A 223,872-nucleotide genomic window follows, 5' to 3' on the forward strand; every position below is an offset into this window, starting at 1 on the left:
GCTGGAGATCGCCGTCGGGGGTCCGGGTGAAGTGGACGCCTTCCACGCCGTAGTTGGTCAGCTCGAACTCCTTGGTGCCGAAGGGGGCGGCCAGGAAGTTCATGATGCGCAGGATGAGGCGGATGCGGTCCGGGGACGCCTTCTTGAGGATCGTGTAGCCGTAGGTGCCCGGGTGGAAGTGGGCCACGGGACCGCTGCCCAGGCCCGTGGGGGCGCGGAGCAGGTCCACGGTGAACTTCTTCACGTCCGTGACGCGCTTCGGGTAGGCGTTGTACGTGTCCTCGTAACTGCGGATGGACTGGTTCTGGAACAACGCCTCGATCTGCGGGTTCATGACCGTGGTGCCGCCCGGGTACGCCGATCCGCTCCGGTACACCTTCCGGCAGAATTCGACGGCCTCGCGGAACTCCGGGGCGGCCTCCGCCTTCACGAAGGTGCCGTTCGCCGTGCGCCGCCACTGGTTGGGGGCGCCGTGCCAGGCGGAGAAGGAGCGGAGCCCGAAGAGGAAGGTGCCGATGTTGCCGAGGCCCCACACGCGATGGCCCGAGGCGCGTCCCAGGGTTTCCAGGTACTGGTCGGCGGTCCAGTGCTCGTACGGGCCGCCCGCCGCCTTGGTGAACTGCTCACGGTTGGCCATCATCACCGTGTAGGTGCGGGGGCGGATGATGGGGACGCCCCGGATGCGGCCCGCCATCAGCCCGACGTTCCGCCAGGCGTAGCCGGGGAGGTTGGCGAGATTGGGGTAGTCCCGCACCGCGCTGCCCGAGAGGTGCTCGGACAGGTCCTGGGCGACGGCTGTGGCGTAGTCGGCGATCCTGGGGATGGTGTCGCGGCACATGACGGCGTCCGGCATGTCCCCGCTGGCCATGAGGGTGGCGAGCTTCGCCTGGAGGTTGGCGGTGGGGACGACGTGGAGCTTGAGGTCGACGCCGAGGGCCTTGTTGACCGCCTGCCAGAACTTGTTCTCGCCGACCGGGGCCGGCGGCTGTTCGTACGTCTCGACCAGGACGGTGACCGTCTCGCCGTTGCCGGGCCGCTCGGGAACCGAGGTGACCAGGCGGGAGGGGTAGCCGAAGTAGGCCGGGTCGACGCCCTTGGGGTCGGCGGGCAGGTCCGGTTCGGGCACCTCCGCCGGGACGTGGTCGGGCCATGGCACCCGGTCCACGCCGACGTTGCTCGCGCTCACCGCCTCCTTGGTGGCGCAGCCCACCAGGGCCGGGGCGCCGAGCGCGGCACCGGCCGCCGCGCCCAGGCCGGTGGTCAGGACACGGCGGCGCGAGGGCTGGGGGTCCGGGGGTGTCATGGCAGCCTCCTCAGCTCTTGATGGCACCGGTCAGCACGCCCTTGGTGAAGTAGCGCTGCACGAACGGGTAGACGACCAGGATCGGGACGGTGGCTATCACGACGGTCGCCATCTGGAGGGTCTGCGGGGAGGTCGTGGACACGTCGCCGATGGACCCCGCATTGCCGCCCAGCGCCTGGCCCTTGGTGATGACGGTCTGTAGCACGGCCTGGAGGGGCCACTTCGAGGAGTCGTTGAGGTAGAGGATCGCGTGGAAGAAGTTGTTCCAGTAGCCGACGGCGTAGAAGAGGCCGACGACCGCGATCACCGCCTTGGACAGCGGCAGGACGATCCGGACCAGAGTCCGCAGCTCGCCCGCGCCGTCCATCCGCGCCGCGTCGTACAGCTCCTCCGGCAGGCCCTGGAAGAAGCCGCGCATGACGACGAGGTTGAAGACGTTGACGGCGACCGGGAGGGCGAGCGCCCAGTAGCTGTCCAGCAGCCCGAGGTTCTTGACGATCAGGTAGCTGGGCAGCATGGCGGGCGGGAAGAGGAAGGTGAACAGCACCATCAGCAGCAGCGGCCTGCGCAGGGCGAAGTGCGGGCGGCTGAGGGCGTAGGCCAGTGCGACGGTGGTCACCAGGCTGATGAGGGTGCCGCCGACCGTGACCCCGACGCTGACCAGCAGGGCGCGGGTGACCGTACCGCCGGAGAGGACCTCCTGGTACGCCCTGAGGGTGGGCTCGGTCGGGAAGAGGACCCAGCCGCCGCTCTCCGTGACCTCCTCCGGGGAGGCGAGGCTGGTGGAGAGCACCACCAGGAACGGAACGGTGACCAGCAGGCAGATCACCACCAGGGCGACGGCCTTGCCGATACGGGTCGGCAGTTTCGGCCGCTCCATCCAGGCCGGACGGGTGCCGTCGCCCTTCCCGCCCCTGGTCGCGGCCGGGCCCGTCGGCAGGGCGGTGGTGGCCGCACGCGGTTCCGCGCTGGTGCTCACTTGTAGACCCCCTGCTCGCCCATGCTGTGCGCGATCTTGTTGGCGGCGTAGACCAGCAGTGCGCCGATGACGCCCTTGAAGAGGCCGGCCGCCGCCGCGTAGCCCCAGTCGGCGCCCATCACGCCCTGCCAGTAGACGAAGGTGTCGAGCACCTCGCCCGCCTCCGGTCCGACCGCGTCCCGCTGGAGCAGGATCTGTTCGAAGCCGACGGTGAGGATGTCGCCCAGCCGCATGATCAGCAGCAGGATGATGATGGGGCGCAGAGCGGGCAGGGTGACGTGCCAGAAGCGGCGCCAGGGGCCCGCGCCGTCGATGGCGGACGCCTCGTACAGCTGCTCGTTCACCTGGCTGAGGGCGGCGAGGAAGATGATGGTGCCCCAGCCGCAGTCCTTCCAGATGATCTCGGCGACCATGAGCGGCTTGAAGGCGCCGGGGTCGGCCATGACGTCGACGGTGTGCATCCCCGCGTCGCCGAGCAGCCCGTTGAGCATGCCGGTGGAGCCCAGGACCTGCTGGAAGAGCGCGACCACGATCACCCAGGAGATGAAGTGCGGCAGGTAGACGACGCTCTGGACGACCTTGCGGACCGCGCCGTGAGCGAGGCTGTGCAACAGCATCGCCAACGCGATCGGCAGCGGGAAGAAGAACACGATCTGGAGTCCGGCGATGGCCACCGTGTTCCAGGCCGCCTGCCAGAAGGACTCGTCGGAGAACATCGCGCTGAAATGGTCGAAGCCGATCCAGGGGCTCTCCCAGACGCCCTGGTACGGCACGTAGTCCTTGAAGGCGATGACGTTGCCGACCAGAGCGGCGTAGTGAAACACCAGGAAGTAGACGACGGCGGGCGCGGAGAGCAGCAGCAGGGTGCGCTGGCTGCGGAGCCGCGCCCGCCATCGGGCTCTCGGCGCGGTGTCGTCCATGCGGCGGACCCCCTCGATGTCTCGGACACAGTCGAGGCGCAGCTAAACCGCTTTCTCCGAGGGCGGTCAAGGGGGCGGGTTGAATCGATTTAAATTTCTGGACGCCCGCTTGAAACATGGAAGTTGATGAGAGACAGTGTGTAGAAAGCGCTTGCCGAGCGCGGGACGTACCGCTCGGCTCGCGCTTTACCAATGGCGTTCCTGATGCCGTTTCCGGGTGCTACCGGCCCGCTGCCACGGACAGCGGTCACCGGCGTGCGCGCCGCCCTGCCCTGGGGTGTGATGAGGGCCTAAGGCGGATCTTGGACCGGGTCCTCGGGAGGCGCCATGCGCGGAGCCCAGCGCGTCATGCGGATGCGGTGCGTGCGGGTGCGGTGCGTGCTGTGCGCCCTCTGCGTGGCCGCCGTTCCGGCCGTCGCGGGCTGCGGAAGCGACTCCGGCTCGGCCGACGGCATCGTCCGCTCCTCCTGGGGCGACCCGCCGAACCCGCTGGAGCCCGCCAACACCAACGACGTCCAGGGCGGCAAGGTCCTCGACATGATCTTCCGGGGGCTCAAGCGGTACGACCCGGCCACCGGTGAGGCCAAGAACGCGCTCGCGGACCGGATCACCACCGACGACCAGCGCACGTACACCGTCACCATCAAGAAGGGACGGCGGTTCGGCAACGGCGAGAAGGTCACCGCGAAGTCCTTCACGGACGCCTGGAATTACGGCGCCCTGCTCGACAACAAGCAGCGCAACGCCTACTTCTTCGAGTACATCGAGGGGTACGCCAAGGTCCACCCCGCCACCGGCCGCCCCACCGCCCGTACCCTCTCCGGGCTGCGGGTGACGGGGGAGCGGACCTTCACCGTCCGGCTCACCCAGAAGTTCTCCTCCTGGCCCAAGACGCTCGGCTACAACGCCTATGCGCCGCTGCCCCGGGCCTTCTTCGAGGACCACGCGGCATGGCTGAAGAAGCCCGTCGGCAACGGCCCGTACCAGGTGCGGTCGTACGACAAGGGCTCGGTCATGAAGCTGCGCGCCTGGGACGGTTACCAGGGCCCCGACAAGGCCCGTAACAAAGGCGTCGACCTCCGCGTCTACACCGACAGCAACACCGCCTACACCGATCTCCAGGCGGGCAATCTCGATCTGGTGGACGATGTCCCGGCCCAGCAGCTGAAATTCGTCCGCTCCGATCTCGGCAACCGCTACATCAACCAGCCCGCCGGGATCATCCAGACGCTCACCTTCCCCATGTACGACCGGGCGTGGAGCGGGCCCGCCCGGGCGAAGCTGCGCCGCGGCATCTCCATGGCGATCAACCGCGCGCAGATCACCGACCGGATCTTCCGCGGCACCCGCACCCCCGCCACCGACTGGACCTCCCCGGTGCTGCGCCGCCAGGGCGGCTACCGGCCGGGGCTGTGCGGGGACGCCTGCTCGTACGACCCGGCCCGGGCGCGGAAGCTGATCGCGGCGGGCGGCGGGCTGCCCGGCGGCCGGATGACGATCACGTACAACGCCGACACCGGCTCCCACAAGGACTGGGTCGACGCCGTCTGCAACAGCGTCAACACCGTGCTGCGCAGCGACCGGGCGTGCGTCGGCAAACCGGTCGGCACCTTCGCCGACTACCGCAACAAGATGGCCGGGAAGCGGATGACCGGCCCCTTCCGGGCGGGCTGGCAGATGGACTACCCGCTGATCCAGAACTTCCTCCAGCCGCTGTACTACACCGACGCCTCCTCCAACGACGGCCACTGGAGCGACACCGGCTTCGACCGGCTGGTGAACCAGGCCAACGCGGCGTCCGCCGACGGGGCTTCCATCACCGCCTTCCAGGACGCCGAGAAGATCCTCGCCCGGCAGATGCCCGCCATCCCGCTGTGGTACCAGAACGGCAGCGCGGGCTATGCGTCCCGGCTCCGCGACGTGACGCTGAACCAGTTCAGCGTCCCCGTCTACCACCAGATCAGGGTCGGCTGACCATGGGCCGCTATGTGCTGCGGCGGCTGGCGCAGATGATCCCGGTCTTCCTCGGCGCCACCTTCCTGATCTTCTTCATGGTCTACGCGCTCGGCGACCCGGTCGCCGCCCTGTTCGGCGACAAGGCCCCCGACCCCGCCACCGCGGCCCGCATCCGCAAGGACCTCTACCTCGACGAACCGCTGTGGAGCCAGTACGTCCACTACATGGGGCAGGTCTTCGGCGGCCAGTTCGGCACCGCGTTCAACGGACAGCCCGTCACCGAGCTGATGGCCGAGGCGTTCCCCGTCACCCTGCGGCTCACCATCGTCGCCGTCGTCTTCGAGATGGCGCTCGGCATCACCCTCGGCGTGCTCAGCGGACTGCGCCGCGGCCGGGGCCTGGACACCTCGGTGCTGCTGCTCACCCTGGTCGTGGTGTCCATCCCGACGTTCGTCAGCGGCACCGTGCTCCAGTACGTGTTCGGCGTGCAGTGGGGGTGGGCCCGGCCGTCCGTCGCCCCCGAGGCTCCGTTCACCGAACTGCTGCTGCCCGGGGTGGTGCTGGGTCTTGTGTCCCTCGCGTACACCACCCGCCTCACCCGCACCTCGCTCGTCGAGAACGCCCGCGCCGACTACGTCCGCACCGCCGTCGCCAAGGGGCTGCCGCGCCGCCGGATCGTCGTCCGGCATCTGCTGCGCACCTCGCTGATCCCGGTGGTGACCTTCATCGGCACCGACATCGGCGCGCTCATGGGCGGAGCCATCGTCACCGAGCGGATCTTCAACATCCATGGCGTGGGCTACCAGCTCTACCAGGGCATCCTGCGCCAGAACTCGCCGACCGTGGTCGGCTTCGTCACCATCCTGGTGATCGTCTTCCTGCTCGCCAATCTGCTCGTCGACCTCCTCTACGCCGTGCTCGACCCGAGGATCCGGTATGCCTGAGCCCTTTGAGCCCTTTGAGCCCCTTGAGGCGCGACCTGACACGCCCTCCGACAGGCCGGTGGACCTCGCCGCCACCGGCACCGCGACCCTGGAGCGCGGGCCACGGGGCCGACCGTGGCACCGGCTCACCCTCCCGCGCCTGCGCCTGAGCCGCGCCGCGCACCGCCCGGCCGTCGCGGGCGGTGGCCCGGCGCCCGGGTCGCGCGGGCTGTGGTCCGACGCCTGGCACGATCTGCGCCGCAACCCCGTCTTCGTCGTCTCCGCGCTGGTCATCCTCTTCCTCGTCACCATCGCGGTCTGGCCGCAGCTGATCGCGGACGGCAATCCGTACCAGGGCAACCTGGCCAAGGCGCAGGACGGACCGGCCCCCGGCCACCCCTTCGGCTTCGACCTCCAGGGCCGGGACGTCTACACCCGCACCGTCTACGGCGCCCGCGCCTCCATCACCGTCGGCATCTGCGCCACCGCGGGCGCGGCCCTGCTCGGCAGCGTGCTGGGCGGCCTCGCCGGATTCTTCGGCGGCTGGTGGGATTCCCTGCTCTCGCGGATCGCCGACGTCTTCTTCGGCATCCCGATCCTGCTCGGCGGGCTGGTCTTCCTGTCGGTGGTCACCAGCGGTTCGGTGTGGCCGGTGGTCGGCTTCATCGTGCTGCTGGGCTGGCCGCAGATCTCCCGTATCGCCCGCGGCTCGGTCGTCACCGTCAAACAGCAGGACTACGTGCTCGCGGCGCGCACCCTCGGGGCGGGCAACGGCCGGATGCTGCTGCGGCACATCGCGCCCAACGCCGTCGCCCCCGTCATCGTCGTCGCGACCATCGCGCTCGGCACGTACATCGCGCTGGAGGCGACCCTGTCGTTCCTCGGCGTGGGGCTGAAACCGCCCACCGTCTCCTGGGGCATCGACATCTCGTCCGCGTCCACCCAGATCCGCAACGCCCCGCACATGCTGCTGTGGCCCGCGGCGGCGCTCAGCATCACCGTGCTCGCGTTCATCATGCTCGGCGACGCGGTGCGCGACGCCATCGACCCGAAGCTGCGCTAGCCGTGGCCCGCCTGCTGGACGTACGGGACCTGCGCGTCGCCTTCCGCACCCGGGACGGCGTCGCCGAGGCCGTCGGCGGGGTGAGCTACGCCGTCGACGCGGGGCGGACGCTGGCCGTGCTGGGCGAGTCGGGGTCGGGGAAGTCCGTGACCGCCCAGGCGATCATGGGCATCCTCGACTCCCCGCCCGCCTTCGTCACCGGCGGCAAGGTCTTCTTCCAGGGGCGCGACCTGCTGACCCTGAGCGGCGAGGAGCGCCGCCGGATCCGCGGCGCCAAGATGTCGATGATCTTCCAGGACGCGCTGTCCGCCCTCAACCCGGTGATCCCGGTGGGCGCCCAGCTCGCCGAGATGTACCAGGTGCACCGCGGCATGTCGCGCAAGGCCGCCCGGGCGCGGGCCGTCGAGCTGATGGACCGGGTCCGCATCCCGGCCGCGGCGGCGCGGGCCGGCGACTATCCGCACCAGTTCTCGGGCGGCATGCGCCAGCGCATCATGATCGCCATGGCGATCGCGCTGGAGCCGGAGCTGATCATCGCCGACGAGCCGACCACCGCGCTCGACGTGACCGTCCAGGCCCAGGTCATGGATCTGCTGGCGGAGCTGCGCCGCGAGTACGCCATGGGGCTCATCCTCATCACCCACGACCTGGGCGTGGTCGCCGACGTCGCCGACACCATCGCCGTGATGTACGCGGGCCGGATCGTGGAGACCGCGCCGGTGCGCGAGCTGTACCGGCGCCCCGCCCACCCGTACACCCGCGGACTGCTCGACTCCATCCCGCGCGTGGACCAGCGCGGCGGCGAGCTGTACGCGATCAAGGGGCTGCCGCCCAGCCCGCTCGCCCTCCCCACGGGCTGCCCCTTCAACCCCCGCTGCCCGCGCGCCCGCGACGTCTGCCGCACCGACCGGCCGCCGCTGTACGAGGTGACCGACGCCGGGGTGACTGCCGGGGCTCAAGGGCGGGCCAGCGCCTGCCACTTCTGGAAGGAGGAGCTGCATGGCCTCGACCCCCTCGACCCCCTCGGCACCGCCGGAACCGTCGGCCCCCTCGGCGGCTGACCCCGCCCCGCCCGTCCTCGAAGTACGCGACCTCGCCAAGCTCTACCCGCTGACCCGGGGCGCCCTGGTCAAGCGGCGGACCGGCGCCGTCCGGGCGGTCGACACGGTCTCCTTCGACCTGCGGCGCGGCGAGACGCTCGGCGTCGTCGGCGAGTCCGGCTGCGGCAAGTCCACCCTCGCCCGGCTGCTGGTCGGCCTGGAGCGGCCGACCGCCGGAACGATCCGCTACCGGGGCGAGGACATCGCGCGGCTGTCCGGGCGCGCCCTGCGGGCCGTCCACCGCAACATCCAGATGGTCTTCCAGGACCCGTACACCTCGCTCAACCCCCGGATGACCGTCGGGGACATCATCGGCGAGCCGTACGAGATCCACCCCGAGGCCGCCCCCAAGGGCGACCGCCACCGCGCGGTGCAGGAGCTGCTGGACGTCGTCGGCCTCAACCCCGAGCACATCAACCGCTATCCGCACCAGTTCTCCGGCGGCCAGCGCCAGCGCATCGGCATCGCCCGCGGGCTGGCCCTGCGCCCCGAGGTCATCGTCGCGGACGAGCCGGTGTCGGCGCTCGATGTCTCGGTGCAGGCCCAGGTGGTCAACCTGCTCGAACGCCTCCAGGACGAATTCGGCCTCGCCTACGTCTTCATCGCCCACGACCTGTCGGTGGTCCGGCACATCAGCGACCGGGTCGCCGTGATGTACCTGGGCCGCTTCGCGGAGACCGGCACCGGCACCGAGATCTACGACCACCCGACCCACCCGTACACCCAGGCCCTGCTGTCCGCCGTCCCGGTCCCCGACCCCGAGGCCCGCGCCCGCCGCACCCGCATCCTCCTCCCCGGCGACGTCCCCTCCCCGGCCGCCCCGCCCACCGGCTGCCGCTTCCGCACCCGCTGCTGGCGGGCCGAGGCCCGCTGCGCGACGGAGACACCGGCCCTGGCGGTGCCCCCGGGCCTGACGGGCGGGGCCGCGCACCCGTCGGCGTGCCACTTCGCGGAGGAGCGTGCTCCGGTTGGCTAGCGCGAGGCCGCCCGCCTACGATCCGCACCATGCCGACTGATCTTCAGCGCGCCATCGACTTCCGGGCCCTCTTTGCCCGGCGCCAGTCCGCCGAGGTCAGGCCGGTGCCGGGCGGGTTCATGGTGCTGGACGAGCGGTACGCGCACTCGCACGAGCACAACCAGATCCACATCGATGGGCCCCTCGACCCCGCCGCGCTCCCCGAGGCCGCCGACGCGGCCATGGCGGGGCTGGCGCACCGGCGGGTCACCGTCTACGACGACCGGCTCGGGCTCGCGTGCGCGCCCTCGATGACGCTGGCGGGGTACGAGCACGACGTCGAGCTGGTGATGACCCACACCGGATCGGTGCCGGAACCGGTGACCGGGCGCGGGAAGGTCGAGGAGCTGGACCTCGGGCCCGATCCGTACGGGCCGCTGTGGCGGGCGCTGGCGAACCAGCAGCGGCTGTGGATGCCCGATGCCGACGAGGAGACGGTGCGTCAGATGGTGGGGCGGCGGGCGGCCCGGCGGAACGGGGCCGAGGACGTGCGGTTCGTGGCCGTGCACGACGAGGGCGGCGAGGTCGCCTCCTGGGCGGACCTCTACATGGAGCCCGCCGACGGCATCGCCCAGATCGAGGAGGTGGCCACCGCCGAGCACGCACGCCGCCACGGATACGCCGACGCCGTGCTGTCCGGCGCCCTCCAGCGCGCGTCGGACGCGGGGTGCGCGCTGCGGTTCCTGGTGGCCGACGCCGAGGACTGGCCGCGCCACTGGTACGCCCGCCGCGGCTTCACCACCGTGGGCCGCACCCACGTCTTCTCGCGCTTCAGCTGACGGCCGGCGCCGCCGGTCAGCGGGCGGCGAGGAGTTCGAGCGTGTCGATCACTCGGTTCGAGAAGCCCCACTCGTTGTCGTACCAGGCGACGACCTTGATGTGGCGGCCGTCGACGCGGGTGAGGGCCGAGTCGAAGATCGCCGAGGCCGGATTGCCCGTGATGTCGGACGACACGAGCGGGTCGTCCGAGTACTCCAGGACCCCGGCGAGAGGCCCCTCCGCCGCGGCGCGGTACGCCGCCAGCACGTCGTCGCGCGTCACGTCGCGGGCGACGGCCGTGTTGAGTTCGACGATCGAGCCCACCGGAACCGGTACCCGGATCGAGTCGCCCGACAGCTTGCCGTCGAGGTTCGGCAGCACCAGGCCGATCGCCCTGGCGGCGCCCGTCGTGGTCGGCACGATGTTGACCCCGGCGGCGCGGGCCCGGCGGGCGTCGCGGTGCGGACCATCCTGGAGGTTCTGCTCCTGGGTGTAGGCGTGCACCGTCGTCATGAAGCCGTGCTCGATGCCCGCCAGCTCGTCCAGCACCGCGGCCAGCGGCGCGAGCGCGTTGGTCGTGCACGAGGCGTTGGAGACGATCGTGTGCGCGGCCGGGTCGTACGCCTCGGTGTTGACCCCGAACGCGAGCGTGACGTCGGCGCCGTCCGACGGCGCGCTGACGAGCACCTTCTTCGCCCCCGCGTCGAGGTGGGCGCGGGCGGCCTTGGCCGAGGTGAAGCGGCCGGTGGACTCCAGCGCGACATCCACGCCGAGTTCGGCCCACGGCAGCCGCGCCGGGTCGCGCTCGGCCAGCACCTTGATGCGCCGGCCGTCGACGACGAGGGTGTCGCCGTCGACGGTCACCGGGCGGCCGAGCCGGCCGGCCGTGGAGTCGTAGGCGAGGAGCCGGGCGAGGGTGGCGGGCTCGGTGAGGTCATTGACGGCGACGATCTCGAAGTCGGTGTCGCGTTCGAGAAGAGCGCGCAGCACGTTGCGTCCGATGCGGCCGAATCCGTTGATGGCGATGCGAGTCATGGATGGTCTCCCTTCGGTTCGCCACCAGGATTCGTGTACGGCAGTCGCCGGGGCAGTGGCGTGAGCGCCACACTCCACAAGGATCGTGCCACGGGGCTATTCGCCCAGCGTGAAGGTGCGGCGGTACTCGCGCGGCGTGGTGCCGAGGATGCGCTGGAAGTGGAGCCGCAGATTGGCACCGGTGCCGAGGCCGACGTCGGCGGCGATCTGCTCGACGCTGCGCTCCGAACGCTCCAGCAACTCACGGGCCACATCGATGCGGGCGCGCATGACCCATTGCATCGGCGTGTACCCGGTGTCTTCGGCGAAGCGCCGCGAGAACGTGCGCGGCGACACCGCCGCATGCCGGGCGAGCACGTCGAGCGTGAGGGGCTCACCGAGCCGGTGCAGCGCCCACTCACGGGTCGCGGCGAACCGCTCACCAAGCGGCTCGGGCACGCTGCGCGGCACGTACTGCGCCTGACCGCCGCTGCGGTAGGGGGCCGCGACCAGGCGCCGGGCCGCGTGATTCGAGGCGGCCACCCCGAGGTCGCCGCGCAGAATGTGCAGACACAGGTCGATGCCCGAGGCGGCGCCGGCCGACGTCAGCACGCTGCCCTCGTCGACGAACAGAACGTTCTCGTCCACCTGGACGAGCGGGTGCTTCGCCGCGAGCGCCCGCGTGTAATGCCAGTGCGTCGTGGCACGCTTGCCGTCGAGCAGGCCCGTGGCGGCGAGCGCGAAGGCCCCCGTCGAGATCGCGGCGAGCCGTGCGCCCCGATCGTGTGCGGCGATCAGCGCGTCGACGACGGCCTGAGGCGGGTCGTCGCGGTCCGGGAACCGGTAGCCGGGGATGAAGACGATGTCGGCCCACGCGAGAGCGTCGAGACCTTGGGCGACGTGGTACGACAGGCCGTCGCCGCCGGTCACCAGACCGGGCGCCGGGCCGCACACCCGCACCTCGTACGGCATGCTCGCGCGGGTCGTGAACACCTGAGCGGGAATGCCGACGTCGAGCGGCTTCGCGCCGTCGAGCACGAGGACGGCGACGCGACGCAGGCGGGAGGCTGACACGGGAAAAGATTAAGGCGTGAGGTGGTCGAACTCCCCGGCCTTGGCGGCGCGTATGAAGGCGCCCAGTGGGCCGGGAGTGGTGGTGAGGAGTTCGCCGGGGTCGTCGCTCTCGCGGAGGTGTACCCCGGCCGGGGACGTCGCGAGTTCGACGCAGGCGTTCCCGTCGTCCGGACCGGAGAAGGTGGACTTCTGCCACCTGAGCACTGTGGACACTGCGCTGCCTTTCAGACGTCGCGCGCGAGGCGGCGGATGAAGATTCTCGTCTCGTCCTCGGGCAGAGAGACGGCCCGCATGCGGTCGAGGATGAAGCGATATCTCTCAAGCTGTTCCTGTGCGTCCAGGAAGACACTGCCGTGGACCGAGTCGAACTGGACCGTATCAAGCTGCGGAACGCCGCCTCCCGCGTACATCATCGCGTTGCCGGAGCCCGCGAACCCGTCGGCCTCGAAGGTGATCGGCGAGCGCGACGGGGAGATCGCGTCGTGGGGGCTGGCCCATCCCGACGGGCAGACGGACGTGACCAGCGTCGAGGGAACACGCCGCCTCAGCCTCAACTCGCCCGAGCGGGCGGCCTGGTGGTTCAGCCGGGAGAAAGACGTCTCGGCCTGGCTGATCTGGTTCGACTCGGTCGTGGGCGAGCGCTAGAAATCACCGGAAGGAATCGGCGTTCTCCAGGGCCCATTGCCTGAACGTCCTGGCCGGGGCGCCGGTGACCTGGGAGACGGTGTCGCGCACGGTGAGCAGTTCCTCGTTGACGTCGCCGCCCGTGATGTCGAGAACGGCCTCTGCCGCCTCATCGCCCAAGAACGCGGCCATGTCGCGAAGGGCTTCCGCCCGGTTGATCTCGGTGAACGGCACTTCCCGTCCCACCTCTTGCCCAATGGCTTCGAGCTGCTGACGGGGAGTGATCCGTTCCGGGCCGGTCAGCGCGTAGGTCAGTCCCCGGTGGCCGGTCTCCGTCAGCGCGGCGCCCGCCACCGACGCGATGTCCGCCGGGTGGATGGTGGGCAGGCCGACGTCCGCGTACGGCACGCGGACCGGTTGACGCTTGCGTATGACGTCCGCCCACCACAGGGCATTGGAGGCGAACTGCGTCGGCCGCAGAATCGTCCACGTCATGCCGCTGTCCTTGAGCAGGCGCTCCACGGCCAGGTTTTCACCGGCGGGTCCCAGGTGCGGGTGGCTCTGGACGGTGATGGACGACACCAGCACCACGTGCTCGACACCGGCCCGCCGGGCGGCCTCCAGGATCTCCGCGTCCGTGCCCATGCGCGATATCAGGAAGAGCGAACGCACTCCTTCGAGCGCGGGCTTGAGTGAGGCCGGCTGCGCCAGGTCACCCTCAACGGCTTCGACGCCCGATGGAAACGCGGCCCCGGCCGGGTCACGGGTGAGGCCCCTGACGGGTTCGTCGTCACGCGCCCGGAGCTCCTGCACCAGTGCGCTTCCTATGTTTCCGGTGGCGCCGGTCACGAGGATCATGAGGTGTTCTCCTGTCGTCAGTCGCTGATCAACGTGATAGGACGCTAAAACCTCAACGGGACTTGAAGTCAACGAGACGGCTGCTACCGCCGCGCGGCAGCCGGGATCGGTTCGAATCCCCCCGAGGAGCCGACCACCAGCCCATGGTCAAACGCCTGTCCGGCGGGCAACTCCGCCGCGTCGGCCTGGCCACTGCGGACGTCCGCGTCCTCACCGACGGCCGCATCAGTTTCACCGGCACCACCGGCGACTTCCTCGCCCACGCCCCGGCCGGAACCCCGGACGCACGGAGAGCGGAAGCCGCCTACACCGCAGTCGGCGCCCGTTCCGCCGCGTCGTCCCACGCTTCGTAGGGCCCGGTGGACGTTTCAGGTCGAGAGTCAGACTCATGGCGGGTCTTGGCTGCAAAGAGGGGATTCCGCACATGAGCGGGTTAGTGACGGCGGTCAGCAGCAACAGCGAGTACTCGTTCACGAAGCCGAACCGGGAGAGCATCACCTTGCTCGCCGGCCTGGGGGTCGAAGGCGACGTTCACGCTGGTGTGACGGTCAAGCACCGCTCGCGTGTCGCGCAGGACCCCACCCAGCCGAACCTGCGCCAGGTCCACCTCATCCACGAAGAGCTTTTCAATGAGCTTGGTGAGGCAGGTTTCAGAGTGGCCCCCGGCGAGCTCGGAGAGAACATCACCACCCGTGGCATCGAACTGCTCCGTCTGCCGGTGGGCACACTGCTGCGCATCGGAGCCGAGGCCGTGGTCGAGGTGACCGGTCTGCGGAATCCCTGTCTGCAGATCGATAACTTCCAGGACGGATTGCTGAAGCAGGTCGTCGGTCGCGACAACCTCGGCAACATCGTGCGCAAGGCCGGAATCATGAGCATCGTGCAGGAGGGCGGCGTGGTGCGCCCCGGCGACATGATCAAGGTGGAGCTGCCGGTGGGGCCGCACCGGCAGCTGGACCGGGTCTGAGTAACCGCGACCATTCCGGGCCCTGCGCACCCGCCTCACTCGCGATGTTTCTACTGCCGCGCGGCGGTCAGGGCCCGCTCGATCCCGCCGAGGACGCCGGGCCAGCCGTTGCCCATGCCGTCGAGCGCGGTCCTGCCGAGCGGGGAGTCGAGGTCGAAGCCGGAGTGTTCGAGGAAGAGCCGGGTGCCGGTGCCCTCGGGCCGCAGCCGCCAGGTGATCGTGGTATCGAGCGTGCCCGTGGCGAAGCTGTAGCGCAGCAGGCGCTCGGGCTCGACCTCCAGCACCTCGCACGGTTGCTGCCCCCACGTCCCCATGTCCAGGGTGAAGCGATGGCCCACGACCGGCCGGACATCCCCGGCGGCCCACCACCGCGCGTGCAGCTCGGGGTCGGTGAGGGCCTTCCAGACCGTCGCGGGCGGATGGGCGAGGAACTGGTCGCAGTGAATGACGCCCGGGTCGTCGGTGGTCATGGGTTCTCCTCGTCGATCAGGTCACGCAGCGCCCCCATGCGGGCGCGCCAGTAGTGCTCGAAGGGATGGAGCCATTCGCCCACTTCGGCGAGCGGGGCCGCTTCGAGGTGGTAGTAGCGATGCCGGCCCCGGGGCTCCTCCCGTACCAGTCGGGCGTTCTTGAGCACCGCGAGGTGTTCGGAGACCGCGGGTCTGCTGAGCTCGAACTCGCCCGCCAGGTCGCCCGCCGAGCGCGGCCCGGCCTCGAGGACCTCCAGCAGCTTGCGCCGTACGGGATTGGCCAGAGCGCTGAACACATCGACTGCCGCCATGGCCACACTATGCGTCGGGGATTTCCGACGTGTCAAGGTTTTCCGACACGCCAGGCCGCGCCGTCCCACCGGTAGACGGGCAGCCCGTCGGCCGGGGTGGTGCGGAAGGGCCGTCCCCCGGCCGTGATCGTCGTGGTGCCGGAGACGGCGCCGTCCGACCAGTCGAGCCGACCGGTCCAGGTGCACTCGCAGTGCCGTGTCGATACATCGATTTCGAGGTCGACGGAAGAGTCGGGCGTCACCTTGCGCGGGAAGGTCAGGGGGCTCGTCCTGGCGCCGTCGCCGCGCTCGGCGCCGGGGATCCAGCGCGGCGGGGAGGGGGCGAGGTCCATCTTCCCGTACCAGCGGGGGGTGGGGGATTCGTCGCCTCCGCCGCAGCTTTGGCTGACCAGCCCGGGGTCGAGCACCGTACCCGTCAAGGGCTTGGCGCGCCCGACGACGTGCACGGTGAAGTCCTTGAGGACGATGGTGCGGTCGCCCCGCGCCCGCACCCTGAGGCCGAGCCTGAGGGTGTTCGGCGCCGCGCCCCCGAAGGCGTACGGGTCCCGGTCCCAGGTCGTCCCGTACAGGCTGGGCCGGTCCCCGGGTACGTAATCGGTCAGCCGGGCCGCCGGTACGAGGAAGACCCACCCGCCGTCGGTGCCGCAGCCGTCGTCGGGGTGGGGCGTGACATCCACCATCGGCGGCTCGCCGCTCGGGCTCGTGCCGGCCGTGGGGTGCGCGTCCGGCTCCGTGCGGTCCGGTAGGAACTTGCGGATCACGGGGCCCGCCGCGTACCGCAACGTGGTCCCGATCAGCTCCTCACTCCATGCGCCATGCCGACGACCAGCCCCAGGGGGCAGCACCCACGCCAGCCACCCGGCGCAGTGCCGCCACCCTCTGCCAGGCGTCATGGTGTCCCACGCTCGTGTGTGACCGACAGCGCCGGGTCGAGGACGATGTCCTCGGTGCGGGCCTCCGTGGTCGGGGCCTCGGGGAAGTGGCAGGCGGACAGGTGGCCCTCGCGGTTGCCCTCGATGCGCAGCAGCGGCGGGTCCTGCTGGGCACAGAGGTCCTGGGCCTTCCAGCAGCGGGTGCGGAAGCGGCAGCCGGAGGGCGGGGCGATGGGGGAGGGGACGTCCCCGGCGAGGCGGATGCGTTCGCGGTGGGTCGCCGGAGCGTCGTCGTCGGCCATCACCACGGCCGCGTCCGGGACGGCGGACAGCAGGGCGTGGGTGTACGGGTGGCGGGGGCGGCGGTAGATGGAGTCGCGGTCGCCGACCTCGACGATCTTCCCGAGGTACATGACCGCGACGCGCTGCGAGAAGTGCCGTACGACGGCGAGGTCATGGGCGATGAAGAGGAAGGCGATGCCCAGCTCGCGCTGGAGTTGCTGGAGCAGGTTGACGACCTGGGCCTGGATCGAGACGTCGAGCGCCGAGACCGGTTCGTCGGCGACGATCAGCCGGGGTTCGAGGGCGAGGGCGCGGGCGATCCCGATGCGCTGGCGCTGGCCGCCGGAGAACTCGTGCGGGAAGCGGTTGTAGTGCTCGGGGTTGAGGCCGACGGTCTCCAGCAGTTCGCGCACCCGGGCCTCGCGGCCGCCGGGCGGGCGGATGTCGTTGATCTCCATGGGCCCGGAGATGATGGTGCCGACGGTCTGCCGGGGGTTCAGCGAGGAGTATGGATCCTGGAAGATCATCTGGATCTCGGAGCGGACCGGCGCGAGCTGTTTGCGGTCCGCGTGGGTGATGTCCCGGCCCCGGTAGGTGATCCGCCCGGCGGTGGGCTCCAGCAGCCGGGTCAGCAGCCGCCCGGTGGTGGACTTGCCGCAGCCGGACTCGCCGACCAGCCCGAAGCTCGTCCCCGCGTGCACGGTCAGGTCGATGCCGTCGACGGCCTGGACGGCGCCCACCTTCCGCCGGAAGGGGAAGCCGCCCATGATCGGGAAATGCTTGGTCAGCTTCTCGGCGACCAGGAGGGGTTCGGGGGTGCCCGAGTCGATGCTCATCTGACGGCGCTCCTTAGCCCAGCCGGGGCTTGATCTGCTCGGTGAAGAGGGTCTGCGTCCGCTCGGCGCCCAGGTGGCAGGCGGCGCCCCGGCCGTCCGGGAGTGCGGGCCGGTCGCCCCGGCAGCGCTCGCCGTCGACCTCCGCCGTGTAGCCGCACCGGGGGTGGAAGGGGCAGCCAGGTGGCGGGGCGAGGAGGCTCGGCGGGGTGCCGGGGATGGGGCTGAGCGGTTCGTCGACGGCGGAGGACAGCCGGGGCATGGAGCCCAGCAGCCCCCAGGTGTACGGATGCCGGGGCGCCCGCAGCACCTCGCGGACCGTGCCGCGCTCGACGGCCCGGCCCGCGTACATCACCAGCAGGTCGTCGGCGGTGTTGGCGACCACGCCCAGATCGTGGGTGATCAGGATGATCGCGGAGCCGAACTCCTGCTGGAGCTCCTTGAGGAGGTCCAGGATCTGCGCCTGGACGGTGACGTCGAGGGCGGTGGTCGGCTCGTCGGCGATCAGCAGATCGGGGTCGCAGACCAGCGCCATGGCGATCATGGCGCGCTGCCGCATTCCGCCGGAGAACTGGTGCGGATAGTCGTCCACCCGCAGCCGCGGGTTGGGGATGCCGACTTTTTCCAGCATTTCGATGGCGCGCAGCCGGGCGTCCCGTTTGGAGGCGCCGGTGTGCTTGCGGTACGGCTCGGCGATCTGGCGGCCGACGGTGTAGTACGGCGAGAGGGCGGTCAGCGGATCCTGGAAGATCATCGCCATGGTGTTGCCGCGCAGCCGCTCCAGGGTGCGTTCGGGCGCGCCGGTCAGCTCCTGCCCGTCGAGGCGGATCTCGCCGGTGACCGTGGTGGTGCGCGGGTCGTGGAGGCCGAGCACGGTGAGGTTGGTGACGGACTTGCCGGAGCCGGACTCGCCGACGATGCCGAGCGTCCGGCCGCGTTCGAGGTCGAAGGAGAGGCCGTCCACGGCCTTGACGGTGCCGTCCTCGGTGGCGAAGCGGACGTGCAGGTCGCGTACGGACAGGAAGGGTGTGGTCGCGTCGGTGGTCACTGCGGCGTCCTTCTAGGCGAGGCGTACGCGCGGGTCGATGACGGCGTAGGCGGCGTCGACCAGGATGGTGAACGCCACGATGGCCGCGGCGCTGACCAGCATCACGCCCATCAGCATCGGCAGATCGGTCAGCTGGACGGACTCCACGGCGAGCCGTCCGATGCCGTGCAGGGTGAAGGTGTACTCGGTGACCATCGCCCCGCCGAAGAGCGAGCCGAGGTCGATGCCGAAGATGGTGACGATGGGGGCGATGGCGCCGCGCCAGGCGTAACGGAAGAAGACCGTCCGGCTGGACAGTCCCTTGGCCCTGGCCGTGCGGACGTGGTCCTCCTGGAGCTGTTCGACCATCTGGGAGCGGGTCATGCGGCTGTAGTTGGCCATGAAGATCAGCGAAAGCACCAGCCAGGGCAGCAGCATGCCGCTGAACCACTTCGCCGGGTTGTCGGTGAAGGGGTGGTAGGCGGGCTGTTCCATGATTCCCAGTCCGCTGACGAACCAGGCCAGGCACAGCACGCCGACGAAGTAGATCTGGAGGGACGCGCCCAGCAGCGACAGCGAGCTGAAGAACTTGTCGATCCAGGTGCCGCGCCGCCAGGCCGCGACCATCCCGATGCCGATCCCGCAGACCAGGAACACCGCGGCGCCGCCCAGGGCGAGCGAGAGGGTGGTCGGGAAGCGGTCGACGATGGTGCCCCACACCGGCTCCTGGCTGACGAAGGAGTAGCCGAAGCAGGGGGCGTCGCAGTGCCCGACCGCGAAGTCGCGCCCGGCGACGATCCCGGCCATGAACTTCACGTACTGCACCGGCACCGGCTCGTCCAGGCCGAGGTTCTTGTTGATGATCGCGAGCGAGGTGGGGTCGCAGCTCTTGCCGCAGGCGAGCCGGGCGGGCTCGGCGGGCAGGGCGAAGAAGAGGAAGAAGGTGATCGCGCTGATCAGCAGGAGGATCACGATCGCGCCGAGGGAGCGGCGGGCGAGGAATCTCAACATGGCGTCATGGATCTTCCGGTCGGGGCGGGTACCGGCCGCGCCGCGGGCGCCGGATCGAACGGGCGCGGGCGGCGCGGCCGGGCTCCTGATCGAGCTGGGACCAGCGGCTACTTGATGAAGACGGCCGTCGGGTCCACGGCCCCGTAGACCGGGTTCCACTTCGTCCCGTCGATGCCGGAGCCCCAGAGGGTGAACAGCCGGTTGTAGAAGGTCGGGACCGCCGGTATCTGGTCGGTGAGGACCTTCTCGCCGAGCTTCATCCACTCCGTGGTGGCCCGGTCGAGGTCGCCGACCTTGGCGACCCGGTCGATCTCCTTGTTGACCGCCGGGACGTTCAGATGGCTGTAGTTCGCCGAGTCGTCGTAGACGTTCTTTCCGCCGTACACCGGAGGAACGACGGTCGAGGCGGAGGGCCAGTCGGCGGACCAGGAGGACCGGTAGAGGTCGTACTTGTTGTCCACCTTCCCGATCTGGGTGTAGTAGGTGGTCTGGTCGATCTCCTTCTTCTGGACCGTGAACCCGGCCCGCTCCAGGGCCTGCTGGACGACGACCGAGGCGTCCTGGTGGGTGTCGCCGTTGCCGTACGCATAGACCAGCTCGTAGCCCTCCTCACCCGCCTCCTTCAGCAGCTCCTTGGCCTTCTTGGCGTTGCCGCCGGGGTACTTCTTCTTCTGGAACGGGTCGAAGTCGGGGTTGTAGCCCTTGAGCGTCGGGCCCACCAGACCGCCCGCGACCTCACCGCCCTTGGGGCCGCCGAACTGCTGGAGGTACTGCCCGCTGGGGAAGGCCCAGGCGATCGCCTCGCGCACCTTCTTGTTCTTGACCCGGTCCGTATTGATCGAGACGACGTCCACATAGGGCTGGGTCTCGGTCATCGACCGGGCCATCGCGTCCTTGTTCTTGAGGACCGCCGAGATCTGCGAGGGATCGACGGCGTTGGTCCAGGTCATGCCGTTCTTGTCGGCGCCCTTGTCGGCCACCAGACGGCGGGTGGAGTCCACCCACTGATGGCCGAAGGAGACATCGAAGGCGTTCACGTACTGATGGCGTATCGGATCGGTCTTGGGGTCCCACTGATCGTTCTTGACGAACTGGATGCCCTTGCCCGGCTTAAAGTTCTTGATCTTGTACGGCCCGCTGGCCACCGGCGCCTTGTCGTACTTCTCCTTGGTGTCCTTGCCCGGCGGCACCGCGCCGATGTTGGGCATGGCCACGGCGAACGGCACCTCGGCCCGCGGCTGGTCGAAGTGGAAGACGACCGTCTTCTCGTCCGGCGTGTCCAGCACCGTCTTCGGCAGGTGCTTGCCCTTGTACGGGCCGTCCGGCAGCGCCTTGCGGTACTTCTGGCCCTCGCCCGAGAGCCACTGCTGAAGGTACGTCGGGCCGTTGGTCTCGAACGGTGCGTAGAGCCGCTCCACGGCGTGCCGGACGTCCTTGGAGGTGATCGGCGTGCCGTCCTCGAACTTCAGCCCGTCCTTGAGCGTGTACGTCCACGTCCGGCCGCCGTCGGAGGACTTCCCGGTGTCGGTCGCCAGATCGCCGACCAGCTTGACCTTCCCGGTCTTGTCGTCGATCCGGTAGTTCGTCAGCGTCCGGTTGTAGAGGGTCTGCATGATCAGCTCATCGCTGACGTAGATCTGGCCAGGATCCAGGTGCTCGAACGCGTCGCGCTGGAGCACCGACACCGTCCCGCCCTTCTTCGCGCCCGGCAGCTCCTTAGCGGGCCCGGTGGAGTCGGCGGCGCTGCCCAGGGTGATCCCCTGCGCCGTCATCTTCGGTTCGCCGGCCTGCTTCGGGGCCGAGCCGCCCCCGCTGCTGCACGCCGAGAGCGCCAGCGCCCCCGCGGCCAGGGCGACGGCGTAGCTGCGTGCTCTGCGCCTGCTGTTCAACGTCATGGTGGTCGATGCACCTGCCTCGCTGGAACTCGTCGGACGGAACACTTGCCGTTGTCTGCGTCTGCCGTGTGGTGCCGGTCAACGCGTGGTCTTCGGGTCCATGGCGTCCCGGACCGAGTCCCCGAGCAGGTTGAAGGCGACGACGAAGATCACCATGGCGATGCCGGGGAAGAACATGTAGGTGATGTCGCCCTCGTAGAAGTTGGCGCCCTTGGCGAACATCCGGCCCCAGTCGGGGGTCGGCTCGACCACCCCGACACCGAGGAACGACAGGGCTGCCTCCGTCGTCACGAAGTTGGGCAGCATCAGGGTCGACTGCACCAGGATCGGCGTGCCCAGATTGGGCAGCAGCTCCTTGCGGACGATCCGCCACGGCGAGGCCCCCGTCACCTTCGCGGCCTCGACGAACTCGCGCTCCCGCAGCGACAGCACCTGACCGCGCAGCAACCGGGCCAGCTGCATCCAGCCCAGCAGCCACAACACCGTGACCAGGGCCGTCACCCGGAAATAGGTGGGGGTCTCCTTCTGCGGGCTGACGAACAGCGCGGTGACCACCGGCATGAAGGCGACGAAGAACAGCTGCTGCGGGAAGGACAGCAGCAGATCGATCAGCCGCCCCAGGAAGTAGTCCGTGCGCCCGCCCAGATAGCCCGCGACGACGCCGATGACGATGCCGGTGAGCGTGGACAGCAGCGTCGCGGCCAGCCCGATCAGCAGCGAGGTGCGGATGCCGTACACCAGCTGCGTCAGCACGTCCCGGCCGAGCTTGGGCTCGATGCCGAACCAGAACTCGCCGTCGATGCCGCCGTTGGGCTTCATCGGATAGCCGGTGAGCGGATCCAGCAGCTCGGGCCGGTCGAGGCCGTACGTCGTGTACGGGTCCTTGCCGTACAGCGAGGAGATCACCGGGGCCAGCACGGCGACGGCGAAGAAGAACAGCACGACACAGGCCGAGATCACGCCCGTGCGGTCGCGCTTGAAGCGCCGCCACATCAGCTGGCGCGGCGCTAAGCCCTCGGGCTGCCCGCCCGGTCCGCCCTCCCCGGCCGGTGCGGTCTTCCCGGCCACGGTGAGCTGGGATGGAGTCGTCATCGCGTAGCGCCCCCCATGGTGATCCGCCCCGTCGCACAAACCGTCAACTCGGTTTATCTACCCGTGTTGTGGCGGGTTGAGCGGACTGTCGCAACGTATTCACAGCCGGGTCAAGGGGCGGGCAAGAGCGGATGTGCCCGGCTTCGGAGTCTTGAGCGAACATTTTGCAGATCGAGGTCAGGACGTGCTTGACAGTGATCGTCGCCGCCCGGTCGCCACCCGGTTGGTCACGATCCGCGCACTTCTTCGGCTTTCTTTGTGCTTCTTCGCCTCGCGACGGTTGCCCGGGGTGCGCAGTGGGGGAAACCTACGGCTATGGGGCAGGGACGGATACTCACACGCGGAGCGCGTGTTTTCGGCGCACTCGTCTGCGCGGTGCTCGGAATGATCTCACTGGCGTGGATCGTCCGGGACCTGGACAAGGCGGACGAGGCAAGCCACCTGTGGTGGACATGGTCCGGAATGCCGTTCCGGGCCTCGGGGAGTCTCTTCGGCTCCTCCCTCTTCGATCTGATCCTGCTCGCGCTCTGCGTCGTCGCCGGGATCGCCGCGCTGCGCTCACCGGCCGCCGCGGGGGCGCTCGGTGCCGTCGCGGCCGTCACCGTCGTGCTGCGGCTGCCGAGCCTGTGGAACCTGAACGCGGACTGGATGCAGGGCATCCCCGACGACCTCAAGACGCGGGCCAATCTGACCGCCTGGGCCGGGGTGGTGCTCGGGGCGCTGCTGCTCGCCACCGTCGCCGCGGCCCGCCGCCCCGCCGACGGGTACGCCGCCGCGCCCGCCGACCAGCCGCCCGCGCGGCCGGCGCCGGGGGCCGCGATGCTCGGGGCGCTGCTGCTGGGGGCGTCGGGGGCCGTCCTCGGCGCCTGGCAGATCTACTGGGCGCAGAAGGCCGAGTGGGACATGTACAAGTACCAGCTGACCGGCAAGCACAGCCTGATCACGCTGCTCTCGCCGCCCTCCGCGTGGCAGGCCTGGGCCCTCGTCGCGCTCTGCCTGGTGGCGGCCGCGGCCGCGCTGGGCCGCGCCCCGCTGTCCCGGCCGCTGGGGATGGTGGCCGCGGCGCTGGTGCTGGCGACCGGGGTGAGCGCGGTCTCGCTCTACATCAAGCTGGAGTACGTCGAGCACTTCGACGATCTGCCGACCGTCGGGGTGCTGACGGTGCTGACCGCGTTCTTCGAACTGCTCGTGGGGCTGGTGGCCCTGCTCGTGCTGGCGCGGCGGGGCGAGGCGGACACCCCGGCCCCGGCGTACGGGGCGGGGAGTTACGGCGGCTACGGCGGCGGATACGCCCCGCCGCCCGCCGCTCCGCCGGGCTACGCCCCGCCGCCTCCGTCCGCCCCGCCCACGGCCCCGCCGCCTCCGCCGTCCCCGCCGCCGGGCTGGTGAACTGGGGCCCCTAGAGCCCCAGCGACCGCTTCAGGAAGTCGACCTGGAGCAGGAGCAGGTTCTCGGCGACCTGCTCCTGCGGGGTCATGTGCGTCACCCCGGACAGCGGCAGCACCTCATGGGGGTGCCCGGCGGCCAGCAGCGCCGAGGAGAGGCGCAGCGAGTGGGCGACGACCACGTTGTCGTCCGCCAGCCCGTGGATGATCATCATTGGGCGGGCCGGACCCTCCGCCGCGCCGGACAGCCCCTCGTCCGTCACCAGCGAGTTCGCCGCGTACACCGCGGGCTGCTCATCGGGGTGGCCCAGGTAGCGCTCGGTGTAGTGGGTGTCGTACAGCCGCCAGTCGGTGACCGGCGCGCCCACCACCGCCGCGTGGAAGACGTCGGGGCGGCGCAGCGCGGCGAGCCCGGCGAGGTAGCCGCCGTAGGACCAGCCGCGGATGGCGACCCGGCCGAGGTCCAGCGGGTAGCGCCCGGCGAGTGCGGTGAGGGCCTCGACCTGGTCCTCCAGGGTGACGGCGGCGAGGTCGTCGCGGACGGCCTTCTCCCAGGCGGGGGAGCGCCCGGGGCTGCCGCGCCCGTCGGCGACGATCACGGCGAAGCCCTGGTCGGCGAACCACTGCGAGGTGACGTACGCGTTGTGGGCGGCGACCACGCGCTGGCCGTGCGGTCCGCCGTACGGGTCCATCAGGACCGGCAGCGGCCCGTCGCCCTCGCTGTACCCGGTCGGCAGGAGCACCGCGCAGGGGATGTCGTCCTTGCCCGCGAAGGTGAGCTGCGGGCGTGCGGTGATGACGGGGGTCTCGGCGTACGAGGCGATCTCGGCGACCGGCTCCGCCGCCCCGTGGTCCGCGGCCCGCAGCAGCTCCACGCGGGCACCGGGCCGCTCCGTCCCGGCGTGGCTGAGCACGATGAGCCGGTCGCCGCGCACGGCGGAGTGCACGGCGGGGTAGGGCCGCTTGCCGACCGGCTCCCAGCCGCCCTGGTCGCCGCTGCCGCGGAACCAGGCGCGGTGGACGTCGATCCCGCCGGGCCGGTCGGGCAGCGCGGCCTCGGCGCCGGGGGCGGCGGAGAACAGCACGTCGTCCTCACCGACGGAGAGCACGGCGCGCACCTGGAGGGCGCCGGAGGTGAGCTTGCGGTCGCCGACCATCAGGGCACGGGCGCCGCCCTCGTCCGCGATCCGGACGAGCCGCCCGTCGGGGGTCCAGGCGGGCACGCCGGGGAAGAGATCCAGCCATACCGCGTCCTCGTCGGCGTGCACGGTGCTGGTCCGCCCGCTCTCGGTGTCCACGGCCAGGTAGAGCTGACTGCGCTGGTCCCGGGCCTGGACGAGGAGCAGCGGCGGACCGTAGGCCGACCAGTGCACCCGGGCGAGGTAGGGGTAGCGCTGCCGGTCCCACTCGATCTCCGTACGGGAGCCGTCCAGGCCCAGCAGGACGAGCCGCACCTCGGCGTCGGCGGTGCCGGCGGCCGGGTAGGCGACCTCGGTGGGTGCCTGGCCGGGGTGGGCGGGGTCGGCGATCCACCAGCGGCGTACGGGGGCGTCGTCGGCGCGGGCGACCAGCAGGGCGTCGCTGTCCGGGGACCACCAGAAGCCGCGCGTGCGGTCCATCTCCTCGGCCGCGATGAACTCCGCGAGACCGTAGGTGACGGTGTCGGCCTCCGGTTCGGCGAGCGCCCGGTCGCCGTCGCCGTGCGCGCCCGTGACGCGCAGCGCGCCGCCCGCCACATAGGCGACGTGGCGGCCGTCGGGGGAGGGGCGCGGGTCCACGACGGGACCCGGCGCGGGCAGTTCCCGGGACTCGCCGCCGGTCAGATCGGCGACGAACAGCCGCCCGGAGAGGGCGAAGGCCGCCGTTTCGACGGCCTGGTCCACCGCGTAGCCGACCACCCCGGCCGACCCCTCGCGGCTGCGCTCGCGGCGCGCCCGCTCCTCGGCGGACAGTTCCTCGTCCGCGCCGCCGAGCAGGGCCACCGGATCGGCGGCCGGGTACTCCCGCCGCCCGGCGACGTCGTACACCCACAGCAGGCCCGCCCGGTCGGTGCCGCCGCGGGACCGCAGGAAGACCACGCGGGAGTCGTCGGGGGCCACGCTGAAGGCCCGGGGCGCTCCGAGGGTGAAGCGCTGGGTGCGCGCGTGCTGCCGAGGGAAGGAGAGCTGTCCGGTCATAGGGCGAGCGTACGGGTCATGAAGATCGCGAGGGGCGTACTGACCGGTACACGCGTCGGGGCCTCGGGGGTGTCGTATCGGTCAGGCCGGACCGGCCCGCGCGGTCGCGTGCCGGGGCTCTTGCCGTCTCTTGCCAGGGGCACGGTCCAGCCGTCTTGGGGGTGAGAACAAGCCAGCTTCGGCGGCGGCGAGATGGCGGATAAGCAGCGAGAAGTCTCTCTGGCCAGGCGCCAGTTCGTGCGATCAGGCATGCGCCCCTGTCATGCTCCCGTGCACCGACTCGTGCGCACGCGCCGATAGTTATGATCGATTGCGCATAGTGGGTAGGCCCCGTGTGGCATCAATATGTTGTCTGTCCGAGCGCGTGTTCCTGGAGGTGAGTCGCTGTGGCGCTCTCGATCTCGTTGTCTGTGCTGCTGCTGATCATCGTAGTCATGCTCGTCAACAAGGCCGGGCTGAAAACCGCGCACGCGCTCATCTGTGTGCTGCTCGGCTTCTACCTGGCCAGCTCGTCGGTCGCACCGACCATCGACGACCTCACCACCAACGTGGCGAACATGATCGGTGACGTGAAGCTCTGAGCCACCGGGAACCACCGGCGACGCACGAGCGGTGATCTACGAGGGCCCGTGCCCGCGGTCCGCGGGCACCGGTGGGCGAATCGTAGGCTGTGGTCATGACCGTTCTTCCCGCCCGTCGTCTGCTCCTGGTGCACGCGCATCCGGATGACGAGTCGATCAACAACGGCGCGACCATGGCCAAGTACGCGGCCGAGGGTGCCCACGTCACCCTGGTGACCTGCACCCTCGGTGAGGAAGGCGAGGTCATTCCGGCGGATCTGGCCCACCTCGCCGCCGACCGCGACGACACCCTCGGCGCCCATCGGATGGGTGAACTCGCCGCGGCCATGAAGGCGTTGGGCGTCCGGGACCACCGCTTCCTGGGCGGTCCGGGCAGATATCGCGATTCGGGCATGATGGGCGCCCGGCAGAACGGCCGGCCCGACTGTTTCTGGCAGGCCGACCTCGACGAGGCCGCCTCCCACCTGGTGGCCGTGATCCGCGAGATCCGGCCGCAGGTCCTGGTGGCGTACGACGCCGACGGGGGGTACGGACACCCCGACCACATCCAGGCGCACCGCGTCGCCATGCGCGCGGTGGAGCTGGCCGCGGAGCCGGTCTACCGCCGTGACCTGGGCGATCCGCACGAGGTTCGCAAGGTCTACTGGAACTGTGTGCCGCGCTCGGCCCTCGAGGAGGGCTTCGCGCGGCTGCGGGCGGCGGGCGAGGAGGCACCCTTCCCCGGCGTTGCCACCGCCGACGACGTACCGGGCGTGGTGGAGGACGCGGAGGTCTCGGCGGTGATCGACGGCACCGCGTACGCCGACGCCAAGACCGCCGCGATGCGCGCCCACGCCACCCAGATCGCGGTGGACGCGCCCTTCTTCGCGCTCTCCAACGACCTGGGCCAGCCGCTGTTCGTCCACGAGCACTACCGGCTCGTCAGGGGCGAGCCGGGAGCGGAGCGCGAGGACGACCTGTTCGCGGGGGTGACGGCATGACGGTCGCCCGTCTCGCGGGATACGCGCTGCTCGCCGCCCTCGGGGCCCTGGTCGCCGTCGCGGGCGCGGTGGTCCAAGGGCTCTGGTTCCCCGGCGGGTTGCTGCTCGCGCTGCTCGGCGTCGCGGCCGTGTGCTACGGCGGCGTGAAGGCGACCGACCGGCGGATGGGCGGCGGCCTGCCCGCCGGGGCGTGGACGCTGGTGGTCCTGCTGCTGACCAGCGCCCGCCCGGAAGGGGACTTCCTCTTCGGCGCGGGCCTGGGGTCGTACGTCTTCCTGCTGGGCGGCATGTTCATCGGTGTGATGTGTGCCACCCTGCCGGTGGTCTCGCAACCGGGCGCGCTGGCCGCCCGACTTGGTAAGTGACGTGACGTTTACGGCGTGACGTCCCCGGGACCCGGCGCGATGTTCCCGGGGCCCCGGACGGTCCTCCGCCGACGCACGAGGTCCACAAGGTGCGGCCATAGGGCGGCCGTCAAGTACGCGACCGCGGCGCCCAGTATGGTGGTGCGCGCCGCCGAGCCGCCCGCGCGAGGTCTGACGGGCGGCGGAGCTAACTGGGAGAACCTGCTTTGAGCCGTGAATCTGACAGTTCGTCCTCCGGGGCCCGGGGGGGTAGCGGCGGTGCCGCCTATCCGTCGGGCACCCCGCCGTACGGATCCCGCCTGTCCCCGTCGCCGGAGGCCCTCCAGGGCGGCGTCGGTGACGGTGAGGCGGATGCCGCGGCCAAGCCGGAGGATCCGAAGACCGAAACCACTCTGACGACCCGCATCCGGATCAACATCCCGGGTTCGCGGCCCATTCCGCCGGTCGTCATGCGCAAGACCGTCGACGGGGAGGGCGTGCCCGCACCCCGCTCCGGTGAGGACGACGGGGACGCCGAGCGCACCGGAGCCACGCCCCGGCCCGATGCCGTCCGCAGCCCGGAGCTGGGCGCGGCGGCCGCGGAGGGGCGCGCGGACGCCAAGGACCGCGAGAGCCGCGAGAAGAGCGGCAAGGGCGGCAAGGGCGACGGCGACAAGACCAGCGACTGGTTCGCGCCGCCCCGCCGCCCCAAGGGCTCCTCGACCACCCAGAGCACCCCGCTGCCTCCGGCGCCGGAGACCACCCAGCAGTTCCCCGCCCCGACCCTGGGCGGCGGAACGCAGGCCGACCTGCCGTACTTCACGGACGCCGGCGGCCACCCCGGAGCGCCGGAGCCCAGTGGCCCGACGACCGGCCCGGTCACTGGCGAGATGCGGATGCCCGGTGCTCCGGCGCGGGACGAGGACCTGCTGGCGCCGCCCGGTCCGGGCGCGCCGACCGGCCCGGGCCTGCCCGACAGCTCGGGCGTGGGTCCGCTGAACGGCGCGGCCGGGCAGCCCCCGACCCCGCCCGGCGGTTCGCCGCTCGGCAGCCTCGGAGCCACCACGGGCGCGACCCCGATGGTGCAGCCCGGTCCGGCCGGTCCGCTGGGCGGTCCCGGCGCGGACGCCGACCCGTCGCCGTCGCTCTTCCGCGACCCCGAGTTCACCTCCCCCAGCGGGGCGGACCAGGCATCCAGCGACACCCTGGTCAGCGGGGTGCCCGTGGTGCCTCCGGCCGACGCCGCCTCCGGTCCGCCCGCCGGGCCGGGCCGGGCCGGGCCGCCCACCGGGGACAGCGCCCCGCCGAGCAGCCCGGCGCCCAAGCCGCCCGCGGCGGGCAAGGCGGGTAAGGCGGGTAAGCCCAAGAAGAAGGGCCGCTCCAAGCTCGTCATGCTGGGTGCCCTGCTGGTGGCCGCGGCCGGTGTCGCGTACACCGCGGGCCTGGTGATGAACCACGCGGACGTGCCCAACGGCACCACCGTCCTCGGCGTCGACATCGGCGGCTCCTCCAAGCAGGTGGCCATCGACAAGCTGGACACCGCGCTCGGCGGCCGCACCGGTGCCCCGCTGAAGGTGACCGTCGACGGCGATCAGAAGGAGATCAAGCCGTCCGTCGCGGGCCTGACCCTGGACACCGAGGCCACCGTGCGGAACGTCGCGGGCCGCGACTACAACCCGATGACGGTCATCGGCTCGCTCTTCGGCGGCACCCACGAGGCCGAGCCCACCGTGACGGTCGACGAGGAGAAGCTCCGGGACGCCCTCGGTCGGCTCGCGGGCAACTCGGGCACGGCGCGCGAGGGCACGATCACGTTCAAGCCGGGCAAGGCCGTCCCCGTCTACGGCCGGGAGGGCCGGGGCCTGGACATCGACAAGGCGGTCACGGCGGTCTCCGACGCGTACCGCGAGCGGGCGGAGACCGGCAAGGACAAGCCGGTCGACCTGCCGGTCGTCGCCAAGCGGCCGACGATCAGCAAGTCCGAGGTGAACGCGAAGATGAAGTCCTTCGCGCAGCCCGCGATGTCCGGTCTGGTCACGATCAAAACCGATGACGCGCACTTCATCCAGTTCGGCCCGGACCGCTCGCTGCCGCAGATCCTCTCCATGCGGCCGATCAACGGCAAGCTCCAGCCGCACTTCGACCTCGACGCGATCAAGAGGCTCTACGGCCAGACCTTCGACGGGGTGCTGATCGAGCGCGCCGACGGCGCCAAGAAGCCGGTCACCCCGCAGGAAGTGGCCATCGCCATGCGGACCGCGCTGCTGGGCAAGTCGACCGCGGACCGGACCGCGGTCATCGATACCTCGCCCAACTAGGCTTCATTCGCCAGGTCCTGACGGCCCCCGCCCGGCATCGCCGGGCGGGGGCCGTGACCTTTACCCATGACATCTGTCATCCCCAGGTCACGACCACTGACACTGCCGCCGGACGCCCCCGCTCGGCGAAGCTGGGGACCATGACAGCGACCACCGCACCCTCCGCCACCGGCGACCGGGCCCGCACCGAGGCAGCCCCGCCGGTGGTCAGCTTCACCGGCGTCAGCAAGAGCTACGGCACCGTGCGTGCCGTGGCCGATCTCGACCTCCACCTCCACCCCGGCGAGACGATCGCCCTGCTGGGACCGAACGGCGCGGGCAAGTCCTCCACCCTCGATCTGCTGCTCGGGCTGCGCACCCCCGACAGCGGCCGCATCGAGGTCTTCGGCACCACCCCGCAGCAGGCCATCGCCCGCGGCCACATCGGCGCGATGCTCCAGAGCGGCTGTCTCATGGAGGAGGTCACGGTCCGCGAGCTGGTGCGGCTCGCCTGCGATCTGCACCCCCACGGCTACCCGGTCGACGAGGTCCTGGAGCGGGCGGACATCACCGGGATCGCCGACCGCAAGGTGAACAAGCTCTCCGGCGGCCAGGAGCAGCGGGTGCGCTTCGCGTTCGCCACCGCGGGCGCCTCCGACCTGATCGTGCTGGACGAGCCGACGACCGGGATGGACGTCTCGGCCCGGCAGACGTTCTGGGGCACGATGCGCGACCAGGCCCGGCAGGGCCGCACCATCCTGTTCGCCACCCACTACCTCGAAGAGGCCGACGCGATCGCCGACCGGGTGATCGTGCTGCACCGCGGCCGGGTGCTGGCGGACGGCTCGTCCGCCGAGATCAAGGCGATGGCCGGGGCCCGGCGGATCTCCTTCACCCTGGACGGCCCGCCCGACGAGGCGGCGCTGCGCGCCCTGCCCGCCCTGACCGGCCTCGACGTAGCGGGGCGTACGGTACGGATGCGGTCCACCGACGCGGACGCGACCGTGCACGCGGTCTACGGACTCGGCCTCTACCCGCGCGGCCTGGAGGTCGCCGGACTCGGCCTGGAGCAGGCGTTCCTCGCCATCACCGACGCCGCCACGACGCCCGAGGAGGCGTGACCATGACGACCCTGGTCAAGCTGGAGATCGTCCGCGCGCTGCGCAACCGGAAGTTCATGTTCTTCACGGTCATCTACCCGTCGGCGCTCTTCCTGATGATCGCGGGCAGCGCGGACGAGACCGACCTCGTGCCCGGCACCCATCTGTCGATGCCGCTCTACTACATGGTCGCGATGGCCTCCTTCGGCGCGCTGACCGCCGTCCTCATGGGCAACAGCGAGCGGATCGCCAAGGAACGCGAGGGCGGCTGGGTGCGTCAGCTGCGCCTCACCTCGCTGCCCGGACACGGCTATGTGATGGCCAAGATCGCCGCGGCGGCGGTCGCCACCCTGCCCTCCATCGTGATCGTCTTCATCGTGGCCGCCACCGCCAAGGGCGTGCGGCTGGGTGCCGCATGGGAGTGGCTCGCGCTCACCGGCGCGATCTGGGCGGGCTCGCTCGTCTTCGCCGCCCTGGGCGTGGCCATCGGCTATCTGGCCACCGGCGACGCCGTCCGCCCCCTGACGATGATCATCTACTTCGGGCTGTCGATCCTCGGCGGCCTGTGGATGCCGACCGCCTCCTACCCGCGGTGGCTCCAGAACATCGGCGACTGGCTGCCCACCCACGCCTACGCCGCCCTCGGCCAGGCCATCGAGCTGGGCAACGCCCCGCACGCCAAGGACGTGGTCCTGCTCGCCGCCTACCTGGTCCTCTTCTCGGGCGCGGCGGCCTGGCTCTACCGCAAGGACACCCGCACGGCATGAACCGGCCGACCTGGTGGCGCGACGCGTCGGCGGCCTACGACGCCTCCCGCGCCGCCGACGACGCGACGGACGCCCCGGCCATCGGCCAGAGCCCCGACAACCGCCGTCAGGCCCTGATCAAGCTGCTGTGGATCGGGATCTGGATGGCCTACATGGGCGCGCCGGTGAGCGACCTCGCGGACGGCCACCACACCGTTCCCGCCACCGTGTCCGGCGCGCTCGGCCTGCTGGTCTTCGTCAGCATCTACCTGCTGCTGGTCTTCCGGCACACCGGCCGGGACATGGCCAGGGCCACCGTCCACCGGGGACTGGGCACGATCTGCGCGCTCGCCGTCATCCTCACGATCACCCTGGGCGACGCGTGGCTGGTGCTCGCCGTCTACGTCTCCGTCGCCTTCGGCGCGGTCCTGCCGACGCGGCTCGCCCGGTGGGCGATCCCGCTGAACACCGCCGCCATGGTGGGCGCCGGGCTGCTGGTCCGCGGCTCGGACGACCTGATGTCCGCCCTGGTCGTCCCCTCCCTGCTCGGCGGCTTCGCGATGAGCGCGGTGCGGCAGATGGTGCGTACGACCCGGGCACTGCGCGAGGCCCGCGCCACCGTCGCCCAGCTCGCCGCCAACGAGGAGCGGCTGCGGCTCGCCCGCGACCTGCACGACCTGCTGGGCCACTCGCTCTCGCTGATCACGCTCAAGAGCGAGCTGGCCGGGCGGATGCTGCCCGGCAGGCCCGAACAGGCGGCCCAGCAGGTCGCCGACATCGAACGGGTCAGCCGACAGGCCCTGGTCGACGTGCGGGAGGCGGTGAGCGGCTTCCGCCGCCCCACCCTGGAAGCCGAGCTGGCCGGTGCCCGCACCGCGCTCGCCGCCGCGGGCATCACCGCCGACCTGCACCGGGCGGGCGTCCACCACCCGGACCTCCCGCCCGACCAGGAGGGCGCGCTGGCCTGGGCGCTGCGCGAGGCGGTCACCAACGTGGTCCGGCACAGCGGGGCGCGCCGCTGCGCCGTGACCCTCACCGAGGTGGGCGACGACCTGTGCCTGACCGTCACCGACGACGGCCGCGGCGCGACCGGCCCGCACGGCAACGGGCTGACCGGCCTGGCCGAGCGGCTCCAGCTGGCCGACGGCCGCCTGGAGACCGGCCCGGGCGACCACGGCGGCTTCACCCTCCGCGCCCTGGCCCCGCTCTCCCGGAGCGCGCACCTGCCCGTCGAGTCCGCCCCCGAGCCCTGACCGGCCGCCGCCGGTTACGCTGCCCGGGTGATCCGGGTACTGCTGGCCGAGGACCAGTCGATGGTGCGGGAGGCGCTGGCCGCGCTGCTCGGGCTGGAGGACGAGATCGAGGTCGTCGCCCAGGTGGCCCGCGGCGACGAGGTCGTCGACGCGACCCGGGCCCATCGGCCCGACGTCGCGCTGCTGGACATCGAGATGCCGGGCCTGAGCGGGATCGACGCCGCAGCCGCGCTGCACGCGGCGGCGCCCGGGGTGCGGATCGTGATCCTCACCACCTTCGGCCGCCCCGGCTATCTGCGCCGGGCCATGGAGTCCGGCGCGGACGCCTTCCTGGTCAAGGACGCCCCCGCCGCCCAGCTCGCCGACGCGATACGGCGGGTGCTGCGCGGCGAGCGGGTCATCGACCCGACCCTGGCCGCGGCCGCCCTGGTGGACGGGGCCAGCCCGCTGACCGCGCGGGAGCGCGAGGTGCTGGGCGCCTCCGCGGACGGCTCGACCAACGCCGAGCTGGCCCGGGCGCTGGGCCTGTCACAGGGCACGGTCCGCAACTACCTCTCCACGGCCATCCAGAAGACGGCCGCCCGCAACCGGGCCGAGGCGGTCCGCATCGCCCGCGACAAGGGCTGGCTGTAACGGGCGGTAAGGGGCTTCAGTTGAGCCGGGCCCGGGCCGCGTGCGCCTGGCGCCGTACCGCCTCAGCCGCCTCCGGCTCCATCACGGCCACCACCTCCGCGTACTCCTCCAGCTCCCGCGCCCCGGTGAGGAAGTCGCCGCGCTCGACCAGCAGCTGCGCGCGCTCGTAGCGCAGCCGCGCGGGATGGCTGGGCAGCAGCAGCGCCAGCTCGACCGCCCACAGCTGGACATCGGTGCGCTCGGGTCGGGCGGTGGCCCAGGCGCGGACGTTGTTGAGGATCCGCAGCATCATGTCCAGCGGATCGGCCGGGCCCAGCACCGACGGCTCCGGCGGTGCGCCGGTGACCCCCGACACCAGCAGCGCCGCGTCCTGACCGGACAGCCTCCGGCCGCCGTCGAACGGGTCGGCCAGCACATGGTCCCCGTACGGATCGCCGAAGCCGACCACGAAGTGGCCCGGCAGCGCGACCCCGTACACCGGCGCGCCCGCCCGCCGCGCGACCTCCATCCACACCAGCGACAGCAGGATCGGCAGCCCGCGGCGGCGCCGCAGCACCTGGTGCAGCAGCGAGGAGTCCAGCCGCCGGTAGTCGGCCGCGGAGCCCCGGAAGCCGTACCGCTCGCCGAGCACCCGGGCGAGGGCGTCGGCCCAGGCGGCGGGCCCGCCGGGAGCGAACGGGACCTCACCGGCCAGCCGGTCGAGTTCGATCTGTGCCTCGTCGATCCCGGCCTCGTCCAGCCCGTCGTCGGCCACCATGCCCATCAGCAGGCACAGCAGGGCCAGGTCGGGGCGCTCCTCGCGGGCGGCATCGGCGAATCTGCGGCGTGGTGACGTCTCGTTCATGAGTGATCGGTGCTGGGTGCGCGCCAGTGGTGGTAGCTGTGGTGGAGGGTGAACCCCATGTCGTCGTAGAGGGCGTGGGCACCGCTGTTGTCCGTCTCGACCTGGAGGTACGCGGCCGAGGCGCCCTCCTCCAGCGCCCGGCGGGCCAGCGCGGTCATCACGGCCCGGGCCAGCCCCTGCCGCCGTTGCTCCGGCGCGGTCTCCACCGCCGCGAACCCGGCCCAGCGGCCGTCCACCACACAGCGCCCGATCGCGGCCGGGGCACCCTCCTCGGCCTCGCCCGGCTCTCCGCGTATCGTCGCGAACCACACCGACGGGCCGCCGGAGAGCACCGACAGCGCCTCGGGGGTGGGCCGGGAGGAGCGCTGGTAGCGGGCCAGCCAGTCGTCGTCGATCTGCCGGGAGAGCGTCACCGCCGAGGTGTCGGCGTCCTGGTCGGCGATCGGGGCCAGGGCCGCGATGCGCACCTGCGCGGAGACCTCCCGGGTCCAGCCGCGCGTCTCCAGCTCCGCGGCCAGCGACTCCTGGGTGCCCTCGGCGCCCGTGCTGACCTGGACGTACGCGGGCAGCCCGCGCTCGGCGTACCAGCCGGTCACCCGGCGCAGCGCCTCGTCGAGGCCGCAGCCGGGGTCGCCGAGCGGCAGGACGGAGTTGGCGCGCCGGGTGAACCCGCCGGATGCGCGCAGCTCCCACTCGCCCAGCGGCTCGCGCTCGGTCGGCGGCCAGCCGCGGGCGGCGACCCGGTCCAGCTCGCGCGCGTTCGCCGCCGGGCCCCGTCGGCGGGCCGGTGCGGCGGGCACCACCTTGCCCGCGACCAGCGACGACTCCTCGATCCGGACGGACTCGCCGGTGCGGCGGGTGATGTGCAGCACACCCCCGGTCCACGATGTGAGAACCCCGACCACGTCCGTGAACTTATCGGGGCCGCTCAGGTCGCCCGTAAGTAGCCTCACCGATACTCGTTTGTGCACGTCATCGGGGGTGATTCGGACCTCGAGTCGTCCGCCGGTGGTGAAATCCACTGCTCTGCCAACCCCTCATGTGCGTCTGGTGCCCAGGAACGGAGATACTAGGTGCGGGCATCGACGACGCCGCGCTCCCGCGCGATACAGCCCTAAGAGGAGGAACGACAGCGTGACCTACGTCATCGCGCAGCCTTGTGTCGACCTGAAGGACAAGGCGTGCATCGAGGAGTGCCCCGTCGACTGTATCTACGAGGGCCAGCGGTCCTTGTACATCCACCCGGACGAATGCGTCGACTGCGGGGCCTGTGAGCCGGTCTGCCCGGTCGAGGCGATCTTCTACGAGGACGACACTCCGGAAGAGTGGAAGGACTACTACAAGGCGAACGTCGAGTTCTTCGACGAGCTCGGTTCGCCCGGCGGTGCGAGCAAGCTCGGCCTGATCGAGCGCGACCACCCGTTCATCGCCGCGCTTCCGCCGCAGGAGCACGACGAGTGACCCTGCCCGGGAAGTAGACCCGGCGCGGCCTTCGGTCCCGTATGGCATGTGGCCTGCGGGACCGGGCTGTTTCCCGGGGCCCCGGCCCCGGGCTGTTCAAAAGAGAAAGAAAGCGAGCCCCCGTGCCACCCGTCTCCGCCCGCCTCCCGGTCTTCCCCTGGGACCGGCTCGAACCGTACAAGGCGACCGCCGCCGCCCATCCGGACGGCATCGTCGACCTCTCGGTGGGCACCCCCGTCGACCCGGTCCCCGAGCTGATCCGCACCGCGCTGGCCGGCGCCGCGGACAGCCCCGGCTATCCGACCGTCTGGGGCACCCCCGCGCTGCGGGACGCGCTGACCGGCTGGGTCGAGCGGCGGCTGGGCGCGGAGGGGGTCACCCACACGCAGGTGCTGCCGGTGGTCGGCTCGAAGGAGCTGGTGGCCTCGCTGCCCACGCAGCTCGGCCTCGGCCCCGGCGACAAGGTCGCCTTCCCGCGGCTCGCCTACCCGACGTACGAGGTGGGCGCGCGGCTCGCGGGCGCCGAGCCGGTGCCGTACGACGAACCTACGGACCTGGACCCGGCGGGGCTGAAGCTGCTGTGGCTGAACTCGCCGTCCAACCCCACCGGCCGGGTGCTGTCCGAGGACGAGCTGCGGGCCGCGGTCGCGTGGGCGCGGACGCACGGGGTGCTGCTGGTCAGCGACGAGTGCTACCTGGAGCTGGGCTGGGAGGCGGACCCGATGTCCGTCCTGCACCCGGAGATCTCCGGCGGGAGCTTCGACGGGCTGGTCGCGGTCCACTCGCTGTCCAAGCGGTCCAACCTGGCGGGCTACCGCGCGGCGTTCCTCGCCGGTGACGAGAGCGTGCTCGGCGAGCTGCTGAAGATCCGCAAGCACGGCGGGATGATCGTGCCCGCGCCGGTGCAGGCCGCGACGGTCGCCGCGCTCGGCGACGACAAACACGTCGCGGAGCAGCGCGAGCGCTACGAGGCGCGGCGGGCGGCGCTGCGCGGCGCGCTGGAGGGGTACGGCTTCCGCGTCGAGCACAGCGAGGCGTCGCTGTACCTGTGGGCGACCCGCGACGAGCCGTGCTGGGACACCGTGGGCGCGCTGGCCGAGCTGGGCATCCTGGTGGCGCCCGGCGAGTTCTACGGCGCGGCGGGCGGGGCACACGTCCGCGTCGCGTTCACCGCGACGGACGAGCGCGTGGCGGCGGCGGTCCGCCGCCTGACCGCCTGACCGCCAGACCGCCTGACGAGACGAACGCAGGGGCGCCCCCTGCCCCCAGCCGCCGCAGCGGCCGGGGGCAGGGGGCGCCTGGTCTTTCAGCCCAGCAGCGGCAGCCCCTTCATCGAGGGCAGGCCCTTGACCGGGAGTTCGTCGGCCTGCTGCGGGGCGCTCGGCGCGGCCTGCTGCGGTGCCGGGGCGGGCGCCGGAGCGGGCGCCGGGGCAGCGGCGGGGGCGGGGAGCGGAGCCGGTGCGGGGCGGACCGGGGCGCCCTTGGCGTGGGCGCCCTTGCCCTTGGCCAGGCCCTTGCTCATGCCCGCCGCCTTGCCCTTGCCCTTGGCGTGCAGGGCGCCCTTGCCCTTGGCGTGGGCGCCGCCCTTGCCCTTCCCCTTGCTCAGGCCCTCCTTGGCGGCGTGGGCCGCGCCCTTGCTCTTGGTCTGGGTGTCCTTGGCCGGGGCCGCCTTCTCCGCCGGGGCGGACTTGGCCGGAGCGGTCTGCGCCGGGGCGGCCTTGGACGGGAGAATCTCCTTGACGGTCCGCCCGGCCTGCTGCGAGGCGGTGTCGGCCAGCTCACCGACGGAGGAGGGGTCCAGCGCGCTCAGCCCGCCCAGCTTGGGGGTGTGCGGCAGGGCCGGATCCGCCGCACTCGCGGCGTCGGCGGCACCGACCACGGGGGTCGCGCTCGCTGCGACCAGCAGGGCGGCCCGAGCGATCCGACGCGTGAGAGGGAGGGACATGATTCTCCTTTGACGGGGGGACATTTGGCGTGAAGTGTCCAGCGATCGGACGCAGTGAATATCGCGTGAGCCGCGCGAAGGTTGCGGTAGGTCAAGGTAAAGAATTGATAATGCATCGCATTATCCGTTTACGCGCAAAACATGCGTCCACAACGACAGTCCAACGCCCCGTCAACGGCGCTGAGCTGCGGTGATCTCTCCCGTTATCGGGTGAGGCCGAGGCGTATATCCGACCCGGAACTCTTGTCGGACGTGCGCCAGCCGTCCCCTGAATTCCGCGCGCTCCATACGTGCTTGCCGTAAGAGACCCGTTCGATGCGCAACTCGTCCGAGTGAGCCACCGCCCAATAGGCAAGCTCCCAGCCGCGCTCCGTCCGGCCGCCGCGCGCCGAGGCGTCCGCCACCGGGACCAGCACCTCCCGGGAGGACCCGGCGTGCTTGCCGCCGCCCTGCCCCGTCACGTTCAGCCGCGACCGGGCCTCCGCCCCGAACTCCCGCTCCAGCGCCGCCTGGACGCGCCCCGGATCGCCCGCCTTCCCGTCGTCCGGCGGCCCCGGGCAGCTGAAGGCCGCCGCCGAACGCCCGGTGAGGGTGGCGGTCAGCACCACGGCCTCCGTCTCGTGCTTGGCGTACGCCTGCGGGAACCCGCTGTACTGCACCCGCTGCGCCGCCACCGTGAGCGGCAGCCGCGAGTAGCCGGGCACCTTGACCAGGTGGTCGTAGAACTTCCCGGCCGCGTACACCGGATCCTGGATCTGCCGTGCCGTACCCCAGCCCTGCGACGGGCGCTGCTGGAACAGGCCGAGCGAATCCCGGTCGCCGTGGGTGATGTTGCGCAGCCCCGACTCCTGGAGCGCGGTCGCGAGCGCGATGGTGACGGCCCGTTCGGGCAGCCCGCGGGCGGCGGCCACGGCCTCGATCGTCGCGGCGTTCACGGCCTGTTCGGGGTCGAGCAGCACATCGCCGCCCTCCGCCCGCGCGACACAGCGCGGCGGCCCGCCGCCACCGGTCAGCAGGTGCGCCGCTACGTACGCGGCGAGCCCCAGCAATACGGCACACGCGACCGCGGCTCGGAGCAGGCGGGGACGGCTGGAGAACACGGACCGGGGCACACCGACCACGTTACTGGGTGGCTCCGACACCGGTGCCGCCAAGGGGCCGCGGGTGGGGAAGGCCACGCCCTCCTGCGGCCGGGCCGCCGGGCCGGACGGGCTAGGGTCGCGGGTATGGCACACCCAGCACTCGACCTGTCCCTGGACGCGGCCCGGCTCACCGCCCGGCTCGTCGACTTCCCCTCGGTCAGCGGCGACGAGAAGGCGCTCGCCGACGCCGTCGAGCAGGCCCTGCGCGCCCTGCCGCACCTGACCGTCGACCGGGACGGGGACGCCGTCGTCGCCCGCACCGACCTGGGGCGTGCCGAACGGGTCGTGCTGGCCGGACACCTCGACACCGTGCCCATCGCCGACAACGTGCCCTCCCGGCTGGACGAGGACGGCACGCTGTGGGGCTGCGGCACCTCCGACATGAAGTCCGGCGTCGCCGTGCAGCTGCGCATCGCCGCGACCGTGCCCGAGCCCAACCGCGACCTCACCTTCGTCTTCTACGACCACGAGGAGGTCGCCGCCGAGCTGAACGGCCTGAAGCGGCTGTCCGAGCACCACCCCGAGTGGCTGGCCGCCGACTTCGCCGTGCTGCTGGAGGGCACCGAGGGCAAGGTCGAGGGCGGCTGCCAGGGCACGCTCCGGGTGCGGGTGACCACGAGCGGGCACCGCTCCCACTCCGCGCGCAGCTGGCTCGGCGAGAACGCCATCCACAAGGCCGCCCCGATCCTCGACCGGCTGGCCGCGTACGAGCCGCGGCACGTGGACATCGACGGGCTCACCTACCGCGAGGGGCTGAACGCGGTGGGGATCGAGGGCGGGATCGCGGGCAACGTCATCCCCGACGCCTGCGCCGTGACCGTGAACTACCGCTTCGCGCCTGACCGTTCGGAGGCCGAGGCGCTGGCCCACGTCCGCGAGGTCTTCGACGGCTTCGAGGTGACCGCCACCGACTCCGCGCCCGGCGCCCTGCCCGGGCTGTCCCACCCGTCGGCCGCCGCCTTCGTGGCGGCGATCGGTGAGGAAGCGGCCCCCAAGTTCGGCTGGACCGATGTCGCCCGCTTCTCGGCCCTCGGCGTGCCCGCCGTCAATTACGGACCCGGCGACCCCAAGCTGGCCCACACCCGCGAGGAGCACGTGGACACCGCCCTGATCCTGGAGGCCGAGGAGCGGCTGCGGGTCTGGCTGACCAGCTGAGCCGAACCCCGGCGTCCGCTTCTTCGCAGATCAGAGAACAGATGAGCGTGGCGCGGATTTCGGCCTTTCGCCGCCCGGTGGGCCTACGCTGAACCACAGATCTTTGGCAGATCTTGGCGAAGGGAGCACACACATGGGCAACGCCGAGGAAGAGCGAGCGCTGCACGAGCAGCGTCTGGGCCCGGTCGTGCGCCGTCGCCACCAGATGCGGCCCGGCACGACCGACCAGCGGCTGCTGGACACGCAGGGGGCCACCCACTGGGTGCACGAGGACCCGTTCCGGGTGATGCGCATCCAGTCGGAGTTCGTGGAGGGCTTCGGCACCCTGGCCGAACTCGGACGGGCGGTGAGCGTGTTCGGCTCCGCCCGTACGCCCGAGGGATCACCGGAGTACGAGGCCGGGGTGAAGATCGGGCGGGCCCTGGCCGAGGCCGGGTTCGGGGTGATCACCGGGGGCGGCCCCGGTGCGATGGAGGCGGCCAACCGAGGCGCCACCGAGGCGGGCGGGGTCTCCGTCGGCCTCGGCATCGAGCTGCCGTACGAGCAGGGGCTGAACCCGTACGTCGACATCGGCGTGAACTTCCGCTACTTCTTCGTGCGGAAGACGATGTTCGTGAAGTACGCGCAGGGGTTCGTGGTGCTGCCCGGCGGTCTTGGCACCCTCGACGAGTGCTTCGAGGCGCTGACCCTGGTGCAGACGAAGAAGGTGACCCGGTTCCCGATCGTTCTCTTCGGCAGCTCCTACTGGGGCGGTCTGGTCGACTGGCTGGAGAACACGCTGATCGCCCAGGGAAAGGCGTCCCAGCAGGACCTGGAGCTGTTCCACCTCACCGACGACATCGACGAGGTGGTCGACCTGGTGACCAAGGAATCCGGCTGACCGCCCCCGGGGCGTGAGCGGACCGGTGTCTCAGGCCAGTCCCCGGCGGGCGACCGCCGGGGGCCGGTGGCCCGCGATGGACGACACCATGTCCAGCACCTGACGGGTCTCGGCCACCTCGTGCACCCGGTAGACCTGGGCGCCCAGCCAGGCGGAGACCGCGGTCGTGGCGAGCGTGCCGATCACCCGCTCCTTGACCGGGCGGTCCAGCGTCTCGCCCACGAAGTCCTTGTTGGACAGCGAGACCAGGACCGGCCAGCCGGTCTCCCTCAGCTCCCCGAGCCGACGGGTGGCCTCCAGCGAGTGGCGGGTGTTCTTCCCGAAGTCATGGCCCGGGTCGATCATGATCCCGTCGCGCCGGACGCCCAGCGCGGCCGCGCGCTCCGCGAGCCCCACGGTGACCCGCAGGATGTCGGCCACCACGTCGTCGTAGCCGATCCGGTGCGGCCGGGTGCGCGGTTCGGCCCCGCCCGCGTGCGTACAGACCAGCCCGGCGCCGTACCGGGCGGCGACCTCGGCCAGCTTGGGGTCGACCCCGCCCCAGGCGTCGTTGAGCACGTCCGCCCCCGCCGCGCAGACCGCCTCGCCGACCTCGTGCCGCCAGGTGTCCACGCTGATCACCACGTCCGGATGGCGCCGCCGCACCTCGGCCACGAAGCCGACCGTGCGCCGCGCCTCCTCGGCGGCGTTCACCTCGTCCCCGGGGCCGGCCTTCACCCCGCCGATGTCGATGATCGCCGCGCCGTCCGCGACGGCCTGCTCGACGCGGGTGAGCGCGGGCTCGTCGCGGAAGGTCGCACCCTGGTCGTAGAACGAGTCCGGCGTCCGGTTGACGATCGCCATGATCACTCGCTCGTTCTCGTCGAACTCGCGTCGGCCAAGCCGCAGCATGCGTACTTCCTCTCAGGTGTCCGGCAGCGACGATAACTGTCAGTGGGGCATGGCACGATCGGGTCAGACAGTTGACGGGGCCGACGCCCCCCGCGGGCGTCATGGCCGGGCCGTCCTAACCGAGGAGAACGATCACCGTGTTCCTGTTCTTGCTGATCACGCTGGTCGTCGTGGTCGGCGCAGTCACCCTCGCCGTCGTCGGCGGCGGCGACGGGGGCCAGTTGTCCGAGGCGCCGCCCGACCGGCTGGACGACCCGCTGCCCGCCGACCGGCCGCTGGACCGGGAGGACGTGGAGGCGCTGCGGCTGCCGATGACGCTGCGCGGCTACCGGATGGCGGACGTGGACGATGTGCTGGGGCGGCTCGGCGCCGAGCTGGCCGAGCGGGACGCCCGGATCGCCGAGCTGGAGGAGGCCCTGGCGGGCGCGCGGGCCCCGGGCTTCGGGGACGGCGAGCCGGCCGAGGGCCCGGGGGACTACCCGCCGGAGTATCCGGCGGACTTCGAGGGGAGCGGATCGTGAGCGGTCAGGGGACGGTCGTCGGAGCGGACGGCCTGGCGCGCTGCCCGTGGGGGCTGGAGACCGAGTCCATGGCGGACTACCGGGTGTACCACGACACGGAGTGGGCCCGTCCGGTCCGCGGCGATGACGCGCTGTACGAGCGGATCTGTCTGGAGGCGTTCCAGTCCGGGCTGTCCTGGATCACGATCCTGCGCCGCCGGGAGGGGTTCCGGGCCGCCTTCGCCGACTTCCGGATCAAGGCGGTCGCGGAGTTCACCGAGGCCGACGAGCAGCGGCTGCTCGCCGACCCCGGCATCATCCGCAACCGGGCCAAGATCGCTGCCACGATCGGGAACGCCCGGGCGGCGGCGGACATGGCTGAGGGCGAGCTGGACGAGCTGATCTGGTCCCATGCCCCCGACCCCGCCACCCGCGCGGTCCCGCACACCGCGGCCGACGTCCCGGCGATCACCCCGGAGTCCACGGCGCTCAGCCGAGCGCTGAAGAAGCGCGGCTTCCGCTTCGTCGGCCCCACCACGGCCTACGCGCTGATGCAGGCCTGCGGCCTGGTCAACGACCACTTGGCCGACTGCCACGTCCGCGATCGCGTCTGACCGCCGGGACCCGGTGCGTCGCCGCGGGTCAGCGGCCCGTGAACCGCGGCTGCTGCTTCTGGACGAAGGCGTCCACCGCGGTGCGGTGGTCCTCCGAGGCGCCCGCCCGGCGCTGTAGCTCGTCCTCCTTGGTCAGGGAGTCGGTGAGGCTGTGGCAGGACGCGTAGCCGAGCGATTCCTTGATCGCCGCATAGGCCGCGGTCGGGCCCTCGGCCAGCCGCCGGGCGACCGCCGCGGCCTCGGCGGGCAGCTCCGCGGCGGGCACGACCCGGTTGACCATGCCCAGCTCCAGCGCCTCCGCCGAACTGACGTTGCGGGGGAAGAGCAGCAGGTCGGCGGCGCGGCCGTGGCCGATCAGGCGCTGGAGGGTCCAGGAGACGCCGGAGTCGGCGGTGAGCGCGACGCCCGCGAACGAGGTGTTGAACGAGGCGGTGTCGGCCACGATCCGGTAGTCGGCGGCGAACGCGAAGCCCGCCCCGGCCCCGGCCGCGACCCCGTTCACCGCGGCGACCACCGGCTTCGGCATCCCCGCGATCGCGGTCACGATCGGGTTGTAGTGCAGCGAGACGGTGCTCATCGTCGAGCCCTCGCCCTGGTCCCCGTGGGCGTGCGCCTCGCGGTCGGCGGCCAGCAGCCCGATGTGCTCCTTGAGGTCCTGCCCGACGCAGAACGCGCGCCCGGTGCCGATGAGCAGGACGGCCCGGACCGCCGGATCCTCCGCGGCCTGGAGCAGCGCGTCGCGCAGCGCCACCTTGGTGTCGATGTTGAGCGCGTTCATGGCGTCGGGACGATTCAGGGTGATCGTCGCGAGGCCGTCGGCCAGGTCGTAGAGCACGGTGTCGGTCATAAGCGGCCCTCCGGTGGGCAGGTGTTCGGACGCGGCGGGCGTACGTTATCGCGATCGCCTCCCCGAATTGAGTGGTTTTGGGGGAGCGCCGTGCACGGGGGTTGCCGACCGATGTTGGTCATCGGGTCATGGCATGCGGGATAATGAATGAGAAGCAACGTGTTCGATGCCGGTGACGCCTGGGTTGTCGGCTGCGATGAGCTGGTTTCAGGAAGGGGAACGAGCATGGCGGCCATGAAGCCGCGGACGGGCGACGGCCCGCTCGAGGTGACCAAGGAGGGGCGGGGCATCGTCATGCGCGTTCCGCTCGAAGGCGGCGGTCGGCTCGTCGTCGAGCTGACACCCGACGAGGCCGACGCGCTCGGCGATGCACTGAAGAAGGTTGTCGGCTGAGCCACCGGCCCCACCATCACCCGAGCCCCGCCCCGGCGTCCGGTACGAGGTAACCGGACGCCGGGGCGGCGCTGTGTGCGGGGCATGTGCGGGGTCTCGGGCCGCCGCCGTGACGTTCCGGTCCCAGCTTGGTCTCAGCTGCCGCGGTTGACCGCGCACAGCAGGCCGTCCCCGACCGGGAGCAGCGAGGACTGGAGCACGGTGGACTCGCGTACGGTGCGCAGCAGCTCGCGCAGCCGCAGCACCTCGGCGGGCTGGGCGGCGGAGTCCACGGTCCGCCCGTTGGCGAAGACCCCCTCGAAGCAGACCAGGCCGCCCGGCCGCAGCAGCCGCAGGGCTTCCTCCAGGTAGTCCAGGCACTCCAGTCGGTCACCGTCGCAGAACACCAGGTCGTAACCGCCGTCGGCGAGCCGGGGGAGGACGTCCAGGGCGCGGCCGGGGATGAAGCGCGCCCGGTTGCCGGCGAACCCGGCGGCCCGGAACGCCTGCTTGGCGAACTGCTGCATCTCGGGTTCGGTGTCGACGGTGGTCAGCACGCCGTCGGGGCGCATGCCGTGCAGCAGATGGATGCCGGAGACGCCGGTCCCGGTGCCGATCTCGGCGACGGCCTTGGCGTCCGCGGCGGCGGCGAGCAGGCGCAGCGCCGCGCCGGTGCCCGCGGACACCGAGCGCAGCCCTGCCTCCCGGGCCCGGTCACGGGCCCAGTGAAGGGCTTCGTCCTCGGCGACGAACGCGTCGGCGAACGCCCAGCTCGTCTGCCGGTTGCCGGTAATGACCCTCTCCTGTCCCCGTAGTTGGCGCAACGGTGACTGTATCCGCTGCGCACGGGAACCCGCAGATGGGACCAGGCGTTGAGGAGAGAAGGGGGGACCGTATGGATCACGGCCAAATGCAGGTCAAAAATACTTATCCGGAGCTAACGGGCGAGGTGGATATGGTAGGGGCTCTACTGGACACCACCAGAGCCGACAGGGGAGGTGCGGCTACGGCCGGTGACCGGAGAGTGCTGAGGCGCTTTCGCAGGTCAGCGGGCGAGCCGAAATCCGTGACCGACACCGCTGACCGTTCCCGTTCCGCCGACTCCACCACCGCGACCTTTGCCACTACCGCGTCGTTCGGTGCGGAGGGGGATTCCCCGGCGTGGACGCCTCCCACCTGGGAGGAGATCGTCAGCACGCACAGCGCACGGGTCTATCGCCTCGCCTACCGGCTCACCGGTAACCAGCACGACGCCGAGGACCTCACCCAGGAGGTGTTCGTCCGCGTCTTCCGCTCGCTGTCGACGTACACCCCGGGCACCTTCGAGGGCTGGCTGCACCGCATCACCACCAATCTCTTCCTCGACATGGTCCGCCGTCGCCAGCGCATCCGCTTCGACGCACTCGCCGAGGACGCGGCCGAGCGGCTCCCCAGCCGCGAGCCCTCCCCCCAGCAGCACTTCAACGACACCCACTTCGACGCCGATGTGCAGCAGGCGCTCGACACCCTCGCGCCGGAGTTCCGCGCGGCCGTCGTGCTCTGTGACATCGAGGGGCTGTCGTACGAGGAGATCGCCGCGACGCTCGGTGTCAAGCTGGGCACCGTGCGCAGCCGGATCCACCGTGGCCGCTCCCATCTGCGCAAGGCGCTCCAGCACCGTGCTCCGGCGGGCGCGCGTGCCGAGCAGCAGCGCGAGGTCGCCGCGGTGGCGCCGCGGGTCTCCGGACCGCGGCTGAGTGGGGAGGTCGGGATCGCGTGACCCGATCAGGCGGTCCGTCCCCCGCCGAGCAGCATCTCGGCGACCGCCTTGCGGCTCTGGTCGACGGTGAACTCGGGCATGACGCGCGTGAGCGCGTCCTCGCGCACCTGGCGACGTGCTGTAAGTGCAAGGCGGAGGCCGACGCGCAGCGGCGGCTGAAGAGCGTGTTCGCCGAGACGGCGCCCCCGGCGCCGTCCGAGGGCTTCCTGGCCCGTCTCCAGGGCCTCCCGGCCATCGGCGGCGACGACGGCCCGGACGGCCCGGGTGGCGGTTCCCCCTTCGCGGACCCGGGCGTCCTGGGCCTGCGTGGCGGCGCGCGGGACGTACGGAGCGACGCACCGGACGTGCGGGCGTCGGAGCGCAGACGGGAGCAGGCGTTCGCCTATCTGCCCGCGGTGGCACCGGTGGACCCGGTCGCCGCGGTCTCGGCACACCGGCAGCGCGGCTTCCGGATCCATGAGGTCGAGCGCCCCGCGCCGCGCCGCCGCTTCGCCTTCGCGGCCGCGGGTGCGGTGTCCCTGGCCGCCTTCGCGCTCGGCGCCGCCCTGCCGCTGGAGGCGGCGGTCGACCCCGGCCCCCGGACGGACGGCTCGGACACCGCGGTCACCCCGGTCGACGCCGACGCCGTCGGCACGGGCACCCGCGAGCGGACCGGCGGCGACGTGGGCCTGCTGGCCACCACCGAGACGCGCCCGGCCGGGCTCCCGTCCCCGAGCGCGACCCCGAGCCACCCGGTGCTGAGCCCCTCCGGTGCCGCGGTGAACCCGCTGATACAGCCGGTCCTGTCGGTCACGGACCTGCTGCGGGCCCCGACCTCCACCCCGGCGGCGCCCGCGCCGACCCAGCTGGAGGGCCCGACCCAGCCCGCGTCGAGCACCCCCTACCTGGGCTTCAGCACGCCCCCGCCCTAGGGGATGCCTTGCCGATCATGCCGGGCTCCCGACGCCTGGCACGGCACCTCGCGGCGCCGCGCTCGTCGCACGCAGCGCCGCTCGCTGATCCGGCCTGATCGACAAGACACCCCCTGGGGATCCCGGGGATCCCCGGAGATCGTGGGATTCTGCGCAATATCGCTCACACGTCCGGTCGTTCCCCTCGTTCCGCGCACGCGGGCCCGGGTGGACTGATTGAATCGCTTTCGGGCAGCCCTGCCCTGTCGGGGGCACCCCCGACGGTGGCCGCGGGCGAGCCGAAGAGTCGCGGTGACGTATGACCCGGGCGGCGCGATGGGCGCCCGCTTGCGGGAACTTGGGGAGATCATGGACGAGCGGAAGGCCCCCGGGCCCAAGCCGAAGTGGTGGAGCCGTCCGGTCGCAGGACCCGGCGACCGGCAGTCGGACGACGCGGCGGAGAGCGGCGCGGAGCCGTCGGCGGAGGCGGCAGCGGAGACGGCGGCCGAGCGGGCGGTGCCGTCCGGGCCGGAGCCCGAGCGGCCGGCCGGTGCCGGAGACGGCCGCGAGGCGGCGGACGGGGCCCGTGCGGGCGCCGCGCGGCCGCTCCACGAGCCCGATCCGTACAGCACCCCGCCCTACGGCGGCCCCGGGCCCTGGGCCCCGGCCCCGCCCGTACAGCACCCGGGCACGACCCCGGCGCACGGCACCCACCTGCCGCCCGGCGCCGTCCCGCAGCCCGGGAACGCGCAGCCCGGGACTCCACAGCCCGGAATGCCGCAGCCCGGGACGATGACCCCGGCGCACGGCACCCAGCTGCCGCCCGGCGGTCATGGCGCGCCGCCGCCGCCCGCTGCGCACTCCGAGATGCTGCCCCCCGCCGAGGGCACCCCCGTCCCGGCCCAGTGGCAGACCTACGACCCCTGGACCGTGGCCCCGCCTCCCGCCGAGCGCAAGGTGGTCTCCCGCCGCGGCGCGTTCGTCGCCGTCCTGCTGATCGCGCTGATCGCGGGGTGCCTGGGCGGCGGCATCGGCGCGTACGTCGAGCGCGACCGGGCCTCGGGGGGCGTCGACGTGAAGCTTCCGCAGGCGCCCCTGGAGAAGGGCACCCGCGCTCCGGGCAGCGTCGCGGGCATCGCCTCCAGCGCGCTGCCGGGCGTGGTGACCATCCATGTCAGCGGCAGTTCCGAGGAGGGCACCGGCACCGGGTTCGTCCTCGACAAGCAGGGCCACATCCTCACCAACAACCATGTCGTGGCGCCCGCCGGTTCCGAGGGCGACATATCGGTGACCTTCAACGGCGGTCAGACCGCCCGCGCCGAGCTGGTCGGCCGGGACGCCGGGTACGACCTGGCGGTCATCCGGGTCGAGGGCGTCTCCGGGCTGAGCCCGCTGCCGCTGGGCAACTCCGACTCTGTCCGGGTCGGCGATCCGGTGGTGGCGATCGGCGCCCCGTTCGACCTGGCGGGCACGGTCACCTCCGGGATCATCAGCGCCAAGGAGCGCCCGATCACCGCGGGCGGCGAGAAGGAGGACGGCAGCGACATCTCGTATGTCGACGCGCTCCAGACCGACGCCCCGATCAACCCGGGCAACTCCGGCGGCCCGCTGGTCGACGGCAAGGCGCGGGTCATCGGGATCAACAGCGCCATCCGGGCCGCCGACGACGGCGCCGAGCTGGGCGGTCAGGGCGGCTCCATCGGTCTGGGCTTCGCGATCCCGATCAACCAGGGCAAGCGGGTCGCCGAGGAGCTGATCAACACCGGCAAGGCCACCCACCCCGTGATCGGCGTCACGCTCAACATGGAGTACACGGGCGACGGTGCCCGGGTGAACAGCAAGGGCGCCGCCGGGTCGCCGGTCACCCCGGGCGGGCCGGGCGACAAGGCGGGGATCGAGGCCGGTGACGTGATCACCGAGGTGGACGGCGTCCGGGTGCACAGCGGCCAGGAGCTGATCGTCAAGATCCGCAGTCACCGCCCCGGCGACCGGCTCCGGCTGACCCTCAAGCGGGACGGCGACGAGCGCACCGTGGAGCTGACGCTGGGCTCGGCGAGCAGCGACGGCTAGACGGCCAGAGCGCCCGCCACGGCGGCCGGAGGGCGGCCCCCTGGCGCCCGATGTTGGCCCGGGCGTCTCCCGCGGCGCCCCCGCCGACAGGTACGGTGTTGAGTGGCCCACTCAGGGTTTCGGACGTCTTCTAGGAGCTGCAAGGTGTTGGACATAGGACCTCTCGAGCTCATCGCGCTCGTTGTCCTTGCGGTGCTCATCTTCGGCCCGGACAAGCTTCCGAAGGTCATCCGGGACGTGTCGCAGTTCATCCGCAAGATCCGGGAGTTCTCCGACAGCGCCAAGGAGGACATCCGCTCCGAGCTGGGGCCCGAGTTCAAGGACTTCGAGTTCGAGGACCTGAACCCCAAGACCTTCGTGCGCAAGCATGTGCTCGACTCCGATGAGCTGGGCCTGAAGGAGATCCAGAACGGGTTCGACCTCCGCAAGGAGATGGCCGAGGTCGCCGACTCCGTGAACGGCCGGGAGAGTGACGTCGCACACGGCTCTTCAGGGGGCTCCGGTGCCACTCCGCCGTCCCTGTCCAAGGGCGATTCCGGCACCCCTGACCTGCTGCGCAAGCGTGATGACCAGCCTCGCGAGGACCGTCCGCCTTTCGACTCCGACGCCACTTGATCCCCCCGTATGCCCGGGCTGGTTGACCCGTATGGCTATCCTCCCTTTGTCCGGGGTGAGGTCGCCCGATGGGGGGCGGGCCGCCCACGACGAAGGGCAACGAGGAGGCTCCGCGCACATGGGCACGACGAGTCGGCTAGGGGTGCATGGGGTGGACGGTACGGCGCAGGGGATGCCCGCCGGGGCTCGGCGGAGCGTCGACGGCTATCTGATGGCCGCCTTCCCCTGGTACGGCCTTGACGAGGCGTTCACCGGGCCGCGCTGGCTCATGCAGGTGGGTACGGCCGCCGATGGCCGGGTGGAGTACGGCTCGACCGGGCATGGCGAGGAGCCGTCGCTGCGCGTCGAGACCGATATGGACCAGCAGCGCTTCACGGTGGTGGTGACCGTCGGTGGCCGCCCCGTGCGGGACAGCGCGGACGGCACCGGCAAGCTGGAGGCCACCTCGGTCTCCTCGGCCGCCTGGCTGGCCGGCTCGGGCCTGCTGTCATGCACCTGGCCGACCCGCATGGAGCGGGGACTGCGCCAGGACTGGCTGGACCAGCAGACCGCGATCGCCTGGGAGCTGGCGGACGCCCTGGACGGCGAGGAGTGGTCGCCGCTGTCGCTGCCGGTGGACGGCGTGCCGACCGACTTCCACTACCGCGAGTCGGAGTACGGCTGGGTGCTGGCCGGGTCGGCGGGCGAGAGCGTGCACATCGGGGCGTACGGGCGCGGGATGAGCGCCTACGGCCTGGGCTTCTCGGTGATCAAGGACATCACCGGCTACGACGCATAGGAGTACGGCTGCGCGGGGGCGGCCTCATGGGTGAGTCCATGAGGCCGCCCCGCGCCCGTACGACCGCTCAGAACTTGTTGCGCGGCGTGACGCCCAGCGACATGCCCGCCAGACCCCGCTGCCGTCCGCCGATCTTGCCCGCGATCGCCCGCAGCGCGCTGCCCGCGGGGGAGTCGGGGTCGGACAGCACGACCGGCTTGCCGTCGTCGCCGCCCTCGCGCAGCCGGACGTCGATCGGGATGGCGCCCAGCACCGGCACCGTCGTCCCGGTGGTCCGGGACAGCCCCTCGGCGACGGTCTGCCCGCCGCCGGTGCCGAAGACGTCGACCATCTCGTCGCAGTGCGGGCAGGGCAGCCCGGACATGTTCTCCACCACACCGACGATCTTCTGATGGGTCTGGACGGCGATCGAGCCCGCCCGCTCGGCCACCTCGGCGGCGGCCTGCTGCGGCGTCGTCACCACCAGGATCTCGGCGCCCGGCACCAGCTGGGCGACGGAGATCGCGATGTCGCCGGTGCCCGGCGGCAGGTCCAGCAGCAGGACGTCGAGGTCGCCCCAGTAGACGTCGGCCAGGAACTGCTGGAGGGCGCGGTGCAGCATCGGTCCGCGCCACACCACCGGGGCGTTGCCCGGGGTGAACATCCCGATCGAGATCACCTTCACGCCGTTCGCCGACGGCGGCATGATCATGTCCTCGACCTGGGTCGGCCGCCCGTCGGCGCCCAGCATGCGCGGCACCGAGTGGCCGTAGATGTCGGCGTCCACGACACCGACCTTGAGCCCGTCGTCGGCCATCGCGGCGGCCAGGTTGACCGTCACCGACGACTTGCCGACGCCGCCCTTGCCGGACGCGACCGCGTACACCCGGGTCAGCGAGCCGGGCTTGGCGAACGGCACCTCGCGCTCGGCCTGGCCGCCGCGCAGCGAGGTCGCCAGCTCGCGCCGCTGCTCGTCGCTCATCACGTCCAGCTCGACGGTGACGCCCGTCACCCCGCCGACCTGGCCGACCGCGTCCCGCACCCGGCTGGTGATCGTCTCCCGCATCGGACAGCCGGCGACCGTGAGGTAGACCTCCACCGCGACCGTGCCGTCCGACGCGATCTCGACGGATTTGACCATGCCGAGGTCGGTGATCGGCTTGTGGATCTCCGGGTCGTTGACCGTGGCGAGCGCGGCGCGCACCGCGTCTTCGCTCGGTGCCGGGACAGTGTCGGTAGCCATAAAGAGATGGTACGGCGCCGGGGGTACGCGTCGGTAAGCCCGTCAGCGGTCGCGTTCCTCACGCGAGGGAGCGCGCGACGGCGCGGGCCGCCCCTCGTCCAGCTCCCGGACCAGTCCCTCGAACTCGGAGCGGATCCAGTCCCGCGTCGCGACCTCGCCGAGCCCGGCGCGCAGCGACGCGATCTCCCGGGTCAGGAACTCGGTGTCGGCGATGGACCGCTCGTCCCGCGCCCGGTCCTGTTCGAGGTTGACGCGGTCGCGGTCGGCCTGCCGGTACTGGGAGAGCAGGATCAGCGGTGCCGAGTACGACGCCTGGAGCGACAGCATCAGCGTCAGGAAGATGAACGGGAACGGGTCGAACCGCAGCGGGCGCGGGGCCAGGGTGTTCCAGGCCAGCCAGGCGACGACGAAGACCGTCATCCAGGCGATGAAGCGGCCGGTGCCCAGGAAGCGGGCGATCAGCTCCGACGCCCTGCCGAACGCCTCCGGGTCCCAGCGCGGCAGCGGACTGCGGCGGGGCTCCTTGGGCCGGTCGAGACGGCCTCCGTCACCGTCCACCGCCCACCTCCGGGATGTTCACGCCGCCGTACAGCTCGCGCTCCCGCCAGTCGGGCGGCAGCAGATGGTCCAGGACGTCGTCCACGGTCACCGCGCCCAGCAGCGCCCCGCCCTCGTCCACGACCGGCGCCGCCAGCAGGTTGTACGTCGCCAGGTGCCCGGCGACCACGGGCAGCGGGGTGTCCGGGCGCAGCGGCCGCAGATCGGTGTCCACGGCCGCGCCGACGAGGGTGAACGGCGGGTCGCGCAGCAGCCGTTGGAAGTGGATGGTGCCCAGATAGCGCCCGGTGGGCGTCTCGTCGGGCGGGCGGCACACATACACCTGGGCGGCGAGCGCCGGGGTGAGATCCTGGTTGCGCACCCGCGCGAGGGCGTCCGCGACCGTGGCGTCCGGCCGCAGCACGATCGGCTCGGTCGTCATCAGCCCGCCCGCCGAGCCCTCCTCGTACGACATCAGCCGCCGCATGTCGGCCGCGTCCCGGGGCCGCATCAGGGTCAGCAGCCGCTCCTTGTCCCGTTCGGGCAGCTCCGACAGCAGGTCGGCCGCGTCGTCCGGGTCCATGGCCTCCAGGACGTCGGCCGCGCGCTCCTCCTTGAGCTTGCCGAGGATCTCCACCTGGTCGTCGTCGGGCAGCTCCTCCAGGACGTCCGCGAGCCGTTCGTCGTCCAGTGCCGCCGCGACCTCGCCGCGCCGCTTGGCGGAGAGGTGGTGCAGGACGTTGGCGAGGTCGGCGGGGCGCAGCTGCTCGAAGGTGGCCAGCAGGTTCTCCGCGCCCTGCCCGTGCTCCTCCAGCGAGAATCCGGTGACGGCCGACCAGTCCACCGTCAGCGTCTCGCCGCGGCGGCGCAGCGCACCGCTCTTGCCGCGGCGTACGAAGACCTTGTCGATCTCCCACTCGCGGCGCGCGGGCAGCTGGGCCATTCCCACGTCCAGGACCGTGACCTGCTCGCCGGTCTCCACGACCCGCACCGTGCGGTCCAGCAGTTCGCCGAGGACCAGCGTCTCGGTGGGGCGCTGCTCGAAGCGCCGCATGTTGACCACGCCGGTGGTGATGACCTGGCCCGACTCCACGCCGGTCACCCGCGTCATGGGCAGGAAGATGCGGCGGCGGGTGACCACTTCGACGACCAGCCCGAGCACCCGCGGCGGTCGCCCGGCCAGCCGCAGCATCGCCACCAGGTCGCGGACCCGCCCGACCTGGTCGCCGTTCGGGTCGAAGACGGCGACACCGGCCAGATGCGAGACATAGATCCGTGAGGCGCCTGCCGGCATGTCATGCGCCTCCTTCCCGCTACGCATTCGCGCGTATTCGCCGGGTTCAGGCTAGCCTGCCCCGTTCTGCCCCGCCGCCGGACGAGCGGCCCCCGGGACCCTGCGCACACTTCCGTACGGCACCGGTACGCTGCCGTACTGCACCGGACCGGCATCAGGAGGCAGAGCGGACGTGCGCATCCGGAACACGGCTCTCGTCGCGGTGATGTGCGCGGGACTGGCCGCGCTCACCGCGTGCGGCGGCGAAGGGGAGAAGGCGGACCCCGACGCGGGAACGAACGGCGTGGGCAAGCTCCCCGCCAAGAAGATCGAGAGCAAGGCCCGGACGGTGGCGGGGAGCGCGGACGCGGTCCATCTGTCCGGCAGCCTCGTCTCCAAGGGCCGCACCTACAAGGTCGACATGAAGCTGAAGGGCGACGGCGGCACCGGCGTCGTCTCCACCAAGGGCTCCCGCTACGAACTCCTGCGGGTGGGCGAGGAGCTGTACCTCAAGGCGGACGCGGGCTTCTGGGCGCACCAGGGCGCGAGCGGCGGCCACAGCGGCGACGCGGCCGCCGCGGACAAGCTCGACGACAAGTACGTGAAGGTGCCGTCCGGGGACCCCTCCTACAAGCGGCTCAGCGGCTTCACGGACAAGAGCGTCATGCTGGACGGGCTGCTCGGCCTGCACGGCACCATCACCGCGGGCGACCGGGGTGAGGTCGACGGCGTCCGTACGATCCGCATCCTCGGCGGCCAGGGCGGCGGCGGCACCCTCGACGTCTCCCTGGAGGGCCGCCCGTACCCGCTGCGGCTCCAGCGCGCGGGGGGCGCGGGGGTGATCCGGCTGGAGGACTGGAACAAGGACTTCAAGCTGTCCGCGCCGGAGGACGACCACGTCGTCGACTACGGCCAGCAGATCCCCACGGGGACGTAAGCCCCCCAGGGCTCCCAGCGGCAGCTTGAGGAGCGGGGCTCGGGCGGTGATGCCCACCCCAAGCCCCTCTGGGCAACCCCAGCCCCTCTGGGCAACCCCAGCCCCTCCGGCGTTTGAGGAGCGGGGTCCAGGGGCGGTGATGCCCCACACCCCAGCCCCTCCGGCGCTTGAGGAGCGGGGTCCGGGGCGGAGCCCCGGTTTCGGGAAGGGGCGGGGTGGGGAAATCACCCCGCCTTGCGGGCCCGCTTGCCGCGCGCCAGCAGCTTCGGCAGTCCCGCCGGGATCGGCCGCCGCGTCACGGCGGGAGTCGGCAGGGGCGCCGCGGCCAGCGACCCCGTCTCCGCCTCCACGAGCGCCGCGTCGGTCACCGGCTCCAGCCGCAGCACCCGGCACTCCCGGGCCCACCGGTCCGCGATCGCGTCCGCGTCCACCGCGTTCAGCCGCTTGCCCTTCAGCTCGCCGACGGCCGCGGTCCACGCCTCGCCGCCCGGGGTGAGTTCGACCACCCGCGCGGGCCAGCCGACCAGCCGCCCGCCCTTGTCCTTGCTGCGCACGGTCACCGTCGCGGTGCCGCCGTCCACGAGCCCGAGCCCCTTCAGCGGCTGCTCGTCGGGGCCGTCGCCGACGAGGCAGACGGCGCCCTCGTGCCAGATGTGCCACAGGGCACGGGCGGCGCCCTCGGAGCCCTGAACCCAGACCAGGGCGGACTTCTTGGCCGCCTCCTCGACCAGGGCGCGGTCGATCGGGTCCATGGCGTCCAGCGGCGTCGGCGTCTGCGTCATGCGAACAGCCTAGGGGGTGCGTGGCCAGCGCCCTTCGCGCATCCCACCCAGCGAAATGACAGTTCCATGCGCGGCACACGCACCTTACGCTGAGCCCGTGCCCACGACGCGCTCCACCCGCACCGCCCGCACACCCACCGCCGCCACCACCGCACCCCGCCCGGCCCTGGACGCCGCCCTGCTCGCCGTCGCCGTCGCCGGGGTGTCGCTCTCCGCGCCGCTGGCCGCCGCGACCGCGGCCCCCGCCCTCGCCATCGCGTTCTGGCGCAACGCCATGGCGGTCGGCGCGCTCACGCCGCTCGCGCTGTGGCGCCACCGGGGCGAGCTGCGCCGGATGGGGCGCCGGGCGGTGGCGCTCTCGGCCGCCTCGGGGGCGCTGCTCGCCGTGCACTTCGGGGCCTGGCTGCCCAGCCTGCACATGACCTCCGTGGCCTCCTCGACCGCGCTGGTGACCACGACCCCGATCTGGACCGCGCTGCTGCTGCGGCTGCGCGGCCACCGCCCGCCCCCGGCGGCGACCCTCGGCACGGTGCTCGCGTTCCTCGGTGTGGTGATCCTCACCGGGGTCGACCTGTCCGCCTCCCCGCAGGCCCTCGCGGGGGACGCGCTCGCCCTGGTGGGCGGTGTGGCCGCGGCCGGGTACGTGCTGCTGGGGGCGGAGGTGCGCCGGGTGGCGAGCACGACGGCGTACACCTACGTCTGCTACTCCACGACCAGCGTGTGCCTGCTGCTGACCTGCCTGGTCGCGGGGGCGCGGCTGCACGGCTACGGCGGGGACACCTGGCTGAAGCTGGTGCTGCTGATGGTCACCGCGCAGCTGCTCGGGCACACGCTGATCAACCGGGTGGTCAAGGGCCTGGGCCCGTCCGTGACGTCGACCGCGATCCTGCTGGAGACGCCGGGCGCGGCCCTGATCGCGGCGGTGTGGCTGGGCCAGCAGCCGCCGGTCGCCGCCTACCCGGCGCTCGTGGTGATCCTCGGCGGCCTCGCGCTGGTCGTCCTGGCGGACCGCAAGCAGCCCCAGGACGCCCCGCGCACAGCCGGCTAGAGCCAGCCGTTCCGCTTGAACCCGCGGTGGATCGTGACACAGATCCCCACCGTGACGGCCAGCACCATCGGGTAGCCGAACCTCCAGTGCAGCTCCGGCATGTAGTCGAAGTTCATGCCGTAGATCCCGGCGATCATCGTCGGGACGGCGCAGATCGCCGCCCAGGAGGTGATCTTGCGCATGTCCTCGTTCTGGGCGACCGTCGCCTGCGCGAGGTTCGCCTGGAGGATCGAGTTCAGCAGGTCGTCGAAGCCCAGCACCTGCTCGTTGACCCGGGCCAGATGGTCCGCGACGTCCCGGAAGTACTTCTGGATGTCCGGGTCCACCAGCCGCATCGGACGCTCGCTCAGCAGCTGCATCGGCCGCAGCAGCGGCGAAACGGCCCGCTTGAACTCCAGCACCTCCCGCTTGAGCTGGTAGATCCGGCCCGCGTCGCCGCCGCGCCGGGAGGTGGCCTGCGAGAAGACCTCGATCTCGACCTCGTCGATGTCGTCCTGGACGGCGTCGGCGACCGCCAGATACCCGTCCACGACCTGGTCGGCGATGGCGTGCAGCACCGCCGAGGGGCCCTTGGCCAGCAGCTCCGGGTCCTCCTGGAGCCGGTGGCGCAGGGCGCGCAGCGAGCCCTGGCCGCCGTGCCGCACGGTCACGATGAAGTTGTGGCCGGTGAAGCACATCACCTCGCCGGTCTCCACGACCTCGCTGGTCGCGGTGAGTTCGGCGTGCTCCACGTAGTGGATGGTCTTGAAGACGGTGAAGAGGCTGTCGTCGTACCGCTCCAGCTTCGGCCGCTGGTGCGCCTGCACCGCGTCCTCGACGGCCAGTGGGTGTAGCCCGAACTCCTGTGCGATGCCCGCGAACTCGCGCTCGTTCGGCTCGTGCAGACCGATCCAGGCGAAGCCGCCCTCGGCGCGCACCCGCTCCATCGCCTGCGCCGGGCTGACGTGGTCGCTGACCCGCTTCCCGTCGCGGTAGACGGCGCAGTCGACGATCGCGCTGGTGACGGACGGGTCGCGGGTGGTGTCGTAGTTGCTGGCCTTGTGGGTCAGGCGCAGGGCGGGGCGGACGGCTGCACGCAGGTCACGGATCATCGACATGACGGGCTCCTTCACGGGCCGGCCGTCAGCGGCGGGCGCGCGGCGCAGCGCTGCGCCCGGAAGGTGGACGTACGGCACTCCCCAGAGGCGTACGTACGTCCGCAAAGCGGGCGGCGCTCCGTGCGATGACGCTGACGGAAGTTCGCGGAGAACAGAACAGATGCGATACGAAGGCGCTCTGCCGTCACATGCCCTTGATGCGAGAAGACTTCACGTGTTTCACCGCGAGGCGGTGGGGTACGGAAGGTTTCAGATCATGAAGTCGCATACCAAGGGGAAACGACGGGAGAACTGTCGGTACTGCACGGTCGACTCGGATCCACCGCAGCCCCACCTCCTCCGGCCGGTCCCCCTTGGGGGACGACGTATTTCCCTGGGCAGGCTGCAAGGCTATCAGTCGGCAGAACCGTTAAGCCGCCGCTTTGCCCGTTCGATACGCGATCTATGCTCACCGCATGTCAGACGTTACGCAGCTGGTCGAGGCCCGGTTGATCACCGCGCTGGGCAAGCCGGACGCCCGCGCCGCCGTCACGTTCGTCGGTACGGACCGCATCGAGGTGCTGCGTTTCCGCGCGGACGGGAACATCGTCCGGTACGCCACCCTCGGCATGTCGGACCATCCGATGACCGACCCCACCGCCGCCATCGCCGACCACCTCCGCGGCCCGCGCGCCGAGCTGGTCCTCACCATGCGCAGCGGCGCCCCCGGCCCCGCCTCCGACGTCCTGGACGAGGTGCTGCGCCCGCTCGCCGTGCTGGCCGCCTCGCCGCAGGTCGAGGGCGTGGTGGTGACCCCGGGCGCGTCCCTGGAGCTGGGCGGCCCGCTGTGGCCCGGGGCGCCCTTCACCTCCGTACTCGTCGGCGAACCGGGCGGCCTGGTCCAGGACTTGGAGCTGATCGAGCCGATGGAGCCGGTGCGCTTCCTGCCGCTGCTGCCGATGACCGGGAACGAGGCGGCGTGGAAGCGGGTCCACGGCGCCGGCGCCCTCCAGGACCGCTGGCTGCGGCACGGCACGGACCTGCGCGATCCGGCCCGGTCCGGAGTGCCGCTCGGGTGACGCCCGTCGGAAGCCGTTGTGAGCCCATCGCGTGCCCGTCGGAGCCCGTTCCCTCCACACGGGTGATCGTCCTTGACGTGGGGACGGGCGGGGAGGACCGTGGGGCCCTATGAGGGGCGAACCCAGTTGCCCGAAGTGCGGTGGCCGGGTGCGTGCGCCCGGTCTCTTCGCCGACTCCTGGCAGTGCGGTGTGCACGGCACGGTGCATCCCGTTCAGCCGGTCGTCCCGCCGAGCGTCGAAGCACTCGTGGTGGTCACCAACCGCGCCCGGGTGCCCGTATGGATGCCGTGGCCGCTGCCCGTCGGCTGGCTGTTCACCGGGGTCGCGTGCGCCGGTGACGACCGCAACGGCGGCCGCGCGACCGTCGTCGCCTGCTCGGGCCCCGGCCCGCTGGGCGGCCCGGGGGAGCTGCTGCTGATCGCGGAGGAGCTGGGCGTGGGGCTCGGCGCGCGGTACGCGGGCATCCCGGGCCCCGACCCCGGACCCGGGATGCGGGTGGACAAGCCGCCGCACGTCAAGGTGCTGGCCGCCGGGCGGCCCACCCCGCTGTGGCACGTCGAGGGCACCCCGGACGACCGCGCGGTGTTCGCGGGCGAGGCGTGCGGGCTGTGGCTGTGGGCGGTGGTCTGGCCCGAGCAGACCGGGCTGCTGATGTACGACGAGATGGTGCTCACCGATCTGCGGGACGCGGGCGCCGAAGTGGACCTGGTGCCGTGCGGCGCGCTGTCGCCGCGGCTGCTGTCCTGACGTACGGACCGTAACGCGCGCACCGCAGCGACCACCCCTGACCCGGGGCCGCGGTACGGACCGCAATGATCACCCCCTGACGCGGGCATGCCCTGGACTGCGGCTACCCTGAAGCAGGCTGCTTGTTCACCTTGTAACCGCTGGGAGCCCGCGTTCGTGCGCATCGACCTGCACACCCACTCCACCGCGTCGGACGGTACGGACACCCCCGCCGAGCTGGTGCGCAATGCCGCCGCGGCCGGTCTGGACGTCGTCGCGCTCACCGATCACGACACGGTCGGCGGCTACGAGGAGGCGGCCGGGGCGCTGCCGGAGGGGCTGACGCTGGTCACCGGCGCCGAGCTGTCCTGCCGCCTGGGCGGGGTGAGCCTGCACATGCTGGCGTACCTCTTCGATCCGGCCGAACCCGAGCTGGCGCGCGAGCGCGAGCTGGTGCGCGACGACCGGGTGCCCCGGGCCAAGGGGATGGTCGCGAAGCTGCGCGAGCTGGGCGTGCCCGTCACCTGGGAGCGGGTGGCGGAGATCGCCGGGGACGGGGCCGTCGGACGGCCGCACATCGCGACCGCGATGGTCGAGGCGGGCGTCGTGGAGAGCGTCTCGGACGCGTTCTCCTCGGAGTGGCTGGCGAACGGCGGCCGGGCGTACGTGGAGAAGCACGAGCTGGACCCCTTCGAGGCGGTCCGGCTGGTCAAGGGCGCGGGCGGGGTCGCCGTCTTCGCGCATCCGCTGGCCGTCAAGCGCGGCGAGTGCGTACCGGAGAGCGCGATCGGGGAGCTGGCCGCGGCCGGTCTCGACGGCATCGAGGTCGACCACATGGACCACGACGAGCCCACGAGGGCCCGGCTGCGCGCGATCGCCGCCGAGCACGGGCTGCTCACCACGGGCTCCAGCGACTACCACGGCAGCCGTAAGACCTGTCGGCTCGGCGAGTACACCACCCACCCCGAGGTCTACGCCGAGATCGTGCGCCGGGCGGCGCTGGCCCCACGCGAAGCGCCCCCGCACGACGTCGTACGGGGGCGGCTGCGGTAACGCGTTCAGGTGTGGTCACCCTCGTCTCGTCGGTGACCCGTCTGCGTCTGTGTCTGCTGCTTCTGCGTCGGTGCTACTACCGGGCTGCGGTTTCGGCTGGACGGATGTAGATGCGCTGGCCGATCGCGGCGGCCTGCTGCACGATCCGGTTGACGGAGGCGGCGTCCACGACGGTGCTGTCCACGGCGTTGCCGTCGACATCGTCAAGACGCATGATCTCGAAGCGCTGCAAGGCTTCTCCCTTCGTCTGATCCTCCTGCTGGAGAACTGGTGTGTACGGGAGACGCGCGGCGTCGCTGCCGCGCGTTCCACAACCTGTTCAACGAAGCATGCCGTGAAAAGATTCCCTACGCTAATGAAATTTTTCGCCAGACTAAGTATTCCCTGGTCGGGCGCCGATCAGACGGAGTCCGGTTGTGCCCCTCCGGAAGGGGCCCGGAGAATGAACCGCGTATGAGTGACGTGATGCCCCCGGGCCAACCAGACCTCGCCTCGATCGTCGACGGCATCGAGCGCACCAATGAGCTGCTACAGCGTGTGCTGGCCGAGGTCGCGACCACGCCCTCCACTCACGCGATCTTCGTGGACGCCGGATATGTCTACGCGGCCGCGGGGCGGCTCGTCGCCGGAACGGAGGACCGCCGGGCCTTCGAGCTGGACGCGGAGGGGATCATCGAGGCGTTCATCGACAAGGCCCGGATGATCTTCCCGGACAGCCGGCTGCTGCGGGTCTACTGGTTCGACGGGGCCCGGCGCCGCATCCACACCCCGGAGCAGCAGAGCATCGCCGAGCTGCCCGACGTCAAGGTCCGCCTGGGCAACCTCAACGCCAACAACCAGCAGAAGGGCGTCGACTCACTCATCCGCTCCGACCTCGAATCCCTCGCCCGGCACCGGGCCATCGGCGACGCCGTGCTGATCGGCGGCGACGAGGACCTCGTCTCCGCCGTCGAAGCCGCGCAGGGCTACGGAGCGCGCGTCCACCTGTGGGGCATCGAGGCCCTCGACGGGCGCAACCAGGCCGAGCCGCTGCTGTGGGAGGTCGACAGCCAGCGCACCTTCGACCTCGACTTCTGCAAGCCGTACGTCACCCGGCGGGCCACCGGCTACGAGCCGAACGGCGACACGCCGCTGTGCGGGCCCGCGCCCTCCCGCGACGAGGTGCGCTTCATCGGCGCGCAGATCGCCGCCCAGTGGCTCTCCGCACGCGGCCGCGAAAGCCTCGCCGACCTGCTGCCCGGCCACCCCTACCTGCCCGGCTCGGTCGACCAGGAGCTGCTGATCGACGCGGAGGGGATGCTGCGGCTGTCCCTGCGCGCCCACGCCGACCTGCGGCGCGCGCTGCGGGACGGCTTCTGGGAGCACCTCCAGGCGCAGTACTAGGAACTTTTACGGGGCGATGCTCTCCCAGAACCTGACCAGCGCGTCCGCCGTGGGATGCGGCCGCTCCGCGTTGGGGGAGTGCTCCGCGCCCTCGATCACGGTCCGGTGGGCGGACAGCCGCTCCGCCATCGCGTCCATCAGCGGCACCGGCCAGGCGTAGTCCACCTCGCCCGACAGCACATGCTTGGGGAGCGCCGTCGCGGCCAGCTCCCCGACCCGGTCCGGCTCGCCGTTCAGCTGCCGCCCGGTGGCCATCAGCTGCTCCGGAACGGTGCCCATCCAGCGCGTGTGCAGGAAGTCCCGTACGCCGGGCGGGGTCACCTCATCGGCCGCCTCCGGCGGATCGAGTTCCCGCATCGCCTGCCACACGGACTCCATGTCCATCGTGCTCAGCGCGTCGATCAGCAGCTTGGTGCGGGTCTGCTGCGGGGGTGCGATGGCGGCGGGCCCGGAACTCATGATCGTGAGCGAGGCGAAGGCGGCGGGGGAGCGGAGCACGGCGGCCCGTGCGATCAGCCCGCCCAGCGAGTGCCCCAGCACATGCACCGGCCCCGCGCCGTCCGCCAGCGCCGTGGCCTGGGCCAGCAGATCCCGCGCCAGCTCGTCCTGCGCGTACGCGGCCTCGTCGCGCGGCCCGCGGCTCTCGTGCTGCCCCCGCCCGTCGACCGCGACCGCCCGGAACCCGGCGGCGGCCAGCGGCTCCAGGAGCGCGATGAAGTCCTCCTTGCTCCCGGTGAACCCCGGCACCAGCAACACGGTCCCCCGCGACGAGCGCGCGGGCCGCGCGTCATGCACGGCGAACTCGCCACGCGCGGTCGACAGCCGGAGGGCGCGGGCGCCCGAGGGAAGGGTGAGAAACGGCGGCCTGCTCATGAGGACGAGGCTATACAGGACGCGGAGAACGGGGCGTGAACGCTGCGTTGTGCCTCCCGCAGGGGTTGGGGGGCGGAGCCCTGGCGTCCCCGCCGCGCCCGCCCCCCGCGGTGGGCGTACGCACGCCCGGGGCCTGCCGCGGGCGCGGGCGGGCGCGCGATGCACCCGGGGCGGGCGTGCCCGATGGGCTGGCTGGTGCGCCGGGGGACGGTGCTTCGGGGTCTGGCGGCTTCGGGGGCGCGGGCGCCCTGGGTTGGCGCGCAACGGTCGCTGCCCGGTGGGCCTGGCGCGCCGGTGGTCTGGTGCACCAGGAGCTGACGCACTCCGAAGTTCCGACGCACCGGGGTTCGGCCCGTCCGGCGGCTGACGTACTCCGCGATTTGGCGCGCTCGGGCGGCCTCCCCGGGGGTCTGGCGCAACGGGGCTGAGCTGGTGCGCCGGGGGATTGGGCGCCCGGGTCTGGCGGGCTGGAGTATCCGGTGGGCTGCCCGGGGCTGGCGCGGCCGGGCCTGGCGTGCTGGGCGCTGTCGAGCGCCTGGGTTTGGCCCCCGGGCCCTGACGCGCCCGGGGCCTGATCCGCGGTGCGGATCAGGCCCCGTCGGGTGCTGGGTGCCGTCAGGCCTCGGGAGTGGTGTCCGCCGCGGTGCGGGTGCGGGTGCGGCGGCGTGCGGGCTTCGCCTCGGCCTCGTCGGGCTGCGCGGTTGCCTCCGCGGCCTTGGCCGTCGTACGGGTGCGACGGCGCGGCTTGGCGGGGGCCTCGGCCTCCGCGACCGCCGTCTCCGCGGTGGCGGCCTTGGCCCGGGTACGGCGCCGCGGCGTGGTCGTGGCGGCTTCGGCCGCCTCGGTCCCGGCGGTCTCGGCCTCGGCCGTCTCCGCCTTGGCGCGGGTGCGGCGGCGGGGCTTGGCGGGGGCTTCCTCGGCTGCCTCGGTCGTGCCTTCGGCGGTGGCGACGGCCGTTTCGGCGGTGGTCGCCTTCGCGCGGGTGCGGCGGCGGGGCTTGGCCGGGGCTTCCTCGGCTGCCTCGGTCGTGCCTTCGGCGGTGGCGACGGCCGTTTCGGCGGCGGCTGCCTTGGTGCGGGTGCGGCGGCGGGGCTTGGCGGGGGTCTCCTCCGCCGGGGCATCCGCTGCCGGGGCCTCCGCCGTGTCGACGGCGGTGACGGCCGCGGCGTCCGCCTCGACCGGCGCGCCGGACCGGGTGCGGCGACGGCGGCGCGGGCGGCGCGCTTCGGTCGCGGACTCGGTGCCCTCCGTCTCCGTGGGGGCCGAGGCGTCCACCGTCTGGCCACCGCGGGTGCGGCGGCGGACCCGCGGGGTGCGGGTGCGGCGCGCGGGGCGCTCCTCCGTGACGGAGGACCGGCGGCCGCGGCCGCCGGTCTCGCCGAGGTCCTCGATCTCCTCGGCGGCCAGCCCGGCCCGGGTGCGCTCGGCGCGCGGCAGGACACCGGTGGTGCCCTTCGGGATGCTCAGCAGCTCGAACAGGTGGGCGGAGGTCGAGTACGTCTCCTCCGGGTCGTTGAACGGCAGGTCCAGCGCCTTGTTGATCAGCTGCCAGCGCGGGATGTCGTCCCAGTCGACGAGCGTGATGGCCGTACCCGAGGCGCCCGCGCGGCCGGTGCGGCCGATGCGGTGCAGGTAGGTCTTCTCGTCCTCGGGGGACTGGTAGTTGATCACATGGGTGACGCCCTCGACGTCGATGCCGCGCGCGGCGACGTCGGTGCAGACCAGGACGTCGACCTTGCCGTTGCGGAAGGCGCGCAGCGCCTGCTCGCGGGCGCCCTGGCCGAGGTCGCCGTGGACCGCGCCGGAGGCGAACCCGCGGCGGGAGAGCTGGTCGGCGATGTCGGCGGCGGTGCGCTTCGTACGGCAGAAGATCATCGCGAGCCCGCGGCCGTCGGCCTGAAGGATGCGCGAGACCAGCTCGGGCTTGTCCATCGAGTGGGCCCGGAAGACGTGCTGGGTGGTGTTGGCGACGGTCTGGCCCTCGTCGTCCGGCGCGGTGGCGCGGATGTGCGTGGGCTGCGACATGTAGCGGCGGGCGAGACCGATGACGGCGCCCGGCATGGTCGCCGAGAACAGCATGGTCTGGCGCTTGGCGGGCAACAGCTGGATGATCTTCTCGACGTCGGGGAGGAAGCCCAGGTCGAGCATCTCGTCGGCCTCGTCGAGGACGAGCGCCTTGACGGACGAGAGCCGCAGCTTCTTCTGGCCCGCGAGGTCGAGCAGTCGGCCGGGGGTGCCGACGACCACGTCGACGCCCTTCTTCAGGGCCTCGACCTGCGGTTCGTACGCGCGGCCGCCGTAGATCGACAGGACGCGGACGGCGCGGACCTTGCCTGCGGTGAGCAGGTCGTTGGTGACCTGCTGGCACAGCTCGCGGGTGGGGACGACCACGAGCGCCTGCGGGGCGTCGGTGAGCTGGTCGGGCTTGGCCCGGCCCGCCTCGATGTCCGCGGGGACGACGACGCGCTCCAGCAGCGGGAGGCCGAAGCCCAGCGTCTTGCCGGTGCCGGTCTTGGCCTGGCCGATGACGTCGGAGCCGGAGAGGGCCACCGGAAGCGTCATCTCTTGGATGGGGAACGGGGACGTGATGCCGACGGCCTCGAGGGCCTCGGCTGTCTCGGGGAGGATCCCGAGTTCTCGGAACGTGGTCAGGATGCTTGCCTCTTCTGTGAGACGCGGCGAGAGGCGGCGAAGGGGGTCGCACGGCGCCCGGGGTACACCGGCTTTGGCTGGCCGGTTCGGCGCGGGACCACTGCCCTCGCTCGAGCGCTCACGCCGCGAGCGGGTCCCTCCTGCCGTGCACATGAAGATGCGCGCCGCGCGGAGGGCGGTCGGGTGTTAGGAGCCGATCGGGCCACCGACCGGGCATCCGCATTCGTGGAACGACCCGCCGATACTCGACGGGTGCAAATACCACTGTACCCCGGAAGTGCGCATCTGTGACCGGCCAACCCGAACCGGGGCGTGGGGGGACTTGGCTGACCAGCCCCTTCCTCGGCCGGTCGGGCGGACTATTGTGCGCTCCATGGAGACGTCTGACACGCCTGAGACCGAGAAGACCCCGACCGGGATCGCCGCCCAGGACTGGGACACGGCCGCGGCCGACCCGCAGTACCGGGCCGCGGTGGTGGACCTGCTCGGGGCGCTCGCCTATGGCGAGCTGGCCGCCTTCGAGCGGCTCGCGGAGGACGCCAAGCTGGCGCCCACGCTGGAGGACAAGGCGGAGCTGGCGAAGATGGCGTCGGCCGAGTTCCACCACTTCGAGCGGCTGCGGGACCGGCTGGCGGCGGTCGGCGAGGAGCCGACCGCGGCGATGGAGCCTTTCGCGGCGGCGCTGGACGGGTTCCACCGCCAGACCGCGCCGTCGGACTGGCTGGAGGGCCTGGTCAAGGCGTACGTGGGCGACTCGATCGCCAGTGACTTCTACCGCGAGGTGGCGGCCCGGCTCGACTCGGACACCCGCGACCTGGTGCTCCAGGTGCTGGACGACACCGGGCACGCGTCCTTCGCGGTGGAGAAGGTGCGCGCCGCGATCGAGGCCGACCCGAGGGTCGGCGGACGGCTGGCGCTGTGGGCCCGGCGGCTGATGGGCGAGGCGCTGTCGCAGGCGCAGCGGGTGGTCGCGGACCGCGACGCGCTGTCCACGATGCTGGTGGGCGGGCTGGCCGACGGCTTCGACCTGGCCGAGGTCGGCAAGATGTTCTCGCGGATCACCGAGGCGCACACCAAGCGGATGTCGGCGCTGGGCCTGGCGGCGTAGGGCTCCACGGGCACGGGCCGCGGGCGTGGACAAGGGCTCCGGGGGTTCCGGAGCCCTCGCGCACCGCGCCCCGGCGAGCCCGGAACGGAGCCCGGAACGGCTCGGAGCCGGGGACGGCTCAGGCCGGGACCGAGCGGCGGCGGCCGGCCCGGGGCCGGATGAGCAGCGACAGCAGGGCCGCGGCGAAGCCGAGCGCGACCATGAGGACGACCGCCGAGTGGCCCGAGCCCAGCACGGTGTGGGCGATCATCGCGCCGAAGAACGCCGCGCCGGGGCCGGTGGACAGGACGAGGGGCGTGGCGGGCAGCCGTCGGGGCAGCCGTCGGCTCGCCCCGTACGCGATGGCGAGACCGATCAGTACCGAGCCGAGCGCTTCCCAGAAGATCATGGCGCGTCCTTCCCGTGAGCGGATCGGGACCGAAGCGTGATCACGCGTCGGTCCTGCCGGTCCTACCCGGGCCCAGGCGGGGGCAACCCTGATCGAGGGGGCGGGCTGCGGCGTACCGGCGCACTAGGGGGTGTCTTGCCGATCAGGCCGGATCAGCGAGCGGCGTCTGGTGCGGTAGCTCGCAAGCCGCGTGAGGAGAGCGCAGCGGCGCTGCGTGCGACGAGCGCGGCGCCGCGAGATGCCGTGCCAGGCGTCGGGAGCCCGGCATGATCGGCACGACACCCCCTACAGAGGCGGGGCCCGGTGGGACATTCCCCACCGGGCCCCGCCGCCGTCGCGTCAACGGCTCAGAGCGCGCTGAATCCGACCTTGCGGGCGCTCGGCTCGCCGATCTCGACGTAGGCGAGCCGGTCGGCCGGAACCAGGACCTTGCGGCCGTGTTCGTCCACCAGGCTCAGCACCGGCGCCTTGCCGGCGAGCGCGTCGGACACCGCGCGCTCGACGTCCTCGACGGACTGCCCGCTCTCCAAGGTGATCTCGCGGGGCGCGTGCTGCACGCCGATCTTGACCTCCACGGCCTTGTCCCTCCGACGGTCATGTGGTGCGCGGCCGTCCGCGCTGTACGCAGCACACATTAGCCCGGGAACCGGGCCCGCTGGGCGGTGCGGGACAAGCCCGCAGCGAACACGGTCAGTGTCCGCTCTCCGCTCCGTGCAGCGGGAAGCCCGCGATACCGCGCCAGGCGAGCGAGGTGAGCAACTGCACAGCGGTGTCCCGGGGGACGGCGCTGCCGCTGGAGAGCCAGTAGCGCGCGACGACCTGTGAGACGCCGCCGAGGCCGACGGCCAGCAGCATGGACTCGTCCTTGGAGAGCCCGGTGTCCTCGGCGATCACCTCGCTGATCGCCTCGGCGCACTGGAGCGAGACCCGGTCCACGCGCTCGCGCACGGCGGGCTCGTTGGTGAGGTCGGACTCGAAGACGAGCCGGAAGGCGCCGCCCTCCTCCTCGACGTACGCGAAGTACGCGTCCATCGTGGCGGCGACCCGCTGCTTGTTCTCGGTCGTCGAGGCGAGCGCGGTGCGCACCGCCTGGAGCAGGGCCTCGCAGTGCTGGTCGAGCAGGGCGAGATACAGCTCCAGCTTGCCCGGGAAGTGCTGGTAGAGCACGGGCTTGCTGACCCCGGCGCGCTCGGCGATGTCGTCCATCGCAGCCGCGTGATAGCCCTGTGCGACGAAGACCTCCTGGGCTGCCCCCAGGAGCTGGTTGCGTCGGGCTCGGCGCGGCAGGCGCGTACCCCGCGGGCGCGCCTCGGTCTGCTCGATGGCTGTCACGCCGCCTCCCATTGAATGTTCCGAGCACGGTGTCCACCGCGCCCGCCATCGTACTTTTGGGTAACAGGGCCGCGCGCGGTCCGTGCGGAGATTTTCACGGACTGGACTCTACGAAGGCCCACCCAGGCTGCTGGTCATCGGTAGTCCTCCTCGTTCTCCTCGACGACCCTGGCCTGCTCCGCGCGGTCGGCCTCGTCGGCCTCCAGCGGTTCGTCGGCGGTCCGGCGGTCGTCGCGGTGGGGTACGAGGTCGTGGTGCTGTTCGGCGGCGTCCGCCTCGGGGGCCTCTACGCCGTAGGGGGCGGAGCTGTCGTTGTTCTCGATGGCGTTCGCGAAGGTCTCGGGGTCGCTCGGATCGACGGTCATGTACTCCCCTTCCCAGAGGCAGATGATCGCCCCTGTGTATAACGAGCCTAGGAGAGGTCACTTTCGGACGCTACGTGGCCTGTGAGGGTGAACACACGGTCAGCCATGTGATCGTCTCGTAACATTGCGGCATGTCTTCGACCGAGCCGCCGGAAGCCCGCATCGTTGCCGCGGTGCCCCCCGCGCGGCCCGTGCGGGTCGGAGCGGGTGAAAAGCTGCGTACCACCAGCCTGCCCGGTCTCACGCTGAACGTGCGTACCCGCCCGCCGTCGGTTTCCGGGTTGCCGCCCGCGGTGTTCCTCCACGGGCTGGGCGGCTGTTCGCAGAACTGGTCGGCGCTGATGGAACAGCTCGCCGACCGGCTCGATATCGAGGCCCCTGACCTGCCCGGATTCGGCGACTCCCCGCCTCCCGACGACGGCGACTACTCCATAACCGGCCACGCCCGGGCCGTCATCCGCCACCTCGACGCGAGCGGCCGCGCCCCCGTGCATCTGGCCGGAAATTCCATGGGCGGCACGATCGCCATCCGCGTTGCGGCCGTGCGGCCGGACCTTGTGCGCAGTCTCACCCTCGTCTCGCCCGCGCTGCCCGAGCGGCGCCCGCAGCGCACCGCGGTGCCCACCGGGCTGCTCGCGATCCCCGGGGCGATCCGGATCTTCAGCCGCGCGACCCGCGACTGGGACGCGGAGCGGCGGACCCGGGAGCTGCTGATGCTCACCTACGGCGACCCCGGGCAGGTCAGCCAGGAGGATTTCGCGCTGGCGGTCGAGGAGTACGAGCGGCGGCTCGCGCTCCCGTACTTCTGGGACGCGCTCGGCCGCTCGGCGCGCGGCCTCATCGAGTCGTACGCCCTCGGCGGCCAGCACGCGCTGTGGCGGCAGGCCGAGCGGGTCCTCGCGCCCACGCTGCTCGTCTACGGGATGCGCGACCAGCTGGTGTCCTTCCGGATGGCCCGGCGGGCGAGCGCAACCTTCCGCGACTCGCGTCTGTTGACGCTGTTGGACGCCGGACATGTGGCGATGATGGAGTACCCCGGAGCGGTGGCGCGGAGCATGCGCGAACTGCTCGACGACGTCGACGGACGACCCGTCGGCGTACGAGACGGCCGAGAAGCACAAGAAGCACGAGATGGACGGGACAGCCGGAAGACACGGGGCGTACCGGTGCCCGGAGCAGACGGGAGCGGTGCGGCGCGTGGGTAAACACAGCGCACGGGGCAGCCAGGAGGACCGGGACCCCGGGTCCGCCGAGGCGGATTCCGGCCCCGGTGCGGGACGTCGGCGGCGTTCCGCCGCGTCCGGCGCCCAGGACCCGGGCGTGACGTCGCCGCAGGGCATCCCGCGGACGGCCCACGGACCGGCCACGCCCCCGGCGCGCTCCAGGGGCGGACACCCAGGACATCCGGGCCACCCCGGGCCGCCCGGACACCCCGGCCACGCCGGGCACCCCGGGCGCCGTGAACAGGGCGGCGGCTGGAGCGCCTTCGGCACCGCCACCATGAACGCGCCGCAGCGCCCCGGCGGGCCCGCCGCCGGTGGCGGCGCGGCGAGTGGTGGTGCGGGCGGGCTGATGCCCGGGCCGCGCAGGGAGTACCTGGAGGCGTTCGAAACCCCTGACGCCCCCGATGCCGTGGACGCCGACGGCGAGGACGTCTTCGCCGCCGGTGCGCCCGGAGCGGTGCCGCCGCCGCGCCGTACCCGCCCCGGAGCGGGTGCCGATGACGACCGTAAGAACGCTGCGGATGGCCTTGATGACGCCACGGCGGCCGACGGGGTCGACGGGACCGAGCCGCCGGGGAAGAGCGTGCGCGGGGTCGCCAAGGGCGGCAAGGGGCGCACGTTCACCGGTGTCGCCGCGGCGGCCGTGACCACCGTGCTGGCCGTCGTGGTGGCCGGACAGGTGGCGAACGGCCCGCAGAGCGACGACAAGGCGCAGTCCAAGGGCGGCCCGGAGCGCGGCGACGGGGGCGCGGTGTCGTCCCGTACGGACGGCGGGGCCACCCCGTCCGCCTCCGCGTCCCCCGAACTCGCCACGTACGGCCAGAAGATGGCCGCCCCGTATCCGCTCGACCCGAAGCTCAAGGGCTCGGGCGCCTTCACGGCCGTCCCCGGACAGGACAAGGCGCCCGGCAAGGGCCAGGTCCTGCGCTACCGGGTGGACGTCGAGAAGGGGCTGCCGCTCGACGGCGCGCTGTTCGCCGAGGCGGTGCACAAGACGCTCAACGACGACCGCAGTTGGGGCCACGGCGGCACCCGCACCTTCGAGCGGGTCTCGTCCGGACGCCCCGACTTCGTCATCACCCTGGCGAGCCCCGGCACCACCGCGGTGTGGTGCGGCAAGTCCGGTCTCGACACGACCGAGGACAACGTCTCGTGCGACTCGGCGTCCACCGAGCGCGTCATGATCAACGCCTATCGGTGGGCGCAGGGCGCCCGTACGTTCGGCGACGACAGGATGCACGAGTACCGCCAGATGCTCATCAACCACGAGGTCGGGCACCGGCTCGGCCACAACCACGAGACGTGCACCGAGCAGGGCGCGCTCGCCCCGGTGATGATGCAGCAGACCAAGTTCCTGGCGACGGACGGCGTCACGTGCCGCCCCAACGCCTGGCCGTTCCCCAAGGGCTGACGGCCTCCATAGCGCCCGACAACGCCTGAAGACCAGGAAGGTCACGGGCGTTCACCCCTTCCGGTGGCGCGACGGACAACCGTCCGTCGCGCCATGGCCGTGCGCGCATAACGTGCTCCCGCTGCCCGACGTGCCGAACCGCGGCATGACGGCTTGCCCACATGGGAGATCGGGGGTGCGCTCATGCGCGTGGGACTGCTTACGGAGGGTGGGTACCCGTATGCGACCGGTGAGGCGCGGGTGTGGTGCGACCGGCTGGTGCGCGGGCTGGACCAGCACGACTTCGAGGTCTACGCGCTGAGCCGGGACGCCCGCCAGGAGGCCGCGGGCCGGGCGGAGCTGCCCGCGCAGGTGCGCCGGGTGCGCACCGCGCCGCTGTGGGGCGAGCCGACCGGGCGGCGGCGGTCGTACGGGCGGCGGCAGCGGCGGCGGTTCGCCGAGCACTTCGGGGATCTGGCGGTGGCGATCAGCGTCCCGGGCGGCCCCGACAGCGCCCAGGCGGACCGTTTCGCCAGCGGTCTCCACGGCCTCGCCGACCTCGCCCGCGACACCGGCGGACTCGCCGCCGCGCTCCGCTCCGAGGACGCCGTCCGCACCCTGGAGCGCGCCTGTCACACCCCCGGCGCGCCGCGCGCCGCCCACCGGGCGCGGGTCACCGATCTGCTGGCCGTGACCGAGGCGCTGGAGCGGGCGCTGCGCCCGCTGTCGCTCGACTGGTACGGCGGCGGTGGCCGCGACCCGGGGCTGTCCGGCGTGGACCTGTGCCACGCCACCTCCGGCGGCGCGGCCGCGCTTCCCGGGCTGCTGGCCAAGCGCCGGTTCGGTACGCCGCTGCTGGTCACCGAGTACGGCGTACGGCTGCGCGAGCACTATCTGCGGAGCACCGCCGGGCGCGACGACCGCTCGGGTCCGGTCCGCGCCCTGCTGGCCGCCTTCCAGGGGAGGCTGGCCGCCGAGGCGTACGCGCAGGCCGCGCTGATCACCCCCGGCAATACGCACGCCCGCCGCTGGCAGGAGCGGTGCGGTGCCTCCCCGGAGCGGCTGCGCACCGTCTACCCCGGCATGGACGCCGCCCGCTTCGCCGAGGTCGGCGAGGGCGGCGCGGCGGCCGGCGGCGGTCACGACCGGACGCTGGTGTGGGTGGGGCGGCTCGAACCCGCCAAGGACGTCGTCGCGCTGCTGCACGCCTTCGCCGAGGTGCGCCGCTGGCAGCCGGACGCGCGGCTGCGCGTCATCGAGACCCGGCCCGGCGACGACCCGTCCGGCCATGGCCCGTCCGGGCATGGCTCGTCCGGGCATGGCTCGTCCGGCCACGACATGTCCGGCGACGGCTACCCCGCCCACTGCCGCGCCCTGGCCGACCACCTCTTCCCCGACGAGGCCGCGAACGCCCATACGCCCGGGGACAATCCGGTCTCCTTCGAGCACGTCGGCGACCCCGAGGTGCCCACCCTGGCGGACGCGTACGCGGCGGGCGCCGTCGTGGTGCTGTCCAGCGTGGTCGAGGGCTTTCCGGTGGGGCTGGTCGAGGCCATGTTCTGCGGCCGGGCCACGGTCTCGACGGACGCGGGCGCCGTCTGCGAGGCCATCGGCGGCACCGGCCTGGTCGTGCCGCCGCGCAACCCCAGGGCGCTCGCCGACGCGTGCCTCGCGCTGTTGCGCGACCCCGAGCGCCGCGCCCGTCTCGGCGCCGCCGCGCGCGCCCGGGCGCTGGAACTCTTCACCGCCGAGCAGAACGTGGTCGCCTTCCGGGGCATCTACCTGGAGCTGATGTCGCACTGCCCGGTGCGCCGCGAGGAGGTCGGCGCGGGCGGTGCGCCGCTGCCGTTCGCCCGCCCGGCGGAAGCCCACATCCCGGGCCGCTGGACCGCGGGCCAGCGGCTCGCGCACACCCCCCGCTGGGCGGAGGACGGACCGCCGCCGCGGCAGCCCCTGGCCGCCCTGTCCGAGGAGGGCGCATGACCGGGCCCGCCCCGGGCGCGTCCGGGGCGCGCCGCGAACAGCCCAGCGCCCCGGCGTCGGCCCATGAGCGGGGCGCCAAAGCGCGGCGCGGCTCGGTGGATCCGGTGCGGGCGCTGATGCACCGCCACCGCGAGCTGTGCGCCCGGGCCGTCGATCCGCTGGAGATCGCCGCCGGTCTGGAGGCCCACGGGGTGACCGACCGCACCGCCGCCCGCTTCCGGCACCGCGATGTCTTCTCGCTCGCCGAGGAGCTGTACGCCCGGGTCCCGCGCGACGGCGACGGCGGGGACGACGCGCCCCGTCAGGAGAGCGCCCCGGCCCGGCCCCGGATCGTGCGGGCGGCACTCGGGCTGCTCCGGCTGCTGCCCGGCGCGCTGGCCGCGGCGACCGTGATCGGCGCGCACCGGACCGGTGCCGTCGCCGTGGGCGCGGCCGGTGCCGTGCTGACGGCGGGCGCGCTGTGGCCGTGCCTGCGCCGTGGCCCGCTCGGCACGGGCGGACGGCGCGGCCGGACGAGTCGGCGCGCGGGCCGATCCGCGGACCGATCCGCGAACCGGTTCGCGGGCCTGCTCGCGGCCCTTTTCGCGGCCCTGCCGGGAGCGTTGTGCACCGGCTGGCTGCTCGCCTACGCCGCCTGCGGCGACTGGCTGCTGGCCGGGCTCACCGGCCGTACCGACGGCGCCCCCGGGCCGTACGACCCCGGACCGTTCGACCCCGGGCCGTACGACCCGGCGGCGGCGTGCGAGGCCGCCGTCGTCCTCGGCCTCGCCGTCGCCCCCGCCGCGTGGTGCGCCCGCTGGTTCGCCGTACGGGCGCGCCGCAGGCTGGCCGCCAGCAGCGGGCTGGAGGAGTTCGCGGCGGGCGTCCGTCCGCTGTGCGCGGCCGCCGCCCTGGCCTTCCTGCTCGCCCTGCCGCCGCTGGTGCTCACGGCCCGGCTCACGGTGCCCGGCGCCGCCGCGGACCCCACCGCCGAGGCGGGCGTCGCCGCGCTGGCCGGGCTGCTGTTCCTCGCCCGGCTGCTCGCCGTCCACGGCTTCCGCGCCGCCGCGGCCACCGGCACCGCCGTGGCCTGCGCCGCCGAAGCGGCCGTGCTGGGCGCCGCCGGGGCCGCCCGGCTGCCGGGCTGCGCGGCGCTCGGCGAGCCGGTGCGGCGGCTGGCCGCCGCCCACGGCACGGCCGCCGTGCCCGCCGTGGCCTGCGGGGCCGCCGCGCTCGCGCTGCTGGTGTACGCGTGCGCCGCCCTGTCCCGCGCCTCGGCCCACACCGCCCCACCACGCCCCCCACACCGTCACCCCCTCCCATCCCTACGAGGAGCACCTCCATGAGCGACGAGACGACCGCCCCACACGCCACCCCCGGGGAGGCACGACGATGAGAGTCCTGCTGCTCGGCTCCGGCGGCTACCTGGGCCGCTACGTCGCCGAACACCTGCTGGCCGACCCCGCCGTCCAGCTCACCGCGCTCGGCCGCGGCGACGACGCCGACGTGCGGTTCGACCTGTCCAGCGGCAGCCCCGGCGCGCTCACCCGCTTCCTGAACGCGGTCCACCCCGGTGTGGTGATCAACTGTGCGGGCGCGACCCGCGGCGGGGCCCGCGAGCTGACCCGGCACAACACCGTGGCCGTCGCGACCGTCTGCGAGTCGCTGCGCCGCAGCGGCTGCGGCGCCCGGCTCGTCCAGATCGGCTGCTCCTCCGAGTACGGGCCCTCGCAGCCCGGTTCGTCCACCGCCGAGGACGCCGTGCCGCGCCCCGGCGGCCCGTACGGCGTGAGCAAGCTGGCCGCGACCGAGCTGGTGCTCGGCTCCGGTCTGGACGCGGTGGTGCTGCGGGTCTTCTCGCCGGTCGGGCCCGGCACCCCGGCCGGTTCCCCGCTCGGCCGGCTCGCCGAGGCGATGCGGCGCGCGATGCAGTCCGGGGACAGCGAGCTGAAGCTGAGCGGCCTCGGGGTGCAGCGGGACTTCGTGGACGTACGGGACGTGGCGCGGGCGGTGCACGCGGCGTCGCTGTCGGCAGCGCAGGGCGTCGTCAACATCGGCACCGGGCGCGCCGTCCGGCTGCGCGAGGCGGCCTCCGTGCTGGCCCGGGTGGCGGGCTTCGGCGGCACCCTGCACGAGGTCGACGCCCCGCCCGGGCGGAATCCGCTGCACCCGGCCGCCCACATCCCGGCCCCGGCGCACGCCCCCGGTCACGCTCCGGCCCCCGTCCCGCACGCCCCCGGTCACGCCCCCGGGCCGGGGGAGCACGGCGGTGCCACCGCGTACCCGTACCCGGACGGCTGCGGCAGCTGGCAGCAGGCCGATGTGCGCACCGCGCGCGACCGGCTCGGCTGGCGCTCCCGGATTCCGCTGGAGGAGTCGCTGGCCGACATCTGGATGGAGGCGGCGTGTCGCATCTGATCTCCCCGGGGCCCCGGCCCGGCCCGGCGCCGCCGCCCGCCGCGGGTCTTGGCCTGGGGGTGCCGGGCTGGGCGCACCCGCTGGTCGCGCCGGTCGAATGGGGTGAGCTGACCCGCCGCGGCACCACGGTGCACTGGGCGGTCCTGGACGTCGCGCGCGGCCCCGGCTCGTGCCCGGACCCGTACTGCGCCGCCGCGGTGGCCCGGCTGCGGGGCGCGGGCGTCCGGGTGCTGGGGCGGCTGGACGTGAGGTTCGGCGCCCGCCCCTTCGGCGAGCTGGTCTCGGACGCCAACCGCTACCTGGACTGGTACCGGCCCGACGGCTTCTATCTGGACCGCTGCCCGTCGGAGCGCCCGGGCCTGGCGGAGGTCCGCCGGATCGTCACCACGCTGCGCGCGCTGCGCGGCGGGGCGTACACGGTGCTGGGCCAGGACACCCATCCGTACGAGGAGTACGCGGAGATCGCCGACCAGCTGGTGACCTTCCGCGGCCGGTGGGCCGACTACCGTTGGTCCCAGGTCGCGGAGTGGACGGCGGGCTATCCGCCCGAACGGTTCTGCCATCTGGTGCACGGGGTGCCCCGGCCGCATCTGGACGAGGCGCTGCGCATCGCCCGCTGGCAGGGGGCGGGCACGGTCTTCTTCACGGACCGCACGACCCGCCCGGGCCAGCGCTCCGACTCCGCCGCCCTCTGGGAGACGCTGCCCGGACACTGGGACGACGTCGTCTCGCGCATCGGACCGTGTGTCATGGAATGAGATGGGGCGTGGCAGTGTTACGAGGAGACGAGAAGACAATCTCCCCGCTCACGCGGGGCTGACCACCGCTCCTACCCACTACGGAGTCCTTGTGTCGCTGCCACCCCTGGTCGAGCCGGCTGCCGAGCTCACCGTCGACGAGGTCCGCAGGTACTCGCGCCATCTGATCATCCCGGATGTCGGTATGGAGGGCCAGAAGCGGCTGAAGAACGCCAAGGTGCTCTGTGTGGGCGCGGGCGGTCTCGGCTCGCCCGCCCTGATGTACCTGGCCGCCGCCGGTGTGGGCACGCTCGGCATCATCGAGTTCGACGAGGTCGACGAGTCCAACCTTCAGCGCCAGATCATCCACAGCCAGGCGGACATCGGTCGCCCGAAGGCGCAGTCCGCGCGTGACACCGTCCTGGGCATCAACCCGTACACGAACGTCGTGCTGCACGAGGGCCGCCTCGAAGCCGACAACGTGATGGAGATCTTCTCCCAGTACGACCTGATCGTCGACGGTACGGACAACTTCGCCACCCGCTACCTCGTCAACGACGCATGCGTGCTGCTGAACAAGCCGTACGTCTGGGGTTCGATCTACCGCTTCGACGGTCAGGCGTCCGTGTTCTGGTCCGAGCACGGCCCCTGCTACCGCTGCCTGTACCCGGAGCCCCCGCCGCCCGGCATGGTCCCCTCCTGCGCCGAGGGCGGCGTCCTGGGCGTGCTGTGCGCGTCCATCGGCTCCATCCAGGTCACCGAGGCCATCAAGGTGCTGACCGGGGCCGGTGACCCGATGGTCGGCCGCCTGATGATCTACGACGCCCTGGAGATGACCTACCGGCAGGTCAAGGTCCGCAAGGACCCGGACTGCGCGGTCTGCGGTCCGAACGCCACGGTCAAGGAGCTCATCGACTACGAGGCCTTCTGCGGTGTCGTCTCGGACGAGGCCCAGGAGGCGGCGGCCGGTGCGACGATCACTCCCAAGCAGCTCAAGGAGTGGATCGACGACGGCGAGGCCATCGACATCATCGACGTCCGCGAGCCGAACGAGTACGAGATCGTCTCGATCCCGGGCGCCCGGCTGATCCCGAAGAACGAGTTCCTGATGGGTACCGCCCTCCAGGACATGCCGCAGGACAAGAAGATCGTCTTGCATTGCAAGACGGGTGTCCGATCCGCGGAAGTCCTGGCCGTCCTGAAGTCCGCGGGCTTCTCCGACGCCGTCCATGTGGGCGGCGGCGTGATCGGCTGGGTCAACCAGATCGAGCCCGACAAGCCGGTCTACTGACAGCTGTGTGAGAGGGGCCCGGACCGCCGCACCGGCGGTCCGGGCCCCTCGTCGTTCATCCGCAGGTCGTGCCGCTCGCGGGCACATTTCCGTCGAGCAGATAGCCGTTCACGGCCTTCGTCATGCAGGCGTTGCCGCTGTTGTACGCGCCATGGCCCTGCCCCCGGTACGTGACCTCGATGCCCACGCCACGGCCCAGTTCGCGGGCCATCGTCCGGGCCCCCTCGTAGGGGGTGGCCGGGTCGCCGGTGTTGCCGACGACGAGGATCGGCGCGGAGCCCTTGGCGCCCACGTCCGGGGTGTCCGCCGTACCGGCGACCGGCCAGCCGGTGCAGGCGAGCAGGGACCAGGCCAGATAGTCGCCGAAGACCTTCGACGTCTTGCGGAACCGCGGCAGCCGCTCCTTCACCTCGCTCACCGTGTAGCGCTTCTTCTCGTCGGCGCAGTTGACCGCCGTATTGGCCGCGTTGACATTGCTGTAGCGGCCCTTGTCGTCGCGGCCGGACATCGAATCCGCCATCGCGAGCAGCAGATTGCCCTTGTCGAGCATCAGTACTTCCTGAAGGCCCAGCGTCAGGTATTTCCAGCTGTCCTTGGAGTAGAGCGCGGCGGCGATACCGCCGAGTGCCCCGCCTTGAGTGAGCTTGCGGCCGCTGTCGGTGTCCATCGGCTTCTTGTCGAGTTTCTTCAGCAGCGTGACGATCTTCTCGGCGCCCGCCTTCGGATCGTCGCCGACCGGGCAGCCGAGCCCCTTCTTGGCGCAGTCCCGGAGGTAGTTGTCCAGCGCGAGCTGGAACCCCCTGGCCTGGGCGAGGGAGCCCTGTTCGGTGTCCGCGGACGGGTCGACCACGGCGTCGAGGACCGCGCGCGCCACATGCCGCGGGTACAGATGGGCGTAGACGCCGCCGAGTTCGGTGCCGTAGGAGATGCCGAAATACGAGAGTTTCCGGTCGCCCAGCACCTGCCGCATGAGGTCCATGTCGCGGGCGGCGCTGACGGTGTCGACGTGGGGCAGCATCTTTCCGGAACGCTTTTCGCATCCGGCGATGTATTTCTTCGCGTCCGCCGTCGCCGCCTTGATTTCGGCGGCGTCGTCCGGAGTGCCGTCCACCGCCTCCGCGGCGTCGATCTCCTTGTCGCTCCGGCAGGTCACGCCCTCGCTTTCGCCGACGCCGCGCGGGTCGAAGCTGACGAGGTCATAGCGCGAGCGCAGCTTCTCGTAATCCCCGCTGAATCCGGGCAGGGAGGAGACCCCGGAGCCGCCGGGACCGCCGAAGTTGAACACCAGGGAGCCGATCCGCTTGTCGGGGTCGGTGGCCTTGGCGCGGATCATCGCGAGGTCGATGGTCGCGCCGGTGGGCTTCGCCCAGTCCAGCGGCACCGAGAGGTCGGCACACTCCCAGTCGCCGCCCGGCGCCTTGCCGGTGCCCTGGAGCGGGGTCGGCGCCTCGCACCCCTTCCAGCGCGGCTTCTGGCCCGTGAGCGAGCCGGGCAGGCCGGAGGAGCCCGGGGGCGCGGCCGGGGCGGTGGACGAGCGGCCGGAGGACGGGGTGGCCGACGCCTTGCCCTGGTCCTTTCCGCCGCCGCTACAGCCGGCGACGGCGATGAGGGCGACCGCGGCGGTCGCGGAGACCAGCGCCCTGGTCGCCCTGGTCCGTATCGTGCGGAGGGAACTCGACATGGTCGGTGATCCTATGAGGATGGTATGAGCGGGAGTGTGCGCGCTTGTTCTCCATACCGTCACAGCCGCGGCGCCCGCTCGCCGATCCGGCCTGATCAACAAGACACCCCCTAGGTGCAGACCTTGCCGTTTTCCGGAACCCGGCCGTTCAGCAGATAGGCGTTCACGGTTTTGCGCACACAGCGGCTGCCGCTGTCGTACGCCCCGTGTCCCTCGCCCTTGTACGTGAGCTGGACGCCGACCCCGGGCCCGAGTTCGTCGGCCATCTTCCGCGCCCCGGCGTACGGCGTGGCCGGGTCGCCGGTGTTGCCGACGATCAGGATGGGGGCGGCGCCGCGGGCGCTGACGTCGGGGGTGGTCCAGGCGCCGCGGACGGGCCAGTCGGTGCACTGGGTGAGGCTCCAGGCCATGAAGTCGCCGAACACCGGGGACGCCTTGCGGAAGGTGGGCAGCTTCCGCCGGATGTCGGCCAGGGTGTAGCGCTGCTTGAAGTCGGCGCAGGTGACGGCGTTGAGCGAGGACTGGAGCGTGCTGTAGTCGCCGTCCTCGTCGCGCCCGTTCATGGCGTCGCCGAGGGCCAGCAGGATCCTGCCGTCGCCCTGCTGGGCCCCGGCGATGCCCTGGGTGAGGTACGGCCAGAAGTCCCGTGAGTACAGGGCCTGCGCGATGCCCCCGTCGGCCAGCGACTGGGTGAGCTTCCGGTTGCCGATGCCCGCGACCGGACGCCGGTCGAGGCGCTTGAGCAGGGTTTGGATCCGGGCCTGGGTCGGGCAGCCGGCCGCGGCGGTGTTGCGGCACTCCTTCAGGTAGTCGCCCAGCGCCAGTTGGAACCCCTTCGCCTGGCCGAGGGCGCCCTGTTCGGGGCTCTGGGTGGGGTCCACGACCCCGTCGAAGAGCGCCCGGCCCACCTTCTTCGGGTACAGATGGGCGTAGACGCCGCCCAGTTCGGTGCCGTAGGAGACGCCGAAGTAGTACAGCTTGCGGTCGCCGAGGACGCGGCGCATCAGCTCCATGTCGCGGGCGGCGTTGGTGGTGCCGACGTACGGGAGCACCGCGCCGGACCGCTTCTCGCACCCGGCGGCATAGCCCTTGACCCGGCGCACCAGGGACTTCACCTCGGCGGAGTCGTCCGGGGAGGCGTCGGCCGCGTAGTAGGCGTCGAGCTGCCGGTCGCCGAGGCAGTGCACCCCCTTGCTGCGGCCGACCCCGCGCGGATCGAAGCTGACCAGGTCGTAGCGGGTGCGCAGCTGTTTGTAGGTGCCCGCGAGGGCGGGGAGCGTGGCGACGCCGGAGCCGCCGGGGCCGCCGAAGTTGAAGATCAGCGAGCCGATCCGCTTGTCGGGGTCGGTGGCCTTGGCGCGGATCATCGCGATGCCGACGGTGGCGCCGCGCGGCTTCGCGTAGTCCAGCGGAACGTGCAGGGTCGCGCACTCCCACTCCCGGCCCGGGGCCTTGGTGGTCGCCCCGTCCTCGCTGTCGGAGGGGGCGGGGCAGGTGCTCCAGCGGAGCTTCTGGCCCGCGGTGGTGTCCGGCCGTTCGGGGTCGCCGCCGCATCCGGCGGTGGCGGCGAGCAGCAGGGCGGCGGCGGACAGCGCACCGGTGCGCAGGGGTCGGGACACAGCGGCTCTCCCGGGGTGGCGGCGTACCGCCATCCTGCGGGCCCCGGCGGGGTCGCGCGCGCACAGCGCGGGCGTACGGGTGAGGGCGCGCGAAGGGCCGTCGGCGCGGCTACAGCGCCTCCCGGCGGGTGAGCGGCTACAGCGCCTCTCGGCGGGTGAGGTGGGTGAACGCCAGCCAGCCGGGCAGCACCGGCAGCCAGAAGACCATCAGCCGGAAGAGCAGCACCGCGGGCGCGGCCACCTCGTACGGCAGCCCGGCGAAGGTCAGTCCGGCGATCAGGGCGGCCTCGACGGCGCCGACGCCGCCCGGGGTGGGCGCGGCCGACCCCAGGGCGTTGCCCGCGAGGAAGACGACCGCGATGCTCGCGTAGCTCAGCTCGCCGCCGAACGCGCGGATGGACGCGTCGAGGCACATGACGTTGGCCGCGGTCAGCAGCAGCATGCCGCCGATTCCGGTGAGCAGCTTCCTGGGCCGCTGGAGCACGTCCAGCATGCGCGGCACGACGCCCGCGAACAGCGACCGCACCCGGGTGGAAACGAACTTCCGCAGTGCGGGTACCGCGGTGACCACAAGGGTCAGCACGGCGCCCGTCAGCAGCCCGGCGATCACGGTCCGGGAGGGAGACAGCGTCGGGGTGCGCTCGGTGCCGGTGATGTAGCCGAAGGTGGCCAGCAGCACGATGTGGCTGGCCAGGCCGAACAGCTGCGAGGCGCCGACGCTCGCCACCGCGAGCCCCGGCCGCACCCCCGCGCGCTGGAGGAAGCGGGCGTTGAGGGCGACGCCGCCGACCGCCGCGGGGGCCACCAGCTTCACGAACGAGGCGGCGACCTGCGCCAGCACCGTACGCCCGAAGGGCACCTTCTCGGGGACGAAGCCGAGCAGGCTCAGGGCCGCGGCCACATAGGTGAGCGCGGAGAAGAGGAGCGCGAACACCACCCAGATCCAGTTGGCCTCGGCGACCAGGGCGCCCAGCTTGACGTGGGTGAACTGGGACAGCAGGAAGTACGCGGCGAAGGCGCCCGCGCAGAAGCTCACCAGGGTGCGCGGCTTGATGCGCTCCAGCCGCACCGGCTCGATCGGCGCCTGCGGCCGCACCAGCAGCACCTGACGGCGGATCTGGGCGAGCAGATCCTCCTCGCGGGCCTCCTCCAGGGCCTCGTCGATCGCCCGCTTCTCGGCCTGCTTCTCGGCCTTGGCCGTCTTGCGGTCGCTGACGGCCGGTTCGGCCCTGCGCCCGTCGTCGGCCTCTCCAGGGGCCCCCTCTTGAGCCCCCTCGGCCTCCCGCGCCTTGGCCTCCTTGGCGGCGCGGGACGCCTCCAGCACCGCTTCCCGCTGCCGCTGGGCGCGCTCCCGGGCGAGCTGGCGCAGCGTCGCCCGGGTGGCCCGGCCCAGGGCGAGGGGCTGGAGCAGGGGGAGGCTGTCGGCGACCGCGTCCGGCCCGATGACGTCGACCGCGGCGGCCACGGAGCGCTCGGCGCCCACCCGCAGCCCCAGGGTGGTCATCAGCTGGGCGATGTCCATCCGCAGCACCAGGTCGCCCGCCGCGATCTCGCCGCCGCGCAGATCCGTCAGGATGACCGCGCCGGAGCGGTCGACCATCAGGGCGTCGCTGTCCAGCCGCCGGTGGGCGATGCGCCGTGACTGGAGCGCCTGCACCTGGTGCCAGGCCCCGGCCAGCAGCTCGTCGGTGATCGCCTCGTCCGGCAGGGCGTGCAGCGGACGGCCGCCGATGTGCTCGTAGATGAGCATCACGGCGTCCGGGCCCAGCTCGGAGGTGGCGATCAGCTTGGGCGCGTTGGCGCCCGCCGCGATCGCCGCGTACGCGAGCAGCGCCTCCTGCTCCAGTGCCTGGCGCAGCGACTGGAGGCTGCGGGGCGGGGTGATCGTGCGCAGCGTCAGCCGCTGCCAGACGCTGTAGAAGAAGCCCTGGGCCTGCTGTTCCCGGTCGACCACGGTGACGTCCAGCGGCGGACCGTCCTCCAGGGTGACCAGATAGCGGCGCCCCCGGTCGCTGTGGTTGCCGTGCTCGTCGACGGCCTCCTCGGCGCGCGCCGCGCTGACCGGGTTGAAGCCGACCCGGCGCAGCCCGGCCAGCAGGTGCTGGCCGGTGGGCCGGACGTTGGGGGAGCCGACGGCGTACAGCGTGCCGTAGGCGACGGTCCAGCCGATGAGCACCGTGATGATGATCGAGAACGGGGTGGTGTAGCCGCCGACGAGCACCGCGAACGCGTCGAGCAGCAGCACGCCCCACATGGCCACCCGCCAGCGGGGGCGGCGCGCCATCCCGACGGCCGTCATATAGGCGATGACGGGGGCGAGGTAGCCGTGCACGGGATCGCTCAGGGCGCCGCCGGGCGCGGGCTGGGTGAGGGCCTCGCGGATCGAGTCGGGCGCGGCTCTGGCGACCCACAGATCGGTGGCGAGGGAGATGCCGTGGGCGAGGACCGCGGCCAGGACGCCGTCCGCGATCCGCAGCCCGTCCCGTTTGATCAGCCGCTCGATCGCGAACGCCACCGGCAGGACGAGCACGGCGATGCTGGCCGTCAGCCCCGCGAAGTCGATCACCAGCGGGGGCGCCTGGTTGGCGCCGTGGCCGATGTCCTTCTCCAGCCCCGCGGTGGTGCCGTGCGCGAAGGCCGCGACGGCCAGGACGATGCCGATGCCCAGCGCGCCGAGCAGCAGCCGCATCAGGTCGGAGGGGCGGTGCACCCGGGCGGGCAGCAGCGGTTCGTCGCCCGAGACCCGTTCGTTGTGCCCCTGCGGGCCGTCCGGATCGTTCGGATCGTTCGGCTCGTTCGGCTCGTCGCAGTTCTCGGCGCCGCCGTGGTCCCGGGGGCCGCGCGGACCGTCGGTGCCGTCCGAGCCGTCCGAGCGCGGCAGCGCCTCAGGGGTGCGGGCCTCCTCTTCCGGAGGCTGCGCACCCTGCTGCTTCGCCGTCTCTTCTTGATCTCGTATCACCAGTCACCGCCCGGAAGATGGTGGCATGCCCGGGCTGCGGAGGAGGGCATCAGGGTGCATTTCGGGGATGTGAGCCTCGGATCGTACGCCCTGTAGTGGTTTCCCGCACAATGCGTGATCGAACCCCGCTGCCGTCCGCAGAGCCTTCGACGGTACCGCGCGGGGCGGTGCCGGTGGCGATGTCGGGGGTGTGCGGCAGGATGGGCGGGATGAGCCGGGAGAGCGAGGAGCCGCGGGCCGAGGACGAGCTGCCCGCGTACGCGGAGCGGGTGCTGGACGTCGCCGAGCTGATCCCGCCGGGCCGGGTGATGACCTACGGGGACGTCGCCGAGTGGCTGGAGGAGGGCGGCCCGCGCCAGGTGGGGCGGGTGATGGCCCTCTACGGGGGCGCCGTGCCGTGGTGGCGCGTGGTGCGCGCGGACGGCGCGCTGCTGCCCGGCCACGAGCTGCGGGCGCTCGATCACTACCGTGAGGAGGGCACTCCGCTGCGCGGGGCGTCGCGCTCGGCCGAGGGCCATCTGCCGAAGATCGACATGCGCCGGGCCCGCTGGGACGGCGCCGAGGGCGCTGAAGGCGGGGACGGCACCGCGGGATAGGGGTTGTCCACAGCCATTCGGGTGACGCACCGCGGCACATGAGAGGCTGTCCCGCACCCAGCCAACCCACCAGGACCGGCGATCCATGTGAGTACCTCCTCCTCGTCCCTGCCGCGACAGCGGCGGGGACGGCAGCCGTATCTGCGGCTGCCGTCCGCGGGCACGTACCGCCTGGTCCGCAGTCGGCCGGATCCAGTGGCTTTTCCTGTCCTGGACGCACGGCAGCGCGCCGTGGTTGAGCACGAGGGCGGTCCGCTGCTGGTGCTCGCCGGGCCGGGCACGGGGAAGACCACGACGCTCGTGGAGGCCGTCGCCCGGCGGGTGCGCGAGGGCGCCGACCCGGAGCGGATCCTGGTGCTCACCTTCAGCCGCAAGGCCGCCGTCGAGCTGCGCGACCGGATGACGGCGCGGCTGGAGGGCGTGACCGGGCCGCGGGCCACCACCTTCCACTCCTTCTGCTACGCGCTGGTCCGCGCCCACCAGGACGTCGACCTGTTCGCCGATCCGCTGCGGCTGCTGTCCGGCCCGGAACAGGACGTCGTCGTACGGGAACTGCTCGCCGGACAGGCCGAACTGGAGCGCGCGGGGCGCGCCTCGGCCCGCTGGCCCGACGATCTGCGCGCCTGCCTGACCACCCGCGGCTTCGCCGACGAGGTGCGCGCGGTGCTCGCCCGCAGCCGGGAGCTGGGGCTCGGCCCGCGGTCGCTGGGGGAGTTCGCGGCGCGCACCGGGCGCCCGGACTGGGGCGCGGCGGCGGCCTTCCTCGCCGAGTACCTGGACGTCCTGGACGCCCAGGGGGTGCTGGACTACGCGGAGCTGGTGCACCGCGCGGTGCTGCTCGCCGAGCGGCCGGGCGTATCGGCGGAGCTGGCCGCGCGCTATGACGCGGTGTTCGTGGACGAGTACCAGGACACGGACGTGGCCCAGACCCGGCTGCTGCGCGCGCTGGCGGGCGGCGGTAGGAATCTCGTGGCCTTCGGCGACCCCGATCAGTCCATCTATGCCTTCCGGGGCGCCGATGTGAACGGCATCCTCGGCTTCCGGGACGACTTCCCGCGCGCGGACGGCACACCGGCGCCCGTGGAGGTCCTCACCACCTCGCGCCGCTCGGGCGCCCGGCTGCTCGCCGCGACCCGGCTCATCACCGGCCGGATGCCCCTCACCCGCCTCCCGGCGCACGCCGTGCGCGCCCACCGGGAGCTGACGGCGACCCGCGACGGCGGTCGGGTCGAGGTGTTCACGTACCCCACCGCGGGCGCCGAACTCGACAACGTCGCCGACATCCTGCGCCGCGCCCATCTGGAGGACGGGGTGCCCTGGAGCGAGATGGCCGTCCTGGTGCGCGCCGGGGGGCGCTCGCTCCCGGGCCTGCGCCGGGCCCTCACCTCCGCCGGGGTGCCCATCGAGGTGGACGGCGACGACATCCCACTGCGCCACGAACCCGCCGTGGCCCCCCTGCTGACGGCGCTGCGGGCCGCCGCCACGGCCGCGCTGCCCGACTCCGGAGGGCTGTCCGCCGCCCTCGACGTCGAGACGGCCCTCACCCTGCTCACCTCGCCGCTGGGCGGCATGGACGCCGCCGATCTGCGCAAGCTCGGCCGCGCCCTGCGCGAGGAGGAGCGGTCCGCCGGACACGCCGTACCGCGCCCCTCCGACGTCCTGCTCGCCGAGGCGCTGGCCGCGCCCGAGCGGCTGGCCGTCCACGACCCGGCGTACGCGCGCGGCGCCCAGCGGCTCGGCCTGCTGCTGCGCACGGCGCTGGACGCGCTGGCCGGGGGCGGCACCGCGGAACAGGCGCTGTGGGAGCTGTGGGACGGCACCCCCTGGCCCGGGCGGCTGGAGGGTGCCGTCCAGCGCGGCGGGGCCGCCGGGCGCAACGCCGACCGCGACCTGGACGCGGTGTGCGCGCTGTTCGAGACCGCCGCGCGCGCGGAGGAGCGCACCGGCGGCCGCGGCGCGCTCAACTTCCTCGACCAGCTCGACGCCCAGGACATCGCCGCCGACACCCTCTCGCGCCGCATCGCCCGCCCCGACGCCGTGCGGCTGATGACCGCCCACCGCTCCAAGGGACTGGAGTGGCGCCTGGTGGTCGTCGCGGGCGTCCAGGAGGGGTTGTGGCCGGACCTGCGGCGCCGCGGCTCGCTCCTGGAGGCCGACCGGATCGGCCGGGACGGGCTCGCCGAGCCGCTGACCCCGGGCGCGCTGCTGGCCGAGGAGCGGCGGCTGTTCTACGTGGCGGCGACCCGCGCCAGGGACCGGCTGGTGGTCACCGCCGTCAAGGCCGCCTCCGACGACGGCGACCAGCCCTCGCGGTTCCTGACCGAGCTGGGCGTCCCGCCGGTCGACGTCACCCAGCGGCCGCGCCGCCCGCTGTCGGTCGCCGCGCTCGTTGCCGAGCTGCGCGCCACCGCCGTCGACCCGGACGCCTCGGACGCCCTGCGGGAGGCCGCCGCGCAGCGGCTGGCGCGGCTCGCGGCGCTGCGCGACGAGGACGGCAGGCCGCTCGTCCCCGCGGCCCACCCCTCCGGCTGGTGGGGCCTGTACGAGCCGACGCACAGCGAGGTGCCGCTGCGCGACCGCGACCGGCCCGTGGCGCTGTCCGGCAGCGCGCTCGACCAGCTCGTCAACACCTGCTCGCTCCAGTGGTTCCTGGGGCGCGAGGTCAAGGCGGACGCCCCGTCGACCGCCGCCCAGGGCTTCGGCAACGTCGTCCACGTCCTCGCCGACGAGGTGGCCTCCGGCCGCACCCCGGCCGACCTCGCCGTCCTGATGGAGCGCCTGGACTCCGTATGGGACGCGCTCGCCTTCGACGCCCCCTGGAAGTCGCGGCAGGAGAAGGAGCACGCCCGGGCGGCCCTGGAGCGCTTCCTGCGCTGGCATGTGATGGAGCGCGGCGGCCGCACGGCGGTCGCCTCCGAGCACGGCTTCGACGTCACCCTCGAAGCCGAGGCCTACCAGGTGCGCATCCGCGGCAGCATGGACCGCGTCGAGGCGGACGGCGAGGGGCGGGCGTACGTCGTCGACTTCAAGACCGGCAAGCAGCCCGTGACCCGCGGCGAGGTCGCCCACCACCCCCAGCTGGCGGTCTATCAGCTCGCCGTGCGCGAGGGCGCCGTCGACGGCCTCTTCGGGGACGACCGCCCCGAACCCGGCGGCGCCGAACTGGTCCAGCTGCGGCAGGGCGCCCCCAAGAAGGACGGCGGCGAGACCGTCCCCAAGGTCCAGGCGCAGGACCCGCCCGCAGGACCCGACGGGGAGTGGGTCGGCGAACTCCTCGCCACCGCGGCCGGACGCGTCCTCGACGAGCGCTTCGCCCCGAGCACCGGGGCGCACTGCGAGCGCTGCGCGTTCCGCGCCTCGTGCAGCGCCCGCGCGGAGGGCCGCCACGTGGTGGAGTGACCCACGGGGTGGAGTGACGGGGGATGAGATGGCTTGTGGGGACATGTCCGTTGTCGTCGACGGGAGATGTGGGGGCTTGTCCCCCTTGTGAGCGGCTTGTCAGTGGCGACCGATAGCCTCACTGGAGTGTCAGCCCGCATCGCCGATCCCGAGGAGCTCAAGGAGCTGCTCGGGATTCCGTTCACCCCGGAGCAGACGGCGTGCATCACCGCGCCGCCCGCCCCGCAGGTGATCGTCGCCGGAGCGGGCTCCGGCAAGACCACGGTGATGGCCGCGCGCGTCGTGTGGCTGGTGGGCACCGGCCAGGTCGCACCCGACCAGGTGCTGGGCCTCACGTTCACCAACAAGGCGGCGGGCGAACTGGCCGAGCGGGTGCGGAAGGCGCTCGTCAAGGCGGGCGTCGTGGACCCCGACCCGGACCCGGGCGCCGCCGAGGAGGCCGTGGGCGAGCCCAGCATCTCCACGTACCACGCCTTCGCCGGACAGCTCCTCAAGGAGCACGGGCTGCGCATCGGCCTGGAACCCAGCGCCCGGCTGCTCGCCGACGCCACCCGCTTCCAGCTCGCCGCGCGCGTGCTGCGCACCGCCCCCGGCCCCTACCCGGCGCTCACCCGCCCCTTCGCCGACCTGGTGACGGACCTGCTCGCGCTCGACGCCGAGCTGGCCGAGCACCTGGTCCCCGCCGAGGAGCTCCGCCGTCACGACACCGAGCTGTTGGACACCCTCGACGCGGTGAAGCTGACCAACGACGCGCTGCGCAAGGTCCCCGAGGCCGCCCGCGCGCGCCGCGAACTCCTCGGGCTGGTCGAGGAGTACCGCGCCGAGAAGAGCCGCCGCGATCTGCTCGACTTCGGTGACCAGATCGCGCTGTCCGCCACCCTGGCCCGCAGCGGCCCGGAGGTCGGCCGGATCCTGCGGGAGCAGTTCGCGGTCGTCCTGCTGGACGAGTACCAGGACACCTCCGTCGCCCAGCGGCTGCTGCTGTCCGGTCTGTTCGGCGGCGGCACCGGACACCCCGTCACCGCCGTCGGTGACCCGTGCCAGGCCATCTACGGCTGGCGCGGCGCCTCGGTGGCCAACCTCGACGACTTCCCCGCGCACTTCCCGCACCAGGACGGCAGCCCCGCCCGCCGCCACGCGCTCAGCGAGAACCGGCGCAGCGGCGGCCGCCTGCTGGACCTCGCCAACGGGCTCGCCGCCCCGCTGCGCGCGATGCACCAGGGCGTCGAGGCGCTGCGCCCCGCGCCCGGCGCCGAGCGGGACGGCCTGGTGCGCTGCGCGCTGCTGCCCACCCACGCCGAGGAGCTGGCCTGGCTCGCCGACTCGATCGCCCATCTGGTGCGCACCGGCACCCCGCCCGGCGAGATCGCGGTCCTGTGCCGCACGGCCGGTGACTTCGCCGAGATCCAGGGCGCCCTGGTGGAGCGGGACGTTCCGGTGGAGGTCGTGGGGCTGTCGGGGCTGCTGCACCTGCCCGAGATCGCCGACCTGGTGGCGGTCTGCGAGGTGCTCCAGGACCCGGGCGCCAACGCGGCGCTGGTGCGGCTGCTCACCGGCCCGCGCTGGCGCATCGGCCCCCGCGACCTGGCGCTGCTCGGCCGCCGCGCCCGCGCGCTCGTCTCCCACGGCGGCCACGGCGACCTGGAGGACGACCCGGACCGGCGGCTCGCCGAGGCCGTCGAGGGCGTCGACCCGGCGGAGATCATCTCGCTCGCCGACGCCCTCGACACCTTCCTCGACTCCGGCGGTGGCCCGGACGACGGGCTGCCGTTCTCGGCGGAGGCCCGGGTGCGCTTCGCCCGTCTCGCCGCCGAACTGCGCGAGCTGCGGCGCTCGCTGGCCGACCCGCTCATGGACGTCCTCCACCGGGTGCTCGCCACCACCGGCCTGGAGGTCGAGCTGTCCGCCTCGCCCCACGCCCTGGCCGCCCGCCGCCGCGAGACGCTGGGCAACTTCCTGGACGTCGCCGCGTCCTTCGCCGCACAGGCAGGCGGACCCGTGGACGGCGAGGCCACCCTCCAGTCGTTCCTGGGCTTCCTGCGGACCGCCGCACAGTACGAGAAGGGGCTCGACAACGCGCTCCCCGGCGGCGAGAACACGGTCAAGGTGCTCACCGCGCACAAGTCCAAGGGGCTGGAGTGGGACGTGGTGGCGGTGCCCGGACTGGTCGCCAAGCAGTTCCCGAGCGAGCAGAGCCGCGAGTCCTGGACGGCGAACGCCAAGGTCCTGCCGCACGCCCTGCGCGGCGACGCCGACACCCTCCCGGAAGTCACGGCCTGGGACGCCAAGGGGCTGAACGCCTTCAAGGACGCCATGAAGGAGCACCAGCGGACGGAGGAACTCCGCCTGGGCTACGTCACCTTCACCCGGCCGCGCTCGCTGCTGCTGGGCTCCGGGCACTGGTGGGGCCCGACCCAGAAGCGCCGCCGCGGCCCGTCCTCCTTCCTGGAGGCGCTGCGCGCACACTGTGAGGCCGGTTACGGCGAGGTCGAGGCGTGGGCGGACGAGCCGGAGGAGGACGCGGAGAACCCGGCCCTGCGCGAGACGACCACCGACCGCGCCTGGCCGCTCCCGCTCGACCCGGCCGCCCTGGCCCGCCGCCGCCGGGCCGCGGACGCGGTCCTGGCCCACCTGGCCCGAATGGAGGCGGCGGCGGGGCCGCAGGGCGCGGACCCGCACGCTGCGGCCCCGCACGGGCCGGTCCCGGACGACGACCCGGTGTGGCCGGAGCCGCCGGACGACCTGGACCCGTACCCGTACGAGGACGAGGCGGCGTACCCGTACGACGTGCCGCCCGACGTCCCGGACCCGTACGACGCGGCGTACGGCGACCCGTACGCGCACGCGAAGGGCGACCCGTACGAAGCCTCGTACGGCGACGACCACGCGTACCCCCATAACCCGCCCCCCGCGCCGGACGGCGACCTGGCTCCCGAGGAGGCGCGGCTGGCCGACTCCTGGGACCGCGATCTCGACGCGCTCGCCGGGGAGCTGCGGCGCGCCCGCGCGACCGTGCACGAGGTGCCCGTACCGCACACCCTGACCGCCTCCCAGCTGATGCGGCTCGCCGCGGACCCGGACGGCTTCGCGCGGGAGCTGGCCCGCCCCATGCCGCGCCCGCCGCAGCCCGCCGCGCGCCGCGGCACCCGTTTCCACGCCTGGGTCGAGTCGCGCTTCGAGGCGCTGCCGCTGCCGTTCCTCGGCCCGGACGAGCTGCCGGGCGGCGAGGACGACGAGCCGGAGATCGCGGACGAGCGGGAGCTGACGGCGCTCAAGGAGGCGTTCGCGCGCACGCCGTACGCCCGGCGCACCCCGCACCGCGTCGAGGTGCCGTTCCAGCTGACCCTGGCGGGGCGGACCGTGCGCGGCCGGATCGACGCGGTGTACCGGGAGCCCGCGGCAGGCGCCGGGGGCGGCCAGGGCTACGAGATCATCGACTGGAAGACCGGCCGCTCCCAGGACGCCGACCCGCTCCAGCTGGCCATCTACCGCCTGGCCTGGGCCGAGCAGCACGACCTGCCGCTGTCGGCGGTCTCCGCGGCGTTCCTCTATGTACGCACCGGGGAGATCGTTCGCCCCGCGGAGCTGCCCGGCCGCGCGGAGCTGGAACGCATCCTGACCGGCGAGACGGACGAGACGGACGAGGCGGACGAGACTGGCAAGGCTGACGAGGCGCGCGAGGCAGAGGATGTCCGTAACGCTTTCATCGACGTCGAACCGTGACCGAGGGCGACCGCGGATGAGCGGCCCGGAGACCCAGGCTCTGGCGCTCCCGCGCGCCGGATAGGCTCACATCCATGAGCACCACCCCGGACACGGACAACGCCGTCCGCGCCTTCGTCGACGACCACTACGCGGCCTTCCTCGACGACCTCGGCGCGTGGCTGCGCATACCCTCCGTATCCGCCGACCCCGCGCGCGCCGGTGACGTCCGCCGCAGCGCCCAGTGGCTCGCGTCGCACCTCACCGCGACCGGCTTCCCGGAGGTCGAGATCTGGGAGACGCCCGGCGCCCCGGCGGTGTTCGCCGCCTGGCCGTCCGGCGACCCGGGCGCCCCCACCGTGCTGGTCTACGGGCACCACGACGTCCAGCCCGCCGCCCGCGAGGACGGCTGGCACACCGACCCGTTCGACCCGGTCGTCAAGGACGGCAGGCTGTACGCGCGCGGCGCCGCCGACGACAAGGGGCAGGTCCTCTTCCACACCCTGGGGGTGCGCGCCCATCTGGCCGCGACCGGCCGCACCGCGCCCGCCGTCAACCTCAAGCTGCTCATCGAGGGCGAGGAGGAGTCGGGCTCCCCGCACTTCCCCGAGCTGGTCCGGGCGCACGCCGACCGGCTCGCCTGCGACACCGTGATCGTCTCCGACACCGGCATGTGGTCCGAGGACACCCCGACCGTCTGCACCGGGATGCGGGGCCTCACCGACTGCCAGATCGACCTGTACGGGCCGGACCAGGACATCCACTCCGGCTCCTTCGGCGGCGCGGTGCCCAACCCGGCCACCGAGGCCGCCCGGCTGGCCGCGGCGCTGCACGGCGACGACCGCACGGTGGCCGTCCCGGGCTTCTACGACGGCATCGTGGAGCTGACCGACCGCGAGCGCGAACTCTTCGCCGAGCTGCCCTTCGACGAGGCGGGCTGGCTGCGCACCGCGCACTCGCACGGCCTGCTCGGCGAGGCCGGGTACACCACCCTGGAGCGGATCTGGGCCCGCCCGACCGCGGAGGTCAACGGCATCGCCGGGGGCTACCAGGGGCCGGGCGGGAAGACGATCGTGCCGTCCACCGCCCAGCTCAAGCTGTCCTTCCGGCTGGTGGCCGGTCAGGACACGGAGCGCGTCCAGCAGTCCGTGCGGGAGTGGGTCGCGGCGTCCCTCCCGGCCGGGATCCGGCACGAGATCACCTTCTGGGGCGCGACCCGCCCCTGTCTGACCCCCTTGGACCACCCCGCCCTCCGGTCCCTGGTACGGGCCATGGGGCGGGCGTTCGACCAGAAGATCCGCTTCACCCGCGAGGGCGGATCGGGACCGGCGGCCGACCTGCGGGACGTCCTGGGCGCTCCGGTGCTCTTCCTGGGCATCTCGGTGCCGTCCGACGGCTGGCACGCACCCGACGAGAAGGTCGAGCTGGACCTTCTCGCGAAGGGCGCCGAGACGGCCGCCCACCTCTGGACCGACCTCGCGGAGAATGGACCCGTATAGCTCGCGTATGTACGTAAACCACCCGTTTCGCATGGGGAGTTGGAAGCAGCCGTGACCACCTGGACCGAGCGCGCCGCCACCCGGCCGATCACGCTCAGCGCCCCGAGCGGCATCGACCGCGCGGCGCACCACCGACTGGACGAGGCATGGCTGGCCGCGGCGTGGAGCCACCCGACGACGCGGGTCTTCGTCGTCTCCGGAGGCCAGGCCCTGGTCGACGACACCCCGGACGGCCGTACCGAGCTGGTCATGACCCCGGCCTTCGAGGCCCCGCCCACCGAGACCCACCGCTACTTCCTGGGCACGGACGAGGACGGGGTGCGCTACTTCGCGCTCCAGAAGGACACCCTGCCGGGCCGCATGGACCAGTCGGCGCGCCCCGCGGGGCTGCGCGAGGCGGGCGCGCTGCTGTCCGAGCGCGACGCGGGGCTGTTGGTGCACGCGGTGGCGCTGGAGAACTGGCAGCGGCTGCACCGCTTCTGCTCCCGGTGCGGCGAGCGCACGGTGATCGCGGCGGCGGGCCACATCCGTCGCTGCCCGGCCTGCGGCGCCGAGCACTACCCGCGCACCGACCCCGCCGTGATCATGCTGGTGACGGACGACCTGGACCGGGCGCTGCTGGGGCGGCAGGTGCACTGGCCGGAGGGGCGCTTCTCGACGCTCGCGGGCTTCGTGGAGCCGGGGGAGTCGATCGAGCAGGCGGTGATCCGCGAGGTGGCCGAGGAGGCGGGCGTCCCGGTCGGCGAGGTCGAGTACGTCGCCAGCCAGCCGTGGCCGTTCCCGTCCAGCCTGATGCTGGGCTTCATGGCCCGGGCCACGTCCTCACGGATCCAGGTGGACGGGGAGGAGATCCACGAGGCGCGCTGGTTCTCCCGGGACGAGCTGCGCACCGCGATCGAGTCCGGCGAGGTGCTGCCCCCGTCCGGGATCTCGATCGCGGCGCGGCTGATCGAGCTGTGGTACGGCGAGCCGCTGCCCCGCGGCTGACCGGGACCGCTGATTCAGACCCCGACCTTGGCCTTCACCTGGGCGAGGGAGGGGTTCGTCAGCGTAGAACCATCGGAGAAGAGGACGGTGGGCACCGTCTGGTTGCCACCGTTCGCCTTCTCGACGAAGGCCGCGGACTCCGGGTCGTGCTCGATGTTGATCTCGGTGTACGCGATCCCCTCGCGGTCCATCTGGCCCTTCAGCCGACGGCAGTAGCCGCACCAGGTGGTGCTGTACATCGTCACAGTGCCGGACATCGGTCTTCGCTCTCCTCGGGGTCGTGGCGTATGGGCAAAGGGTGAACGTTCATCTTCCTGCGCTCATTCCCGGCGGCACCGCGACCGCGGCGCCCGGCGTTCATATGACCGCATGGTCACGGCTGTGGACAACCGGCGCGGTGGTCCCGGGGTACCTGGCAGCATGGCGGGGTGACACCAGCAACGCACTCCACTCTCTTCCCGCAGGTCTCCACGCCGGGCGCCTACGCGGCCACGCCGCGTGACGCCGACGCGGTGCTGGAGGGGCTCGACCCCGAGCAGCGCGAGGTGGCGACGGCCCTGCACGGGGCGGTGTGTGTGCTGGCCGGGGCGGGCACGGGCAAGACCCGGGCGATCACCCACCGGATCGCCTACGGGGTGCGGGCGGGCATCCTCCAGCCCGCCAGCGTGCTGGCCGTCACCTTCACCAACCGCGCGGCGGGCGAGATGCGCGGCCGGCTGCGGCAGCTCGGCGCGGGCGGGGTGCAGGCGCGCACGTTCCACTCGGCCGCCCTGCGCCAGCTCCAGTACTTCTGGCCCAAGGCCGTCGGCGGGGAGGTGCCGCGGCTGGCCGAGCGCAAGGTGCAGCTGGTCGCCGAGGCCGCCGCGCGCTGCCGCGTCCGGCTGGACCGCAATGAGCTGCGGGATGTGACCGGCGAGATCGAATGGTCGAAGGTCACCCAGACCGTGCCCGAGGACTATCCGGCGGCGGCCGCCAAGCACGGTCGGGAAGCCCCCCGCGACCCGGCCGAGATCGGCCGGATCTACGCCGGGTACGAGCAGTTGAAGCGCGACCGCGGCGTGATCGACTTCGAGGATGTGCTGCTGCTCACGGTCGGCGTGCTGGAGGAGCGGCCGGACATCGCGGATCAGGTGCGCCGCCAGTACCAGCACTTCGTGGTCGACGAATACCAGGACGTCAGCCCGCTCCAGCAGCGGCTGCTGGAGCTGTGGCTCGGCGACCGGCAGAGCCTGTGCGTGGTCGGCGACGCCAGCCAGACCATCTACTCCTTCACCGGTGCCACCCCCGACCATCTGCTGGACTTCCGCACCCGGCACCCCGGCGCCACGGTGGTCAAGCTCATCCGTGACTACCGCTCCACCCCCCAGGTCGTGCACCTCGCGAACGGGCTGCTGTCCCAGGCCCGCGGCCGGGCCGCGGAGCACCGTCTTGAGCTGGTCTCGCAGCGCGACGCGGGCCCCGAGCCGGTCTACACCGCCTACCCGGACGAGCCCGCCGAGGCCGAGGCCACCGCCCGCCGGATCCGCGAGCTGATCACCCCGGTCGGGGAGGGCGGCGCCGGTGTCCCGCCCAGCCAGGTCGCGGTCCTCTACCGGGTCAATGCCCAGTCCGAGCTGTACGAGCAGGCGCTGGCCGACGCCCAGGTGCCCTATCAGCTGCGCGGCGCCGAGCGGTTCTTCGAGCGGCCCGAGGTCCGCGAGGCGGGGATGCTGCTGCGGGGCGCCGCCCGCGCCGGAAGCGCCGACCCGGTGCTGTCCGACGACGACCTCCCGTCCCAGGTGCGGGCCGTGCTCGGCACCCGTGGCTGGACGCCCGAGCCCCCCGCGGGCTCCGGGGCGGTCCGCGACCGCTGGGAGTCGCTGGCGGCCCTGGTGCGGCTCGCCGAGGACTTCGCCCGGGGCAGGCCCGGGGCCACCCTCTCCGATCTGGTGGCGGAGCTGGACGAGCGGGCGGCCGCCCAGCACGCCCCGACCGTGGAGGGTGTGACACTCGCCTCACTTCACGCCGCCAAGGGCCTGGAGTGGGACGCGGTCTTCCTGGTGGGGCTGACCGAGGGCATGATGCCGATCACCTACGCCAAGACCGATCAGCAGATCGAGGAGGAGCGTCGGCTGCTCTATGTGGGGGTCACCCGGGCCCGCCGCCATCTGAGCCTGTCGTGGGCGCTCTCGCGGGCGCCCGGCGGCCGCCCCTCCCGCAGGCCCACCCGCTTTCTGAACGGGCTGCGGCCCGGCTCCGCGGCGCCCGCCGCCCGGATGCCCGGCGGCGGAGGCGGAATCGAGCGCGGCACCGGCCCGAGTGCCCCGGTGCGCAAGCGGCGCACCCCGGTGCACTGCCGGGTCTGCGGCAGGACGCTGACCGACGCGGGCGAGATGAAGCTGATGCGCTGCGAGGACTGCCCCTCGGAGCTGGACGAGGCGCTGTACGAGCGGTTGCGCGACTGGCGGGCCGAGCAGGCCGGGCTGCTGGGCCAGCCCGCCTTTTGCGTCTTCACCGACAAGACGCTGCTCGCCATTGCCGAGGCCGTGCCGGGAACCGAATCGGAGCTGTCCGGCATCTCTGGTGTCGGACGACGGAAACTCGGCAGGTTCGGCGCCGACGTTCTCGCGCTCTGCGCGGGCCGGGAACTGCCCCGGGCGCACGAGGGTGACGGGGACGTCGAGGCAGGGGGAAGCCAACCGGGTGACCCAGCGGAAAACTCGACGGAAAAATAGTTTGCGCGCGCGGACGGCATACCCATAGCCTTCCGAGCACGGAGACAACGGCCCTTCCGGGAACCGAGGAATCCGTGTTGTACTACGTAAGTCCGGACCGGTTCGCACTGGTCCCCTGAGACGCCGAGAGGAGGCGGAGACCAATGATCAGCTTCATCGAGACCATCAAAATGACCGATCGCTCGGTCCTCGCCACCTGCCCGCTCGGCTCCACGCTTCCCGGCACCGGTATGCCCGGCGCCAATGAAGCGCGTCTCAGCGAGCGCAGCGAGCGACCGACGCAGGCACCTGCGGTAGCGGCAGCGGCACGGGCATTTGCCTATGCCCTGGCGGCCAATGGTGCCGGATCCCGGACGACGCAGCAGCACCACGAGAAGTGGGCCTTCCGCAGGCTCGAACCCTGGAGTTATCCAGCCTGATTCAGGATCAGGTCGGCACCTTCCAGGGCCGCGGAACCCACACCGGGATCCGCGGTCCTTTTGATTTGCCAGCGCCCGGCCACGAGCCGGACCGAACAGACGAGGAACACGCCACCGTGCAACTCAACGCACACGCCCCGTCCGCAGAGACCGACCTGAACCGCCCGCCTGACTCCTCGGAGGATCCCTTGACCCCCCTCACCGCCCTCACCGAGCTCGATGACGCCATCGAGAACCTGGGCGTAGCCGTCCCGTGCCGCTCGTACGACCCGGAAGTCTTCTTCGCCGAGTCTCCGGCCGACGTCGAGTACGCCAAGTCGCTGTGCCAGACCTGCCCGCTGCGCGAGGCATGTCTCGCCGGGGCCAAAGACCGTCGCGAGCCCTGGGGCGTCTGGGGCGGCGAGCTGTTCGTCCAGGGGGTCGTCGTGGCCCGCAAGCGGCCGCGTGGCCGCCCGCGCAAGAACCCGGTCGCGGCATGAGCACCCCCGGCACCATCGATCGCCCAGCGACGCACGAGCCCATGAAGCAGGTCCCGACGATGACCCCACCGGTCTCCGACACACCCACACGCCATCACTCCGGTGCGCCCGAGTCGCGCCAGAACAGGACCCGAGAAATGCAACTCATCCCAGAAGCCCTGGCGCGTGCGCATATGCGCCTGCACCGCAGCGCGGGGCGTGCCTCGCTGCGTGCCCGGCGGGCGCTGGCCACGGCGGTCATGTCCTGACGCGGCCACGCGTCGACACGGAGGGCCGGTCCGATGCGGACCGGCCCTCCGGCCGTTTCCGGAATCTCAGGCCGAGGTCTCCGCGTCCTCGGCCGCCCGCTCCGCCGGGACCTCGGCGTCGTCCGAGTCCTCGGCGTCCCTGTCGGTCCCACCGTCGGCCTCGGCGGACTCATCAGCCTCGGCGGTCTCGTTGGACTCATCCGCCTCGGCGGCGAAGCCGGTGACCCATGCCTCGAGTTCATCCCGCAGCCGCACCGTGGCGCCCAGCTGGCACAGCACTCCGATCGTGCTCAGGGTCACCCGGTGGATCAGCAGATAGGCGGGCGGCAGATTGAGCTGGTTGCCCAACTCGTAGACGGGCGAACCGCGGTCGGCCATCCGCGCCGCCTGGCCGCGTATCCACTGCCTCTCGAAGTGGAACGCCTCGACCTGGGCCGGTTCGAGCATCGGCAGCAGGAACTCCAGCAGCGCGTCAGGATCCAGCTCGATCGTCGGCTTGACGAACCCCTCATCCCGCATCAGGTCGTAGACCCCCGCGGCGTCTCCCTCCAGCGCCATCCGCAGCGCGATGCCGATGGGCTCGGGCAGCCCCCCGGGGAGCCGGTCCACCGAGCCGAAGTCCAGGACGCCCAGCTTCCACTGCTCCGGCGGCCCGTCCGGGGCGTCCCCGGTGAGCAGCCGGAAGTTACCGGGGTGCGGATCGGCGTGGAGCAGGCCGGTGCGGGACGCCCCCGAGAACAGAAAGCGGGCCAGCAGCTGACCGGCCCGGTCACGCTCCTCGGGCCCGCCCTCGGCGATCACCTCGGAGAGCGGTATTCCCTCCAGCCACTCGGTGATCAGCACCTGATCGCCCTGGTGCACCACCTCGGGCACCACGATCTCCGTGTCCTCGGCGTACTCCGCCACATGGGCGCGCTGGGACTCGGCCTCCAGCTCGTAGTCCAGCTCCTCGGCCACCCGGTCGCGCAACTCCGCGATCAGCGGCTTGATGTCCATGCCCGGCACCAGCGGCCCCAGCACCCGGGCGAACCGGCTCAGTTGGCCGAGGTCGGACAGCAGCGCCTGACCCGCCCCCGGGTACTGCACCTTGACCGCGACCTGACGCCCGTCATGCCAGACCGCCCGGTGCACCTGCCCGATCGAGGCGGCCGCCGCCGGCTTGTCCTCGAACTCCAGGAACAGCTCCTGCCACTCCGGGCCGAGCCGCTCCTCCAGCGCCGCGTGGACCGTGCCGGTGGGCATGGGCGGCGCGGCCTCCTGAAGCTTGGTGAGCGCCGCCCGATAGGGCTTGGCGATCTCCTCGGGCAGCGCCGATTCGAAGACCGACATCGCCTGCCCGAGCTTCATCGCCCCGCCCTTGAGCTCGCCGAGGACCTTGAACATCTGCTCGGCGGTGCGCTGCTGCATCTCGCGCGCGACGATCTCCGCCGGCCGCCCTCCTATCCGCTTCCCCAGCCCCCAGGTGGCGCGCCCCGCGAATCCCAAGGGCAGCGCCGCCAGTTTGGCGGTGCGGGTGATCGCCTTGCGCGGCAGATCGGACATGCGCCCTCCAACTACAGCTGAGCCATCCCGGGAGCAGCCTCCCGGACCCCCGTCGCCCACTCCGCGGACGTCGGTCACCCGCACATTGTGGCGTGCGGTCTCTCCGCGGCCGAGGCGTATACCGCATCATCCCGCCCGGCCGCTCCGCACTCGCATCCGGGATGCGCCTCGACGCGCTCGGCCTGCCAGGAGAGGGCGGGCAGCGCCAGCTCCCAGCGGGCCGCCGCGCCCCCGGGCAGTCCGTCGTCGAGGAAGGCCAGCGCCCGGGAGGCGGTGAGCCCTGCCACCACCGTGGCCAGCGCCGTGTCACAGGCCGGCGCGGCACCGCGGCGGCCGGACCGCCACTGGGCCAGCATCCGCGGCCACACCGGCTCCCGCTCGGCACGGGCCGCCGCGGCGCAGCCCGCACAGGGAGTGACGCCCGGGAGGACCAGGGGCCCCACCACCCCGGTGCTCTCGATCACCCCCGCGTACAGATGGGGTGTGCCGGAGGCGAGCAGCGGCTCGGCCGCCGCCGGATCCGGTGCGTACGCCGCGAGACCGTCGCGCGGGGCGATCACCACCAGGGCCAGCCCGGGCTCCCCGCCGGGCGGAGGCTCCCCGGTCCGCGCGCGTGGCCGCGGGCCCGGCGCGGTCCGGCGCACCAGCCGACGCGCGGCCACATCCCGCCGCTCTCCGATCTGCTCGGCCACCAGCCCGCCGGGCGCCACGTCCCAGGGCTCGACACAGCCCCCGTCCACCACATCGACCTGCCCGACCCCCGCGGAGGACAGCACCGCGGCGACCGCCGCCCCGACCCGCCCCGCACCGCGCACCTGCACCCGCGCCGCCCGCCGCGCGGCGAGCAGCCGCGCCGCCGCTCCCGGCTCCGGATGCAGCACCGACAGCGCCGCCGCATCCGGCCGCAGCCGGTCGAGGGCCGCGGCGGAGCCGCTCGCCAGGGCCGCGGGCGGGCCGCCGGGTCTCGTATCGTCCAGCAGCCCGGCGGCCGTGAGTCTCTCCAGCAGCTCATCGGCCCGCTCCTCCGGCAGCCCGAGGGCCTGGGCCTCCTGCCGCAGCAGGGGGAGCCCGCGGGTGCCGTCGAGCAGCTCCAGAAAGCTGCCCGTCGCCGTGTCCAGCGGGCCCACCACCACCGCATGCGCCCGGGCCACCCCGAACTGCACCGTGTCCCGGCTCCGCCAGGCGCGCCTCAGCGCGGGCTTGAGCATGGGATGCATCGCCGTCCCCCTTCGTCGAACGGTTCTCAGCATGGGCCCCGCCGCCCACCTGCCGCCGAAAGTTATCCACAGGCTGTGTTGATAGTCGTACAAGCGGTGCACGCCGAGGGGTGGTTCGCCCCGCAACCGCGGGCGAGGGCAGGACTTCCCCGGCTGCCAGCGGGTAACGTCGGGGCGTGCCCGCCGATCCTTCCCCGCGCACCGCCCCGAGCCCGTCGAGTCAGCCGAGTCCGCAGAACCGAGGCTCGGGCACGAGCGCGGTCGAGGTCCGCCGGAGTTCGCGTCGGCGCAGGACCGTCTCCGCGTACCGCGAGGGCGACCGCACCATCGTCCTCATCCCCGCCCGGATGTCCGAAGCGGAGGAACAGCGCTGGGTCGGCGTGATGCTGGACAAGCTCGCGGCGCAGGAGAGCAAGCGCATGCTGGGCGACACGGAGCTGGCGGCGCGCGCGGAGTGGCTGTCCGAGCAGTATCTGGGCGGCCGGGCCCGGCCCGCCTCGGTCCGCTGGGTCACCAACCAGAACACCCGCTGGGGGTCGTGCACTCCGGCCGAGGGCAGCATCCGGCTCTCCCACCGGCTCAAGGGCATGCCGGAGTACGTGGTGGACTACGTCCTCCTCCATGAGCTGGCCCATCTGCTGGTGCCCGGTCACGGTCGCCGCTTCTGGGAGCTCCTGGAGGCGTATCCGCGCACCGAGCGGGCCCGGGGTTATCTGGAGGGCGTGGTGGCCGCCGGGCGGCTGCCGCATCTTCCGGGCGCCGGAACCGGAACGGAACCGGGCTGAGGAACCACACGGCGCTCCCCGGCGTCGTTTTTTGTCGGCGGCAGCGGCTAGCCTGGCGCAAAAGCATTCACCGGTTCGGGATGGGGGACGGTCGTTACGTATGGCCAGGGAATTCCAGCGCGGCCACAAGGCCAAGATCAGCGACCTGACGGCCGGGAGGGATCTGTACGTCGGCGTGCAGATCGCCGGGCCCGGGCTGAGCTTCGACATCAGCTGCTTCGGCCTCGACGCGGACGAACGGCTCTCGGACGACCGCTACTTCATCTTCTTCAATCAGCCCAAATCACCTGAAGAAGCGATACAGCAACTGGGTGCCCAGGCCGGTGACACCGAGTCGTTCCGGGTCACGCTCGACAGCATTCCGCCCACCATCCAGAAGCTCTCCTTCACCGCGACCATCGACGGCGCGGGCCAGATGTCGCAGGTCGGCCCCGGCTACATCCGGATCGTCGCGGGCGGCGAGGAAGTGGCCCGGTACGCCTTCGACGGTACGGAGTTCAGCACCGAGCGCGCGGTGATGCTGGGCGACTTCTACCTCAAGGACGTCTGGCGCTTCGCCGCCGTCGGACAGGGCTTCGACGGCGGACTCGAGGCGCTGCTCAAGAACTTCGGCGGCGAGGTCGCCGAGGAGGAGCCCGCGCCCGCACCGGCGCCCGCGCAGGGCGGTGCGCCCGGTTTCGCGCCGCCCGCCCAGGCGACCCCCGCCCCGGGCTTCGCGGCTCCGGCGGCGCCCGCCCCCGCGGCCCCGCCCGCACCCCAGCAGCCGCAGCAGCCCGCCCCCGCACCCGCCTTCGGCGCGCCGCAGGGCACACCGGCGCAGGGAACGCCCCAGGGCACGCCGCAGCAGCCCCCGGCCCCGCAGCCCGCACCGGGTTCACCGCAGGTGCACGCGGCGCCGACGCTCGCCGCGCCGGTCGTACCGCCGGGGCAGGCAACGCCTCCCGGCCAGGTGCCGCCTCCTGGCCCGCCCGGCCAGGTGCCGCCTCCCGGTCAGGCGCCGCCCCCCGGCCCGCCCGGGCAGTACCCCGGCCAGCAGCCGCAGTTCGGCCAGACGCCGGGGCAGGCCCCGCCCGCCCCGTACGGCCAGCAGCCTCCCGGCCAGCCGTACCCGGGTCAGCCCGGCCAGCCCCAGGGCGCCACCGTGCCCCAGGGCATGGCCGCGCCGCAGAGCGGCGCCCCCGGCGTGCAGGCCGCGCTCGCCCAGTACCGCGAGGCGGCCACCGGCCAGCGCTGGACGCCGCAGAACCCGCGGATGATGCGGGTCGACCTCGGTGTCGACGGTCAGCCGGTGCTCGCCCGCCAGGGCAGCATGGTGCTGTACCAGGGCAAGGTCGACTTCAGCTACAAGGGCGCGGGTGTCCGCGGCCGGATCGTCGGCAACGCGACCGGCCAGGAGATGCAGCTGATGCGCTGTAGCGGCCAGGGCCAGGTCTTCCTCGCCGAGAACGCCGCCGAGCTGCACCCGATCGAGCTCCAGGGCGATGCGATCTGCGTCTCCGCCGAGAACGTGCTCGCGTTCGACGAGTCGCTCCAGCACGAGGTGCGCCGGATCGAAGGCCACGGCATCCCCGGCGGCGCGCTGTTCACCATGCAGTTCCAGGGCACCGGGACCGTCATCGTGAAGACCCAGGGCACCCCGGTGGTGCTCCCCGTCACGCCGACGACCTTCGCCGACAGCAACGCCATCGTGGCCTGGTCCGCCGGTGCGCAGGTGATCATTTCCAGCCAGGTGCGGCTGCGCCGCAGCGCCTACCCCGGCCACAGCGGGGAGACCGTGAACCTCCAGTTCCGCGGTGCGCCCGGCAACTTCATCGTCGTCCAGCCCTACGAGGTCTGAGGGAGCCCGTCATGGACCAGCAAATGATCTCGGGCTTCGCAGCCACCCCGGTCGCGGCCCGCATGGAGAACCACGGCAGCAGCATGCTCAAGGTCGCCATGCAGAGCGGCCAGGACCTCTTCGCCCGCACCGGTTCGATGGTGGCGTACGAGGGCTTCGTGCAGTACGAGCCGAACCCGCCCGCGGTGCGCCAGATGGCCTCCCAGTGGCTGACCGGCGAGGGCGCGCCGCTCATGCGGTGCAGCGGCGACGGGCTGCTCTATCTCGCCGACTACGGGGCGAACGTCGTCTGCATCAACCTCAACGGCGATTCGCTCTCCGTCAACGGCACCAATCTGCTCGCCTTCGACGCCCACCTCCAGTGGGGTGTCGAACGGGTCAAGGGCATCGCCAAGTTCGCCGGGCAGGGCCTGTTCAACGTGGGCGTCTCCGGCACCGGATGGGTCGCGCTGACCTCCCGCGGCACCCCGATCGTCGTCGACTGCGGCCGCGGCGAGGACGAGACATATGTGGACCCGGACGCGCTCGTCGCCTGGTCCAGCGGTCTCAAGGTGAAGGGCAAGCGCAGCTTCAAGGCGTCGTCCCTGATCGGCCGGGGCAGCGGCGAGGCGTACCAGCTCGGCTTCTCCGGGCAGGGCTTCGTCGTCGTACAGCCCAGCGAGGACAGCACCGACCGGCTCCGGGCCCGGGGCTGAGGGGGAGAAGGACACATGCAGAGCCCGCTTTTCGCCTACACCGAGGCCCAGACCGAGGACCGTTACGCGCTCCAGAACCGCAAGATGCTGCGGGTCGCGCTCACCGGCCACGAGGACGTGCTCGCCCGCAAGGGCAGCATGGTCGCCTATCAGGGGCTGATCGAGTTCGACGGTGAGTACCAGACCCCCGGCCAGCGGCGCGCCCGCGCCCGCACCGGCGAGGGCCTGGATCTGATGCGCTGCTCGGGGCAGGGCACGGTCTACCTCGCCAACCTCGCCCAGCACGTCCATGTGGTGGACGTGGATCACGACGGTCTGACGGTCGACAGCGCGTACGTGCTGGCGCTCGACTCCACGCTGCACTGGGAGTCGATCGCGGTGGACAGCCAGTTCGGCATCACCGGCTCCGGCAAGTACAACCTCAACATCTCCGGCCGGGGCAAGGTCGCGCTCATGACCTCGGGCAAGCCGCTGCTGCTCCAGGTGACCCCGGACAAGTACGTCAACGCCGACGCGGACGCGATCGTCGCGTGGTCCAGCTCGCTGCGCGTCCAGATGCAGGCGCAGACTCATTCCTCGGGCGTGTGGCGGCGGCGCGGCAACACCGGAGAGGGCTGGGAGCTGAGCTTCCTCGGCCAGGGTTACGCCCTGGTCCAGCCCAGCGAGCTGCTGCCGCCGCAGAACGCGGTGATCGGCAGCGGCGCGGCCGCCCAGTTCGGCATGGGCCAGCAGGGCGCCCGCGGACAGAACCAGGGCAACATCTTCAGCAACTGACGGCGACAACTGACGGCAGCGACCGGCGGCATCAACCTGCCGCCGGTCCGTGCCCGCGCGCTCATCAGACCAGCGCGCTCATCAGACCAGCGCGCGGGTACGGGCCACCAGATGACGCACCGACGCGTCGGTCACGTCCGCCACCTCGTCGTACCCGAACCAGCGCAGGTCCAGCGACTCGTCGCTGATCGCCGCCGTTGCGTCCGGCGGGGCCACCGCCGCGTACTGCACGTCCAGGTGCCAGGCGCACGGCGTGTGGTGCCGGTCGAGCCGCACCGGCCCGCCCGGCAGCAGGGTCAGCCCCGCGATGCCCGACTCCTCGGTGGCCTCCCGCAGCGCCGCGGCCGCCAGCGTGGTGTCCTCCGGCTCGCAGTGGCCGCCCATCTGGAGCCACATCCGCAGCTTGCGGTGCAGCGTGAGCAGGACGCGCTCCCGCGGTGGGTCGATCACCAGGGCGCTCGCCGTGAGATGCCCGTCGCCGCACGCCTTCCACATGCCGTCGGGATACGCGGTGAGATGGTCGCCGTACGCCTGTCGCAGCCGCTCCTGGTCGGTGTCGGGCGCGGGCCACTGTTCGAGGACCCGCGCCGCGTCCTGATGAAGGCTATGAAGGCTCACTTCTCGCCGTCGCCCCGCTCGTCGTCCTTACGGTCGTCACGGTCGTCGGAGCCCTCCGTGCGCTCCTCACCGCCCGCGGCCTCGCCGAGCATCTTGTCCAGCTCGGAGAAGTCCAGCTGCTCGCGGTGGACGAAGCCGTCCGGGTCGTCGAGGTCCTCGGCCGTCGGCAGCATGTCCGGGTGCTCCCACAGCCCGTCGCGGCCGTCCACGCCGCGCGCGTCGGTGAGCGATGCCCACAGCCGCGAGGCGTCCCGCAGCCGTCGCGGCCGCAGCTCCAGGCCGATCAGCGTGGCGAAGGTCTGCTCGGCGGGCCCGCCGCTCGCCCGGCGGCGCCGCAGCGTCTCACGCAGGGCGTCCGCGGACGGCAGATGGGGCTTGGCGGCGGCGTGCACCACGGCGTCCACCCAGCCTTCGACCAGCGCGAGGGCCGTCTCCAGCCGGGCCAGCGCGGCCTTCTGCTCCGGGGTGTCCTCCGGCTGGAACATGCCCTGCTGGAGCGCTTCTTGAAGCTGTTCGGGGTGGGTCGGGTCGAGCTGGCCGACCGCGTCCTCCAGCTTCGCGGTGTCCACCTTGATGCCCCGGGCGTACCCTTCGACGGCGCCGAACAGATGCGAGCGGAGCCACGGCACATGCGAGAACAGCCGCTGGTGGGCCGCCTCCCGCAGCGCCAGGTACAGCCGCACCTCGTCCTTGGGGACGCCGAGGCCGGAGCCGAGCGCCGCGATGTTGACCGGCAGCAGCGCGGCCTTGCCCGCCGGGCCCAGCGGGAGCCCGATGTCGGTCGAGCCGACCACCTCACCGGCCAGCACGCCGAGCGCCTGCCCGATCTGGGTGCCGAACATCGCGCCACCCATCGAACGCATCATCCCGAGCAGCGGGCCGGCCATGGCCTGCATCTCCTCGGGCAGCACGTCACCCATGGCGGAGCCGACGCGCTCGGCGACCGGGTCGACCAGGTCCTTCCACACCGGCAGCGTGGCTTCGACCCACTCGGCGCGGCTCCACGCGACGGCGGTCCCCGAGCCCGAGGGCAGCGACGTGACCCCGTCCAGCCACAGGTCCGCCAGGCGCACGGCCTCTTGGACCGCGGCGCGGTCGGCGGGGCCGACGCTCTCGTCCTTGGTGCCGTCGGCGGTGCCGCGCGCGACGGTCTGCCGCGCGATGTCCTTGGCCATGTCCCAGTTCACCGGGCCGCCCTCGTACGAGAGCATCTGCCCGAGCTGCTGGAAGGCGGCGCCCAGGTCGTTCGGGTTGAGCGAGCCGAACATCGCGGCGAACGGATTGTCCGCGCCGCCTGCTCCGGCCGGGCCGCCCGCCCCGCTACCGAACCCGAAGGGATTCGCGGGGCCCTGCTCGCCGCCCTGGCCGCCCTTCTTCTTACCGTCGTCGCCGTCCTCCGGCTCCTCCGGCGGAAGGCCGAATCCGAATGGGTTGTCACTCACGGGGTTCCTCGGCTCGTTGGGCCACCGGCCACGGACCGGCGGCGGATGCCCGACATCACCACCCAGCCTAGACACCTCGCCGGTTTACGGGCTCAGTGCTTCGCTGATCGCCGAGCTGCGGCAGGATGGGCGTTACCTGGTACGTACGTGTGCACGCGCTGCGTACTGAAGACAACCGCTGGAGACGCCCGGTGAGTTCCCCAGACCGAGAAGTTCGCGCTGCGCGAAACGATACGGCCCGTACCGCACGACGCCCCGTCGTGGCGGTCACCGGTGCCGCGTCGGGCCCCGGCGCCCTGCTCACGCAGCGGCTCGCGGAGTCCGAAGAGATCAAACAGGTGCTGGCCCTCGACGAGCGGCGCGGCGAGGTGACCGAGGCGCAGTGGCATGTGCTGGACGTGCGCGATCCGGCCATCGCCGAGAAGCTGCGCGGCGCCGACGTCGTCGTGCATCTCGCCGTCGACCTGGACTTGGGCACCGACCCCGCCGCGCGCACCGCCTACAACGTGCGCGGCACCCAGACGGTGCTGACCGCCGCCGCGGCCGCCGGGGTGCACCGGGTGGTGCTGTGCACCTCCGCGATGGTCTACGGCGCCCTCGCCGACAACGACGTTCCGCTCGCCGAGGACGCGGAGCTGCGGGCCACCGCCGAGGCCACCGGCGTCGGCGACCTGCTGGAGATCGAGCGGCTGGGGGAGCGCGCGCCCCGGGCGCATCCGGGGCTGAACGTGACCGTCGTGCGCCCCGCCATCCTGGTCGGCGGCACGGACACCGCGCTCACCCGCTACTTCGAGTCGCCCCGGCTGCTGGTGGTCGCAGGATCCCGTCCCACCTGGCAGTTCTGCCATATGGAAGACCTGGTCAGCGCGCTGGAGTACGCCGCGCTGGAGAAGGTCGAGGGGGAGCTGACGGTCGGCTGCGACGGCTGGCTGGAGCAGGACGAGGTCGAGGAGCTGTCCGGGATCCGGCGCATGGAGCTGCCGTCGGCGGTCGCCCTGGGCGCCGCATCCCGGTTGCACCGGCTGGGCCTGACCCCGTCCCCGGCCGGGGACCTCGCGTACACGATGCACCCCTGGGCGGTCAGCGGCAGCCGACTGCACGCGGCGGGCTGGCGGCCCCGGTGGACCAACGAGGAGGTGCTGGCCGAGCTGCTGGAGGAGGTCGCCGGGCGGCATACGGTCGCCGGGCGGCGGCTGGGCCGCAAGGACGCCACAACGCTGGGCGCGGCGGGCGCGACCGTCGCCCTGGTGGGCACCGCCGCGATCGTGCGCCGCGCCCGCAAGGCGCGCCGCCGCGCCTGAGTCACCTCGCGCATCCGGCGGCGCGATCACGGCAGCCCGCCGGGACAGTCCGCCACGACGGGACGGCATACGGCACGATGGACGACATGGCACACACGTACGATCACCCCGGCGAAGGCGCGGCGGCCGACCCCATCCGCCTGCTCGCGGTCCGCGATACCCCGCTGTCGGTGGACGAGGTGTTCGGGGCGGTCGGCGACGCCGCGGCGGGCGGTACGGCGCTCTTCGTGGGCACCGTGCGTAATCACGACGGGGGCGCGGACGTGGGCGCCCTCGGCTACTCCGCGCATCCGACCGCCGAGGCCGAGCTGCGCCGGGTGGCCGAGAAAGTCGCGGCGGACTTCCCGGTACGGGCGCTGGCCGCCGTGCACCGGGTCGGCGATCTGGTGGTCGGCGACCTGGCCGTTGTCGTGGCGGTTTCGTGTCCGCACCGCGCGGAGGCGTTCGCCGCCTGCCGCCGACTGATCGACGACCTCAAGAGCGAGGTCCCGATCTGGAAGCACCAGACCTTCGCCGACGGCACCGAAGAATGGGTGGGCGCGTAGCGCCTCGTCGAGGGGTGGTGGTCGGGCGACGGGAGGGCGGGTCGGGATCTAGAGGGCACGCGCAAAGACAGCGCCCGGCGGGGGCCGGGATAACAGTTACGCCATGGAGTCCACTCGGAATGGTGTACTCCACTTGCGTAACCGGCACCCTGCCGTGAGCGTTGACCTCGCGGAGGGTTAATCTGCTCATCTGTCAGTCGCGGTGCTAAGGGGTCGGGAGGCCGCTATGGGAGCGCTTCTCTGGTTGACCATTCCCGTTCTCGCGGCGATAGCCGCCACGCTCTATGCCGGTTGGGCCGCGCGCAACAACCGCAAGAACGTGGGGGACGTCGAAGAACTGGCCGGATATACACGGTTCCGAGAGGCAATGGAACGCGCGCGTACGGATTCGGACGCGGCGGCCTGAGGCCCGGCCCCTCGTACGGACGGCCCCGGGAGTGGACTGACGGACGCGTCCCGTACTGTCGTTCCATGCCACGCCGCACCGCGACGATGCTCGCCTCCCTCCTGATGCTGATCGCGCTGCTGTGCGCCGGTGTGCTGATCCCGGTGCCGTACGCGGAGATGTCTCCGGGGCCGACCTACAACACGCTGGGCGAACACAACGGCGAGTGCGTGCTCCAGATCTCCGGTCACAAAGGCTGTGAGACCACCGGGGGCCACCTCAACATGACGACGGTCAGGGTTACCGGCTCCGAATACCGCATGAACCTCGTGGAGGCCGTCTACGGCTGGCTCTCCCACGACAACGTGGTGGTGCCGCACGACACCCTCTACCCGGACGACAAAACTCCGGACGAGGTGAACCAGCAGAATGCGGAGGAATTCAGCCAGTCCCAGGAGAGCGCCAAGGTCGCGGCGCTCAAGGCGCTGAACAAGAAGGTCACCTCCCAGGTGATCGTGGGCGCCGTCGTGAAGGGCAGCCCGTCCCAGGGCAAGCTGCACGCGGGCGATGTGATCAAGTCGGTGGACGGCGCCGCGGTGCGCGCGCCCGACGACGTCGCCAAGCTGGTCACCAAGCACAAGCCCGGCGAGAAGGTGACCTTCTCGATCATCCCGGCCAAGCAGGCCGCGGCGGCCGAGAAGAGCGGCAAGCGGCCGACCGGCCAGAAGCAGATCTCGATCGCCACCAAGAAGGCCGGTGGCCGGGCCATCGTCGGCATCCAGGCCGGGATCGACTACACCTTCCCGTTCAAGATCGACATCAAGCTGGCCGACGTCGGCGGGCCGAGCGCGGGTCTGATGTTCGCCCTCGGCATCGTGGACCGGGTGTCGAAGGAGGGCGACCTCACCGGCGGGAAGTTCATCGCGGGCACCGGCACCATCGACGACAAGGGCGTCGTGGGCCCGATCGGCGGGATCGAGATGAAGACGATCGGCGCCCGCGAGGCAGGCGCCCGCTTCTTCCTCACCCCCAAGGAGAACTGCGCGGCGGCGGCCAAGGACGTGCCGGACGGCCTGCGGCTGGTGAAGGTGCACACCATCGACGACGCGCTGAAGGCCCTCAAGGAGATCCGCTCGGGAGACACCGCCGGTCTGCCCCGGTGCGCCGCGGGCTGAGCGCCCGCACGACGACGCGAGGCGGCCGCCGGACCCCTGGTCCGGCGGCCGCCTCGCGTCATGCTGCCCGGCGTCCGGGGCCGGGCCGCCCCGGCGTCAGTCGGTGGCGAAGGTGGCGGCCAGCGCGTCGGCGAGCCCCGGCACCAGGCCGGACCCGGTCAGCACCTCCGTGGTGGCGTCCTTCTCGCGCAGCCGCACCGCCGACTCGCGCTCCCCGTCCCGCAGCACGGCGACCGTCATCCGGACCTCCTGGCGTTCGGGGTGCTCCGCGACCCAGGAGGCCAGCTGGGCGTCGTCCAGGTCCTTCGGCACGGAGGACTCGGCGGACGGCGGCAGCATCAGCCGCTCCACGGTCATGGCGCAGCCGATCACGGCGTCGGGCCAGGCGATGGTGGCCAGGAATTCGTCGAGCGGGGCCTGCGAGGGCAGCTCGTCCTGCTCGATGGGGGTGAGGGACGCCGCGGGCTCGTCACCGTCCTCGTCGAGCCCGAGCTGGCCGGCCAGCTCGGGCTCCTGGGCGCGCAGCTGGGCGGTGTCGACGAGGGCGAAGAGCCGGGCGGGCTGATCCCAGCCGAGCCCGGAGGCGTACTCGTCGATTTCCAGGACGGCGCGGGTGAGCGGATTCGCGGCAAGGGGGCCGGTACCGGGGGTTGCGTTGGACATGCTTCATATCGTGCCCTGATCGGACCCGGAATCGGGAACTGAGTAAAGCCTGAGTAAGTTGCATCAGGTGGGCCCTTCAGTCCGGGCCCGTACAAACAACAGCGAACTTCGAGGTGCGCACCTTGGCTTTCCAGATGCCGGACCGCGGCGGAGGCCCGACGGGACCGCGGATCAGAGTCGGCCGACCGTCCCGGCGAGTCCGGACCCTGTTCATGACCTTGGGTGTGCTGGCCGTGCTGGCCATGCTCTTCGTCATGTTCGCGGGGTTTTGGACGGATTGGCTCTGGTATCGCTCGCTTCATTACTCGTCGGTCTTCAGTACCACCCTGCGGACCAAGATCGGGCTGTTCTTCGTCTTCGGGCTGCTGATGTCCGCGGCCGTCGGGGTCAACATCTGGCTGGCGCACCGGCTGCGGCCGCCGCTGAGCGCGATGTCGATGGAGCAGCAGAACCTCGACCGGTACCGGATGGGCATCGCCCCGTTCAAGAAGTGGGTCCTGCTCGCGGTCACCGCGCTCGTCGGGTTGATCGCCGGGGCCTCCGCGGCAGGCCAGTGGCGGCTGTGGCTGCTGTGGATCAACAGTGTGCCCTTCGGCCAGAAGGACGCGGAGTTCCACAAGGACGTGGCGTTCTTCGCCTTCGACCTGCCCTGGTACCGCTTCCTGCTGAGCTTCGGCTTCGCGGCCACGGTGCTCTCCCTGATCGCCGCGGCCCTGGTGCACTACCTCTACGGGGGTCTGCGCGTCACCAGCCCGGGTGCCCGGGCGACCGGCGCGGCGACCGGCCACCTGTCGGTGCTGGTGGGCGTCTTCGTGGCCCTCAAGGCCGTGGCGTACTGGCTGGACCGGTACGGCCTGGCGGTGAAGTCGAGCGACTTCAAGGCGACGGGCAACTGGACCGGTCTGCGCTACGTCGACGCCAACGCCTATCTGCCCGCCAAGACGATCCTCTTCTGCATCGCGGTCATCTGCGCGCTGCTGTTCTTCGCGACGCTGTGGCGGCGCACCTGGCAGCTTCCGGTGATCGGCTTCGGGCTGATGGTGCTGTCAGCGATCCTGATCGGCGGGCTCTACCCGGCGATCGTGCAGAAGTTCCAGGTCCAGCCGAACGAGCAGGCCAAGGAGTCGCCGTACATCAAGAAGAACATCGAGGCCACGCGCAAGGCGTACGGCATCGATGAGTCCAAGGTGGCGGACTACACCGGCAAGACCGACGACAAGGGCAGTGCCCAGCTGCGGCAGACCGCCGACTCGACGGCCAGCTACCGGCTGATCGACCCGAGCGTCGTCTCGCCGACCTTCCAGCAGCTCCAGCAGAAGCGGAAGTACTACCAGTTCCCGTCGACCCTGGACGTCGACCGCTACAAGGACGCCAACGGCAAGGACCAGGACACCGTCGTCGGCGTGCGCGAGCTGAACCTCGCCGGTGTGCCGAAGCGGAACTGGATCAACGATCACTTCACCTACACCCACGGCTACGGCATGATCGCGGCCAAGGGCACCAGCCCGGACCCCGAGGCGGACCAGCAGGGGGCCCCGGACTTCACCGAGGCCGGGCTGCCCACCTCCGGGAATCCGCCCGGCAGCGGGCTGCGCACCTATCGCCAGCAGGTCTACTACGGCGAGAAGACCGATCAGTACTCGATAGTGGGCGGCCCCCAGAAGGAGCTGGACTACGAGGACAACGGCGAGAAGACCACCAGCTACAAGGGCAAGAGCGGGGTCAGCCTCTCCAACCCGGTCAACCGCGCCGCCTACGCGGTGGCGTTCGGTGAGCCGCAGATCCTCTACTCCGGTGCCATCGGCGAGGGTTCGCGGATCCTGTACAACCGCACGCCCAAGGAGCGCGTCGAGAAGGTCGCCCCGTGGCTGACCATCGACGGGGACGCCTATCCGGCGGTGGTCAACGGCCGCATCAAGTGGGTCGTGGACGCGTACACCACCACCAACGGCTATCCGTACGCGTCGCGGACCACCCTCGGCGACAGCACGGCCGACTCGCTGAGCGGCCAGGACCGCTCGGTGGTCGCCCAGCAGAACAAGGTCAACTACATCCGGAACTCGGTGAAGGCGACCGTCGACGCGTACGACGGCTCCGTCGACCTCTACGAGTGGGACACCAAGGACCCGGTGCTCAAGACCTGGAAGAAGGCGTTCCCGGGCACGGTCAAGCCGAAGAGTGCGATCAGCGACCAGCTGAAGGAGCACCTGCGGTATCCGCAGGACCTGTTCAAGGTCCAGCGCGAGCTGCTGACCCGCTACCACGTCACCGACCCGCAGCAGTTCTACAGCGGCAGTGACGCCTGGCAGGTGCCGGACGACCCGACCCGCAAGGACGGCAGCGCGGTCCCGCCGTACTACCTGAGCATGAAGATGCCGGACCAGCAGAAGCAGGCCTTCTCGCTGACGACGACCTTCACCCCCACCGGGCGGCCCACGCTCGGGGCGTTCATGTCCGTCGACGCGGATGCCAAGAGCAAGGACTACGGCACGATAAGGATGCTCAAGGTCACCAATGACGTGCCCGGTCCACAGCAGGTGCAGAGCAAGCTCAACGGCACCCCCGAAGTGGCCGAGTTCGTGCGGAACCTGCGGGGTACCGACTCGGACATCGAGTACGGCAACCTGCTGACGGTGCCGTTCAACGGCGGCTTCCTCTATATCGAGCCGGTGTACGCGCGGGGCGGCAACTCCAACTACCCGCTGCTGAAGAAGGTGGGCGTCTCCTACAACGGCAACGAACCCGCCTTCAAGAACACCCTGCCCGAGGCGCTGGACGCGGTCTTCGGCGAGGACACGTCCGACGGGCAGCAGCCGCCGGATGACAGCACCGGGAAGCCGAGCGCCGACCCCACGGTGCAGGAGGCGCTGAAGGACGCCCAGGAGGCATGGGAGGACAGCCAGAAGGCGCTGGAGGAGAAGCCGCAGGACTGGGACGCGTACGGCAGGGCCCAGGAGGACCTCAAGGCGGCGCTGGACAAGGCCGCCGAGGCGGAGCAGAAGGCCGCCGAGAAGAAGAGCGGCTCCGGTGCGAAGACGCAGAACGAGCCGCAGGGTCAGGGGGCGTCGAACAAGGGCGGCTGACGCCCGCGACCAGGGGAAACCCCGCGCCGTGGTAGAGTTGTGAACACAACGGCGCGGGGTGGAGCAGCTCGGTAGCTCGCTGGGCTCATAACCCAGAGGTCGCAGGTTCAAATCCTGTCCCCGCTACTGACAGACGAGGCCCGGATCCGCAAGGATCCGGGCCTCGTTGTGTGTCTACTCAACGATTCGGGATACAAGCGTTTGGGTTGTCTCTCTGTGGGCAAGTCGACAAAACGCTGAAGTGACCTCGCTGGCTGCGGTATACCAGGTGTACGGCGGATGCGGGTGATGCCACGATGGAATTTATGGGGGACAGGGTCAGTCTGTTGGAGACAGGGCGTTTTGCGCACACGCATGACGATGCCGAAGAAGAGACACGGCATCGCCGTACGGCCGACTCCGGGGATACGGCGTCGATGAGCGCCCTCGGCGCGCTGCTGCTGCGCCGCGGCGACCTCGACGGCGCCGAGCCGTATCTGCGGGAGGCCACGGGGGCGGGCGACCGCGCCGCCGCCAACAACCTCGGCGTCCTTCTCCACCAGCGCGGGTACGCCGACGAGGCGGCCGGCTGGTGGCGCATCGCCGCCGTCGCGGGGTCCGCCGCGGCCGCGCACGCCCTCGGCCGCCACCACCGCGAGCGCGGCGACGAACCGGCCGCCGAGTACTGGCTGCGCCAGTCCGCCGAATCCGGCCACACCCTGGGCGCGTACGCCCTCGCCGACCTGCTCGAGCACCGCAGCGACATCGGTGCCGAGCGGTGGTTCCGCACGGCCGCCGAGCGCGGCCACCGCGAGGCCGCGTACCGCCTCGCCCGCCTCCTCGACCACAGCGAGGACGAGAGCGGCGGGGAGCGCGGCAGGAGCGGCGAGAGCGCGGAGCCGGAGGAGGCCGAGCAGTGGTACCGGCAGGCCGCCGCGCGCGGCCACCGGCGCGCCGCGCTCCGCCTCGGCACGCTGCTGGAGAAGCGCGGCGAGCCCCAGGAGGCGGGCCGCTGGTACCTGACGTCCGCCAAGGACGGCGAGCCGCGCGCCGCTTGCGCGCTCGGTTTCCTGCTGCGCGACGCGGGCGACACCGACAGTGCCGCGGAGTGGTGGCGCCGTGCCGCCCAGGACGGCGACGGCAACGCGGCCAACGCCCTGGGCGCGCTGCACGCCGACCGCGGCGAGACCCAGACCGCCGAGCGCTGGTACCGGGCCGCCCTGGACGCCGGGGACATCAACGGCGCGTACAACCTCGGCCTGCTCTGCGCCGAGCAGGGCCGTACCGCCCAGGCCGAGCAGTGGTACCGCCGCGCCGCCTACGCCGGGCACCGCGAGGCCGCCAACGCGGTCGCCGTCCTGCTGCTCCAGCGCGGCGACGCGGCGGGCGCCGAGCCGTGGTTCTCCAAGGCGGCCGAGGCGGGCAGCGTGGACGCCGCGTTCAACCTGGGCATCCTGTACGCGGGCCGGGACGAGGAGCGGGCCGCCCGGCAGTGGTACGAGCGGGCCGCGGCCGCCGGGCACACCGAGGCCGCCCTCCAGGTGGGCATCGCCCTGCTGCGGGAGGGCGACCACCAGGCGGCCGAGCGCCATCTGCGGTGCGCCGCGGGCGGCGGCAGCGCCGAGGCCGCCTTCCGGCTGGCGGCGCTGCTGGACCGCTCGGCGGTCGGCGGCGACCCCGCGGCGACCGGCACCGGCTTCGCCGCCGGTTCCGGGACGCGGTTCCCGGTCCCGCCCGAGGACGGGCACGTGCCGGAGTACGAGGAGTGGTACGAGCGGGCCGCCCGCCAGGGCCACCGGCGCGCCCAGGTGCGCGTCGGCATGCTCGCGGCCGCCCGGGGCGAGGTGGTCGAGGCCGCCCGCTGGTACCGGATGGCCGCCGAGGCGGGCAGCAGCAACGGGGCGTTCAACCTGGGGCTGCTGCTGGCCCGCGAGGGCAGCGAGCCGGAGGCCGCCCTGTGGTGGACGCGCGCGGCCGAGGCCGGGCACGGCCGCGCCGCGCTGCGCCTGGCGCTGCTCGCGGCCCGCCGCGGCGCGCTGACCGAGGGGCAGCGGTGGTGCGCCCGGGCGGTCGAGCTGGGCCCGGCCGAGGTCGCCGAGCGGGCCGCCCGGCTGCGGGACGCGCTCCAGCAGGAGCTGACCGCGTAGACCCTCCGGCGGCCGCCTCGGGGCCTTCGCGGGTGGCGCCCGGGTAACCGGTTTGCTCCTGGCGTTGGCCTCGGGTTAAGGTTGCTTCACACCGACGCGGGGTGGAGCAGCTCGGTAGCTCGCTGGGCTCATAACCCAGAGGTCGCAGGTTCAAATCCTGTCCCCGCTACGAGAACGAAGGGCCCGGATCTTCCGAGATCCGGGCCCTTCGTCATGTCCGGCCCCGAGGCGATGAACCCCGAGCGGACATACGTGACCCCGGGGCGCCGGTGGCGCTCCCGGGGCCTTGGGCGGTCAGGCCGCGCAGTCGGGGCAGAGCCCGCGGTAGGTCACCTCGACCGCGGAGACCGCGAAGCCGAACCGTTCCTGAGCGGGCAGGTCGGCCAGCGGGTCGCCGACGGGGTGGACGTCGCGGATCGTGCCGCAGCGCGCGCACACCAGGTGCTGGTGCGCGTGGTGCGCGTTCGGGTCGTAGCGCTTCGCCCGGCCGTCCGTGCTGACCTCGATCACCTCACCGAGCGAGACCAGCTCGCCCAGGGTGTTGTACACCGTCGCGCGGGAGATCTCGGGCAGACGGTCGGCCGCCAGCGCATGTACCTCGTCGGCGGTGTAGTGCACGTGGTCCCCGTCGAGGACCTCGGCGACGACACGCCGCTGCGCGGTCAGCCGCCAGCCGCGCCCCCGGAGTCGTTTCAGCAGGTCACTCATGCCATTCACCTATCAGTCAGATAAGGACAGGGTAGCAGTGGCCGCGTCCATGCCCGGATCGGGTATCAGTCTCCAGACCTTCTTGACTTAGACAATGTCCAAGGTAGGATCGAGTTCGATCGAGCTCGCACCAGACCAGGGGCTCGGACCGGGGGACAGGACGCGAGTACGCAGGAGGCGCACGTGACGGTCCAGGAGAACATCACGGGTCCGCTGACCACGGAGTCCGGGGCTCCGGTGGCGGACAACCAGAACAGCGAGACGGCGGGTGTCGGCGGTCCGGTCCTGGTCCAGGACCAGCACCTGATCGAGAAGCTCGCCCACTTCAACCGCGAGCGGATCCCGGAGCGGATCGTGCACGCGCGCGGCGCCGGGGCGTACGGCACCTTCACGCTGACCCGCGACGTCTCCCGGTGGACGCGCGCGGCGTTCCTCTCCGAGGTCGGCAAGCAGACCGAGACCTTCCTGCGCTTCTCGACGGTCGCGGGCAGCCTCGGCTCGGCGGACGCGGTGCGCGACCCGCGCGGCTTCGCGCTGAAGTTCTACACCGAGGACGGCAACTACGACCTGGTCGGGAACAACACCCCGGTGTTCTTCATCAAGGACGCCATCAAGTTCCCCGACTTCATCCACACCCAGAAGCGCGACCCGTACACGGGCTCGCAGGAGGCGGACAACGTCTGGGACTTCTGGGGCCTGTCGCCCGAGTCCACCCACCAGGTGACCTGGCTGTTCGGCGACCGCGGCATCCCCGCCTCGTACCGTCACATGAACGGGTACGGGTCGCACACCTACCAGTGGAACAACGCCGCGGGCGAGGTCTTCTGGGTCAAGTACCACTTCAAGACCGACCAGGGCATCAAGAACCTGACCTCGGAAGAGGCCGCGGTGCTCGCAGGCCAGGACCCGGACAGCCACCAGCGCGACCTGCGCGAATCCATCGAGCGCGGTGACTTCCCGACCTGGACCGTCCAGGTGCAGATCATGCCCGCGGAGGACGCGGCGACCTACCGCTTCAACCCGTTCGACCTGACCAAGGTCTGGCCGCACGAGGACTATCCGCCGATCGAGATCGGCACGCTGGAGCTGAACCGCAACCCGCGGAACATCTTCGCCGAGGTCGAGCAGTCGATCTTCTCGCCGGCCCATCTGGTGCCCGGCATCGGCCCGTCCCCGGACAAGATGCTCCAGGGCCGTCTCTTCGCGTACGGCGACGCCCACCGCTACCGCGTCGGCATCAACGCCGACCATCTGCCGGTGAACCGTCCGCACGCCACCGAGGCGCGCACCCACGGCCGCGACGGCGTGCTGTACGACGGCCGCCACGCGGGCGCCAAGAACTACGAGCCGAACAGCTTCGGCGGCCCGGCGCAGACCGACCGGCCGCTGTGGCAGCCGTCCGCGGTCAGCGGTGTGACCGGTGACCACGAGGCGCCCTCGCACGCCGAGGACGACGACTTCGTCCAGGCGGGCACCCTCTACCGGCTGATGTCGGACGAGGAGAAGGAGCGTCTGATCGCCAACCTCGCGGGCTTCATCGCGCAGGTCTCGCGCGACGACATCGCGCAGCGGGCGATCGACAACTTCCGCAAGGCGGACGCGGACTACGGCAAGCGGCTGGAGGCCGCGGTCCAGGCCCTGCGCGGCTGAGGCGCTTGTCGTACCAACCGGAGGGGCCGGACGCCACTGGGCTCCGGCCTCTCCGCGTTCGTCCCGGTGGCGTCAGGCCAGTGCGGGCTGTGGTGCCGGGGTCCAGCAGCGGATGATGTCGCGCACCGACACCACCCCGACCGGGTCACCCGCCTCCAGGACGATCAGATGGCGGAAGCCGCCCTGGCACATCGTGCGGGCCGCCTCCTCCAGGGTCCACCCGGGGGCGGCGAAGACGGCGTCGGCGGTCGTGTGGGCGTGTGCGGTCTCGTGGTCCGGATCCTGGCCCGCGCCGAGGGAGTTGAGGATGTCCCGCTCGGTGAGGATGCCGAGGCCGCTGGTGTCGGGGTCGAGCACGATGGCCGACCCGACCCGGCGGGCGGACATCAGCCGGGCGGCCTGACGGAGCGTATGTGCGGGGCCGATGGTGAGGACCACCGAGCTCATGGCGTCACGGACGTGCATGGGCATGGATGGAGCCACCTCCTTGGTGTGCCTTTCCCGCCGTGTTCCGGGGAGCCGTGCGGCGCCGGGACCGTTCGAGAAAGGATTCACAAGTTCACAAGGTTCTGGATTCTCATGTTCACATGCTCCGGTGGGCGCAACAAGGGCGCGCGGAAGCCCATCTGCTCCTTCGTACGCCTATACGCCCCGATTGACAGCCGTGCGGCTCCCGGTTACGGGCGCAGGTAGTCCAGCATCGCGCCGTGCAGCAGCCCGTTGGACGCCGCCGCGTCGCCGCTGTTCGGGCCCGGTACGCCGTCGAGCCCGGTGAAGCGGCCGCCCGCCTCCTGGACGATCACGGCGTTCGCCGCCATGTCCCACAGCGACAGTTCCGGCTCGGCGCACAGGTCCACCGACCCCTCGGCGACCATCATGTACGGCCAGAAATCGCCGTAGCCACGGGTACGCCAGCACGCGCGGGTCAGATCGAGGAAGCCGTTCAGCTTCCCGCGCTCCTCCCAGCCGCTGAGCGAGGAGTACGCGAACGACGCGTCCCCCAGCTCGGCCACCTTCGACACGTGCAGCCGGGTCGCCGACGACAGGCTCCGCCCGCTGTACGCCCCGAGCCCCTCGGCGGCCCACCAGCGGCGGCCCAGCGCCGGGGCCGAGACCACGCCGACCACCGGCCGGTCGCCGCCCGCGCCGCGCTCCATGAGCGCGATCAGGGTGGCCCACACCGGAACCCCGCGCACATAGTTCTTGGTGCCGTCGATCGGATCGATCACCCAGCGGCGCGGGCCGGTGCCCTCGCTGCCGAATTCCTCGCCGAGCACCGCGTCCCGCGGGCGGGCGCGCTGGAGCTGGGAGCGGATCAGCTCCTCGGCCGCCTTGTCCGCCTCGCTCACCGGCGTCATGTCGGGTTTCGTCTCGACCTTGAGGTCGAGCGCCTTGAACCGCTCCATGGTCTGGGCGTCGGCGGCGTCGGCCAGTACATGGGCGAAACGCAGGTCATCGTGGTAGTCGGCCATGGCCGAACAGTATCGAGCCACATCGGGGCGATCCACACGAGGCTATTGACAGCATCTGGCGCGCCGTCAATTCTGTGCACGCGGAAAGCCGGGGAGGCGACGATGCCCGCAGCGCGTGAATCCTTGCTCGACGCGGCCTTCGCCGCCCTCGCGCGCCGCCCGTGGGCCAGGATCCGGATGACGGACGTCGCCGCGGCGGCCGGGGTGTCGCGGCAGACCCTCTACAACGAGTTCGGCGGCAAGGACGGCCTCGCGCGAGCCCTGGTGCGGCGCGAGGCCGAGGCGTACCTCAACGGCGTCGAGCGGGCCCTGACCGGGGCGCCGGGCGCCGCCGGGCCCGGGGAGCGGCTCGCGGCGGCGGCCGTGTGGACGGTCCGGGCCGGGACCGAGAACCCGCTGGTGCGGGCAGTGCTCACCGGATGCTGGAACGAACGCCTGCCGTCCCCCACGCCCCCGTCCCCCACGCCGTCGCCTGCGCTCCCGTCACCCTCGCGCCCGGCCCCGCCCGCCGGCCCGTCGGCCCCGCCTGGTGGCCAGTCGGGTCCGTCGCGCCCGTCCCGGTCCGCGGCCGTGGAGCCGCTGCCCACGCCCGTCGACCTGCTGGGGCAGGCACGGGACCGCGCGGTGCGGCTGCTGGAGGCGGAGTGGCCGCCGGGTGGCCCGGTGGAGCTGGACCGGGCCTGCGAGACGGCCGCGCGGCTGGCGCTGTCGTACGTCCTCGTGCCCGCGCCCGCGGTGGAGGTGGCGAGCGCGGTGCGCGGCGCGCTCGCCCGTAACAGCTAGTGCCCCGAGCCGGAGAGCTGGAGGCCGACCACGCCGATGATCACCAGCGTGATGGAGACGATCTTCATCACGGAGACCAGGTCGTTGAGGAAGACCATGCCGTAGATCGCCGTCCCGGCCGCTCCGATGCCCGTCCACACCGCGTACGCGGGCCCCACGTCGAGCTTCTTCAGGGACAGCGTCAGCAGTCCGAAGCTGCCGAGCGCGAACGCGCAGAACGCGAGCGTGGGCCAGAGCCTGGTGAAGCCGTGCGAGAGCTTGAGGCACACGGCGAAGCCCGTTTCCAGGAGCCCGGCGACCACGACCAGCAGCCACGCCATACAGATTCCTCCCGTACGTACCGCTGACGGCCGCGTTTGCCTGGGTTGCCTTCGCCCGGTTGCTTCGGTGCGATTATCCCTTTACCTCACCGGAGAGGCGGCAAACCCGGGTCAGTCGCCCTCCCGCCGTTCGCGGGTGGCGAGCAGCCTCCGCAGGGAGTACAACCGGGCCGGGTCGGCGTGGCCGTCGGCCACCCACTGGTCCAGGGCGCACTCCGGCTCGTCGTGGCTACAGGCGCGCGGGCAGCCGTCGGTGCCCGGCTCCAGGTCGGGGAAGGCGTGGATGACCCTCGTCGGGTCCACATGGTGCAGCCCGAAGGACCGTACGCCCGGCGTGTCGATCACCCATCCCTTGTCGTCCGGAAGGGGCAGCGCGAGCGCCGAGGTGGTGGTGTGGCGGCCGCGGCCGGTGACCGCGTTCACCCGTCCGGTGGCCCGTTTGCGCTCCGGCACCAGGGCGTTGACCAGGGTGGTCTTGCCGACGCCGGAGTGGCCGACGAAGACCGTGATCCGGTCGGTGAGACGTTCCCGCACCCGGTCCGCGGCTTCTCCGTCGGTCAGCTCCTCGCGGTTGGTGACGACATAGGGCACGCCGAGCGTCCGGTAGGTCTCCAGGAGGCCGTCGGCGGGCGCCAGATCGGACTTGGTGAGGACGAGCAGCGGTTCGAGCCCCGAGTCGAACGCGGCGACCAGACAGCGGTCGATCAGCCGCGGCCGCGGCTCGGGGTCGGCGAGGGCGGTGACGATGGCCAGCTGCTCGGCGTTGGCGACGACCACCCGCTCGAACGGGTCGTCGTCATCGGCGGTCCGGCGCAGGACGGAGGACCGCTCCTCGACGCGCACCACGCGCGCCAGGGTGTCCTTGGCGCCGGACAGGTCGCCGACGACCGCGACCCGGTCGCCGACCACGACGCCCTTGCGGCCGAGTTCACGGGCCTTCATGGCGACGATGGTGCGGCCCTCGATGAGGACATGGAGCCGACCGCGGTCGACGGTCAGGACCATGCCCTCGGAGGCGTCCTCGTGTTTGGGGCGGATATGGGTGCGCGGACGGTTGCCCTTGCGGTTGGGGCGGACCCGTACGTCGTCCTCGTCGGTGTGCTTGCCGTAGCGGCGCATGGCGGAACGCCCTCAGGCTCTCCGCGCCGCGGCTGTCGTCGCGTCGAGCATTCCGGTCCACAGGCCGGGGAAGTCGGGCAGGGTCTTGGCCGTGGTCGCCACGTTCTCGATCTGGACGCCCTCGACGGTCAGGCCCAGCACGGCGGCGGCGGTGGCCAGCCGGTGGTCCTCGTAGGTGTGGAAGATCCCGCCGTGCAGCGGGCGCGGACGGATCCGCAGCCCGTCCTCGGTCTCCGCGACCTCGCCGCCGAGTTCGTTGATCTCCTTGGTGAGGGCGGCCAGCCGGTCGGTCTCGTGGAGCCGCAGATGGGCGATGCCGCGCAGCACGGACTCGGAGTCGGCCAGCGCCGCGACCGCCGCGATCACCGGGGTCAGCTCGCCGACCTCGTGCAGATCGGCGTCGATGCCGGTGATCCGGCCGGTGCCGGTGAAGGTCAGCCCGGCGTTGGTCAGCTCGCAGGAACCGCCCATGTCGGTGAAGATCCGGCGCAGCGCGTCACCGGGCTGGGTGGTGTGCTCCGGCCAGTCCGGGATGGTCACCCGGCCGCCGGTGACCAGGGCGGCGGCCAGGAACGGCGCCGCGTTGGACAGATCGGGCTCGACGACCAGGTCCCGGCCGAGCAGCGCGCTCGGCGCGACCCGCCACACGCCCTGCTCGCCGCCCGCCTCCGGGGTGTCGACCCGCGCGCCCGCGGCGCGCAGCATGTCGACGGTCATCCGGATGTGCGGCAGGGAGGGCAGCGCGGCGCCGATGTGGCGCACCTCGACCCCCTGGTTGAAGCGCGGCGCGGACAGCAGCAGCGCGCTGACGAACTGGGAGGACGACGAGGCGTCGATCCGGACCGGGCCGCCGTCCAGCGCCCCGCCGCCGTGCACGGTCATCGGCAGCGCGCCGCGGCCGTCGTCGTCGATGCGGGCGCCGAGCGCACGCAGCGCGTCGATCACGCCGTGCAGCGGGCGCTCGTGCGAGCGCGGGTCGCCGTCGAAGCGGACCGGGCCGTCGGCGAGGGAGGCGACCGGCGGCAGGAAGCGCATCACGGTGCCCGCGTTGCCGACGTCGATGGTGGCCGGGCCGTGCAGTCCGGCGGGGATGATGCGCCAGGCTTCGCCGCCGCCGGAGGAGCCGCCCGCGCCGAAGGCGCTGTCGGAGACCGTCTCCTCGATGCCGACGCCCATCGCGCGCAGCGCTTCGGCCATCAGCAGGGTGTCGCGGGATCGCAGCGGCCGGCGCAGCCAGCCGGGCTCGGCGGCGAGCGCGGCCAGGATCAGACCACGGTTGGTGACGGACTTCGATCCGGGCACGGTGACGGTCGCGTCGACCGCCCCGTCAGCGGTCGGGGCGGGCCAGAGGGCGGTGTGATCGCCCGGGGAAGTCTCAATGCCGGTCATGGGTCTCACTTTAGTGGGTCACCGAGAGTGCGAATCTTGATCAAAAGTGGCGAAACCCAGTCGAAACACAGCGCTGGTACAGGCGGGGGAGGGGCGCCGAGGGTGTGTACGGGGCGCATCCGGCCCGTACGGGTCACAGCCGCAGCAGCCAGCGGCCGCCGCCGATCAGCGAGCTCAGCGAGACGACGTGGAAGAGCAGCAGCCACACCACGGCCGGAACGTTGGTGAGCCGGGCCAGCTGATCGGGGTCGGAGTCGTACGCGCCGCCGGACCGCCGCTTGCGCTGGAGTTCGAAGGGCGGACGGACGCCGCCGAGCAGCAGGAACCACACCACGCCGTACGCGAACGCGGCCTGCACGTCCGGCTCGGTCAGCCAGGAGACGAGGAAGAAGGCGGCCCCGGCGGAGACGACCGTGAGCACGCCGTACGCGTTGCGGATCATCACCAGCATCACGGCGAGCAGCGCCGTCGTGCCCCACAGCAGAGCGGTGATGTGGTTCGCGGCCAGCAGCCAGGCGCCGAGCAGCCCGATCAGGGAGGGCGCGGTGTAGCCGGCGGCCGCCGTGAGGACCATGCCGATGCCGGTGGGCTTGCCGCGCGAGACGGTCAGCCCCGAGGTGTCCGAGTGCAGCCGGATGCCGTCCAGACGCCGCCCGCTGAGCAGCGCGACCAGTCCGTGGCCGCCCTCGTGGGCGATCGTGATCGCGTTGCGGGATATGCGCCAGGAGGTGCGGAAGACGACGACGGCGAGGGCTATCAGCCCCGTGGAGGCCACCAGCCACAGTGTGGGGTCGGGCTGGGCGCCCACGACCCGGTCCCACAGGTCGGCGGCGTTCGTTGCGTCCATGTGCGGGCGGCTCCTCGCGTCGGGTTGCGTCGTGGCAGTGTGGCACCTATGTGCGGTCGATACGCAGCGAGCCGGAGACCCGAGGATCTCGTCGGGCTCTTCGGGGTGGAGAAGTGGGAGCCGGAGGAGACGCTGGCGCCCGACTGGAACGTCGCGCCCACCAAGGACGTGTACGCGGTGCTGGAACGCCCGCTCAAGGGCCCCGAGGCCGAAGCCGCCGGGCCGCAGCCGGTCCGCCAGCTGCGGGCGCTGACGTGGGGCCTCGTCCCGTCCTGGGCGAAGTCCCCCGAGGGCGGCGCGAAGATGATCAACGCACGGGCCGAGACCGTGCACGAGAAGCCCTCGTACCGGCGCCCCTTCGCCGCGCGCCGCTGCATCCTGCCCGCCGACGGCTACTACGAGTGGGTCACCGGGTCGGGGGAGCGGCAGCTGGAGGAGAAGGGGAAGCGCAAACGGCCGCGCAAGCAGCCGTACTTCGTGACCCCGGTGGACGGTTCGGTCATGGCGATGGCCGGGCTGTACGAGTTCTGGCGGGACCGCACGCTGCCGGACGAGCATCCGCGCGCCTGGTGGGTGACCTGCACCGTGATCACCACCGAGGCGGAGCGGGACCCGTTCGCGGGCGGCGCCGCCGGGGACGAGGGCCCGCGCTCGCTGGCCGACATCCATCCCCGGATGCCGCTCGTCCTCACCGAGGACCGGTGGGCCTCCTGGCTGGATCCGGCCCGTACCGACCCCGACGATCTGCTCCCGCTGCTGGCGCCGCCGCCCGCGGGGCTGCTGCGCGCGTACCCCGTCGCCACCGGGGTGAGTGACGTCCGTAACAACGGCCCGGAGCTGCTGAAGGAGCTGGAGGGCCCCGAAGAGGGCACGCTGTTCTGATGACGCGCACCACAGGGACGACGCCCACCGCCGAGACCGTGCCGACCCCGGTCGGCGACGCCCGTATCACCTGGCACCACGCCTCCGGCGCGCACACCGTGCTGGCCGTCTCCCATGGCGCGGGCGGCGGCATCGAGGCGCGCGACCTGCGGGCGCTGGCCGCCGCGCTGCCGCCGCGGGGAGTGAGCGTCGCGCTGGTCGAACAGCCGTGGCGGGTGGCGGGCAAGAAGGTCGCGCCCGCCCCCAAGACCCTCGACACCGGCTGGCGCGCGCTGTGGCCCGCGCTGGAGCGGCCCGGCCTGCCGGTCGTCGCGGGCGGCCGCAGCGCGGGCGCGCGGGTGGCCTGCCGTACGGCGTCCGAGCTGGGCGCCCGCGCCGTACTGGCGCTGTCCTTCCCTCTGCACCCGCCGGGCAAGCCGGAGAAGTCCCGCGCCGAGGAGCTGCTGTCCACGGGCCTGCCGACGCTGGTCCTCCAGGGCGGCCGCGACGCCTTCGGCCGCCCCGGGGAGTTCCCGGCGCTGCCGGAGTCCACGGAACTGGTGGAGGTGCCCCACGGTGACCACGGCTTCGCCGTGCCGAAGTCGGCGGACATCACCGAACCGGAAGCCCTCGCCGTGATCACCGAAGCCGTCGGGGAGTGGCTGACGCGCCTCACGCGCTGATCGCTGTGGGGCGCGCCGGGCGCTGTGGGTGAGGTCACGGGAATGCCACCCGGGGGGTCGGTGTTATACGCGTCGTAGGTATCGACCGCGTAAGAGGCACCAGCACGAGGAGAGGGAGTTCCCCGCATGGGTTCGCTTGCTTGCCCGGCCCGCCCGCACGCCGCTGACCTGGACTGGCGTCAGCTGGAGGCGGAGCAGACCGCGAAGATCGAGGCGGCGGGCGGACCGGATCGTCGTCTATTCTCCGATTCGAGCGGGTCCGCATCGGGTACCGCCGCGAATACGGAGGAGGTGGGTCAGGTCACTGGGACCGACGCAGAGACCGACGGCGTCATCGAGGGAGAGCGGGCCGAGCAGCGCCGGGAGACGTCCGCGGAGCGCAACGCGCGCTTCGAGCGGGACGCCCTGACGTTCCTCGACCAGATGTACTCTGCCGCGCTGCGCATGACCCGTAATCCGGCCGACGCAGAGGACCTCGTGCAGGAGACGTACGCGAAGGCGTACGGGTCCTTCCACCAATTCCGCGAGGGCACCAACCTCAAGGCGTGGCTGTACCGCATCCTCACCAATACCTTCATCAACTCGTACCGCAAGAAGCAGCGCGAACCCCAGCGCAGTGCGGCCGAGGAGATCGAGGACTGGCAGCTCGCGCGCGCCGAGTCACACATGTCGACCGGCCTGCGCTCGGCCGAGTCCCAGGCCCTGGATCACCTTCCTGATTCGGATGTCAAGGAGGCTCTTCAGGCCATTCCCGAGGAGTTCCGGATCGCGGTCTACCTCGCGGATGTCGAGGGGTTTGCGTACAAGGAGATCGCCGACATCATGGGGACACCCATCGGTACGGTGATGTCCCGTCTGCACCGTGGGCGCCGCCAGTTGCGCGGTCTGCTGGAGGACTACGCCCGTGGGCGCGGGCTCGTCCCGGCGGGCGCGTCCGGTGCGGCGGCGGACGAGTCGCACGATCGGAAAGGCGCGGACTCATGAGTTGCGGAGAGCCGCACGAGACGGATTGCTCCGAGGTCCTCGACCATCTCTACGAGTTCCTCGATCGCGAGATGCCCGACGGGGACTGTGCCAAGTTCGAGGTGCACTTCGACGAGTGCTCCCCCTGCCTGGAGAAGTACGGCCTGGAGCAGGCCGTGAAGAAGCTGGTCAAGCGGTGCTGCGGGCATGACGACGTGCCCACTGACCTCCGCTCGAAGGTCATGGGCCGCATCGAGCTGATCCGCTCCGGGCAGGCCGTGCCTGAGCGCGAACTCACCGCGGAGGCGGCCACCGGCGCGGAGACCGCCGAGGCGCCCAGGCCCGCCACCGCCCAGGAGTGACCGCGCGGGCGTGACCGCGCGGGCGTGACCCTGGGCCGCGGGCGGCGTTTACCGAACGGTCCGATCATCACCCGAAGGGGTGCAATCGGGCGGTCCATCCGGTCGCGCCCGCCGCATGCGGCCCTATTCTCCCCAATCTGACCCGCCCCGGACGGGGCGGCGACCGGATGCGGATGGGGAGGAGGGCGGTCGTTGCGGGCACTTCCTCTCGGGGCGCGCGCCTATGTGCTGAGCGCCGTTCTCGCCGGGGCGCTGTGCGCCGCCCCGGTGCTGTGGTCCCAGGCGGCCGTCCCGTGGGCCACGGTGATCCTGCTCGCCGCGGTGTACGCGGTGGGGTCCCGTACGGTCCGGGCCCCGTCCCCCGAATGGTGCAGCCCCGTCCTTCTGGCCGGGGCTTTTCTGCTGCCGCCGGCCGCCGCGGCGCTCGTCGCGGTGCCCGGGGCGCTGCTGGGACGGGTCGAGCGGCAGCCCGCGCCGGTACGCCGCGCCTGGCGCGCTGCGCAGCTCTCACTGGCCGTCTGGGCCGCCGCGTACGCCTTCCGGGCCCTCGGTGGCCCGTACGCCCTGCGCGCCGCTGAGAACCCCGGTGTGCCCGGTTTTCCGCGGGCCCTGGCCGCCGCGCCGGTCGCCGCGCTCGTGCTGGGGCTGGTCACCGCCGCCCTCGAGGGCGGGGTACTGGTCCTCGCCGAGCGCCGCTCGGCCCGCGCCGCCTGGCGCGGACGCCACCTGAGCGCGCTGGCGCCGCAGCTGCTCCACGGGCCCGCCGGGCTCGCCATGGCGGTGCTGTGGGCCAGCCCGTACGGACCGGCGGCGGCCCTGCTGGTGCTGCTGCCGATGTACGTCTGCGCCTGCGTCTTCGCGCTCTACCACCGCGAGCGCGCCGCCCACCAGGCCACCATCCGCGCCCTCGTCCAGGCGGTCGACATCAAGGACCGCTACACCCGGGGCCACAGCGAGCGGGTCGGCCGCGCCTCCGTGATGATCGCCCGCGAGCTGGGCATGGGCGGCGACCGGCTGGAGGCCCTGCGCATCGCGGGCATTCTGCACGACGTGGGCAAGCTCGGAGTCCCCACCCGGCTGCTGCGCAAGAGCGGCCCGCTGACCCTCGAGGAGCGCCGCGTCATCGAGCTGCACCCCGAATACGGCCACGAGATGGTGCGCGGCATCCGCTTCCTGGGCGAGGCGCGGACGGCCATCCTGCACCACCACGAGCGGCTGGACGGCAGCGGCTATCCGTACGGGCTGGCCGGGGCGCAGATCCCGGAGTTCGCGCGGGTGGTGGCGGTCGCGGACGCGTTCGACGCGATGACCTCGACGCGTACGTACAGCAGGGCCCGCCCGGTGGAGACGGCGGTCGCGGAGCTGAAGCGGTGCGCGGGCACGCAGTTCGACCCGCGCATGGTGCGGGCCCTGGCCCGCGCGCTGGACCGGCACGGCTGGCACGCGGCGGTCACGGCGGACGCCCGCACGGAGGGGCGTGCGGAGGCCCGTACGGAGGCCCGTACGGACGCGGTGACGGGCGCCGGGGGCGCCGCCGACGAGCGCGGAAACGTCCCGCCGCCCTCGCCCGCCCCGCTCGTACGCGCCGCCGTGCCTCCGTCCGCCGCCCCGCCGCCCGACGGCTCGCGCTCCGGCGGCGGCTCGTGACCCCCGCCCGGCGCGGCGGGGACGACGGTCCGGCGCAGGACCCCGACCTGGACCCCGACCTGGACAGGGACCTCGACCGGGACCTCGACCGGCACCTCGACCGGGACCGGAGCGCGGCGCAGTGGGCCGCGCGGCAGGCGGGCGGGGGTGTGGCCGGGGCCCGTAGCCCCGACGGCGTGTCCGGCGGCCTCGGGCGGCTCGCGGAGCGGCACGCGCGGGCGGTCCGGCGGGCCCGCGCGATGCGTGCCGGGGGCCCGCCCCCGGTACGGCGGCGGGGCGGCAGGGTCACCCTCGGCGCGGTGTACGGCGCCGCCGGGGCGCTCGCCGTGGTGGCGCTCGCCTGGACGGAGTGGCACGGGATACGCGAGCCGGGGGCGGCGCTCGCCTTCGGGCTGCTCATCGCCCTCGGGGAAGCCATCCGGTGTTGTGACGCCCCGGCCGCGCTCCCGCGCGCGAGCGGGGCGCACGAGCAGCGCGGCGAGCCCACGCCCCTGGCCGCCGCGGGCGCCCTCGGGTACGCGCTGCTGGGGCGGCTGGGCGGGGAGCCCACCAACCACGGGGTGCTCCAGGTCGTCACCGTCGTCGTGGCGGCCTCCCTGACGGGCCTGGTGCCGCGCATGGCGCTCGGGCGGCCGGCCGACCCGGGCCACACCGCCCGCCGCGTGCTGACCGTGGGGTTCGCGGCCACCTGCTTCCAACCGTTGCACCACACCGGCCGGTTGGCCTCCTGGCTGGGGCACGGCCCCGCCCTCGTCGGCTACTTGTTGGGCGTGCTGGCCCTGACCGCGCTGTGCGACGCGGTGCTCGCGGCCGCCCTGGCCCGCGCCCGCACCGGCTGGCCGTACGGGCCACTGCTGCGCGACGAGCTGCGGGCGCTGACCGGCATAGGGGCGGCGATCTGCGCGACCGGGGTGGTGATGGCGCTCACGGTGGCCGTCACCGGGCTGTGGGCGCTGCCGGTGCTGGCGCTGCCGCCGTTGCTGATCCAGTACTCGTTCCGCCGCTACGCCGCGATCCGGGCCACCTGCCGGCAGACCATCGCCTCCCTGGCCCGCTCGACCGAGATCGCCGGGTACACCCCGGCCGGTCATGCCCGTAAAGTCGCCGGGCTGAGCCGGGCGGTCGGCCGTGAGCTGGGGCTTTCCGAGCCCGCCCTGACTGTGCTGGAATACGCGGCGCTGATGCACGACATCGGGCAGCTGTCCCTGGTGGACCCGGTTCCGGCCGGGGCGACCGAGCCGCTGACCCGCGCCGAGCAACGGCGGATCGCGCTACTGGGGGGTGCCGTGGTACGGCAGACGGGGGTGCCCGCGGAGGTCGCGGTGATCGTCGAACGGCAGGCGGACCCGTACCGCGAACAGCCCCTGTCCGCGCGTATCGTGCGCGCGGTGAACGCGTACACCGAGGCGGCGGGAGGCCCGGCGGCCGCGGAACAGGGGGGAGCGGCGCCGCTGTGCGCCCTGGAACGGCTGCGGCTGGCCACCGCGCGGGACTTCGATCCGGCGGTGGTGGAGGCGCTGGCGACGGTGCTGTCCCGCCCGGCGTACGACCGCCCACGGTGACGAATGTGGAACTCGCCGGTAATGAGCGGGTCTCCCAAGAGGCATGGTTGGATGCGAGAGAGGGGTGTCGGGCCGATGGCCGGTGGCAAGGAGGTGTGGTGGGCATCGTCTCCCGGCCGAAGGATGAGGGGCTGGGCTGAGATGTCCGCGGATGTGTGGCAGGTTGTCTTCCAGGGAGGGCGACACCGTCCGCGCAAGGCTCTGGTACGGGACTACTTCGATACCGGCAGGCGGGAATCGTGAAGATCTTCGGCAAGGTACGGCACCGGCCGTCCGCCTCATGGCGGCAGGCCACGGACCGTGCGTTCACGCTCATCGGCGACGGCCGGTACGAGGACGCGGGCGCGCTGCTGACCCGCGCCGCCGACCTGGAGCCGTGGCTGTCGGAGTCCTGGTTCAACCTCGCGCTGCTGCACAAGTTCCGGCACGACTGGGAGCAGGCCCGGGCCGCCGGGCTGCGCGCCGTCGCACTGCTGGACCGCGAGGCGGGCGCTCCCGACTGGTGGAACGTGGGCATCGCCGCGACCGCCCTCCAGGACTGGCCGCTGGCCCGCCGCGCCTGGCAGGCGTACGGGCTGAAGGTGCCCGGGGAGGCGTCCGCGTCCGGTGAGCCGCTCGGCATGGAGCTGGGCAGCGCGGCGGTGCGGCTGTCGCCCGAGGGCGAGGCCGAGGTGGTCTGGGGCCGTCGGCTGGACCCGGCCCGGATCGAGGTGCTGTCGATCCCGCTGCCGTCCTCCGGGCGGCGCTGGGGCGAGGTGGTGCTGCACGACGGCGTTCCGCACGGTGAGCGCGTGACCGCCGCGGGCCCGGCCTACCCCGTCTTCGACGAGATCGAGCTGTGGGCGCCGTCCCCGGTGCCGACCTGGGTGGTGCTGCTGGAGGCGGCCACCGAGGCCGACCGGGACGCCCTGGAGCGGCTGGCGGCCGACGCGGGCTTCGCCGCCGAGGACTGGTCGTCGTCGGTGCGGCTGCTGTGCCGCTCCTGTTCGGAGAGCCGGATGCCCAGCGACGAGGGCGAGGGCGAGCACCTGGACCCGCACGACCACAGCGAGCCGGGCCACCCCGGTCCGCTGGGGCACCGCACGGCGGGCTCGGGCTCGCTGTGGGTCGCCGAGCGCGAATGCGGGATCGCCGCCCCCAGCGGGCTGGTGCGGGGGCTGCTGGACGGCTGGGTCGCCGACAGCCCGGACACCCGGGAGTGGCGGGACCTGGAAGAGGTCTGCTGAATGCCCGGAAAGGGCCACTGATCCCCCTGGCCGTCCGGGCGGGCCGTACCCTGTAGGGCGACGCATCACGGTTGAAGGAAGGCGTACGGCGGACGATGTCGCAGCAAGGGACCACGAAGCAGCAGGTGGACGACGAGTTCGTCGTGGACACGGAGGACTGCGAGGAGCGCGAGCGGGCGTACCGCGAGCGCGGCACCGCCCGCCCGATCACCGTCGTCGGCAACCCGGTGCTCCACAAGGAGTGCCAGGACGTCACCGAGTTCGACGACGAGCTCGCGGCGCTGATCGACGACATGTTCGCGAGCCAGCGGGCGGCGGAGGGCGTGGGCCTGGCCGCCAACCAGATCGGCGTCGACCTCAAGGTCTTCGTCTACGACTGCCTGGACGACGAGGGCGTACGCCACGTCGGCGTGGTCTGCAACCCGGTGCTGGAGGAGCTGCCCGCCGACCGCCGCGTCCTGGACGACTCCAACGAGGGCTGCCTGTCGGTGCCCACCGCCTACTGCGAGCTGGCCCGCCCCGACTACGCGGTGGTGCGCGGCCAGGACGCCGAGGGCAAGCCGATCACCGTGCGCGGCACCGGCTACTTCGCCCGCTGCCTCCAGCACGAGACCGACCACCTCTACGGCTACCTCTACATCGACCGCCTCTCCAAGCGCGACCGCAAGGACGTCCTCCGTCAGATGGCCGAGGGCACGGCGCGCTACGAGACGGTGCCGAACGACTGAGTGTGTGCCGCCATGCCACAGGGCCGGACCCCGAGGGGTCCGGCCCTGTGGCACAGGTGAGGCTCAGAAGTCGTCGTCGAAGGAGACCGAGCCCTCGACCGCGACCTGGTAGGCCGAGGCGCGGCGTTCGAAGAAGTTGGTCAGCTCCTGGACGTCCTGGAGCTCCATGAAGGAGAACGGGTTCTCCGAGCCGAAGACCGCGGGGAAGCCGAGGCGCTTGAGGCGCTGGTCGGCGACGCACTCCAGGTAGGCGCGCATCGATTCGGTGTTCATGCCCGGCAGGCCGTCGCCGCAGAGGTCGCGGGCGAACTGGAGCTCCGCCTCGACGGCTTCCTTCAGCATGTCGGTGACCTGCTGCTCCAGGTCGTCGTCGAAGAGGTCGGGCTCCTCCTCGCGGACGGTGTCCACGACGGAGAAGGCGAACTCCATGTGCATGGACTCGTCGCGGAACACCCAGTTGGTGCCGGTCGCGAGGCCGTGCAGGAGGCCGCGGGAGCGGAACCAGTAGACGTAGGCGAAGGCGCCGTAGAAGAAGAGGCCCTCGATGCAGGCCGCGAAGCAGATCAGGTTGAGCAGGAAGCGGCGGCGGTCGGCCTTGCTCTCCAGGCGGTCGATCTTCTCCACCGAGTCCATCCAGCGGAAGCAGAATTCCGCCTTCTCCCGGATGGAGGGGATGTTCTCGACCGCCGCGAAGGCCGCGGCGCGGTCGTCCGGGTCGGGGAGGTAGGTGTCCAGCAGGGTCAGATAGAACTGGACGTGCACGGCCTCCTCGAAGAGCTGCCGCGACAGGTACAGCCGCGCCTCGGGGGAGTTGATGTGCTTGTAGAGCGTCAGCACCAGGTTATTGGCGACGATCGAGTCGCCGGTGGCGAAGAAGGCGACCAGGCGGCCGATGAGGTGCTGCTCACCCGGGGAGAGCTTGGCGAGGTCGGCGACGTCCGAGTGGAGGTCGACCTCTTCCACGGTCCAGGTGTTCTTGATCGCGTCCCGGTAGCGGTCGTAGAACTGCGGGTACCGCATCGGCCGCAGGGTCAGCTCGAATCCCGGGTCGAGGAGGTTCTTGACGTGGTCCGTCGCGGTGTTCGCGGTGGTCATCTCGGATGCGGTGGGCATTACTGGCAGGCCTCGCAGGACTCGGGGTTTTCCAGGGAGCAGGCGACCGCGTCGGCCTCGGCGGGCGTCTGCTGGGTGGGGACGGGGACGGTGGCCGTGGCGGCGCCACCGCGGGCGCTCTGGGCGATCCGGGTCGCCGGGCGGGAGCGCAGGTAGTAGGTGGTCTTGATGCCGCGCTTCCAGGCGTACGCGTACATCGAGCTGAGCTTGCCGATGGTCGGCGCCGCCATGAAGAGGTTCAGCGACTGGCTCTGGTCGAGGTACGGGGTGCGGGCCGCCGCCATGTCGATCAGGGCGCGCTGCGGGATCTCCCACGCGGTGCGGTACAGGTCGCGTACGTCCTGGGGAACCCAGGAGAGGTCCTGGACCGAGCCGTTGGCCTCGCGCAGCGCGTCACGGGTCTGGGCGTCCCACACGCCCAGCTTCTTCAGGTCGTTCACCAGGTAGGAGTTGACCTGGAGGAACTCACCGCTGAGGGTTTCGCGCTTGAAGAGGTTGGAGACCTGCGGCTCGATGCACTCGTACACGCCCGCGATGGAGGCGATGGTGGCGGTCGGCGCGATCGCCAGCAGCAGCGAGTTCCGCATCCCGGTCGTCGCCATCCGGGTGCGCAGCGCCTCCCAGCGCTCGGGCCAGGCGGCCTGCGCGCCGGTGTAGTGGTCCGGGTGGAGCACGCCGCGCGCGGTGCGGGTCTCGGCCCAGGCCGGGTGCGGGCCGTGGCGCTCGGCGAGGTCGCAGGACGCCTCGTACGCGGCGAGCATGATGCGCTCGGAGATCCGGGTGGAGAGCGCCTGCGCCTCGGGCGAGTCGAACGGCAGCCGCAGCCGGAAGAAGACGTCCTGGAGGCCCATCAGGCCGAGCCCCACAGGACGCCAGCGGGAGTTGGAGGCCCCGGCCTCTTCCGTGGGGTAGAAGTTGATGTCCACCACGCGGTCGAGGAAGGTCACGGCGGTGCGGACGGTGCGGTCCAGCCGCTCCCAGTCCATCTCGCCGTCCTCACCCAGGTGCGCGGCCAGGTTGACCGAGCCGAGGTTGCAGACGGCGGTCTCGCTGTCGTCGGTGACCTCCAGGATCTCGGTGCACAGGTTGGAGGAGTGGACGACCCGGCCCGGCTCGGCGGTCTGGTTGGCGGTGCGGTTGGCGGCGTCCTTGAACGTCATCCAGCCGTTGCCGGTCTGCGCGAGGGTGCGCATCATCCGGGAGTACAGCTGGCGCGCCGGGACCTGCTTGAGCGCCCGCCCCTCGGCCTCGGCCTTCCGGTACGCGGCGTCGAACTCCTCGCCCCACAGGTCGACCAGTTCGGGCGCGTCCACGGGCGAGAACAGCGACCAGTCGCCGTCCGCCTCGACCCGGCGCATGAACTCGTCCGGGATCCAGTGCGCGATGTTGAGGTTGTGGGTGCGGCGGGCCTCTTCGCCCGTGTTGTCCCGCAGCTCCAGGAACTCCTCGATGTCCGCGTGCCAGGTCTCCAGGTAGACGCAGGCCGCGCCCTTGCGCCGGCCGCCCTGGTTGACGGCCGCCACCGAGGCGTCGAGCGTGCGCAGGAACGGCACGATGCCGTTGGAGTGCCCGTTGGTGCCGCGGATCAGCGAACCGCGGGCGCGGATGCGGGAGTACGACAGCCCGATGCCGCCCGCGTGCTTCGAGAGGCGCGCCACCTGGTGGTAGCGGTTGTAGATCGAGTCCAGCTCGTCCAGCGGCGAGTCCAGCAGATAGCAGGAGGACATCTGCGGGTGCCGGGTGCCGGAGTTGAACAGCGTGGGGGAGCTGGGCAGGTACGACAGCGTGCTGGTCATCCGGTACAGCTCGGCGACGTCGTCCAGCGCCCGCTCGGTCAGGTCCTCGGCGAGCCCGCAGGCCACCCGCAGCAGGAAGTGCTGCGGGGTCTCGATCACCTGACGGGTGATCGGGTGGCGGAGCAGATAGCGACTGTGCAGGGTGCGCAGCCCGAAGTAGCCGAAGCGGTCGTCGGCGCCGTCGGCCAGTGCCTGGTCGACCAGCGCGTCCAGCCGGGCGGCGTGGGCGGTCACGAACTCGGCGGTGGAGTCGGCGATCAGGCCCTCGCGGTGGCCCACGGCGACGGACGCGGAGAAGGAGTCCGCGCCCTGCCCGGCCGCCTCGTCGGCGATCGCGCGGGTCAGCAGCCGCGCGGCGAGCTTGGAGTACTCCGGCTCCTCGCCGATGAGTCCGGCCGCCGCCTCGGTCGCCAGGGAGCGCAACTCCGCCTCGTCCGAACCGGGATGGCGGCCGCGCAGGGCGGCGGCCGCGACCTTGCCGGGGTCGGTGGCGGGCAGATCGGCGGTGAGCCCGGTGAGGGTCCGCAGCAGGGCGGTCCCGGGCGCGTCGGCCGCTGCCGGAGTTTCCGCTGCCTCTGAAACCGGGTCGGCGGGCGCGATGGTCACTGAAGTGTTCTCCCTCGCTCGGCTGGGGGCCTGACGAGGGCAGTGCGCGATGGCCGCTTACGGGCATGCCGATTCCGCTCTACGGCACACCACGCAGCGTCCATCGGCCCAACCCGCGAGGCCCGGACGTATGCAGACGGCCGTCGGCAGGTCATCGGACTCACGGGTACGCAAAAGCGCACACGTACACCGTTGCGGGACAGTTCCGGATTCCCACCGGATTCCCCTGCGGCGACAGCGGAGACGAGCATACATCTTGTGTCGTGCTGCGCACGCGCCCCCAGATGTTGTGTCGTCAGCTGGGCGGATTCGTATAGATGTGCTAGTCACGTCGGGCCTTGGCCGCGCCGGAATCCCAGGGAAAACTAGCTTCCCGGACCGCTCGTCCGCCATTCGTCCAGGGCACGGGCGAGGCGGTCGCGGTAGCCCGCGTAGCCGTCCTCGTACGCGCCGCGAAGCTCGCTCCGCGGCTCGACCGTACGGGACGCGGAGCGCCACCGGGACGCGTCCACGGGGTCGCCGAGCGACCGCCACGCGACCGCGACCGCGCCCCGCGCGCCGACCTCCGGCTCGTCCGGAATGACCACCGGACGGCCGATGACGTTCGCGAAAATCTCCGTCCAGGAGGCGGAACGCACCCCTCCGCCGCACAGCGCGAGCCGTCCCGAGAGCCCGGCCGCCTCCAGGCAGTGGCGGGCCGCGTAGGCGATGGCCTCGCACACGGCCCGTACGGTGTCGGCGCGGGTGGTGGCGAGGGTGAGACCGTCCAACCGCCCCTGGGCGGCGGGCTCCACGAACGGGGCGCGCTCCCCGGCGCCGGACAGGAAGGGCAGCGCGGTCACCCCGTTCGCCCCCGGCGGACTCCCGTCGAGCAGGGCGTCCAGCTCGGCGGTGGTCGTCCCTGTGAGATCGAGCACCCACTCCAGGGCGGCCGTGCCGACCATCGCGGGCATCGCGCGCAGCCAGCGCTCCGGGTCGGGGGTGCACAGCCACATTCCGGCCGGATCGGCCGAAGCGTCCACCGCCGCGCGGTCGGTGAGCACCTGGCAGGCCAGCGTGGTGCCGACGATGAGCAGCCCGTCGCCCACGTCCCGCACCCCGCTGCCGATGGCGCACGCCGGAAGGTCGTACGGACCGGAGACGACGGGCAGGCCGGGCGGCAGCCCGGTCAGCCGGGCCCCCTCGTCGTCCAGCGCGAGGACGGTGCCGGGCGCGGCGGGGCCCGGCAGCAGCCGGGCGTGGCCGGACAGTCCGCAGCGCTCCAGGGCGTCCGGCACATAGGTGCGGGTGGTGACGTCGAGGAACGGCAGGGACGCGTCGGAGGCGTCCACGGTGATGGCGCCGGTCAGCCGCTGGGCCACCGCGTCCACGCAGTAGCCCGCGACCGCCGCCCGCTCCAGCGCCTCCGGCTCGTGCTCGGCCAGCCAGTGCAGCAGCGGGGCGTGGCAGCCCGGGAACAGCCCGGAGCCGGTGAGCGCGTGGAGGGCTTTGAGCGTGCCGTCGGCGCGCCAGCGGGCGATGGTCTCGCCGCCCCGGCCGTCCAGCCAGGAGATCGGCGGGCGCACCGCCCGGCCCGCCTCGTCGCGCAGCCACAGCCCGTCGCCCTGGCCGGTGAGGGCGAGCGCGGCGGGCGGGCCGGGGAGCGCCGCGGCCACCTCGCGCACCACCTCGGCGACCGTGCGCAGCACGTCCTCCAGGTCCTGTTCGACCCGGCCGCCGGGCAGGCGGTCCAGTCGGCTGGGGCGGGCCGCGGAGGCGCGCGCGACCCCGTCGCGGCCGAAGGCCACGGCCTTGGTGACGGAAGTGCCGACATCCACTCCGATGATCATGCGCATGCCCTGCTTCCCTCCGGAACCTCGGCGCTCCATCACATGAGCGATGATAGATTTAACACCAGAGACGTGATCAGGCAATGGCTCAGGCCATGGTTGACGCAGGGGAGAACCCGGATGACCGCCCGACTGCTGCTCGTACGCCACGGGGAGACCGTGTGGCACGCGGAGAACCGGTACGCCGGAACCTCGGACATCGCGCTGACCGAGCGCGGCCACCGGCAGGCGCGGGCCCTCGCCCACTGGGCGCGGGGCCGTCAGATCGACGCGGTGGCCTGCTCCCCGCTGAGCCGGGCGCGGCACACCGCCGAACCGGCCGCCGCCGCGCTGTCCCTGGTCCCCGAAGTGGTCGAGGATCTGCGCGAGATGGACTTCGGCTGGGGCGAGGGCCGCACTCTCGCCGAGATGGAGGCGGAGGATCCGGCGGCCGTCCGGGCGTTCCGCGACGACCCCGAGACCGGCGCCTTCCCCGGCTCGGAGCGCCCCGGCGAGGCCGCGGCCCGCGCCGTAGCCGCCCTGCGCCGGCTTGCCGCCGCGCACCCGGACCGCACGGTGCTCGTCGTGGCGCACAACAGCCTGCTGCGGACCGCGCTGTGCACCCTGCTCGGCATCCCCGTCGGCCGCTACCGCACGGTCTTCCCCCGGCTGGACAACGCGGCGGTGACCGAGATCGGCGTTGACGGCGACCGCACGGCGCTGCGCTCCCTGAACGTCCCCACCGACACCGTGCCCACCGCGAACATGCCCGCCGACGGCGCTACGGGAGGATCCCGCCCATGACCACGGTCCGCTCCCAGGACGCCCGCAGGCAGACCATCACCGAATACGTCCTCGCGCACTCCACCGCCACCGCGGCGGAGCTGGCCGACCTCACCGGCGTCAGCCTGATGACCGTGCACCGGGACCTGGACGAGCTGGCCCGGCTCGGGGTGCTGCGCAAGTTCCGGGGCGGGGTCTCGGCCCTGCCCTCGTCGGTCTTCGAGTCCAGCCTCGCCTACCGGATGGGCGCCCACCGGGCCGAGAAGGAGGCGGTGGCCGCCACCGCCGCGGAGCTGGTCGAGCCCGGGATGTCGGTGATGCTGGACGACTCCACGACCGTCCTCGCGCTCGCCCGGCTGCTGGTGGAGTCCGCCCCGCTGACCGTGGTGACCAACGCCCGGCGGGTGATCGAGGTCTTCGCCGGGGTGCCGCGGATCCGGCTGATCGGGCTCGGCGGGGAGTACTCGCACACCCATGACTCCTTCCTCGGCGTGCCGTGCGCGGAGGCGATCGCCGCGGTCTCGGTGGACCTGGCGCTGGTCAGCACCTCGGCCATGGACGCGGCGACCACGTACCACCAGGAGCAGGACGTGGTGCTGGTCAAGCGCGCCATGCTCGCCGCCGCGGCCCGCACGGCGCTCCTGATGGACGCGTCCAAGACGCGGCGCACGGCGCTGCACCGGCTGTGCCCGCTGGCCGACTTCGACCATCTGGTGGTGGACGGCGCGGCGGACGCCCGGCTGGTGGGGGAGTGGCGGGAGCGTACGGATGTGAGGATCGCGCCCGGCCCTTCTTAACATTGTCAGTGTTAACTTAACTCCACGTGTGAGGGGCGTGATCTGTGATGTCCGACCGGGCCGAGGTCGTCGCGGGGATCGACATCGCCACGGCGGCCGTGCGGGTGGTGTGCGCCGACGCGCACGGGCGCGTACGGGCGCGGGGCGGCGCGGAACTCCCGCCCCCGCGCCGGGGCGCGGGCGGCCACAGCGAACAGGACGCCACGGCCTGGTGGCCCGCCGTCGCGGCAGCCCTGCGCCAGGCCACCGGGGCGCTTCCGGCGGGCGGCCGGGAGGTCGTGGCGGTGGCCGTCGCCGCCACCTCCGGCACGATCGTCCTCGCGGACGGCCGGGGCGAACCCCTCGGCCCCGCCCTGATGTACGACGACCGCCGCGCCGCCGGGCTCAACGCCCGCGCCCAGGAGGCGGGCGCGCCGCGCTGGCAGGCCCTCGGCCTGTCGGTCGCCCCGACCGCCGCCCTCGGCCGCATCGCCTGGCTGGCGGGCGCGGAGGGGCATGCGGATGCCCTTGGGCACCGGGCCCATGGGAATCGGCATGTTGCCCATGAGGTCACCCGGCACCTGCTCCACACCCCCGACCTCGTCGGGTGGCGGCTCACCGGCGGGCCCGTCGCCACCGACTGGTCGCACGCGCTCAAGAGCGGCTACGACGCCCGCGCCGGGGAATGGCCGGGCGAGGTGTTCGACGCGCTCGGCGTACCGGCCCGGTGGCTGCCGTCCGTCCGGGCACCGGCCACGCCGATCGGCACGGTGTGCGCGGACGCCGCGGCGGTTACCGGGCTGCCGACCGGGTGCGCGGTCCGTCTCGGCATGACCGACGGCTGCGCCGGACAACTCGCCACCGGGGCCGTGCGGCCCGGGCAGTTCGTGGGCATCCTCGGCACCACGTACGTCCTCAAGGGCGTCACCCGCGACCTGATCGCCGACCCCTCCGGCGCGCTCTACAGCCACCGCCACCCCGACGGCTGGTGGCTGCCGGGCGGCGCCTCCAGCACCGGTGGCGAGGCCCTCGCGCACCTCCCGTCCGACCGCTTGCCCGCGCTCGACCGCGCCGCCGCGGACCGCGGCCCGGCCTCCGTGGTCGCGTATCCGCTGCGCCGCGAGGGCGAGCGCTTCCCGTTCGTCAGCGGCGCGGCCCGGGGCTTCGTCCTCGGCACTCCGGCCGACGACGCCGACCGGCACCGCGCCACGCTGGAGGGCGTGGCCTTCCTGGAGCGCCTCGCGCTGGAGCGGGTGGCGGAGCTGGGCGTGGCGGTCGAGGGCCCGCTGTGGGCCGCGGGCGGTGGCAGCCGCAGCCCGCTGTGGACCCGGATCCGCGCCACCGTCCTCGGCCGTCCGCTGCGCGTCGCCGACCATGCCGAAACGGCCTTCGGCGCCGCCCTGCTGGCCGCCTCCGGGACCCTCCATCCGGACCTCACGGCGAGCGCCGCCGCGATGGTCCGCCCCGGCCGGGACGTCGAACCGGACGCGCGCGAGCACGCCGCCCTCGGCGCCTCGTACGCCGCGTTCACCGCGGCTCTGCGTGAGCGTGGCTGGCTGGGATGACGGTCGGCTGCGGTGACGGCCGGCGGCACCTACACCCGCTACACCCGCACGGTGAACGCCCACAGGGTGACCTCCGGGACCGGATCCCAGTCCCGCTCCGGCGCGCGCCGGAACCCCAGCCGCTCATAAAGCCGGTGGGCGGTGGTCATCCTGGGGTGGGTGGACAGGACCATGCCCTTGAGCCCCAGCTCCCGCGTCCGGTCCATACAGGCCCGCACCAGCGCCTCGGCCGCCCCGCGCCGCCGCGCCTCGGGCCGCACCGCGAGCATCCGGAACTCGGCCTCGTCCGGACGGGCCAGTTCCGCGTACGTCCCCCCGTGGACGGCGAACGCCAGCGCGCCGAGCACCGCGTCGCTCTCGGCGTCCGCCGCGACCAGCACCTCGGAGCCGGTGGCCCGCTTCCGCGCGTTGCGCAATTCGTCGAGATACGGGTCCTCGGCCCCGAAGTCCAGCAGCCCGTCGCCGAGGTACACGGCCGCGGTGAACTCCCCGATGTCGTCCAGTTCTTCGTCCCGGGCGCGTCTGATCGTGACATCCATGTCCGCAGTCTGCCGGACGGCACCGACAACCGGGCGCTCACTGGGTGACGGTGCTGATCACTCCGGTGTAACCGGCGCGTTGGTTGGCCGCCTCGACTTCCTGGTAGGTGACGTAGTGGCGGACCGTGCCGTCCGGCAGCGTCAACTGGTAGATGACAACGGGTTGGGGTGTTCTTCCACCACAGTTGCAGGCCATGGCCGTCTGTTCCTTTCCTTCGAATTCTCGAATGCCTTCGGGTGTGCGGTGCGGGCGTGTCTCAGTCCAGCCACCGCGATGCGACACCGGCGAGATAGGAAAGCGTCAGGGCGGTGGCCGGGATCTGGAACCACGCGGTGGTGTCCAGTGAGAAGGCGTATGCGGCGGTGGCTCCGCCCACCCACGTACTGGTGCACCAGCCGCAGTTGACCAGATAGGTGACCGGAGAGTCGTCACCGAAGCGATCGGCGATCCACATCCGGAAGCCCGCCGCCAGGGTGTCCTTGGTGATGAAGCGGGTGATACGGCAGGTGGTGCCGAGGGCGAGAAGGAACGCTGCAAGGGTCATCGGATCGTTCCCTACCGGTTCGATCGATGTCATTTATTACAAGCGCGACGGGCCCCAACAGGCGATACTCCGTCGGCAAATTCCCCCGAATAGCCGAGCGTTAGTCATATAAATACACCACTGTGCGAGCTCGTATGCGCCAAACGAGTGATGGCCGTTCTGAAGTCTTGAGCGATACGGATGGGCGTGGATAACTGGAAACGTGGCATCGAGGCTGCCCCATACCTCGTCAGCCATTCAGGAGTCGGGCGTTCGCCCCGTTTCTCCGCCTCATCCGTGCACCGCTCCTGTGCCCTGCTCGGCGGCCCACCAGCTTCTCTTTCCTCCGCTGCGGCCTGCGTGCGCCCAGTGCACCTCACCTGACCCTTCCCCGGGAGGACCGATCATGACCTCGACCGCTCTCGTGCCCGCCGCCGCACCCACCGCGGGCTACTGGCCCCCGACCGGCCCGCCGCTGCTGCTGTCCGTGGTGCCCAACTCGGGCCCCACCAGCGGCGGGAACCTCGTCCAGCTGACCGGGACGAACCTGCGCAACGTCATCAGCGTGACCTTCGGCGGCGTCCCCGCCACCATCGTCAGCCAGCCCTACGCCAGCGCTCAGCAGGGCGGCGGCTGGCCCGGTGGTGGCGGCTGGGGCGGTGACTGGGGCGGCGGTGGCGGCTGGGGCGGCGGTGGCGGCGGCTGGCCCGGGTACCCCAACCCCACCACTGACGTCGTCGTGGTGATCGCTCCGCCGCACGCGCCCGGGACCGTCCAGGTCCTCGTCACCACCACCGCCGGCACCAGCAACAGCCAGCCGTACACCTACGTGGCGCCGCCCCCGCCCACCACCACCTCCATCACCCCGGCCGTGGGCCCGACCACCGGCGGCACCGTGTTCGTGATCAACGGCACCAACCTGAACACGGTCACCAGCATCACCTTCGGCGGCGTCCCCGGGACCATCCTGGCCGTGAACCCCGCCGGAACCCAACTGGTCGGCATCACCCCGGCGGGCCCGGCGGGCGGCGGCACCGTCGCCGTGGTCCTCAGCGGCCCCGGTGGCACCACCACGGTTCCGGGCGGGTTCACCTACTTCGTGGCTCCGCCCCCGCCGGTGCCCATCAACATCGTTCCCAACACCGGACCGGTGGCCGGCGGTACGGCGTTCACCATCAACGGCACCAACCTCGGCGGCGTGCTGGGCGTGCTGTTCAACGGCGTTCCCGCCACCGGCGTGACCGCCACCGCCACCACGGTCACCGGCGTCACTCCGCCCGGAGTGGCCGGCACCGCGACCGTCACCCTGGTGACGGCCTCCGGAACCGCCACCGTCCCGGGCGGCTTCCTGTACGTGTGATCCGCACGGCACCGGAGTACGCGACCGGCGCGTCCGACGATGAGCATGACGAGCGGGCCGCCGCCTCCCGCGAGGGAGACGGCGGCCCGCTCATGCGCTGCCGGACTCAGTGGCCGCCGGGGGCGCCCGCCGTCGCCGGGGGCAGGTCGGCCTGGACGCCCGGGTCGCCCGCGTCCGCCGTGTAGTCGGACGCGGACGTCTCGTCCACACCGTCGGGGGCCTTCAGCGCCCGCAGGACGAACGTGAGCACCACGGTGACCACGACGTTGAGGGCGAAGGCGGTGAAGCCGATGTAGCCGATCTCGCCGATGCCCGGGATCTCGTCCGAGCTGCCGCCGAAGTGCTTCTGGGTGGGGCTGGCCACGCCGTACGCCGCGACCGTGCCGTAGACCATGCCGACGGCCCACCCGCCGAGCAGCGCCCACCGGTGGAACCAGCGGGTGAACAGGCCGCCCACCATGGCCGGGAAGGTCTGGAGGATCCAGATGCCGCCCAGCAGCTGGAAGTTGATGGCGACGGTCTTGTCCATGGTCAGGACGAAGGCCAGCGCGCCGACCTTCACCAGCAGCGAGACCATCTTGGAGACCTTGGTCTCCTGCGCCGGGGTGGCGTCCGGCCGCAGGAAGTCCTTGTAGATGTTGCGGGTGAACAGGTTCGCCGCGGCGATGGACATGATGGCCGCCGGGACGAGGGCGCCGATGCCGATGGCGGCGAAGGCGACCCCCGCGAACCAGTCCGGGAACATGTTCTCGAAGAGCTGGGGGATGGCCAGCTGTCCGTTGTCCACCTTCACGCCCGCCGCGATCGCCATGAAGCCGAGCAGCGCCAGCAGGCCGAGCATCAGCGAGTACAGCGGCAGGATGGTGGCGTTCCGGCGGATCACCTCGCGGCTGCGGCTGGAGAGCGTGGCGGTGATCGAGTGCGGATACATGAACAGCGCCAGCGCCGAGCCGAGGGCGAGCGTGGCGTAGGCCCATTGGCTCTTGTCGCCGCTCGCCAGCTCGCCCTTCGGCTTCCCGGTCGCCGGGTTCTCCTGCGCCAGCGCGTGGCCCGCCTTGGCGAAGATGTCGTCGAAGCCGCCCAGCTTGATCGGGATGTAGATGATCGCCACCGCGATGACGATGTAGATCAGGGTGTCCTTGACGAAGGCGATGAGCGCGGGGGCGCGCAGGCCGGAGGAGTAGGTGTACGCGGCGAGCACACCGAACGCGATCAGCAGCGGCAGGTCCTTGATGAACCAGTTGGTGTCCTCGCCGCCGCCCACGCCCATGACGTCCAGCACCGCCTGGATGCCCACGAGCTGGAGGGCGATGTACGGCATGGTGGCGAGGATGCCGGTGATCGCGACGGCCAGCGAGAGCCCCTTGGAGCCGAAGCGGCCGCGGACGAAGTCCGAGGTGGTGACGTATCCGTGCTTGTGGGACACCGACCACAGCCGGGGCAGGAAGGTGAAGATCAGCGGATACACCAGGATGGTGTACGGCACCGCGAAGAACCCGGCCGCGCCCGTCGCGTAGATGGCGGCCGGGACGGCGACGAAGGTGTACGCGGTGTAGAGGTCGCCGCCGAGCAGGAACCAGGTGATCCAGGTGCCGAAGCTACGGCCGCCGAGCCCCCATTCGTCCAGGTTGTCGGCGTTCTCGGCGGCCCGCCAGCGGGCGGCGAGGAAGCCCATCACCGTGACGGCGAGGAAGAAGAAGATGAAGACGGCGAGCGCGACGCCGTTCACGCCGTCGTTCATGCGGAACCGCCTCCCTTGCGCGCCCGCTGCTCACGGCGGACCAGGATGAACGCGATCGTCGTCAGCACGGCCGAGATGGGCACCCAGGCCATCTGGTACCAGTAGAAGAACGGGATGCCGATGAAGGTGGGCTCGATCTTCGCGTACGAGCCGACCCACAGCATCGCCACGAAGGGCGCGATGAGACAGAGCGCGGCCACGACACGCGAGGGCGTGACGACCGGTCTCCTGTCCGTGGACGTGTCTGACATGGCGGCGGGCTCCCGTCCCCTCGGCGCATCCGTGCTGATCATCGGCGCTGATCACCGGTGCTGATCATTTGTGCAGTGCGCAGGAATCTAAGCCCGTGGACCGGCAGCCGTCACTACCCGTCCGCATATCGGTATGAGAAAGAAGCGGAGTCCGGCGGTGTCAGTCAGCCGTTCGGGCGCTGGAGCCGGGCCACGAATTTGTAGCGGTCACCGCGGTAGACCGAACGCACCCACTCCACCGGCTCGCCCGCCGCGTCCAGCGAGTGGCGCGAGAGCATCAGCATCGGCAGGCCGACGTCGGTGCCCAGCAGCCCGGCCTCGCGCGGGGTGGCCAGGGAGGTCTCGATGGTCTCCTCGGCCTCGGCCAGATGCACGTCGTACACCTCGGCCAGGGCCGTGTAGAGCGACGTGTACTTGACCAGGCTGCGGCGCAGCGCGGGGAAGCGCTTGGCCGACAGGTGCGTCGTCTCGATCGCCATCGGCTCGCCGCTGGCCAGGCGCAGCCGCTCGATGCGCAGCACCCGGCCGCCGGTCGCGATGTCCAGCAGCGCCGAGAGCCGGTCGTCGGCGGTGACGTAGCCGATGTCCAGCAGCTGGGAGGTGGGTTCGAGACCCTGGGCGCGCATGTCCTCGGTGTACGAGGTGAGTTGCAGGGCCTGCGAGACCTTCGGCTTGGCGACGAAGGTGCCCTTGCCCTGGATCCGCTCCAGCCGCCCCTCGACGACCAGCTCCTGGAGCGCCTGCCGCACGGTGGTGCGGGAGGTGTCGAACTCGGCGGCCAGGGTGCGCTCCGGGGGGACCGGGGTGCCGGGCGGCAGGGTCTCGGTCATCTCCAGCAAGTGCCGCTTGAGGCGGTAGTACTTCGGGACGCGCGCGGTGCGCGTCCCGCCGGAGGTGTTGCCGCTCTCGGCGGTGGCCGTCGTGGCCGTCGCCGCCATTGCCCCCTCGGTCTCCATCGCGCCCTTTCCGACGTCGGGTCTGCTGCCGTCGCCGGCCTCTGATGATTCCGGCGGCTCACATCGTGGCACGCCCTGGGCCCGGGGTGGCTGCCCTGCCCGGATGTCGAGAGATGTCGGTCCGGTAACGGAGCCGGAAGCGGCGTTGTCCACTCTTGACACCCCTATAGGTCGAGAGACACGCTCTGCATGAAGTGGTCTAAACCATTAAACCTCTCATTCGGCGATGTGGGGAGTAGGGCGCCGTGAAGTGTGACCCCATGGCGGCGACGGGTGTCGCGGCAGTGCCGGTGTCGGTGCGCTCGCTTCCGGCGCGGCGAAGGGAAGATCCACGTCCATGACGACGCTCGCGCACGACTCGGCCACCCTCACCCGGAACGCCCTCACCGTCCTCCAGCCCGGCTTCACCGGCACCTCCGCCCCCGACTGGCTGCTGCGCCGCCTCGGCGAGGGGCTGGCCTCCGTCGGGCTGTTCGGCCGCAACATCGCCTCGCCCGAGCAGCTCGCCGCGCTCACCGCCCAGCTGCGCGCCGAACGGGACGACGTGCTGGTGGCGATCGACGAGGAGGGCGGCGACGTCACCCGTCTGGAGGTACGCGGCGGCTCCTCCTTCCCCGGCAATATGGCCCTCGGCGCGGTCGACGACACCGGGCTGACCCATGCCGTCGCCCGCGAACTCGGCCGTCGGCTCGCCGCCTGCGGCGTCAACCTCGACTGGGCGCCCTCCGCCGACGTCAACTCCAACCCGGACAATCCGGTCATCGGCGTCCGCTCCTTCGGCGCCACACCCCAGCTCGTCGCCCGGCACACCGCCGCCTGGATCGAGGGGCTCCAGGGCGCCGGGGTCGCCGCCTGCACCAAGCACTTCCCCGGGCACGGCGACACCGCCGTCGACTCCCACCACGCCCTGCCGCGCATCGACGCCGACCCCGACACCCTGGCCGCCCGCGAACTGGTGCCCTTCCGGGCGGCCATCGCCGCCGGAACCAAGGCCGTGATGAGCGCGCACATCCTGCTGCCCGCGCTCGACCCGGCCCTGCCCGCCACCCTCAGCCCCGCCGCCCTGCACGGACTGCTGCGCGCCCCCGTCGCCGACGGCGGGCTCGGCTTCGACGGCCTGATCGTCACCGACGGCATCGAGATGCGCGCCGTCGCCGACGCGTACGGCATCGAGCGGGGCAGCGTCCTGGCGATCGCCGCCGGTGCCGACGCGATCTGCGTCGGCGGCGGCCTCGCCGACGAGGACACCGTGCTGCGGCTGCGGGACGCGCTGGTCACGGCCGTGACGGACGGGCGGCTCCCCGAGGCGCGGCTGGCCGAGGCCGCGGCGCGGGTCCGGGCCCTGGGGGAGTGGGCGAAGACCGCCGGAGGGCCCGACGCGGCGGGGCGGATCGCGCCCGCCCCGGAGGTGGGGCTCACCGCCGCCCGCCGCGCCCTGCGGATCACCCCGGCCGACGGCGCCCCCGCGTACCGGCCGCCGACCGGGCCCGTCTTCGTCGCCGCCCTCACCCCGGTGGCCGGCATCGCCGTCGGTGACGAGACCCCCTGGGGCGTCGCCGCCGAGCTGTCCCGGCTGCTCCCCGGCACCACGACCGCCGCCCACGGCCCCGAGGACGTCGCGGCCCGGGGCGCGTCCGCCGTGGTCACACAGATGCTCGACGCCGCGGCGGACCGTAGGATCGTCGCTGTGGTACGCGACGTCCACCGCCACGGCTGGATGGCGGGCGTCCTGGACGCCCTGCTCGCCGCCCGGCCGGACACCGTCGTCGTAGAGATGGGGGTGCCCCAGGCACCTCCCGGCGGCGCCCTGCACATCGCGACCCGCGGCGCCGCCCGGGTCTGCGGGCGGGCGGCCGCGGAAGTCATCACCGGCGTCATCACCGGCAACGAGGCCGGGTACTGACCCCCCCACGCACCACCGGCACAGCCCACTGGAGGCACCCCGAAATGTCCGCCACGACGACGGCCCCGCGCAGCGATCAGCCGGGCCGGATCATGTCCGGCGAGATGAACGAGCAGCCCGCGGTGCTGCGCCGCATCCTCGACCAGGGCGCTCCGAAGATCCGCGAGACCGCCGAGCGGATCGCCGCGCGCGCACCGCGCTTCGTCCTGCTCACCGCGCGGGGCACCTCCGACAACGCGGCGCTGTACGCCAAGTACCTGCTCGAAGTGCTGCTTGGCAAGCCGTGCGGGCTGACCTCCATGTCCACCACCACCGCGTACGGCGCGCGCCAGGACCTCACCGACGTGCTGGTGATCACCGTCAGCCAGTCCGGCGGCTCCCCGGACCTGGTCGCCTCCACCGAGGCCGCCCGCGCGGCCGGGGCGATCACCCTCGCGGTGACCAACAACGCCGACTCACCGCTCGCCGCGGTCTCCGAATTCCACATCGACGTGCTGGCCGGGCCCGAGAAGGCGCTGCCCGCCACCAAGACCTACACCGCCGAACTCCTCGCCCTCTACCTCTTCGTCGAAGGGCTGCGCGGCGGCGACGGCGCGGCCGCCAAGGCGCTGCCCGACCTCGCCCAGCAGATCCTGGACCGCCAGGGCGAGGTGAAGCAGCTCGCGGGCCGCTACCGGTTCGCCGAGCGGATGGTCCTCACCTCCCGGGGCTACGGCTACCCCACCGCCAAGGAAGCGGCCCTGAAGCTGATGGAGACCAGCTACATCCCGGCCCTCTCCTACTCCGGCGCCGATCTGCTGCACGGCCCGCTCGCCATGGTCGACAACATCTCGCCGGTGATCGCGATCGTCACCGAGGGCAAGGGCGGCCAGGCGCTCCAGCCCGTCCTGGAGCGGCTGCGCGGCCGCGGCGCGGATCTCGTGGTGATCGGCAGCCAGGCCGAGGTCGACCAGGCGTCCGCCGGTTTCGCCCTGCCCACCCAGGGGGTCGCCGAGGAGGTCCAGCCGATCCTGGAGATCCTGCCGCTCCAGATGCTGGCGTACGAGGTCACCATCGCCCGGGGGCAGGACCCGGACGCGCCGCGCGCGCTGGCCAAGGTCACCGAGACCCGCTGAGACGCTGAGACATTGGGGGGGTGCCCGCGAAAACACCCGCGGGCCGCGGCGCCGGGGCGGGACCCTCAACCCACCCGGCACCGCAGCCCGGAGCTCGTCGGCCGAGCAGCCGACCTCAAGAGGCGTACGGAGCGGTCAGGGCAGAGCGCGCCGTGTGCCTCCGATCCACCCTCCTGTGCGGGGAGGGCGGAAGATCGCATCGCTGGCTATTCTGGACTAGACCAGTGCCATCTGTCCACGCTTATGTGTGAATCGGCTCATCCCTCGTCCGGGTAGGCTCGCCATGTGCCCTCCATGAACGATCTCGTCCACCAGCACACGGCCCTCGACGAATCCGACCTCGAGTGGCTTCACCTGCTGGTGTCGGAGTGGCAGCTGCTCTCCGACCTCTCCTTCGCCGATCTGGTCCTCTGGGTGCCCACCAGCGATGGCACCCGCTATGTCTCGGTCGCGCAGATGCGGCCCAACACCGGGCCCACCTCCTATCAGGACGACATGGTCGGCCATCTCGTTCCCCGTGGCCGCCGTCCCATGCTCGATGCGGCGCTGGACGAGGGCCGGATCGTCCGCGAGGGCGATCCCGAGTGGCGCGAAGAGGTCCCGGTCCGGGTGGAGTCCATCCCGGTCCGGAGGGAGAGCCGGGTCCTGGGCGTCATCGCCCGCAACACCAATCTGCTGACCGTACGGACCCCCAGCCGCCTGGAGCTGACCTATCTCCAGAGCGCGTCCGACCTGGCCCAGATGATCGCGGCCGGGGCGTTTCCGTTCCCCGGCCAGCAGGTCGACATGGACGCCTCGCCGCGCGTCGGCGACGGGCTGATCCGGCTCGACGCGGACGGCGTGGTCCAGTACGCCAGCCCCAACGCGCTCTCCGCCTACCACCGGCTCGGACTCGCCGCCGACCTCGTCGGCCACCACCTGGGCGAGACCACCGCCGAACTGGCCCCGGCGCGCGGCCCGGTGGACGAGGCGCTGGTCAAGCTCGCCAGCGGCTGGGCGCCCCGCGAATTCGAGGTCGAGAGCGGCGAGAACGGCGTCATCCAGCTGCGGGCCATCCCGCTCAAGCCCAAGGGCGTGCACATCGGCTCGCTCGTCCTGCTGCGGGACGTCACCGAACTGCGCCGCCGCGAGCGGGAGCTGATCACCAAGGACGCCACCATCCGGGAGATCCACCACCGGGTGAAGAACAACCTCCAGACGGTGGCCGCGCTGCTGCGGCTTCAGGCCCGCCGGATGGACTCCGCCCAGGGGCGGGAGGCGCTCAACGAGGCGGTGCGCCGGGTCGGTTCGATCGCGATCGTCCACGAGACCCTGTCCCAGACGCTCGACGAGCGGGTCGAGTTCGACGACATAGCCGACCGGGTGCTGGCGATGGTGGCCGAGATATCGCCCGGCAAGGTCACCGGCAGCCGCACCGGACGGTTCGGCATCCTCGACGCCGAGGTGGCCACGCCGCTGTCCATGGTCCTCACCGAGGTGCTCCAGAACGCGCTGGAGCACGGCTTCGGGCCGGGGGAGCAGGGCACGGTCGAGGTCTCGGCGGTGCGCGGCGGCGCCGGCGAGGAGGGCCGGCTGATGGTGATCATCCAGGACGACGGGCGCGGGCTGCCCGAGGGGTTCGACCCCCAGCGCGCCGGAAACCTCGGCCTCCAGATCGTCCGCACCCTGGTGGAGGGCGAACTGAGCGGCACCTTCGACATGGTGCCCGCTCCGGAGCGCGGCACACGTGTGGTCCTCGACATACCGGTGCGCGCCGAGAAGCACTGAGAATCTTCACGGCCCTTTCACGGGGGCGGGTTCACGCCGGTGGGCGACGCGGCTCACACGGCGGGCAACGCACTGAGCCCCGGACCGGGATGGTCCGGGGCTCAAAAGCTCACGTTGCTGTGCGCATCGGGGCTACTGCGCGCTGCGGCTCGGGGGCCACGGGGCGTATCAGGGTCAGGCGCTGGCGTTCCGCGCCCGGTTCCGAGCGGCACGGCGCTTCATGGCGCGGCGCTCGTCCTCGCTGAGTCCACCCCAGACGCCGGAGTCCTGGCCGGACTCAAGCGCCCACTGCAGGCACTGCTCCATGACGGGGCAGCGGCGGCAGACGGCCTTGGCTTCCTCGATCTGCAGCAGCGCAGGACCGGTGTTGCCGATGGGGAAGAACAGCTCGGGGTCTTCCTCGCGGCAAACGGCGTTGTGACGCCAGTCCATGGCTGCTCCATCTCCTCGTATTGCGGGCTTGTTGCTTGTGAATGTGAACGCTTTCACGAATCCCCCGACAAGGACAGGGACGCCGCCAGTTTGGGCGCTGGTGCGTTCCCGTGGGATTGAGGAGGGGGTTCGGGCTCTCATGGGGGCCTTCTGTCAGGCCGTCCCGATCGCCAAGAAGAGATTCGCAAACCTCGGCGGCGGATACAACCCCTTCCGGAAAGTTTTTTTTGATTCCTTGGTGTCGGCTGTATCACAGCCGTACTTCCGGGGGGTGGATCCCAGCCTAAACGTTCGACTGGAAGGACTTTATGGGGTCTGACTCACACAATCACACGCAGTGCACGGCGTACGCCTGTGAACGTCACGCTCGTCCGCAGTCCTAGGTGGTCTCCGTCCATCTGGAACGGCAGTGGCGCCTGGGATTGCAAGGTGAAGTCCGTCAGATCGTGGAGCCCCACCGCGTGCTTGCCGTGCGGGCCCCGCTCGGGGGACGACATCAGCAGCTGGGTCGCGTAGCGGGTCATCGCGGGCGCCGACAGCTTGGCGAGTCCCAGCACGTCAAGGGCGGTGTCGAAGGACGCGCGCGGCGCCGCGTAGACCGGGCGGTTGCCCAGATAGGTCCACGGGGAGGTGTTGCAGACTATGGACAGCGCCAGGTCCTTGATCGCGTCCTGGCCGGGTCGCCGGATGGTGATGGTGCCCTGCCGCCGGTTCGGCTCCCCGAAGAACTGGCGCACCATCTGCCGTATGTAGAGGGCATGGGTCGAACGCTTGCCGCGTTCACGCTGCTGCTCGACCCGGCCGATCACGCTCGCGTCGAAGCCGAAGCCCGCGCAGAAGGTGAACCAGCGGTCGGGCACCGACTCGTCCGCGGTGCCCGGGGTGCCGGCCGCGAGCCCGAGGCCCACGGTGCGCTCGGTGCCGTCCCGCAGTGCGTCCAGCAGGGCGCCGGTCGCCTCCACGGCGTCGTTGGGCAGACCGAGGGCGCGGGCGAACACGTTGGTGGAACCGCCCGGGACCACCGCGAGGCGCGGCAGCTCGCCCGGCGCGGGGCCGTTGTGCAGCAGCCCGTTGACGACCTCGTTGACGGTGCCGTCGCCGCCCAGCGCCACGACCAGCTCGTGGGTGCCGCCGTCGACCGCGCGACGGGCCAGATCGCGTGCATGCCCCCGGTACTCCGTGGTCGCCACGTCGAGCTTCAGATCGCTGGCGAGCGCATGGATCAGGACGTCACGGGTGCGGGCACTGGTGGTGGTTGCTGCCGGATTGACCACGAGGAGTGCGCGCATGGGCGCCAGCCTACCGACCCGCCGGAACGATCCCCGACCCCCGGGGGCGCCCACCGGGCCCGCGCGCGGCTACGCTGCTGGCGTGAGCAGGAAGAAGCCCGCCAAGGCGCCCAGGACCGGCACTCCCAAGGCCAAGGCCACCAAGCCCGCCACGAAGGCCGCCCCCGCCGCCGAGGCGCCCGAGACCGCCGACGCGGCGCCCGCGGGGCCGCGGCCGGTCCGGCTGACCGTGGCCGCGGCGCTGGCGGCCGTCGAGGGGCTGGTGCTCGTGGGGTTCGGTGTCTACGTCCTGATCATGGGCCTGGCCGGGGACCCGGAGAGCCCGCAGCAGGCGGAGACGCTCGGGGTCACCGTGCTCGCCCTGGCCCTGCTGCCGCTGCTGGCGGCCCGCGGGCTGTGGCTGCGGCGCCGCTGGAGCCGCGGCCCGGCGATGATCACTCAGCTGATGGCGCTGCCGGTGGCCTGGACGCTGGTGCAGAACGGCGGCGGGCTGATCATCATCGGTCTGCTGACCGCCATCGCGGCCGTCACCGTGCTGGGCATGCTGATCAACCCGACCGCGACCGAGGCGCTGGGCATCGGCCCGCGCGACGCCTAGGAGCCTTAAGGCCGAGGCGGGCAGGGCCCGTTCAGGGAGTGCCCGGGGCTCGCCCCGGGCACCGCTCGCTACTCCTCGACCAGCAGCCTGTCCCGCAGCTGGGCGAGGGTGCGCGCCAGCAGCCGTGAGACGTGCATCTGGGAGATGCCGACCTCCTGCGCGATCTGCGACTGCGTCATGTTCCCGAAGAACCGCAGCAGCAGGATCTTCTTCTCGCGCGGCGGCAGATCCTCCAGCAGCGGCTTGAGGGATTCGCGGTACTCGACGCCCTCCAGCGCCTCGTCCTCCGCGCCGAGGGTGTCCGCCACCGCCGGGGACTCGTCGTCCGTGTCCGGTACGTCCAGCGACAGCGTGCTGTACGCGTTGGCGGACTCCAGGCCCTCCAGCACCTCTTCCTCGGAGATGGCCAGATGCTCGGCCAGCTCATGGACGGTCGGGGCGCGCCCGTGCCGCTGGGACAGCTCGGCGGTGGCCGTGGTCAGCGAGAGCCGCAGCTCCTGGAGCCTGCGCGGCACCCGCACCGCCCAGCCCTTGTCGCGGAAGTGCCGCTTGATCTCGCCGACGACCGTGGGGGTCGCGTAGGTCGAGAACTCCACACCGCGGTCCGGGTCGAACCGGTCCACGGACTTGATCAGTCCGATGGTGGCCACCTGGGTCAGGTCGTCCAGCGGCTCGCCGCGGTTGCGGAAGCGCCGGGCCAGGTGCTCGACCAGGGGCAGGTGCATGCGCACGAGGTTGTTGCGCAGCTCGGCCCGCTCCGTGGAGCCCTCGGGGAGCCCCCGCAGCTCGACGAACATCGCCCGCGCGCCGCTCCGGTCGTGCGGATCGTGCGGCTGCGGATCGTGCTGCTGATGCACCTGCTCCTGCTCGTGCTGATCCATGTGGTCCGCCCGCTCTGGTCGGTCTCCTGCCGCCTCCGAGTCCGCGGGATGCGGTCGGGCCGGCGGGTGCGGGATGGCCGGGGTGCGTACTCCCCGCGATGATGCAGTGCTCACGGAGCCCCCTTTGTCCGTCACGGCTGTCCGGGGCCGGCGCCGCGCTCCTTGTACAGACTGATGCTGACCGTGCGGTCCTCGGCGACGGTCGAATCCACCTTGCCCGCCAGTGCGGAGAGCACCGTCCAGGCGAAGGTGTCGCGCTCAGGAGCACGGCCATCGGTGGTCGGAGCCGCCACGGTCACCTGTAGTGCGTCGTCGATCAGTCGGAAGACGCAGCTCAGCACACTGCCGGGGACGGCTTGCTGGAGCAGGATCGCGCAGGCCTCGTCGACCGCGATGCGCAGATCCTCGATTTCGTCGAGGGTGAAGTCCAAGCGGGCTGCCAGGCCGGCGGTCGCCGTACGCAGCACCGACAGATAGGCCCCCGCAGCGGGCAGCCGGACTTCCACGAAGTCCTGGGTCCCGGGCTCGCCTGCGATCTGGGACACCCTCACCTCCAAGGTGACACAAGCTGTTTGAGCTGAGCTGATTGGAGCGTCGGCCATATGCCCTTATGGTGGAGGGATAACGGACCGGCGCGATGTGCGGTTCGGCTGCGACGCTATCGCGATCTGCCACTCGGTGTCGCCCGGACGAAGCACGGCCCCCGTCACGGGTGAACCCCCGAGATGAACATTCCCGATATCACTCATAGTAAGCATATGAGTACGCAGCGTGGCTAGGGGTTTGCGGTCTCAATTCGAAAGAGATGTCGCCTCACTCAACGAACCGCTGGTCGAAGCTATGCCCGGAGCCTGCGCGGCCAGTGCCCGCAGCGGTTCTCCCGACAGCCTTCGCACGGTCCATTCGTCCATCGGCTCCGCGCCGATGGACGCGTAGAAGCCGATCGCCGGTTCGTTCCAGTCCAGCACCGACCATTCGAAGCGGGCGTAACCCCGCTCCACGCAGATCCGTGCCAGCTCGGCCAGCAGCGCCTTGCCGTGTCCGCCGCCGCGGGCCCTGGGTGTGACGTACAGATCCTCCAGATACACCCCGTGGGTGCCCGTCCAGGTGGAGAAGTTACGGAACCACAGGGCGAACCCGACCGGCTCGGACGCTCCGTCGCCGACTTCCTCGGCGATCAGCGCGAACACCGCCGGATGCTCGCCGAAGAGCGCCGTGCGCAACTGCTCCTCGGTGGCCTTGGCCTCCTGCGGTGCCCGCTCGTACTCGGCCAGCTCGCGGATCATCGCGAGGATGGCCGGGACGTCGGACGGCTTCGCTGATCGGATCATGTGGTGAAGGCTAGCTCGCCGCACCGACAACGTGGCAGCGGATTCCCTGCCGTGCGGCCCCGCACGCGGCACCGCCCCCGCTAGACGATCAGCAGGTCCACGTAGCACCAGCGCCAGTCCTCACCCGGTTCGAAGCTGCGCATCACCGGATGCCCGGTCTCCTCGAAGTGCCGCGTGGAGTGTCGATAGGTCGATGAATCGCAGCACCCGACATAGCCGCACGCCAGACAAATCCGCAGCTGCACCGGATCGCCGCCGACCGCCAGGCAATCCGGGCAGGTGGTGGTCCGCGGCTCCGGTTCGGGGCGCGGCAGGGCCGGAACGTGTGGGCACTCCCTCATGATTGCCAGACTAAGCCGCTGGCGAGCTGGTGAAGCCGACGAATCGGGACGGGCCGGGGCATGGATGTAACTCCGCTGTTGATGCTGGTCGCGGGCAGCGCGGCGGTCGCGGGCGCGGCCCGGCGCACCCCCGTGCCCGCGCCGCTGCTGCTGGTCGCGGTCGGGCTGGTGGTCTCGTATCTGCCGGGGGTGCCGGACTACACCCTGGAGCCGGAGGTCGTGCTCCCCCTGGTGCTGCCGCCACTGCTGCACACCGCCGCGCTCGACAGCTCCTATCTGGACCTGCGCGCCAACATGCGGCCGGTGGCGCTGCTGTCGTTCGGCTATGTGCTGTTCGCCACCCTCGCCGTCGGCTGGATCACTCATCTGCTGGTGCCAGGACTGCCGCTGACCGCCGCCCTGGTGCTGGGCGCGGTGATCGCCCCGCCGGACGCGGTGGCGGCCACCGCCATCGCCCGCCGGGTCGGGCTGCCCTCCCGGCTGACGACCGTCCTGCGGGGCGAGTCCCTGGTCAACGACGCGACCGCGATCACCGCCTACCGGGTGGCGCTCGCCGCGGCGGTGGGGGAGGGCGCCACCTGGCCCCATGCCGCCTGGGAGTTCGTGCTCGCGGCGGTGGGCGGTGTCGGCGTCGGCCTGGTCCTGATGGTGCCGCTGCACTGGCTGCGCACCCGGCTGCGCGACCCGCTGCTCCAGAACACCCTCTCGCTGCTGATCCCCTTCACCGCCTACGCGGCCGCCGAACAGGTCGAGGCGTCGGGCGTGCTGGCGGTCGTGGTGGTCGCGCTCTACCTCGGGCACCGCTCCTGGCAGGTCGACTTCGCGACCCGGCTCCAGGAGGCGGCCGTCTGGAAGATGACCGCGTTCATCCTGGAATCGGCCGTGTTCGCGCTGATCGGGCTGCAACTGCGGTTCGTGGTGGGCGGCCTCGGGGAGTACGGGGCGGGCGAGGCGGCCTGGTACGCGGCCGCCGTGTTCCTGGCCGTGGTGGTCGTGCGGTTCGTCTGGGTCTTCCCCGCGACCTTCGTACCGCGCAGGCTCTTCCCCAAGATCCGGGAGCGGGAGCCCGGCACCGACTGGCGGGCGGCGGTCATCGTCGGCTGGGCCGGGATGCGCGGGGTGGTGTCCCTGGCCATCGCCTTCTCGATCCCGGAGACCGTGCACGGCGGAGGCCCCTTCCCGGGCCGCACCCTGATCCTCTTCCTGGCCTTCACCACCGTCATCGGGACGCTGGTCGTCCAGGGGCTCACGCTGCCCGCCCTGATCCGGGCGCTGGGCATGCCGGGGCGCGACCGCCAGGCCGAGACGCTCGCCGAGGCGCAGGCGCAGGCCCAGGCGTCGCGGGCCGCCGAGCACCGGCTGGACGAACTCCTCGCCGACGAGCGCAACGCGCTGCCGCCGCCACTGGCCAACCGGCTGCGCCTGGTGCTGGAGCGGCGCCGCAACGCGGTGTGGGAACGGCTCGGCACGGTCAACGAGGTGACGGGAGAGTCGGCGGACGACACCTACCGCAGGCTGGCGCGCGAGGTGATCGGCAGCGAGCGCGAGGTGTTCGTGAAGCTGCGGGACGCGCGCCGGATCGACGACGAGATGCTCCGTACGCTGCTGCGCCGACTGGACCTGGAGGAGGCGGCGGCCTACCGCGAGGAGACCGCGGAAGGCGGACCCTGACCGTCTCCGGCCGGGGCCCGCCCACCGCGGATGATTCCTACGTCAGCCGCTCACGGATGCGCGCGCGCATCGAGTTCATCGAAAAGCCCCGGGGGTCGATCTTGCCCGGCTGCCATTCGAGGTGGCCGATCACCGACCGCTCGGTCCAGCCGTGCCGGCGGCAGACCGCCGCCGCTGCCCGGGCGATCGCGTCCAGTTGGGCCTCGGGCCACGGGTCCTTCCCGTCGCCGAGGTTCTCGCATTCGAAGCCGTAGAACGCGCGATTGCCGTCCGTGTTGGCCTCGTTGTCGGGCGGGAGTGTCGTTTCGGCGATCACGGCGCGCAGGACCTCGTCATCGCCGAGCCCCGCGTGGTTGGCGCGGCCGTAGCCGACGAGGTGCACCCCGCCGTCCTTGGCGATCACGCCGTGGCACAGCGGGCCGGGCAGCGCCTCGAAGCCGTCGCGGCAGATCTCGACGGTGAGGTCGGTGCCGGAGGTGACGGTGTGGTGGATCATCACACCGTGCACTCCGCCCCACGGTCCCTTGTGGTTTCGGTTGTGGTTCCGCCAGTCGCCGACCTGCACCACGCGCAGGCCCTCGTTCTTCAGCGCCGCCAGGAAGTCCCCCGCGGACATGGGTGAGGCCATGACCGCCTCCGTTCTGATCGTCCGGCGGGCGCCCGTCGCGGCCCGCCTGTATCACCGTATGCTTACCCAAAAACACGGTGGGTCATTGAGTCCTGATTGAGGGGCGGTCGAGAGCGGCCGTTATGGTGCGTCTGATCCGCTCGACGACGCGCAGGAGAACCACCGCACCATGCACTATCAGGACGTACTCGACGAGGTCGCGGCCCATGTGGCGCCCCACATCGGCCGGGGGCAGGTGGCCCAGTACATCCCCGCGCTCGCGGCGGTCGACCCGGATCAGTTCGGCATCGCCCTCGCGGACGTCGACGGCAACGTCACCGGGGTCGGCGACTGGGAGCGCCCCTTCTCCGTGCAGTCGATCTCCAAGGCGTTCGGCCTCGCCCTCGTCCTCGCGCAGGACGGGGAGAAGCTGTGGCGGCGGGTCGGCCGGGAGCCCTCGGGCAACCCGTTCAACTCCCTGGTGCAGCTGGAGCACGAGAACGGCATCCCGCGCAATCCGTTCATCAACGCCGGCGCGCTGGTCGTCACCGACCGGCTGCACAGCCTCACCGGCGACGCCAGCACCACCATGCTGGAGTTCCTGCGCGCCGAGAGCGGCAACCCCGAGCTGGGCTTCGACCCGGTCGTCGCCGAGTCCGAGTCCGGCCACGGCGACCGCAACGCCGCCCTCGCGCACTTCATGGCGAGCTACGGCAACCTCGACAACCCCGTACCGACCGTCCTGGAGCACTACTTCTGGCAGTGCTCGATCGAGATGAGCTGCCGCGACCTGGCCCTCGCGGGCGGCTTCCTGGCCCGTCACGGACTGCGCGCGGACGGCTCCCGGCTGCTGTCGCGGCGCGAGGCGAAGCGGGTCAACGCGGTCATGCTCACCTGCGGGACGTACGACGCGGCGGGCGACTTCGCGTACCGCGTCGGGCTGCCCGGCAAGAGCGGGGTGGGCGGCGGGATCATCGCCGTGATCCCGGGGCGGTGCACGCTGTGCGTGTGGAGCCCCGGTCTGGACGCGCGCGGCAACTCGGTGGCCGGGGTGGCGGCGCTGGACCACTTCACCACGGTGACCGAGTGGTCGGTGTTCTGAAGGGCGTCCAGGGTGGCGCCGCGCCCGTGGTGGCGGGAGCATGGTGGTGTAGCAGGAGGTGTGGCGCCATGCAGCACGAGATGCGCGCGGAGTACGAGGAGGGCAGCTCCGGGCGAGTGGCGGGCGCGCCGGTCAAGATCTGGCACATGGTCCGGGGCAACGGCACGACCGCGATGTGCGGCCGCGAGCTGGCCCCGGACGCCGAGACGCAGGAGGCGGACCTGTGGGCCACGGGCGACTCCGGGCCCTTCTGCCACTCCTGCGGCGCGATGTATCTGCGCGAGGTCCCTTGAGCGACGGCGGGAGCGACTACCGGGAGCGGGCATCGCGGCTGGGCGGCGGCGCGGTGGTGTGGTCCCGCACCGTTGGGGCCGGGCCGCAGCGGGTGCTGCCCGACGGCTGTACGGACCTGATCTGGATCGACGGCAGGCTGCTGGTCGCCGGGCCCGACACCCGCGCCCATCTGACCGGCGGTCCCGCGGGGACGCGCGCCGTGGGGCTGCGCTTCGCCCCGGGTGCGGGGCCCGCGGTGCTGGGCGTACCGGCCTGCGAACTGCGTGATCAACGGGTGCCGTTGGCCGCGCTGTGGCCGGAGGCCGAGGTGCGCAGGCTGGCGGAGCGAGCCGCGGGCGGGCAGGTCGGGCAGGTGGGGCGGGTGCTGGAGGCCGCCGCGCGGGACCGGCTGCGGGGCGCGGAGCCCGCCGATCCGGTGGTGGGCGCGGTCGTCGCGGGGCTCTCGGGCGGGCGGAGCGTGGCGGAGGTGGCCGGGGCGGTGGGCCTGGGCGCCCGGCAGCTGCACCGGCGGTCGCTGGCGGCGTTCGGGTACGGGCCGAAGACGCTGGGCCGGGTGCTGCGGCTGAACCGGGCGCTGGAGCTGGCGCGCGGCGGGGTGCCGTTCGCGGAGGTGGCGGCGGTGGCCGGGTACGCGGACCAGGCGCATCTGGCGCGGGAGGTGCGGGGGCTGACGGGCGTACCCCTGGGCGGGCTGCTGGGGCCCGCCTAGGGTCCGCAAAACCTCGTCGGGGGGCCGTCAGCCGGGCAGCGGGGCGAACAGGTCGACGTTGTTGCCGTCCGGGTCCAGGACGGTCGCGTAGCGCTGCCCCCAGAAGGCGTCCCAGGGCTCCTTGGAGCCCCGTACGCCCGCTTCCGTGAGCTTGGCGTACGCGGCGTCCACCTCGGCCGGGCTGTCGCACAGGAAGGCCAGTGCCACCCGTCCCGGCCCGCTCGGCAGCGGGGTCTCGGCCGCGTCCCACATCAGGCGCAGCCCGCCCGGCAGGGTGGCCTCGGCGTGCGGCTGGGCGTCGGCCTCGGCGGGGATGTCCAGGCCGAGCATGCGGTAGAAGGCGAGGGAGGCGGCCATGTCAGCGACGGCCAGCCCGATCGCGTCGAATCGTGGTGTCATGCGGGCAGCGTAGGCAGCCCGCGACCCGCCGGTCTTGAACGAATCGGACACCGGCGCGACACCCCCTACGGGCAGCGGATGACCTGGCCGCCGTACGACAGGTTGCCGCCGAAGCCGAACAGCAGCACCGGGCTTCCGGAGGGGATCTCGCCGCGTTCGACCAGCTTGGACAGGGCGAGCGGAACGCTGGCCGCCGAGGTGTTCCCGGAGTCCACGACATCGCGCGCGATCACCGCGTTGACCGCGCCGAGCTTGCGGGCGACCGGTTCGATGATCCGCAGGTTGGCCTGGTGGAGCACGACACCGGCCAGGTCCGCCGGTTCGATCCCGGCGCGGGCGCACACCTCGCGGGCTATGGGCGGCAGTTGGGTGGTGGCCCAGCGGTACACGGACTGGCCCTCCTGCGCGAAGCGCGGCGGGGTGCCCTCGATACGGACGGCGTTGCCCATCTCGGGCACCGAACCCCACACCACCGGCCCGATGCCCGGCTCCTCGGCCGCCGTCACCACGGCCGCGCCCGCACCGTCGCCCAGCAGGACGCAGGTGGAGCGGTCGGTCCAGTCCGCGGCCTCGGTGAACTTGTCCGCGCCGACGACCAGCGCGGCGGTCGCCGACCCGGCCCGTATCGCGTGGTCGGCGGTGGCCAGGGCGTGGGTGAAGCCGGCGCACACCACGTTGATGTCCATGGCGGCGGGGCAGGCCAGGCCCAGCCGGGCGGCGACGCGGGCGGCCATGTTGGGGCTGCGGTCGATGGCGGTGGACGTGGCGACCAGCACCATGTCGATGTCGGTGGGGGCGAGGCCGCTGTGGGCGAGGGCCTTGGCGGCGGCCGCCGCGGCCATCTCGTCCACCGTCTCGTCGGAGCGCGCCACATGGCGGGTGCGGATCCCGACCCGGCTGCGGATCCACTCGTCGCTGGTGTCGACCATGGCGGCGAGGTCGTCGTTGGTGAGTACCTTCGCGGGCTGGTAGTGGCCGAGCGCCTGTACGCGTGATCCGGTCATCCGTCCAGTCTTGGGGGCCGCGGGCCCGTCCGGTGCACGGGCACCTGACAACGTATGGCCCCGAGATCTGGAGCTTTCGGCCTTCCCAGCCGTCGGTGGCGGCCTTCCGGTGTATGGCCGCCACCGCGCTCATGGCCGCACGGTCAGGAGAGCTGGCCGTCGTAGTCCGGGAGCTTGAAGGTCTTCTCGGCGTGGCCGCCGACCAGGTCGGTGGGGCTGTTGCCGATGTTGGCGATGATCGTGTAGCCCTTCTTCTCGATCTCCGCGCGCTTGGCCGTCTTGTACGCGGCGACCTCGTCGAAGAGGTCGGGGAGGCTGCGTACGTACAGCCCGGCCACCGGGTAGCCCACCGTCTCCAGGTTGTACTGGGTGGGCAGGGTGAGGATGTCCGGGCGCGCGGTGACGAAGAAGAGGTCGACGCCGCGGGTGTGCGCGTACTTCATGAGCTGGAGGACCGGCTCCACGGGGGGTGCCGGGAAGGCGAACTTGAAGTCCGACTCCAGCGAGGTGTTGTCGATGTCGAGGACGATGGCCTGCTTCTCGCCCCCGGGGTTCTGGGTGCGCTGCTCGACGTAGGGCCGGGCCTGGTCGATGACGGCCTTCACGTCGCGCTTCCAGGTCTCGTAGTCGACCTTCGCGGCGGCGGTTCTGGCGGCGGTTCCGGTGGCGCTCGGCGTGGCGGCGGACGTGGCCGCGGCGGTGGCCGTCGTGGCCGTACCTCCCAGGCCGATGGCGATGGCCGCGGCCACCGTCGTCACGCCGAGCCGTCGTGATCGCACGCGTGCTGGAGTCATGGGTTCCGTCCCTCGTCGTCGTGTCGAAGTGTGTGCCCGAGTGGCATGTTCACGTTCGACGGTGGACATGAGAAGGCCGATGCGTTTACTGATGAGTAACGATTCGCGCGGAGGGACCTTCTCGGGCCGGAAATAGGCCAACGACACGTGCCCTGCCGTTCATTGACTGGTCAGCCGATAGATGGGTATGTCATGTACTGAAGGGCCGGCCTGGACCCCGGCGGTGCACGCACCCCGCCCGGACGTCGTGTCACCTCCAGAGCTCCGGTGTCGCGCGCCTCCACCCTGCCGAGGAGGCTTGCATGTTCGATGATCGGCCCGCCTTCGGCGTCCGTGTGCGTGTGCTGGGCGGTGTCACGGTCGCTGAGGTCGCGGGAGAGCTGGACATCTTCGCCGCGGGACGGATCTCCGCACGGCTCGATTCCCTGGCCCGTACGGGATGCCCGGATCTGGTGCTGGACCTGCGGCAAGTCACCTTCCTGGACTGCGCCGGGCTGTCGTTACTGTGCCGGCTGCGCAACCGTGTGCTGGAGCGGGAGGGCCGGTTGCGGCTGGTCATCGTCGATCCGCGGTTCCTGCGACTGCTGCGGATGGTCCGGCTGGAGGACGCCTTCGAGGTGCTGGAGGATCTGACACCGGAGGTCGCGGGCGCGGGGAACGCGGCGGCGGGCGGGAGCGGCGACGTTCTCGCATGAGGAACTCGCGTGAGGATCTCGCGTGAGGCGCCCGCGTGAGGCGTCCGCGTGAAACGTGGATGCGCGCTGCGTATCTGACCAGACGTCAATAGGAAGAAAAGAACTTCACTCGAACGAGCGTTTTTCGCTCGGGGAATGGCGCGTCCCTCTCTCTGTAACCGGCGGTCACCCCCTTACGCTCGCCTGCACGTCACCCAGGGCCCGGCGGATCTGCACCCGATGCTCCACTCTGCCCGCTTCCGGGAGTCCGAGGACGGTGAAAGGGGGCAGTGTGCCGTTCCGAGGGGAATTCGTGATGTCGCAGCAAGGCGCTCCCCGTGGCGCACCGATGCCGCAGGGGGCGTCACACGCGACGCCGGACGCCGCGCCGGGCTCCGACGCGGCCGCCGGTGGCTTATGCCGTCTGCCGGACCACCCGGACCCGGCCCCGTACGCCCGTACGTCCCGCGTCGGCGGATACACCGTCGTCGCACTGCACGGTGAGATCGACATCGCCGGGCTGGCGGGCGTCGGCCCGGCACTGGACGCCGCCACGGGCGCCCGGGCGCCCGAGGTCGTGGTCGACTTGACGCCGACGACGTTCTTCGACTGCTCCGGTCTGGGGCTGCTGTGCCGCGCCCACCGCCGGGTGGCCGAGCGCGGCGGCCGGCTGCGGCTGGTGTGCGACGACCCCCTGATCCTGCGCACCCTGCGGGTGGGCGGGCTGCTCGAGGTGCTCGGCCCGGTGGCCACGCTGGAGGACGCGGTCGGCGAGGAGTGACACGTCGGACGGGCGGCACGTCTGGGCGCGCCGTACGTGTCTGGACGCGAGGCACGTCCGGGTGCGCGATACGTCAGACGCGCGGTGGCGTCACTCCGTGGCCCCGGTGCGGCCGCCCGCGGCCCCAGCCGTGGCGACGGGGGCGGTGGCGGTGGTGGTGGCGGGCCGGGAGATCGCTGTGGCGATCGGGCGCGATCTTGTTGCCGGTCTGGGCGTTGACGCGGTGGATCAGCAGCACGCCCACGGCGATCATCGCCAGGATCACGGCCACACCGACGACGGTCTCCATGGTGTTCACTCCCTGGGGCCGGGCCCGGCCTGGAGGAATCCCGGCCGAAATGCGCGAAACCTTGGTGAATACACCGTACCTCCGCCCGGAAGCGAGAGCGCCCCGCGCGCAGAGGTCTGCCGGGACACACCCGCCGCCCGCACCGGTGTCGGGGGACCGGGTGCGGGCGGCGTGCCCTGATCAGTGGCTCAGGGGCTCACAGTGGCCTGGGGGCGTTCAGTGGGCCTTGGCGAGGTCCTTCTTCTGGAGGGCGGCCAGGCCGTTGGCCCACAGCTGGTTCACGCGGTTGATCTCGGCCCGGTTCGGCTGCGCGTTCTTGCAGGACGTCCCCGGGCCGCCACCGGACATCAGCTCGCTGCACGGGCCCGAGTAGTGGTCCGGCAGACCGAGTACGTGGCCGGTCTCGTGCGCGGTGACCCGCGTGGAGTCGTACTGCTGGTTCTGCTTGTAGTCCAGGAAGATGTAGCCGCTGCCGTGGCCGTCGGTGCTCGCGTACGACCCTCTGGAGTCGTTGCCCTCGCGGTACGTGAAGTCGGGATTGCTGCCTTCCTGGAGCTTCACGTTGCTCACCGACGCGTTCCATATCTGGGTGCTGCGGGCTATCACCGACTTGAAGGTCGGCGCCGAGCTTGCGCTGTAGGTGACGGTGACCGCGGCGGCCGCGCTGGGCGCCTTCGCCCGCTTGGCCAGCGCCGACTTCATCACGGCCTTGATGAAGGCGTCGGTGTCGGCCTTCTCCTCGGCACCGGGGACGTACCCGGCGGACGCGGTGGTCGTGGCGGACCGGGTGTGGTCGGGCGTGGCCGCCGACGCGGGCACGGCGGCGAGGCTCGCCGCCAGACCGAGGCCGAGGGTCGCGGACAGCGTCAACTTGGGAAGTGTCACGTGGGGGGCTCCTCATCGTCCTCGGGCCCCCGACCGCCGTGTGGGGTGCGGCGGTGGGAGCCCTGGGGAACTCTTGGTGCCGCAGAGTCTTGAGGAGATCCGGCGTGGCGCGGAGATGCCAACCGGCGATAGTCCCATGGCATATCCCGCGGCGGACCGGGACGATCCTCCACGGGCGCCGCCGATGCGCCGCGGAATGCCGACTCGCCCCGCAGAAAGGGGAATTGGCGCGGTTTCAGTGTCTGGTGTGACGCGCGAGAGCGCCGTTATGCTCCCGCCGTGGAGCTCGAGGTGAGGCACCTTCGTGCGCTGTGCGCCATTGCCGACACCGGCAGCCTACGGAAGGCGGCGCGACAGCTGGGCATGAGCCAGCCCTCTTTGACGACACAGCTCCGGCGCATCGAGAACACCGTCGGCGGCCGGTTGTTCTCGCGGGAGGTCACCGGCAGCCGCCCCACCCCGCTGGGGAGGTCCCTGCTGAACCGGGCCCGGCCCATCGTGGCCGAGATGAACGCCCTCGTCAGCGAGGTCCGGTTGGAGGTGGGGCAGACCGCGGGCGGGGCCCTGCGCATCGGCAGCACCGGCAGCAGGGTCGTGGTCGGATGGCTGCGCAGGCTCCGCTCCCGCTTCCCGGACACCGACACCACCATCCACATGGACGTGTCCGCGAACGCGCTGCTGGAGATGGTCGCCGCGCAGCAGCTCGACGCCGCCTTCGTCCACGAGGTCGAGGGCGCCCCGCTGCGGGTCCCCGAAGGGGTGCACCGCCGGGTGCTGCTGGCCCGCGAACCGCAGTTCGTGGCCCTCGCCGAGACGCATCCGGCCGCCGGCGCACCGGTGGTGCGGCTCACGGACCTCGCCGACGACCAGTGGATGGTCGACCCCGCGGGGGACGGCGAAGGGCCCGGGCTGCGCCGCGTCCTCACCGCCGCCGGGCTGAACCCCCGGGTGGTGTACGGGGACTATCTGACCGCCGCCGACCTGGTCGCCTCCGGGGAGGTGGTCGCCCCGTGCCAGCCCACGGCCCGGTCGCGTCCCGGCATGGTGGTGCGGCCGCTGCACGGGGATCCGCTGACGGTCGGGCTCTACCTGGCGTCGCGCGCGCCGGACGCGGGTGCCACGGACGCGGGCGGCGCGGCCGTCTCCGCCGACGTCGACGCGCTCTTCGCCGACCTGGAGACCGCGTACCTGGAGATCGCCTGGGCGAGCGACGCCTACCGCCAGTGGCTGCTGCGCAACGACAGCCCGCTGGTGCGGGTCCGCGACGCCCGTACGCCGGTCCCGCTGGCCGACATCGGCCTCGCGGGCCCGTCGGACGGCGCGTAGCGGTTGGGGTGTCGCTGCCTCAGTCGTCGATCGCCTGGTAGGCCAGCGTCCAGAAGTCGAGGTACACCGGCGAGAACTGCGGGAACTGCGCGCGCTGGGTCAGCAGGACCGCCACCATCTGCTCCGCGGGGTCCGAGGCCCAGGACGTGCCGAGCCCGCCGTCCCAGCCGAACCGCCCCGGCACCGCGGCGACCCCGTCCCGCCCGGTGACCACCGAAACCCCGAACCCCCAGCCCAGGTTGTCCCACGCCCCCGGGAGGAGGCCGGACACCGCCTTCTGGGCGGGCGTCAGCTGATCGGTCGTCATCAGCTCCACGGACGGCCGGGACAGGACGCGCCCGCCACCGTCGTACCGCCCCCGGTCCAGCATCATCCGGCCGAACGCCAGGAAGTCGTCCACCGTGGAGACCAGGCCCCCGCCGCCGTCCGGGAACGCGGGTGGCGCGGCCCACCGGCTGTCCTCGACCCCGTCGTACGGTTCGGGCTTCCCCGTCTCGGGGTCGGCGAGGTACGAGGTGGCCAGCCGGCCGAGCTTCTCCGGCGGTACGTGGAAGCCGGTGTCCGCCATGCCCAGGGGGTCGAAGATCCGCTCCCGCAGAAAGTCCTCCAGCGGGCGGCCGGTGGCCCGCGCGATGAGCACGCCCAGCACCTGGGAGCCGGTGTGGTACAGCCACTTCTCGCCCGGCTGGTGCATCAGCGGCAGGGTGCCCAGGCGCCGCATCCACTCATCGGGGTCCGGCGCCGCGGCGGGGTCCGGCATTCCCGCCCCGACCCCCAGCTCCTGGACCGCGCGCGCCATGGGAACGTCCTGCGGGCCCATCAGCATGCCGAGGCCCAGCCGGAACGTCAGCAGATCGCGCAGGGTGATCGGGCGGACCGCCGGAACGGTGTCCTCCAGTGGCCCGTCGATCCGGCGGAGCACCCGCCGGTCGGCCAGCTCGGGCAGCAGCCGGTCCACCGGGTCGTCCAGCCGCAGCACGCACTCCTCGACCAGGATCATCGCCGCGACCGCGATGACCGGCTTCGTCATCGAGGCGATCCGGAAGATCGTGTCCCGGCGCATCGGGTCCTCGCCGTCGACCGCCTTCGTGCCGATCACATCCACATGTGTCTCACCGCGCCTGCTGAGTGCCGTGATCAGCCCGGGCGCCTCGCCCCGGTCGACATGGCGGGCCATCACGTCGTGCATCCGGCCCAGCCGCGCGATCGAGAATCCTCCGTCACCCATGTGCGTGTCCCCGTTCGTCCGGTGAGAGCTGCCCGGTGAGAGCTGCCCGTGAAGACTCCCACAGGGCACTGACAGTCTCCGGTGGGAGGTGGATCAGCCCAGGTCGGGCGGTGCGCCGGGCAGTGGCTGCTCCGCCCAGATCGTCTTCCCCTCCGCGGTCTGCCGGCTGCCCCAGCGGCGGCTGAGCTGGGCGACCAGCAGCAGCCCGCGGCCGCCCTCGTCAAAGGTGCGGGCGCGGCGCAGATGCGGGGCGGTGTTGCTGGCGTCGGACACCTCGCAGATCAGCGAGTGGTCGTGGATCAGGCGCAGCTGGATGGGCGGCAGCGCGTGCCGGATGGCGTTGGTGACCAGCTCGCTGACGACCAGTTCGGTGGTGAACACGGCGTCGTCCAGACCCCAGTCGGTCAGCCGCTCGGTGACGTCCCGGCGGGACCGGGCGACACAGGCCGGGTCGGCGGGCACGTCCCAGGTGGCCACGTGCGCCGCGTCCAGGGCGTGGGTCCGGGCGAGGAGCAGGGCGACGTCGTCCAGCACGCCGTGCTCGGGCAGCAGCGCGCGCAGGACGGTGTCACAGGTGCCCTCCAGGGAGGCGGCGGGCTGGGTCAGCGCCTCGGCCAGCAGCACGCGCCCCTCGTCCACGTCCCGGTCCCAGCCGCCCAGCAGGCCGTTGGTGTAGAGGGCGAGCACGGTGTCCTCGGGCAGTTCGAGGTCCATCACCTCGAACGGCAGCCCGCCGACCCCCAGCGGCGGGCCCACCGGCAGGGTTGCGAACTCCACCGGGCCGCCGGGGGTGACCACGGCCGGTGCGGGATGTCCGGCCGCGGCCATGGCGCAGTGGTGCGTCACCGGGTCGTAGACCGCGTACAGGCAGGTGGCGCCGACGTCCCCGGCGGTCTCCTCGTCCCCGGCCTCCGCGGACAGATGGATCACGAGGTCGTCGAGATGGGTGAGGAGTTCGTCCGGCGGCAGATCCACATCGGCGAGGGTCCGCACCGCGGTGCGCAGCCGCCCCATGGTGGCCGACGCGTGGATGCCGTGGCCGACCACATCGCCCACCACCAGGGCGACCCGCGCCCCGGAGAGCGGGATCACGTCGAACCAGTCCCCGCCCGCCGCCGTGTACGGCCCGGCGGGCAGATAGCGGGACGCCACCTCCACCGCGGACGGCCGGAGCACCGCCTGCGGCAGCAGGCTGCGCTGGAGGGCCAGCGCGGTGTCGCGTTCCCGGGTGAAGCGGCGGGCGTTGTCCACGCAGACCGCGGCCCGCGTGGTGATCTCCTCGGCCAGCAGCACATCGTCCTGGGTGAACGGCCCGGGGCTGCGGTGGCGGATGAACACGGCCACCCCGAGGGTCGTTCCCCTCGCCCGGATCGGCACCGACATGATCGAGTGGATGCCGAACTCCTGGATCTTGGCGCCGCGGGCCGGCTTGAGGGCGGTCCATGCCGTGATGACGGGATCGTCGGCGGCGTAGATGATGGGCCGCCCCGCCACCAGGCACTCGGCCATCGGGGACAGCTCCGGATAGGTGTCCACCTTCCCCAGCTCGATCGCCGCCTCCGGAGCCGCCTCGTAGATCGACCTGTGGGCGGCGCGGCGCAGCACGATCGGGCCGGTGAGCGGGCCGGGCGGCAGTTCCTCGTCCTGGTCGAGCCGGTCCAGCAGGTCGACGGTGACGAAGTCGGCCAGCCGCGGTACGCACACCTCGGCCAGCTCCTGCGCGGTGCGGGTGATGTCGAGGGTGCTGCCGATCCGTACGCTGGCCTCGCTCAGCAGGAGCAGCCGCTGCCGGGCCCGGTACTGCTCGGTGATGTCGTGCGCCGCCAGGCAGACGCCGTGCACCTGGCCGTCCTTGGTCTTCAGCGGCGCGAAGTGGGCCGACCAGGCGTGCTCCTGCTCCTCGCCGCCGGTGCGCGGATACGTCTCCATGTGGCGCCGTTCGCCGGTGCGCAGCACATGCCGCATCAGCGCTTCGAGCCCCTCGCTGCGCAGCTTCCCGGCGATGTCCGCGAGCCGCAGCCCCCGGAGGTCGCCCTCGGGGAGGCCGATGACGCGTGCCATCTCGGCGTTCACCTTGCGCAGCCGCAGCTCGGTGTCATAGATCGCCATGGGGCAGGGCGACTGGGCGTACGCCCAGGTCAGGAGCGTCGCGTCGGAGGGTGCCGCGGTGTCGTCGGCGGGCAGCGGGGCGATCAGCAGCCAGCCGTCCCCGGTGCGGTGGGCCAGCAGCGCCACCTCCACCCGCCGCCCGTCGCGGTGGCGCACCGCCAGCGTGCCGCGCCAGCGCATCCGCACCGCCCGGGCCCGCTCCACCACGCCGTCGACCGGCTCGGCGAGCAGCGCCGCGGCGGGCCGCCCCACCACCTCCGACGGCGGGTAGCCGAGCAGCCGCCGGGCGCCGTCGTTCCAGCCGGTCACCGTGGCATCACCGCTGACGGTGACCCGCGCCGCGCCCGCTTCGTCCACGTATCCCAGCGTCGTCCACATTCGGCGGGGCATCAACCAGAGGTCACGGCCGGCGGGTCACGGCGCAAAAGAAGACCGCACCCGGCCGCGGTGGCGGGCCGGGTGCGGGCAGGGGGCCTGTCGGCCCCGGGGCCGGGTCAGGCCTTCTTGGTCTCCCAGAAGATCTTGTCGATCTGGGCGATGTAGTCCAGGGCCTTCTGGCCCGTGGCCGGGTCGGTCGAGCCCTTGGCGGCGCTGAGCGCCTTCAGGGTCTCGTTGACCAGCTGGTGCAGCTCCGGGTACTTCTCGAAGTGCGGGGGCTTGAAGTAGTCGCTCCACAGCACCGAGACGTGGTGCTTCGCCAGCTCCGCGCGCTCTTCCTTGATGACGGTGGCGCGGGCACGGAAGTGCGGGTCCTCGTTGGCCTGGAACTTCTCCTGGACGGCCTTCACGGACTCGGCCTCGATGCGGGCCTGGGCCGGGTCGTACACGCCGCACGGCAGGTCGCAGTGTGCGCTGACCTGAACCTTGGGGGCGAACAGGCGGGAGAGCATAGAGCTGTCCTTCCATTCGTGATCGTCTTCTCAGGTGCGAGATTACTCCGTGTGGGAAGGCTTTTCTCGGGCGGCCCGGGGGGCTTAGGTCAAAAGTCCGGTGACCGTCCGGGAGTCTTGAGGGTGTGACCTGGGATGGTGTGGGCGGATGGTGGCGTACGGACCGGAGGTTCTGTGATGCAGGAACAGCTGCACGATCGCGGGCAGGAGAGGGGCCGCGAGCAGCAGGGACTGCTGCGGATGGGGCTGGCCGAGGTGTACAACCCGTCGATGCAGCCGTCGCTGTACCCCGGTGACCAGTTGGTGGTGCGGTACGGGGTGCCCGTGCGGCCGGGGGACGTGGTGGTGCTCCGGCATCCCTTCCGGCAGGACCTGCTCATCGTCAAGCGCGCGGTGGAGCGCCGCGAGGGCGGCTGGTGGGTGATGGGGGACAACCCGGACGTGGAGAACGACAGCCGGGAGTTCGGCGTCGTACCGGACGAGCTGGTGGTGGCCCGGGCGTGGGTGCGGGTGCGGCCGCTGCCGGGGCGGCCCGGGGGCCGGGGTCAGCGGTCGATGACGGGGCTGCTGTCGTGGGCGGTGTCGGCGGTGCGGCCGGTGCGGTCGCGGTCGCGGGCCAGGGGTGTGGCGCGCGCGGCGGGCGCGGGGTCGGCGGCGGGCGCGGAGTCGGCCGAGCGGCCCGCGTCGAGGCGTTTACGGGCGCGGTAGGCGGCGACGTTGGCGCGGGTGGCGCAGCGGTCCGAGCAGTAGCGTCGGGATCGATTTGTCGATGTGTCGAGGTAGGCGTTGCGGCAGGGCGGGGCCTCGCAGATGCCGAGCCGGTCCGCGCCCAGTTCGGTGAGGTGGAACGCGAGCCCCATGGAGGCGGTCGCGGCGAATCCGGCGCTGGCGTTGGCGGCGTAGTCGGCGATGTGCATGTGCCAGTTGGGGCGGCCGTCCTCGTCCCGCAGCTCGTGCCCGGAGATCTGCGGGCTCACCGGGAACTCGATGAGCAGCGCGTTGAGCAGGTCCACCGCCAGGACCTCGTCCCCGTCCGCCGCCGCCTCGAAGACCGCGCGCAGCCGGGCCCGGACCGACCGCAGCCGGGTGACGTCGGCGTCCGTCGCGCGCCGGGTCGCCTGCTGGCTCTCGCCGAAGAGGGTGCGTACGGCGTCGACCGAGGTGAGCGCGTCGGTGCCGCGTGCGGGCTCCTCGCTGTTGACCAGACGCACGGCGAGATCTGAGTAATAAGCCAGTTCCACTTGTGGTCCTTACGGGGGGCGGTCTAGGGTCGGTTCGGTCAGGTCGAGTAATGGGCGCTCTGCGCGCCAGGGTATTACGTACTACGACGGCTTGGAGGAGCGCGATGACGGACACCCTCGCCGCGGCGGACTGGCAGGCGTGGCAACGGAGCTGGGACCGGCAGCAGGAGTGGTACCTCCCCGATCGTGAGGAGCGGTTCCGGGCGATGCTCGACGCGGTCGAGGCGCTGGTCGGACCGGAGCCGAGAATCCTCGACCTCGCGTGCGGCACGGGCAGTATCTCGGATCGGGCGCTGCGCCGCTTCCCCGGTGCCACCAGCACCGGCGTCGATCTGGACCCCGCGCTGCTGGCCATCGCGCGCGGGTACTTCGCGGGGGACGGCCGCATCACCTTCGTCAGCGTGGACCTGCGCGACCCCGGGTGGACCGGGCGGCTGCCGCACCCCACGTACGACGCGGTGCTCACCGCCACCGCCCTCCACTGGCTGCGCTCCGATGAACTCCGGACGCTGTACGGCCAGGTGGCGGGGGTGCTGCGGGACGGCGGGGTGTTCCTGAACGCCGACCACATGCCGGACCCGGACACCCCCCGGCTCAACGACGCCGACCGCACCTATCGCAAGGAGCGGCAGGCCCGGGCCAAGGCCGAGGGCGCCCAGGACTGGGTGGACTGGTGGGGCGCCGCCGCCGCGGACCCGGTGCTGGCGGAACCCGTCGCCGAGCGGTTCACGATCTTCGGCAACCCGGCGGACGGCGACCACGAGGACGGCGAGGCGCAGTCCGTGAGCTGGCACGCGGACGCGCTGCGCGAGGCGGGCTTCGCCGAGGCGAGGCCCGTGTGGTGCTCGGTCTCGGACGCGATGGTGCTCGGGCTCAAGTAACGGCCGAGGGCGGTACGGAGCCCTCACGCCCCGTACCGCCCTCGCGTCGTTCGCCTACGGCACCTTCGCCTACGGCACCTACAGCACCTACAGCACCTTGGACAGGAACGACTTCGTCCGCTCGTGCTGCGGGTTCGTCAGCACCTCACGCGGAAGCCCGGACTCCACGACCACTCCGTCGTCCATGAAGACGACCGAGTCGCCGACCTCCCGGGCGAAGCCCATCTCATGCGTGACGACGATCATCGTCATGCCGTCCTCCGCGAGCCCGCGCATCACATCGAGGACGTCCCCGACGAGCTCCGGGTCGAGCGCCGAGGTCGGCTCGTCGAAGAGCATCAGCTTCGGCTCCATGGCCAGCGCCCGCGCGATCGCGACCCGCTGCTGCTGGCCGCCGGAGAGCTGCGAGGGGTAGTTGCCCGCCTTGTCGGCGAGGCCCACCCGGTCCAGCAGCTTCCGCGCCCGCTCCCGGGCGACCGCCTTGGTCTCCCGCTTGACCTGCACCGGCGCCTCGATCACGTTCTCCAGCGCGGTCATGTGCGGGAAGAGGTTGAAGCGCTGGAAGACCATGCCGATGTCGCGGCGCTTGGCGGCGACCTCGCGGTCCTTCAGCTCGTAGAGCTTGTCGCCCTTCTGCCGGTAGCCGACCAGGTCGCCGTCCACGTACAGCCGCCCGGAGTTGATCTTCTCCAGGTGGTTGATGCAGCGCAGGAAGGTGGACTTCCCGGAGCCGGACGGGCCGATCAGACAGAACACCTCGCGCGGGGCGACCTCGAGGTCGATCCCCTTGAGGACCTGTACCGCGCCGAAGGACTTGTGGACGCCCTCGGCCTTCACCATGGCGTTCATACGCTCACATCCCCTGGCGGTTGGAGCCGGACAGCAGGTTGATCCGGATGCGCTGCAACGGCGTCGCGGGCAGGTTCCGGGAGGTGCCGCGCGCGTAGTAGCGCTCCAGGTAGTACTGGCCCACGCTGAGCACCGAGGTGAGGATCAGGTACCAGGCGGCGGCGAGGAAGAGCATCTCGGCGGTGGCGCCGGAGTTCTGGCCGACCTCCGAGGTGGCCTGGAGCAGGTCCCAGTACTGGACCGCGATCACCAGCGAGGTGGTCTTGAGCATGTTGATGAACTCGTTGCCGGTCGGCGGCACGATCACCCGCATGGCCTGCGGCAGGACGACCCGGCGCAGCGTCTTGGCGTGGCTCATGCCCAGCGCCTGGGCGGCCTCGGTCTGGCCCTCGTCGACGGACTGGATGCCCGCCCGGCAGATCTCCGCCATGTACGCGGCCTCGTTCAGCCCGAGGCCCAGCAGGGCGGCCAGGAACGGGGTCATGAAGTCCGACCACTCGTCCTTGTAGATCGGCATGATGTTGATGTAGTGGAAGACCAGCCCCAGGTTGAACCACACCAGCAGCTGCACATAGACCGGGGTGCCGCGGAAGAACCAGATGTAGCCCCAGGCGATGGAGGACGTCACCGGGTTCTTCGAGAGCCGCATCACGGCCAGGACGATGCCGAGGGCCACGCCGAGCACCATCGAGAGGATGGTGATCCAGATGGTGTTGCGGACGCCCTTGAGGACTTCGCCGTCGAAGAAGTAGTCCGGGATGGCGTCCCAGTTCACATCGCCCTTGGCGAAGGCGTAGACGAGCGTCACCAGCAGGGCGATGGCGACGACCGCGGAGATCCAGCGGCCGTAGTGCCGCACCGGGATGGCCTTGATGCTCTCCGGTGCGGGAGACGGGGTGCCGACGGGCCCCGTCTTGTCGATCTTCGTTGTCACGGGTGAGTGCCTTTCAGCGCGAGCGCGCGAGCTTCAGGGTCGGCCGGGGTCACTTGCCGCCGTTGATGATGGCCTTGGTGACCGCGCCCTCCTTGACGCCCCACTTCGCGACGAGCTTGTCGTATTCGCCGTTCGCGATGATGAGGGCGAGTGCCTGCTGGAGGGCGTCGCGCAGCTCGGTGTTGTCCTTGGAGACGGCGATGCCGTACGGCGCCGCGTCCACCTGCTCGCCCACCAGCTGGAAGTCCTTGCCGCCGCCGGAGGTCTTCACCGCGTACGCGGCCACGGGGAAGTCGCTGGACCCCGCCGCGGCACCCCCGCCGCGCAGCCGGGTCTGGGCCTCGGTGTCATTGCCGAACGCCTCGACCGCGATCTTCCTCTTGCCGCCCTTCTCGCACTTCTTCGACTCCGCCTTGGCCAGATCGTGCGAGACGGTGCCGCGCTGCACGACGATCTTCTTGCCGCAGAGGTCGTCCCAGGTCTTGATGCCCTGGTCGTCGCCCTTCCTGGTGTAGATCGAGACACCGGCGGTCAGATAGTCGACGAAGTCGACGCCCTCGCCGGCCTTCTTGCCGGTGTCGGGGTCGACGCCCTCCTGGCGGCCCTTGTTGTCGGTCATGGCCGACATGGCGATGTCGTAGCGCTGCGACCGCAGACCGGACAGCAGGGTGTCGAACGTGGCGTTGTTGAACTCGAACCTGACGCCCAGGACGTCGCCGAGCGCGTCCGCCAGGTCCGGGTCGAGCCCCATGACCTTGCCGTTCTTCTTGAATTCGACCGGCGGGTAGTTGATGTCGGAGCCGACCTTGATCACACCCGCGTCCTGGATCTTCTGCGGCAGCTTGCTGAAGAGCGGACCCTTGTCGGCGGCGTTGCTGGAATTACCCTGCTTCGCCTTGTTGGTCTGGTCGCCACAGCCCGTCAGCAGCAGGGCGCCCACGACCGCGACGGCGCCGACAGCGGCCGTCCGGGACTTCGTGGTGACCCGACGACGCGTGAAGCTGGCGGTCATGCTGGTTCCTCCGGCAGGGTGAGAGGGTGTCCGAGGGTCGGGAACACGCGTGTGGGTGTCGCGATCTCGTGTGATTGGGGCATCTTGCCATCTGGACGGGCACGCCCGTACGGCGATCCATGTCAAAATCGGATAACGGGCGATCCCCGTGGTGCACAGGAAACGGACACCGGGCTGGACAGCCCAGGTGCGGGGAGCGGTACGAAATTGTGATCATGCGGCGAATGGCGCGTGACAGCAGCATGCATATTCGAGGCTGCTTCGACCGCTTCCAACGGTTATGAGAAGTTTCCGAACACCACCGCAACGGAACCCGCTCGTTCTGGGCGCGCGCTTCCGGTAGAACAGACGGCTACCCCCCTCATCCGGGGCTCAGGACGCGAGTGCGACGCGTCCGGCGTCCGTATCTGACTCCGCGTGGCAGGTATCTGCCCCGCGGCACCGGACGCGGTGCCCGCCCGCTCCCAACCTGGGGCGGTTACCCTCGACAGAAAAACGACAAAGGGGTCTAAAAGTGGCAGCGGAGATGGTGAATCCTCGCAGCGACAAGGCAAGCGACAGCGGCGAAGGAGCCGACGGAGTGACCGACGGAGAGCCCTTCGATCCCGCTTTCGCGCTGCACCGCGGCGGCAAGATGGCCGTCCAGGCGACCGTGCCCGTGCGCGACCGGGACGATCTGTCCCTCGCCTACACGCCGGGCGTCGCCAAGGTGTGCAGCGCAATCGCCGAACAGCCGGAACTCGTCCACGACTACACCTGGAAGTCCCAGGTCGTGGCCGTCGTGACGGACGGCAGCGCGGTGCTCGGGCTCGGCGACATCGGCCCGGAGGCATCCCTGCCGGTGATGGAGGGCAAGGCGATCCTCTTCAAGCAGTTCGGCGGCGTGGACGCGGTGCCCATCGCGCTCGACTGCCGGGACGTGGACGAGATCGTCGAGACCGTCGTCCGGTTCGCGCCCTCGTTCGGCGGCGTCAATCTGGAGGACATCTCCGCGCCCCGCTGCTTCGAGATCGAGCGCAAGCTCCAGGAGCGCGTCGACATCCCGATCTTCCACGACGACCAGCACGGTACGGCGGTCGTCACCCTGGCCGCGCTGCGCAACGCGGCCAAGCTGACGGACCGCGCCCTCGGCCAGCTGCGCGCCGTCATCTCGGGTGCGGGCGCCGCCGGTGTGGCCATCGCCCGGATCCTCACCGAGGCGGGCATCGGAGACGTCGCGGTCTGCGACCGCAAGGGCGTCGTCTCCCTGGACCGCGAGGACCTCACCGAGGTCAAGCGCGAGCTGGCCGGCTTCACCAACAAGGCCGGGCTCACCGGTTCGCTGGAGGCCGCGATGGACGGCGCCGACGTCTTCATCGGCGTCAGCGGCGGCACGGTGCCGGAGGAGGCGGTGGCGAAGATGGCGCCCGGCGCCTTCATCTTCGCGATGGCCAACCCCAACCCGGAGATCCACCCCGAGGTCGCGCACCAGCACGCTGCCGTGGTCGCCACCGGGCGCAGCGACTTCCCGAACCAGATCAACAACGTGCTCGCCTTCCCCGGCATCTTCGCCGGGGCCCTCCAGGTCCGGGCCTCCCGGATCACCGAGGGCATGAAGCTCGCCGCCGCCGAGGCGCTGGCCTCCGTCGTGGCCGACGAGCTGAGCGCGGACAAGGTCATCCCCTCGCCGTTCGACGAGCGGGTCGCCCCGGCCGTGACCGCGGCCGTGGCCGCCGCCGCCCGCGCGGAGGGCGTGGCGCGCCGCTGAGCCACACGGTCCACTGACCGGCGTGCGGGGCCGGGTCGTCCACGGGGCGGCCCGGCCCCGCCGTTAGGGGTCGGGGCGGGCCCGGGGCGGTGCTCGGGGCGGTGTGACTCACATCGCGGCGTGGTTCCGTCGCCCTCCCTCGCGGCCTATGGTCGGGATCATGTTCGCTGCCTACGCCGCACGTATCGACCGCGACCAGCCGCTCAACGGCCTCGAACTGGGCGAGCGCCCCGAGCCGGAGGCACGCCCCGGCTGGACGACCGTCAGCGTCAAGGCCGCCTCGCTCAACCACCACGACCTGTGGTCGCTGCGCGGGGTCGGACTCGGCGAGGAGTCGCTGCCGATGATCCTCGGCTGTGACGCCGCCGGGATCGACGAGGACGGCAACGAGGTCGTCCTCCACTCGGTCATCGGCCAGAGCGGTCACGGCGTCGGACCGCGTGAGCCCCGCACCATCCTCACCGAGCGCTACCAGGGCACCTTCGCGGAGAAGGTCACCGTCCCCACCTGGAATCTGCTGCCCAAGCCCAAGGAGCTGTCCTTCGAGGAGGCCGCGTGCCTCCCGACGGCCTGGCTGACCGCCTACCGCATGCTGTTCACCAACGCGGGCGTACGGCCCGGCGACAGCGTGCTGGTGCAGGGCGCGGGCGGCGGCGTGGCCACCGCCGCGATCGTGCTCGGTGCCGCCGCCGGGCTGCGGATGCTCGCCACCAGCCGGGACGAGGCCAAGCGCAAGCGCGCGGTCGAACTCGGCGCCGAGGGGGCGTACGAGCCGGGGGAGCGGCTGTCGCGGCGGGTGGACGCGGTGATCGAGACGGTCGGCGCCGCGACCTGGTCGCATTCGGTGAAGTCCCTCAAGCCGGGCGGCACGCTCGTCATCTCCGGCGCCACCAGTGGCCCCAACCCGCAGGCCACCGAGCTGAACAGGATCTTCTTCCTGGAGCTGAAGGTCGTCGGGTCGACGATGGGCGGCAAGGACGAGCTGGAGGACCTGCTGAGCTTCTGCGCGGCGCGGGGGGTGCGGCCGGTGATCGACTCGGTGCTGCCGCTGGACCGGGCGCGCGAGGGGTTCGAGAAGATGGCGGGCGGCGATCTGTTCGGCAAGGTCGTGCTGACGGTCTGAGTGGCTTGGCGGTCTGAGGGGCTTTCCGGGCCTGGCGATCTGACGGGCTTGGCGGCCTGACGGGCCAGGTGGTCTGACCGGCGGTCATATTTGGCGGATATTGCACCCTTGTTCGATCCTTCGCAGTCAAGAGCGACGTATTGCCGTCACTCTCGGTGAAGGGTCTGGTGCTCTCCGAAGTTGGCGCGGATAATCGTGCTCGGGGGGATGCACATGACTGCTTCAGTACCGCCTTTGCCGAAAATCGAGTTGCTGATCGACGCGCTCGAACAGCTCGTCACCCTGCCGCCGGGCCGCCGCGGTCCGGCGCCGCAGATCCTGCTCACCCAGCTGACCGAGGGGCCCGAGGCCGGGCGGATCGCGGACGGCCTGTGCGCGCGCTTCAGCGCGGGCGGCCGCGCCCGCGTTCCGTTCGCCCAGGTGGCGGGCGAGGCCGAGACCCCGCGTCAGGAGCACGTGGGGGCCACGTTCCAGAAGATCGAGGAGGAGTTGCTGCGCAACCGGCCCGGCGGCTTCGGCCGACTGCGGCTGCCGCAGTTCCGGCTGATGTGCGGCATCGTCGAGGCCGACCTCGCCGGATGCCCGTTGGGCGCCCAGGCCACGGAGTTGCGCAACCGGAGCTACGAGGCGCACTGCGCCCGCTCGGTCTTCCTGCGCGCCCTCCAGGCCGTGAGCGGCGGGGAGGAGCCGCCGCCGAGCATCCCGGGCACCGCCTGGTACTGGCTGCGCCGACCGCTGTTCGGCCTGCTGCCCCGCTGGTGGTACGGGCGGCGCCATGGTCGCCGGATGACCCGCAAGGGCAGCTGGTACCGCACCTGGGCCGAACTGCCCGAGGGCGGGCCCGGCTTCTTCACCGACGCCTGCCGGCTGACCGTGGGCGCGCCCGGCGCCGCGCGGCGCGAGCCGATCGTCGACGTGCTGCTGCGGGCGCTGCTCGCCGACCTGGAGCGGGCCTTCCGTCATCCCCGGCTCTCGCCGTGGGGGCGGCGCCGCCGCCATCGCGTCGTGCTCGTCTTCCCGCAGCCTCCGGCCATCGGCGACGACACCGGGCGGCTGCTGGAGCAGTTCCCCCAGGCGGTCGAGCACACGGGATGCACCGGGGTCATGCTGATGGCCGCGGTGCGCCCGGGCCGGGAGCGCACCGAGAGCTTCGCCGAGGCCGCCATCACGCTGAAGTCCTGGATCGGGGCCACCGGTGCGGGCGGCGCCCGGGTGGTCCGGGTGGGCGTCGAACCGCATGCGGACGACGAGGACGCGGCCCGCTGGCTCGGCCGCTATCCGGAGATCGCCGTCGGCAGAAGCCGTTCCGACGCGGCGCCGCGGGCGGAGGCCGCGGTCGCGGCGGTGGCGGGCGTCACCGTGCTCGGGCTGCTCGGCGGCTATGGCGTGGCCTGGCTGACGGCGCGCAGCGACACCGCCTGCCTCGGGGGCAGCGGCGCCTCGGCGACCCCGGCCCCTACCGCGTCAGCGTCTGCGTCCGGTGGCAAGGGTGACGGGCGGAGCCGCCCGCCGGACCGGAGTCCGCGGGCCGTCTACGACGATGCGGTGGCCGCCATCACCCGGCAGAACAAGCGGGCCGACAAGGCGGCCCGCTCCGGCGACATGGTCCGGACGGTCGGCTATCTGGGGGTGCCGGTGACCGCCGGTGACTGGGACCAGGCCAAGTACAGCGGTGCCATCCCCGAGGTGCGCGGCATCGCGCTGGCCCAGGAGGAGATCAACGAACAGGCGGATCAGCAGAAGAGCAGCAAGGTCTGGCTGAGGGTCCGCCTGATGGACGCGGGCGAGCGCTTCACCCGGGCGCCCGCGGCGGCCAGAGCGCTGGCGAAGGAGGTCAGAGCCGCCGAGCGCGCCGGGAACGGTGAGCAGTTCCTGGGCGTGGTCGGCCTCGGCCAGAGCCGCCCGGGCACGCTGAGCGCCCGGAACATCCTCGCCGGGGCCGGGCTGCCGATGATCGGCACCGCCGCGACCGCCGAGGAGATGCAGCGCTCGCCGATGTACCGTCAGGTCGCCCCCGACAACCACCGGGAGGCGCGCATCGCGGCGAACTTCGCGCGGCACGCCAATATCGTGCAAACCGCGCCCGGGACCTGTGCCCCCGCCAAGAAGGCGGTGGTGATCGGGGATCCGACCGACATCTACAGCGCGAACCTGAGCGACCGGTTCGCGGAGGAATTCGAAGACGTCCACCGCATCTGGTATCCGGTCCAGCGCCCCTCCGCCTCGCCACCCCCGAAACCCAAAGGCCAAGGGGGCGAATGGGTCTCCCATACCTCCCAGATGGCCGACAGCATTTGCCGGAGGCTCAAGGAGGAACCGCGCACGGTGGTGTACTGGGCGGCCCGCGCCCATGAATTCGAGAACTTTCTCGATGACTTCGACCGGCGCACCGGGTGCAACGGCCAATCGACCGTGCTCGGCGGCAACGACCTCGACAATGCGGTGGTCGAGCAGCAGCGCCCCAGCGAGAAGCACCTCAGGCTGCGGCTGTACTACGCGGCACAGGCCCTGGCGAAGGGCAGCTCGCCCAATGTGAAGGGCGACGACTTCCGCCGGAGGTACCACGACGCCTACGGGAGCGACCTGTGGAGCAATGACGCCCGGGTGCCGCTCGCCTGGGACGCGCTCGGTGTGCTGTCCGAGGGGATCAACGCGGCGTACCAGAGCGCGGGCACGGCGCCCTTCGGCCGGGGCGGAGTGCAGGCGGCGCTGGAGCGAGGGGTGGGCGGAGCGGAGGGGCTGCGCGGGGCCACCGGTTCGCTGATCTACGGCGAGGGCGCCAAGGTGCCCGTCAACAAGCGGCTGCTGATCCTGCACGACACCAGGGGCGGGTCGCCGGAGATCGCGCTGGAATGCGGGATACGCGACAGCAGGGACGAGGCGAAGACCTGGGGACCCAGGAATGCGTTCGACTGTCCGCGCGACCAGGACGACGACAAGGACGGCAAGGGGGACGACGACTGAGACGAGGGGGCTGAGACGAAGGGGCTGATACGAGGGGGCTGAGACGAAGGGGCTGAGACGAGGGGCTGAGAGGAGGGGGCTGAGACGAAGGGGACCGAGACCAGGGGGGCGACGCCTGATCAGCGGTCCGGCTGTTCCTCGGCGAACGCCCAGCCCGACCACCGGGTGACCTCGATGGCGATGACCGGGCCGCGCGGCGGGCGGTCGGCGTACTGCGGGTACTTGTCGACCAGCCGCCGCACCGGGTCCGCCCGTTCGGCAGCCGCCTCGGCCGGGACGATCCGTGCCCGGCCGTCGGCCCGCACCCACCACAGCTGCCGCCAGTCCTCGTCGTAGTGGTCGACCAGGAGGGAGACCGCCGGGTTGGTGTGGATGTTGCGCAGCCGCTTCAGGTCCTGGTGGCGCTTGGGCTTGTGGTCCACGGCGGTGACCACGGTGTCCACGCCATCGGCGCCGTCCGCGGCGGTGAGCGCGAAGGTGGCGGGCACGAGATGCGGTCGGCCGCCCTCGTCGGTGGTGGCCAGCCGCAGCACCCGGGCGCGGGCGAAGCGCCGCCGCGCCTCGGGGGTCTCCAGTCGCATACCGGCGAGGCTACTGCGGCGCTCCGTCCCACGGCCGGACGAAGCGCCGCCGGAGAAGCGCCGCCGGGCACGCGCCCGGGTCTACTCCTTGTCCGGGCCGCGCAGCAGACCGGTGATCCGGGCCGCCGTCGCCGCCAGTCGGCGGTGGGCGTCGGCCAGTTGGGCATCGGTCACCCCGTGGTCCCGGGCGGTGTCGCGGATGTCGTCGCGGAAGCGGTCGAGCAGCCGGTCCAGATCGCGGGCGGGGTTGCCTGACGGAATGAACTCCCCGGCCCATGCGGGCTCGGTTGGTGCGCCACCCTCGGTGTCGGCGTCGGTGGCGGTGCCGGTGGCGTCCTGCTGGGCAGCGCCGGGCCCCGGTTGCGGTGCGTCCGCGCGCGGGGCGGTGGTCTTCGTCTCCTCGTCCGCGTCCGTCCACCCCGACGGGGAGGTGCCCTGCCGGGAGAGGCGGCCCATGCTGCGCGACACCTCGGCCAGCCCGTCCCGCACCGCCCGCTGCCAGTCGCCCGCCCGGATGTGCTCCTGGGTCTGCTCCTGGACGCGCCGGGCGACCCGCTGGACCTCTTCGATCGCGAACTCCTGAGCGTCCTTGGCCTGCTTACGGGCGCGCTGGGCGTCCTGCCGGGCGCGGCGGCTCTCCTCCTTGGCGCGGCGGGCCTGCTCCTTCCACTCGTCCTTCGCCCGCCGCAGCTCCTCCTTCGCCTGCCGCCAGCCCTCGCTGTTGTCCCACGGACCCCCTTCCCAGGGGCCGTGTTTGCCCTCGCCGCCGGAGGTGCGGGCCTGCTGGGCGGCCTCCCGCATCTCCCGCCGCAGGTCGTCGGCGGAGCCGCGCACGTCCTCGCGGATCTCGGCGGCGAGTTCGGCCACCGATTCGCGGATCTCCAGCTCCAGGTCGGCCAGCTCGCCGCTGCGGTCGGCCAGTTCGGCGCGTCCGGCGTCGGTGATGGAGTAGACCTTGCGGCCGCCTTCGGTGGTGTGGGTGACCAGGCCCTCGGCCTCCAGCTTGGCCAGGCGCGGATAGACGGTGCCGGCGGAGGGCGCGTACAGCCCCTGGAAGCGCTCCTCCAGCAGCCGGATGACCTCGTACCCATGGCGCGGGGCCTCGTCGAGCAGCTTGAGCAGATACAGGCGGAGTCGGCCGTGGGCGAATACGGGGGGCATCAGAGGACCTTTCCCTGGGAGCCGCCGGTGTTGCCGGTCCCGCCGGTGCTGTCAGTGCTGTCAGAGCTGTCGGTGTCGCCGGTGCCGCCGGTGCTGTCGTCGCCGTCCTCGTCGGTGGGCGGGCGCCGCAACAGCGCGATCGCGCCGGAGACGGTGGTGGCCTTGAGCCTGCCCCGGCCCGAGCCCAGGTTCCCGGTGATCCGCTTGGCGCCCCACTGGCCGGTGACGCGCAGGTCCTCGAAGGCGTTGGAGACGGGCCCGCTCGCGGTGTTGGCCTCGATCCTGGCGTCGGCGGGGTGCGGCAGCCGGATGGCGATCTCACCGGAGACGGTGGTGAGGCTGATGTCCGCGTGCTCGGCGGTGGGGGCGAGGTCGAGCACCATGTTGCCGCTGACGGAGTCGGCCCTGACGACCGGGCCCGAGCCCTCGATCACGGTGAGGTCGCCGGAGACCGAGTTGAAGCGCAGATCGCCGGTGACGGCCTGGGCCTCGACCCGGCCGGAGACGGTGTCCGCACGCACCGGACCGGTCAGCCCGACGAGGGTGGCGTCGCCCGATACGCCGCGCAGATCCGTCCGGCCGCTCAGCCCGGAGGCTACGGCGGAGGCGTTGACGACCCCGATCGAGGCGGCGGTGCCGGTGGGCACGGCGAGGGTGACATGGACGGTGCGGTGGAATCCCTTGCGGTCGAGCCATGTGAGCAGGCCCTTCCAGGGGAGGTCGTCATACGCGACGCTCAGGGTGCCGTCCTCCAGGGTCACCTTCAGCGGTGGGCCCTCGATCTCGGAGAGTTCCAGGCGTGCCGGGCCGCCGTCGGTGCCGACCACGTTGACCGTGCCCTCCACGATGCGGACGTGGAGCGCGGAGACGGGCTCGTCGAAGGTGAGCTTCTGTGGTTCGCCGAACGACCACTCTGACCGGGCTGACATCCCCTGGCCTCCCTGGCTGGATGCGGTCACGCAACATATCGTGTCTGATTACACACGATATATCGCGGATGGCTGGAGTCAAGCCCCTCGCGGACAGGGGTGGCGGGCAGGGGCGGGGGCGCCCGGGCCCGGACGTCATTACCGCGGGTATGTATCCCGTGTGAAGCACGGCGATGGTTTCCATGTGACATAAATCGCCCGTCGCCAAGGCCAATGCTGCTCCAGGGATTTCCGCTAGAGCATCACTAGAGCGCTGGTAGAGCATCATGGAGTGCGAATGTTCGAGGCTGTTACCTTCGTGCCTTCAGAAATCGGGAAGGAAGAGGGCAGTGAGGGTAATGGCGTCACAACCCTTGAAATACTCGGTACCAAAAGATTCTCAGGATCTGCGCTCCGTTGCCCAGTTGCTCTTGCGGGCAGCGCATCACCACCCCGATTCGGGGGTACGTTACGTGACCGCCGAGGCGGGGAGCGACGCAACACGCCAGCCCTATCCGGAACTTCTGCAATCCTCGCTGCAACTCCTCGCACCGCTCCGCGGGTACGGGCTGCGGCCGGGCGACACGGTGGCCCTGCTGCTGGACGGCCAGCGGGAATTCCTGACGGTCTTCTGGGCCTGTCTGCTGGGCGGGTTCGTGCCGTGCCCGATGGTGCCGATCCCCGGTGACCCGGCCCGATGGTCCGCGCAGCTTTCCCACGTCAACCAGCTGTTGGGCCGTCCGCTGCTGGTCACCACCGAGGCGATGAGCGCCGAGCTGCCGGACGTGCCCGGACTCGCCGTGGCCACGGTGGAGCACCTGCGCGACGCGGAGAACGCACCCGCCGCCGACGGCGGACCGTCGCCCGAGGTGCACATCGCGGCACCGGAGGATCTTGCCCTGCTGGTGCTGACCTCCGGCTCCACCGGGAATTCCAAAGCGGTCATGCTCACCCATGGAAACCTGCTTGCATCCATGGCGGGAAAGGCCGGGAAGCAGCAGCTCACGCATGCCGATACCACCTTCAACTGGATTTCGTACGACCATGTCGCCGCGCTTCTGGAAGCGCATATGCTGCCGCTGTACGTCGGCGCCGAACAATTGCATGCGGAAGCGTCGGTCGTCCTTGAGGAACCGCTGAATTTCCTCCGCATCATCTCCCGTCACAAGGTCACGATGACCTTCACTCCGAATTTTCTCCTCGGCCCGCTGAATGCGTCGGTGCGGGATCTGTCCGAGGAGATATCGGCGGGCGGCGAAGCGCTCGACCTCAGCTCGCTGCGGCATATCGTGAGCGGCGGCGAGGCCAACGTCGTCGCCACCGGCGAGGCGTTCCTCGCCCACTACGCCCCGTACGGCCTGCGGCCCTCCGCCCTCTGGCCCGCCTTCGGGATGACCGAGACCTGCGCCGGGTCCGTGTACAACCGTGCCTTTCCCGTCACCGACGTGGGCCAGGAGTTCGCCAACCTCGGCACCCCCGTCGAGGGGCTGAGCATCCGGGTCGCCGACGACGACCACCGGCCGCTGCCCGCGGGCGAGGTCGGGGAACTCCAGCTCAGCGGGCCGATGATCACCGGCGGCTACTACCACGACGAGGCCGCCACCAAGGAGGCCTTCACTCCCGACGGCTGGTTCCGCAGCGGCGACCTCGGCCGCATCGACGACGGTCGGCTGACCCTCGTCGGACGCAGCAAGGACAGCATCATCGTCAACGGCGTCAACTACTTCAGCCATGAGATGGAAGCCGCGCTGGAGCAGCTCGACGGGGTGGCGGGCGGCTATGTCGCGGCGTTCCCCACCCGCCGTCCGGGCAGCGACACCGAACAGCTGGTGATCGCGGTCCACCCCGAACTCGCGGACGACGACGAGCCGGGGCTGCACCGCCTGATCACCGCGGTGCGCTCCACCGTGGTGATCCACTGGGGCTTCCGCCCGTTCCTCATCCTGCCGCTGCCCAAGGACGCGTTCCCCAAGACCAGCCTGGGCAAGACGCTGCGCCGGCGGATGCGGAAGCGGCTGGAGTCCGGCGGCTTCGACGACGTCATCCAGCGGGTGGCGGAGCTGACCACCCGGCGCCTGGGCGGCCACACCCCGCCGGAGGGCGAGACGGAGCGGATCCTCGCCGAGATCTACGCCGAGATGTTCGACACCGACCCGGAGGGGATCAGCGCGACGGCGAGCTTCTTCGATCTCGGCGGCACCTCACTGGACATCCTGCGGTTGCGGCGCCAGGTCACCCGGCGGCTCGGGGTGGCGGACCTGCCGATCATCACCGTGCTCACGGCGCCCTCGGTGCGGCAGCTCGCCGCCCGGCTGACCGGGGGCGGCACGCCCGCCGCCGAGGCGTACGACCCGATCGTGCCGCTCCAGACGGGCGGCGCGAAGACCCCGCTGTTCTGTGTGCACCCGGGCGTCGGCGAGGTCCTGGTCTTCGTCAACCTCGCCAAGTACTTCGTCGGTGACCGGCCGTTCTACGCCCTGCGCGCCCGTGGGTTCAACGAGGGGGAGAAGCCCTTCGAGAGCTTCCAGGAGATGGTGGACTGCTATGTGCGGGCCATCCGCGCCAAGCAGCCGCACGGCCCGTACGCGATCGCCGGGTATTCGTACGGCGGCGCCGTGGCCTTCGAGATCGCCAAGGTGCTGGAGGCGGAGGGCGAGCGCGTTGACTTCACCGGCAGCTTCAACCTGCCGCCGCACATCAAGTACCGCATGGAGGAACTCGACTTCGTCGAGACCGCCGCCAACCTGGCCTTCTTCCTCGACCTGATCAACAAGAAGCAGTCCCTCGACCTCCCGGGCGAGCTGCGCGCCCTGCCCCGGCGGGAACAGCTCGCGCATCTGCTGGGGCTCGCCCCGCAGCGACGGCTGGCCGAACTCGACCTGGACCTGGACAAGTTCACGGCTTGGGCGGAGCTGGCCCACGGGCTCACCAGCCTGGGCCGTACGTACCAGCCCAGCGGCACCACCCGGTCCATGACGGTCTTCTACGCCATCCCGCTGCGCGGCACCAAGGAGGACTGGCTGAACAACGAACTCCGCAGGTGGGACGAGCACACCACGGAGCCGAACCGGTACATCGACGTACCCGGTGAGCACTACACCCTCATGGGTCCCCAGCACGTCGCGGCCTTCCAGGCCATCCTCCGCAAGGAGCTGGACCGCGCACTGGGCGACGGATGACCAGGACCGTCACCAACGACGGCGGCACGGAAGAGGAGGAGAGCACGGTGGAAGGCAAGAAGATCCTAGTCACCGGCGCCACCGGGCAGGTAGCCCGGCCGGTTGCGGAGGCGCTGGCGACACACAACGAGGTGTGGTGCCTGGGCCGGTTCGGCACCCCCGGCGTCGAGGAGGAGCTGCGCGCCCGCGGCATCACCACCTTCCGCTGGGACATGAACGACCTGGGGGAGTCGGGGTACGAGGGGCTGCCGGACGACTTCACCCATGTCTTCCACTCGGCGGTCCGGCGCGGCGAGGACGGCGACTACAACGCCGCCGTCGAGGTCAACTCCATCGCCACCGGGCGGCTGATGACCCACTGCCGCACCGCCGAATCGTTCCTGTTCGTCTCGACCGGCGCGCTCTACAAGCGGCAAACGCTCGACCACCCGTACGCCGAGGACGACCCCATCGACGGCGTGGCCGACTGGCTGCCCTGCTACCCCGTGGGCAAGATCGCCGCCGAGGGCGCGGCGCGCGCGTTCGCCGGGGTGCTGAACCTGCCGACCACCATCGCCCGGCTCAACATCGCGTACGGCCCGGGCGGCTACGGCGGGGTGCCGATGCTGTACTTCAAGCGGATGCTCGCGGGCGAGCCGATCCCGGTGCCCGTCGAGGGCCAGAACTGGTGCTCACTGCTGCACACCGACGACCTGGTCGCCCAGGTGCCCGCGCTCTGGGCGGCCGCGGCGTCCCCCGCCACCCTGGTCAACTGGGGCGGCGACGAGCCGGTCGGGATGACCGATCTGGTGCGGTACCTGGAGGAGCTGAGCGGGATAGAGGCGCGGCTCGTACCGAGTGAGGTGACGAGGGAGACGTACCAGTTCGCCCCCACGCGCCGCCGGGAGATCACCGGGCCGTGCCGGGTGCCGTGGCGCGAGGGCGTACGCCGCACGCTCCACGCCCTGCACCCCGAGCACATCAAGCCGCAGTACGCCGCCTGACCACTCCCGACAGCCGCCTGAGAAGAGATGAAAGCCGTGGCATCACGAAACATCGAAACGATCCGCGCCGCCTACGCGGGATTCCGGGACCGCGACATCGAGGGGATCCTGTCGGCCATGCACCCGGACGTCGAGTGGGTCCACCCGGCCGGGATGGCGAAGTACGGCCTCGGCGGCACCAAGCTGGGCCACGCGGGGATCAAGGAGTTCCTGGCGCACGTCCCGAGCGTGCTGGGCGGGATGAGACTCGCGCCCGAGGAGTTCATCGAGCAGGGCGACCGGGTCGTGGTGTTCGGCACCCGGGACGTGACGTCGCGCAGCGGCAGAACCGTCACCCTGGACTTCGTCCACTCGTGGACGATGCGGGACGGCAAGGCGACGAGGATGGAGGACATCTTCGACACCGTGGCGTTCCACGACCTGATCGAAAGCTGACGCCGACCGCTTCCACAGGGACCCGGGCCGCCCGCCCCCGCCCCCGCTGCCGCGGGGGCGGGCGGCCCGCCTGTGGGGTCCTGATCCCGGGTCAGACGGTGGTGACGACCTCGTCGTACGCCAGCCGCGGCAGTCGGCCCATCCAGGCGTCCGGGCCCGGCTTGCCGATGTTGACGACGCAGATCGCCTGGTGGCGGCCGTCGCTGAAGAACTCCTTCGACACGGCGGCGGCATCGAAGCCGATCATGGGTCCGGCGGCCAGCCCGGCGGCGCGCACACCGAGGATGAAGTACCCCACCTGGAGCGCGGTGTTGAAGCGCGCCGACCCCTCTCGCATGCCCGGGTCCGCGAAGATGGCCTGCGGGTTCTCCATGAACGGCACGAGCCGCGGCAGCTCCTCGTGGAAGTCCAGGTCCGCGGCGAGGACCGCCACCAGCGGCGCCTGCGCCGTCTTCTCCTGGTTACGCCCCGTCATGTGCGCCACCAGCCGTCCGCGGGCCTCCTCCGACCGCACCATGACGATGCGCAGCGGCTGCTGGTTCATCGAGGTGGGCGCGTACTTCGTCAGCTCGTAGATGGCGCGGACCTGGTCCTCGGTCACCGGCTCGTCGGTGAAGGTGTTGGCCGTACGGGCCTCCAGGAACAGCTGGTTCTGCGCCTCCGGCGCGAGGGTGAGGTGCCGCAGGGCATCGCTGTTCTCCGGTGCGCTCATGGAGCTTCTCCTCAAGGTGCGTACGCGATGGGAATTAAATGGACTGGACGGGCTAGTCCACCGCAGTGAGGGAAGGCTAGACTCACAGGTCCATCGAGGGCAAGACCGGCTGACGGCGAGGAGGTTGGACCGTTGCGGACGGACAACGGTCCGCGGCGCGGTGCCGCGGGACGGCCGGCGGGCCCGCAGCCCGCCAAGCGCCAGGCGATATTGGAGGCGGCCGTCGCCGTCTTCCTGCGCGAGGGCTACACACGGGCCGGTGTCGACGTCATCGCGGACCAGGCCCGGGTCTCCAAGCAGACCGTCTACAACCACTTCGGCGACAAGGAGCGGCTGTTCCTCGCCGCCGTCGACCGCGAACGGGAGCGGGTCGCCGCGGGCTTCGCCCCCGCGTCGCTGAGCACCCCCTCCGCGGAGGACGACGGGAGGGACGTCCGCGCGGCGCTCACCGCCTTCGGTCACCGCGTCCTCGACGTACTCCTCGACGAACGCGCCTCCGCGCTGCGCCGCCTGATCATCGCCGAAGTCGCCCGCCACCCCGCGCTGCGCCCGGCCTGCGCCGAGGGCGAGCCCCAGCAAATGGTGAAATACCTGGCCGAAATGCTCGGCCGCCGCACCGACCGGGGCGAGCTGGACGTCCCCGATCCCGCCTCCGCCGCCCAGCAGTTCGTGGCCCTGGTCGTCCAGCAGGGCCTGTACCAGTCGATGTACGGCACCCGCCCGATCGCCGCCGTCGATGCCACGGCCATCTGCGAGAAGGCCGCCGACCTGATTGTCCGCGCGTACCGCACATGACGTGCGAGGAGGTGGCACCCATGCGTGCGAACGTTCTCGGACCGCTGACCCTGCGCCACGGCGCTCTGTCCGGAGTCCCCAGCGCGATGAAACCGCGCAAAGTCCTGTCCCTGCTGCTGCTCAGCGACGGCCGCATGGTGCCGGTGCAGTCGCTGATGGCCGAGCTGTGGGGGGACCAGCCGCCGCGCACCGGGCTCACCACCCTCCAGACGTACATCCTGCACCTGCGCAAACTGCTCGCCCAGGTGCTCGGCACGTCCTCCGCCACGGTCACCCGTGACGTCCTCCAGACCAGGCCCGGCGGCTACGCGTTAGTCCTGCGCCCCGGCCAGCTCGACGTCCACGACTACCGCGCCCTCGTCGCCCAGGCCGAATGCGCCCTGGAGGTCGGCGACGAACGCGCCGCCGACGCCGCCTTCCGGCAGGCCCTCTCCCTCTGGCAGGGCCCCGCCCTGGTCGACGTCGCCCCGCACGGCCGCCCGCTCCAGGCCGAGGTCGCCCGGCTGGAGCAGTCCCGGCTCACCGTCACCGAGCGCGGCATCGAGACCCGGCTGCGGCTCGGCGGCCATCTCGAAGTGCTGAGCGACCTCGCCTCGCTCGTCGTCGAACACCGCTTCCACGAGGGCCTGCACAGCCAGTACATGCTGGCCCTCCACCGTTCCGGCCAGCGCACCCGCGCCCTCGGCGTCTACCAGCGGCTGCGCATGACCATGACCGAGGAACTGGGTCTGGAACCCTCCGCCAAGCTCCAGCGCCTCCAGCAGGCCGTCCTGGTCTCCGACCCCCGCCTCGACCACGAAGCGGGCACCCCGGGCCGCGGCCCGGTGGTGGCGTAACGCCTACGCCCCCTCCGGCCCCGGCTCCCAGGGCAGCCGGATCAGAGCCAGCTCCGCGAGCCGTTCCAGATCGGCGCGGGGGGCGCCGTACGCGGCCTGGACGGCGATCCCCTCGGTGAGCGCGAGGACGTAGCGCGCCGCGTCCCGCGGCTCGACGGTCCCGGGCAGATCGCCGGACCGCCGGGCGTCGGCGAAACGCTCGGTCAGCATGACCTCCCCCGCCTCGCGGCGGGTGCGCACCTCCGCCTTCGCCTCGCTCGCCGCGTCCCCGGTGGCCAGCGCGCCGTGGACCATCAGACACCCGGCCGGGGTGCCGGCACCGGTCGTGGCCTCGACCGCGCCCTTCAGCCACCGGCGCACGACCTCCCGTACGCTCCCGGCCTCCAGGGCCTCCGGGCCGTACGCGAAGACGGTGCGGGCGTAGTGGTCGACGACCTGCCCGAACAGGCCCGCCTTCGAGCCGAACGCGCCGTAGATGCTGCCCGGCTTCAGGCCGGTGGCGGCGGACAGGTCCGCCATCGTGGCGCCCTCGTACCCCTTGGCCCAGAAGACGCCGAGCGCCGCCGACAGAGCCTGCTCGGCGTCGAATTCGCGGGGCCGTCCCTTCGCCATGCCGGTCCTCCATTTATTTAGCGCCCGTTCAAGATAGCACTTGCGCTGCCGCGGGGCGCATGACATCTTGAACGCTCACTCAATAATAAAGGGGTTGCCATGTCACAGCCGCTGAACGGCAAGGTCGCACTGGTCACGGGCGGTTCACGGGGAATCGGCGAGGGCATCGCACGCCGCCTCGCCCGGGAGGGCGCCGCGGTCGCGGTCACCTACAACGCCTCCGCGGACCGCGCGGAAGCCCTGGTGAAGGAGATCGTCGCGGACGGCGGACAGGCGCTGGCCGTCCAGGCCGACGCCGCGGAGCGCGCGTCCCTCCGTACGGCCGTCACGGAGGTCGCCGAGCGGCTCGGGCGGCTCGACATCCTGGTCAACAACGCGGGAGTCGGCGTCATGCGGCCGATCGGGGAGCTGACCGACGCGGACTACGACCACGTCGCCGCCGTGAACCTGCGCGCCGTCTTCGCCGCCACCCAGGAGGCCCTGCGCCACATCGGCGACGGCGGACGCGTCATCACGATCGGCAGCATCAACGCCGACCGCGTCCCCTTCGCCGGCGGCAGCCTCTACGCGCTGACCAAGGCGGGCGTGGCGGGGTTCACCCGCGCCCTGGCCCGCGAGGTCGGCAGCCGCGGAATCACCGTCAACACCGTCCAGCCCGGCCCCGTCGACACCGACATGAACCCGGCCGACGGCCCATGGGCGGCATCCGCCCTCCCCCACCTCGCGGTCGGCCGCTACGGCACGGCCGACGAGGTGGCCGGTCTCGTCGCCCACCTGGCGGGCCCCGACGCCGCGTACATCACCGGCGCCACCCTCGACGTCGACGGAGGCTACGCCGCCTGAGGGCGCCCGTCCCTCACCTCGGATGCCGTCGTCAGATGTCGTCGTCCTCGTCCTCGAGCCGCGCCAGCCAGGTCGCCAGCCGCTCCACCGGAACCTCGAAGTCCGGGTTCAGGTCGACGAACGTCCGCAGCTGCTCGGCGAGCCACTCGAAGGTGACCTGCTCGTCGCCGCGTCGCTGCTCCAGCTCCTCGATGCCGCGGTCGGTGAAGTACAAGGGTCGCTCCGGGGGTGGGTGAGGTGGATCTACGGGCCCAGGATATGCGGCCCGGCCCGGACGCTCAGCCGCAGTCGGCCAGTGCGTCGATCAAGCCCCGCGCCTGGGGCGCCCCGCGCCGGAGGAGCGGCGCGGCGGGCGAGAGGTGGCTGGACATGTGATTCCCACATTTCGGTGACGAGAAGGGGATATCAGCAGTCTCAAGCCGGATTGTACCCATCATGGGGATACCCCCCTGATGGGGAACCGGGAGCTTCCCCTTCAGCGGCACGCTGATGACACGGGACAGATGGAGGGAACCCATTCCATGGGCAATCACGGGAAGCAACCGGCGCCGAACCCGCAGCCTCAGCAGCCGTCGCCACGGGACAGCGACAGTCAGCATCCGGAGGTGTCGAAGCCCGGAGGCGGGACGCACCGGAAATGAGTCCCGATGACATGCGGGTCCGGGCCGCCGAGACCCTCGACGGTCTGGACGGGTTCGCCGAGCCGTGGATGCGGGAGGCCTTCCTCAAGGTGCCGCGCCATGCCTTCGTCCCCGACACGGTGTGGGTCTGGCGGGACGACGCCTACCGCCCGCTGCGCGCCGCCGACGACCCCGGCGCCTGGGCCGCGCTGGTCCACGATCCGCTGGCGTCCGTCGTCACCCAGGTCGACGACGGGTCGGCCGAGTCCGAGGGCACGTTGCCGACCAGCTCCATCAGCGCTCCCAACGCCGTGTTCACCATGCTCGCCGCCGCGGATGTGCGCCCCGGCATGCGGGTGTTGGAGATCGGCACCGGCACGGGGTACAACGCCGCCCTGCTGTGCGAACGGGCCGGAGCGGCGAACGTGACGTCCGTGGAGGTGGACGCCGGGCTTGCGGAGCTGGCCGCCCGGCGGCTGGCCGAGGCCGGGTACCACCCCCGCGTGGTGGCCGCGGACGGTGAGGACGGCTGGGCGCCCGAGGCCCCGTACGACCGGGTGCTGTGCACGGCCTCGCTCCAGCGGGTTCCCTTCGCCTGGGTGGAGCAGACCCGCCCCGGAGGGCTCATCGTCACGCCGTGGAAGACGACGCTCCAGCCGCACGGGATGGTGCGTCTGCGTGTCGCTGACGACGGTGCCTCGGCGAGCGGCCGCTTCGATCAGCCGATGTCGTTCATGGATCTGCGTGGCCAGCGGCGGCCGGACAACCCGCTCCATGATGTGTACACCGCCGCGTCGTGGGCGGAGAGCCGCGACAGCCGTACCGACCTCGACCCGTCCTTCCTGAACACCGACTTCCATGCCCGCTTCGCCCTCGGGCTCCTGCTTCCCGGCGTCCACTGGGACGGCGACGGATGGCTCGCCACCGCCGACTCCTGGGCGTATGTGGGGGAGGGCGGTGTCTGCCAGTGGGGGCCGCGCGATGTGTTCAGCGAGCTGGAGCGGGCGTATCGGTGGTGGCGGGAGGCCGGTGCGCCGGAGCTGTACGACTTCGGCCTCACCGTCACCGCCGACGGCCAGACCGCCTGGCTCGGCGGGCCCGGCGCCGTCATTCCGTCGTTCGGCTGAGCAGCCAGGACACCACCGCGCGGACGGCGCCGGTGAGGGCGGCGGCGGTCAGGGTGAGGAGGGCGGAGGGGCGGCGGTTCGGCATCTTTGACCTGCTTTCGTGAGACCGGCGGACGCGCCGGGGGTACCTTCACGATGTGCGGGGCCTGGGGTGTTGCGGCAGGCCGCACGCGTTGCAGCGGGCCGCAACGGGGGAGGGGCGCTCATGACGGACGAGGTGCTCGGTGGCGAACTGGCGCCGGAGCGACGGGAGGAGCGGCGGATCGGGGACCTCAAACCGATCCCCGAGCAGGTGAAGCCGGAGTGCCGGGAGCTGGCCCGGAGCCTGCGGGAGCTGTTCGGGGCGGTGGGGGTGTCGCTGCGGGTCTTCGCCGTACGGGTGCACTACGACGCGGGAACCGTCTCGCGCTACCTCAACGGGACCGTCGTGCCGCCCGCCGAGTTCGTGAACCAGTTGCTCAAGCAGGCGGCCGAGGCCACCGGGCGGGCCTCCTCGGCGGAGGTGATGGCGCATGTGCACGCCCTGCAACGGCGGGCGTTGCAGGTCACCAACAAGGTGGGCTGGGAGCTCCAGCGGCTCCGTGACCAGCTCGCCGACGCCGACCGGCAGCGCCAGCAGGCCGAGGTGCGGGCGGAGGCGCTGTCGGAGGCGTTGCTGGTACGGCAACAGCGCATCGCCGAGATGGAGGTCGAGCAGCGGCAGATAGCGGTGTCGGCCTCGATGGAGCGCGATGAGCGGGAGGCGGAGGTCGACCGGCTGCGCGGGGAGCACGAGGGGTTACGCACGGAACGCGACCGGCTGCGCGAGGAAGTCGCCCGGCTCCAGGGCGAGTTGACGCAGGCCCGGCGGCAGGCGCTGGAGGCCGAGCGGCGGTGTGAGGCGTTGGAACACCAGCTCCAGACGGAGGAGGAGGCGGCCGGGGCGAAGGCCGAGGCCGAGGATCCGGCGGAGCACCGGTTGCAGCTCGCGCACGCCTGGGCGCGGCAGCTGGAGCGGGAGCTGATGGAGTTGCGGGCCCGGGAAGGCGGGGCCGTTCCGGGCGGGGATTCCGACGAGGGGCAGGTGGTCGCAAGGGACAGCAGCGGGGTCATGGTCCAGGCGGGCTCGGACCGGCTCCGTCAGCCCATCACGATCACGTACGCCGGTGCCCACCGCCCCTGGGCCGCCTGGGCCGCCCACTGGCTGGAGGCGGCGGGCGCCCACGAGGTGACCATCCGGTGCTGGCAACCCTCGGACCAGGATCTGTTCATCGCCGACCGTGGCCAAGTGCTGCTGCTCAGCGAGCACTTCGAGGACGCGTGGCACGCGGCGCTCGGCGCGACCTTGTCCGATCAGCCCTTCGTCGCGTTCACCATCGCCGACCGCACCCCGCCGCGCCTCGCCACCCGGCTCGGCGCCGTCGACCTGCGCGGGCTGGACGAGGCGGAGGCGGGGCGCCGCCTGCTGCGCGGGCTCGGCCTGCCCGCCGAGCTACTCGCCTTCGCCCCGGCTCACGCCCGGCAGGGTCCCCGCTTCCCCGTCGCTCCGCCCGCCGTCTGGGACGGAGTGCCGCGCCGCAACCCGCGCTTCACCGGGCGCGACGCGCTGCTCGTCGCGGTGCACGACCGTCTGGAGGCCGCCCCCGCCGACACGGCGGTGGTCGCGCTCGTCGGGCTGCCGGGGATCGGCAAGACGCAGCTCGCCGCCGAGTACGCGCACCGTTTCGCGGGCCGGTACGACGCCGTCTGGTGGGCCCCCGGGGATCACCGGCCCACGCTGGAGGGGCGGTTCGCCGGGCTCGCCCGGGTCCTCGGCGGTGCCGACGAGGACCCCGTTCGGTCCGCGCTCGACGCCCTGCGCCGGGGCGATCCGTACGAACGCTGGCTGCTGGTCCTCGACGGCGCCGACGACCCGGACGCCATCGCCGACCTGCTGCCCGCCGGGCGCGGCCATGTGCTGGTCACCTCCCGCAACCGGGCCTGGGCCGACCACTACGCCGAGCTGCTGGACGTCCCTCCGCTGAGCCGGGAGGAGAGCGTCGCGTTCGTCCGCCGCCGGGCGCCCCGCATCGGGGCCGAGGACGCGGACCGGCTGGCGGCGGCCGTGGAGGACCTGCCGCTGCCGCTGGACCAGACGGCGGGCTGGCTGGACGCCTCCACCACACCGGTGGCGGAGTACGTGCGGATGGTGAGCGACGGCGAGCCGAACCCGGTGCGGTCCGCGGCGGACTATCCGATGCCGTACCACTCCGCCTTCAAGGACCTGATCACGCAGCTGCGGGAGACCACCAAGGCCGCGGCCGAACTGCTCAGCCTGTGCGCCCTCTTCGACCCCGGCCCGGTCCCGCTCGCCCTGCTGCGCGCCGTCCCGGCGGACCAGGTCTCCCCGGCGGTGGCGGCGCTGCTGGACAACCCGAGCCAGCTGGATCTGGCCGTGGGCAAGCTGGTGCAGCGGTCGGTGGTGCGGGTGGCGGACGACGCCGTGTGGATGAGCCGCTTCGTACGGGACGCGGTGCGGCGGCGCACGCCGGGGGACCGGCGGGAGAAGGACGCCCGGGTCGTCCGCGGCGCCCTCGTCGCGGCCGACCCGCGACGGCCGGACGACCCGGCGATGTGGCCGCGCTACGCCCGGCTCGTGCCGTACCTGGAGTCCTCGGGCGCGCTGACCTCCCGGGACACCGCGTCGCGTCGGCTGGTCCACGGGTTTCTCACGTTTCTGACCCTGAGCGGCGACTACGCCACGGGCACGCGCATCGCCGAAGGCGCGGCGGCCACCGGCCCGGACTTCCTCGTGAGCCGGGCCGCGCTGCTGCGCGAGACAGGCGACTACGCCGCCGCGGAGGCCCTGGACCGCTCGGTGCTGGGCCTGGCCGAGCCCGACGCGCCGGGCGCACTCGTCGCGATGGCCCGGCTCGTCACGGACCTGCGCGGCCTCGGCCGGTACGACGAGGCGTACCACCTGGCCCTCCGGGAGCGCGACCTGTGCGCCGCACAGTGCCCGGAAAAGGGCAAGGAGATGCGGAACGCCAAGCGCAGCCAGGCCGGTTCCCTGCGGATGCTCGGCTCCTACACCGGGGCCGCGGCGCTTTCCAGGGAGGCGCTGGACGGCGCGCGTGCCGAACTGGGCCCGACGGCGCTGGTGACGCTGGCGTGCGAGACGGAACTCGCCTACGACCTGCGGCTGTCCGGCTGCTGCGGGGAAGCGCAGACGCTGCAAGCGGCCAGCACCGACCGGCACCGCGAGGTCCTGGGCGACGACCACCCATGGACCCTCGCGGCCGCGCACCACCGGTGGCTGTGTGATGTGGACCCCGACGTCGACATCCACGGCCTGTGGCGGAAGGCGGCGGACCTGCTGGGCGCGGATTCTCCGGTGACGCTGAGGATCGCCGCGGGAGCCGTCCGGGCTCTGCGGTACCAGGACGACACGCTGGGGGCCAGGGATGTGGGCGAGGAGACCGCCGTCCGCTATCGGGCCACTCTCGGGGACCAGCATCCGTACGCCATCGGCACCCGTGCGCATCACGCGCTCACCCTGGCTCCGCATCTGGCGGTGCGGGTCCTGGAGGCGGCGCTCACGGACATGACCGCCGCCGTCGGGGAGCGCCACCCCTGGACGCTGGGGATCGCGCTCAACACCGCCGCCACGTACCACGTGAGGGGGCAGCGTGAGGATGCCTGCGCCATGAGCCGGGAGGTGGCGCTGCACGCCGCCGAAGTGCTGGGGCAACGGCATCCGCTGACCCTGATGGCCCAGATCGGGCTGGCGGCGGATCTGCGGACGCTCCGTGGCGGACAGGGTGAGGCGGACGTGATCGAGGAGGTGGCCCTCGGGGGCCTGACCGCCGTCCTGGGGCCGGGCCACCCCGACACCGTGGTGGCCCGCGACCGTATCCGGCCTGTCTGGGACTTCGAGCCGCTGCCCATCTGAACCACCGTGCCCGAACGCCGGAAGGCCCGGCTCCCGCGATGTGCGGGGGCCGGGCCTTCCGGATCAGACCGGGCTGGCAGGACCTCAGATCTCGAAGGCCTCGCTCACCAGCGCCTGCTGCTCCGTCTGGTGCCGCTTGTTCGACCCCACCGCGGGCGAGGACGAGTGCGGACGCGACACGCGGACCAGCCGCTCGGCCGCCGGGACGTCGGCGCCGACCGACAGCTCCAGGTGGTCGATCAGGTTGAGGGCCATGAACGGCCAGCCGCCCTGGTTGGCCGGTTCCTCCTGCGCCCAGACGAACTTCTCGACGCCCGAGTACTTGGCGATCTCGGCCTGGACCTCGGCGCCCGGCAGCGGGTAGAGCCGCTCCAGCCGGATGATGGCCGTGTCCTTCGCACCGCGCTTCTCGCGCTCCGCCTCCAGGTCGTAGTAGACCTTGCCGGAGCAGAAGATCACCTTGCGGACGCCCGCCGGGTCCACCGTCTCGTCGCCGATGACGGGGCGGAAGGCGCCGGAGGTGAACTCCTCGGTCTTCGAGGCCGCGGCCTTCAGTCGCAGCATCGACTTCGGGGTGAAGACGACCAGCGGCTTGTGGTGCGGGTTGTGGACCTGCCAGCGCAGCAGGTGGAAGTAGTTCGACGGCAGCGTCGGCATGGCGACCGTCATGTTGTTCTGCGCGCACAGCTGGAGGAAGCGCTCGATGCGGGCGGAGGAGTGGTCCGGCCCCTGGCCCTCGTAGCCGTGCGGCAGCAGCAGCGTGACGCCGGAGGTCTGGCTCCACTTCTGCTCGGCGGACGAGATGAACTCGTCGACGATGGTCTGCGCGCCGTTGACGAAGTCGCCGAACTGCGCCTCCCACATGACCAGCGACTCCGGGCGGGCCAGCGAGTAGCCGTACTCGAAGCCCATCGCCGCGTACTCGCTGAGCAGCGAGTCGTAGACGTTGTAGCGGGCCTGGTCGTCGGAGAGGTAGAGCAGCGGGGTGAAGTCGTCGCCGGTCTCGCGGTCGACGAGCACCGCGTGGCGCTGGCCGAAGGTGCCGCGGCGGGAGTCCTGTCCGGCGAGCCGGACCGGGGTGCCCTCCATGAGCAGCGAGCCGATGGCGAGGGTCTCGCCCATGCCCCAGTCGATCGTGTCGTCCTCGATCATCGACGCGCGCCGCTGGAGCTGCGGGAGCAGCCGCGGGTGGACGGTGATCCGGTCGGGGACGTTGACCTGGGACTCGGCGATCCGCTTGACGACCTCCTGGGAGACCGCCGTGTTCACCGCGACCGGGAACTCCGGCTGCGGCTCGGAGACCTCGGGCTGGGCCGGGGCCGAGACCGCGTCGCGGACCTCGGTGAAGACCTTCTCCAGCTGGCCCTGGAAGTCCTGGAGCGCCTGCTCGGCCTCTTCCAGGGTGATGTCGCCGCGCCCGATCAGGGACTCGGTGTAGAGCTTGCGCACCGAGCGCTTCTTGTCGATCAGGTCGTACATCAGCGGCTGGGTGAAACCGGGGTTGTCGGTCTCGTTGTGGCCGCGGCGGCGGTAGCAGATGAGGTCGATGACCACGTCCTTGTTGAACGCCTGGCGGAACTCGAAGGCCAGCCGGGCGACGCGGACGACGGCCTCGGGGTCGTCGCCGTTGACGTGGAAGATCGGCGCCTCGATCATGCGCGCCACGTCGGTGGCGTACATCGAGGAGCGGGACGCGGCCGGGGCGGCGGTGAAGCCGACCTGGTTGTTGATGACGATGTGCACGGTGCCGCCGGTGCGGTAGCCGCGCAGCTGCGACATGTTCAGCGTCTCGGCGACCACGCCCTGACCGGCGAAGGCGGCGTCGCCGTGGAGGGCGACGGGCAGGACGGTGAAGTCCGTGCCGGCCTTGCCGATGATGTCCTGCTTGGCGCGGGCGACGCCCTCCAGGACCGGGTCCACCGCCTCCAGGTGGGAGGGGTTGGCGGTCAGCGAGACCTGGATCTGCTCGCCGTCGAGGCCGGTGAAGGTGCCCTCGGCGCCCAGGTGGTACTTGACGTCGCCGGAGCCGTGCATCGACTTCGGGTCGAGGTTGCCCTCGAACTCGCGGAAGATCTGCGCGTACGACTTGCCGACGATGTTGGCGAGGACGTTGAGGCGGCCGCGGTGGGCCATGCCGATGACGACCTCGTCCAGGCGCGACTCGGCGGCCGCGTCCAGCACCGCGTCCAGCAGCGGGATGACGGACTCGCCGCCCTCCAGGGAGAACCGCTTCTGGCCGACGTACTTCGTCTGGAGGAAGGTCTCGAACGCCTCGGCCGCGTTGAGCCGCCGCAGGATGCGCAGCTGCTCCTCGCGCTCCGGCTTGTCGTGGCTGCGCTCGACGCGGTCCTGGATCCACTTGCGCTGCTTCGGGTCCTGGATGTGCATGAACTCGATGCCGGTGGTGCGGCAGTACGAGTCGCGCAGCACGCCCAGGATGTCGCGCAGCTTCATCATGGACTTGCCCGCGAAGCCGCCGACCGCGAACTCGCGCTCCAGGTCCCACAGGGTGAGCCCGTGCTCGATGATGTCGAGGTCGGGGTGCTTGCGCTGGCGGTACTCCAGCGGGTCGGTGTCGGCCATGACGTGGCCGCGGACCCGGTAGGCGTGGATCAGGTCGAAGACCCGGGCCGCCTTGGTGACGTCGTCGTCGTGGCTGACGTCGATGTCCTTGAGCCAGCGGACCGGCTCGTAGGGGATGCGCAGCGCCTTGAAGATCTCGTCGTAGAAGTCGTTCTCGCCGAGCAGCAGCTGGTTCATGATCCGCAGGAACTCGCCGGAGGCGGCGCCCTGGATCACCCGGTGGTCATAGGTGCTGGTCAGCGTCATGACCTTGGAGACGCCCAGCTTGTTCAGGGTGTCCTGGGAGGTGCCCTGGAACTCGGCCGGGTACTCCATCGCGCCGACGCCCACGATCAGGCCCTGACCGGGCATCAGCCGCGGCACGGAGTGCACGGTGCCGATGCCGCCGGGGTTGGTGAGGGAGGCGGTGACGCCGGTGAAGTCCTCCATCGTCAGCTTGTTCGCGCGGGCGCGGCGGACGATGTCCTCGTAGGCCTGCCAGAACTCGAAGAAGTTCAGCGTCTCGGCCTTCTTGATCGCCGCGACGACGAGCTGGCGGTCGCCGTTGGGCTTGACCAGGTCGATGGCGAGGCCGAGGTTGATGTGCTCCGGCTTGACCAGGGTCGGCTTGCCGTCCTTCTCGGTGAACGAGTAGTTCATCGAGGGCATCGCCTTCAGCGCCTGCACCATGGCGTAGCCGATGAGGTGCGTGAAGGACACCTTGCCGCCGCGGGCGCGCTTGAGGTGGTTGTTGATGACGATGCGCTGGTCGAACAGCAGCTTGACCGGGACCGCGCGGACCGAGGTGGCCGTCGGCAGCTCCAGCGACGCGTTCATGTTCTTCGCGACGGCGGCGGACGGGCCGCGCAGCGTGACCAGCTCGGGACCGGCGGCCGGCTCGGCCTTCGCCGGCTTGGCGGCGGCCGTGGGCTCGGCGGGGGTCGGCTTGGCCGGCGCGGGCTTGGCCGGGGCCGGAGCCTTCGCCGCGGGGGCCGCGGCGGGCTTCGCGGGCGCCGGGGCAGCGGCGGCGGGCTTGGCGTCCGCGGGCTTGGCGGCCGGGGCCGCGTCCGCGGGCTTGGCCGGGGCCGGGGCCTTCGCGGCGGGTGCCGGGGCAGCGCCTCCGGTCACTCCCTGTGGTGGCGCGGCCACCGCGGAACCGGTGTCCTGGCCCGGCTTGTAGTCGGCGAAGAAGTCCCACCAGGCTCGGTCGACCGAGTTCGGGTCCTGGAGGTACTGCTGGTAGATCTCGTCGACGAGCCACTCATTGGGGCCGAAGGCAGCGGCAGGGCTACTTCCCTGCCCGTCCTGCTCGTCGGTCGAGACGCTCGAGGTGTTGGGGGACTGTGGCGACACGGCGGTAACCGCCCTCTTCCGCTTCACAAGGTGGTGGACAGCGGGAATAAAGGCTACGCCTCTTGACCCCTTACGTGCAGGCCGCACTGGTCATCGTCGTCTATGTCACACTCATCGGCGGGTTTCAGCGCATGGCGTGGCGGGAAACACACGTGGTTCCGCTGTAACCGTCCAGCATGTGGGAACGCAAAAGTGCACCCACACCGCTCAGATGTGCGCTTCCAACACCGACTTTACGTCAATTTTGATCTCTGGACGTCCCCCGGAAGGGTGACTTTGATTCGGCAGCCCCGAGGGGATTCAGCCACCCCGATGCGTCCGCCGTGCAGATCGACCGCCCAGCGCGCGATGGCCAGCCCCAGACCGGTCCCCCCGTCGCTGCCCTGACCGGGCCGCGGACGGGCGCCGGACGCCGGGCCCGCCGGGTTCGGCGAGAGGCTGCCCCGGTTGAAGCGTTCGAACACCCGGTGCCGCTCCGCCTCCGGGATGCCCGGGCCCTCGTCCTGCACCTCCAGCTCCAGGCTCCCCGGCTCCTCACCGCACCGCGCCCGCACGCTGACCCGGCCGTGCGCCGGGCTGTGCTTCATCGCGTTGTCGATCAGGTTGGCCATGACCTGGTGCAGCCGCTCGGCGTCCGCGTACGCGGTCAGCTCCGGCGGCGAGACGTCGAGGTCGAGGTGGACGTCCTTACGGGTGTGCTTGCCCGAGCCCGCGTCGGCGCCCTTGGCCATGCTGGCCTCCTTGAGGATTCCGGCCAGATACGGCCAGACCTCGAAGGTGCGCGCGTGCAGCGGCACCACCCCGTTGTCCAGCCGCGACAGATCCAGCAGCTGCTCGACCAGCCGCCCCAGCCGCTCGGTCTGGCGCAGCGCGACCCGCATCGTCTCCGGGTCCGCCTCCGAAACCCCGTCCACGACGTTCTCCAGCACCGCGCGCAGCGCCGCGATCGGCGTGCGCAGCTCGTGCGAGACGTTGGCGACCAGCTCCTTGCGGTGGGTGTCCACCGCCTCCAGGTCGGCGGCCATCCGATTGAACGAACTGGCCAGGTCGCCGAACTCGTCCCGGCGCTGGGCCGCCCGCACCCGCTGGGTGTAGTCGCCGTGCGCCATCGCCTTGGTGACCAGCGTCATCTCGTCCAGCGGGGCGGTCAGCCCGTGCGCCACGAACTGGGTGATCAGCAGCGAGGCAATGATCGAGAAGACCGTGATCACGCGCAGCTCGGTGTCCGAGTGCATGGCCGCGAACACCAGCAGCGTCGTGATGATGACCGACCCGATGACCAGCGCGCCCAGCGCCGCCTTGACCGAGCGGTACGGGTCGAACGGCCGCAGCGCCTTCCAGATCCGGCTCCACGTGCTGCGGATCCGCTCGCTCCTGGGCAGGCTCCGGACCCGCCGGACGTGCCGGCCCAGAGCCCACGGAGTCCCGGGAGGCTTCCTCATGCCGCGGGCGTCTCCAGGGCGTAGCCGACGCCGTGCACCGTACGGATCCGTTCCGCGCCGATCTTCCGGCGCAGCGCCTTGATGTGGCTGTCCACGGTCCTGGTGCCGGAGGCGTCCGCCCAGTCCCACACCTCGGCCAGCAGCTGCTCCCGCGAGAGCACCGCGCGCGGGCTGTTCGCCAGGCAGACCAGCAGGTCGAACTCGGTCGGCGTCAGATGGACGTCCGAGCCGCGCACCCGCACCCGGCGCTGGGCGTGGTCGATCTCCAGCTCGCCCAGCCGCAGAATCCCGCTGCGCGGGGTGTTCGCGGCCAGCGCCGCCCGTTCGACCCGGCGCAGCAGCACGTGCACCCGGGCCGCCACCTCGCGCATCGAGAACGGCTTGGTCATGTAGTCGTCGGCGCCGACCCCGAGACCCACCAGCATGTCGGTCTCGTCGTCCCGCGCGGTCAGCATCAGGACCGGCACCGGCCGCCGCGCCTGCACCCGGCGGCAGACCTCCAGGCCGTCGAAGCCCGGCAGCATCACGTCGAGGACGAGCAGATCGGGCTGCCACGCCTCGGCCGTGTCCACGGCCGCCGGACCGTCCGCGGCCGTCTGTACCTGAAATCCTTCGGCCCGCAAGCGGGCCGCGATGGCGTCCACTATGGTCGGGTCATCCTCGACGACGAGGATCCGGCGTTGTGCGCCCGGGGTGGTCGTGGCGCCCCCGTTGTGGCCGTTGTGCATTTGCTCCATACGCCCGCCCCTGCGTCGTTCCCGTGAATCCGCGGCCGCCTACCGTCACACGTGTGTCGAAAACCACTGCTCCGCGCCTGGTCATTGCTCGGCCACTTTTCGTAGGCAAGCAAGCGTAAGGGCAGCCTACGCGGCTCGGCTACGCGCCTCGAATCCCGAGATGCACCACGTCGGGAACACCCCGGGCAACGGCGATCTCTTCCGTACGCACTCCCGTGAACCCGGCATTCCGGAGAGCCTGCTCGAATGCGGGCGACGGCTGGGCCGACCAGACGGCCAGCACTCCGCCGGGGGTGAGACGGGCCGCGCAGGCGGCGAGCCCGGCGGGGGAGTACAGCCCGCCGTTGTCCTCGGTGACGGTCCAGTCGGGTCCGTTGTCGATGTCCAGACACAGCGCGTCGTAGGGCTCCGCGCCCTCTCCGGCCTCGCTCAGATGGGCGACCAGCTCGGCGTGGACGATCTCCGCGCGCGGGTCGGCCAGCGCCTCGCCGGACACCGCCGCCAGCGGCCCGTCCCGATGCCAGTCGATCACCGCCGCCTCCCGCTCGACCACCGCGATCCGCCCCCACCGCGGCTCGGACACCGCCTCGACCAGCGAAAACCCGACGCCGAGGCCGCCGATGAGCAGCGCGGGGGAGGGGCGCCCGTCCGGCAGCGCGCCGAGCGCGGCGCGGATGAGCAGGCGCTCGGAGCGGCCGTCGGAGGTGTCCATGAGGAAGCACCCATTGGCGATGATCTCGAAGACGGCACCGTCGCCGCGGCCGCCGTCCCCGCCGCCCTCTCCTCGCCGCCGCAGCACCACCTCGCCGTACGGGCCCTCCCGGCGGTCGACGGTGACCGGCCGGTCGTCGGCGATGTCGTACGGCGACTGCATGGGGCGGGTCCTCCCGGGCTTCCTCGGGTGAGCTGACGGTCTCATCCTCGCGCCGCGGCGACCCGCCGGTCCAACCGATAGATGGGGCGCATATGTGGCTGCCCTCACATGGCGGGACCGGTGAGATGACTCACGGATCGGTGGTTGTTGAGCGTTCTGCGTGGATATACGCCGCGTACGCGCGCGACGAGGGAAGGGGGCCCGTGGTGACGGCATCGGCGGAACGGCCCGGTGTGCCCTCCGTCCCGGCCCGCCGCCCCCGCACACCCGGGTGGACCCGGCTCCGGAACGTGCTGCCCACCCCCACCGGGACGCCGTTCTCCCTCTCCTACTCCCTGATCCTCCTCGGCACCGGCCTCTACGCCCGCCTCGGCGACCCCCGCACCGTCCACGACCTGCTCACCGTCTCCAGCACCGATGTGTCCAACCTGTCCCAGCGGCCGCTGCTGACCCTGCTGGCCAGTGCGCTGTGGGTGGTCGGCGGCATCACCTCGCCGTATCTCGTCGTCTTCCTCCTCGTGCTCGGCGCGCTGGAGCGCCGCGTCGGCGGGCTGCGCACGGCCGGGGTGTTCCTGCTCGGCCACGTCCTCGCCACGCTGCTCACCGAGATCCCGGTCGCCGCGTCCGTCGCCGTCGGCCACCTCCCGGACAGCTCGCTGCGCCGCCTCGACTACGGCGTCAGCTACGGCCTGATCGCCTGCGCCGGAGCCCTCGCCGGGCTGCTGCCGCCCCGCCCGCGCTGGGCGCTGACCGGCGGGATCGGCGCGGCGCTGATCGCCGGAAGCCTGGTGCACTTCGACCCGCTCACCGACTGGGGCCACGCCCTCGCCCTGCTGATCGGCGTCGCGTGCTGGCGTTACGTCCGCGGGGTCGCTCGGTAAGCGATCGCTCACAGCGAACACGGCCTCGGGAACACCAGGAGCCTCACATGCATTGAGTCTGCATAGCTCAACTTGCCTGCCGAAGGGGAGATCATGGCTTCGCTGTCCACACCGCTCACCCTGCCCGTGCTGCCTCTCGACGACGAGGTCGTCCTGCCCGGCATGGTGGTGCCACTGGACCTTTCCGATACCGACGTACGCGCCGCGGTGGAGGCCGCGCAGGCCGCCGCCCGGTCCGACGGCGGGAAACCACGGGTGCTGCTGGTGCCGCGTATCGACGGGACGTACGCGGGCATCGGCACGCTCGGCACCGTCGAGCAGGTGGGCCGGCTGTCCGACGGGGATCCCGGGGCGCTCATCCGCGGGGTGCGGCGCGTGCGGGTCGGGGCCGGGACCACCGGGCCCGGGGCCGCGCTGTGGATCGAGGGCACCGCGGTCGAGGAGATCGTGCCCGACCCGCTGCCCGGTGCCGTCACCGAGCTGATGAAGGAGTACAAGGCGCTGGCCACCAGCTGGCTGCGCAAGCGCGGCGCCTGGCAGGTCGTGGACCGGGTGCAGCAGATCGACGACGTCTCGCAGCTCGCCGACAACTCCGGATACTCGCCGTTCCTCAGCGTCGCCCAGCGCGTGGAGCTGCTGGAGACCGCCGACCCGGTGGCCCGGCTCAAGCTGGCCGTGACCTGGCTGAGCGACCACATGGCCGAGCAGGACGTGGCCGAGTCGATCGCCAAGGACGTCCAGGAGGGCGTCGACAAGCAGCAGCGCGAGTTCCTGCTGCGGCGGCAGATGGAGGCCGTGCGCAAGGAGCTGGCCGAGCTGAACGGCGATCCGGAGGACGAGTCCGACGACTACCGGGCCCGGGTCGAGGCGGCCGACCTGCCCGAGAAGGTGCGCGAGGCGGCGCTGAAGGAGGTCGACAAGCTGGAGCGGGCCAGCGACCAGAGCCCCGAGGGCAGCTGGATCCGCACCTGGCTGGACACCGTCCTGGAGCTGCCGTGGAACGAGCGCACCGAGGACGCGTACGACATCCCGGGCGCCCAGGCGGTGCTCGACGCCGACCACGCGGGCCTGAAGGACGTGAAGGAGCGGATCACCGAGTACCTGGCGGTGCGCAAGCGCCGCGCCGACCGCGGCCTCGGGGTCGTGGGCGGGCGGCGCGGCGGGGCCGTGCTGGCGCTCGTCGGCCCGCCCGGCGTCGGGAAGACCAGCCTCGGCGAGAGCGTGGCCCGCGCGATGGGGCGGAAGTTCGTCCGGGTCGCGCTCGGCGGCGTCCGCGACGAGGCGGAGATCCGCGGCCACCGGCGTACGTACGTGGGCGCGCTGCCCGGCCGGGTCGTCCGGGCCATCAAGGAGGCGGGCTCGATGAACCCGGTGGTCCTCCTGGACGAGATCGACAAGGTCGGATCCGACTTCCGCGGCGACCCCGCCGCGGCCCTGCTGGAGGTCCTGGACCCGGCGCAGAACCACACCTTCCGTGACCACTACCTGGAGGTCGAACTCGACCTGTCCGACGTGGTCTTCCTGGCCACGGCCAACGTCCTGGAGGCCATCCCGGAGGCCCTGCTGGACCGCATGGAGCTGGTGCGCCTGGACGGCTACACCGAGGACGAGAAGGTCACCATCGCCCGCGACCACCTGCTGCCCCGGCAGCTGGAGCGCGCCGGTCTGGAGCCGGGCGAGGTCGACGTGGCGGACGAGGCGCTGCGCAAGCTGGCCGGGGAGTACACCCGCGAGGCGGGCGTACGGACCCTGGAGCGCTCGATCGCGCGGCTGCTGCGCAAGGTGGCGGCCCAGCACGAGCTGGGTGAGCGTGAACTGCCCTTCAGCGTCGGCGTGGAGGAGCTGCGCCCGCTGATCGGGCGGCCGCACCACACCCCCGAGTCGGCGCAGGACCCGGCCGAGCGCCGCACCTCCGTGCCGGGCGTGGCGACCGGGCTCGCGGTCACGGGCGCGGGCGGCGACGTGCTGTACGTGGAGGCGTCGCTCGCGGACGCCGAGACGGGCGGCGCGGGGCTGGCCCTGACCGGCCAGCTGGGCGACGTCATGAAGGAGTCCGCCCAGATCGCCCTGTCCTTCCTGCGTTCCCACGGCGCGGAGCTGGAGCTGCCGGTCGCCGACCTGAAGGAACGCGGCATCCACCTCCACGTACCGGCGGGCGCGGTGCCCAAGGACGGCCCGAGCGCGGGCATCACCATGACCACCGCCCTGGCCTCGCTGCTCTCGGGCCGCCGGGTGCGGCCGGACGTGGCGATGACGGGCGAGGTCTCGCTGACCGGGCGGGTGCTGCCGATCGGCGGCGTCAAGCAGAAGCTGCTGGCGGCGCACCGGGCCGGGGTGACCACCGTGATCATCCCCAAGCGGAACGAGCCGGATCTGGACGATGTGCCCGCCGAGGTCCTGGAGAAGCTCGACGTCCACCCGGTCTCGGACGTCCGCCAGGTCCTGGAGCTGGCCCTCCAGCCCGCCTCGGCGAGTGCCCCGGAGGTCCCGGTGGCGGCGTAGCGGCGCAGCGGCGCAGGCCGTCGTTGACAGTCAGACAGGTCTGTCTGGTAGCTTGAGCTGGCAACCAGACAGACCTGTCTGTTCAGTCATTGCTTCTCGCGGAGGAAAGCCGTGCGCACTCTCGTCGTCCTCGCCCACCCCGACCTCGCCGCCTCACGCGTCAACGCCGCCCTCGCCGAGGCCGCGCGTCCGGTGGACGGCGTCACGCTGCACGACCTGTACGCCACCTACCCGGACCTGGTCATCGACGTCGAGCGCGAGCAGCGGCTGCTGCTGGAGCACGACCGGATCGTGCTCCAGTTCCCCTTCTACTGGTACTCGGCGCCGCCGCTGCTGAAGAAGTGGCTGGACGAGGTGTTCCTGCGCGGCTTCGCGTACGGCTCGCAGGGCACCGCGCTGCGCGGCAAGGCGCTGCTCGTCGCCACCACGGCGGGTGCCTCGGAGGAGATGTACCGGCCCGAGGGGTTCAACCGCTTCACGGCCGCCGAACTGCTCAAGCCCTTCGACGCGACCGCCAACATCACCGGCATGCGCTACGAGGAGCCCTTCGTCGTCCACGGCACGCACGGGCTGGACGGCGCGGCGCTCGCCGCGCACCAGGAGCACTACCGCGCGCTGCTGGCGTCCGGGGCGCCGCGCGAGCGGGAGCTCGCCGCCGCGTAACGCCCGTACGGAGTAACGCCCGTACGAACGGAAGGGCCCGGCCGCCTCGCGCGCGGCCGGGCCCTTCGTCGTATCCGCGGGTGCTAGACGCGCGCCGGGCACGCCTCCGCGATCAGCGTCCGCGCCGCCTCCCGCGCCGCGTCCGCGAACTCCGGCCGGGGCTCCAGCGCCGCCGCGGCCATCGCGCCGTCGATGAGGAGCGAGATCCGCAGGGCGAGCTGCGCGGGGTCGGCGGCCCCGGCCGCCCGGGCCAGCTCGGTCAGCCAGGCCCGTACGGCGCGCTTGTGCTCGGCGGTCGCCGCGTGCGCTTCGCTGCCCGGCTCCGTCTCGCCCGCGGTCCGCACGAACGCGCAGCCGCGGAAGCCGTCCCGCAGGGTCGCCGCGCCCAGCGCGTCGAAGAGGCCGGTGAGCTGGTCGCGCGGATCGGGTCCGGCCGCCTCGGCGGCCTCGGTCAGCGCGCCGCGCCAGTGGGTGTCCGACTGCCGCAGATAGGCCAGGACGAGGTCGTCCTTGCAGCGGAAGTGGGCGTACAGCGTCGCCTTGGCCACGCCCGACTCGGCGATGATCCGGTCCACTCCGACGCCCCGCACGCCGTGCGCGCTGAACAGCTCCATGGCGGTGCGCAGGATCCGTGTCCGGGCGGAGGGCCGGGCGCTGCTCATGGTGACGCTCCTCGGGGTGGGGCCGGGGCGGCCGGGGGGAACGGCCGATGCCCTCCAGCGTACAGACAGACCTGTCCGTGCACTGGAGGGCGAGGAGCGCCGTGGGTGTGGGGGGTTGGTCCGGCGCGTCTCGGACTCAGAGGTGACCTCAGCCGTTGGCGAGCGCCTTCAGCCGGTCGATCGCGCCGTTGAACAGGTTGTGGTCGCCGACCGTCGGGCCGGAGGAGGTGTACTGCCAGATGGTGTGGAAGCCCCAGCCCGCCGGAAGCTCACCGACGGAAGAGCCGTAGCGCGGGATCCACAGCGGGTTGACGCCGCCGAAGGCGCTGGAGTTGCCGGTGCAGCTCTTCCACCAGCTGGTGGAGGTGTAGATCACCGGGTCGCGGCCGGTGCGCGACTTGTAGGTGCTGGTGAAGTCCTTGATCCAGCTGACCATCGCGCTGGCGCTCTTGCCGTAACAGGTGGCGCCGTAGGGGTTGTACTCCATGTCCAGCGCGCCCGGCAGCGTCTTGCCGTCCTTGCTCCAGCCGCCGCCGTGGTCGACGAAGTAGTTGGCCTGGGCGGCGCCGGAGGAGTTGTCCGGCAGTGCGAAGTGGTACGCGCCGCGGATCATGCCCACGTCGTACGAGCCGTTGTACTGCTGGGCGAAGTACGGGTTGGTGTAGCTGGTGCCCTCGGTCGCCTTCACGTAGGCGAACTTGACCCCGCTGCTCCAGAGGGTCGACCAGGCGACGTTGCCCTGGTGGCTGCTGACGTCCACGCCTTCGACGGTGGCGAGGGGATCGGCCGGTGACGGCGGTTCGCCGGTCGTGGAGCCGCCCTCGTGTTTGAGTATCTGTGAACCCGCCCAGTCGTCCTCGGGGTGCGGGATGGCCTTCGTGCCGCCGTCCGCGGTCGGTGCGTCGGTCGGGGCGTCATCGGCGAACGCGGGGCCGGACAGCGCGAAGGACGCGGTGAGGAGGGCGGAAAGGAGGGCGGCGAGCAGGCCGATCAGCGCGCCGGGGGTGCGCCGGGTCGGGCCGGGTCTCTGGACGGGCATGGCGTGCCTCCGAAGCCTCGGTGGGGGGAGCGGGGAAGACATGCGGTTGGTATGGCCATGTCATAAGTGACGCTACGGGCGTAGATAGCGACGGGGAAGGGTCGGAGCGGGCTGCCGTTGGTCTAATCCTGCGAAATACTGATGGAGCTGCGGTAACAGCCGTGCGTGCAAGAAACTTTCACGATGTGAAAACCCGGAGAGGGCTCTGACGTGCACAACAACGGGGCAACGCCCCCCGAGGAGGGTGAGGGCGGCACCGTGGGCGGAATTGGTGTGGACCATGCGTTCCTGGCGCTGGAGCGCGAATTGGCGGTCTTCCTCCGCCGCGCCCGCGCCTCCTCGGGCGAATTGGCCCGCGAGGTCCACCCCGACCTGGAATCCGCCGCGTACGGGCTGCTCATGCGCCTGGAGGACGCGGGGGAGCAGCGTGCGACGGACCTCGCGGCCTACATCGGTGTGGGCAAGGCGACGATGAGCCGTCAGCTGCGCGCGTTGGAGGGGCTCGGGCTGGTGACCCGGGCGCCCGACCCGGCGGACGGCCGGGCCTTCCTGGTGCAGCTGACGGACGAGGGCCGGGCCCGCTTCCGACGGGTCCGGGGCGCCCGGCGCGCACGGTACGCCCGCCGGCTCGCCGCCTGGGAGCGCAGCGAGGTCGCCGAACTCGCGCGGCTGCTGCACCGGTTGAACAGTACGCAGGAAGCCGACGAGCCCGGGCAGGCGGCCCGCGCGGAGCGGGACCAGTAGGGCGCTCATGTACGTCAGGATCGGCGAGCCGCGCCGATCCGGCGACGTGGGTGTGGCGACTGCGGTACCCGCCCCCTGAAGAAGGCGGCACCCGGCGCCCGCTGACGGCCCGGCGAGGGCGGGCCGTCGCCCCGAGCGAGGCCGCTCGGGCCCGTCGCGGGCGGACGCCCGCGACGCGGTGGGACGGCCGCCGCGATAACGGTCGCCGCGGCTCGGCGGGGCTGCCCCTCATGGGTGCGGCGCCCAGGCCGACGGGCCGGGCGCCGCGAGTGCGGTCGTCCGCGGGACCGGCGGGCGGGCCGTCGCGCGAGCGCGGCGCCGCGAGGTGCCGTGCCAGGCATCGGGGGCCCGGCGTGACCGGCAAGACGCCCCCTACGGCTCGACGAGGACGGCCGCCGCGTCGTCGTGGGCCTTGCCCCGCGGGAAGGCCGCCCGGTCCGGGTCGGCCTGCTCCGCCGCCCGCACCCGGTCGATCAGCGCCTGCGGGCCCTCCTTGCGCAGCAGCCCGAGGCAGGCGGCCCAGTCGCCCTCGCGGAACACCTCGACCCAGCGCGACGCCCCGTCGGTGAGGGCCGCCAGCGTCCGTACCTCCGTGCGCGGCAGGCTGCCGGTGACCGCCTTGGCGGCCACCGCCGGATCGGCCGCCGCGGTGAAGAAGCCGCCCTCGACGTTGCGCAGCGGGCCCACCCGCCGCCCCTCGGCGCGCAGCCGGTCGATGCGGTCGTCGAGCACGGCCGTCACTGCGCCCCCGGTCCGCTCGATGAGCAGGACGGAGTCGGAAAGCACCAGGTACTCGATCCGGTCCGCGTCCCAGCGCGCCGCGACCACGGTCGCCTGAGGGGTGAGGGGGTGAGAAAGGTCACAAGTTGAACTATGTGCCTCGGCGGTGCGCGCGATCGCGTACGCGAGGCAGTCGGCGAGCGACGCCTCCCGCCGTGAACCGGTCAGTTCCAGCAGCGCGCCGCCGAGCCGGGTGGTGTACCAGGGCACGCCGTGGGCGCATCCGGCGTCGCCCTCGGGCGGGGTCACCCCGTCCAGCACCACGAGCGCGCCGCCGTGTCCCGACGCGGGCAGGGCCACGGACGCGTAGTCCTCGTTGGGGCGCCGCGGATCGCCGGGGGCGGTCGCGAGTTCGATGCGCATGCCGTCAGTCTGCCGGACGGCCACCGGTAGCCCCCGTTCCGGGGCGCGCCCGGCGAAGAAGGGCAGGGGGATGCGCATCCTGCCAGGACGGACAAGCGTTTTCCAGCCCGGGAAATTCGCCCGCCGGGTATGGTCCGTGACGAAAGTTGGTGCTCAACTACGCAATGCGGTTCACTCGTTCGGGTGGGTCGGGTGGGTGATGCGTATCCGCCCCGAAGCCGTCCCTGCAAGGGTCGGAATCCCCACCAGAGGTGGGGAATCACAAGAGTTGATCCGTCGTCACCTCTGAACCACAGCGGTCTGGAACCACAGCGGTCGGGCGAGAAAAGATGGTGAGCACCGGTGCGGAAGAAGCGGCTTCGGGGCACCAAGCGCGAGCACATCAGTGAGCCCCGCGATCAGCACGAGCAGGGGTCTGCCGAAGGGACCCCTCCGGCGGCCGGGTCCGTTCCCAAGGCTCCGATGCCCCAGCCGCCGCGGGGGCGCACCGCGCGCGTCCGCAACCGGCTGACCGCGTCCGTCGCCCTCGTCTCCGTCGCCGTCCTCGCCGCCGGTGCCCCCGCCGTCCTCGGCGCCCTCGATGACGCCACCGAGGCCCAGAAACTGGTCGACCTCGCCGTGACCAACCGCGGCACGGTGGCCCTCGCGCACTCCCTCGCCGACGAGCGCGACGCGATGACGGCGTTCGTCGCCGCGGGCCGCACCACCTCCGCCGGGGGCGGCGTCTCCGAGGACCAGCGCGCCCGCGTCGACCGGCAGGTCGAGGAGGTGCGCGGACAGGTCCCGGCCGCCCTCGGCGCGCTGCTGGACACCCTCCCCGAGATCCGTCAGCAGGCCCTGACCGGCAAGGGCTCGTCCCTCGACGTCTTCGACGCGTACACCGAGGCCGTTCAGGCGCTGAACCGGGTCGCCGACACCCTCGCCCGCAAGCTCCCGGCCGACGCCGACACCGGCCCGGCCCCCGCGCTCGCCCCGCTCGGCCGCGCCGTGGAGCAGGCGTCCGCCACCCGCGGGCTGCTGCTCGCCGCGCTCGCCGACCGCGGCGGCCGGTCCCGGCTGACCGCGGCCGCCCAGCGCACCGAGGTGCGGGAGCAGTCCGCGCTCGCCGACTTCCAGCAGCTCGCCCCGGCCTCCGCGCGCGACGCCTACGGCCGCACCGTCAACGGCACCGAGGTCACCACCGCCGAGCGCTACCTCGACCGGCTCACCGATCAGCCCCGGCTCTCCGGCCAGGACCTGTTCGTCGACAAGAGCCGCCTCGAAACCGCCCTGACCGCCCGCATCGACCGGATGCGCGGGGCCGAGTCCGCGCTCGCCTCCGCCGAGGTCACCCGGCTCGGGCAGCTGCGCGACGACGACGTCACCGCCCTCGAAGTGAGCATCGCCCTGGCCGGTGCCTGTCTGCTGCTCGCCCTCGGCACCAGCATCCACAGCGCCCGCTCGATGACCCGCCCGCTGGCCGCGCTGCGGCTCGGCGCCCGCCGGGTCGCCGCCGACCCGGCCGCCGAGGAGCCGATCGCCTTCAAGGGCCGCGACGACGAGTTCGCCGACGCCGTACGGGCCGTCAACGAGCTCCACCAGGCCGCGCTGCGCCACCACGAGCGCCTGACCCGGCTCGACGACGACCGCACCCGGCTGGCCGGCGAGCGGCAGCGGCTGGCCGACGAGGCGGCCGAGCTGCGCGCCGAACGGGACGCGGTCGCCACCCGGCTGGAGGGGCTGCGCGCCCGGGTCCACAGCAGCTTCGTCAACCTGGCGCTGCGCAGCCTCGGCCTGATCGAACGCCAACTGGCGATCATCGAGTCCATGGAGGAGCAGGAGCAGGACCCCGACCGGCTCGAAACGCTCTTCCAGCTCGACCACCTCGCCACCGGCATGCGCCGCTACGGCGAGAACCTGCTGATCGTCGCGGGCTCGGAGCACCAGGCGAACCACCCCGGCCCGGTGCCGCTGCTGGACGTGCTGCGCGCCTCGATCAGCGAGGTCGAGCGGTACGACCGGGTGCACCTCCAGTCGCTGCCGCCGCACGCCCAGGTCGCCGGGTTCGCCGCGGACAGCGTCAGCCATCTGATCGCCGAACTGCTGGAGAACGCCACGGCGTTCTCGCCGCCGGACGCGGCGGTGCAGGTGTCCGGCTGGCTGCTGGAGAGCGGCGAGGTCATGCTCTCCGTCCAGGACGAGGGCATCGGCATGACGCCCGAGCGCCTCGCCGAGCTGAACGAACGGCTCGCCGACAAGGTCCCCGAGTACTGCCAGGGCCCGCAGCCGGACGATCCGCTGGGGCTCGGCCTGTACGTGGTGACCCGGCTCGCCGCACGGCACGGCGTACGGGTGTCGCTGCGCGAGCAGCAGCCGGGCGGGATCGCCGCCGTCGTCGTCCTGCCCACCAAGATCCTCCCGGCGGGCCCGCCCGGCGCCGGGCTCCCGCCCGCCCCGCCCGCCGCCGCGACCGGCGCGCTCGGCGGCACCGGCCTGCCCGCCTTCCCGGGCGCCGCCGCCGAGGCCAACGGCAACGCCCTCCCGTCCCAGGACCGTCCGGGGGCGCCCGTCTCCGGCGCTGCGCCCGCCTCCGTCGGTGCCGCGGCCGGTGCGGAGGAGCCGGGCGACGCCGAGGCGGACCTGCCCGATGACGCGGCGACCGTGCCGCTCGGCGGCACCGGCGTGCCGGGTCATCGGCGTCCCGAGCCGACCCCCGAGGAGCCGTCCGCCGCGCAGGACGCGGGCCCCGAGCCGGTGTCGTGGGCGGCCCCCGGTGAGGCCTGGGCGGGCGCCGCGGACGAGGACCCGTACCGCATGGAGCCGACGCCGCCGCGCGGGCATCCGGCCCCCGGCACGGGGGAGGAGCTGCCGGTCCTGCCGAAGCGCACCCCGAGGACGCAGACGCCCGGGGCCACCGAGCCTGTCGAGCCCACCGTGCCCGCCGCCGAGCGCACGATGGAGCTGACCGTGCCCGGCGGCGAGCAGGCGTTCGACAGCCGCGCCGTACGGCCCGCCGGTGCGGACGCCTGGGGCCCGGCGGATCCGGCCGGTGCGGCGGATCCGGCCGGTCCGGCCGACCCGTACGCGATCGGCCCCGACCAGCACTCCCACGCCCCGGAGGCGACCGGCGAACTGCGCCGCACCGACAAGGGACTTCCCAAGCGGACACCGCGGAACGTGGCCCGCCGCGACCCCGACCCGCAGGAGCGGACGGGGTCGGTGAACGCGGAGGAATTGCGGCGTAGGCTGGGCGGGTTTCAGCGCGGTGCGCGGGACGGCCGACGGGACGCGGAGGCCGAGATCGCCGCACGTGACACGGCCGGAGAGCAGGGCACGGCCGGACGGCGCGGTACGGCCGGAGAGCAGGGCACGGCCGGGCAGCAGGGCACGGCGCAAACGGGGGCGCAGGACGGGGGCGGCACGGTTGAGGAGGCACGCGGGTGAATGCGCCCAGTAGTACCTACGGGTTGAGTTCCGAGGCCCGTAATCTGCACTGGCTGCTGTCCAGCCTGGTCGAGGAGGTGCCGGGGGTCCGCTCGGTGGCCGTCGTCTCGTCCGACGGGCTGATGCTGCTGTCCTCCGACGCGCGGCACACCGCCGCACCAGCGGGCCCGACCACCCAGGACGGCCCGAAGGGCTCCACCGCGGACCTCGCGACGATCGTGTCGGGGCTGGGCAGTCTGACGCTCGGCGCGGCGAAGCTGATGGACGGCGGCAGCGTCAAGCAGACGGTGGTGGCGATGGACGAGGGCAGTCTCTTCGTCATGGCGATCAGCGACGGTTCGCTGCTCGGGGTGCACGCCACCCCGGACTGCGACATGGCCGTCGTCGCGTACCACATGGCGCTGTTCGTGGGCCGGGCCGGGCATGTGCTCACCCCCGAACTGCGCTCCGAACTACGGAGGTCGCTGGAGTCGGCGCAGTGACGGCAGGGTCCGGCCGGGGCGCGCGCAGACCGGCCCGGGTGCGTCCGTACTCGCTCACCGGCGGCCGCACCCGCTCGGGACACGTGCTGCTGGTGGAGACGTTCGTGGCGTCACTGGAGCCCGCGGACGGGCCGGTGGACCGGCCCGTGGACGGGCCGGGCGCCCCGGTGCCGAGCGGCACTCCCGGGGTGCGGATGCTGCCGGAGATACGGGCCATCATCGAGCTGTGCCGCAGGATGCGTTCGGTCGCGGAGGTCTCCGCGATGCTCAAGATTCCGCTGGGCGTGGTGCGCGTCCTGCTCAGCGACCTCGCCGACCAGGGAAAGATCCGTGTGTACGGCACCGGGCGGGGCCCGGGACAGCCGGATCGCGCGTTGCTCGAAAGGGTGCTCGTTGGACTTCGCAGACTCTGAGACGATGACGGTGACCCCGCCGCATGTGTCGGAGATACCCGGTGCCGGTATACCCGGCGCCGAAGAGAAACTTCAGAGCTGGCAGATAGACCGTTCGCGGGCACCGATCGCCACCAAGATAGTGATAGCGGGGGGTTTCGGCGTCGGGAAGACGACGTTCGTGGGTTCGGTCTCGGAGATCACTCCGCTCCAGACCGAGGCCCTGATGACGCAGGCCAGCGAGGACGTGGACGACCTCGGCGCGACGCCCGAGAAGCTGACCACGACCGTCGCGATGGACTTCGGGCGGATCACGCTCGAATCCGATCTGGTGCTCTATCTCTTCGGCACCCCGGGCCAGCAGCGGTTCTGGTTCATGTGGGACGACCTGATGCGCGGGGCGATCGGGGCGGTCGTGATGGCCGACACCCGGCGGCTGGAGGACAGCTTCCCGGCGCTGGACTACTTCGAGAGTCTCGGCCTGCCGTATGTGGTGGCGGTCAACCACTTCGAGGGGACCCCGCTCTACGGTCCCGAGGACGTCCGGGACGCGCTCTCCGTATCGCCCGGGGTACCGGTGGTGACCATGGACGCGCGGCAGCGGGTCACGGTGGTGGACGCGCTGCTCGCCCTGGTGGGCCACGCGGTTGACGTCTCACCGGAGTGAACTAACCTCAGCTCCGCTCGCGGAATGGAATGCCCCGTTCCTCTTCCTGTCCTGAGCCTGAGAGAGAGCCACAGTCATGCGGAAAATACTCATCGTCGGAGCCGGACAGTCCGGTCTCCAACTCGCCCTCGGTCTCCAGGCCGAGGGCTACGAGGTCACCTTGATGGCCAACCGCACGGCTGACGAGATCCGCTCCGGGCGCGTCATGTCCACGCAGTGCATGTTCCACACCGCGCTCCAGCACGAGCGCGACCTGAAGCTCAACTTCTGGGAGGAGCGGGCGCCGCGCATCGAGGGCCTCGGCGTGTCCGTCGCCGGACCGCCGACGCCCGAGGGCCCGCACGCCCGCGCCATCGACTGGGTCGGGCGGCTCGACGGGTACGCCCAGTCCGTCGACCAGCGGATCAAGATGGCGGGCTGGATGGAGCTGTTCGAACAGCGCGGCGGCCAACTGGTCATCCACGGTGTGTCCGTCTCCGATCTGGACTTCTTCACCCAGAGCCACGATCTGGTGCTGGTGGCCGCGGGCAAGGGCGAACTGGTCTCGCTCTTCGGCCGCGACGCCGCCCGCTCCCCGTACGACACCCCGCAGCGCGCGCTGGCCGTCTCGTATGTGCACGGTCTCGGCCCGCGCCCCGAGCACCCGGACTACGACGCGGTGCGCTGCAACCTGGTCCCCGGCGTCGGCGAGCTGTTCGTCATGCCGACCCTCACCACCAGCGGGCGCGCCGACATCCTCTTCTGGGAGGGCGTCCCGGGCGGTCCGGCCGATGTGTTCCAGGGCGTCACCGACCCGTCCGAGCACCTGGCCACCACGCTGGAGCTGATGGAGCGGTTCACCCCGTGGGAGTACGCGCGGGCCACCAAGGTCGAGCTGACCGACGCGGGCGGCACGCTCGCCGGGCGGTACGCCCCGACCGTACGCAACCCGATCGGCGAACTGCCCGGCGGCGGCCTGGTGCTCGGCGTCGCCGACGTCGTGGTCGCCAACGACCCGATCACCGGCCAGGGCTCCAACTCGGCCGCCAAGTGCGCCGCGTCCTACCTGGACAGCATCGTCGCCCACGGCGACCGGCCGTTCGACGCCGCGTGGATGCGGAACACCTTCGACCGCTACTGGGCGACCGCCCGGCACGTCACCAAGTGGACGAACGCGATGCTCGCCCCGCCGCCCGAGCACATCGTGGAACTGCTCGGCGCGGCGGGCGGCCTGCCGCCCGTGGCCGACCGGATCGCCAACGGCTTCGACGACCCGTCCGACTTCGAGCACTTCTTCTACGAGCCGGAGCGGGCTGCCGCCTATCTGGCCTCGGTGGGCGGCGACAGGGCCTAGCGCCGGGCCGAACCCGGACGGACCACGCCCTGCACCGGGTTGGACGCGAGCGGGGAGAGCCGCACCGTGGTGCCGGGCCGGGGCGCCTGCACCACCTGGCCGCCGCCCGCGTAGATCGCCACATGGCTCGCGCCCTTGTTGTAGATCACCAGGTCGCCGGGGCGGATCTGGCTGAGCGAGATCCTCGGCAGCCGCCGCCACTGCTCCTGGCTGGTGCGCGGGATGACCCGCCCGGCGTGCGCCCACGCCTGGGAGGTCAGCCCCGAGCAGTCGAAGGCGTTCGGCCCCTCGGCGCCCCAGACATACGGCTTGCCGATCTGGTTGAGCGCCCACCGCAGCGCCCGCTGCCCGGCCGCCGCCGAGGCCATCGGGAGACGCCCGGGGGTCTTCGGCACCGTGGCGGTGCCGCCCGTGCCCCCGGCCGGGCGGCTCGGGGCCTGGGCGGCGCCCGAGCCCTGACCGCCGCCGGTGTCCTGGCCCCCGCCCGTGTCCGCGCCCGCGCCCGTGCCGGTGCCCTGGGCCGGGCCGGGGTCCGGGAGGGGCGGCGGCGGGGCGGCGCTCTGGGCCCGGCGGGCGGAGCCGCCCAACACCCCGGAGGCGAGGAGCTTGCGCTGCGCCTTGTCGGTCTCCTCGCGCTCCTTCTCCGCCACCTGGCTGATCTGGCGGGCGGTCAGCGAGGCGAGCATCTTCTCGATCTTCGTGAGCCGCTTCTTGACCTTGTCGCGCTGTTTCTTCTTCTTCGCGCTCAGCGACAGCTGCTTGTCCAGGGCGGCCCGGGCCCGGGTGGCGAGCGCGTCGGCGTGCCGCTCGCCCTTGGTCAGCCGCTCCACGACGGCGGCCTCCCGGACCGCCGCCCGGTCCAGCTCGCGCGCCTGGTCGGCGGCCTTCTCCGGGTGCGGGGTGAGCAGCGTCAGCAGGAAGGTGTACGTGGAGAGCTGGGTGTGGCCCTGGTACTGCTGGCGGGCCAGCCGCCCCGCGTCCTCCCGGCTGGCGGCCAGGTCGGTGCGGCTGCGGGCGAGGTCGTCGGTCAGGTCCCGGGTCTTCGCCCGCTGTCTGCGCAGCTTCTCCTCGGTCGCGTTGTACGCCTCGGTCGCCTCCTCCGCCTTCCGGTACAGCGTCTTGAGCTGGGTGAGCAGCCCGGCGACGGACCGGTCGGCGGGCCGGGCGGAGGGCTGGGCAGGGGCGGCCGTGGCCGCCGGGACGGGCGGGACGAGCGCCGCGGCCGCGGTGATCGCCGCCGCGCAGACCGAGCCTACGATCCGTCCTGACACGGGCTCACACCTCCGGCTGCGGGAACGGGGTCCGACGACCACCTCAGCAGGAACGCGGCCTGACAGTCGTACTTTCGGGAGAATGATGGGCGAGTCGGCCCAACACGGTCACTCGTCCGGAGGGCTGGTCACGGGTGGCGGAGTCCAGCTGCGAGTGAGCCGAAGGGGCGCGCCGGTGCCAAAAGGGAGAGCGCGCGCAGGCCCTCAGGAACGAAGGGCCGAGCACGGTCGACCGTCGACACCGGCTGAGGCGCCCCGGAGGCGAACTGGGCCTTCAAGGAGAGGTGCGCCGAGCCTTCAAGAGCGGGACCACGGCCACTTCGGTCCGCTGCCCGGCCTGCCCTCCGGGTCGTACTCGTACCGCCATCCCCGGATCAGCCCCAGCCGCCGCGTCGTACCCGCCGGGACGCGGCGGTAGACGTACACGGTCGGCGGTCCACCGGCCTCGTCCGGGACCGGCACCTCGTACGTCTTCGGCGGCTGCCCCGTGGCGCCGACCAGCACCGACAGCACCCGGCCGTCCAGCGGCCCGCCGACGAACGGCGTCTCCTCGCTCCTCACCGCACCACCTTCCGCCGCGCCGCCCTCACAGCAGGTGCCGCGCCTCGCCGAACACCGGTGCCACGCGCCGCACCAGCGCGCCGACCGGGCCCTGCGCGGGCTCCGCGGCGAGCGCGGCCCGCATCGCCCGGGCCGCCTGCGGATCGGTGGCCGCGGTGGCGGTCAGCAGTGCCACGAAGTGGTCCACCAGCCAGTCCCGCAGCTCCCGGGCCGACGGCTGCTTGTTCTCGTCCAGCCAGATCAGCGAGGCCGCCTCGACCGCCGTGATCCAGGTGCGCACCATCATCCGCAGCCGGGCACCGGTTTCCTCGGCGGGCTCCCCGGCCGTCAGATGCAGCAGGATCTGCTCGGCCGCGGCCCGCCGCACCTCGTCCACGATGGCGCTCGTCCGCGAGGTCTCGGCCACGCTGCCGCCGTGCAGCAGCGCGCTGAACCCCGCGTCGTGCCCGTCCACGAAGGTGAGATAGCGGTCCAGCACGTTGCCCAGCCGACTGCTGAGCGGGCCGGTCCGCGGCTCCTCGAAGCACCCCTCCAGCTCATCGGCGGCGCTGCGCAGCGCCGCCTCGTACAACTGCTGCTTGCCGCCGGGGAAGTAGCGGTAGACGAGCGGCCGGGAGGCGTCGGCGGCCGAGGCGACGTCGTCCAGCGACACGTCCTCCGGCGCGCGGTGGGCGAACAGGCCGAGCGCGGCGGCGATCAGTTCGGCGCGCCGCGCCTCGACGCTGAGCCTGCGGTACGCCCCGCGGCGCACGGTGGCCGGGGGCGCGGCGGTCGCCCGGTCCGCGTCCGCCGGGGCGGTGCCACTGCTCGTCGTCATGCCTGGCAGCGTAACCGCCCTCGGGCGGCTGCCGAGGAGCGGCCCGTTGACGAAGGCGCCCGGGACACCCCCTAGAGCAGGCCGCTGCTCTGCCACAGCTTGCGGCCCACGCCGCGCAGCACCCCGACGTCGTCGAGGAATTCGGTCAGCCGCCGGGCGCCGCTGCGCATCACCTCGCGGCGGTGGCCGCTCGCCCGCACCTGGGCGACGGCCGCCCGCCGGTCGAGGCCGACGTCCGTGTACACCTGGGGGTTGACGAACGCGAGCGAGAACACCCGGGCGAACTCGCCCGAGCCGACGCGGGTCAGCTCCTTCTCCCAGCGCGGCGCCCGCACCATCTGGCGGCGCAACTCCTCCCGGGCGTACCGCACGTGGCGCGCCTCCTCCACCACATGGATCCGGGTCACCCCGCGCACCAGCGGCTGGACGCGCTCATCGGGGAACGTCAGCCGCTGCATCCAGTCCAGCACCTCCTCGCCCAGCAGGGTGGCGGTGAACGAACCGGGTGTGGTGGAGAACGTCTTGAAGAACCGGCCCAGGTTCTGGTGGAGCCGGGACACCGGGTACGCGGGGGTGCCGCCCTTCGCGATGAGCCGCGCGAACATCTTGGAGTGGCGGCACTCGTCGGCGATTTCGGTGAGCGCGTAGCGGACATGGGCGCTGGTCGCGGGCTTGTCGTAGATGTGCCGGGTGAGCAGCTGGATCAGGATGATCTCGAACCAGATGCCGAGCGAGGCCAGCGCCGCCGCCTCGTGCCGCGACAGCAGCATCCGCTGCTCCTCGGACATCCGCCGCCACATCGGGGTGCCGTAGAGGGAGACCAGCTCCGGCGGCCAGAACCACTTGTCCGGCTCGTGCGGCGCGTCCCAGTCCAGCTCGGTGTCGGGGTCGAACGAGTGCCGGGAGGAGGCCAGCAGCAGCCGCTCCGCGACTCGTTCGCGGTCCTTGAGAAGCCCCAGCGCGTCCCGGGGCGCGGCTGATTCGGTCGCGGTCGTCATCGCTGGAGACACCTCGTAGGAATGGTCGCGGCTGGACATCCCTTATGAGACTCTGTGTCAGCAAGCCCGTCAATCCCCTGGGCACAGCGAGGCGAAGGAGACGCCGTGTCGACACAGGACCTCTACGCCATGGACCCCGGCGACCCGATGTGGCAGGTGCCCGCCGCCGGCGCCGCCCGGTTCAGCTGGGAGTACGACGACCACCGGGCCCGGCTGCTCGCCCTGTACCAGAAGGGCAAGGACAAGCAGTGGGACGCGACGAAGCGGATCGACTGGGACCTGGAGGTCGACCCGTACGACCCGCTCGGCACCCCCGACGAGTCCCTCGCCCTCTACGGCACGCCCCACTGGGACCGGATGTCCGACCGCGAGCGGGCCGAACTGCGCCGCCACGCCGCCTCCTGGCAGTTCAGCCAGTTCCTGCACGGCGAACAGGGCGCGATGGTGTGCGCCGCCCGCATCGTCGAATCGGCGCCCGACCTCGACGCCAAGTTCTACTCCGCCACCCAGACCATGGACGAGGCCCGCCACGCGGAGCTGTACGGCCGCTTCCTGCGCGACAAGATCGGAATGCTCTACCCGATCAACGACAACCTCCAGGAACTGCTGGGCGACACCCTCCGCGACTCCCGCTGGGACATGGCCTACCTGGGCATGCAGGTCCTCATCGAGGGCCTGGCCCTCGCCGCGTTCGGCCTCATCCGCGACACCACCGACAAGCCCCTGCCGCAGCAGCTCCTCGCCTACGTCATGCAGGACGAGGCCCGCCACGTGGCCTTCGGCCGGATGGCGCTGCGCGACTACTACCGCGACCTGACCGACGCGGAGCTGCGCGAGCGCGAGGAGTTCGTCATCGAGGGCTGCTACCTCATGCGCGACCGGCTGCGCGGCGTCGAGGTCCTGGAGAACCTGGGCATCCCGAAGGCCGAGGCCGAGGAGTATGCCGAGCGCTCCCCGTACCTGCACATGTTCCGCAAGCTGCTGTTCAGCCGCATCGTGCCGTGCGTGAAGGACATCGGCCTGTGGGGCGAACGCCTCCAGCGCGCCTACGTCGACATGGGCGTCCTGGAACTCGGCGACAGCAACCTGGAACTGCTGATGAACCAGGACGAGGAGATCGCCCAGCGCCTGGACGCCCAGCGCTTCGCCGCCGAGGAGGCCGCCCGGACGGGCGAGGTCGAGGAGGCCATCGCGCAGGGCGCGGCGGAGGACTGAGGCGGCTCAGACGTCTGCCGGACGGGCCGGACGGATGGCCTCGGCGGCCGCCGACGCGAATCCGGCGAGGGCGCGGGGGCAGCGCCAGCGGGATTCCACCTCGGCGGGGGAGAGCTCGCCGGAGTCGGCCCGGCCGGACCGCTTGGCG

Annotated in this window: 208 protein-coding genes, 2 tRNA genes, 1 pseudogene and 1 riboswitch (2 of these 212 cut by a window edge); of the genes and pseudogenes, 113 read left to right on the forward strand and 98 right to left on the reverse strand. The window is 72.2% G+C overall.

Annotation, left to right across the window (positions count from 1 at the left end; translation table 11 throughout):
• The 3 genes from HYQ63_RS27565 to HYQ63_RS27575 all read right to left on the reverse strand — a co-directional run.
• Window positions 1-1,303: the 5' portion of an extracellular solute-binding protein gene (locus tag HYQ63_RS27565; RefSeq protein WP_179936579.1), read on the reverse strand. The gene continues 356 nt to the left of window position 1, outside the view; only the first 1,303 of its 1,659 coding nucleotides appear in the window; the start codon lies at window positions 1,301-1,303; its stop codon lies off the left edge, out of view.
• A 10-nt stretch (window positions 1,304-1,313) separates the two neighbouring features.
• Window positions 1,314-2,183 (reverse strand): carbohydrate ABC transporter permease, encoded by an 870-nt coding sequence (locus tag HYQ63_RS27570; RefSeq protein WP_179940570.1) that lies wholly within the window; start codon window positions 2,181-2,183, stop codon window positions 1,314-1,316.
• Window positions 2,184-2,278: 95 nt separating this feature from the next.
• A complete protein-coding gene (locus HYQ63_RS27575; protein WP_179936580.1) occupies window positions 2,279-3,202 on the reverse strand; it encodes a sugar ABC transporter permease in 924 nt (307 codons plus the stop codon).
• Between the two features lie 327 nt (window positions 3,203-3,529).
• On the opposite strand from HYQ63_RS27575, the gene HYQ63_RS27580 reads away from it, so the two are divergent.
• From HYQ63_RS27580 to HYQ63_RS27605, 6 genes are read left to right on the forward strand one after another with little or no spacing between them, the layout of a single operon-like run.
• Window positions 3,530-5,176, forward strand: a complete 1,647-nt coding sequence (locus HYQ63_RS27580; RefSeq protein WP_257232200.1) for an ABC transporter substrate-binding protein — start codon at window positions 3,530-3,532, stop codon at window positions 5,174-5,176.
• Window positions 5,177-5,178: 2 nt separating this feature from the next.
• Window positions 5,179-6,102, forward strand: coding sequence for an ABC transporter permease (locus HYQ63_RS27585; RefSeq protein WP_179936581.1), 924 nt, complete (start codon window positions 5,179-5,181; stop codon window positions 6,100-6,102).
• Window positions 6,095-7,144 (forward strand): ABC transporter permease, encoded by a 1,050-nt coding sequence (locus tag HYQ63_RS27590; protein WP_179936582.1) that lies wholly within the window; start codon window positions 6,095-6,097, stop codon window positions 7,142-7,144. The genes HYQ63_RS27585 and HYQ63_RS27590 overlap by 8 nt, the downstream gene beginning before the upstream one ends.
• 2 nt (window positions 7,145-7,146) lie before the next feature.
• Entirely contained in the window at window positions 7,147-8,205 is a 1,059-nt protein-coding gene (locus tag HYQ63_RS27595; protein ID WP_179936583.1) for an ABC transporter ATP-binding protein, read from the forward strand.
• Complete coding sequence (locus HYQ63_RS27600; RefSeq protein ID WP_179936584.1) at window positions 8,144-9,220, forward strand: ABC transporter ATP-binding protein; 1,077 nt, start codon at window positions 8,144-8,146, stop codon at window positions 9,218-9,220. The genes HYQ63_RS27595 and HYQ63_RS27600 overlap by 62 nt, the downstream gene beginning before the upstream one ends.
• A 29-nt stretch (window positions 9,221-9,249) precedes the next feature.
• A complete protein-coding gene (locus HYQ63_RS27605; protein ID WP_179936585.1) occupies window positions 9,250-10,038 on the forward strand; it encodes a GNAT family N-acetyltransferase in 789 nt (262 codons plus the stop codon).
• A 16-nt stretch (window positions 10,039-10,054) separates the two neighbouring features.
• Here the strand turns inward: HYQ63_RS27605 and gap are convergent, their stop codons facing one another.
• The 4 genes from gap to HYQ63_RS27625 all read right to left on the reverse strand — a co-directional run bounded on the left by gap (window position 10,055) and on the right by HYQ63_RS27625 (window position 12,519).
• Window positions 10,055-11,053 carry a type I glyceraldehyde-3-phosphate dehydrogenase gene (gene gap / locus HYQ63_RS27610; RefSeq protein WP_179936586.1) on the reverse strand — a complete coding sequence of 333 codons (999 nt, stop codon included), beginning with the start codon at window positions 11,051-11,053 and terminating at the stop codon, window positions 10,055-10,057.
• 96 nt (window positions 11,054-11,149) lie between these two features.
• Window positions 11,150-12,106: a GlxA family transcriptional regulator gene (locus HYQ63_RS27615; RefSeq protein WP_179936587.1), complete on the reverse strand. Its 957-nt coding sequence runs from the start codon at window positions 12,104-12,106 to the stop codon at window positions 11,150-11,152.
• Window positions 12,107-12,115: 9 nt separating this feature from the next.
• The gene (locus HYQ63_RS27620; RefSeq protein ID WP_179936588.1) at window positions 12,116-12,319 is read right to left on the reverse strand and encodes a DUF397 domain-containing protein; all 204 of its coding nucleotides are present in this window, start codon (window positions 12,317-12,319) and stop codon (window positions 12,116-12,118) included.
• Between the two features lie 11 nt (window positions 12,320-12,330).
• Window positions 12,331-12,519, reverse strand: a complete 189-nt coding sequence (locus HYQ63_RS27625) for a Scr1 family TA system antitoxin-like transcriptional regulator (RefSeq protein ID WP_179936589.1) — start codon at window positions 12,517-12,519, stop codon at window positions 12,331-12,333.
• 4 nt (window positions 12,520-12,523) lie between these two features.
• On the opposite strand from HYQ63_RS27625, the gene HYQ63_RS27630 reads away from it, so the two are divergent.
• The gene (locus HYQ63_RS27630; RefSeq protein ID WP_179936590.1) at window positions 12,524-12,751 is read left to right on the forward strand and encodes a hypothetical protein; all 228 of its coding nucleotides are present in this window, start codon (window positions 12,524-12,526) and stop codon (window positions 12,749-12,751) included.
• Window positions 12,752-12,754: 3 nt separating this feature from the next.
• Here HYQ63_RS27630 and HYQ63_RS27635 read toward each other — a convergent pair whose 3' ends face one another.
• Window positions 12,755-13,588, reverse strand: a complete 834-nt coding sequence (locus HYQ63_RS27635) for an SDR family oxidoreductase (RefSeq protein WP_179936591.1) — start codon at window positions 13,586-13,588, stop codon at window positions 12,755-12,757.
• A 143-nt stretch (window positions 13,589-13,731) separates the two neighbouring features.
• Here HYQ63_RS27635 and HYQ63_RS27640 point away from each other — a divergent pair, with 143 nt between their 5' ends.
• A complete protein-coding gene (locus HYQ63_RS27640; RefSeq protein WP_179936592.1) occupies window positions 13,732-13,941 on the forward strand; it encodes a hypothetical protein in 210 nt (69 codons plus the stop codon).
• 71 nt (window positions 13,942-14,012) lie between these two features.
• On the forward strand, window positions 14,013-14,555 hold the full coding sequence (locus HYQ63_RS27645) for an MOSC domain-containing protein (RefSeq protein ID WP_179940574.1): 543 nt from the start codon (window positions 14,013-14,015) through the stop codon (window positions 14,553-14,555).
• Between the two features lie 50 nt (window positions 14,556-14,605).
• On the opposite strand, the gene HYQ63_RS27650 is transcribed toward HYQ63_RS27645, so the two are convergent.
• The 8 genes from HYQ63_RS27650 to HYQ63_RS27685 form a co-directional block, all read right to left on the reverse strand.
• Window positions 14,606-15,025, reverse strand: coding sequence for an SRPBCC domain-containing protein (locus tag HYQ63_RS27650; RefSeq protein WP_179936593.1), 420 nt, complete (start codon window positions 15,023-15,025; stop codon window positions 14,606-14,608).
• Window positions 15,022-15,336: a helix-turn-helix transcriptional regulator gene (locus tag HYQ63_RS27655; protein WP_179936594.1), complete on the reverse strand. Its 315-nt coding sequence runs from the start codon at window positions 15,334-15,336 to the stop codon at window positions 15,022-15,024. The genes HYQ63_RS27650 and HYQ63_RS27655 overlap by 4 nt, the downstream gene beginning before the upstream one ends.
• A gap of 32 nt (window positions 15,337-15,368) precedes the next feature.
• Window positions 15,369-16,229 carry a hypothetical protein gene (locus HYQ63_RS27660; RefSeq protein WP_179936595.1) on the reverse strand — a complete coding sequence of 287 codons (861 nt, stop codon included), beginning with the start codon at window positions 16,227-16,229 and terminating at the stop codon, window positions 15,369-15,371.
• A complete protein-coding gene (locus HYQ63_RS27665) occupies window positions 16,226-17,326 on the reverse strand; it encodes an ABC transporter ATP-binding protein (protein WP_179936596.1) in 1,101 nt (366 codons plus the stop codon). The genes HYQ63_RS27660 and HYQ63_RS27665 overlap by 4 nt, the downstream gene beginning before the upstream one ends.
• A 13-nt stretch (window positions 17,327-17,339) precedes the next feature.
• Window positions 17,340-18,371 (reverse strand): ABC transporter ATP-binding protein, encoded by a 1,032-nt coding sequence (locus HYQ63_RS27670; RefSeq protein ID WP_179936597.1) that lies wholly within the window; start codon window positions 18,369-18,371, stop codon window positions 17,340-17,342.
• Between the two features lie 12 nt (window positions 18,372-18,383).
• Complete coding sequence (locus HYQ63_RS27675) at window positions 18,384-19,361, reverse strand: ABC transporter permease (RefSeq protein ID WP_179936598.1); 978 nt, start codon at window positions 19,359-19,361, stop codon at window positions 18,384-18,386.
• Window positions 19,362-19,468: 107 nt separating this feature from the next.
• Window positions 19,469-21,256, reverse strand: a complete 1,788-nt coding sequence (locus tag HYQ63_RS27680) for an ABC transporter substrate-binding protein (protein WP_179936599.1) — start codon at window positions 21,254-21,256, stop codon at window positions 19,469-19,471.
• A gap of 78 nt (window positions 21,257-21,334) precedes the next feature.
• On the reverse strand, window positions 21,335-22,348 hold the full coding sequence (locus tag HYQ63_RS27685; protein ID WP_179936600.1) for an ABC transporter permease: 1,014 nt from the start codon (window positions 22,346-22,348) through the stop codon (window positions 21,335-21,337).
• A 384-nt stretch (window positions 22,349-22,732) separates the two neighbouring features.
• On the opposite strand from HYQ63_RS27685, the gene HYQ63_RS27690 reads away from it, so the two are divergent.
• Complete coding sequence (locus HYQ63_RS27690; RefSeq protein WP_257232203.1) at window positions 22,733-23,737, forward strand: hypothetical protein; 1,005 nt, start codon at window positions 22,733-22,735, stop codon at window positions 23,735-23,737.
• A 10-nt stretch (window positions 23,738-23,747) separates the two neighbouring features.
• Here the strand turns inward: HYQ63_RS27690 and HYQ63_RS27695 are convergent, their stop codons facing one another.
• On the reverse strand, window positions 23,748-25,910 hold the full coding sequence (locus HYQ63_RS27695; protein ID WP_179936602.1) for a S9 family peptidase: 2,163 nt from the start codon (window positions 25,908-25,910) through the stop codon (window positions 23,748-23,750).
• A gap of 386 nt (window positions 25,911-26,296) precedes the next feature.
• Here HYQ63_RS27695 and HYQ63_RS27700 point away from each other — a divergent pair, with 386 nt between their 5' ends.
• From HYQ63_RS27700 to HYQ63_RS27735, 8 genes are all read left to right on the forward strand, one after another.
• On the forward strand, window positions 26,297-26,491 hold the full coding sequence (locus HYQ63_RS27700) for a hypothetical protein (protein ID WP_009715279.1): 195 nt from the start codon (window positions 26,297-26,299) through the stop codon (window positions 26,489-26,491).
• Window positions 26,492-26,586: 95 nt separating this feature from the next.
• Window positions 26,587-27,471, forward strand: a complete 885-nt coding sequence (mshB, locus tag HYQ63_RS27705; RefSeq protein ID WP_179936603.1) for an N-acetyl-1-D-myo-inositol-2-amino-2-deoxy-alpha-D-glucopyranoside deacetylase — start codon at window positions 26,587-26,589, stop codon at window positions 27,469-27,471.
• Window positions 27,468-27,836 (forward strand): DUF6113 family protein, encoded by a 369-nt coding sequence (locus HYQ63_RS27710; protein ID WP_179936604.1) that lies wholly within the window; start codon window positions 27,468-27,470, stop codon window positions 27,834-27,836. The genes mshB and HYQ63_RS27710 overlap by 4 nt, the downstream gene beginning before the upstream one ends.
• A gap of 206 nt (window positions 27,837-28,042) precedes the next feature.
• Window positions 28,043-30,133: a hypothetical protein gene (locus HYQ63_RS27715; RefSeq protein WP_179936605.1), complete on the forward strand. Its 2,091-nt coding sequence runs from the start codon at window positions 28,043-28,045 to the stop codon at window positions 30,131-30,133.
• Between the two features lie 140 nt (window positions 30,134-30,273).
• The gene (locus HYQ63_RS27720) at window positions 30,274-31,233 is read left to right on the forward strand and encodes an ABC transporter ATP-binding protein (RefSeq protein WP_257232205.1); all 960 of its coding nucleotides are present in this window, start codon (window positions 30,274-30,276) and stop codon (window positions 31,231-31,233) included.
• Between the two features lie 2 nt (window positions 31,234-31,235).
• Window positions 31,236-31,979, forward strand: coding sequence for an ABC transporter permease (locus HYQ63_RS27725; protein ID WP_179936606.1), 744 nt, complete (start codon window positions 31,236-31,238; stop codon window positions 31,977-31,979).
• Window positions 31,976-33,211 (forward strand): sensor histidine kinase, encoded by a 1,236-nt coding sequence (locus HYQ63_RS27730; protein WP_179936607.1) that lies wholly within the window; start codon window positions 31,976-31,978, stop codon window positions 33,209-33,211. The genes HYQ63_RS27725 and HYQ63_RS27730 overlap by 4 nt, the downstream gene beginning before the upstream one ends.
• Before the next feature lie 60 nt (window positions 33,212-33,271).
• Complete coding sequence (locus HYQ63_RS27735) at window positions 33,272-33,844, forward strand: DNA-binding response regulator (RefSeq protein ID WP_257232651.1); 573 nt, start codon at window positions 33,272-33,274, stop codon at window positions 33,842-33,844.
• Window positions 33,845-33,860: 16 nt separating this feature from the next.
• Here the strand turns inward: HYQ63_RS27735 and HYQ63_RS27740 are convergent, their stop codons facing one another.
• The gene (locus HYQ63_RS27740; protein WP_179936609.1) at window positions 33,861-34,688 is read right to left on the reverse strand and encodes a transglutaminase-like domain-containing protein; all 828 of its coding nucleotides are present in this window, start codon (window positions 34,686-34,688) and stop codon (window positions 33,861-33,863) included.
• On the reverse strand, window positions 34,685-35,710 hold the full coding sequence (locus HYQ63_RS27745) for a GNAT family N-acetyltransferase (protein ID WP_179936610.1): 1,026 nt from the start codon (window positions 35,708-35,710) through the stop codon (window positions 34,685-34,687). The genes HYQ63_RS27740 and HYQ63_RS27745 overlap by 4 nt, the downstream gene beginning before the upstream one ends.
• Window positions 35,711-35,822: 112 nt before the next feature.
• Between HYQ63_RS27745 and fdxA the strand changes: the two genes are divergently transcribed.
• Window positions 35,823-36,149 carry a ferredoxin gene (gene fdxA / locus HYQ63_RS27750; protein ID WP_014054705.1) on the forward strand — a complete coding sequence of 109 codons (327 nt, stop codon included), beginning with the start codon at window positions 35,823-35,825 and terminating at the stop codon, window positions 36,147-36,149.
• Between the two features lie 122 nt (window positions 36,150-36,271).
• Entirely contained in the window at window positions 36,272-37,369 is a 1,098-nt protein-coding gene (gene dapC / locus HYQ63_RS27755; RefSeq protein ID WP_179936611.1) for a succinyldiaminopimelate transaminase, read from the forward strand.
• 86 nt (window positions 37,370-37,455) lie between these two features.
• On the opposite strand, the gene HYQ63_RS46105 is transcribed toward dapC, so the two are convergent.
• Together HYQ63_RS46105 and HYQ63_RS27765 are read right to left on the reverse strand one after the other, a co-directional pair.
• On the reverse strand, window positions 37,456-38,094 hold the full coding sequence (locus HYQ63_RS46105; RefSeq protein ID WP_373689148.1) for a hypothetical protein: 639 nt from the start codon (window positions 38,092-38,094) through the stop codon (window positions 37,456-37,458).
• Between the two features lie 203 nt (window positions 38,095-38,297).
• On the reverse strand, window positions 38,298-39,215 hold the full coding sequence (locus HYQ63_RS27765; protein WP_179940578.1) for a hypothetical protein: 918 nt from the start codon (window positions 39,213-39,215) through the stop codon (window positions 38,298-38,300).
• A 105-nt stretch (window positions 39,216-39,320) separates the two neighbouring features.
• Between HYQ63_RS27765 and dapE the strand changes: the two genes are divergently transcribed.
• Together dapE and HYQ63_RS27775 are read left to right on the forward strand one after the other, a co-directional pair.
• On the forward strand, window positions 39,321-40,391 hold the full coding sequence (gene dapE / locus HYQ63_RS27770; protein ID WP_179936612.1) for a succinyl-diaminopimelate desuccinylase: 1,071 nt from the start codon (window positions 39,321-39,323) through the stop codon (window positions 40,389-40,391).
• Window positions 40,392-40,524: 133 nt separating this feature from the next.
• Complete coding sequence (locus tag HYQ63_RS27775; protein WP_179936613.1) at window positions 40,525-41,271, forward strand: TIGR00730 family Rossman fold protein; 747 nt, start codon at window positions 40,525-40,527, stop codon at window positions 41,269-41,271.
• Between the two features lie 30 nt (window positions 41,272-41,301).
• On the opposite strand, the gene folP is transcribed toward HYQ63_RS27775, so the two are convergent.
• Window positions 41,302-42,162 (reverse strand): dihydropteroate synthase, encoded by an 861-nt coding sequence (gene folP, locus HYQ63_RS27780; RefSeq protein ID WP_179936614.1) that lies wholly within the window; start codon window positions 42,160-42,162, stop codon window positions 41,302-41,304.
• A gap of 137 nt (window positions 42,163-42,299) precedes the next feature.
• Between folP and HYQ63_RS27785 the strand changes: the two genes are divergently transcribed.
• Both HYQ63_RS27785 and HYQ63_RS27790 read left to right on the forward strand, forming a co-directional pair.
• Window positions 42,300-42,683, forward strand: coding sequence for a DivIVA domain-containing protein (locus tag HYQ63_RS27785; RefSeq protein WP_179936615.1), 384 nt, complete (start codon window positions 42,300-42,302; stop codon window positions 42,681-42,683).
• Window positions 42,680-43,276: a DNA-3-methyladenine glycosylase I gene (locus HYQ63_RS27790; RefSeq protein WP_179936616.1), complete on the forward strand. Its 597-nt coding sequence runs from the start codon at window positions 42,680-42,682 to the stop codon at window positions 43,274-43,276. Before HYQ63_RS27785 ends, HYQ63_RS27790 begins: the two co-directional genes overlap by 4 nt.
• Before the next feature lie 28 nt (window positions 43,277-43,304).
• Here the strand turns inward: HYQ63_RS27790 and HYQ63_RS27795 are convergent, their stop codons facing one another.
• Window positions 43,305-44,123, reverse strand: coding sequence for an enoyl-CoA hydratase-related protein (locus HYQ63_RS27795; RefSeq protein WP_179936617.1), 819 nt, complete (start codon window positions 44,121-44,123; stop codon window positions 43,305-43,307).
• A gap of 225 nt (window positions 44,124-44,348) precedes the next feature.
• Here HYQ63_RS27795 and HYQ63_RS27800 point away from each other — a divergent pair, with 225 nt between their 5' ends.
• A complete protein-coding gene (locus HYQ63_RS27800) occupies window positions 44,349-44,516 on the forward strand; it encodes a DUF3117 domain-containing protein (RefSeq protein ID WP_003966491.1) in 168 nt (55 codons plus the stop codon).
• Window positions 44,517-44,650: 134 nt separating this feature from the next.
• Here the strand turns inward: HYQ63_RS27800 and HYQ63_RS27805 are convergent, their stop codons facing one another.
• On the reverse strand, window positions 44,651-45,319 hold the full coding sequence (locus HYQ63_RS27805) for an O-methyltransferase (RefSeq protein ID WP_179936618.1): 669 nt from the start codon (window positions 45,317-45,319) through the stop codon (window positions 44,651-44,653).
• A gap of 131 nt (window positions 45,320-45,450) precedes the next feature.
• Here HYQ63_RS27805 and sigE point away from each other — a divergent pair, with 131 nt between their 5' ends.
• From sigE to HYQ63_RS27830, 5 genes are all read left to right on the forward strand, one after another.
• The gene (sigE, locus tag HYQ63_RS27810) at window positions 45,451-46,254 is read left to right on the forward strand and encodes an RNA polymerase sigma factor SigE (RefSeq protein WP_246097138.1); all 804 of its coding nucleotides are present in this window, start codon (window positions 45,451-45,453) and stop codon (window positions 46,252-46,254) included.
• The gene (locus tag HYQ63_RS27815) at window positions 46,251-47,165 is read left to right on the forward strand and encodes an anti-sigma factor (RefSeq protein ID WP_179936619.1); all 915 of its coding nucleotides are present in this window, start codon (window positions 46,251-46,253) and stop codon (window positions 47,163-47,165) included. The genes sigE and HYQ63_RS27815 overlap by 4 nt, the downstream gene beginning before the upstream one ends.
• 348 nt (window positions 47,166-47,513) lie before the next feature.
• Window positions 47,514-49,214 carry a S1C family serine protease gene (locus HYQ63_RS27820; protein ID WP_179940580.1) on the forward strand — a complete coding sequence of 567 codons (1,701 nt, stop codon included), beginning with the start codon at window positions 47,514-47,516 and terminating at the stop codon, window positions 49,212-49,214.
• A gap of 144 nt (window positions 49,215-49,358) precedes the next feature.
• The gene (locus HYQ63_RS27825) at window positions 49,359-49,829 is read left to right on the forward strand and encodes a sec-independent translocase (protein WP_179936620.1); all 471 of its coding nucleotides are present in this window, start codon (window positions 49,359-49,361) and stop codon (window positions 49,827-49,829) included.
• A gap of 118 nt (window positions 49,830-49,947) precedes the next feature.
• The gene (locus tag HYQ63_RS27830) at window positions 49,948-50,607 is read left to right on the forward strand and encodes a hypothetical protein (RefSeq protein ID WP_179936621.1); all 660 of its coding nucleotides are present in this window, start codon (window positions 49,948-49,950) and stop codon (window positions 50,605-50,607) included.
• Between the two features lie 67 nt (window positions 50,608-50,674).
• On the opposite strand, the gene HYQ63_RS27835 is transcribed toward HYQ63_RS27830, so the two are convergent.
• From HYQ63_RS27835 to HYQ63_RS27845, 3 genes are read right to left on the reverse strand one after another with little or no spacing between them, the layout of a single operon-like run.
• Window positions 50,675-51,829, reverse strand: a complete 1,155-nt coding sequence (locus tag HYQ63_RS27835; RefSeq protein WP_179936622.1) for an Mrp/NBP35 family ATP-binding protein — start codon at window positions 51,827-51,829, stop codon at window positions 50,675-50,677.
• A gap of 42 nt (window positions 51,830-51,871) precedes the next feature.
• Complete coding sequence (locus tag HYQ63_RS27840; protein ID WP_179936623.1) at window positions 51,872-52,387, reverse strand: DUF1003 domain-containing protein; 516 nt, start codon at window positions 52,385-52,387, stop codon at window positions 51,872-51,874.
• The gene (locus HYQ63_RS27845) at window positions 52,377-53,660 is read right to left on the reverse strand and encodes a magnesium transporter MgtE N-terminal domain-containing protein (protein ID WP_179936624.1); all 1,284 of its coding nucleotides are present in this window, start codon (window positions 53,658-53,660) and stop codon (window positions 52,377-52,379) included. Before HYQ63_RS27845 ends, HYQ63_RS27840 begins: the two co-directional genes overlap by 11 nt.
• Before the next feature lie 205 nt (window positions 53,661-53,865).
• On the opposite strand from HYQ63_RS27845, the gene HYQ63_RS27850 reads away from it, so the two are divergent.
• Window positions 53,866-54,576, forward strand: coding sequence for a hypothetical protein (locus HYQ63_RS27850; RefSeq protein WP_257232654.1), 711 nt, complete (start codon window positions 53,866-53,868; stop codon window positions 54,574-54,576).
• A gap of 224 nt (window positions 54,577-54,800) precedes the next feature.
• Here HYQ63_RS27850 and HYQ63_RS27855 read toward each other — a convergent pair whose 3' ends face one another.
• Complete coding sequence (locus HYQ63_RS27855; protein WP_257232206.1) at window positions 54,801-55,358, reverse strand: hypothetical protein; 558 nt, start codon at window positions 55,356-55,358, stop codon at window positions 54,801-54,803.
• A 55-nt stretch (window positions 55,359-55,413) separates the two neighbouring features.
• Between HYQ63_RS27855 and HYQ63_RS27860 the strand changes: the two genes are divergently transcribed.
• Window positions 55,414-56,406 (forward strand): DMT family transporter, encoded by a 993-nt coding sequence (locus HYQ63_RS27860; protein ID WP_179936626.1) that lies wholly within the window; start codon window positions 55,414-55,416, stop codon window positions 56,404-56,406.
• On the opposite strand, the gene HYQ63_RS27865 is transcribed toward HYQ63_RS27860, so the two are convergent.
• Window positions 56,403-57,503 (reverse strand): magnesium and cobalt transport protein CorA, encoded by a 1,101-nt coding sequence (locus HYQ63_RS27865; protein ID WP_123106555.1) that lies wholly within the window; start codon window positions 57,501-57,503, stop codon window positions 56,403-56,405. The two genes, HYQ63_RS27860 and HYQ63_RS27865, sit on opposite strands and share 4 nt — an antisense overlap.
• A 455-nt stretch (window positions 57,504-57,958) precedes the next feature.
• On the opposite strand from HYQ63_RS27865, the gene HYQ63_RS27870 reads away from it, so the two are divergent.
• From HYQ63_RS27870 to HYQ63_RS27880, 3 genes are all read left to right on the forward strand, one after another.
• Window positions 57,959-58,561 (forward strand): suppressor of fused domain protein, encoded by a 603-nt coding sequence (locus HYQ63_RS27870; protein ID WP_179936627.1) that lies wholly within the window; start codon window positions 57,959-57,961, stop codon window positions 58,559-58,561.
• Between the two features lie 109 nt (window positions 58,562-58,670).
• Entirely contained in the window at window positions 58,671-59,309 is a 639-nt protein-coding gene (locus HYQ63_RS27875; protein ID WP_179936628.1) for a DUF6758 family protein, read from the forward strand.
• Window positions 59,310-59,465: 156 nt separating this feature from the next.
• On the forward strand, window positions 59,466-60,341 hold the full coding sequence (locus HYQ63_RS27880) for a PHP domain-containing protein (RefSeq protein ID WP_179936629.1): 876 nt from the start codon (window positions 59,466-59,468) through the stop codon (window positions 60,339-60,341).
• Between the two features lie 76 nt (window positions 60,342-60,417).
• On the opposite strand, the gene HYQ63_RS27885 is transcribed toward HYQ63_RS27880, so the two are convergent.
• Window positions 60,418-60,573, reverse strand: a complete 156-nt coding sequence (locus HYQ63_RS27885) for a hypothetical protein (RefSeq protein ID WP_009715242.1) — start codon at window positions 60,571-60,573, stop codon at window positions 60,418-60,420.
• 221 nt (window positions 60,574-60,794) lie between these two features.
• On the opposite strand from HYQ63_RS27885, the gene HYQ63_RS27890 reads away from it, so the two are divergent.
• Window positions 60,795-61,724, forward strand: a complete 930-nt coding sequence (locus HYQ63_RS27890; protein ID WP_009715241.1) for an NYN domain-containing protein — start codon at window positions 60,795-60,797, stop codon at window positions 61,722-61,724.
• 6 nt (window positions 61,725-61,730) lie between these two features.
• On the opposite strand, the gene HYQ63_RS27895 is transcribed toward HYQ63_RS27890, so the two are convergent.
• Both HYQ63_RS27895 and HYQ63_RS27900 read right to left on the reverse strand, forming a co-directional pair.
• On the reverse strand, window positions 61,731-62,597 hold the full coding sequence (locus tag HYQ63_RS27895) for an alpha/beta fold hydrolase (protein WP_179936630.1): 867 nt from the start codon (window positions 62,595-62,597) through the stop codon (window positions 61,731-61,733).
• A gap of 615 nt (window positions 62,598-63,212) precedes the next feature.
• Complete coding sequence (locus HYQ63_RS27900) at window positions 63,213-65,159, reverse strand: DEAD/DEAH box helicase (protein WP_257232207.1); 1,947 nt, start codon at window positions 65,157-65,159, stop codon at window positions 63,213-63,215.
• Between the two features lie 463 nt (window positions 65,160-65,622).
• On the opposite strand from HYQ63_RS27900, the gene HYQ63_RS27905 reads away from it, so the two are divergent.
• The gene (locus tag HYQ63_RS27905) at window positions 65,623-66,357 is read left to right on the forward strand and encodes a ferritin-like fold-containing protein (RefSeq protein ID WP_039937705.1); all 735 of its coding nucleotides are present in this window, start codon (window positions 65,623-65,625) and stop codon (window positions 66,355-66,357) included.
• 118 nt (window positions 66,358-66,475) lie between these two features.
• On the opposite strand, the gene HYQ63_RS27910 is transcribed toward HYQ63_RS27905, so the two are convergent.
• The 4 genes from HYQ63_RS27910 to HYQ63_RS27925 all read right to left on the reverse strand — a co-directional run bounded on the left by HYQ63_RS27910 (window position 66,476) and on the right by HYQ63_RS27925 (window position 68,442).
• Entirely contained in the window at window positions 66,476-66,745 is a 270-nt protein-coding gene (locus tag HYQ63_RS27910; protein WP_123106287.1) for a hypothetical protein, read from the reverse strand.
• Between the two features lie 347 nt (window positions 66,746-67,092).
• Window positions 67,093-67,320, reverse strand: a complete 228-nt coding sequence (locus HYQ63_RS27915; RefSeq protein ID WP_179936632.1) for a DUF3107 domain-containing protein — start codon at window positions 67,318-67,320, stop codon at window positions 67,093-67,095.
• 115 nt (window positions 67,321-67,435) lie between these two features.
• Window positions 67,436-68,077, reverse strand: coding sequence for a TetR/AcrR family transcriptional regulator (locus tag HYQ63_RS27920; RefSeq protein WP_123106289.1), 642 nt, complete (start codon window positions 68,075-68,077; stop codon window positions 67,436-67,438).
• Between the two features lie 134 nt (window positions 68,078-68,211).
• On the reverse strand, window positions 68,212-68,442 hold the full coding sequence (locus HYQ63_RS27925) for a hypothetical protein (protein WP_179936633.1): 231 nt from the start codon (window positions 68,440-68,442) through the stop codon (window positions 68,212-68,214).
• Window positions 68,443-68,573: 131 nt separating this feature from the next.
• On the opposite strand from HYQ63_RS27925, the gene HYQ63_RS27930 reads away from it, so the two are divergent.
• From HYQ63_RS27930 to moeZ, 7 genes are all read left to right on the forward strand, one after another.
• Complete coding sequence (locus HYQ63_RS27930; protein ID WP_179936634.1) at window positions 68,574-69,647, forward strand: alpha/beta fold hydrolase; 1,074 nt, start codon at window positions 68,574-68,576, stop codon at window positions 69,645-69,647.
• On the forward strand, window positions 69,640-71,076 hold the full coding sequence (locus HYQ63_RS27935) for a DUF3152 domain-containing protein (protein ID WP_373689149.1): 1,437 nt from the start codon (window positions 69,640-69,642) through the stop codon (window positions 71,074-71,076). The genes HYQ63_RS27930 and HYQ63_RS27935 overlap by 8 nt, the downstream gene beginning before the upstream one ends.
• A 183-nt stretch (window positions 71,077-71,259) precedes the next feature.
• Window positions 71,260-73,038: a DUF3492 domain-containing protein gene (locus HYQ63_RS27940; protein ID WP_179936636.1), complete on the forward strand. Its 1,779-nt coding sequence runs from the start codon at window positions 71,260-71,262 to the stop codon at window positions 73,036-73,038.
• Window positions 73,035-74,363 (forward strand): hypothetical protein, encoded by a 1,329-nt coding sequence (locus HYQ63_RS27945; RefSeq protein WP_179936637.1) that lies wholly within the window; start codon window positions 73,035-73,037, stop codon window positions 74,361-74,363. The genes HYQ63_RS27940 and HYQ63_RS27945 overlap by 4 nt, the downstream gene beginning before the upstream one ends.
• 46 nt (window positions 74,364-74,409) lie before the next feature.
• Complete coding sequence (locus tag HYQ63_RS27950; RefSeq protein ID WP_179936638.1) at window positions 74,410-75,435, forward strand: NAD-dependent epimerase/dehydratase; 1,026 nt, start codon at window positions 74,410-74,412, stop codon at window positions 75,433-75,435.
• Window positions 75,432-76,193, forward strand: coding sequence for a spherulation-specific family 4 protein (locus HYQ63_RS27955; protein WP_179940584.1), 762 nt, complete (start codon window positions 75,432-75,434; stop codon window positions 76,191-76,193). Before HYQ63_RS27950 ends, HYQ63_RS27955 begins: the two co-directional genes overlap by 4 nt.
• A gap of 91 nt (window positions 76,194-76,284) precedes the next feature.
• Window positions 76,285-77,463: an adenylyltransferase/sulfurtransferase MoeZ gene (gene moeZ, locus HYQ63_RS27960; RefSeq protein ID WP_123102658.1), complete on the forward strand. Its 1,179-nt coding sequence runs from the start codon at window positions 76,285-76,287 to the stop codon at window positions 77,461-77,463.
• 55 nt (window positions 77,464-77,518) lie between these two features.
• On the opposite strand, the gene HYQ63_RS27965 is transcribed toward moeZ, so the two are convergent.
• From HYQ63_RS27965 to HYQ63_RS27975, 3 genes are all read right to left on the reverse strand, one after another.
• On the reverse strand, window positions 77,519-79,144 hold the full coding sequence (locus HYQ63_RS27965) for an alpha/beta hydrolase (protein WP_179936639.1): 1,626 nt from the start codon (window positions 79,142-79,144) through the stop codon (window positions 77,519-77,521).
• A 110-nt stretch (window positions 79,145-79,254) separates the two neighbouring features.
• Window positions 79,255-80,796 carry an alpha/beta hydrolase gene (locus HYQ63_RS27970; protein WP_179936640.1) on the reverse strand — a complete coding sequence of 514 codons (1,542 nt, stop codon included), beginning with the start codon at window positions 80,794-80,796 and terminating at the stop codon, window positions 79,255-79,257.
• Window positions 80,797-80,899: 103 nt separating this feature from the next.
• Entirely contained in the window at window positions 80,900-83,722 is a 2,823-nt protein-coding gene (locus HYQ63_RS27975) for a lysylphosphatidylglycerol synthase transmembrane domain-containing protein (protein ID WP_179936641.1), read from the reverse strand.
• Window positions 83,723-83,922: 200 nt separating this feature from the next.
• Here HYQ63_RS27975 and HYQ63_RS27980 point away from each other — a divergent pair, with 200 nt between their 5' ends.
• From HYQ63_RS27980 to nudC, 5 genes are all read left to right on the forward strand, one after another.
• The gene (locus HYQ63_RS27980) at window positions 83,923-84,318 is read left to right on the forward strand and encodes an MGMT family protein (RefSeq protein WP_257232656.1); all 396 of its coding nucleotides are present in this window, start codon (window positions 83,923-83,925) and stop codon (window positions 84,316-84,318) included.
• 87 nt (window positions 84,319-84,405) lie between these two features.
• The gene (locus HYQ63_RS27985) at window positions 84,406-87,717 is read left to right on the forward strand and encodes an ATP-dependent DNA helicase (protein WP_179936643.1); all 3,312 of its coding nucleotides are present in this window, start codon (window positions 84,406-84,408) and stop codon (window positions 87,715-87,717) included.
• Window positions 87,718-87,843: 126 nt separating this feature from the next.
• Window positions 87,844-91,440: an ATP-dependent DNA helicase gene (locus tag HYQ63_RS27990; protein WP_179936644.1), complete on the forward strand. Its 3,597-nt coding sequence runs from the start codon at window positions 87,844-87,846 to the stop codon at window positions 91,438-91,440.
• Window positions 91,441-91,514: 74 nt separating this feature from the next.
• Window positions 91,515-92,918 (forward strand): dipeptidase, encoded by a 1,404-nt coding sequence (locus tag HYQ63_RS27995; protein ID WP_179936645.1) that lies wholly within the window; start codon window positions 91,515-91,517, stop codon window positions 92,916-92,918.
• 51 nt (window positions 92,919-92,969) lie between these two features.
• Window positions 92,970-93,905, forward strand: coding sequence for an NAD(+) diphosphatase (gene nudC, locus HYQ63_RS28000; RefSeq protein ID WP_179936646.1), 936 nt, complete (start codon window positions 92,970-92,972; stop codon window positions 93,903-93,905).
• 14 nt (window positions 93,906-93,919) lie between these two features.
• Here nudC and HYQ63_RS28005 read toward each other — a convergent pair whose 3' ends face one another.
• Window positions 93,920-94,162 (reverse strand): mycoredoxin, encoded by a 243-nt coding sequence (locus HYQ63_RS28005; RefSeq protein ID WP_063736906.1) that lies wholly within the window; start codon window positions 94,160-94,162, stop codon window positions 93,920-93,922.
• A gap of 171 nt (window positions 94,163-94,333) precedes the next feature.
• Between HYQ63_RS28005 and HYQ63_RS28010 the strand changes: the two genes are divergently transcribed.
• The 4 genes from HYQ63_RS28010 (at window position 94,334) to HYQ63_RS28025 (ending at window position 97,765) form a co-directional block, all read left to right on the forward strand.
• On the forward strand, window positions 94,334-96,619 hold the full coding sequence (locus tag HYQ63_RS28010; RefSeq protein WP_306664843.1) for an ATP-dependent DNA helicase UvrD2: 2,286 nt from the start codon (window positions 94,334-94,336) through the stop codon (window positions 96,617-96,619).
• Window positions 96,620-96,762: 143 nt separating this feature from the next.
• Entirely contained in the window at window positions 96,763-97,038 is a 276-nt protein-coding gene (locus HYQ63_RS28015; RefSeq protein ID WP_179936647.1) for a hypothetical protein, read from the forward strand.
• Window positions 97,039-97,154: 116 nt separating this feature from the next.
• Entirely contained in the window at window positions 97,155-97,517 is a 363-nt protein-coding gene (locus HYQ63_RS28020) for a WhiB family transcriptional regulator (RefSeq protein WP_179936648.1), read from the forward strand.
• Entirely contained in the window at window positions 97,514-97,765 is a 252-nt protein-coding gene (locus HYQ63_RS28025) for a hypothetical protein (RefSeq protein ID WP_123106779.1), read from the forward strand. Before HYQ63_RS28020 ends, HYQ63_RS28025 begins: the two co-directional genes overlap by 4 nt.
• A 66-nt stretch (window positions 97,766-97,831) precedes the next feature.
• On the opposite strand, the gene HYQ63_RS28030 is transcribed toward HYQ63_RS28025, so the two are convergent.
• Complete coding sequence (locus HYQ63_RS28030) at window positions 97,832-99,307, reverse strand: AarF/ABC1/UbiB kinase family protein (protein WP_179936649.1); 1,476 nt, start codon at window positions 99,305-99,307, stop codon at window positions 97,832-97,834.
• Between the two features lie 74 nt (window positions 99,308-99,381).
• Complete coding sequence (locus HYQ63_RS28035) at window positions 99,382-100,524, reverse strand: ThiF family adenylyltransferase (RefSeq protein ID WP_179936650.1); 1,143 nt, start codon at window positions 100,522-100,524, stop codon at window positions 99,382-99,384.
• A gap of 176 nt (window positions 100,525-100,700) precedes the next feature.
• Between HYQ63_RS28035 and HYQ63_RS28040 the strand changes: the two genes are divergently transcribed.
• The 4 genes from HYQ63_RS28040 to HYQ63_RS28055 all read left to right on the forward strand — a co-directional run bounded on the left by HYQ63_RS28040 (window position 100,701) and on the right by HYQ63_RS28055 (window position 104,615).
• Complete coding sequence (locus HYQ63_RS28040; RefSeq protein WP_179936651.1) at window positions 100,701-101,309, forward strand: M48 family metallopeptidase; 609 nt, start codon at window positions 100,701-100,703, stop codon at window positions 101,307-101,309.
• 100 nt (window positions 101,310-101,409) lie between these two features.
• The gene (locus tag HYQ63_RS28045) at window positions 101,410-103,146 is read left to right on the forward strand and encodes a TerD family protein (protein WP_179936652.1); all 1,737 of its coding nucleotides are present in this window, start codon (window positions 101,410-101,412) and stop codon (window positions 103,144-103,146) included.
• Between the two features lie 11 nt (window positions 103,147-103,157).
• A complete protein-coding gene (locus HYQ63_RS28050; protein ID WP_009715203.1) occupies window positions 103,158-103,841 on the forward strand; it encodes an AIM24 family protein in 684 nt (227 codons plus the stop codon).
• A 15-nt stretch (window positions 103,842-103,856) separates the two neighbouring features.
• Window positions 103,857-104,615, forward strand: coding sequence for an AIM24 family protein (locus HYQ63_RS28055; protein WP_179936653.1), 759 nt, complete (start codon window positions 103,857-103,859; stop codon window positions 104,613-104,615).
• 81 nt (window positions 104,616-104,696) lie between these two features.
• Here the strand turns inward: HYQ63_RS28055 and HYQ63_RS28060 are convergent, their stop codons facing one another.
• A complete protein-coding gene (locus HYQ63_RS28060) occupies window positions 104,697-105,233 on the reverse strand; it encodes an NUDIX hydrolase (protein WP_179936654.1) in 537 nt (178 codons plus the stop codon).
• Window positions 105,230-106,675, reverse strand: a complete 1,446-nt coding sequence (locus HYQ63_RS28065) for a zinc-dependent metalloprotease (RefSeq protein WP_179936655.1) — start codon at window positions 106,673-106,675, stop codon at window positions 105,230-105,232. The genes HYQ63_RS28060 and HYQ63_RS28065 overlap by 4 nt, the downstream gene beginning before the upstream one ends.
• A gap of 191 nt (window positions 106,676-106,866) precedes the next feature.
• Between HYQ63_RS28065 and HYQ63_RS28070 the strand changes: the two genes are divergently transcribed.
• The 4 genes from HYQ63_RS28070 to HYQ63_RS28085 all read left to right on the forward strand — a co-directional run bounded on the left by HYQ63_RS28070 (window position 106,867) and on the right by HYQ63_RS28085 (window position 110,081).
• Window positions 106,867-107,976, forward strand: a complete 1,110-nt coding sequence (locus tag HYQ63_RS28070; protein ID WP_179936656.1) for an SDR family oxidoreductase — start codon at window positions 106,867-106,869, stop codon at window positions 107,974-107,976.
• Between the two features lie 86 nt (window positions 107,977-108,062).
• On the forward strand, window positions 108,063-108,521 hold the full coding sequence (locus HYQ63_RS28075; protein ID WP_373689150.1) for a molybdenum cofactor biosynthesis protein MoaE: 459 nt from the start codon (window positions 108,063-108,065) through the stop codon (window positions 108,519-108,521).
• A 226-nt stretch (window positions 108,522-108,747) separates the two neighbouring features.
• Window positions 108,748-108,927 carry a hypothetical protein gene (locus HYQ63_RS28080; RefSeq protein WP_179936658.1) on the forward strand — a complete coding sequence of 60 codons (180 nt, stop codon included), beginning with the start codon at window positions 108,748-108,750 and terminating at the stop codon, window positions 108,925-108,927.
• Between the two features lie 65 nt (window positions 108,928-108,992).
• On the forward strand, window positions 108,993-110,081 hold the full coding sequence (locus HYQ63_RS28085) for a PDZ domain-containing protein (RefSeq protein ID WP_179936659.1): 1,089 nt from the start codon (window positions 108,993-108,995) through the stop codon (window positions 110,079-110,081).
• A gap of 96 nt (window positions 110,082-110,177) precedes the next feature.
• Here HYQ63_RS28085 and HYQ63_RS28090 read toward each other — a convergent pair whose 3' ends face one another.
• Window positions 110,178-110,744, reverse strand: a complete 567-nt coding sequence (locus HYQ63_RS28090; protein ID WP_179936660.1) for a PPA1309 family protein — start codon at window positions 110,742-110,744, stop codon at window positions 110,178-110,180.
• Between the two features lie 134 nt (window positions 110,745-110,878).
• Here HYQ63_RS28090 and HYQ63_RS28095 point away from each other — a divergent pair, with 134 nt between their 5' ends.
• The 4 genes from HYQ63_RS28095 to HYQ63_RS28110 all read left to right on the forward strand — a co-directional run bounded on the left by HYQ63_RS28095 (window position 110,879) and on the right by HYQ63_RS28110 (window position 116,122).
• Complete coding sequence (locus HYQ63_RS28095) at window positions 110,879-113,827, forward strand: UPF0182 family protein (RefSeq protein WP_179940587.1); 2,949 nt, start codon at window positions 110,879-110,881, stop codon at window positions 113,825-113,827.
• A 52-nt stretch (window positions 113,828-113,879) separates the two neighbouring features.
• A tRNA-Met gene (locus HYQ63_RS28100) sits at window positions 113,880-113,953 on the forward strand.
• A gap of 170 nt (window positions 113,954-114,123) precedes the next feature.
• Complete coding sequence (locus HYQ63_RS28105) at window positions 114,124-115,953, forward strand: tetratricopeptide repeat protein (RefSeq protein ID WP_179936661.1); 1,830 nt, start codon at window positions 114,124-114,126, stop codon at window positions 115,951-115,953.
• 95 nt (window positions 115,954-116,048) lie between these two features.
• Window positions 116,049-116,122 (forward strand) — tRNA-Met (locus tag HYQ63_RS28110).
• Between the two features lie 125 nt (window positions 116,123-116,247).
• On the opposite strand, the gene HYQ63_RS28115 is transcribed toward HYQ63_RS28110, so the two are convergent.
• Complete coding sequence (locus HYQ63_RS28115) at window positions 116,248-116,661, reverse strand: Fur family transcriptional regulator (protein ID WP_179936662.1); 414 nt, start codon at window positions 116,659-116,661, stop codon at window positions 116,248-116,250.
• Between the two features lie 183 nt (window positions 116,662-116,844).
• Here HYQ63_RS28115 and HYQ63_RS28120 point away from each other — a divergent pair, with 183 nt between their 5' ends.
• A complete protein-coding gene (locus HYQ63_RS28120) occupies window positions 116,845-118,311 on the forward strand; it encodes a catalase (protein WP_179936663.1) in 1,467 nt (488 codons plus the stop codon).
• A gap of 72 nt (window positions 118,312-118,383) precedes the next feature.
• Here HYQ63_RS28120 and HYQ63_RS28125 read toward each other — a convergent pair whose 3' ends face one another.
• Both HYQ63_RS28125 and hisN read right to left on the reverse strand, forming a co-directional pair.
• The gene (locus tag HYQ63_RS28125; protein WP_179940591.1) at window positions 118,384-118,776 is read right to left on the reverse strand and encodes a cyclic nucleotide-binding/CBS domain-containing protein; all 393 of its coding nucleotides are present in this window, start codon (window positions 118,774-118,776) and stop codon (window positions 118,384-118,386) included.
• Window positions 118,777-118,988: 212 nt separating this feature from the next.
• Window positions 118,989-119,783: a histidinol-phosphatase gene (gene hisN / locus HYQ63_RS28130; protein WP_179936664.1), complete on the reverse strand. Its 795-nt coding sequence runs from the start codon at window positions 119,781-119,783 to the stop codon at window positions 118,989-118,991.
• A 102-nt stretch (window positions 119,784-119,885) separates the two neighbouring features.
• On the opposite strand from hisN, the gene HYQ63_RS28135 reads away from it, so the two are divergent.
• On the forward strand, window positions 119,886-120,566 hold the full coding sequence (locus tag HYQ63_RS28135; RefSeq protein WP_179936665.1) for a TetR family transcriptional regulator: 681 nt from the start codon (window positions 119,886-119,888) through the stop codon (window positions 120,564-120,566).
• Here the strand turns inward: HYQ63_RS28135 and HYQ63_RS28140 are convergent.
• The 4 genes from HYQ63_RS28140 to HYQ63_RS28155 all read right to left on the reverse strand — a co-directional run bounded on the left by HYQ63_RS28140 (window position 120,563) and on the right by HYQ63_RS28155 (window position 124,241).
• Window positions 120,563-120,886, reverse strand: coding sequence for a multidrug efflux SMR transporter (locus HYQ63_RS28140; protein WP_179936666.1), 324 nt, complete (start codon window positions 120,884-120,886; stop codon window positions 120,563-120,565). The genes HYQ63_RS28135 and HYQ63_RS28140 overlap by 4 nt on opposite strands.
• A 111-nt stretch (window positions 120,887-120,997) precedes the next feature.
• Complete coding sequence (gene rsgA / locus HYQ63_RS28145; protein WP_179936667.1) at window positions 120,998-122,005, reverse strand: ribosome small subunit-dependent GTPase A; 1,008 nt, start codon at window positions 122,003-122,005, stop codon at window positions 120,998-121,000.
• A 12-nt stretch (window positions 122,006-122,017) separates the two neighbouring features.
• Window positions 122,018-123,394 carry a 3-phosphoshikimate 1-carboxyvinyltransferase gene (gene aroA, locus HYQ63_RS28150; RefSeq protein ID WP_179936668.1) on the reverse strand — a complete coding sequence of 459 codons (1,377 nt, stop codon included), beginning with the start codon at window positions 123,392-123,394 and terminating at the stop codon, window positions 122,018-122,020.
• 133 nt (window positions 123,395-123,527) lie between these two features.
• Window positions 123,528-124,241, reverse strand: coding sequence for a M50 family metallopeptidase (locus tag HYQ63_RS28155; protein WP_179936669.1), 714 nt, complete (start codon window positions 124,239-124,241; stop codon window positions 123,528-123,530).
• Window positions 124,242-124,289: 48 nt separating this feature from the next.
• On the opposite strand from HYQ63_RS28155, the gene HYQ63_RS28160 reads away from it, so the two are divergent.
• From HYQ63_RS28160 to def, 8 genes are all read left to right on the forward strand, one after another.
• Window positions 124,290-125,123, forward strand: a complete 834-nt coding sequence (locus tag HYQ63_RS28160) for an SOS response-associated peptidase (RefSeq protein WP_179936670.1) — start codon at window positions 124,290-124,292, stop codon at window positions 125,121-125,123.
• Window positions 125,123-125,785, forward strand: a complete 663-nt coding sequence (locus tag HYQ63_RS28165) for an alpha/beta family hydrolase (RefSeq protein WP_179936671.1) — start codon at window positions 125,123-125,125, stop codon at window positions 125,783-125,785. The genes HYQ63_RS28160 and HYQ63_RS28165 overlap by 1 nt, the downstream gene beginning before the upstream one ends.
• 291 nt (window positions 125,786-126,076) lie before the next feature.
• Window positions 126,077-126,769 carry a sigma-70 family RNA polymerase sigma factor gene (locus HYQ63_RS28170; protein ID WP_218929664.1) on the forward strand — a complete coding sequence of 231 codons (693 nt, stop codon included), beginning with the start codon at window positions 126,077-126,079 and terminating at the stop codon, window positions 126,767-126,769.
• Window positions 126,766-127,110 (forward strand): mycothiol system anti-sigma-R factor, encoded by a 345-nt coding sequence (rsrA, locus tag HYQ63_RS28175; protein ID WP_179936673.1) that lies wholly within the window; start codon window positions 126,766-126,768, stop codon window positions 127,108-127,110. Before HYQ63_RS28170 ends, rsrA begins: the two co-directional genes overlap by 4 nt.
• 192 nt (window positions 127,111-127,302) lie before the next feature.
• Window positions 127,303-128,757: an HD-GYP domain-containing protein gene (locus HYQ63_RS28180; RefSeq protein WP_179936674.1), complete on the forward strand. Its 1,455-nt coding sequence runs from the start codon at window positions 127,303-127,305 to the stop codon at window positions 128,755-128,757.
• A 239-nt stretch (window positions 128,758-128,996) separates the two neighbouring features.
• The gene (locus tag HYQ63_RS28185; protein WP_257232659.1) at window positions 128,997-130,319 is read left to right on the forward strand and encodes an HD-GYP domain-containing protein; all 1,323 of its coding nucleotides are present in this window, start codon (window positions 128,997-128,999) and stop codon (window positions 130,317-130,319) included.
• Window positions 130,320-130,558: 239 nt separating this feature from the next.
• Window positions 130,559-131,545: a hypothetical protein gene (locus HYQ63_RS28190; RefSeq protein ID WP_055547955.1), complete on the forward strand. Its 987-nt coding sequence runs from the start codon at window positions 130,559-130,561 to the stop codon at window positions 131,543-131,545.
• A gap of 95 nt (window positions 131,546-131,640) precedes the next feature.
• A complete protein-coding gene (gene def / locus HYQ63_RS28195; protein ID WP_179936675.1) occupies window positions 131,641-132,273 on the forward strand; it encodes a peptide deformylase in 633 nt (210 codons plus the stop codon).
• Between the two features lie 63 nt (window positions 132,274-132,336).
• On the opposite strand, the gene HYQ63_RS28200 is transcribed toward def, so the two are convergent.
• The 3 genes from HYQ63_RS28200 to HYQ63_RS28210 form a co-directional block, all read right to left on the reverse strand.
• On the reverse strand, window positions 132,337-133,368 hold the full coding sequence (locus HYQ63_RS28200; protein WP_257232210.1) for a ribonucleotide-diphosphate reductase subunit beta: 1,032 nt from the start codon (window positions 133,366-133,368) through the stop codon (window positions 132,337-132,339).
• A gap of 17 nt (window positions 133,369-133,385) precedes the next feature.
• Window positions 133,386-135,788, reverse strand: coding sequence for a ribonucleoside-diphosphate reductase subunit alpha (locus HYQ63_RS28205; RefSeq protein ID WP_179936677.1), 2,403 nt, complete (start codon window positions 135,786-135,788; stop codon window positions 133,386-133,388).
• Window positions 135,789-135,915: 127 nt separating this feature from the next.
• Window positions 135,916-136,056: riboswitch (cobalamin riboswitch) on the reverse strand.
• 97 nt (window positions 136,057-136,153) lie between these two features.
• Complete coding sequence (locus tag HYQ63_RS28210) at window positions 136,154-137,623, reverse strand: FGGY-family carbohydrate kinase (protein WP_179936678.1); 1,470 nt, start codon at window positions 137,621-137,623, stop codon at window positions 136,154-136,156.
• A 114-nt stretch (window positions 137,624-137,737) separates the two neighbouring features.
• Between HYQ63_RS28210 and HYQ63_RS28215 the strand changes: the two genes are divergently transcribed.
• Genes HYQ63_RS28215 through HYQ63_RS28225 form a run of 3 tightly spaced genes read left to right on the forward strand, consistent with a single transcriptional unit; the run spans window position 137,738 to window position 140,720 of the window.
• Window positions 137,738-138,400 carry a histidine phosphatase family protein gene (locus HYQ63_RS28215; protein ID WP_179936679.1) on the forward strand — a complete coding sequence of 221 codons (663 nt, stop codon included), beginning with the start codon at window positions 137,738-137,740 and terminating at the stop codon, window positions 138,398-138,400.
• Window positions 138,397-139,176: a DeoR/GlpR family DNA-binding transcription regulator gene (locus HYQ63_RS28220; protein WP_179936680.1), complete on the forward strand. Its 780-nt coding sequence runs from the start codon at window positions 138,397-138,399 to the stop codon at window positions 139,174-139,176. The genes HYQ63_RS28215 and HYQ63_RS28220 overlap by 4 nt, the downstream gene beginning before the upstream one ends.
• A 47-nt stretch (window positions 139,177-139,223) precedes the next feature.
• On the forward strand, window positions 139,224-140,720 hold the full coding sequence (locus HYQ63_RS28225; RefSeq protein WP_179936681.1) for an FGGY-family carbohydrate kinase: 1,497 nt from the start codon (window positions 139,224-139,226) through the stop codon (window positions 140,718-140,720).
• A 38-nt stretch (window positions 140,721-140,758) separates the two neighbouring features.
• On the opposite strand, the gene HYQ63_RS28230 is transcribed toward HYQ63_RS28225, so the two are convergent.
• The 3 genes from HYQ63_RS28230 to HYQ63_RS28240 all read right to left on the reverse strand — a co-directional run bounded on the left by HYQ63_RS28230 (window position 140,759) and on the right by HYQ63_RS28240 (window position 141,804).
• Window positions 140,759-141,259 carry a GNAT family N-acetyltransferase gene (locus HYQ63_RS28230; protein WP_179936682.1) on the reverse strand — a complete coding sequence of 167 codons (501 nt, stop codon included), beginning with the start codon at window positions 141,257-141,259 and terminating at the stop codon, window positions 140,759-140,761.
• A gap of 37 nt (window positions 141,260-141,296) precedes the next feature.
• Window positions 141,297-141,455 (reverse strand): hypothetical protein, encoded by a 159-nt coding sequence (locus HYQ63_RS28235; RefSeq protein ID WP_179936683.1) that lies wholly within the window; start codon window positions 141,453-141,455, stop codon window positions 141,297-141,299.
• A 61-nt stretch (window positions 141,456-141,516) separates the two neighbouring features.
• Window positions 141,517-141,804: a hypothetical protein gene (locus HYQ63_RS28240; protein WP_179936684.1), complete on the reverse strand. Its 288-nt coding sequence runs from the start codon at window positions 141,802-141,804 to the stop codon at window positions 141,517-141,519.
• Window positions 141,805-142,189: 385 nt separating this feature from the next.
• Here HYQ63_RS28240 and HYQ63_RS28245 point away from each other — a divergent pair, with 385 nt between their 5' ends.
• Window positions 142,190-143,143: an IPT/TIG domain-containing protein gene (locus HYQ63_RS28245; RefSeq protein WP_179936685.1), complete on the forward strand. Its 954-nt coding sequence runs from the start codon at window positions 142,190-142,192 to the stop codon at window positions 143,141-143,143.
• A gap of 106 nt (window positions 143,144-143,249) precedes the next feature.
• On the opposite strand, the gene mctP is transcribed toward HYQ63_RS28245, so the two are convergent.
• The 3 genes from mctP to HYQ63_RS28260 form a co-directional block, all read right to left on the reverse strand.
• Window positions 143,250-144,884: a monocarboxylate uptake permease MctP gene (gene mctP, locus HYQ63_RS28250; protein WP_179936686.1), complete on the reverse strand. Its 1,635-nt coding sequence runs from the start codon at window positions 144,882-144,884 to the stop codon at window positions 143,250-143,252.
• Window positions 144,881-145,135 (reverse strand): DUF3311 domain-containing protein, encoded by a 255-nt coding sequence (locus HYQ63_RS28255; RefSeq protein WP_179936687.1) that lies wholly within the window; start codon window positions 145,133-145,135, stop codon window positions 144,881-144,883. Before HYQ63_RS28255 ends, mctP begins: the two co-directional genes overlap by 4 nt.
• Window positions 145,136-145,299: 164 nt before the next feature.
• Window positions 145,300-146,073, reverse strand: coding sequence for a GntR family transcriptional regulator (locus HYQ63_RS28260; protein WP_179936688.1), 774 nt, complete (start codon window positions 146,071-146,073; stop codon window positions 145,300-145,302).
• Between the two features lie 355 nt (window positions 146,074-146,428).
• Between HYQ63_RS28260 and HYQ63_RS28265 the strand changes: the two genes are divergently transcribed.
• From HYQ63_RS28265 to HYQ63_RS28275, 3 genes are all read left to right on the forward strand, one after another.
• Entirely contained in the window at window positions 146,429-147,994 is a 1,566-nt protein-coding gene (locus HYQ63_RS28265; RefSeq protein ID WP_179936689.1) for a glycoside hydrolase family 3 protein, read from the forward strand.
• 44 nt (window positions 147,995-148,038) lie between these two features.
• Entirely contained in the window at window positions 148,039-149,109 is a 1,071-nt protein-coding gene (locus tag HYQ63_RS28270; RefSeq protein WP_179936690.1) for an SIS domain-containing protein, read from the forward strand.
• 294 nt (window positions 149,110-149,403) lie between these two features.
• Window positions 149,404-150,876 carry a sensor histidine kinase gene (locus HYQ63_RS28275; protein ID WP_179936691.1) on the forward strand — a complete coding sequence of 491 codons (1,473 nt, stop codon included), beginning with the start codon at window positions 149,404-149,406 and terminating at the stop codon, window positions 150,874-150,876.
• Window positions 150,877-151,050: 174 nt separating this feature from the next.
• On the opposite strand, the gene HYQ63_RS28280 is transcribed toward HYQ63_RS28275, so the two are convergent.
• Both HYQ63_RS28280 and HYQ63_RS28285 read right to left on the reverse strand, forming a co-directional pair.
• Window positions 151,051-151,308: a WhiB family transcriptional regulator gene (locus HYQ63_RS28280; protein ID WP_003953983.1), complete on the reverse strand. Its 258-nt coding sequence runs from the start codon at window positions 151,306-151,308 to the stop codon at window positions 151,051-151,053.
• 320 nt (window positions 151,309-151,628) lie between these two features.
• Entirely contained in the window at window positions 151,629-152,597 is a 969-nt protein-coding gene (locus HYQ63_RS28285; RefSeq protein ID WP_179936692.1) for a diacylglycerol kinase family protein, read from the reverse strand.
• Between the two features lie 82 nt (window positions 152,598-152,679).
• Here HYQ63_RS28285 and HYQ63_RS28290 point away from each other — a divergent pair, with 82 nt between their 5' ends.
• Entirely contained in the window at window positions 152,680-153,195 is a 516-nt protein-coding gene (locus HYQ63_RS28290; protein WP_179936693.1) for a hypothetical protein, read from the forward strand.
• Between the two features lie 68 nt (window positions 153,196-153,263).
• Here the strand turns inward: HYQ63_RS28290 and HYQ63_RS28295 are convergent, their stop codons facing one another.
• The 4 genes from HYQ63_RS28295 to HYQ63_RS28310 form a co-directional block, all read right to left on the reverse strand.
• Entirely contained in the window at window positions 153,264-154,190 is a 927-nt protein-coding gene (locus HYQ63_RS28295; protein ID WP_373689151.1) for an RNA polymerase sigma factor SigF, read from the reverse strand.
• Between the two features lie 17 nt (window positions 154,191-154,207).
• Complete coding sequence (locus tag HYQ63_RS28300) at window positions 154,208-154,621, reverse strand: anti-sigma regulatory factor (RefSeq protein ID WP_009715155.1); 414 nt, start codon at window positions 154,619-154,621, stop codon at window positions 154,208-154,210.
• Window positions 154,622-154,867: 246 nt separating this feature from the next.
• Window positions 154,868-155,407, reverse strand: a complete 540-nt coding sequence (locus HYQ63_RS28305) for a GNAT family N-acetyltransferase (protein ID WP_179936694.1) — start codon at window positions 155,405-155,407, stop codon at window positions 154,868-154,870.
• An 80-nt stretch (window positions 155,408-155,487) separates the two neighbouring features.
• The gene (locus HYQ63_RS28310; RefSeq protein WP_179936695.1) at window positions 155,488-155,748 is read right to left on the reverse strand and encodes a UBP-type zinc finger domain-containing protein; all 261 of its coding nucleotides are present in this window, start codon (window positions 155,746-155,748) and stop codon (window positions 155,488-155,490) included.
• Window positions 155,749-155,808: 60 nt separating this feature from the next.
• On the opposite strand from HYQ63_RS28310, the gene HYQ63_RS28315 reads away from it, so the two are divergent.
• Complete coding sequence (locus HYQ63_RS28315) at window positions 155,809-157,419, forward strand: Na+/H+ antiporter (RefSeq protein ID WP_179936696.1); 1,611 nt, start codon at window positions 155,809-155,811, stop codon at window positions 157,417-157,419.
• A 37-nt stretch (window positions 157,420-157,456) separates the two neighbouring features.
• Here HYQ63_RS28315 and HYQ63_RS28320 read toward each other — a convergent pair whose 3' ends face one another.
• On the reverse strand, window positions 157,457-158,047 hold the full coding sequence (locus HYQ63_RS28320; protein ID WP_179936697.1) for an N-acetylmuramoyl-L-alanine amidase: 591 nt from the start codon (window positions 158,045-158,047) through the stop codon (window positions 157,457-157,459).
• Between the two features lie 169 nt (window positions 158,048-158,216).
• Here HYQ63_RS28320 and HYQ63_RS28325 point away from each other — a divergent pair, with 169 nt between their 5' ends.
• The 3 genes from HYQ63_RS28325 (at window position 158,217) to HYQ63_RS28335 (ending at window position 160,131) form a co-directional block, all read left to right on the forward strand.
• Entirely contained in the window at window positions 158,217-159,128 is a 912-nt protein-coding gene (locus tag HYQ63_RS28325) for a glutaminase (RefSeq protein ID WP_179936698.1), read from the forward strand.
• A 68-nt stretch (window positions 159,129-159,196) separates the two neighbouring features.
• Window positions 159,197-159,421 carry a hypothetical protein gene (locus HYQ63_RS28330; RefSeq protein ID WP_179936699.1) on the forward strand — a complete coding sequence of 75 codons (225 nt, stop codon included), beginning with the start codon at window positions 159,197-159,199 and terminating at the stop codon, window positions 159,419-159,421.
• Entirely contained in the window at window positions 159,418-160,131 is a 714-nt protein-coding gene (locus HYQ63_RS28335) for a helix-turn-helix transcriptional regulator (RefSeq protein WP_179936700.1), read from the forward strand. Before HYQ63_RS28330 ends, HYQ63_RS28335 begins: the two co-directional genes overlap by 4 nt.
• A 27-nt stretch (window positions 160,132-160,158) precedes the next feature.
• On the opposite strand, the gene HYQ63_RS28340 is transcribed toward HYQ63_RS28335, so the two are convergent.
• From HYQ63_RS28340 to HYQ63_RS28350, 3 genes are all read right to left on the reverse strand, one after another.
• A complete protein-coding gene (locus tag HYQ63_RS28340) occupies window positions 160,159-160,530 on the reverse strand; it encodes a VOC family protein (protein WP_257232214.1) in 372 nt (123 codons plus the stop codon).
• 65 nt (window positions 160,531-160,595) lie between these two features.
• The gene (locus HYQ63_RS28345) at window positions 160,596-161,534 is read right to left on the reverse strand and encodes a beta-ketoacyl-ACP synthase III (RefSeq protein ID WP_179936702.1); all 939 of its coding nucleotides are present in this window, start codon (window positions 161,532-161,534) and stop codon (window positions 160,596-160,598) included.
• A gap of 143 nt (window positions 161,535-161,677) precedes the next feature.
• Window positions 161,678-162,328, reverse strand: coding sequence for an HAD family acid phosphatase (locus tag HYQ63_RS28350; RefSeq protein WP_179936703.1), 651 nt, complete (start codon window positions 162,326-162,328; stop codon window positions 161,678-161,680).
• A 302-nt stretch (window positions 162,329-162,630) separates the two neighbouring features.
• Between HYQ63_RS28350 and HYQ63_RS28355 the strand changes: the two genes are divergently transcribed.
• Together HYQ63_RS28355 and HYQ63_RS28360 are read left to right on the forward strand one after the other, a co-directional pair.
• Entirely contained in the window at window positions 162,631-163,023 is a 393-nt protein-coding gene (locus tag HYQ63_RS28355; protein ID WP_179936704.1) for an STAS domain-containing protein, read from the forward strand.
• A gap of 295 nt (window positions 163,024-163,318) precedes the next feature.
• On the forward strand, window positions 163,319-163,783 hold the full coding sequence (locus HYQ63_RS28360) for an STAS domain-containing protein (protein ID WP_306664844.1): 465 nt from the start codon (window positions 163,319-163,321) through the stop codon (window positions 163,781-163,783).
• Window positions 163,784-163,856: 73 nt separating this feature from the next.
• Here the strand turns inward: HYQ63_RS28360 and HYQ63_RS28365 are convergent, their stop codons facing one another.
• Together HYQ63_RS28365 and snpA are read right to left on the reverse strand one after the other, a co-directional pair.
• Window positions 163,857-164,072 carry a hypothetical protein gene (locus HYQ63_RS28365; protein ID WP_179936705.1) on the reverse strand — a complete coding sequence of 72 codons (216 nt, stop codon included), beginning with the start codon at window positions 164,070-164,072 and terminating at the stop codon, window positions 163,857-163,859.
• A gap of 216 nt (window positions 164,073-164,288) precedes the next feature.
• A complete protein-coding gene (snpA, locus tag HYQ63_RS28370; protein WP_179936706.1) occupies window positions 164,289-164,957 on the reverse strand; it encodes a snapalysin in 669 nt (222 codons plus the stop codon).
• A 291-nt stretch (window positions 164,958-165,248) separates the two neighbouring features.
• Here snpA and HYQ63_RS28375 point away from each other — a divergent pair, with 291 nt between their 5' ends.
• A complete protein-coding gene (locus HYQ63_RS28375; protein WP_179940599.1) occupies window positions 165,249-166,283 on the forward strand; it encodes a LysR family transcriptional regulator in 1,035 nt (344 codons plus the stop codon).
• Window positions 166,284-166,302: 19 nt separating this feature from the next.
• Here HYQ63_RS28375 and HYQ63_RS28380 read toward each other — a convergent pair whose 3' ends face one another.
• The 3 genes from HYQ63_RS28380 to sodN form a co-directional block, all read right to left on the reverse strand.
• The gene (locus tag HYQ63_RS28380) at window positions 166,303-167,511 is read right to left on the reverse strand and encodes a serine hydrolase (RefSeq protein ID WP_179936707.1); all 1,209 of its coding nucleotides are present in this window, start codon (window positions 167,509-167,511) and stop codon (window positions 166,303-166,305) included.
• Between the two features lie 93 nt (window positions 167,512-167,604).
• Window positions 167,605-169,998: a SpoIIE family protein phosphatase gene (locus tag HYQ63_RS28385; RefSeq protein ID WP_179940601.1), complete on the reverse strand. Its 2,394-nt coding sequence runs from the start codon at window positions 169,996-169,998 to the stop codon at window positions 167,605-167,607.
• 116 nt (window positions 169,999-170,114) lie between these two features.
• Window positions 170,115-170,510, reverse strand: a complete 396-nt coding sequence (gene sodN, locus HYQ63_RS28390; protein WP_009715136.1) for a superoxide dismutase, Ni — start codon at window positions 170,508-170,510, stop codon at window positions 170,115-170,117.
• 270 nt (window positions 170,511-170,780) lie between these two features.
• Between sodN and HYQ63_RS44935 the strand changes: the two are divergent.
• A pseudogene (locus tag HYQ63_RS44935) lies at window positions 170,781-170,948 on the forward strand (S24 family peptidase); the annotation flags it as partial.
• Between the two features lie 107 nt (window positions 170,949-171,055).
• Here the strand turns inward: HYQ63_RS44935 and HYQ63_RS28400 are convergent.
• Window positions 171,056-171,751, reverse strand: a complete 696-nt coding sequence (locus HYQ63_RS28400) for a CGNR zinc finger domain-containing protein (protein WP_257232215.1) — start codon at window positions 171,749-171,751, stop codon at window positions 171,056-171,058.
• Window positions 171,752-171,855: 104 nt separating this feature from the next.
• Between HYQ63_RS28400 and HYQ63_RS28405 the strand changes: the two genes are divergently transcribed.
• A complete protein-coding gene (locus HYQ63_RS28405; RefSeq protein ID WP_179936708.1) occupies window positions 171,856-172,632 on the forward strand; it encodes a trans-aconitate 2-methyltransferase in 777 nt (258 codons plus the stop codon).
• Window positions 172,633-172,719: 87 nt separating this feature from the next.
• Here HYQ63_RS28405 and HYQ63_RS28410 read toward each other — a convergent pair whose 3' ends face one another.
• The 3 genes from HYQ63_RS28410 to HYQ63_RS28420 are packed head-to-tail and all read right to left on the reverse strand — an operon-like array spanning window position 172,720 to window position 175,427.
• The gene (locus HYQ63_RS28410; protein ID WP_306664845.1) at window positions 172,720-173,481 is read right to left on the reverse strand and encodes an amino acid ABC transporter ATP-binding protein; all 762 of its coding nucleotides are present in this window, start codon (window positions 173,479-173,481) and stop codon (window positions 172,720-172,722) included.
• 4 nt (window positions 173,482-173,485) lie between these two features.
• Window positions 173,486-174,415 carry an amino acid ABC transporter permease gene (locus tag HYQ63_RS28415; protein WP_179936709.1) on the reverse strand — a complete coding sequence of 310 codons (930 nt, stop codon included), beginning with the start codon at window positions 174,413-174,415 and terminating at the stop codon, window positions 173,486-173,488.
• A 49-nt stretch (window positions 174,416-174,464) separates the two neighbouring features.
• Complete coding sequence (locus HYQ63_RS28420; RefSeq protein WP_179936710.1) at window positions 174,465-175,427, reverse strand: ABC transporter substrate-binding protein; 963 nt, start codon at window positions 175,425-175,427, stop codon at window positions 174,465-174,467.
• Between the two features lie 514 nt (window positions 175,428-175,941).
• Between HYQ63_RS28420 and HYQ63_RS28425 the strand changes: the two genes are divergently transcribed.
• The 3 genes from HYQ63_RS28425 to HYQ63_RS28435 all read left to right on the forward strand — a co-directional run bounded on the left by HYQ63_RS28425 (window position 175,942) and on the right by HYQ63_RS28435 (window position 181,261).
• On the forward strand, window positions 175,942-177,174 hold the full coding sequence (locus HYQ63_RS28425) for an NADP-dependent malic enzyme (protein WP_179936711.1): 1,233 nt from the start codon (window positions 175,942-175,944) through the stop codon (window positions 177,172-177,174).
• 160 nt (window positions 177,175-177,334) lie between these two features.
• Window positions 177,335-178,297, forward strand: a complete 963-nt coding sequence (locus tag HYQ63_RS28430) for a zinc-binding dehydrogenase (RefSeq protein ID WP_179936712.1) — start codon at window positions 177,335-177,337, stop codon at window positions 178,295-178,297.
• Window positions 178,298-178,510: 213 nt separating this feature from the next.
• A complete protein-coding gene (locus tag HYQ63_RS28435; protein WP_257232216.1) occupies window positions 178,511-181,261 on the forward strand; it encodes a hypothetical protein in 2,751 nt (916 codons plus the stop codon).
• Between the two features lie 119 nt (window positions 181,262-181,380).
• On the opposite strand, the gene HYQ63_RS28440 is transcribed toward HYQ63_RS28435, so the two are convergent.
• The 3 genes from HYQ63_RS28440 to HYQ63_RS28450 all read right to left on the reverse strand — a co-directional run bounded on the left by HYQ63_RS28440 (window position 181,381) and on the right by HYQ63_RS28450 (window position 183,932).
• Window positions 181,381-181,842, reverse strand: a complete 462-nt coding sequence (locus HYQ63_RS28440) for a TIGR03668 family PPOX class F420-dependent oxidoreductase (RefSeq protein WP_179936714.1) — start codon at window positions 181,840-181,842, stop codon at window positions 181,381-181,383.
• 81 nt (window positions 181,843-181,923) lie between these two features.
• A complete protein-coding gene (locus HYQ63_RS28445) occupies window positions 181,924-183,003 on the reverse strand; it encodes a PadR family transcriptional regulator (RefSeq protein WP_179936715.1) in 1,080 nt (359 codons plus the stop codon).
• Complete coding sequence (locus HYQ63_RS28450; protein WP_179936716.1) at window positions 183,003-183,932, reverse strand: DUF4097 family beta strand repeat-containing protein; 930 nt, start codon at window positions 183,930-183,932, stop codon at window positions 183,003-183,005. The genes HYQ63_RS28445 and HYQ63_RS28450 overlap by 1 nt, the downstream gene beginning before the upstream one ends.
• A gap of 338 nt (window positions 183,933-184,270) precedes the next feature.
• Here HYQ63_RS28450 and HYQ63_RS28455 point away from each other — a divergent pair, with 338 nt between their 5' ends.
• Genes HYQ63_RS28455 through HYQ63_RS28465 form a run of 3 tightly spaced genes read left to right on the forward strand, consistent with a single transcriptional unit; the run spans window position 184,271 to window position 188,508 of the window.
• On the forward strand, window positions 184,271-187,090 hold the full coding sequence (locus HYQ63_RS28455; RefSeq protein ID WP_179936717.1) for a non-ribosomal peptide synthetase: 2,820 nt from the start codon (window positions 184,271-184,273) through the stop codon (window positions 187,088-187,090).
• Window positions 187,087-188,073 carry an NAD(P)-dependent oxidoreductase gene (locus HYQ63_RS28460; RefSeq protein ID WP_179936718.1) on the forward strand — a complete coding sequence of 329 codons (987 nt, stop codon included), beginning with the start codon at window positions 187,087-187,089 and terminating at the stop codon, window positions 188,071-188,073. The genes HYQ63_RS28455 and HYQ63_RS28460 overlap by 4 nt, the downstream gene beginning before the upstream one ends.
• A gap of 27 nt (window positions 188,074-188,100) precedes the next feature.
• Window positions 188,101-188,508 carry a nuclear transport factor 2 family protein gene (locus HYQ63_RS28465; protein ID WP_179936719.1) on the forward strand — a complete coding sequence of 136 codons (408 nt, stop codon included), beginning with the start codon at window positions 188,101-188,103 and terminating at the stop codon, window positions 188,506-188,508.
• 91 nt (window positions 188,509-188,599) lie between these two features.
• On the opposite strand, the gene HYQ63_RS28470 is transcribed toward HYQ63_RS28465, so the two are convergent.
• The gene (locus HYQ63_RS28470) at window positions 188,600-189,220 is read right to left on the reverse strand and encodes a malonic semialdehyde reductase (protein WP_179936720.1); all 621 of its coding nucleotides are present in this window, start codon (window positions 189,218-189,220) and stop codon (window positions 188,600-188,602) included.
• Window positions 189,221-189,352: 132 nt separating this feature from the next.
• On the opposite strand from HYQ63_RS28470, the gene HYQ63_RS28475 reads away from it, so the two are divergent.
• Both HYQ63_RS28475 and HYQ63_RS28480 read left to right on the forward strand, forming a co-directional pair.
• Window positions 189,353-190,015: a TetR/AcrR family transcriptional regulator gene (locus HYQ63_RS28475; protein ID WP_179936721.1), complete on the forward strand. Its 663-nt coding sequence runs from the start codon at window positions 189,353-189,355 to the stop codon at window positions 190,013-190,015.
• A 20-nt stretch (window positions 190,016-190,035) separates the two neighbouring features.
• The gene (locus tag HYQ63_RS28480) at window positions 190,036-190,851 is read left to right on the forward strand and encodes an AfsR/SARP family transcriptional regulator (protein ID WP_179936722.1); all 816 of its coding nucleotides are present in this window, start codon (window positions 190,036-190,038) and stop codon (window positions 190,849-190,851) included.
• Window positions 190,852-190,854: 3 nt separating this feature from the next.
• Here the strand turns inward: HYQ63_RS28480 and HYQ63_RS28485 are convergent, their stop codons facing one another.
• Window positions 190,855-191,463 carry a TetR/AcrR family transcriptional regulator gene (locus tag HYQ63_RS28485; RefSeq protein ID WP_257232217.1) on the reverse strand — a complete coding sequence of 203 codons (609 nt, stop codon included), beginning with the start codon at window positions 191,461-191,463 and terminating at the stop codon, window positions 190,855-190,857.
• Window positions 191,464-191,562: 99 nt separating this feature from the next.
• Between HYQ63_RS28485 and HYQ63_RS28490 the strand changes: the two genes are divergently transcribed.
• Entirely contained in the window at window positions 191,563-192,306 is a 744-nt protein-coding gene (locus tag HYQ63_RS28490) for a 3-oxoacyl-ACP reductase family protein (RefSeq protein WP_179936724.1), read from the forward strand.
• Window positions 192,307-192,337: 31 nt separating this feature from the next.
• On the opposite strand, the gene HYQ63_RS28495 is transcribed toward HYQ63_RS28490, so the two are convergent.
• Window positions 192,338-192,520 (reverse strand): DUF6104 family protein, encoded by a 183-nt coding sequence (locus HYQ63_RS28495; protein ID WP_179936725.1) that lies wholly within the window; start codon window positions 192,518-192,520, stop codon window positions 192,338-192,340.
• Window positions 192,521-192,943: 423 nt separating this feature from the next.
• Here HYQ63_RS28495 and HYQ63_RS28500 point away from each other — a divergent pair, with 423 nt between their 5' ends.
• Both HYQ63_RS28500 and fxsT read left to right on the forward strand, forming a co-directional pair.
• Window positions 192,944-194,053 (forward strand): methyltransferase domain-containing protein, encoded by a 1,110-nt coding sequence (locus HYQ63_RS28500; RefSeq protein WP_179936726.1) that lies wholly within the window; start codon window positions 192,944-192,946, stop codon window positions 194,051-194,053.
• 205 nt (window positions 194,054-194,258) lie between these two features.
• Window positions 194,259-197,963 carry an FxSxx-COOH system tetratricopeptide repeat protein gene (gene fxsT, locus HYQ63_RS28505; RefSeq protein WP_179936727.1) on the forward strand — a complete coding sequence of 1,235 codons (3,705 nt, stop codon included), beginning with the start codon at window positions 194,259-194,261 and terminating at the stop codon, window positions 197,961-197,963.
• Window positions 197,964-198,047: 84 nt separating this feature from the next.
• Here fxsT and HYQ63_RS28510 read toward each other — a convergent pair whose 3' ends face one another.
• The 4 genes from HYQ63_RS28510 to HYQ63_RS28525 all read right to left on the reverse strand — a co-directional run bounded on the left by HYQ63_RS28510 (window position 198,048) and on the right by HYQ63_RS28525 (window position 204,931).
• Window positions 198,048-201,878 carry a multifunctional oxoglutarate decarboxylase/oxoglutarate dehydrogenase thiamine pyrophosphate-binding subunit/dihydrolipoyllysine-residue succinyltransferase subunit gene (locus HYQ63_RS28510; protein ID WP_179936728.1) on the reverse strand — a complete coding sequence of 1,277 codons (3,831 nt, stop codon included), beginning with the start codon at window positions 201,876-201,878 and terminating at the stop codon, window positions 198,048-198,050.
• Between the two features lie 233 nt (window positions 201,879-202,111).
• Entirely contained in the window at window positions 202,112-203,320 is a 1,209-nt protein-coding gene (locus tag HYQ63_RS28515) for a cell wall metabolism sensor histidine kinase WalK (RefSeq protein ID WP_257232218.1), read from the reverse strand.
• Entirely contained in the window at window positions 203,317-204,057 is a 741-nt protein-coding gene (locus tag HYQ63_RS28520) for a response regulator transcription factor (protein WP_009715109.1), read from the reverse strand. Before HYQ63_RS28520 ends, HYQ63_RS28515 begins: the two co-directional genes overlap by 4 nt.
• Window positions 204,058-204,196: 139 nt before the next feature.
• On the reverse strand, window positions 204,197-204,931 hold the full coding sequence (locus HYQ63_RS28525; RefSeq protein ID WP_179936729.1) for a spermidine synthase: 735 nt from the start codon (window positions 204,929-204,931) through the stop codon (window positions 204,197-204,199).
• Window positions 204,932-205,134: 203 nt separating this feature from the next.
• Between HYQ63_RS28525 and HYQ63_RS28530 the strand changes: the two genes are divergently transcribed.
• From HYQ63_RS28530 to HYQ63_RS28540, 3 genes are all read left to right on the forward strand, one after another.
• Window positions 205,135-205,812, forward strand: a complete 678-nt coding sequence (locus HYQ63_RS28530) for a rhomboid-like protein (protein ID WP_257232219.1) — start codon at window positions 205,135-205,137, stop codon at window positions 205,810-205,812.
• Window positions 205,813-205,905: 93 nt separating this feature from the next.
• On the forward strand, window positions 205,906-208,314 hold the full coding sequence (gene lon / locus HYQ63_RS28535) for an endopeptidase La (protein ID WP_179936731.1): 2,409 nt from the start codon (window positions 205,906-205,908) through the stop codon (window positions 208,312-208,314).
• Between the two features lie 111 nt (window positions 208,315-208,425).
• The gene (locus HYQ63_RS28540; RefSeq protein WP_257232220.1) at window positions 208,426-208,977 is read left to right on the forward strand and encodes an NAD(P)H-dependent oxidoreductase; all 552 of its coding nucleotides are present in this window, start codon (window positions 208,426-208,428) and stop codon (window positions 208,975-208,977) included.
• Window positions 208,978-209,060: 83 nt separating this feature from the next.
• Here HYQ63_RS28540 and HYQ63_RS28545 read toward each other — a convergent pair whose 3' ends face one another.
• Both HYQ63_RS28545 and HYQ63_RS28550 read right to left on the reverse strand, forming a co-directional pair.
• Complete coding sequence (locus tag HYQ63_RS28545; RefSeq protein WP_179936732.1) at window positions 209,061-209,639, reverse strand: TetR/AcrR family transcriptional regulator; 579 nt, start codon at window positions 209,637-209,639, stop codon at window positions 209,061-209,063.
• A gap of 148 nt (window positions 209,640-209,787) precedes the next feature.
• The gene (locus HYQ63_RS28550; protein WP_179936733.1) at window positions 209,788-210,678 is read right to left on the reverse strand and encodes a lysozyme; all 891 of its coding nucleotides are present in this window, start codon (window positions 210,676-210,678) and stop codon (window positions 209,788-209,790) included.
• A gap of 210 nt (window positions 210,679-210,888) precedes the next feature.
• Between HYQ63_RS28550 and HYQ63_RS28555 the strand changes: the two genes are divergently transcribed.
• Window positions 210,889-211,422 (forward strand): MarR family winged helix-turn-helix transcriptional regulator, encoded by a 534-nt coding sequence (locus tag HYQ63_RS28555; RefSeq protein WP_373689152.1) that lies wholly within the window; start codon window positions 210,889-210,891, stop codon window positions 211,420-211,422.
• Between the two features lie 372 nt (window positions 211,423-211,794).
• On the opposite strand, the gene HYQ63_RS28560 is transcribed toward HYQ63_RS28555, so the two are convergent.
• Window positions 211,795-212,565, reverse strand: a complete 771-nt coding sequence (locus HYQ63_RS28560) for a protein phosphatase 2C domain-containing protein (RefSeq protein ID WP_179936734.1) — start codon at window positions 212,563-212,565, stop codon at window positions 211,795-211,797.
• Window positions 212,566-213,027: 462 nt separating this feature from the next.
• On the opposite strand from HYQ63_RS28560, the gene HYQ63_RS28565 reads away from it, so the two are divergent.
• The 5 genes from HYQ63_RS28565 (at window position 213,028) to HYQ63_RS28585 (ending at window position 218,862) form a co-directional block, all read left to right on the forward strand.
• Window positions 213,028-215,988, forward strand: a complete 2,961-nt coding sequence (locus tag HYQ63_RS28565) for a nitrate- and nitrite sensing domain-containing protein (protein ID WP_257232221.1) — start codon at window positions 213,028-213,030, stop codon at window positions 215,986-215,988.
• On the forward strand, window positions 215,985-216,470 hold the full coding sequence (locus tag HYQ63_RS28570) for a roadblock/LC7 domain-containing protein (protein WP_123105877.1): 486 nt from the start codon (window positions 215,985-215,987) through the stop codon (window positions 216,468-216,470). The genes HYQ63_RS28565 and HYQ63_RS28570 overlap by 4 nt, the downstream gene beginning before the upstream one ends.
• On the forward strand, window positions 216,467-216,883 hold the full coding sequence (locus HYQ63_RS28575) for a DUF742 domain-containing protein (RefSeq protein WP_179936736.1): 417 nt from the start codon (window positions 216,467-216,469) through the stop codon (window positions 216,881-216,883). The genes HYQ63_RS28570 and HYQ63_RS28575 overlap by 4 nt, the downstream gene beginning before the upstream one ends.
• A gap of 4 nt (window positions 216,884-216,887) precedes the next feature.
• Window positions 216,888-217,529 (forward strand): ATP/GTP-binding protein, encoded by a 642-nt coding sequence (locus tag HYQ63_RS28580; protein ID WP_179936737.1) that lies wholly within the window; start codon window positions 216,888-216,890, stop codon window positions 217,527-217,529.
• Window positions 217,530-217,605: 76 nt separating this feature from the next.
• On the forward strand, window positions 217,606-218,862 hold the full coding sequence (locus tag HYQ63_RS28585) for a styrene monooxygenase/indole monooxygenase family protein (protein WP_179936738.1): 1,257 nt from the start codon (window positions 217,606-217,608) through the stop codon (window positions 218,860-218,862).
• On the opposite strand, the gene HYQ63_RS28590 is transcribed toward HYQ63_RS28585, so the two are convergent.
• From HYQ63_RS28590 to HYQ63_RS28605, 4 genes are all read right to left on the reverse strand, one after another.
• A complete protein-coding gene (locus tag HYQ63_RS28590; protein WP_257232222.1) occupies window positions 218,859-220,133 on the reverse strand; it encodes a C40 family peptidase in 1,275 nt (424 codons plus the stop codon). The genes HYQ63_RS28585 and HYQ63_RS28590 overlap by 4 nt on opposite strands.
• 297 nt (window positions 220,134-220,430) lie before the next feature.
• Window positions 220,431-220,694, reverse strand: a complete 264-nt coding sequence (locus HYQ63_RS28595; RefSeq protein WP_179936740.1) for a hypothetical protein — start codon at window positions 220,692-220,694, stop codon at window positions 220,431-220,433.
• A 25-nt stretch (window positions 220,695-220,719) separates the two neighbouring features.
• Window positions 220,720-221,511 (reverse strand): TetR/AcrR family transcriptional regulator, encoded by a 792-nt coding sequence (locus HYQ63_RS28600; RefSeq protein WP_257232223.1) that lies wholly within the window; start codon window positions 221,509-221,511, stop codon window positions 220,720-220,722.
• Between the two features lie 71 nt (window positions 221,512-221,582).
• A complete protein-coding gene (locus HYQ63_RS28605; RefSeq protein WP_123099977.1) occupies window positions 221,583-222,509 on the reverse strand; it encodes a diiron oxygenase in 927 nt (308 codons plus the stop codon).
• 105 nt (window positions 222,510-222,614) lie between these two features.
• Here HYQ63_RS28605 and HYQ63_RS28610 point away from each other — a divergent pair, with 105 nt between their 5' ends.
• On the forward strand, window positions 222,615-223,724 hold the full coding sequence (locus tag HYQ63_RS28610; protein WP_179936741.1) for a ferritin-like domain-containing protein: 1,110 nt from the start codon (window positions 222,615-222,617) through the stop codon (window positions 223,722-223,724).
• Window positions 223,725-223,730: 6 nt separating this feature from the next.
• Here HYQ63_RS28610 and HYQ63_RS28615 read toward each other — a convergent pair whose 3' ends face one another.
• A protein-coding gene (locus tag HYQ63_RS28615) for a hypothetical protein (protein ID WP_179936742.1) crosses the window boundary here: on the reverse strand, window positions 223,731-223,872 show its 3' portion. It continues 401 nt past the right edge of the window; 142 of the gene's 543 nt are visible here — the last part of the coding sequence; its start codon lies off the right edge, out of view; the stop codon is at window positions 223,731-223,733.

It is taken from the genome of Streptomyces sp. Rer75 (assembly GCF_013414305.1).
GTDB lineage: Bacteria > Actinomycetota > Actinomycetes > Streptomycetales > Streptomycetaceae > Streptomyces > Streptomyces himastatinicus.

Bases quoted from the DNA above. Each gene is read 5' to 3' on its own strand.
- HYQ63_RS28285 (WP_179936692.1), bottom strand. From the start codon at position 152,597: ATGCGCGCACTCCTCGTGGTCAATCCGGCAGCAACCACCACCAGTGCC.
- HYQ63_RS27795 (WP_179936617.1), bottom strand. From the start codon at position 44,123: ATGACCGACACCGTGCTCTACGACCTGGCCGACGGCCTCGCGACGATC.
- HYQ63_RS28550 (WP_179936733.1), bottom strand. From the start codon at position 210,678: ATGCCCGTCCAGAGACCCGGCCCGACCCGGCGCACCCCCGGCGCGCTG.
- HYQ63_RS28310 (WP_179936695.1), bottom strand. From the start codon at position 155,748: ATGAGGGAGTGCCCACACGTTCCGGCCCTGCCGCGCCCCGAACCGGAG.
- HYQ63_RS28455 (WP_179936717.1), top strand. From the start codon at position 184,271: ATGGCGTCACAACCCTTGAAATACTCGGTACCAAAAGATTCTCAGGAT.
- HYQ63_RS28280 (WP_003953983.1), bottom strand. From the start codon at position 151,308: ATGGACTGGCGTCACAACGCCGTTTGCCGCGAGGAAGACCCCGAGCTG.
- HYQ63_RS28420 (WP_179936710.1), bottom strand. From the start codon at position 175,427: ATGACCGCCAGCTTCACGCGTCGTCGGGTCACCACGAAGTCCCGGACG.
- HYQ63_RS27600 (WP_179936584.1), top strand. From the start codon at position 8,144: ATGGCCTCGACCCCCTCGACCCCCTCGGCACCGCCGGAACCGTCGGCC.
- HYQ63_RS28360 (WP_306664844.1), top strand. From the start codon at position 163,319: ATGTCGCAGCAAGGCGCTCCCCGTGGCGCACCGATGCCGCAGGGGGCG.
- HYQ63_RS28025 (WP_123106779.1), top strand. From the start codon at position 97,514: ATGAGCACCCCCGGCACCATCGATCGCCCAGCGACGCACGAGCCCATG.
- HYQ63_RS28350 (WP_179936703.1), bottom strand. From the start codon at position 162,328: ATGACTCCAGCACGCGTGCGATCACGACGGCTCGGCGTGACGACGGTG.
- HYQ63_RS27940 (WP_179936636.1), top strand. From the start codon at position 71,260: ATGCGCGTGGGACTGCTTACGGAGGGTGGGTACCCGTATGCGACCGGT.
- HYQ63_RS27845 (WP_179936624.1), bottom strand. From the start codon at position 53,660: ATGCCGGCAGGCGCCTCACGGATCTATGTCTCGCATCTGGCCGGTGTC.
- HYQ63_RS28090 (WP_179936660.1), bottom strand. From the start codon at position 110,744: ATGTCCAACGCAACCCCCGGTACCGGCCCCCTTGCCGCGAATCCGCTC.
- HYQ63_RS28080 (WP_179936658.1), top strand. From the start codon at position 108,748: ATGGGAGCGCTTCTCTGGTTGACCATTCCCGTTCTCGCGGCGATAGCC.
- HYQ63_RS28355 (WP_179936704.1), top strand. From the start codon at position 162,631: ATGTTCGATGATCGGCCCGCCTTCGGCGTCCGTGTGCGTGTGCTGGGC.
- HYQ63_RS27900 (WP_257232207.1), bottom strand. From the start codon at position 65,159: ATGACGCTTCCGGTGGCCCTCTCCGGCTCCGACGTCATCGGCCAGGCC.
- HYQ63_RS28095 (WP_179940587.1), top strand. From the start codon at position 110,879: ATGCCGGACCGCGGCGGAGGCCCGACGGGACCGCGGATCAGAGTCGGC.
- HYQ63_RS27995 (WP_179936645.1), top strand. From the start codon at position 91,515: ATGAGCACCACCCCGGACACGGACAACGCCGTCCGCGCCTTCGTCGAC.
- HYQ63_RS28115 (WP_179936662.1), bottom strand. From the start codon at position 116,661: ATGAGTGACCTGCTGAAACGACTCCGGGGGCGCGGCTGGCGGCTGACC.
- HYQ63_RS27980 (WP_257232656.1), top strand. From the start codon at position 83,923: ATGGGCGGGATGAGCCGGGAGAGCGAGGAGCCGCGGGCCGAGGACGAG.
- HYQ63_RS28030 (WP_179936649.1), bottom strand. From the start codon at position 99,307: ATGTCCGATCTGCCGCGCAAGGCGATCACCCGCACCGCCAAACTGGCG.
- HYQ63_RS27580 (WP_257232200.1), top strand. From the start codon at position 3,530: ATGCGCGGAGCCCAGCGCGTCATGCGGATGCGGTGCGTGCGGGTGCGG.
- HYQ63_RS28215 (WP_179936679.1), top strand. From the start codon at position 137,738: ATGACCGCCCGACTGCTGCTCGTACGCCACGGGGAGACCGTGTGGCAC.
- HYQ63_RS28005 (WP_063736906.1), bottom strand. From the start codon at position 94,162: ATGTCCGGCACTGTGACGATGTACAGCACCACCTGGTGCGGCTACTGC.
- HYQ63_RS27830 (WP_179936621.1), top strand. From the start codon at position 49,948: ATGGGCACGACGAGTCGGCTAGGGGTGCATGGGGTGGACGGTACGGCG.
- HYQ63_RS27895 (WP_179936630.1), bottom strand. From the start codon at position 62,597: ATGAGCAGGCCGCCGTTTCTCACCCTTCCCTCGGGCGCCCGCGCCCTC.
- HYQ63_RS28485 (WP_257232217.1), bottom strand. From the start codon at position 191,463: ATGGCGAAGGGACGGCCCCGCGAATTCGACGCCGAGCAGGCTCTGTCG.
- HYQ63_RS27660 (WP_179936595.1), bottom strand. From the start codon at position 16,229: ATGACGCCTGGCAGAGGGTGGCGGCACTGCGCCGGGTGGCTGGCGTGG.
- HYQ63_RS27710 (WP_179936604.1), top strand. From the start codon at position 27,468: ATGACGGTCGCCCGTCTCGCGGGATACGCGCTGCTCGCCGCCCTCGGG.
- HYQ63_RS28140 (WP_179936666.1), bottom strand. From the start codon at position 120,886: ATGGCGTGGCTGCTGGTCGTGGTCGCCGGGCTCCTGGAAACGGGCTTC.
- rsrA (WP_179936673.1), top strand. From the start codon at position 126,766: ATGAGTTGCGGAGAGCCGCACGAGACGGATTGCTCCGAGGTCCTCGAC.
- HYQ63_RS27800 (WP_003966491.1), top strand. From the start codon at position 44,349: ATGGCGGCCATGAAGCCGCGGACGGGCGACGGCCCGCTCGAGGTGACC.
- HYQ63_RS28220 (WP_179936680.1), top strand. From the start codon at position 138,397: ATGACCACGGTCCGCTCCCAGGACGCCCGCAGGCAGACCATCACCGAA.
- HYQ63_RS28450 (WP_179936716.1), bottom strand. From the start codon at position 183,932: ATGTCAGCCCGGTCAGAGTGGTCGTTCGGCGAACCACAGAAGCTCACC.
- HYQ63_RS28105 (WP_179936661.1), top strand. From the start codon at position 114,124: ATGGAATTTATGGGGGACAGGGTCAGTCTGTTGGAGACAGGGCGTTTT.
- HYQ63_RS27590 (WP_179936582.1), top strand. From the start codon at position 6,095: ATGCCTGAGCCCTTTGAGCCCTTTGAGCCCCTTGAGGCGCGACCTGAC.
- HYQ63_RS28460 (WP_179936718.1), top strand. From the start codon at position 187,087: ATGACCAGGACCGTCACCAACGACGGCGGCACGGAAGAGGAGGAGAGC.
- HYQ63_RS28560 (WP_179936734.1), bottom strand. From the start codon at position 212,565: ATGCGCATCGAACTCGCGACCGCCCCCGGCGATCCGCGGCGCCCCAAC.
- HYQ63_RS28345 (WP_179936702.1), bottom strand. From the start codon at position 161,534: ATGACCGGATCACGCGTACAGGCGCTCGGCCACTACCAGCCCGCGAAG.
- HYQ63_RS28545 (WP_179936732.1), bottom strand. From the start codon at position 209,639: ATGAGCAGCGCCCGGCCCTCCGCCCGGACACGGATCCTGCGCACCGCC.
- HYQ63_RS28260 (WP_179936688.1), bottom strand. From the start codon at position 146,073: ATGGCGGCGACGGCCACGACGGCCACCGCCGAGAGCGGCAACACCTCC.
- HYQ63_RS28365 (WP_179936705.1), bottom strand. From the start codon at position 164,072: ATGGAGACCGTCGTCGGTGTGGCCGTGATCCTGGCGATGATCGCCGTG.
- HYQ63_RS27850 (WP_257232654.1), top strand. From the start codon at position 53,866: ATGTGCGCGGGACTGGCCGCGCTCACCGCGTGCGGCGGCGAAGGGGAG.
- HYQ63_RS28035 (WP_179936650.1), bottom strand. From the start codon at position 100,524: ATGCATCCCATGCTCAAGCCCGCGCTGAGGCGCGCCTGGCGGAGCCGG.
- HYQ63_RS28230 (WP_179936682.1), bottom strand. From the start codon at position 141,259: ATGGATGTCACGATCAGACGCGCCCGGGACGAAGAACTGGACGACATC.
- mshB (WP_179936603.1), top strand. From the start codon at position 26,587: ATGACCGTTCTTCCCGCCCGTCGTCTGCTCCTGGTGCACGCGCATCCG.
- HYQ63_RS28465 (WP_179936719.1), top strand. From the start codon at position 188,101: ATGAAAGCCGTGGCATCACGAAACATCGAAACGATCCGCGCCGCCTAC.
- HYQ63_RS28600 (WP_257232223.1), bottom strand. From the start codon at position 221,511: ATGACGACGAGCAGTGGCACCGCCCCGGCGGACGCGGACCGGGCGACC.
- HYQ63_RS27925 (WP_179936633.1), bottom strand. From the start codon at position 68,442: ATGACCGTCGATCCGAGCGACCCCGAGACCTTCGCGAACGCCATCGAG.
- sigE (WP_246097138.1), top strand. From the start codon at position 45,451: ATGGTAGGGGCTCTACTGGACACCACCAGAGCCGACAGGGGAGGTGCG.
- HYQ63_RS28585 (WP_179936738.1), top strand. From the start codon at position 217,606: ATGCGGAAAATACTCATCGTCGGAGCCGGACAGTCCGGTCTCCAACTC.
- HYQ63_RS27820 (WP_179940580.1), top strand. From the start codon at position 47,514: ATGGACGAGCGGAAGGCCCCCGGGCCCAAGCCGAAGTGGTGGAGCCGT.
- HYQ63_RS28490 (WP_179936724.1), top strand. From the start codon at position 191,563: ATGTCACAGCCGCTGAACGGCAAGGTCGCACTGGTCACGGGCGGTTCA.
- HYQ63_RS27650 (WP_179936593.1), bottom strand. From the start codon at position 15,025: ATGACCACCGACGACCCGGGCGTCATTCACTGCGACCAGTTCCTCGCC.
- HYQ63_RS27865 (WP_123106555.1), bottom strand. From the start codon at position 57,503: ATGTCGATGATCCGTGACCTGCGTGCAGCCGTCCGCCCCGCCCTGCGC.
- HYQ63_RS28340 (WP_257232214.1), bottom strand. From the start codon at position 160,530: ATGACACCACGATTCGACGCGATCGGGCTGGCCGTCGCTGACATGGCC.
- HYQ63_RS27965 (WP_179936639.1), bottom strand. From the start codon at position 79,144: ATGTCGAGTTCCCTCCGCACGATACGGACCAGGGCGACCAGGGCGCTG.
- HYQ63_RS28185 (WP_257232659.1), top strand. From the start codon at position 128,997: ATGCGTGCCGGGGGCCCGCCCCCGGTACGGCGGCGGGGCGGCAGGGTC.
- HYQ63_RS27575 (WP_179936580.1), bottom strand. From the start codon at position 3,202: ATGGACGACACCGCGCCGAGAGCCCGATGGCGGGCGCGGCTCCGCAGC.
- HYQ63_RS28580 (WP_179936737.1), top strand. From the start codon at position 216,888: ATGACGGTGACCCCGCCGCATGTGTCGGAGATACCCGGTGCCGGTATA.
- HYQ63_RS28470 (WP_179936720.1), bottom strand. From the start codon at position 189,220: ATGAGCGCACCGGAGAACAGCGATGCCCTGCGGCACCTCACCCTCGCG.
- HYQ63_RS28525 (WP_179936729.1), bottom strand. From the start codon at position 204,931: ATGCAGTCGCCGTACGACATCGCCGACGACCGGCCGGTCACCGTCGAC.
- HYQ63_RS27570 (WP_179940570.1), bottom strand. From the start codon at position 2,183: ATGGAGCGGCCGAAACTGCCGACCCGTATCGGCAAGGCCGTCGCCCTG.
- HYQ63_RS27775 (WP_179936613.1), top strand. From the start codon at position 40,525: ATGGGCAACGCCGAGGAAGAGCGAGCGCTGCACGAGCAGCGTCTGGGC.
- HYQ63_RS28430 (WP_179936712.1), top strand. From the start codon at position 177,335: ATGTTCGCTGCCTACGCCGCACGTATCGACCGCGACCAGCCGCTCAAC.
- folP (WP_179936614.1), bottom strand. From the start codon at position 42,162: ATGCTGCGGCTTGGCCGACGCGAGTTCGACGAGAACGAGCGAGTGATC.
- HYQ63_RS28045 (WP_179936652.1), top strand. From the start codon at position 101,410: ATGGCCAGGGAATTCCAGCGCGGCCACAAGGCCAAGATCAGCGACCTG.
- HYQ63_RS27735 (WP_257232651.1), top strand. From the start codon at position 33,272: ATGGTGCGGGAGGCGCTGGCCGCGCTGCTCGGGCTGGAGGACGAGATC.
- HYQ63_RS28235 (WP_179936683.1), bottom strand. From the start codon at position 141,455: ATGGCCTGCAACTGTGGTGGAAGAACACCCCAACCCGTTGTCATCTAC.
- HYQ63_RS28605 (WP_123099977.1), bottom strand. From the start codon at position 222,509: ATGACGACCGCGACCGAATCAGCCGCGCCCCGGGACGCGCTGGGGCTT.
- HYQ63_RS28255 (WP_179936687.1), bottom strand. From the start codon at position 145,135: ATGTCAGACACGTCCACGGACAGGAGACCGGTCGTCACGCCCTCGCGT.
- HYQ63_RS28125 (WP_179940591.1), bottom strand. From the start codon at position 118,776: ATGCACGTCCGTGACGCCATGAGCTCGGTGGTCCTCACCATCGGCCCC.
- HYQ63_RS28315 (WP_179936696.1), top strand. From the start codon at position 155,809: ATGGATGTAACTCCGCTGTTGATGCTGGTCGCGGGCAGCGCGGCGGTC.
- HYQ63_RS28435 (WP_257232216.1), top strand. From the start codon at position 178,511: ATGACTGCTTCAGTACCGCCTTTGCCGAAAATCGAGTTGCTGATCGAC.
- HYQ63_RS28155 (WP_179936669.1), bottom strand. From the start codon at position 124,241: ATGGACGCAACGAACGCCGCCGACCTGTGGGACCGGGTCGTGGGCGCC.
- lon (WP_179936731.1), top strand. From the start codon at position 205,906: ATGGCTTCGCTGTCCACACCGCTCACCCTGCCCGTGCTGCCTCTCGAC.
- HYQ63_RS28330 (WP_179936699.1), top strand. From the start codon at position 159,197: ATGCAGCACGAGATGCGCGCGGAGTACGAGGAGGGCAGCTCCGGGCGA.
- HYQ63_RS28520 (WP_009715109.1), bottom strand. From the start codon at position 204,057: ATGGAGCAAATGCACAACGGCCACAACGGGGGCGCCACGACCACCCCG.
- HYQ63_RS27910 (WP_123106287.1), bottom strand. From the start codon at position 66,745: ATGATCTTCTGGGAAGCGCTCGGCTCGGTACTGATCGGTCTCGCCATC.
- HYQ63_RS27730 (WP_179936607.1), top strand. From the start codon at position 31,976: ATGAACCGGCCGACCTGGTGGCGCGACGCGTCGGCGGCCTACGACGCC.
- HYQ63_RS27625 (WP_179936589.1), bottom strand. From the start codon at position 12,519: ATGATGTACGCGGGAGGCGGCGTTCCGCAGCTTGATACGGTCCAGTTC.
- HYQ63_RS27725 (WP_179936606.1), top strand. From the start codon at position 31,236: ATGACGACCCTGGTCAAGCTGGAGATCGTCCGCGCGCTGCGCAACCGG.
- HYQ63_RS28050 (WP_009715203.1), top strand. From the start codon at position 103,158: ATGGACCAGCAAATGATCTCGGGCTTCGCAGCCACCCCGGTCGCGGCC.
- HYQ63_RS27675 (WP_179936598.1), bottom strand. From the start codon at position 19,361: ATGTTGAGATTCCTCGCCCGCCGCTCCCTCGGCGCGATCGTGATCCTC.
- HYQ63_RS28385 (WP_179940601.1), bottom strand. From the start codon at position 169,998: ATGTGGACGACGCTGGGATACGTGGACGAAGCGGGCGCGGCGCGGGTC.
- HYQ63_RS28320 (WP_179936697.1), bottom strand. From the start codon at position 158,047: ATGGCCTCACCCATGTCCGCGGGGGACTTCCTGGCGGCGCTGAAGAAC.
- HYQ63_RS27605 (WP_179936585.1), top strand. From the start codon at position 9,250: ATGCCGACTGATCTTCAGCGCGCCATCGACTTCCGGGCCCTCTTTGCC.
- HYQ63_RS28380 (WP_179936707.1), bottom strand. From the start codon at position 167,511: ATGGGTGACGGAGGATTCTCGATCGCGCGGCTGGGCCGGATGCACGAC.
- HYQ63_RS27930 (WP_179936634.1), top strand. From the start codon at position 68,574: ATGTCTTCGACCGAGCCGCCGGAAGCCCGCATCGTTGCCGCGGTGCCC.
- HYQ63_RS28055 (WP_179936653.1), top strand. From the start codon at position 103,857: ATGCAGAGCCCGCTTTTCGCCTACACCGAGGCCCAGACCGAGGACCGT.
- HYQ63_RS27835 (WP_179936622.1), bottom strand. From the start codon at position 51,829: ATGGCTACCGACACTGTCCCGGCACCGAGCGAAGACGCGGTGCGCGCC.
- HYQ63_RS28135 (WP_179936665.1), top strand. From the start codon at position 119,886: ATGCCCGCAGCGCGTGAATCCTTGCTCGACGCGGCCTTCGCCGCCCTC.
- HYQ63_RS27890 (WP_009715241.1), top strand. From the start codon at position 60,795: ATGAGTGACGTGATGCCCCCGGGCCAACCAGACCTCGCCTCGATCGTC.
- HYQ63_RS27945 (WP_179936637.1), top strand. From the start codon at position 73,035: ATGACCGGGCCCGCCCCGGGCGCGTCCGGGGCGCGCCGCGAACAGCCC.
- HYQ63_RS28240 (WP_179936684.1), bottom strand. From the start codon at position 141,804: ATGACCCTTGCAGCGTTCCTTCTCGCCCTCGGCACCACCTGCCGTATC.
- aroA (WP_179936668.1), bottom strand. From the start codon at position 123,394: ATGACCGGCATTGAGACTTCCCCGGGCGATCACACCGCCCTCTGGCCC.
- HYQ63_RS27680 (WP_179936599.1), bottom strand. From the start codon at position 21,256: ATGACGTTGAACAGCAGGCGCAGAGCACGCAGCTACGCCGTCGCCCTG.
- HYQ63_RS28165 (WP_179936671.1), top strand. From the start codon at position 125,123: ATGACGCGCACCACAGGGACGACGCCCACCGCCGAGACCGTGCCGACC.
- HYQ63_RS27720 (WP_257232205.1), top strand. From the start codon at position 30,274: ATGACAGCGACCACCGCACCCTCCGCCACCGGCGACCGGGCCCGCACC.
- hisN (WP_179936664.1), bottom strand. From the start codon at position 119,783: ATGGCCGACTACCACGATGACCTGCGTTTCGCCCATGTACTGGCCGAC.
- HYQ63_RS28265 (WP_179936689.1), top strand. From the start codon at position 146,429: ATGACGACGCTCGCGCACGACTCGGCCACCCTCACCCGGAACGCCCTC.
- HYQ63_RS27655 (WP_179936594.1), bottom strand. From the start codon at position 15,336: ATGGCGGCAGTCGATGTGTTCAGCGCTCTGGCCAATCCCGTACGGCGC.
- dapE (WP_179936612.1), top strand. From the start codon at position 39,321: ATGGCACACCCAGCACTCGACCTGTCCCTGGACGCGGCCCGGCTCACC.
- HYQ63_RS28410 (WP_306664845.1), bottom strand. From the start codon at position 173,481: ATGAACGCCATGGTGAAGGCCGAGGGCGTCCACAAGTCCTTCGGCGCG.
- HYQ63_RS27665 (WP_179936596.1), bottom strand. From the start codon at position 17,326: ATGAGCATCGACTCGGGCACCCCCGAACCCCTCCTGGTCGCCGAGAAG.
- HYQ63_RS27740 (WP_179936609.1), bottom strand. From the start codon at position 34,688: ATGAACGAGACGTCACCACGCCGCAGATTCGCCGATGCCGCCCGCGAG.
- gap (WP_179936586.1), bottom strand. From the start codon at position 11,053: ATGACTCGCATCGCCATCAACGGATTCGGCCGCATCGGACGCAACGTG.
- HYQ63_RS27870 (WP_179936627.1), top strand. From the start codon at position 57,959: ATGTCAGACGTTACGCAGCTGGTCGAGGCCCGGTTGATCACCGCGCTG.
- rsgA (WP_179936667.1), bottom strand. From the start codon at position 122,005: ATGCGCCGCTACGGCAAGCACACCGACGAGGACGACGTACGGGTCCGC.
- HYQ63_RS28225 (WP_179936681.1), top strand. From the start codon at position 139,224: ATGTCCGACCGGGCCGAGGTCGTCGCGGGGATCGACATCGCCACGGCG.
- HYQ63_RS27695 (WP_179936602.1), bottom strand. From the start codon at position 25,910: ATGACCGGACAGCTCTCCTTCCCTCGGCAGCACGCGCGCACCCAGCGC.
- HYQ63_RS28565 (WP_257232221.1), top strand. From the start codon at position 213,028: ATGCCCCAGCCGCCGCGGGGGCGCACCGCGCGCGTCCGCAACCGGCTG.
- HYQ63_RS27640 (WP_179936592.1), top strand. From the start codon at position 13,732: ATGGTCAAACGCCTGTCCGGCGGGCAACTCCGCCGCGTCGGCCTGGCC.
- fxsT (WP_179936727.1), top strand. From the start codon at position 194,259: ATGACGGACGAGGTGCTCGGTGGCGAACTGGCGCCGGAGCGACGGGAG.
- HYQ63_RS28305 (WP_179936694.1), bottom strand. From the start codon at position 155,407: ATGATCCGATCAGCGAAGCCGTCCGACGTCCCGGCCATCCTCGCGATG.
- HYQ63_RS28275 (WP_179936691.1), top strand. From the start codon at position 149,404: ATGAACGATCTCGTCCACCAGCACACGGCCCTCGACGAATCCGACCTC.
- HYQ63_RS27690 (WP_257232203.1), top strand. From the start codon at position 22,733: ATGATCTCACTGGCGTGGATCGTCCGGGACCTGGACAAGGCGGACGAG.
- HYQ63_RS28325 (WP_179936698.1), top strand. From the start codon at position 158,217: ATGCACTATCAGGACGTACTCGACGAGGTCGCGGCCCATGTGGCGCCC.
- def (WP_179936675.1), top strand. From the start codon at position 131,641: ATGTCGCAGCAAGGGACCACGAAGCAGCAGGTGGACGACGAGTTCGTC.
- HYQ63_RS28085 (WP_179936659.1), top strand. From the start codon at position 108,993: ATGCCACGCCGCACCGCGACGATGCTCGCCTCCCTCCTGATGCTGATC.
- HYQ63_RS27950 (WP_179936638.1), top strand. From the start codon at position 74,410: ATGAGAGTCCTGCTGCTCGGCTCCGGCGGCTACCTGGGCCGCTACGTC.
- HYQ63_RS28445 (WP_179936715.1), bottom strand. From the start codon at position 183,003: ATGCCCCCCGTATTCGCCCACGGCCGACTCCGCCTGTATCTGCTCAAG.
- HYQ63_RS28160 (WP_179936670.1), top strand. From the start codon at position 124,290: ATGTGCGGTCGATACGCAGCGAGCCGGAGACCCGAGGATCTCGTCGGG.
- HYQ63_RS28270 (WP_179936690.1), top strand. From the start codon at position 148,039: ATGTCCGCCACGACGACGGCCCCGCGCAGCGATCAGCCGGGCCGGATC.
- HYQ63_RS28515 (WP_257232218.1), bottom strand. From the start codon at position 203,320: ATGAGGAAGCCTCCCGGGACTCCGTGGGCTCTGGGCCGGCACGTCCGG.
- HYQ63_RS28480 (WP_179936722.1), top strand. From the start codon at position 190,036: ATGCGTGCGAACGTTCTCGGACCGCTGACCCTGCGCCACGGCGCTCTG.
- HYQ63_RS27905 (WP_039937705.1), top strand. From the start codon at position 65,623: ATGGAGACGTCTGACACGCCTGAGACCGAGAAGACCCCGACCGGGATC.
- HYQ63_RS27645 (WP_179940574.1), top strand. From the start codon at position 14,013: ATGAGCGGGTTAGTGACGGCGGTCAGCAGCAACAGCGAGTACTCGTTC.
- HYQ63_RS27585 (WP_179936581.1), top strand. From the start codon at position 5,179: ATGGGCCGCTATGTGCTGCGGCGGCTGGCGCAGATGATCCCGGTCTTC.
- HYQ63_RS27875 (WP_179936628.1), top strand. From the start codon at position 58,671: ATGAGGGGCGAACCCAGTTGCCCGAAGTGCGGTGGCCGGGTGCGTGCG.
- HYQ63_RS28405 (WP_179936708.1), top strand. From the start codon at position 171,856: ATGACGGACACCCTCGCCGCGGCGGACTGGCAGGCGTGGCAACGGAGC.
- HYQ63_RS27970 (WP_179936640.1), bottom strand. From the start codon at position 80,796: ATGGCGGTACGCCGCCACCCCGGGAGAGCCGCTGTGTCCCGACCCCTG.
- HYQ63_RS28500 (WP_179936726.1), top strand. From the start codon at position 192,944: ATGAGTCCCGATGACATGCGGGTCCGGGCCGCCGAGACCCTCGACGGT.
- HYQ63_RS28245 (WP_179936685.1), top strand. From the start codon at position 142,190: ATGACCTCGACCGCTCTCGTGCCCGCCGCCGCACCCACCGCGGGCTAC.
- HYQ63_RS27860 (WP_179936626.1), top strand. From the start codon at position 55,414: ATGACAGTTCCATGCGCGGCACACGCACCTTACGCTGAGCCCGTGCCC.
- HYQ63_RS28075 (WP_373689150.1), top strand. From the start codon at position 108,063: ATGGCACACACGTACGATCACCCCGGCGAAGGCGCGGCGGCCGACCCC.
- HYQ63_RS28210 (WP_179936678.1), bottom strand. From the start codon at position 137,623: ATGCGCATGATCATCGGAGTGGATGTCGGCACTTCCGTCACCAAGGCC.
- mctP (WP_179936686.1), bottom strand. From the start codon at position 144,884: ATGAACGACGGCGTGAACGGCGTCGCGCTCGCCGTCTTCATCTTCTTC.
- HYQ63_RS46105 (WP_373689148.1), bottom strand. From the start codon at position 38,094: ATGTCCCTCCCTCTCACGCGTCGGATCGCTCGGGCCGCCCTGCTGGTC.
- HYQ63_RS27635 (WP_179936591.1), bottom strand. From the start codon at position 13,588: ATGATCCTCGTGACCGGCGCCACCGGAAACATAGGAAGCGCACTGGTG.
- HYQ63_RS27855 (WP_257232206.1), bottom strand. From the start codon at position 55,358: ATGACGCAGACGCCGACGCCGCTGGACGCCATGGACCCGATCGACCGC.
- HYQ63_RS27685 (WP_179936600.1), bottom strand. From the start codon at position 22,348: ATGACGACTCCATCCCAGCTCACCGTGGCCGGGAAGACCGCACCGGCC.
- HYQ63_RS28440 (WP_179936714.1), bottom strand. From the start codon at position 181,842: ATGCGACTGGAGACCCCCGAGGCGCGGCGGCGCTTCGCCCGCGCCCGG.
- HYQ63_RS28200 (WP_257232210.1), bottom strand. From the start codon at position 133,368: ATGACCACCGCGAACACCGCGACGGACCACGTCAAGAACCTCCTCGAC.
- HYQ63_RS28015 (WP_179936647.1), top strand. From the start codon at position 96,763: ATGATCAGCTTCATCGAGACCATCAAAATGACCGATCGCTCGGTCCTC.
- sodN (WP_009715136.1), bottom strand. From the start codon at position 170,510: ATGCTCTCCCGCCTGTTCGCCCCCAAGGTTCAGGTCAGCGCACACTGC.